The sequence below is a fragment of the Pseudomonas weihenstephanensis genome, from assembly GCF_016812185.1.
GTDB classification, from domain to species: Bacteria; Pseudomonadota; Gammaproteobacteria; order Pseudomonadales; family Pseudomonadaceae; genus Aquipseudomonas; species Aquipseudomonas weihenstephanensis.
This window is the reverse complement of the sequence record NZ_JAAEBV010000001.1, coordinates 460,257-690,942: the sequence shown is the minus strand read 5'-3', so window position 1 is coordinate 690,942 and position 230,686 is coordinate 460,257. Positions and strand designations below refer to the sequence as shown.

The following is a 230,686-nucleotide window of genomic DNA, read 5'->3' as shown; positions in this document are numbered from 1 at the left end:
GGATCAAGTAGGTGCACGCCGCCGGGGTAAAGCCGCCGAACGTCGCTGTAGCAAGGCTGTAAGCCAGCGAAAAGCCAGTGGTGCGGACTTCAATCGGCATGATTTCAGTCAGCGCAACAACCATCGCGCCGTTGTACGAGCCGTACAGGAACGACAGCCACAACTCGACAATCAGCAAATGGCTGAAGCTGGGGTTGGCCACCAGCCATGACAGCGCAGGATAGGCAGTCAGAATCGCCAGAATGGTTGCGCCCAACAGCAGGGGTTTGCGACCGATCTTGTCAGACAGGGCGCCCATGACCGGCAGCCAGAAAAAGTTCGACAGCCCGATGCACACGGTGACGAGCAGTGCTTGCAAGTCGGTGAGGTTCAGCTCTGCTTTACCGAAGGTCGGGGTGTAGGCCGTGATCAGGTAAAACGACACCGTGGTCATGACCACCAGTGCCATGCCGCCCACTACCAAGCCAAAGTTCTGGCTGATGGAGCGCACAATTTCACGCAGGGTAGGGTGATGTTTGCGCGCTTCAAACTCGGGGGTTTCTTCCATCGATTTACGAATGACGAAGATCACCGGCACGATCATGCAGCCAATCAGAAACGGAATTCGCCAGCCCCAATCGCCCATGTCTTGCGGGCTGAGCCAATGGTTAAGGCCCACACCCAACAGCCCGGCAAATACCACCGCTGCTTGCTGGCTCGCAGACTGCCAACTGACGAAAAACCCCTTGCGGCCGGGTGTGGCAATTTCTGCCAAATACACCGATACGCCGCCTAGCTCCACACCCGCGGAAAAACCTTGCAGCAAGCGGCCCAGCAAAACCAGCAGCGGCGCCGCTACGCCCAAGGTGGCGTAGCCGGGTACGCAGGCAATCAGCACGGTGCCCATCGCCATCAGGGCCAGGGTGATGATCAACCCTTTACGGCGGCCGTGACGGTCAATATAAGCGCCGAGAAAGATCGCACCCAGTGGGCGCATTAGAAAGCCGGCACCAAAGGTGGCCAGCGCGAGCATCAAGGAGGCGAAAGCGCTATCGCTTGGGAAGAAGGTTTTGGCAATGGCCGTGGCGTAAAAACCAAAGACCATGAAGTCGAACATCTCTAAGAAGTTACCGCTGACAACGCGAAAAATCGCTTTGCCGTTACCTGCACTCGAGGCCATCAGAAATCACCCGCTGTTATCTATTCTTATGCGTAATCCATGTTTTTACTCGTCCGCACTGCCAGCTAGAGACCTTCGGGCCTACTGCAAACAGTTTTGTAACCATATGTGTAACTGAAAATGTAGGCAACAATTGTTGTAACTACCCAATGCTCAGGGCGTTTGTGCCATCAGCGTCTGGCGCAGCTTTTCTGGTAAGCCGTCGGGCGCGAGCCAAATACCGAGATAGACCTTTGCCAGTTCGGGGTCGGGGCTGTTGAAGATGACCTTGCCGTTGCGTTCCAGATTCAGACCGCGCGTCGGGTCGTAGTCCAGTGCATAACGATCACCGCGCTTGATGTCTGAAAAGCTCGCTTGCAGCTTTTTCAGCGGGCCGTCGATGGCGCTCAGGGTGGCCGCTGATTGTTGGCGTTTGAGGATGGCGGCTGAGGCCTGGGTGATGTCGCTGTGAGCCAGGTCACGCAAATAAAACAGCTCAAGACGCAGGTCGCGCTGCTGATCAAACGCCTGCTGCGCGCTGATATGGGGTGGCGTGAACAGGGCGGCGGCGTAAATGTCGGCCCATAGGTAGGTCAGCACGATCTGGCCTTTGCGCTGTAGCGTTTGAGCTCCGTCTTGCCATTGCACGGGGAAACTGGCGGTCTTGATCGGCAAGTTTTCATCGGCGAGGCTGGCGGTGCTGTACATCAACAACAGGGCAATCACTATTCGGCGCATGAGGATGAACTCTGATCGATGCGTGCTGGGGGGCGTGATCTGGTGGTTACTTGGCGCAGGTCACGCGTAGCGGTCGTTGAATCATTCGCTCGGATGCTTGTGGCATAGCACTTTGAGCGCGGGTGTGATGCAGCAGATACAAAAATAGCTTACGTCGAGACCAAGGGTTAATGTTCGCAGCGTTCAGGCTTCTATAGACTGTGCCCCACGTTTTGATCCTTCATGGCGCTGGCCGCGTCATGATTTAGCCGCAGGCGCCTAAAAATGCGCCGCGGCCCGTTCTGAGGAGTACGCATGGCTGTCTACAACTACGACGTAGTGGTACTGGGTTCTGGCCCGGCAGGAGAAGGTGCGGCAATGAACGCCGCAAAAGCAGGGCGCAAGGTGGCAATGGTTGACAGCCGGCGCCAGGTTGGCGGCAACTGCACGCACTTGGGCACTATCCCGTCCAAAGCCTTGCGTCACTCGGTTCGGCAGATCATGCAGTTCAACACCAACCCGATGTTTCGGGCCATTGGTGAGCCGCGCTGGTTTTCGTTCCCGGACGTGCTGAAAAGCGCTGAAAAAGTGATCTCCAAACAGGTGACGTCACGCACTGGCTACTATGCCCGCAACCGCGTTGATCTGTTCTTTGGCACCGGCAGCTTCACCGATGAGCAAACCATTGAAGTGGTATGTGCCAACGGTGTGGTCGAAACGCTGATGGCCAAGCAGGTCATCATCGCCACCGGCTCGCGCCCTTATCGCCCGGCCGATATCGATTTCACCCACTCGCGTATCTACGATAGCGACACCATCCTTAGTCTGGGTCACACCCCGCGCAAGCTGATCGTTTATGGTGCTGGCGTGATTGGTTGTGAGTACGCCTCGATCTTCAGCGGTCTGGGGGTGCTGGTTGAGCTGGTGGATAACCGTGAACAACTGCTCAGCTTCCTCGACTCCGAGATCTCGCAGGCGCTGAGCTATCACTTCAGCAACAACAACATCACCGTGCGTCACAACGAAGAGTACGAGCGGGTTGAAGGGGTTGAAAACGGTGTGATCCTGCACCTTAAGTCGGGCAAGAAGATCAAGGCCGATGCCTTGCTCTGGTGCAACGGCCGTACCGGCAACACCGATCAGTTGGGCCTGGAAAACATCGGCATCAAGGCCAATGGCCGTGGCCAGATCAGTGTCGATGAAAACTACCGCACCACGGTGCCGAACATCTTCGCCGCAGGTGATGTGATTGGCTGGCCAAGCCTGGCCAGTGCCGCGCACGACCAGGGTCGCTCGGCAGCGGGCAGCATCGTCGACAACGGCAGCTGGCGCTTTGTGAATGATGTGCCAACCGGCATTTACACCATTCCCGAGATCAGCTCGATCGGCAAGAACGAGCAAGAGCTGACCCAGGCCAAAGTGCCGTACGAAGTGGGCAAGGCTTTTTTCAAAGGCATGGCGCGTGCGCAGATTGCCGGTGAACCGCAAGGCATGCTGAAAATCCTGTTCCACCGCGAAACCCTGCAAGTGCTGGGCGTGCATTGCTTCGGCTATCAGGCATCGGAGATCGTGCACATCGGCCAGGCGATCATGAACCAGCCGGGCGAACTCAATACCCTCAAGTATTTCGTCAACACCACGTTCAACTACCCGACCATGGCCGAAGCCTATCGGGTAGCCGCTTACGACGGCCTTAACCGGCTTTTTTGAGCGGCTCCGGCCGGTGGCCTGAGCCGGCCGGGGAGACCGATTTCAGCCATTCCCAAGGGTGGCAGTGGCCAAACCGGGAAAGTCTGTAATCAGGCTGTCTACGCCGAAATCAGCGAGTCTGCGCATCAGCGCAGGCTCGTTGACTGTCCATACCGACACATGCAAGCCCTGGCGCTGGGCTTTTTCCAGGCGCTCGGGGGTGCACAGCGTCCAGTTCAACGCGAGCATGTCGCAGCCATAGCTTTGTGCGACCTTCAGCGGATCAAGCCAAGCGTATTCGGCAACCAGCCCGCGGGATAAATCCGGCGTCAACTCGATGGCCGCCTTGAGCACTTCGCGCGAGCTTGAGGTGACGGTGACTTTGTCCATCAGGCCATGGCGCTGGGCCATTTCGCGAATCGCCAGCACCGTAGTGGCTGCGCGGGTACGCGAGGCGCTTTTAACTTCAAGCTGCCAATGCTCGAAGTTGCATTTTTCGAACAGCTCTTCAAGCCGTGGAATCGGGCATGGATGCACCCATCCCGGGCCGCCTTTGCGTGCGTCGTAGGTCGCGAGATCGGCGGCCGTATGCTCGATCACCTTGCCGCGTCGGTCGGTGGTGCGCTTGAGGGTTGGGTCGTGGATGACCATCAACTCGCCATCTTTGGACAAGTGCAGGTCGAGTTCGCAGCGACGAACGCCGTGCTTGAGGCATTGCTCAAAGCTGGCAAGGGTGTTTTCGGGTGCTTCGCCTTTGGCGCCGCGATGGCCATAAATCAGGGTCACAATTGCTCCTTCCTACAAGTCGCAGCGTTGAGAGGTGTTTACTCTTCTTCGCCGGTTTCGTTTTGTTCGAGGGCCAGGCGGCGTGCCTGCGCTTGTTTTTGCAAAATGTAGCGCGCCAATAGCTGGCGTTGCGCATCGGTGATGGCTTCGAATTCCGTGCCTATTTCGTAATGGCCGTCGCGCGCGTCGCAGTGAGTGACTTTAGCCCGTAGCAGCAACCCTAGCGCTTGAGGCATGAGCACCATCTTGATCGAAAGATGGCTGCCCACCGGGCAGGCTTTGGCGTGGCGCAATTCGATGCCGCCTTCGGACAGCTTGACCGGTTGCAGTTCTCCGATTTTGCCCAGCACGGTTTGCGCAACGACCTGGCTGAGCAGGTCGATGCGTTTGTTCAGGGTTTTGAGGTAGCTGGAGATCGTACGGTCGCGCTCGCTGATCTGGCGCAGCAGGTGCTGGGCCTCGAATTCACTCAGGTGCAACTCGCTGAGTAAATTGAATAAAGGCGAAGCATCTTGCAACACTTCATCGCTCGCGGCTTCGGGGGCCGACAGCGGGGTTATTTCCAGTGCGATCACATCATCGATACGGTAGTATTCGCGGCGATCTGCTTCATCTAATGTCGACATGGCGAACCCATGGTGGCGGCTGTGGTCTGAGTGTAAAGCTGCTTATCAGGCCCCGCCACAAGGACGTCTTCTTTTCCCTCGAACAAGCCCCGACATGTTCAGACCTCTCTTCGTATTTATCGGCACGCGTTATACCCGTGCAAAGCGTCGCAATCATTTTGTGTCGTTCATTTCTCTGACTTCAATGATCGGACTCGCCCTCGGCGTGGTCGTGATGATCGTTGTGCTCTCGGTGATGAACGGCTTCGATCATGAGATGCGCACCCGCGTGCTGGGCATGGTGCCCCACGCGACCATCGTCGGTGATCAACCGATCAGCGACTGGCAATCATTGGCCGCCAAGGTCGAGCAGAACCCGAAGGTGGCGGCGGTTGCGCCGTACACCCAGATGCAGGGCCTGCTGACCCATGACGGCAATGTGCAAAAAGTGCTGCTCAATGCCATCGATCCCGCGCAAGAGCGCAAGGTGTCGATCATTGACCAGTTCATGTTGCACGGTCAGCTCGACGCCCTGACGCCCGGCAGTTTCGGCATTGTCATTGGCGACAAGGCCGCCAAAAAGCTCGGCGTGGCCATTGGCGACAAGCTGACGTTCGTGGCGCCGGAAGTCACGGTGACCCCGGCGGGCATGTTTCCGCGCATGAAGCGCTTCACCGTGCAGGGCATTTTTCATGTCGGCGCCGGTGAGATCGACGGCTATCTGGGTATCACCAACTTGCAGGATCTGGCGCGCTTGCAGCGCTGGAAGCCCGATCAGGTCCAGGGCTTGCGCCTCAAGTTCGACGATCTGTTCCAGGCCCCGCGTGCCGCATGGGACATCGCCCAGCAGTTGGGCGAAGACCGCTACTACGCCCGCGACTGGACCCGTACCCACGGCAATCTGTATCAAGCGATCCGCATGGAAAAAGCCATGATCGGTCTGCTGTTGCTGCTGATTGTGGCCGTGGCCGCGTTCAACATCATTTCCACGCTGGTGATGGTGGTGAATGACAAAAAGGGCGATATCGCGATTTTGCGCACATTAGGCGCCACTCCCGGCACGATCATGGCGATTTTCATGGTGCAGGGCACGGTGATTGGCGTGGTCGGCACGGCCATCGGCGCGGTGCTGGGCATGCTGGCGGCGCTCAATGTGAGCGCGGCGATTTCGGGCCTTGAAGGCCTGATCGGGCACAAGTTTCTCAACGCCGACGTGTACTTCATCGACTACTTGCCGTCGCAATTGCAGGCACAAGACGTGTTGATGGTGTGCGGTGCGGCATTGGTTCTGAGTTTCCTCGCGACCTTGTACCCGGCCTGGCGTGCTGCACGCACCCAGCCTGCGCAGGCGCTTCGTTATGAGTGAGTTGGGCATGAAAGAACAAGCAGTGTTGAGTTGCCGCGACCTGAGCAAGTCGTACGACGAAGGCCCGGAGTCGGTGGTGGTGTTGTCGGGCTTGCAGCTTGAACTGCACCCCGGCGAGCGCGTGGCCATTGTCGGTACATCGGGTTCGGGCAAAAGTACGTTGCTCAATATGCTCGGTGGCCTCGACACACCTTCCAGCGGCAGTGTCTGGTTGGCGGGTGAAGAACTGTCGGCGCTGGGCGAAAAGGCCCGCGGTCAGTTACGCAATCGTTCGTTGGGCTTTGTGTATCAATTTCACCATCTGTTGCCTGAGTTCACCGCGCTGGAAAACGTGTGCATGCCGCTGTTGATCGGCAAAACATCGATTCCCGAGGCGCGTGAGCGGGCGACAGCCCTGCTGACCCGCGTGGGCCTGAGCCACCGTCTGGAGCACAAACCGGCCGAACTCTCCGGTGGTGAGCGCCAACGCGTGGCCATCGCCCGTGCGCTGGTCAACAATCCGGGGCTGGTGATGCTCGACGAGCCGACAGGCAACCTCGATTCGCACACCGCGCAGGGCATTCAGGACCTGATGCTGGAACTCAGCACCTCTATGCGCACGGCATTTTTGGTGGTGACCCATGACATGAACCTGGCCCGCCAGATGGATCGCGTGTTGCACCTTCAAGAAGGTCGCTTGACCACGATTTAATCGGCCCCCACCCTGCGCCTTGACCGGCGTCGGGTCTTTTATTTTTATACGGTGCCCGCGAATGTTCAGACCGTTATCGATTTTTATCGGCACGCGCTATACCCGCGCCAAGCGCCGCAATCGTTTTGTGTCGTTTATTTCCATGACCTCGATGATCGGTCTCGCCTTGGGCGTTTTGGCCATGATCGTGGTGTTGTCGGTGATGAACGGCTTCCAGCGTGAAATGAGTAACCGCATCCTCGGCATGGTGCCGCACGCCACCATCGTAGGCGTAAAGCCGATCGATGACTGGCGGCCGGTGGCTGAAGCGGCGATGAAAAACCCTGAAGTGACGGCGGCGGTGCCGTTCACCGAAATGGAAGGGATGCTGTCCTACAAAGGCTCGATGCAGCCGATCCAGATCAGCGGTGTCGATCCGGCGCTCGAAGGTGAGGTGTCCATCGTGACCCGGCACATCGTGCAAGGTCGCCTGGAAGACCTTAAACCCGGTGAATATGGCGTGGTGCTCGGCGACATCACTGCCCGGCGATTTCGTTTGGGGGTGGGCGACAAAATCACCTTGATCGTGCCCGAGGCCAGCACCGCACCGGGCGGCATTACCCCACGCTTGCAGCGCTTGAACGTGGTGGGCATCTTCAAGGTCGGCGCTGAGCTGGATGGCTCCATGGGCCTGATCCACGTCGCAGACGCCGCCGCCATGCAGCGCTGGGCGCCGAACCAGGTGCAAAGCGTGCGCCTGGCAGTCAAGGATTTGTACGCTGCGCCCAAAGTCTCGGCTGATGTGGCCGCAGGTCTGGGTGAGGGCTACCGGGCTGATGACTGGACCCACACCCAGGGCAGCCTGTTCAGCGCCATGAAAATGGAAAAAACCATGATTGGTTTGCTGCTGCTGATGATCGTTGCCGTGGCTGCGTTCAACATCATCGCCACGCTGATCATGGTGGTGAACGACAAGGGTGCCGACATCGCGATCCTGCGTACCATCGGCGCTACGCCGCGCCAGATCATGGCGATTTTCATGGTTCAGGGCACGGTGATTGGCATTGTCGGTACGTTGATCGGTGGCGTGCTGGGGGTGATTGCTGCGTTGAATGTCAGCGAGCTGGTGGGCTGGATGGAGCGCGTGTCAGGGCAGCACATCTTCAGTTCTGACGTGTACTTCGTCAGTAACCTGCCGTCTGAGCTGCAAGGCGGTGACGTGGCGCTGATCTGCACGGCGGGGTTTGTGTTGAGTTTTTTGGCGACGCTGTACCCGGCGTATCGGGCCGCCAAAATCCAGCCGGCGCATGCTTTGCGTTATTCCTGATACCTGAAGCGCAAAAGCCCCTCACCCTAACCCTCTCCCAGAGGGGGAGGCGACTAAAAGCAAAGGCAGGTCTGTGTTACCACGCGATTTGAAGCCCTCTCTCGGCAGGAGAAGGGGCTAAAGCAAAAGCAGGTCTGCGTTACAGCCTAGATCAGCTCCCTCTCCCGGAGGGAGAGGGTTGGGGTGAGGGCAGCTTTGCTGGCAGCTCTACCACAAACCGCGTCAATCCTTCCTGCGAATCACAGCGAATCTGCCCGCCATGGGCGCGAATGATCGATTGGGTAATTGCCAGTCCCAACCCGGCATGTTCACTGCTGCCTTCGCGCCGCGCCGGGTCTGCCCGATAAAATCGGTCGAACAAGCGTGGCACCTGCTCAGCGGGGATGCCTGGCCCTGTATTTTCAATCGTGATGCTGACACTGGCCGCCGATCCGCCGATCAGCACCTTGATCGCGCCGCCCGCCGGTGTGTAGCGCAAAGCGTTATCCAGCAGGTTGGACAGGGCGCGACGCAGCATGCTGCGGTCGCCTGCTATCTGACCGTTGCCTGTGTGGCTCAACTGAATGTGTGAGTCCTCGGCCAACAGCGCATAGAACTCCAACAGCGCGTCAACTTCATGGGCCACGTCTAGCGGCTCGCGTTTGGGGGTGAGCAAGCCATGGTCCGCTTTGGCCAGATACAGCATGTCGTTGACCAGTTGTGCCATCCATTGCAGTTCTTCGAGGTTGCTGTGCAATGCTTCGCGGTAGGCATCTCTATCGCGTGGCCGGGTGAGGGTGACTTGGGTGTGTGTCAGCAAGTTTGAGAGCGGGGTGCGCAGTTCGTGGGCAATGTCGGCTGAAAAGGCCGAGAGCCGCTGAAATGAAGCGTCCAGTCGGCTGAGCATGGCGTTGAAGGCATTGGCCAGTTCGGCCAGTTCGGCGGGCATCTGTGCTTGCGGCAGGCGTGCGTTGAGTGAGTCGGCCGAGACGCTGGCGGCAATCGCGCTCATGCGGCGCAAAGGGCGCAAGCCGCTACGGGCTGCCCAGGCGCCCAGAATCGCGGTGGCGAGCGCCGAGAGGCTGACGGTCATCCAGATCAGACGCTGCATGCGCTGTAAGAAATGCTGGTGGTGGGTGATGTCCAGCAGCAAGGTCAGACGGGGTGCGCCGGGAGAGTCAGGCGCCGGGTTAAGGACGCGGTAATCGGTGCCACTGATTTGCAGGCTGACCAGCCCCGGTGTTGTCGGCAGTTCGGCAGGCAGTTGCGTTGAGCTGTCGAACCACACGTGGCCGTCGGGGCCGCGCACCCGAACGCTCAAGTCGGGTTGATGGCTGAGATCCTGCAACAACAGGGGCAGGCGTTGGGTGAATTGTTCCAGGGTGCTGGCGCCGTGCAGGGTACTGCGCAGCCCTGCCAGGCGGCTTTCCATCAGTTGCTGGTCCAGTTCTACGAAATGCACTTCGCTGGCGCGCCCGAACAGTACGCCAGCAAACAGTGAAACCACGGCTGTGCAGCCTGCAAACAGCAAGGCCAGACGGCTGCTCAGTGACAGGCGACGCATCAATCGGGACGCTCTTCAAGTACGTAGCCCATGCCGCGCACGGTGTGGATAAGCTTCTGTTCGTGGCTGTCGTCGATTTTCAGGCGCAGACGGCGAATAGCCACTTCGATGACATTGGTATCGCTGTCGAAATTCATGTCCCACACCTGTGAGGCAATCAACGATTTGGGCAGCACCTCGCCTTGACGCCTGAGCAGCAACTCCAGCAACGAAAACTCCTTGGCGGTGAGGTCGATGCGCTGGCCATTACGTTCGACGCGGCGACGGATCAGGTCCAGCCGCAAATCTGCCAGTTGCAGGCTGGTTTCCTGCGTCGTGCTGCTGCCACGGCGCAACAGGCTGCGCACCCGCGCTAACAGTTCAGAGAAGGCGAACGGTTTGACCAGGTAATCATCGGCGCCCAGTTCAAGGCCATGTACGCGGTCTTCAACGGCGTCGCGCGCGGTCAAAAACAGCACCGGGATGTCCAGCCCCGCGCTGCGCACCGCTTGCAGGATTTGCCAGCCATCACGTCCAGGCAACATCACATCGAGGATCAGCAGCGAATAATCACCGGTCAGGGCCAGGTGCTGGCCGGTGATGCCATCGGTGGCGAGTTCGGTGCTAAAGCCTGCTTCACTTAGGCCCTGACGCAGGTATTGGCCGGTTTTGGGCTGGTCTTCGACAATCAGCAGTTTCATGGGCGACCCATCAGCAATTAACTTCAGCCTTATACAGTGGCCCTTAGGGTGCAGGGCTAAACTGACAAAGTTGTAATCTTACGGTCAGTTGGCTGCCAGCGCCGTGCTTTAAAGTCAGGCAACGTTTGAATAGTAGCTTTCAGGAGTTCGCATGACCCTACGAAATCGTTTAGCTCTAGCGGGTGGTTTACTGGTGCTGAGTGTTTCGGCTCTTGCCTCACCCGCTGGCACTTACACGTTTGGCCAGCCTGCGTCGGCGGCAAGTGCTACGCGCACGGTAGAAGTTGACATGACGGATATCGCCTTCACGCCCAAGGCCCTGCAAGTCAAGGCCGGTGAGACGGTGCGCTTTGTGCTGGTGAATAAAGGCCAATTGCTGCACGAATTCAACCTGGGCGATGCCGCGATGCATGCCGCGCACCAGAAAGAAATGCTCAAGATGCAGCAGAGCGCAGCAATGACGCCTACTGGCATGAGCCACGATGGGATGGATCACAGCGCGATGGGCATGGCCGGTATGAAACATGACGACCCGAACAGCGTGCTGGTCGAACCGGGTAAAACCGCTGAGCTGACGTGGACGTTCAGCCGGGCGGACAACCTTGAATTTGCCTGCAATATCCCCGGCCACTATCAGGCAGGCATGGTGGGCACGCTTAAAGTTGACCCTTAAATCGGGAAGTTCGTCTGCGGGCGCTGAAAGCGGGGCGTAAACCCGATAGAATTGCCGGGTTTTTCTAGCCAGGTTTTTGTCATGCATCCCGCAGCCGAACATTCGCCGCTGGGCAAGTCCAGTGAATACATCAGTACCTACACCCCGTCCTTGCTGTTCCCGATCCCGCGTGCGGCGAAATGGGCAGAGCTGGGGCTAAGCGCCGAAACGTTGCCTTATGTCGGGGTCGATTATTGGACCTGCTTTGAGCTGTCGTGGCTGCTGCCCTCGGGCAAGCCGGTGGTGGCCATTGGTGAGTTCTGCTTTGCTGCCGACTCGCCCAATATCGTTGAGTCCAAATCGTTCAAGCTGTACCTGAACTCGTTGAACCAGAGCGTGTTTGCCGACACGCCAAGCCTTGTCGCCACGTTGCAGGCCGACTTGTCAGTCGCTTCTGGCAAACCGGTCAGCGTGCGAGTGCGCAGCCTGGATGACGTGCAGGCCGATGGCGTAGGTATTTTGCCGGGTGTGTGCATTGATGATCTGGACATCACGGTCAGCGACTATGCGCAGCCGCGTCCTGAGCTGTTGGCGTGTGACGCTTCGCGGATTGTCGAAGAAAGCGTCTACAGCCACTTGCTCAAATCCAACTGCCCGGTCACGAGCCAGCCCGATTGGGGCACCGTGGTGGTCGAGTACCGTGGCGCGGCGCTGGACCATGCCAGTTTGTTGGCGTACCTGGTGAGCTTTCGCCAGCACTCGGACTTCCATGAGCAATGCGTGGAGCGCATCTTTCTTGACCTGCAACGCCTGCTCAAGCCCGAAAAACTGACTGTGTACGCACGTTACGTGCGTCGCGGCGGGCTGGACATCAACCCGTACCGCTCAACCGAAACCGTGGCGTTCAAAAACGTGCGACTGGTGCGTCAGTAAAGGCAAAGCCCTCACCCTAACCCTCTGCGCAGGGTTAGGGTAAAGCGCCTCAACCGTTATTCAGCGCCTTGGCCTGCTCCAGCACGGCTTCAACATGCCCTGGCACTTTCACGCCGCGCCACGCGTGACGCAATACACCGTCCTTGTCGATCAAGAACGTGCTGCGATCCACGCCCAGGTACTCTTTGCCGTACAGCTTTTTCAGCTTGATCACCTCAAAAAGCTGGCACAGGGCTTCATCCTTGTCGCTCAGCAACTCGAACGGGAAACCGTGCTTGGCCTTGAAGTTCTCATGGGACTTGAGGCTGTCACGCGACACGCCAAACACCTCAGTGTTGGCGGCCTGAAACTGCGCGTAATGGTCGCGAAAGCCTTGGCCTTCGGTGGTGCAACCCGGCGTGCTGTCTTTTGGGTAGAAGTAAATCACCACCTGCTTGCCCTTGAGGTCCGACAGCGCGACGGTTTTGTCGCTGGTGGCCGGGATCTGGAAGTCGCTTACGGGTTGGTCAATTGCAACGGCCATGAGGTGGTTTCCTTACATTGGGTTCTGCGGACGCCACGGTTCGATCAGTGCGTCCAGGTTCAGCGCATCGGCGAAATCGAGGAACTGATCGCGCAACCAGCTGATTTGCACGCCTGCCGGCAGCGTCACGGTGAACGTGGCATTGAGCATGGTGCCGCCGGTTTGTGGGGCCTGGTAGGTGTCGCAGGTCAGGTTTTCGAGCTCGACGTTGTGGTCGATGAAGAACTGGCACAGCTCATTAATGATGTCAGGGCGGTAAGCCGAGCTGACATAGGCTACGTAGGGCAGAGCTTGCGGGCGGGTTTCCAGCGCGGCGCTGCGCACCACATTGACGGTGAAAGCGTGTTTTTTAGCCAGTGCTGGCAAGCCAGCCTCAAGGCGCGCCAGCGCATCCCAGCTACCTGTGACTTCCAGGACCAGTGCACTGCACTCGCCGTGGCGAGTCAGGCGTGAGGTCACGACGGCGCAGCGATTTTCATGGCTGGCACGGCACAGGACGTTAGTCAGCTCCATGGGGTTGGCGCCAAGGGCACTGATGACAAGGAATTGTTCGCGAACTGAGGGGGTGGACATTCAGCCTTCCTAAAACGATGAGTGGTCGGTACGTGCGGTGCAGGGGTGGCCTGGCCCGGGTAGTTGTGACTCGCCCAGTGTCCACAAAAGGCCGTCACCTACGGTTTGCACTGGCTGCAAACCACGCGTGGTGGCGCTTGGGCGGGGCTTTGGGCGCGTTACAAGGATCAGGGAAACAGGCTCATGCACACATCAGTACCCATCAAAGGCTGAAGGGTAGCGAAAAGCAGCGCGAAGGGGAATGCTCATCGGGCGCGCTGTTGCTTGTGCAAGGGTCAAGGCGCCAGTACCATTACGGCTCTCTTTTTCCGGCAGGAGCGGTTGCATGATTGCGGGCAGTATGGTGGCACTGGTCACACCTATGGATGCACAAGGTCGCCTGGATTGGGACGCTCTGAGCAAACTGGTGGACTTTCACCTGCAAGAGGGCACCAACGCCATTGTTGCCGTTGGCACTACAGGTGAATCGGCAACGCTGGATGTGAACGAACACATCGAAGTGATTCGTCACGTTGTCAAACAAGTCGCAGGACGTATTCCGGTGATCGCCGGTACGGGCGCCAACTCGACGCGTGAAGCGATCGAGCTGACCACCAACGCGAAGGCGGCCGGCGCTGATGCGTGCCTGCTGGTCACGCCGTATTACAACAAGCCGACCCAGGAAGGCTTGTATCAGCACTTCAAGACCATCGCTGAAGCGGTCGACATTCCACAGATCCTGTACAACGTGCCCGGCCGTACGGCGTGCGACATGTTGCCTGCCACGGTCGTGCGCCTGTCGACCGTGCCAAACATCATCGGTATCAAGGAAGCCACCGGCGACCTGCAACGCGCCAAGGACATCCTGGCCAGTGTCAGCAGCGACTTTCTGGTGTACTCGGGCGATGATGCCACCGCGGTTGAGCTGATCCTGCTCGGCGGCAAGGGCAACATCTCGGTCACCGCCAACGTTGCGCCGCGTGCCATGAGTGACCTGTGTGCGGCGGCAATGGCCGGCGACGCAGTCAAAGCCCGTGAAATCCACGAAAAGCTGATGCCGCTCAATAAAACCCTGTTTATCGAATCCAACCCTATCCCCGTGAAGTGGGCGCTGCATGAGATGGGCTTGATGCCGGACGGTATCCGTCTGCCGCTCACCTGGCTCAGCGAAGCCTGCCACGAACCGCTGCGTCAGGCCCTGCGCCAATGCGGCGTATTGGTTTAATTGAGGAAGCACTACGCATGAAGCGATTGGCCGGACTTTCCGCACTAGCCGTGATTATTTCAAGCACCAGCGGCTGCGGTTGGCTGTGGGGTCCAGAGGGTTACTTCCGAGACCGTGGCAGTGATTACCTGGAAGCGCAACAAACAGCGCCCATGCAGTTGCCGCCGGGTGTCCAGACTGACAAGCGCCTGGTGCCACTGTTGCCGATCCCGAGCAACGTGCCCAATGACAACGTCAAGGGTGAGTTTGAAGTGCCACGCCCGCAACCTTTGGTGGCGACTTCCAGTGCCAGCGATTTCAGCCTGCAAAAAAGCGGCGACAGCCGTTGGCTGATGGCGCAGCGTGCGCCGTCCGAGGTGTGGCCTCTGGCATTGCAATTCTTCCAGGACAATGGCTTTCGCATTGACGAGCAGCGCCCGCAAACCGGCGAGTTCACGACGATCTGGCAGGGCGCGAGCGAGTTGTCTGCACCGATGGCGCGCCACTTGGGCAGCAGCGGTCTGGCCGCCGACAGCGAAACCCGTCTTCGGGTGCGCATCGAGCCAGGCGTGCAGCGCAACACCAGCGAAGTGTATGTGGTCAGTGCCAACCGTCCTGCGGGCAGCACGGCCAATGTCGACTTCACCAACCGCTCGGTTAACACCGGTCTGGACGCGGCACTGGTCGACGAAATGCTGATCAGCATGAGCCGCAGCGCGGACAAGGGCGGCACTGTGTCGCTGCTGGCGGCACGAGACTTCGATACCCCGACACGCGTCACCTTGAGCGAAGACGGCAGCGGCAACCCGGTGTTGACCCTCAACGAAGACCTGGACCGTGCCTGGTCCAGTGTTGGCCGCGCGCTTGAGCAAGGCGAATGGCGCGTTGAAGACATCAACCGCACCTTGGGCCTTTACTACATCAACCTGGCCGAAAAAGCCCAGAAGAAAGACGAGAAGCCTGGCTTCTTCGCCGGACTTTTTGGCAGCAAACCGGACAAGGAAGAAGTTGAAGCCCGAGCTCAGCGTTATCAGGTTCGCCTGAGCAAGGTTGGCGATGCGGTACAGGTGACGGTCGAAGAAAACATCAACACCGTTGCCTCGCCAGAAATGGCGCGCAAAGTGTTGGGCGTGATCCAAGACAACCTGGGCTGACCTTATGCGTTTTGCCGTTCTCGGCAGTGGTAGCCAAGGGAATGGCACGCTGATAGCCAGCGACAGCACGTATGTACTGGTCGATTGCGGTTTCTCCTTGCGAGAAACCGAGCGCCGTCTGGTTCGGTTGGGGGTTAGCCCACACCAACTGAGCGCGATTCTGGTAACCCACGAACATGCCGATCACGTGCATGGCGTGGGTTTACTGTCTCGGCGTTACAATTTGCCGGTGTACATGAGCCGTGGCACCCAGCGCGGGATGCGCAAACCGCTTGAGCCTGCAGGCTTCGTGGCAGGCGGCGAGACGTTGCAGATAGGCGCGTTGAGCATCAGCGTCACCCGGGTTGCGCATGATGCCCAAGAACCCACGCAATACGTCTTCAGTGATGGTCAGCGACGCTTTGGCTTGTTGACCGATCTGGGGTCGTACTGTGACGGGGTACTGGACAGTTACCGTGGTCTGGATGCGTTGATGATCGAAGCCAACCATTGTCGCGACATGCTTGCCCGTGGTCACTACCCGTATTTTTTAAAACAGCGGGTAGGCGGCCAGGAAGGACATTTGAACAACCATCAGGCTGCAAGCCTGGTGGCCGAGCTGGGCTGGCAAGACCTGCAACACTTGGTACTGGCTCACCTCAGCAGCAAGAACAACCTGCCGCAGCTGGCCCGGCAATGTTTTGTCGACACCCTGGGGTGCGACCCGGACTGGCTGCAATTGGCCGATCAAGATTCAGGGCTCGACTGGCGCACAATCGCCTAGCCCACCTACTTAGCATGCGGAGCCCATCATGGAAAAACGTGAAGAACTCTATCGCGGTAAAGCGAAATCGGTTTACAAGACCGATGACGAAAACCGCCTGATCCTGCTGTTTCGCAACGACACCTCGGCGTTCGACGGCAAGCGTATTGAGCAGCTTGATCGCAAAGGTATGGTGAACAACAAGTTCAACGCCTTCATCATGCGCAAACTCGAAGAAGCCGGCGTACCGACTCAATTCGACAAACTGCTGGGCGACAACGAATGCCTGGTCAAAAAACTCGACATGATCCCCGTCGAGTGCGTTGTGCGTAACTACGCGGCAGGTAGCCTGGTCAAGCGCCTGGGCGTGGAAGAGGGCATGAAGCTCAACCCCTACACCTTCGAACTGTTCCTTAAAGACGACGCCAAGGGCGACCCGTTCATCAACGAATCCCACGTCGTGGCGTTTGGTTGGGGCACGGCCGAGCAACTGGTTCGCATGAAAGAACTGTCGCTCAAGGTTAACGACGTACTTAACAAGCTGTTCGATGAGGCTGGCCTGATGCTGGTCGACTTCAAACTGGAGTTTGGTGTTTTCCACGATGGTTCCATCGTGCTGGGCGACGAATTCAGCCCGGACGGCTGCCGCCTGTGGGACAAGGCCACCGGCAAGAAAATGGACAAAGACCGCTTCCGCCAGGGTCTGGGCGGCGTGATCGAAGCTTACGAAGAAGTTGCACAGCGTCTGGGTGTACCGCTTTAAACCGTAAAAAACGCGCAAGCATCTGATAGCACGCATTTTTTTTGAAAAATAAGGTTTGCCTAAATCAAAACAACTGTTATGATGCGCGCCGTTGGAGAGATGCCAGAGTGGCCGAATGGGACGGATTCGAAATCCGTTGTACTGGCGACAGTACCTAGGGTTCGAATCCCTATCTCTCCGCCATTATTGAATACGACTAAGCCCCTGAAATGGTTAAACATTTCAGGGGCTTTTTTCGTTTGGGGGCAATTTGGGGGAGTGGGGGAGCGTGATATTCCCCCCAGGGATTCGATTTGATCCCCTAAATGGCCTATTACGAAAAACGCGGTGATGCTTGGCGAGCCCAGATTCGCTGCAAAGGATACCCAGCACTTTCAGCGACCTTTGATACCAAGGCAGAAGCCCAGCGGTGGGCTGCCGAAGTGGAAGGCGACATGTCGCGTGCCCGTATTGTGGATATACGAGAAGCTGAGAGCACAACGCTCAAGGACGCTTTAACGCGATATCAGAACGACAGGGACAAGGTTCTATTTCACCGTACCTGAACCCCACAATGTTTCTAAGCTCAAGGCCTCAGTCGTTTGTATCGGCTGTCGATCAGTAGGCAAATCTTCAGCGTGCTTACTGGCTCGCGCAGATTTCGCCTCAACTAATCGCCGGGTACTCCGCCACCTGGTCAGGCCACGGGCTGAGCAGTTCAAACCCGTCGTCCGTTACGGCGACCATGTGTTCCCACTGTGCTGACAGCGATTGGTCTTTGGTGACGACCGTCCAGTGATCCGTCAGGGTTTTTACGTGGCGCTTGCCAGCGTTGAGCATGGGTTCGATGGTGAAGATCATGCCGGTCTTGAGTTTCATGCCTTGGCCCGGATAACCGTAATGCAGCACTTGCGGCTCGTCGTGGTACACCTTGCCGATGCCGTGGCCGCAGTATTCACGTACCACACTGAAGCCTTCTTTTTCGGCAAGGCTTTGAATGGCGTGGCCAATGTCGCCCAACGTAGCGCCGGGACGCACCACGCGGATGCCTGCGCACATGGCATCGTAGGTGGTTTTGACCAAGTGACGCGCTTCGGGGCTTGGCTCACCCACGAAATACATGCGGCTGGTGTCGCCATACCAGCCATCTTTGACCACGGCGATGTCGATATTGATGATGTCGCCGTCTTTTAACGGGCTGGCAGAGGGAATGCCGTGGCAGACCACGTCGTTGACGGAGGTGCACACGGTTTTCGGGAAACCGTGATAGCCCACGTTGCCCGGTATGGCTTTTTGCACATTGACGATGTAGTCGTGGCAGATCTGGTCCAGTTGGTCGGTGGTCACCCCCGGCTTCACATGGTCCGCGATCATCGCTAATACTTCTGCGGCCAGTTTTCCGGCAACTTTGGATTGGGCAATTTGAGCCGGGGTATTGATTGTGACGTGGGTTTTCATTGGTCGGCCTGCGAAGCGGTTTCGATAACGTTTGCGTCTTGAACCAGTCCGCTCAACTGCTTGAGATCCAGACCGCCAGCCACTTCGGCGCGGATCAGCAAACGGCAGATTTGGTTGTGGTCCAGGTTGGGGTGCAGCTCAGTCAGCATGCCGATGCGCATCCAGTGTTCGGCTTGAGCGTTGATTGAGCGGCTCAGCGCATCGCTGGCGAGTCGCAGATTTTCGTGCATGTGGTCAGAGATTTTTACGATGCCCATCGGTACGTCCAATATGAAATGCATATGAAACGTATATTAGTCGATGCTGAGGGGTAAGCGAAAGGGCGGGCCAATGACCGCATGTGACGGGCCTGCCCTTGCAGCCAATAAGTGAATGCGCTGCAAGGGAAGGTTTACCTTATGTTTTTGACAGGTGAACGCGAGTCACACGGCGTTCTTCGACCTCAGTGACGGTCAAGTCCCAGCCTTGCCACTCAACCCGATCGCCCTTCATCGGCAAACGGTCCAGCAGACTCATGACCATGCCGGCCAGCGTGTGGTAATCGTCCGTACCTTGTGCAGGAAACCCCGTACGCTCGCGCACCTGGTTCAGGTTCACGGCACCGCTTACCAGGTAGCCGTCACCGAGCACCTCAATGCCCGGGCCGTCTATTTCGCTGGCGTCCGGCAGTTCACCGGCAATCGACTCCAAAATGTCGGTCATGGTCAGAATGCCGAGGAAATCCCCGAACTCGTTTACCACGAACGCAATGTGCGTCGACTCTTTGCGCATTTGCTCCAAAGCATTGAGGATCGTGAAGCTGTCTAGCAAGTTGATGGTTTTTCGTGCCATGGTCTCAAGGTTGGGTTGATTGCCCGCGAGCAGCTCCTTGAGCAGTTCTTTCTTATGAATAAATCCCAGCGGTTCATCGATACGGCCTTCGCGAATTAGCGGCAGTCGGGAGTACGACGAATGCATCAGCGTTGTACGAATAGTTTCTGCTGAATCGGCCAGGTCGATATGGTCGATGTTGCTACGCGGGGTCATGACACTGCGTATTGGGCGCTCGGCCAGTTGCAGCACACCGCTGATCATGATCCGCTCACGTCGATGAAACACGTGTTTGGTCTGGCCACCGTCGAGCATGTCCGCAATCTCGTCGTCCACCTCATCGGCTTGCAGTGTGCGGCCGCTCAACAGGCGCATCACCGCGTGCGCCGTGCGCTCACGCATGGGGCGCATGCCGTGCAGGCTTTTTTTGCGTCGGGCGCGGGCGATCTGGTTGAACAGCTCGATCACAATCGAGAAGCCAATGGCCGCATACAGATAACCCTTCGGAATGTGGAAACCCAACCCTTCGGCCGTGAGGCTGAAGCCGATCATCATCAAAAAGCCCAGGCACAGCATGATCACGGTGGGATGGCTGTTGACGAAACGGGTGAGTGGTTTGCTGGCCAGCATCATCAAGCCGATGGAGAACACGACGGCGATCATCATCACCGACAAGTGTTCGACCATGCCTACAGCGGTGATCACCGCATCGAGCGAGAAAACCGCGTCCAATACCACGATTTGCGCCACGATCGGCCAGAACATGGCGTAAGTCGTGTTTGATGTGCGTTCGGCGACATGGCCTTCGAGACGCTCATGCAACTCCATCGTGGCCTTGAACAACAGGAACAGGCCGCCGAACAGCATGATCAGGTCACGGCCCGAGAACACCTTGTCGAACACCTCAAACAAAGGTTCGGTGAGGGTCACCATCCACGAAATACTGGCCAGCAGGCCCAGGCGCATCAACAACGCCAACGACAGACCGATGACGCGGGCCCGGTCGCGCTGCTCGGGCGGGAGCTTGTCAGCCAGAATGGCAATAAACACCAGGTTGTCGATACCGAGCACCAGCTCCAGCACGATCAGCGTCAGCAGGCCAAGCCAGGCCGTAGGATCTGCAATCCATTCCATAATGATCAGTCAACCTCGTGCGCAAAATGAGAAACGGATGACCGTGTGGCCACAGCTCTAGCGTCATGCACGCTTAAGCGCGGCATTTTTGGGGGGGGTAAGCAATGGGCTAGAGAACCTGTGATACACAAAGCCACAGCAATGCGGCGTGGGTGCGACAGATTATAGCGGAGCGTTGGAAGGAGGCGCGCAAGGGCGGGTGTTGCAAAGAAGCGACTGGGAGGCTCCAGGAGGGTGTTCATATAGACCTGTTGTGAAATAGGGGAGGCAAGACTACAGCGTTTTTTGGGTTTTTTGATGGGCGCAGTTATTACAAAATTTAACCGGTTGAGGGGCTTGGTGGGGGGGTGAAAAAGAAAATACGGCAAGCACATTAATGAGGCTGAGAGCGGAACTTATAAAGTCGTTAGTACTTTTAGTGTGCGGCTGAAAGGATTCATGTTTGAAAAAGCCCCTGAACATTTCAAAAGTAGGGGGGCTTTAAGAATCGTCTTATTACCCACTTAGTTGGCCTGGGCTACTGTCCGGCACCCGATTTAAACGGGACCTTGAACCCCCTCAAGGCACATAAAACTAATCAGTAGTAAGGAAGTACCGTTTTGAACAAGTTGATGAAGTTTGCAGCATTGTCCGTGGCCATTGCACTCTCTGGCGGTTGTGTGAGCTACAACGCAAGCCAGCCATCGTCGCCTATCGACAGCGTGGTCAAAGCTGACCTGAAGGCGGATGTCGCTGTCGGTGAGACCATCACGGGCCAGTCTTCGGTGAACGTTCTGTTCGGCATTTTCAAGTTTGGTGGTGACAGCGAATTTGCCGATGGCGTTGAGTACGGTGGCAGCACGGGCGGTGGCCTGGGCGGCGCTCTCGACCCTGTGAGTGCGGTTAAATCGGCAGCAGCCTATAAGGCAGTGAAAAACTCCGGCGCGGACCTGATCATTGCCCCACGCTACGAAGTCAGCGAACAAAGCTATGTCGTGTTCAAAAAAGTGTCTGTGACGGTTAAAGGCAACAAAGGCAATATTCGTAGTATTCGTTAACCTTCAATGCCTCGGTTTGCACAGTGCCGGGGCAGAGAAGTAACAACGCAATGTACGCGCTTTTGCTTCGCGCATCGGAGCAACGGCCAGCAAATAAAACAGTCCACCTGGGTGGGCTGTTTGCGTTTAAGCGCAGCGTGAAACAGTGGCGTCAAATAATAATATTTCGTATTGAGTGGCTGTGTGAAAGGTTGATAGGCGTGGGGGAGGGCAACTTTCATGAATAGGTGAGCAAAGCACTGTAGGATGTTTCATACATTTTTTGTAACAACCTGATTAGTTCAAGGTCGAGATGCCTGCCATTTGGCACGTGTGTGATGCTTGGCGGTCAAGGAGATTTATGTGATATCGCGCAGAACGTTATTGTCCACGGGCGCCACCTTAACGGGTGTCGGCCTTCTCACCTCTTCATGGATCGGTGCGGCTCTGGCACAGCAAGTCAGCCAGGCGGCCACGACGGATGCAGAGCAACTGCTCCAGCTTTCATTGTTCCTCACTGAACGCGAGTCGCTTGATGCAAGCCTTGCGCAACGTGTGCTCACCCGTTGCACCGAAGCTGACCCGGCCTTTGCCGACAAGATGAAATCGCTGTGGGGCCAGATTCAGCAACAAGGCTTGAGCCATGCGGGTCTGCTGCGCAGCAGTCCGATCTATCAAGACCCGGTTCACAAAGACACCGTGCAAAAGATCGTCCGTGCCTGGTACCTGGGTTACACCGGCACCCCTGTCAGCCTAAGAGCGGTAGACGACACCGAGCTGGTGACATTCACCGGTGCGTTGGCCTATACGCCGACGCTGGATGCCACTGTGATTCCGACCTATTCGCGGGGGCATACCAACTATTGGGTTAACCCGCCGTCTACCGTCGCCAACGATTAATACAAGGGGTACCCATGAGTCAGGTCTTTGATGCTGATGTCATTGTTGTTGGGTCCGGAGCCTTGGGCAGCAACGCGGCTTTTGAATTGGCCAAACAGGGCAAGTCGGTGATTATTCTGGAGGCGGGTGAGCACATTCCCCGCTGGAAAATCGTCGAGAACTTTCGTAACTCATCGAACAAAAGCAATTACAACTCGCCGTACCCAAACGAGCCGTGGGCGCGTCATTCCTACGACGAGCAGTACATCGAGAACATAGGTTCGTTCGAGTTTCGCCCCGGCATGTTGAAGCTGGTAGGCGGTACGACCTGGCATTGGGCTGCGGCCTGCTGGCGCTATCTACCTAACGACATGAAGCTCAACAGCCTGTATGGCGTGGGCCGTGATTGGCCAATGGAATACAGCGAGCTGGAACCTTATTACGCCCGGGCTGAAGTGGCGCTGGGTGTTTGTGGCAGTGACACGCAGGACCAGAGTGGCCACAACGGCGGCGCATTCCCGCCGCGGTCCACGCCTTATCCGATGCCGCCTGAGGGCGACACCTACCTGTTCCAGCGCCTGCGCGCACGGTTGGCGCCTGCCGGTTATGTGTTTTTGCATGAGCCCAATGGCCGTGCGACAACGCCTTATGACAGTCGCCCGGCGTGCAGCGGCAATAACAACTGCATGCCGGTGTGCCCCATTGGTGCGATGTACAGCGGCGATGTTCACGCCAAACATGCTGTGCAAGCAGGTGCCAAGCTGCTGACTGACGCCACGGCGTATCAGTTGGAAAAAGGCGTAGACGGCAAAATTGTCGCGGTGCATTACCGCTCCTCCAATGGCGATGATGTGCGCCTGAGCGCGAAGTATTTCGTGGTGGCCGCCAATGGCCTGGAAACCCCCAAGCTGCTGCTGATTTCGGACGTGGCCAATTCGTCGGATCAAGTAGGACGCAACCTGATGGACCACACCGGCCAGGGGCTGCAATTTCTGGCCGATGAACCCGTGTGGCCGGGGCGTGGTGCCGTGCAGCAGGGCGGTATCTTTAACCGCCGTGATGGCGAGTTCCGCAAAGAGCGGGCATCGGTCAAGCATGCGTTTGCCAACAATGTGCCCAACATGGCCGTGGCCGGGCGTTTGATCGAACAAGGTATCTTCGGAAAGGAACTGGATGAACGTATTCGTCACGACGCTGCTCGCTGGGTAGATGTGTCGACCGTGTATGAAACCCTGCCGCTGGCCAGCAACACCGTGCGTGCGAGCACCACGCGCAAAGATGCACTGGGCATACCGATGTTGGTGGTCAATTACGAAGTGGGTGATTACGTCAAAGCCGCCAAGCCTGGGGTCGACGCGGACTACGCCGACTTCGTGAAGCTCATGGGCGGCACGGTCGTCGAAAACAACACGGGCTGGCAGAACCGTGACCACTTGATGGGTACCGTGATCATGGGCAGTGATGCCAAAGATTCGGTGGTTAACCACGAGTGCCGCACCTTCGACCATTCCAACCTGTTTTTGGCCACCACCGGAGTGATTCCGGCCTCGGGCACCATTAACCCGACCCTGACGGGCGTTGCGCTGAGCATACGTCTGGCCGACATCATTGCGCGAGAAGTCTGAGCATGAACCTGAAGACCTTACGTCTGCTGCCGCTTGCCGCTTTTGTGGTGTCGCTGAGCGCGATGGCCAGTGAAGACAACGCCGCGCTGATCAAGCAGGGCGAATATGTGGCGCGTGCGGCTGACTGCGGCGCTTGTCACCGCACAGTGGAGCAGGGTGGTGCGCTATTTTCGGGCGGCTATGCGATTGATTCGCCTATGGGTCGCATCATCAGCAGCAACATCACGCCCTCCAAGACCCACGGCATTGGCGACTATACCGAGCAGCAATTGGCTGACGCGTTGCGCAAAGGCGTCAATGCAAAAGGCCAGCACCTTTACCCGGCCATGCCCTATACCGCGTATCAAGGCATGAGCGATGCGGACATTCACGCCTTGTATGTGTATTTGCAACATGGTGTGAAACCGGTCGACAAGGCGGTGCCCGCTACCGAACTGGCGTTCCCGTTCAATGTGCGCGCGTTAATGTTTGGCTGGAACCTGTTGTTCCTTGATGCGTCGAGTGCGACGTGGCCTGCCGATGCTGACGAGCCGCTCAAGCGCGGGCAATACCTGGTCGACACGCTGGGCCACTGCGGCGCTTGCCACACGCCGCGCAACGCGTTTATGGCAGAAGACAGCAGCCGATATTTGGCAGGTGCCGCGCTGGGCGGTTGGGTAGCGCCCAACATCACCTCCGATCAAGCCTCGGGCATTGGCAGCTGGAGCAATGATGAGCTGGCGGGCTTCCTGAAAAACGGTCATGTCACCAACAAAGCGCAAGCGGCCGGGGGCATGGCGGAAGCGGTAGAAAACAGCCTGCGCTTTTTGAGTGATGGCGATTTGCACGCGATGGCGAGCTACCTGAAAACCGTGCCGGCGATTGCCAGTACACACCCGGTGCTCAATGCTCCACGCACGGTCGTGCCTGTGGACATGACCACACTGGAAGTCGGGCAGGGTGATCAGGCTTCGTTGGCCAATGCCTCTGAAACTGACGGCGCACGCCTGTACAACGCCGCCTGCGCCAGCTGCCACGGCCGTGACGGACAAGGCACAGCGGACGCGTTTTACCCTTCGTTGAGCCAAAACACTGCCCTGACCGGCGGCCAGCCGAACAATCTGGTCATGGCCATCATTGAAGGCATTAGCCGCAAAGGGGCCGACCTTGAGGTCAACATGCCCGCGTTGGGCGGTGATTTGAATGATCAGCAGATTGCGGCGATCGCCAATTACAGCCTGCAACGTTTCGGCAATCCCGCGCTCAACGTCAGCGAACAAGAGGTTGCTCAACTGCGACGTGGCGGCGACGTGCCCTTGTTGGTCAAGGCCATGCCTTATGTGGTGTGGCTGGGCGGTGTGCTGGGCGTGGCAATGGTGTGTTGGCTGGTGCTGGCACGGGTTAAACGCAAGCGCGAGCGTAAAATCCTCGAGAAGAAAAACGCTCTGAATCGGCGCTTTCATTCACGCTAATACAGAGCGCTCAAACCAAACCCTTGGGTCATGACCCAAGGGTTTTTTTATACGCCAGATACACTCAACGCCACAGATTGACCTTGGCCAGATCGATCAACTCGCGTGCCCGGCCGTCCATCACGGTTTTGAGCATAAACAGGCTGAATCCTTTGGCCTGCTCGAAGGTCTTGGTCGGCGGCATCACCAGTTCCTGGCGCGCACTGACCACGTCCACCAACACCGGGCCGTCGTGGCTGAAAGCTTCGCGCAAGGCAGCCTGGAGTTCAGAAGGATGTTCGACGCGTATGCCCTTGACCCCCATTGCCTGGGCCATCGCTGCAAAATTGGGGTTTTTAAGGTCACAGCCTACGTCAGGGAAACCCGCTGCTTTCATCTCCATCTCGACAAAACCCAGCGTGCCGTTGTTAAGCACAATGACTTTGACCGGCAAGCCCACCTGATTGAGTGTCAGAAAGTCGCCCATCATCATGGTGAAACCGCCATCTCCCGACATGGAAATCACTTGTCGATGAGGGAAGGCCGCTTGTGCGCCAATCGCTTGCAGCATCGCGTTGGCCATTGAGCCGTGGTTGAACGAGCCGACCAGACGGCGTTTGCCGTTCATTTTCAGGTAGCGTGCGGCCCACGCAGTCGGCGTGCCCACGTCACAGGTGAAAATCGCGTCTTCTGCGGCCAGCTCGCTGACCAGTCGATTGAGGTATTGCGGGTGAATGATGTCGCTGTTCGGGCCGCTTTCGGCCAACGCATCGAGGTCCTCGCGGGACTTTTTGTAGTCGTTGAGCGCAGCCTCCAAGTGTTTGCTGTCCGGGTTCTGGGCCACGCCGGGCAGCACCGCCTGCAAGGTCAGCTTCACGTCACCGATCAGTCCCAGTTGTAATGGGCAGCGATTGCCCAAGGCTTCAGCGCGCAAGTCGATTTGCGCAATGTTGCCGTGCTCGGGATAAAACTGGCGATAGGGAAAGTTCGTCCCCAGCATCAACAGCGTGTCGCAATTCATCATGGCTTTATAACCAGACGCAAAGCCGATCAAACCGGTCATGCCCACGTCGTATGGGTTGTCGTATTCGACATGCTCCTTGCCGCGCAGTGCGTGCACGATGGGGGCTTTCAAACGTTCGGCCAGGGCCAGGATTTCGGTGTGCGCCCCGGCGCAGCCGGCGCCGCAGAGCAGGGTGACTTTTTTGCCCGTGTTGAGAAACGCTGCCAGCTGATCGATTTCGGTATCGGCGGGGCGAATCATTGGTGCGGCGGGTTTCAGCCAGTGGGGCACTTTGGCGTCAGTGGCTTGCAGTGCCACATCCCCTGGAATCACCACCACCGCCACGCCGCGTTTGGCGATGGCCATGCGCATGGCGCGCTCAAGAATCTGCGGCAATTGCTCAGGGTGCGAGACCAGCTCAACGTAATGGCTGCACTCTTTAAACAGGCTTTCGGGGTGTGTGGCCTGGAAATAATCAATGCCGATTTCGCTGCTGGGTATATGGGCAGCCAGCGCCAGCACCGGCACGCCGCTGCGATGGGCGTCGAACAGGCCGTTGATCAAATGCAGGTTGCCGGGGCCGCAACTGCCGGCGCAGACCGCCAGCTCACCCGTCAGGTGCGCTTCGGCGCCTGCCGCAAACGCCGCGGCTTCTTCGTTGCGCATATGGATCCATTCAATCTGCTCCTGACGGCGCAATGAATCAGTAAAGGCGTTCAACGAGTCCCCCACCACGCCAAACACACGTTTGACGCCAGCTTCTTGCAGGGTTTCGGTGATGAAATCAGCAACCGTTCGGGCCATGGGGAACTCCTCGAAGTAAGAAAACATGCGACTTGAGACAGGTACGTAACCTTTTCCCAAGCAGGATAGACACTGCATCCGACCTTGGCGGTGACGCATCCGTTCGATGAAAAGAGTTTCATCCATAGAGCATTACGACCGCTTCGCGCCCGATCGCAGCCTCGTGCCTCGGCAGCGACTACAAGCGATGGATGCAGGTCCTGTAGGCGTTGACGAGTAACGCGAGGCTACGCGCGGCGACAGAGTCGTCGTAAAGCATTCAACCGCTGTGTGTCAGGGACTGGGCGGTGATCGGGTTTACGACCGCTTCGCGGCCGATCGCAGTCTCGCGCTTCGGCAGCGGCTACAAATCTTGGGGGGCTAATGTTTAGCCGTTGGGCATGCAAAGATTTAAAACGCTGTATTGAACTGCCGCGCCAAGCATGTGAGGCTGCTGGCTCTTTTTCGGCAGTGGTTGCAGGTATGAGGCTTGGCTTTAGCGCTATTGAATGTCAAAGCCTGTCGGGTACTTCAATGCCACTCAACCCCTGCGCATTCTCCTGTGAACGGGCCTTCTGGGCGTTGTATCACTGCCGTCACGCCCGCCCGCCGGATACTCGTCTACCCGTTAAATCGTGATCCTCCGCGCCACGGCGCGCCTGTCTGATACGCATAAACGAGTAAGCCCATGAGTGCCACACCTCTGTTTGCCCCGCTGCAAGATGCCCTGGATTTCCTGCAGTTGAACCCGGATGTCGAGATGTTCGAGCTGTTTATCCTCGACAACAACGGCGTGCCGCGCGGCAAGTTGCTGCATCGCGATGAACTGTTGGCGGTGTACGAGAGCGGGCGACCGTTGCCCAGTACGATTTTGGGTTTGAGCATCAACGGCGATGACGTAGAAAACACCGGGCTGGTCTGGGATGTAGGCGACATCGATTGCCGCGCCTATCCGCTGGCGGGCAGTTTGCAGCGCATGCCGTGGCGTCAGATTCCGATGGCTGCGGTGCAAGTGAGCATGCATCCGCAGCAGGGCATGCCCGCGACTGTCGCCGACCCGCGTCACCTGTTGGTCAAGGTCATTGAAGGGCTAAAGGCTGACGGCTATTACCCGGTGATGGCCGCGGAGCTGGAGTTTTACCTGCTCGACCAGCAGCGGGACAGCCAAGGGCGGCCGCAACCGGCACGCGATGCCGACGGCCAGCGTCCACGAGGCACGCAGGTGTATGGTTTGCGCGAGCTGGAACAAATCGAGCCGTTTTTGGCTGATTTGTACAGTGCCTGCAAATTGCAAGGTATCCCGGCCCGCACGGCTATTTCCGAATACGCGCCGGGTCAGGTGGAAATTACCCTTGAACACCGCAGTGACGCGTTGCAGGCGATGGACGAGGCGGTGCGTTACAAGCGCTTGGTCAAAGGCGTGGCGCACAAACACGGGATGGTGGCCTGCTTCATGGCCAAACCGTTTGATGACTTGGCAGGCACGGGCATGCACATGCACGTGAGCCTGGCCGATGAGCACGGCCATAACCTGTTTGCCAGCGAAGCGCCTGACGGTACGCCGCTGCTCAAGCATGCGGTGGGCGGCATGCTCAGTACCTTGCTCGATTCGCTGCTGATGTTTTGCCCGAACGCCAACTCTTACCGTCGCTTCCAGAGCAACAGTTACGCGCCGCTGGCGCCCACCTGGGGCGTGGACAATCGCACGGTGAGCTTGCGGGTGCCGGGTGGTCCGGCGTTTTCACGGCATATCGAGCACCGCATTTGTGGTGCCGATGCCAATCCGTATTTGGCAGCGGCAGCCATTCTTGCCGGTATTCATCGCGGCATTCGTGAGCAGCGTGATCCGGGCGCACCGATTGAAGGCAACGGTTACGCTCAGGCAACACAGAAGCTGCCAACCGACTGGTTGACCACATTGCGTGCGCTTGAGGGCTCGTCATGGGCAAAAGAAGCGTTCGGGCCTGAATTTTTGAAGGTGTACCTGGCGGTGAAGAATGCCGAATACCGGCAGTTCATGGGTGAGGTGGGCGAGCAAGACTGGCGGTGGTATTTGAATCAAGCGTGAGTGGGAACGGTGCTCAGCCCTGCGCTGCAACTGCATTTTAGGGGGGCACAGGGCTGTAAGCGTTTTCATCTTTTGCTGACAATTTTTTCACTGACGTCCCGTTAACCTCTGTGTCGAATACCATCAAACACAAGAGTTAGCGGGCCATGTCATCGCAACCACCGTCCACCACTGAGCTTGAGTTCGCCGAACGCTATGACCGTGAGCATGCGCAGGTGTGCCAGCAGGTGCGCCCTCAAGGCGTGGTGCGTCGGTGGGCGCAGTGGCGCGAGCGGCGTTTGGTCAGGCGTGCGCTCAAGGTGGCCGGTGAGCCGGGGCTGGTATTGGATCTGGCCTGTGGCGCCGGGCGATTTTGGCCGGTGCTGGCTGAGCGCGACAATCGGGTGATTCTGGCAGCTGACCCATCCCAAGGCATGCTTGATCACGCACAGACCCACCATTCAGCAGCTTTGCTCAAGCGTGTGAAGCGGTTTAAAAGCTCGGTGTTTTCCATCGACATGTCTGAAAACGCGGTGGATTGCATTTTTTGCATGCAACTGTTCCACCATGTGCGCAGCAATGAGCACCGTTTGGCGATTTTGCGTGAGTTGCACCGCGTTAGCCGCGACACGTTAATACTGTCGGTGTGCGTGAGCGGTGCTCAGGGCCAGCAACGCATCTGGGTGAGCAAAGAGGAGGTTGAAGCCCAGTTTTCAGACTCGGGCTTCAGTATTCTCAAGCAATACGCGGTGCTGCCGGGTTTTACGCAGAACAGCATTTATGTGCTGCGCAAAGAGGCTTAGTTCAGTGCCGCTAAAATGGCGTAAGCCAGCTCAACGCGTGCAGCGTTTGGGTAGTTCTTGTTGGCCAATATGACGATGGCCTGTTTTTTGGCCGGGATGAAGGCGATGTAACCACCAAAGCCGTTGGTTGAGCCGGTTTTGTTGATCCACACCTGTTGTTGTGGTGCCTGTGCAGGTGTGAGCGCAACCACTGGATTGGTTTCATACGCCATCGTGTTTGAGTTGCCATCGAGCAGCGCCTTGAGCTCAACGGGGTAAGGGTATTGCTCCCATACCAGATCCTGAGTCATCGGCCCCACCCGGTAATACCCCACGTGGGTATCCGCCAGCGCGCGTCGCACCGTCTCGCTTGTGTGCCCCAGCCCCATGTTCAACTGCGCGAAGTGGATGAGGTCGCGGGCAGTGGTTTTTACCCCGTAGGCTTCATCCGCCAAGACACCTGCCCCCAACCTGACGGGTTCATCCTGCTTGTTATAGCCCTGGGCGTATAACGGCATTTCAGTGGCCGGGATGTTCAGGTAGCTGTGTTTGAGGCCCAGTGCCGGGAACAACTGGCCTTGCAGCGCCTGGGCATAGGGCATGTTCATGCGCTTGGCGGTGATCAGCCCCAGCATGCCGATGCTCGGGTTGGCGTAGCTTCTCTTGCTGCCCGCGACGTACTCCGGCTTCCAGGCTTTGAGATAGCCCATCAGTTGTGCATCGTTTTGCACCGCATCGGGTACTTGCAACGGGAAGCCGCCAGCGGTGTGAGTGGCCAAATGCATGAGGGGCACATGGCCGAAGGGGGTGTTTTGGAACTCAGGCAGGTAGGTGCTGACCGGTTCGTTGAGTGACAGTTGGCCGTTAGCTTGCGCGTAAGTGGCCAGGGTGGCGGTAAACACTTTGCTGATGGAGCCCACTTCAAACAACGTATCGGAGGTCACGGGGGCTTGAGTGGCCTTTGAGGCGAGACCTAGGTTGTAGAAATGTGTTTTGCCATTAACGCTGACCGCAATGGCCAGTCCAGGCACCTTGTATTGCTGCATGACCTGCGCGGCGTTCTTATGTACGACGGCATCGATTTTTGCGGCGAAGTCTTCTGCTCTCGCCACGTTTGCACCTGTACTCAGGCCCGTTATCAGGAGCGCAACGGTAAAAAAATCAAACGGCTTACGCATACGGCGCATCCTCGTGTTCTGTGAGTGGTGGAGGGGGGTGAGTCGAAGGCGGGCAGCCTTGTCACCTCATGTTTCATTCTGGCAGGCGTGTGATGTCGCCAGCGAGCGTCTTCATGATGAGTTCGGGGGGTTCTGACGCATGTGCGCGGGCAAACTACACAATAAAAGCCAAAAAGTTATGAAAGTTATCGCTCGAAATTGCGTAGGTAATTTCGTCGACAAGTTTGTGCGCCAATCGCCGGAAATCCCCGATGCCGATATATACTGCGCGCCATTCTTCAAGGGAGAGCCGTGTGGCCATCGATATTCACTGGATTCGCGACAACGATAGCCTCGGCCAACATTGCGTCCAATGGCAACATTTGCCGTTCGTCGCCCTCGACACCGAATTTATGCGGGTCGACACTTTTTACCCCATTGCCGGCCTGATTCAGATTGGCGACGGCACGCGGGCGTACCTGATTGACCCGCTGACCATCGACAATTGGCAGCCGTTGGCCGCCTTGCTGGAAAACCCGGCCGTGGTCAAGGTGTTGCACGCATGCAGCGAAGACCTTGAGGTCTTGTTACGCCTGACCGGCAGTTTGCCCGCGCCGCTGTTTGATACCCAACTGGCCGCCGCGTATCTGAACCTGGGTTTCTCCATGGGTTACTCGCGCTTGGTCAAAGAAGTGCTCGACCTCGACCTGCCCAAGGGCGAGACCCGTTCGGACTGGCTGCAACGCCCGTTGTCCGAAACCCAGATCAGCTACGCCGCCGAAGATGCGCTGCACCTGGCTGAGGTTTACGTGCTGTTGCGCCCGCGCCTGTCGGATGAAAAATACGCCTGGGTGTTGGAAGACGGCGCTGAACTGGTGGCCAACTTGCGCCGCGAAGTGGACCCGTACGAGGTTTACCGTGACGCCAAGCTGGCGTGGAAACTGTCGCGCGATCAGTTGGCCGTGTTGCGTGAAATCTGTGCCTGGCGCGAGCGTGAAGCCCGTGCTCGCGATCTGCCGCGTAACCGCATTGTGCGTGAGCATGCGTTGTGGCCATTGGCCAAAACCCAGCCCGACAATCTGGTGTCGCTGGCGCGGATTGAAGACATGCACCCGCGCACCGTGCGCCAGGATGGCGAGTTCTTGCTGGACTTGATCAAACGTGCGGGCAGCGTACCGCCCGAGCAATGGCCCGTCGCAGTCCCTGAACCGTTACCGGTGGAAGCGGCGGCATTGATCAAGCGCCTGCGTGCAATCGGTCAGGTATACGCCGAGCAACTGAACATGGCCCCCGAGCTCATGCTGCGCAAGAAAACCCTGGAAGCGCTGGTTAAAAGCGGCTTCCCCAATGGGCCTTATCAATTACCCGACTCACTGCGCGGCTGGCGCCGTGAGCTGATGGGTCAGGCATTGCTCGATAGCCTGGCCACCGCTGGAGAACCGTCTTGAAACGTATTTGCTCTATCTATCGCAGCACCAAGCGCGACGGCATGTATTTGTACGTCCTTAAGGCCGATGCCCTTGAGCGCGTGCCTGAGCCGTTGATGGCCGCGTTTGGCAAAGCCATTCACGCGTTTGACCTGGTGCTCACCCCTGAGCGCACGTTGTCGCGCGAAGACATCGTCGTGGTACTGGAAAACCTGGATACACAGGGTTATCACCTGCAAATGCCACCCGCTGAAGACGAATACATCGAGCACTTGCCCGAAGAGTTGTTGCGCCGCAACGACCCGATGTAAGTGCGCCATCAGGTGCCCGGCATTGGGCACCTGCCCTGAATGGACTCAAATTGATTGGCGGTGGCCGAATTCGACGAGTGAAACCTCGACGGCGGACGCTGGCAGCGTTTTAAAAGGTTAAGAACATGCGCGTTCTGATTGCCGAACACGACCACCCCCTGTACACCCGACTTCTGCAACACGCAGCGCCTGATCTGGAGGTGCTCAGCAGTGGCGACTCTGCGCACTTGTCGCGTCTGGCTGCCGATTGCCCGGTGTGGCTGGGTCAACCTGATCTGTTGGCCACGCTGATGCGTCAGGGGCATCGGCCGCAGTGGTTGCAATCGACCTGGGCGGGCATTACCCCGCTGCTGGCCAACGGTTTGCAACGTGATTACCGCCTGACCCGCGCCGTGGGCATTTTCGGTCAGGTCATGGCCGAATATGTGCTCACCTACATGCTGGGCCATGAGCGCGAAGTCATGGCGCGGCTGGTCAGCCAGGTTGAGCGCAAGTGGGACAACCGCATGGGTCAGAGCCTGGTCGGGCGCAAGGTGCTGATCGTCGGCGCCGGTGACATTGGCCAGACCGTGGCGCAATTTCTGCAACCGTTTGGCGTGGAGCTGTTTGCCATTGCCAGTACGGCCCGTGAACAAGCGCCGTTCAAGGAAGTCGGGGTTCTGAGCGACTTGCCGCGTTTGGTCGGGGGGATGGATTACGTGGTGAACCTGCTGCCCAACACGGCGGACACCCATGACCTGTACGATGCCGAGCTGTTTGCGCAGTTCAACCCGAACGGGGTGTTTATCAACGTCGGCCGTGGCGTGGCGGTGGTGGATGCGGACTTGGTCGAGGCGTTGCGCGTGGGCCACTTGGCGGCGGCGGTGATTGACGTCTGCCGTCAGGAGCCGTTGCCGGCCAAACACCCGTTCTGGACAGCCTGGGGGTTGTTGCTGACCGGTCACAGCTCGGCGCCCACCTCGCCGCCGATGATGGTGCAACTGTTTGTCGATAATCTGCGGGCGTTTCAAGCGGGGCAGCCGATGCGTGGCGAAGTGGATTTCGACCGCGGCTATTAACGGTAGTCACTGCCCAGCTACGCGAGGCTGCGATGGGCGTGATACGTCGCAAAGCTATTGACCCGGTGCGTCAGGCGCACCGAGTTCGCTTGGCGTCTTATCGCCGCCTCGCGTAGCTGGGCGGCGACTACACGCTTTGCTTGGCTTACAGGCTGAAATCGCCTTCGGCCACCAACGTGCTCAGCGGTGCACGCTGGCTCGGTACTTCTTTGGCTTGCAGGTAATCGACCAGCGTCGCTTTATCGCCCAGCTTGCCAATTGCCACCATCGCTTGCACGGCATAGCCTTCCGGGATTTTCAGTTCCTGGCGGGCGCGCTCGTAATCCAGACCGCTCATGCCGTGGGTGTGCCAGCCGCTCAAGTGAGCTTGCAACGCCAAATGGCCCCAGGCCGCGCCCGTGTCGAACGCATTGGTCGGCGAGGGTTTTTCTTCGGTGGTGCCCGGCGCGGCAAACGTTGTTTTCGACACAATCACCACCAGGGCGGCGGCATGTTTGGCCCAACCCTGGTTGAACTCGACCAGCAGGCTCAGGTAGCGGTCAAAGTCTGGGGTGCCACGCAAGGCAAACAGAAAGCGCCACGGCTGCGAGTTATAGGCCGAAGGTGCCCAGCGAGCGGCTTCAAAGAAGCTCATCAACGTGGGTTTGTCGAGGGTGGCATCGGTGAAGGCGCGGGGCGACCAACGCTGGGTAAATTGCTCATGAATGGCGTGATCGGCAATGCGGGTATTAGCAGTCATTCTCGTTACCTGAGTTGTTTTCGCGATTGAGCGTAGGCGTAAAGCTACTGTTATGCCATCTGTGTGACAAGTCTGACGACAAGCCCTTGGCCCGCGGGGCCTTGGGCACTAGACTGGCGGCCTTTTCCACTGCCCGATGTTGATGTTTGAGCCATGGCCGCAAAAGTTGAACCGTTCTGGATCCGCAAAACCCTCGATCAACTTGATCAAGAGGAATGGGAGTCGCTGTGCGACGGCTGCGGCCTGTGCTGCTTGCAAAAGCTCGAAGATGAAGACGACAACAGCGTCTACTACACGCGCATTGCCTGCAAACTGCTCGATCTGAAAACCTGCCAGTGCACCGATTACCCCAAGCGCCGTGATTCGGTCCCGGACTGCATTCAACTGTCGCCGGGCCAGGCTGAAGAGTTCAAGTGGTTGCCGCCTACCTGCGGCTACCGACTCGTTAGCGAGCGCAAGGATTTGCCGCTGTGGCACCACTTGGTCTGTGGTGACCGGGATGCGGTGCATCACGAGCGCATCTCGCAATCGGGGCGCATGCTCGCCGAGGGCAGCGTGCCGGAAGACGATTGGGAAGATCACCTGATTTTTCGCGCCGGTTAAATGCCGGAGCGGTCGCAAGGAGTGTGTATGCCGCTGCGTTACCGATTGCCCCTGGGGCTGCTGATTGCACTGCTCGGCACGCCGTCGTGGGCTGCCAAAAAAGTGGACCTGGATTATCACGTGCAATTTGAGCCTGACACCGGTCAGGCTCAGGTGCGGCTGACCCTGGCGGACGGTTCAGCCGTGCGCAGCCTGGATTTCGACCTGGGTGCGCCGGGCAGCTACAGCGATTTCAAGGCCGACGGGCAGTGGCGGCTCACCCCTGACGCGCAGCACAGTCGCGGGGTGTGGCATCCCGCGTCAGGCCCCTCCAGCCTGACCTACCGTGTGCGCCTGAGCCACCCGTTCAAGAACGGCAGTTTCGACACCGACATCACGCCCAAGTGGGCGTTGTTTCGGGGCGAGCAATTGGTGCCGCCGGCCAGTCTCGATCAACAGGACGGCACCGAGTTGGTGTCACGCCTTGAATTCGAGTTGCCCAAGGGCTGGAAAAGTGTCGAAACCGCCTGGCCGCGGATTGGCAAAAACCGCTTCCGTATTGATGATGTGTCGCGCCTGTTTGACCGCCCCACTGGCTGGATGCTGGCCGGTACGCTGGGGAGCCGTCGCACCACGCTGGGAGAAACCGAAGTCACCGTTGCCGCGCCGCAAGGGCAGGGGATGCGGCGCATGGATGTGCTCACCTTGCTGACCTTCGTCTGGCCGCAGGTTCAAGCGGTGTTCCCGCGTAATCCGCCCAAATTACTGATCGTCGGCGCAGGCAGCCCGATGTGGAAGGGCGCCAGCGCGGATCGTCATTCGATTTACCTGAGCAGTGCCGTGCCGATGGTCAGCGAGTCAGGCACCAGCCCGCTGTTACGCGAAGTGGTGCAACTGTTCAGCGGGCTCAATGCTGAGGCCGGTCATGCCTGGCTCAGTGAAGGACTGAACGAATACTACGCCATCGAACTGATGCGCCGTGCGGGTGGCATGAGTGATGAGCGCTATCAAACCTTGCAGCACAAGCTCAATGCGGCGGGTAAAAGCGTGACGCGTCTGCGCGGCCCGCAAACCAGCCCGGCCACCGTGGCGCGCGCGGTTACGCTGTTGCAGGCGCTGGACCGTGAAATCCGGGTACACACCCACAGCAAGCGTTCGCTCGATGATGTGAGCCAGGCGTTGATGCGCATGGACACGGTCAACACGGCGTCATTTATTCAGTTGAGCGAAAGCGTACTCGGCGGTGCCAGCGACGTGCTCGATACGCCTTTGTTGCGTTGATGTAGCCCATTACCCGTAGCCGCTGGCGTAGGCGGCGTCCGATGGCGGCTACGGTTTGCAGCTGTTTCTTTACGCCTTCTTTACGCCCGCGCTTGCCCCTCGATCTCGATCCTTTACACCCTTGAACCCCACACTTTCCCCCTACGCGGCAATCGCCGTTTTGGGGAGAGTTTGCATGGGCGTTCTCGATGGGGTGTCGCTGCTGTTGGCGGTGGGGTTGTTCGTTTATCTGCTGGTTGCGCTGTTGCGCGCAGATCGGAACTAGGAGCGGGTATGCACAGTTATGACTATGGGCTGATTCTGGCTTTTTTTGCGCTGGTGTTGCTCCCGGCCCCGTGGCTGGGACGCTTTTATTACAAGGTCATGGAAGGCCAGCGTACCTGGCTCACGCCGGTGTTGGGGCCGGTTGAGAAGGTCTGTTATCGCCTCGCCGGGGTTGAGCCGGGTGTTGAGCAAAGCTGGCAGAAATACACCTTGGCCCTGTTGGCGTTCAACCTCGCAGGCTTTGTGCTGCTGTTCACCATTTTGCTGTTTCAGCAGTATTTGCCGCTCAACCCGCAGCAGTTGCCGGGTCAGGAGTGGACACAGGCATTTAACACCGCGGTGAGTTTTGTCACCAACACCAACTGGCAGAGCTACAGCGGTGAAGCGAGCCTCAGTTATTTCAGCCAGATGGCCGGGCTGACGGTGCAGAACTTCGTCAGCGCCGCCACCGGTTTGGCGGTGTTGGTCGCGTTATGCCGGGGTATCAGTCGTCGCTCGGCGCAGACGCTGGGCAACTTCTGGGTGGACATGACCCGTGCCACGCTCTACGGCCTGTTGCCACTGTGCCTGGTGCTGGCGCTGTTGCTGGTGTGGCAGGGCGTACCGCAAACCCTCGCCCATTATGTGCATGCCGTGACGATGCAGGGCGTGGACCAAGTGATCCCGCTGGGCCCGGCTGCCAGCCAGATTGCGATCAAGCAATTGGGCACCAACGGGGGGGGCTTCTTCGGGGTGAACTCGGCGCATCCGTTCGAGAACCCGACCGCCTGGAGCAACCTGTTTGAAGTGGCGTCGATCATTTTGATCCCGGTGGCGCTGGTGTTTACCTTCGGCCATTACGTCAAGGATCTGCGTCAAAGCCGCGCGATCATCGCCTGCATGCTGGCGTTGTTTTTGATCGGCGGCGGCACCGCGCTGTATGCCGAAAATCAACCCAACCCGGCGCTGAACAGTCCGCTGGTTGAGCGCACTGCGCCGCTGGAAGGCAAAGAAGTGCGTTTTGGCACCACCGCCACGGTGTTGTGGACCGAAACCACCACCGCGGCCTCCAACGGCTCGGTGAATGGCATGCATGACAGCCTCAACCCGCTGAGCGGCATGGTGGCGCTGGTCAACATGATGGTCGGCGAGGTGATCTTTGGCGGGGTGGGTGCAGGCCTCTATGGCATGTTGCTCAACGTGCTGATCGCGGTGTTTCTGGCGGGCCTGATGATTGGCCGCACGCCCGAATACCTGGGCAAAAAGTTGCAGGCCAAAGAGGTGCAATTGCTGGTGGTCACGTTGCTGGTGATGCCAGTGGGTGTGTTGGTGATGGCCGCGATTGCGACCAGTGTGCCGAGTGCGGTGGCGTCGGTGAGCAACCCCGGCCCTCATGGCTTCAGTCAGGTGCTGTACGCCTTCACCTCGGCCAGCGCCAACAACGGCTCAGCCTTCGCCGGGTTGAACGCCAACACACCGTTTTACAACCTGATGCTGGGGTTGGGCATGTTGATTGGGCGCTTTGGTTACATCCTGCCGGTGCTGGCGCTGGCGGGCAGTCTGGCGATGAAAAAAACCGCCCCCGTGGGCCAGGACAGCTTCCCCACGCACGGCCCGCTGTTTGTGGTGTTACTGACCATGACCATTTTGCTGGTGGGCGGCTTGACCTTTTTACCGACGCTGGCCCTGGGCCCTGTCGCTGAACAACTGACACTGGGCTTGTGAGGAAACGATGATGAACCTGCCTGCTCCTGTTAAACAGCTGACGCCAGCGCCTGATACCCAGGCGCCGAAATCACCTAAAACCGCGTTTGCTGACCTGTGGCGCCCTGCGTTACTGCAAGCGTTCGTCAAGCTCGACCCGCGTCAGCTCAAGCGCTCACCTGTGATGCTGGTGGTCGAACTGACCGCCGTGTTCACCACGATTTTGTGCTTGCTGCCGGACCCGGCCGTACCCACCGGCGTGGCGTTGCAAATCGCCGTGTGGCTGTGGTTCACCGTGTTGTTCGCCAACTTCGCCGAAGCCTTGGCCGAAGGCCGGGGCAAAGCCCGCGCCGACAGTTTGAAGGCGGGCAGTGTGGGCTTGAGTGCGCGCCGTCGCACTGCCAATGGCAGCTATGAAGTGGTGCCCGCCACCCGCTTGCGCAAAGGGGACGTGGTGCGGGTCGAAGCGGGGGAGATGATCCCCGGTGACGGTGAAGTCATCGAAGGCATTGCCGCGGTCAACGAAGCGGCGATTACCGGTGAATCGGCGCCAGTGATTCGTGAATCGGGCGGTGATCGTTCGGCGGTCACGGGTAACACTCGCCTGGTCTCGGACTGGCTGCTGGTACGCATCAGTACCAACCCCGGCGAGTCGACACTGGACCGCATGATCGCACTGGTGGAGGGCGCCAAGCGCCAGAAAACCCCTAACGAAGTGGCGCTGGATATCTTGCTGATCGGTTTGACCCTGATCTTTCTGATTGTGGTCGTGACCCTGCAGCCCTTTGCCTACTTTGCCGGTGGCAGCCTGCCGCTGGTGTTTCTGGTGGCGCTGCTGGTGACCCTGATCCCGACCACCATTGGTGGCTTGCTTTCGGCCATCGGCATCGCCGGTATGGACCGCCTGGTACGTCTGAACGTGATTGCCAAGTCCGGGCGTGCCGTTGAGGCCGCAGGTGACGTGCATGTGCTGATGCTGGACAAGACCGGCACCATCACCTTCGGCAACCGGCGCTGCACCGCGCTTTACGCCGCCCCCGGCGTGACGGCGATTGAACTGGCGCAGGGCGCACTGCTGGCCTCGCTGGCGGACGACACCGCGGAAGGTAAATCCATCGTCGAGTTTATCCGTGGTCTCCATGCGCTGCCCGAACCCGATGCCCGCGACATTACAGCGGTGCCGTTTACCGCTGAGACACGCTTGTCGGGGGTTGACTGCAACGCTCAGGTGTATCGCAAAGGGGCGGTGGATTCGGTGCTGGCATTTGTCGGCCTCAAGCGCGGCGAAGTGTTGCCCGCCCTGTCGCGGGAAATCGACAAGATCGCCCAGAGCGGCGGCACCCCGTTGCTGGTGTGCGTGCAAGGCAAACTGCTGGGCGCGATTCATCTCAAAGACGTGGTCAAACCCGGCATTCGCGAGCGTTTCGCCGAGCTGCGCAAACTGGGGATTCGCACGGTGATGGTGACCGGCGATAACCCGCTGACGGCCGCAGCGATTGCCGCTGAAGCCGGTGTGGACGACGTGTTGGCCGAAGCCACGCCCGAGAAAAAACTGGCGCGCATTCGTCAGGAGCAAAACGACGGTCGGCTGGTGGCCATGTGCGGTGACGGTGCCAACGACGCCCCGGCCCTGGCGCAAGCTGACGTCGGCATGGCGATGAATGACGGCACCCAGGCCGCGCGCGAGGCGGCAAACATGGTCGACCTCGACAGCGATCCGACAAAACTGCTGGACGTGGTGCAGATCGGTAAAGAGTTGTTGGTGACACGGGGCGCGCTGACCACGTTTTCCATCGCCAACGATGTGGCCAAATACTTCGCAATACTGCCCGCGCTCTTTGCCACGATTTACCCGCAGTTGGGCGTACTCAACGTGATGCACCTCAACAGCCCGCAGAGCGCGATTCTGTCGGCGATTGTGTTCAACGCGCTGATCATCGTGGTGCTCATTCCGTTGGCCTTGCGCGGCGTACGGGTGCAGGCGGCCAGTGCAGCGCAATTGCTGCGACGCAACCTGCTGATCTATGGCCTGGGTGGTCTGGTGGTGCCGTTTGTGGGCATCAAACTGATCGACATGCTGCTCACCGCGCTGCATTTGGTTTAACCCGTGGAGGAACGTGTCATGGCTACTCTTTTACGTCCGGCCCTGAGCCTGATGGTGTTGATGATTGCAATTACGGGCGTGATCTACCCACTGACCGTGACCGGGATTGCGCAACTGGCCTTTCCCGAGCAGGCCAACGGCAGCCTGGTGCGCGATGCAGAGGGTAACGTTCGCGGTTCCGGGCTGATCGCGCAGGCGTTCACCGGCGACGCATGGTTTCACTCGCGCCCTTCGGCCGGGGCATATGCCACGGTGTCGAGTGCGGCGAGTAACCTGGCACCGAGCAACCCGGCGCTGGCGACGCGGATCAAGGACAGTGCCGCCGAGTTGGCAGTGCCCGAACAAGGCCCGGTGCCATTGGCGATGCTCACCACGTCGGCCAGTGGTTTGGACCCGCACTTGCCACCCGCCGCAATACGCTATCAACTGGCTCGTGTGGCGGCGGCCCGTGGCTTGCCCGTGCAAACGGTGGAGCAACTGTTGCAGGCGCATATCGAGCAGCCGCTGGTAGGGCCGCCAGTGGTCAACGTACTGAACCTGAACCTGGCGCTGGCGCAGCTGAAACACTGAAACACCCAACCCGCAGGCTGCGAGCTTTTAAGATCGAAAGCTCGCAGCCTGCGAGGCTCTTCATTTGAATAGGTATAGACATGACAGATTCCGGTCGCGCCGATGCGTTGTTAGCTGATTTGCCACGAGCGGGACGTGGTCGGCTCAAGGTGTTTTTGGGCGCGGCCCCCGGCGTGGGTAAAACCTACGCCATGCTGCAAGCGGCGCACATGCAACTGCGCCAAGGGGTCAAAGTGCTCGCCGGGGTGGTCGAAACCCACGGCCGCGCCGAAACCCAGGCGCTGCTCAACGGCCTGCCACAACAACCGCAGGTGCGTTCCGAGTACCGTGGCGTGCAGCTCGAAGAGATGGACCTCGATGGTTTGCTGGCGGCCCAACCCTCCTTGGTGCTGGTGGACGAGCTGGCCCACAGCAATGCCCCCGGCAGCCGCCACGCCAAACGCTGGCAAGACGTACAAGAGTTATTGGCCGCCGGGATTGACGTGTACACCACGGTCAACGTCCAGCATCTGGAAAGCCTCAATGATCAGGTGCGCGGTATCACCGGGGTGCAGGTGCGTGAAACCCTGCCCGACTGGATCGTGCAGGAAGCCTACGAACTGTTGCTGATCGACCTGCCGCCCCGCGAGCTGCTGGAGCGGCTGCGCGACGGCAAGGTGTACGTGCCCGAGCAAGCGCGCGCGGCCATTGACGCCTTTTTCACCCAGACCAACCTCAACGCCCTGCGCGAACTGGCGATGCAGACCGCGGCGGTGTACGTCGATGATGAGCTGGACAAAGGCTATCGCCAACTGGGCCAGGCAGCCCCGGCCTTGCGTGGGCGTTTGTTGGTGGGCATCGATGGCGATGTGCAGGCCGAACGGTTGGTGCGTCACGCCAGCCGGGTCGCGGAACGCCGTCATCTGCCGTGGAGCCTGGTGCACGTCGACAACGACAGCGCCCGTGATGAGCAATCGCGCTTGCGTCTGCAAAGTGCGCAGCAGTTGGCCGAGCGTCTGGGCGGTGAGGTGGTGTTATTGCGCGCCGGTGAAGTGGCCAAAACCCTGATCCAGCACGCGGGCGAACGGCGTGCGAGTTTGCTGCTGGTGGGGCAGTCGCGGCCGTCCTGGCGGCGCAAGCTGTTTGGCGGCGGTTTGGCCTCACGCTTGCTGCGCGATGCCCACGGCCTTGAAATCAACGTGCTCGACAACGAGCCAACCCCGGACACCGCCTCCCGACGGCGTACCTACTCATGGGCGTGGTTTGATTATGGGCTGGCGCTGCTGGCCACGGTATTGGCCAGTGCGTTGGCCTGGGGCGTATCCAGCGTATTGGCGTTGCCGAACATCTCGATGGTGTTTTTGGCGGCTGTGCTGCTGGTGGCCGTGCGCAGTAGTCTGGGCCCGGCGCTGGCGTGTGCGGCGCTGTCTTTTCTGGCGTATGACTTCTTGTTTATCCCGCCCAACTTTTCGCTCAGCATCCAGCGCGAAGAGGATGTGCTGACGCTGGTGTTCTTCCTGTTGATGGCGGCCTTGACCGGGAACCTGGCGGCTCGCCAGCGGCGCCAGTTGCAGGCGTTGCGCGAGACGCAACAAGAGACCACAGAGTTGCTCGACCTGTCACGCAAACTGACGGCAGCCACCGACCGCAAGGCGGTGGTTAGCGCCGCGGCCCAGCACTTGAGCGGCTGGCAAGCACTCAACCTGTGCTTGCTCAATCGCGATGGCAATGGCGGCTGGACGGTCGAAACCGGCGGCCCTCTGACCTTCAATGAAGCCGAGCGCGCTGCCGCAGACTGGGCCTGGACCCACGAACAGCCAGCTGGCAACGGCACCGGCACGTTACCGATGGGCCGCTGGTGGTGGTGGCCGTTGACTGTCGATGATGGCCCGCTGGCCTTGTTGGGTGTCAGCCCCAAAGAAGGCCAGACGCTAAGTGGTCAACGTCGGCGTTTGCTGATGGCGCTCAGCCAACCGCTGGCGCAGGCACTGGCGCGTGCGCAATTGGCTGAGGATCTGGAGGCGGCGCGTCTGCACGGTGAAACCGAACAGTTGCGCAGCGCGTTGCTGGCGTCGGTGTCCCATGATTTGCGCACGCCGCTGACCACCATGCGCGGCAGCATCGACACCTTGCTGGCGCTGGGCGAAGTGATTGCGCTGGCGGATCGGCGCGAGTTGCTTGAAGGCACCCGCGACGAGGCCGAGCGGCTGGACCGCTACATCCAGAACCTGCTGGACATGACCCGTCTGGGCCACGGTGCCTTGAAACTGGCCCGCGACTGGGTGTCGCCGGCAGACATCGTTGGCAGTGCTCTGAATCGTCTGCGCGCCGTGCTGGCGCCGTTGCAGGTGCAGGTTGATGTGGCCGCGAACCTGCCGTTGCTGCATATCCACGCCGCATTGATCGAGCAGGCGCTGGTCAATGTGCTGGAAAACGCCGCACGCTTCTCGCCCCCGCACGGGGTGCTGCAACTGGTGGCCGGGGCTGATGAGCGGGAATTGTGGTTTGCGGTAAGCGATCAGGGGCCGGGCATTCCGGAAGAAGACCGGGCGAAAATTTTCGATATGTTTTACACCGCCGCCCGCGGGGATCGGGGCGGGCAGGGCACGGGGCTTGGGCTGGCGATTTGTCAGGGCATGGTGGGCGCCCACGGCGGACGCATCAGCGTGGCTGAGGGTATTGAGGGTCGCGGCACTTGCATCACGTTGCATTTGCCGCTGCCTGAACAGCCGCAGCCAGAACGCGAAGAGGCCCGCGGTGAACACTGATATTCTTCGCCTCTCTTTGCACGGTGATCAACTGCCATGAGCCAGCCCACGACTGTTTTGGTGATCGACGACGAACCGCAGATCCGCAAGTTCTTGCGCATCAGCCTGGTGTCTCAGGGGTATCAGGTGCTGGAAGCCGCCACCGGTGCCGAGGGCTTGAGCCAGGCCGCATTGCACCAGCCAGACCTGCTGGTGCTGGACTTGGGTTTGCCCGACATGGACGGCCAGCAGGTATTGCACGAGGTGCGCGAGTGGTCGGCGGTGCCGGTGTTGGTGCTGTCGGTGCGGGCCAGCGAAGCGCAAAAGGTCGAGGCGCTCGATGGCGGGGCCAATGATTACGTGACCAAGCCCTTCGGGATTCAGGAGTTCCTGGCACGGGTGCGGGCGTTGCTGCGTCAGGCGCCCAGTGGCGAGGTGCAAGAGGCTGGCGTGGTGGTCGGGCCTTTGACGGTAGACCTGGCCTTTCGCCGGGTGTTGCTGGAGGGCGTGGAAGTTGCGCTGACCCGCAAGGAATACGCGGTACTGGCGCAATTGGCGCGCCATCCTGGGCGCGTGATCACCCAACAGCAATTGCTCAAGGACATTTGGGGGCCGACCCACGTCGAAAACAGCCATTACCTGCGCATCGTCGTGGGCCATCTGCGACAAAAGCTGATGGACGATCCGACCTGCCCGCGGTTTATCGTGACCGAAGCCGGCGTGGGTTATCGCCTGCTGGACACTTAGTGTTCCTCGCTTTCGTAACGGTCCAGGGTGTCTCGGGCAATTTCACGGCCCAAAGCGATCAGCTCCGGGGCTTTGTAGAACTCGAAAAAGCGGCACACACGCTTGGGGACGTTTATCAAAATATCGGGCGGGTAACCGGCGATCTTGTACTGCGCCAGCGACGTCTGCATCACCTCGAAACTCTGGTTGATCAAGTCCAACAGTGACGCAGGCCCTACGTTGTCGATGATAAAAGAGCCGGACGCGGACTTGGGCGCACCTTCTTGAGTGGGCGCAGCCGCCGGTTGTTGCGCTCCGGGGCGGGTTGATTCAACCCACGGGTTGGGCGCGCTGTCGGGCAGCGGCTTGAGCATGACCTGCTCCAGCTCCAGCAGGTCACTGGCATGTTTGTTGCGAAACGGCATGTGCGAACCGAGTGAATTCATCAGGGTGTCAAAGCGGCTTTTGAAGGCGGGCGGGCGTTGAATCACCGGCAGTTGGTAGCTGTTTTGGTTGGTTGAGTTCAAGTTGACGGCGATGATCAGGTCGCAATGGCTGGACACCACCGGCACGATGGGCAGCGGGTTGAGCAGGCCGCCGTCGACCAGCATGCGATTGCCCTGCATGACCGGGGTAAACAGGCTCGGGATGGCGGCTGAGGCGCGCATGGCCTGATGCAGACAGCCTTCCTGAAACCAGATTTCTTGCTGGTGCGTCAGGTCGGTGGCCACGGCGGTGTAGGGAATGCGCAAATCTTCGATGTTGATTTCGCCCACGATATTGCGAATTTGCCCGAACACTTTTTCGCCGCGAATGGCACCGAGTCGGAAACTCACGTCCACCAGCCGTAACACATCGAGATAGTCCAGGCTTTGAATCCAGTCGCGGTACAGGTCAAGCTTGCCGGCCGCGTAAATGCCGCCTACCACGGCCCCCATCGAGCACCCGGCAATGCAGGCAATGTCGTAACCACGGCGTTCGAGTTCTTCAATGACGCCAATGTGCGCGTAACCCCTGGCCCCGCCAGAGCCGAGCACTAATGCAATGCGTTTTTTCATGACACGATCCTTCGTCAGACAGGCGTTAACAATGCAGTGCCTTTTCCCTAATCAGCAAGCTAGTCTTGCACAGACGCGTTTGCGGACCGGGCACTTTTCCCATGCTTTTGCGTCTCAGCCTCTAATTAACATTAATTGTTTGAGGATATGTGCATGAAAGCCCTTATTTGTGTGCCGTTGATGGCCTTGGTACTCGCCGGTTGTGCCGGTAAAACAGCCTATCGCGACACCTGCGCCACCCAGTTGGACAGCGCCTGGCATGAGCTGGACCTGGCCAAGGCAGAAGGTTTCGCGGGCACCATCAGTTATTCCAAGGCCCTGTCATTGCTGACCGGGGCTAAAACACAACAACAGTTCGAAGCGTTTGAAGGCTGCTCCAAAAAAGCCGAGAAAGCGCGTTTCTATATTCGTGAGTCGCGCGCAGGGCGTTAAGCCTGCGTATGACCGGGAGGGGCAGGATGGCGCAATTGGTAGACCGGATCGTGGCGAATATTGTGCGTCTGCAGGTCAGGTTGTTGGCGTGTCAGGCGCGGTTGCAGGCGCACACCGACCCTGAGTCGCTGCACGACTTGCGCACCACGGTGCGTCGTTTGCGCAGCCTGTTACGGCCCTTGCGCGGTTTGCCGGGCGTGGTGCAGCTGGAGATGGCGGCGTCACAGGTGGGCGCCTTGACCACGCCGTTGCGTGACCTTGAAGTGCTGGCCGCGCATTTGCAGCAACACGGGCATGCCGCCTTGGCAGAAAGCAGGCTGGAGCAGCTGTCGGGCAGTTATGCGGCGGTGGCCGACAGCGCGCAGTTGGCGCAATTGCTGATGATCCTCGATGTGTTTCCGCGTTTTGTACGTGCCGCCGAGCGTGAAGGTTTGCTGCGTGGCTTACGTCAGCGCATCGAGCGTGTACTGGCAAAACAGTGGAAGACCCTTGAAACCGACCTGAATGATCCGGGGCATGACCGTCATCGTGTGCGGTTACTGATCAAGCGGGTGCGTTACGGGGCCGAGGCGTATCCCGAGCTTGACCGTCTACCGGCCCTGGTAGCGGCTCGTCTCAACGCCGCTCAAAAAGCCCTGGGCGATTGGCATGACGCGTGGCAATGGCTGTTGCAGGCCGAACAACAGACCGACTTGCAGCCGTGTGTCGCGCAATGGCGTGAAACACTGGCGCGTGGGGAGAAGCAGGCCGATCGGGCACTGATCAAATTGAGCGCGGCCTGTTTTCGCTCATGATTTGGCCGATATAAGCGCTGTGCAGCTTAAGGTGCGTGGGTAGTATTGGCGCTTATTCATCGGTTTCGAGGTGCTCATGCAGTTTTGTGAATTGGTTGCGGCCGTGCGTAACGACCCGTCTGCGGTGACGATCCCGGCGGATTGGGGTCAGGGACGCGCCACTTTTGGTGGCTTGATGGTGGCCTTGCAGTATGAGGCCATGCGCGCACAGATCAGCCCTGAGCGCGCCTTGCGTTCTTTATCGGTGAGTTTTGTCGGCCCGGCCGAGCCTGATGTGCCGATCAGTTTTGAGGTCCAGGTGCTGCGTGAAGGCAAGGCGGTCAGCCAGGTGCTGGGGCGTGCGCTGCAAAACGGTCAAGTGGTGACGCTGGTTCAGGGCAGCTTCGGCGCGCCGCGTGAGTCCGCGGTCAAGATGCACAGCGTGCCAGCACCCGATATGAAACCGGTCGACGAGTGCCCTCTGCTGCCTTACATCAAAGGTATTACCCCTGAGTTCATGCGCCATCTGGCGATGGGGTGGGCAGTGGGCGCGCTGCCATTTACCGGCAAGGGCGGGCGTGAAATGGGCGGCTGGGTGCGTTTGGCGGGAGAGGTCAAGGATGAACCGCTGACTGAAACCCATTTATTGGCGCTGGTCGATGCCTGGCCGCCGGCATTGCTGGCGCTGCTCGATAAGCCGGCCGCTGGCAGCACGTTGACCTGGACGGTCGAGTTTGTGCAGCCCTTGGCGCAGCTCAGCACCCTTGAATGGTGCAAGTACCTGGCGGTGATCGAGCATGCGCAAGACGGTTATGGTCATGTGGCGGCTAACCTGTGGTCGCCCGCAGGCGAGTTAATTGCGATCAGCCGCCAAACAGTTGCGGTGTTTGGTTAATCAAAACGCTTGGCTATGTGGCTCGTTTTGAACCTTGTGCCCTTGATGCTGCAAGCTCATTGCTGCAAAAAGGGTGACCAGGCCAATCACGGCGCTTGAAGCGTTGCCACTGAAAATGCCAGAAGCCAGCAGCAAGAAAGCCACCACCATCAAGGCGACGGCGATCAGATCAATTGCCTGGCGGGACGCGCCCTGACGGCTCTGTGGGTTCGAGCGCCATTGCCAGGCTGGCAGGTTGGGATGACGTTTGCCCATGAGTGCACTCCTTTGTTCAGTTCAGAGGTTCAGCGTGTGCTGAACCGGATGAACAAAGGATAGGCCGGGGCCACCGACGAGACGAATCAAGAATGGCTATTGGCCTTATAGCTTCAACTGGCCAATGGCCCTGTTCAATTCACCGGCCAGGGTCGCCAGTTGATTGCTGGTGGTGGCCGAGTCGACGGTTTGTTGCACGGTGTTTTCGGTCACGTCGCGAATACTGACCACCGCGCGGTTCATTTCTTCAGCCACCTGGCTTTGTTGTTCGGCGGCGACCGCGATCTGCGTGTTGCTCTCGCGCATCTGCGCCACGGCACTGGTGATTTCTGCCAGGGCTGCGCCGGCCTCTTGGGCTTGCTGCACGCAATCGTCAGCTTTGAACGAGCTTTCCTGCATGAAGTCCACGGCGTCGCGGGTGCCCGCTTGCAAGGCCGAGACCATGGTGGTGATTTCGTCGGTCGAGCTTTGCACGCGCTTGGCGAGGTTGCGCACCTCATCAGCCACCACCGCAAAGCCGCGTCCCATCTCGCCTGCGCGGGCCGCTTCAATGGCAGCGTTCAAGGCCAGCAGGTTGGTTTGCTCGGCAATGCTGTGAATCACGCTGACCACGCCGTTGATTTTTTGACTGTCTTGAGCCAGTTGCTGAATCATTTCGGCGGTTTGCTGCACGCCGTTGGACAGGCTGGCGATGGAGTCCTGCACTCGAATGACCACTTGTTGCCCGCTGCCTGCGAGGATGTCGGCGGTTTGTGACAGGTCGCGGGTGGCGCCTGCATGCTGGGCAATGTGATAGACCGTGGCGGTCATTTCGTTGATGGCTGTGGCGGCCTGGTCGGTCTCACTTTGCTGGCCGAGCATGCCGTGGCGTACCTCGTCCATGCTGCTGGCCAGCCGCGCGGCGCCTTCATCCAATTGCGCGGCAGTGGCGGCGACGGTCTGCACGATACGTTGATAACCGGCCTGCATGGCGTTGAACGCGCCTGCCATTTGCCCGACTTCATCGGTGCAGGCCAACGGCACACGAGCCGACAGGTCGCCGGTTTTTTCAACGTGCAGCATCACGTCTTTTAATTTGTTGAGTTGACTGAGCAAAAACTGAATCAGCACTTGGGAGGCGCACAGCATGGCCAGCATCAGTACAAACACTGCCACGGCGTAGTTGGCCAGGCGTTCCACAAACACTTGTGCCAGGCTCGGCGCCCAAGCGAGCACGGCCACGCGCTGGCCATCGGCGCGGGTGACGACATCGGCGCCCAGCAGCGGGTCCTGGCCGAAGAACGGCATGTGATTGATCGATACCCAGCCGGTGGCTTCACTCAGCTGCGGCAGGGGTTGCTCGTTGAGGGCGGGGACGTGGCTGGCGGTGACCGGCAACAAAAAATCCGCCTGTGGCAGGGGTTGCCCCACCGGCCAGGCAGCGAGAAGCTGGGCCTGGGCGCGGGCGTTGGCCTGCGCGGCGTCGCTACGCGATTGCTGTTCGAGTTGCACGGCGTAGAGCACCAGCAACAGTGTGGTGACAAAGGCCACTGCGTTGACGGCCCAGAATTTGTATTTGAGCGAGATGTTGCTAAGCCAGGCACCCATGGAAGGTCTTCTCTGATTTGGCGGAAACAATATTGGCAAGGTGCCATCATTGTGCCGTCAGTCGATGACGTTCGTGTTGATATGGGTCAAGGGCGTGGGATGGGCTTGCCTTGTGTAACCGCGGGTGCAGCCTGCGCCAGCGGTTACCAGACACGGTTAAATCGGTGCAGGCAAACCAAAAAATGCACGGGCGCAAGCCGTGCTGTGTTCGGCCAGTTCGGCTTCACTTTCAGCGCGATGCAACGCCACTTCACGCAGCACCTCAGGCAAATAAGCGGGCTCGTTGCGGCCATTTTTGGGTTTTGGGCGCAAGGTGCGCGGGAGCAGATACGGCGCATCGCTTTCGAGCATCAGGCGACCCCGCGGGATATCGCGTACCAAGGGGTGTAAATGCGTGCCACGGCGCTCGTCACAAATCCAGCCGGTCATGCCGATGTGTAAATCGAGATCGAGGTAGCTGAACAGCGCGCGCTTCTCACCGGTGAAGCAATGCACGACAGCGGCGGGCAGGCGGTCTCGATAGTCGCGCAGTATTTCCAGCAAACGCTGATTGGCGTCGCGCTCATGTAAAAACACCGGCAGTTGCAAGTCCACGGCCAGCGCCAGATGTTCTTCCAGGACCTTTTCTTGTTGTGCGCGGGGTGAGAAGTCGCGGTTGAAGTCCAGCCCGCATTCGCCGACGGCGCGCACTCGCGGCTCTTTGAGCAATGCGTTTAAACGCGCGGCGCTGTCGGCGTTCCAGTCGCTGGCTGAATGCGGGTGAATGCCCGCCGTACAGAACAGCCGCTGAGCGCTTTCATCCAGTTCGTGGCACAACTGAAGTGCCTGTTCACTGCCCTCGACGCTGGTGCCGGTGAGCACTAATTGGCTCACGCCAGCTGCGTAGGCACGGTCCAGCACCGCCTGGTGTTTACCGTCAAAGCTTGGGTTGGTCAGGTTGACGCCGATATCGATGAGTTGCATGGTGCTACCTCAGGCCACAGGCCGCGAAGCATATCAGAGCTGTAGATTTAATAAGAAAAACCAAGAACTACAGACAGTTATGGTTGTCTTTGAATGCCGCAATTGTGCAATGCCCGGTCTTTGAACGGTGGCATTCGCGCATTTGCACACAACTGGCAGCGCTGCAAAAGCCTCATAAAGGCGACCGGTTGTCGGGTAACCCGACAGGCTGGCGGGCTGTTTTGTTTGCGGAGAACGGATGACGAGAGCGACGCTATTGATTGCGCTGTGCCTGATGCTGTTGCCTTTTACGGCCACGGCACGTTTGGCAGGCCCGCTACAAGCCGGGCAGCCAAGTCAGGTGCGCGATTTGGCGCAAATTCGCAGCAGTCAGGTGCTGCGGGTGCTGGTCAATCAAAGTCGCAACAGTTCGGGGCAAGTGCAGGGCGAGTCGGTTGGTGTTGAATATCACCGGCTGCGGGCTTTTGAGCGCTACCTCAACGGGCATGCCCGCGACGGTCAGGAAATCACCCTTAAAATCATTCCCAAGGCCAAAGATCAATTGCTTGGCGCATTGTTGCGCGGGGAAGGCGATTTGATGGCGCCCGGCGAACTGCTGGACGTCAAGCCAACGCACGCAGTCACCCCCAGTGATCCGATTATCGAACGCGTGCCGCTGATGCTGGTCGGGGTCAAGGGCGAACGCCGTTATACGCGTCTGGAGCAGTTGTCGGGTCGCACGGTCGCGCTCACGACGGGCAGCGCGGCAGGGGAGGCGCTGAACGTGATCAATCAAAAGCTGGCGCTGCGCAAATTGCCGCCAGTGAACATCGAATGGGTTGACCCCACGTTGGCCGTGGAAGATGTGCTGGAGATGGTGCAGGCGGGTATTTATCACCTCACCTTGGTCGAGCAACCGATTGCCGAGCGCTGGGCGAAATTGATGCCCAAGTTGCGTTTTGATCGCAAGGTACTGGTGAGCGAGCCGGGTGCTATGCGCTGGTATGTGCGGCGTGATGCGTCAATGTTACGCGCCAGCGTTGATCGTTTTTTGACCACTTACACCGTCCCAGCAGATCAAAACGTGGCGTTTGAGCGGGTCTATCGGCGCTTGTATCGCGTGCACTATCCCCTCGCGCGCGCTGATCGGCAGAAGCTTGAAAAGCTGCGCCCGGTGTTGCAAAAACATGCGCAGCAACAGGGGATGGACTGGTTGAACCTTGCCGCCCTGGCCTTCAAGGAGTCCACGCTCAATCCCAATGCCAAAGGGTCGGGAGGCGCGACCGGGCTACTGCAAATCACGCCTTCGGCCGCACAGCGGGTGGGCGTCAATAACATTCAAAATGTTGAGGGCAATGTGCAGGCCGGGGCCAAGTACCTGGCAATGATCCGGCGCAAATTCTTTGCCAGCCCGCGATTGAACGAGCGTGAACGCATGGCGTTTGTGCTGGCGGCCTACAACATGGGGCCGGAGCGGGTGCAGGCCATGCGCGCAGAAGCCAGGCGCCGGGGGCTGAACCCCAATCAGTGGTTCTTTCAGGTCGAACGCATTGCCATGGAGCAGGTGGGAATGGGAGCGGTCAGCTATGTTAATAGTGTGAACAAATACTATTTAGCTTTTGACCGGGAGCGCGACTCGCTGGAGCCAGCTCAAGCCAAGCTGGCCTCTCGCAAATAATCGAATAAGTTGATTCTTATGTCGCGTTTATTCGGCTTTTTATATGATAAAAACCGATTAGTATGGCGTTCATTCCCAGCCTGATTAACGAAAGGACTGCACCATGAGCAAATTGACCCAATCTGTTTTAGGGACTCACGCGGGTTACGGCCTGACAGTGTTACGCATTTTTGTCGGCATCATCTTTGCGGCCCACGGCTCACAAAAACTCTTTGGCTGGTTCGGCGGCGGAGGGCTGGCGGGTACGGCGCAATGGATGGAAAGCATAGGCCTGGCGCCGGGTACGTTGATGGCACTGCTCTCGGGCGGCACTGAATTCTTTGGTGGTCTGGCGCTGATCATTGGTTTGCTGGCGCGCCCCGCTGCGTTGGGTTTGTCGTTCACGTTACTGGTTGCGATCTTCACGGTGCATATCAGCCATGGTCTGTTTATGGCCAATAACGGTTATGAATTTGCTCTGGCATTGCTGGGTGGCACCCTTGCGGTGTTGATTGAAGGCGCGGGCAAGGCCTCGCTCGACGGTGCGATTGCCCGCCGATAATGCGCAACAACCCTCAACATTGTGGGTGAGGCATTCGACGGGGCACCTCAGGTAAAGACTGCAACGGTCGGGTTTACCAGCGCTGCGCACTCGATCGCAGCCTCGTACCTCGTCAGCGACTACAAATGATGGACACACCATCCGTAGGCTCTGACGAGTAATGCGAGGCTGTGCAGCCGTCGCAAACCATTCAATTGAGTACGACCTGCGCATTCGATCGTACCTCGTCAGCTCAAAGCTCCCAGGGACTGTGGCAGGCATCAATCGGTGTCCACATTGATATTGCGCAAATACTTGGATACGTGATTCTTGACAGCTGCAAGCCGGTTTATCTAGGATGTTTTCTTGCGCCGATTTAAACAGCTACTTGCGGGGCGCCAGGTGTTCGTCAGACCACCTAAGAGGCTTGAAGCAGGCCTCGAAATACCGCTAAAGCGCTGGTTCGGTGTTGCCTCTCACCTGCCACGCAGAATCCTGAGGCGGAGAACCGATAGATGAGTCAGCCACGTCCCTTTGTACGTCTTGCGCCGATCACGGCGAATCAAACCTTTCGCAATCCAAAAATCCTTCTGGGCGGCAAGCATCAGCCAACGCTGTTGCGTTATCTGGACGGCTGGCCGCGTCGCAAGGGCCGGGCTTCTGCGTTTTTGATCCAGTTTGTCGAAGCGGGTGACACCCTCGCGCGGTTTGCCAACGACAGCTTTGATCTGGCGGTGATCCAGTCTCCCGGCGCTTTTCAGGCCGAAACGGTGATTCGCCATCTCGTACGCGTATCGCGTCAGGGATTGATTACCTTGCGCTGAAGCGCTTACGGGTAATCAATCGCTACGATGTACACCCACTGTTCGCCGGTAGGCGTCTGGACTTGCACCTCGGCGTCCAGCGCCTTGCCAATCAGTGCGCGGGCCAGAGGTGAGTCGATGCTGATCAGACCTTGTTTGAGGTCCAGCTCATCAGGGCCAACGATGCGGTAACGCGCTTGCTTGCCTTCTTCATCCTCAATCGTTACCCAAGCCCCGAAATAGACCTTGTTGGGGTCGCTGGGTTTTTCGCTGACCACCTTCAGGCTTTCAAGGCGCTTGGTCAGGAAGCGCACGCGGCTGTCTATTTCACGCAGCATTTTTTTGCCGTAGGTGTATTCGGCATTTTCGGAGCGATCACCCTGAGCCGCCGCTTCGCTGACGGACTGTGTCACTTGTGGCCTGCGCACATGCCACAACTCGTGCAGTTCAGCACGCATCCGCGCTTCACCTTGCGGTGTGATCAGCGCGGTGCCAGCAGGGCGAGGAGGGCGATAGCGGCTCATGGGCAATCCATTGGCAGAGAAGGGTGCGAGTCTATCAGCCCTCGCGCAGCACTGTCAGTGGGCTGGTATTGAGCGCCCTTCGGGTGCCGAAAACACCTGCAGCGCCCACCATCAGTGCGCCCACCACGGGCAGCAGCAATAGCCACGGGTGGGGGTGCCACGGCAGGTCGAAGGCAAACCGGTACAGCACCAGGCTGACCAATTCGGTGCCCAAGGCTGCGAGCAGGCCACTGGTGGCGCCGAGCAAGCCGAATTCGATGCGCCGTGCCTTGATCAGCAAGGCGCGTTCGGCACCCAGTGCGCGCAGCAGGGCTCCCTGGCGAATACGCTCGTCGAGGGTGGACTGCAAGCCGGAAAACAACACCGCCATGCCTGCCGCCAGTACAAACAGCAGCACGTACTCGACGGCGATGGTCACTTGCGCAAGGATGCTGCGCAGTTGGGCCAACAAGGCTTCGATTGGCAAGATGGTGACCGCCGGGAAGCTGCGCGACAGTTCGATGATCTCCTTGTCGTGCCCCGGTGCCAGGTAAAAGCTGGTGAGGTAGGTGGCAGGCAAATCTTGCAGGGTGCCGGGTTGGAAGATCATGAAGAAGTTGGGCTGGAAGTTGTCCCAGTTGATGCTGCGCAGGCTGGTGACGGTTGCCTCACGGTTGACCCCGGCGACGCTGAAGGTCAGGTGATCGCCCAGTTTCAGCTTCAGGCTTTCGGCCACTTTGGCTTCGACCGACACACCGGGGATGCCGCCGCCGGGCTGTTGAGCCCACCAAGTGCCGGCGGTCAGTTCATTGCCCGCGGGCAGGTCGGCGGCCCAGGTCAGGCTCAGGTCGCGCTGGATGGCTTTGTCACCGCTGGAGTCTTTGCTGACCAGACCCTGCACGGCTTCACCGTTGATGCTGATCAAGCGCCCCGGAACCACCGGGTAGAGCGGCGCGGCTGTGGCTTGCAGGTCCATCAACCGGGCGCCGAAGGTGTCTTTGTCGGCGGGCAGGATGTTCAGCGCAAAATAGTTGGGTGCGTCTTTGGGGAGCTGGTTTTGCCAGGTGTCGAGCAACTCCCCGCGCAGCAGTGCAATCAAGGCCATCGATAACAGTATCAAGCCAAAGGCCAGGGCTTGACCGGCCGCCGCCAGGGGGTGACGCAGCAACTGACCCAGACCCAGTCGCCACGCCAGTGACGCCCCGGCCAGCAGGCGACGAAGGCTTTGCAGGCCCAGCAGCAACAGCCCGCCCAACACCAACGCCGCCAACACGCCGCCGCCGAGCAAGGCGAAGGTCAATACCAGGTCCAGGCTCATGCGCCACATGATCAGCCCGAGTGCGAGCAATGCTGCGCCGTAGACACTCCAGGTGCTGGCGGGAATCGGCAGCATGTCGCGACGCAATACACGCAGCGGCGGCACGCGCCCCAGCGCAGCCAGCGGCGGCAAAGCAAACCCGGCAAGCGCCACCAAGCCGGTGCCCATGCCGGCGATGGCGGGCATCAAACCGCCCGGTGGTACGTCCGAGGGCAGCAAATTGTGTAGCAAGGCAAACAGGCCCAGTTGCGCGAACCAGCCGAGCAGGGCGCCTGCCAGGCTGGCCAGTAGCCCGAGCACAGTCAGTTGCAGGGCAAACAGCCACAAGGTTTCGCGGCGCGACAAGCCCAGGCAGCGCAGCAGTGCGCTGGCATCAAAACGGCGATTGGCGAAGCGGGTGGCCGACAGTGCAACGGCGACACCTGCCAACAACACGGCAACCAGACTGGCCATGTTCAGATAGCGCTCGGCCTTGCCCAGCGCGCCACCTATTTGCGGGTTACCGTCACGGGCGTCCAGCAGGCGCTGATTCGCCTCAAGGCCGGGCTCGATCACTTGGCGGTAGGATTGCAGCGCAGGCCCTTCGCCGCTCCACAGTTCGCGGAAATTGACCCGGCTGCCGGGTTGAATAATGCCGGTGGCCGCCAGATCGTTCAGGTTGATCAATACGCGGGGTGTGAGGCTGTAAAGGTTGCCAGCCCGGTCGGGTTCGTAGGTCAACACGCGGGTGATGCGTACGGTTTTGGAACCCACGTCGATGGTGTCGCCGACGTGCAAGTCCAGCGCGGTGAGCAATCGCGATTCTGCCCACGCTTCGCCGGGCAGGGGGCCGCCGCCTGCTTGTTCATCGGCATAGGGTTGGGCCGCACTTTTCAGTTCGCCCCGCAAAGGGTAGGCGTCATCTGCCGCTTTGATGCTGGACAACTGAATGCCGTTGTCCGTGGCGATCACGCTGGAAAACTCCACCACGCGTGCATGTTTAAGCCCCAGCTCTCTGCCCAGGCGCACTTGCTCGTCACGGGCAGGCGAGGTGCCATCCAGCACCAGGTCGGCCCCCAGAAACTCGGTGGCACGCAGTAACATGGCGCCATTGAGGCGCGCCCCGAAGTAACCAATCGCGGTACTCGCCGCGACGGCGACCAACAGGGCAAAGAACAACACGCGCAACTCGCCTGCGCGTGCATCACGCAGGAGTTGGCGCAGGGCAAGGCTGAACAGGCGCAACAGCGGCAGGCGTGCCATCAAGGCTCCAGAGGGCCGACCATGCGGCCAGCTTCAAGGCGGATCAGACGTCGGCAACGATGTGCCAGGCGTTCGTCATGGGTCACCAGTACCAGTGTGGTGCCGCGCTCTTTGTTTAATTCAAAGAGCAGGTCGGTGATGCGCTCCCCCGTGTGGCTGTCGAGGTTGCCCGTTGGCTCATCGGCAAACAGCACATCCGGGTTGGCGGCGAAGGCGCGAGCGATGGCAACGCGTTGCTGCTCACCGCCGGACAGTTGGCGCGGGGAGTGGCTCAAGCGTTGTCCCAAACCGACACGCTCCAGCAGATGGCGGGCCTGCTCGCGGGCGTCTTTGCGGCCCTCAAGCTCCATCGGCAACATGACGTTTTCCAGCGCGTTGAGGCTGTCGAGCAACTGAAAGGACTGAAACACAAAGCCGACATGTTCGGCGCGCACCCTGGCGCGCTGGTCTTCGTCCAGCGTACTCAAGGCACGCCCGGCGAGGGTGACTTCGCCGCTGCTGGGCAAGTCCAGTCCCGCCAGCAGGCCCAGCAAGGTTGACTTGCCAGAGCCGGAAGCCCCGACAATGGCCAGGCTGTCGCCTTTGTTCAATTCAAGGTTCAGCGGGTGAAGGATGATTAACTCGCCTTCCGCGCTGGGAACCACTTTGCTAAGGTTCTGCGCGGTGAGAATACTTTCGCCCATGGAGAATCCAATGCGTGTGTGGTTTTTAAGTGCTGCTCTGGCCCTGATGTGTATGGCGCAGAACGCAGCGGCGGGAACAATCTTGATCGTTGGCGATAGTATCAGCGCGGGTTTCGGCCTGGATACCCGTCTGGGCTGGGTCTCTTTGCTTGAGCAGCGACTGAGCAAGGAAGGTCATGACGATAAAGTGATCAATGCCTCCATCAGTGGCGATACCAGTGCTGGCGGGCTGGCGCGTTTACCGGCGCTGCTTGCAGAGCATAAACCGGATGTGGTGATTGTCGAACTGGGTGGCAATGACGGGTTGCGCGGGCAACTGCCTGCTCAATTGAAACAGAATCTTGCAAGCATGATCGAAGCCTCGCAACAGGCGGGGGCCAAAGTGTTGCTGTTAGGTATGCAGTTACCGCCCAATTATGGTGCGCGTTATACCCAGGCATTTGCGGCGGTTTATGGTGAGTTGGCCAACGAGAAAAAGGTCGCGCTGGTGCCGTTTTTCCTGGAGGGCGTGGGGGGTAAACCCGAGCTGATGCAGGCTGATCGCATTCACCCGGCGGCCGGGGCGCAGGGGCTTTTGCTGGATAATGTGTGGCCAGTGCTAAAACCGCTGCTTTGATGCTTTTCTAGTGGCAGCGTTTCGGCTAAGGTGGCGCCCCCCCGATTTGGAGCCCCTGATGTCGCGTCCTGCCTGGTCTTTATATGCCTATCAACTGATCGAGCCCGATGAACAGCTCGATTTGTTCGCCTGCCAGGAGGTACGGGTGCATTTGGTGACGCGTCAATTGGAGCTGGGAGGCACGATTGACCGCACATTATGTGGCTCGTTACTGCCTGCGCAGCCTCGTTGGTCCGATGTCACGCGCAAGGTTTTTCAGGACCAGCGGCTGTGCCCGCTGTGCCGCGCAATCATTGAATCGCAACGCCGTGGCACCGAGCCGATCTGGCCTGAGTTGCGCTTTGAACTATGATCTACCTCGTCTGAGTGTTTCGGCGTGGTACGCCGCCTCCTGATCCCGGCAGGCTGCGTGTACACTCCCATTTTTGTCCCCCGTTGATTATGCGAAGGATGTTCCGGATGTTGTCGCGCCTACCTGCCGTCACCCGCTATCTGTCAGTTGCCGCCCTCTGTGTTGCGGGCCCTGTGAGTGCACTCGAATTCCCGCTGCCGCCGCCTGGCGACGATGTGGTGGGTGAGGTGCAGATCATCCAAGGCAGGTATGAAGACTCCTTTGCAGACCTGGGCAATGAGTACGAACTGGGCTATTCGGAAATGATTGCAGCCAACCCTGGCGTGGATGCCTGGTTGCCGGTCAAAAAGAACCTCGATGGCACAATTGTCGACACCAATATCGTGTTGCCAACGCAGTTCATTCTGCCGCCAGGCAAGCGTGAGGGGATCGTGATCAACCTGGCCGAGTACCGGTTGTACTACTTCCCCAAAGACCAAAACAAGGTCTATACCTTTCCGCTGGGCATTGGCCGTGAAGGCTGGGGATCGCCTTTGGGGCAGACCAAAATCACCGCCAAGACGCCTAATCCGACGTGGACACCGCCGGCCTCGATCAAGGCTGAGCATGCCAAAAATGGCGATCCGCTGCCCAATGTCGTGCCTGCTGGCCCGGACAATCCCCTGGGGCCCTTCAAGTTCACCCTCGGCATGCCCGGTTATTTGATTCATGGCTCCAATGCCAAGTTTGGTATTGGCACGGGCACCAGTCATGGCTGCTTTCGCATGTTGAATAAAAACGTGCTTGAAATGTCGCAGATGGTGCCGGTCGGTACACCGGTGCGCATCATCAACGAGCCTTATAAAATTGGTTTCAGCAACGGCAGGGTTTACCTGGAAGTGCATGAACCGCTGAATGTCAAAGATGGCTCTCTCGTCGCCAAGAGCGACAAGTCTCATCTGACACCAGAAGATTTGCAGAACAAATACGCAGGCTTTATCAATTTTCTGCTCAAGCACAAAGAACTGGAAAACAGCATTCAAATCGACAAAGATAAAGCGTTCGCGGTGGTGGGTGCTGAAACTGGAATACCGCAAGAAATTGGCGTTACTACGACCGTTATGCCTTCGGCCGATGAAGGACAGTCGCTCGACTACGTGCAGTAAGCGTTCAACTAATAGCCGCCGCAGTTAACACTTCGGCGGCTTTTTAGTGCCTGTTGAGAAAGCATCAGGCAAAAAAAAGCCGACCCATAAAATGGATCGGCTTGGTAACAGCCCCGAAGGACTATTACTTGCGGCTTGCTTTTTCAAGCATGCGCAGAGCACGTTCGTTTGCTTCATCAGCAGTCTGTTGTGCTTTTTGAGCAGCAGCCAGTGCTTCGTCAGCTTTACGGTAGGCTTCGTCAGCACGAGCCTGGGAACGTGCTGCTGCATCTTCAGTTGCAGTCAGACGGGCTTCAGTTTCTTTAGATACGCTGCTGCAACCGGTAGCCAGAACTGCGGCCAATGCCAGAGCAGAGAATTTCAGAACGTTGTTCATCGTGTTCCCCTTCAAGGACTTTCTAATTGAAGCTGCTCCTTCAACATGAGGAAACAGCCGGCGTACATACTACCCATTACTTGTAGTAAGTAAACTGACCTAGCGCAAGAACCAAAAAAAATAATTGGTAATGGCTGGCCATGGGCTAGCTTTAACAGATTGTGCTTGAAAAACAGTCAGTTTGACGCACTAAGCACAGCGCCCTATATGAGGTGGAACCCTAAGGTTTCAAGTGACTTTAGTCCAGGGTTCACGTCATAGCCTCAACGTTTCGTAAAAAGGTTCAGTTGTGCTGCGCCTTAACGAGCGATTCAAGCGTGCGTTTGGTCGTAGCGCATGAGCATTTATTTCGAGGTTGGCTACTCTTTATGCAGGCTTGGCACCTTGATTTTTGCAGGCGCTATCAGGCTGGGTGCCGGGTGGTTCCCTCGACGGAAAAACATCAGTAAGGTAGGGGTCACGGTTCAAGACCCGCGAGGAATAATGATGAGCGAGGCGCTGTCTATCCACCATGACCAGGCAGGTCACCAGTTTGAGACCACTGTCGACGGTCATCGTGCCTACCTGACCTACATGGATCTGGGTAAGCAGACGCTGGATATCTACCGCACATTTGTACCCAATGCCTTGCGTGGACGCGGGATTGCGGCTGCTTTGACCGAGCAGGCCCTTGAGTATGCAGAACGCATGGGTTACGAAGTCATTCCTTCCTGCTCATATGTTGAGCGCTACATGGAACGCCATAAGCGCGCTCAAGCCAAAACCTGATGTCGCCTGAGCCGTGCCCTCCCATGGCGGTGTTGACCTGTATCAAAGCTGTGTCCTGACCCCTCGCTTAGGCTGTTAGCAAGCGGGGGAGGTTGTCGACAGGCCGCTGAACTCGGGTTAATCACTGTAAGGAGAGGCATCGCATATGATCCGTGAAGTCGAAGGTGACATTTTACTGAGTGACGCGAAGGTGATTGCTCACGGTATTGCGCCTCAGGACCCGTTCGATACCGGTTTGGCCCTGGCCTTGCGTGAGCGCTGGCCGTCTTTGGTTGCCGATTATCGACACGCCGCTCATAGCAAAGCACCGCAACCGGGTGAAATCTGGTGCTGGTCCGGTGTAGACGAACAGGGTTCGGTGCGCAGCATTGTTAACCTGATCACCCAGGATTCCCTGCACGCAGGCCATGCGGCCAAACCGGGCAAGGCGACCTTGAAGAACGTGGGTCACGCGTTGCGCGAGCTGGCTAAATACATCACCAGTGAAAACATCCCCAGCGTAGCGCTGCCGCGCTTGGCCACGGGTGTCGGTGGCCTTGAGTGGAGTGATGTCAAACCGTTGGTGGAGAAGTACCTCGGTGAACTCGACAGTCAGGTGCTCGTGTACGAGGTTTTTCGCAACGGCCTCAAAGCCGATGAGCGCTTGGGCTAGCCCCCTTTTTTTGATTGGATAAGTGGCTGCATTACCCCGCGAGAGCCTCCCTCTCGTGGGGTTTTTGTGTGCGCAGCGGTTTGATGAGCCATTTTTTGATCTGTGTCTAAGGTGTGCCTGAGGTGATGCTGTATTTATTTGAACCATCCGCAGTTCATTTAAGGAAATCTCATGACCGATAGGGTCACGCGCACTGACACGGTAAAACCCGCTGCAAAAACTGCCAGACGTACACCGCGCACGCGACGCGTTACAGCAGGGGATGTTGCTCCCACGCAAAAAGCCGCTCAACTTGAGCGCTATGTCGTTGATGACAGAGTCCAGTCGCGTCAGGCGGCCACCAGCGCTGCGGTAAAGGACATCTTGCAGCAGATCCCTCAAGGCGATACTCAAGCACTGATCAAGACCTTGGGCACGTTGATGACGGGGCTGTCCCCCGACGATGCGGTTGTGCTGCGCAATGCGTTACTCAGCCAGGAAAGCGAATCGGTGTTTCATCAGCGCCCCCTGCACCCTGACGATCAATTGGCGCCGGACTGGCGCAAGGGCAATTACCCGTACAAAAATCTAATGTCGCGCCGCAACTACGAGCGCGAAAAATACCGCCTGCAAGTGGAGTTGCTTAAGTTACAGGCCTGGGTGAAAGAGACAGGCCAGAAGGTGGTCATTCTGTTTGAGGGTCGCGACGCGGCAGGCAAGGGCGGCTCGATCAAGCGTTTCATGGAACACCTCAACCCACGGGGCGCACGGATTGTGGCCCTGGAGAAACCCAGCGAAGTCGAACGCGGACAATGGTATTTCCAGCGTTATGTGCAGCACCTGCCCACGGCCGGTGAAATCGTCATGTTTGACCGCAGTTGGTACAACCGTGCCGGGGTCGAGCGGGTGATGGGGTTCTGCACGGATGATGAATACCTGGAGTTCATGCGTCAGGCGCCTGACTTCGAACGCATGTTGGCGCGTAGCAACGTTCATCTGATCAAGTTCTGGTTCTCGGTCAGCCGTGAAGAGCAACGCCGACGCTTTAAAGAGCGCGAGAAGCACCCGCTCAAACACTGGAAACTCAGCCCGATCGATCTGGCGTCACTGGACAAGTGGGACGATTACACCAAGGCCAAAGAGGGGATGTTCTCGTACACCGACACTGCCGATGCGCCGTGGACGGTTATCAAGTCCAACTGCAAGAAACGCGCGCGCCTGAGCGCCATGCGCTATGTGCTGCACAAGTTGCCGTATGCCGACAAGGATTTAAAAGGCATTGGCGCGCTTGATCCGTTGATCGTTGGCCGCGCTAACGTGGTGTATGAGCGGGGCGAGCGCAGGGCAACCATCCCGTTGTAGGCGCGAGCGTGCTCGCGTCTACAACGGCCCGGAGGAGGGGTTGATCAGGCGCGAGCGCGCTTTGGCAGTACATCCTTGAGCTTGGCATGCATGCTGCGCAAGGTGCTTTCAGTGCTGGCCCAGTCGATACAGGCATCGGTGATCGACACGCCGTACTGCAAATCTTCAAGGTTTTTAGGAATCGCCTGGCAGCCCCAGTTCAGGTGGCTTTCAACCATCAAACCGATGATGGACTGATTGCCTTCGACGATCTGGTTTGCGACGTTTTCCATGACCAGCGGCTGCAGTGCCGGGTCTTTGTTGGAGTTGGCGTGGCTACAGTCGACCATGATGTTCGGGCGAATGTTGGCTTTGTTCAGCGCTTGTTCGCACACGGCGACGCTGACCGAGTCATAGTTGGGCTTGCCATTGCCGCCGCGCAGCACGACGTGGCCATAGGCGTTGCCTTTGGTGGTCACAATCGACACGCCGCCTTCCTGGTTAATGCCCAGGAAGCGATGCGGGCTGGAGACCGACTGCAAGGCGTTGATCGCAACGGTCAGGCCGCCATCGGTGCCGTTCTTGAAGCCAACCGCCGAAGACAGTCCTGAAGCCATCTCACGGTGCGTTTGCGACTCAGTGGTACGCGCGCCAATGGCGGACCAACTGATCAGGTCTTGCAGGTATTGCGGGGAGATCGGGTCCAGTGCCTCAGTTGCCGTCGGCAGGCCCATTTCGGCCAGGTCCAGCAGCAGCTTGCGGCCAATGTGCAGGCCGTCCTCGATCTTGAACGAGTCATCCAGGTACGGGTCGTTGATCAGGCCTTTCCAGCCCACCGTGGTCCGTGGCTTTTCGAAATACACGCGCATCACCAGGTACAGCGTGTCGCTGACTTCAGCGGCCAGTGCCTTGAGACGCTCGGCGTACTCATGGGCAGCCTTGATATCGTGGATCGAGCAAGGCCCGATGACCACGAACAGGCGATGGTCTGTGCCATCCAGGATGTTGCGAATAACCTCACGGCCTTTGGTCACGGTCTGCAACGCGGTTTCGCGCAGAGGCATCTCGCGCTTGAGCTGTTCAGGTGTGATCAGGGTTTCGTTGGAGGCAACGTTTAGGTCGTCGATCGGTAAATCAGCCATCGTGTTACTCGTCAGGTCACGGGTGCCGGCCGCCAGCGATCCCCGTGCGGCGGAGCGCAGCATGATTGAGCGCAACGGGGAGCCGAACCTTAACGCGTTAAGCGGTTATCCGACAATGGGCACACGCAGGTTTAATCCAGCGCGGACTGCGCCAGTGCTCTGTCCAGCGTGGCTTGAGAGAACTCCACCGCGTTCAGGCTGATCCATTCCAGGGCCAGGGCTTCGATGTTGTCCAGCGGCGGGTTTTGTTGCTGTTGCAGCCGGTAATAGTGTTCGATCTGGCAGACCTGTTCGCCCATGCGCGCGCCAAACAACGTCTGGGGATCAGTGAAGGCAATACCGACGCGATAGCCTGGCGCCCGTTTTTCACACCAGGCGACATAGCCCGCGTAGTGAACGTCGCTGCCCAGCGTAGGCATATGCATGTCGACCGCCGCGCCACGCTTCCAGCCTCGATCACTGTTGCATGCAACGCCGCCCAGGCTGATAGAGTGCAGCTTGCGGCGGGAAAGGGCAGGGTGTTTACGGGGCGTTATCTCAGCGGGAATATCATCTGGGTGAGGTAGAAAACGACCCATGAACGCACACTCCAAGTGCCAGCACTTTGATATTGTTTCCCTCAGTATAGTGATTGAAATGGAACTGACTGACTTTGATGCGGACCAGCACCTTTTGAATTTGCCGGGTACATCGCTGGTGGTGTTTACCAGCGCCGGGTGTTCGAGTTGCCGGGCCGCGCGGCGCCTGTTGCCGAGCATGACGTTGCCCCTCGATCGCCTCTGCTGGATCGATGCCGGTGAAAACGGCGGGTTGGTGGCCCGCTACGAAATTTTTCATCTGCCTACGCTGTTGGTGGTGCGCGACGGCGCATTTTATGGCGAGTTGAAGTCGCGCTTGAGTGAAGGCGAGCTGGCACACCACATTCGCCTTGCCTTGATGAGTAAACCTGATGAGCTGCCTTGAAGCGGTGGTTGATCAATCCTGAAAACTGGCGGAGGCGGCATGAGTAAAGGCTTGAAGGGCAAGTTGGTATTGGCCATTTCGTCGCGCGCACTGTTTGACCTGAGCGAAAGCCATCAGGTGTACCTGACCCAAGGCATTGAAGCTTATCGCCAATATCAGATCGAGCATGAAGATGAAGTGCTGGAGCCGGGGGAGGCATTCCCTCTGGTCAAAAAACTGTTGAGCTTCAATGCAAGCCTGGGCCGTGAGCGCGTCGAAGTGGTGCTGGTGTCGCGCAACAGTGCCGATACCGGTTTACGCGTATTCAATTCGATTCAGCACTACGAGCTGGCCATTTCGCGCGCCGCCTTTTCGGGTGGGCGTAACCCGCACCCTTATCTCAACGCCTTTGGCTGTGACCTGTTCCTGTCCACCCACGCGGAGGATGTCCGCAGTGCGCTGGATGCAGGGTTCGCCGCTGCAACGATTTTGTCCGGGGGCATGCGGCGTGCACAAAGCAATGAGCTGCGAATTGCGTTCGACGGTGACGCGGTGCTGTTTTCCGATGAGGCTGAGCGCGTTTATCAGGCGGGCGGCATTGAGGCGTTTCAGGTGCTGGAACGTGAGTCTGCGCGCAGCCCTTTAAGAGGCGGGCCGTTCAAAGGCTTTCTTGAGGCGCTCAACCTGTTGCAGCGTGAATTCCCTGACGATGCCTGCCCTATTCGTACAGCGCTGGTCACAGCGCGCTCAGCGCCCGCGCATGAGCGGGTGATTCGCACCTTGCGCGATTGGGATATCCGGCTGGATGAGTCATTGTTTTTGGGCGGGCTGGACAAATCGGCGTTTCTGGAGGCCTTTGCCGCCGATGTCTTTTTCGATGATCAGGCGGGGCATTGCGAAAGGGCGCGCCAAGTCGTTGCCACCGGTCACGTGCCCCACGGCATCAGCAACCAATTGCGTGATTTGCCTGCCGGCTGAGTGCAGCGATGTTAGCCATCGCACTTGCCATGGCGCTGCTAAGCTCAATCCATCTCGGCCATTCAGGCAGTCGGGGAGGTCGCATGATTCGCTCGATACTGTTTGCCACTGACCTCGGTATTTATGCGCCGGTGGTGATGCAGCACGCCTTGGGCATGGCACGCACATTCGGCGCTGACTTGTATGTCGTACACGCCGTTGAACCGATGGGGTTGTTTGCAGAATCAGTGTTGCAAAGTTACCTCGATGAGCAGGCGTTCAATGACCTTCATCAATTGGGCATGAGCACCATGCTCTCGAACATCGAATCACGCGTACTGGACAGCCTTCGCGAAGAGTTGGGTGAAGGCGAGCAAGAGCTTGACCTGATTCGCTCGGTCAAGGTGATACAAGGCGAGCCAGCGCAGGTGATTTTACAGCAGTCGCAGAGCTTGTCGGTTGACCTGCTGGTTCTGGGCAGTCATGGCCAGCCTGCCGGGGGCATTACGCATTTGGGGCGTACAGCCGCGCGGGTGATCGAGTTGGCTCAAATGCCGGTCTACCTGGTACCGCTTCTTCAGCGTCGACGTCGCACTGATGCATAAAGGGTGGGTGCCGCTAAAACGATAAAAAAGTTCTAGATTTATTCTTCTTACCTTCCATATAGTTATATACCGCCGCCGATACCCTTGGCGTCTATTTGCTTTGAGGGATGCATATGAAGCTTCAACAATTGCGCTACATCTGGGAAGTGGCGCACCACGACCTCAACGTTTCCGCCACTGCGCAGAGCCTTTACACCTCACAGCCGGGTATCAGCAAACAGATTCGCTTGCTTGAAGACGAGTTGGGCGTCGAGGTGTTTGCCCGTAGTGGCAAACACCTGACCCGCGTCACACCGGCTGGTGAACGCATCATCACCACGGCCGGCGAAATTTTGCGCAAGGTTGAAAGCATCAAGCAAATCGCCCAAGAGTTTTCTAACGAGAAAAAGGGCACCCTGTCGATTGCCACGACGCACACCCAGGCGCGTTACGCTTTGCCCCCTGTCATCAGCAATTTCATCAAGCAATACCCGGATGTTTCGCTGCACATGCACCAGGGTTCACCGATGCAAATTGCAGAGATGGCCGCTGATGGCACGGTTGATTTTGCAATTGCCACCGAGGCTCTAGAGCTATTCGGCGATCTGGTGATGATGCCGTGCTACCGCTGGAACCGCTGCGTGGTGGTGCCGCAAGGTCACCCGTTGACCAAATTGCCAAAGCTGACCCTCGAAGCGCTGGCTGAATACCCGATCGTGACCTACGTGTTCGGCTTCACCGGCCGCTCCAAACTGGATGAAGCATTCAGCCATCGCGGCCTCACGCCCAAAGTGGTATTCACTGCCGCCGACGCCGACGTGATCAAGACCTATGTGCGCCTGGGTCTGGGTGTGGGCATCGTGGCCAAGATGGCCGTTGATACCCAGCTTGATAAAGATTTGGTGGTACTGGACGCCAGCGAACTGTTTGAGTCCAGCATCACCAAAATTGGCTTCCGTCGCGGTACTTTCCTGCGCGGATTTATGTGCGACTTTATCGAAAAGTTTGCGCCACACCTGACCCGCGAAGTGATGGCCAAAGCCATCCAGTGTCACAACAAACAAGAGCTTGAAGATTTGTTTGAAGGGGTTGAATTGCCTGTGCACTGAGGTCTGAGTCAGTGCGCTGTACCCGCCCAGGTAATCCCCCGACAGGTGTTATCCCCGTAACGCCCCAGTTGCACAAAGAGCCTTGAAACTGTCGCGTGACTTTGCGTTGTAACCATCCGGTTCAGCGTCACGCGATTTCAGGGAGACGTTTTATGAGTGATTCAAGCCTCGACACAACCCGCTTTTTTTCGACCCTTACCCCTATTCTGAGTCCTGCTTTTATCAGTGCAGACGATGCGGCTGTCTATGCCCACGATTTGATTAGTGCCCGCCGTGAGGAAGAATACGGTGGTTTTGTCTTAAGCAAAGACAACCACTACTTCGTCACAATCCCTCAAAGCAGCGCAGGCACATTTTTTCGTCCCTCAGATGTCCTGTCGACAGGAGAAAATGGCGATATTTTGCCGCCCCAAGGCTATGCCATTGAAGGCATTTATCACTCGCATACGGTATTCCCGCGCACAGCATCACTGAGTGAAGACGAGAATGATTTGCTGGACAACTTCTTCTCGATGATGGATCTGCGTACGGCGGTTTTCTTTCGACACAATTACCCTCGGTTTTACTTGTCTAACCCTGATGGCAGCTTGTTGCGTTACATCTCAACCGATTCTGAGTGGGAACGTGCTTTGATCCCTTTATTCAGAGTGATACACCCGGGGCCTGTCGGGCATCTTGCACAACCAGCCCCGGATAACTCTCTGCTACCCAGTGATCTGCTCGCAATGATTCATCTGGCGGGAGATTTAAGGGTTATATGCCCCGGGGTATTTTGGCGGCGGCGTTCGTCAATTGGAGCGGATTGGCGAACCCGACAAGCGATTGACACAGAGGTTGAGAGCCAGGCTCCGCTTTGCGGCCCCATCCTGATGACAGCCAACGCGGCTGCCAAATGGGCGCAGGTGCAGATACGCAAAAAAGGGCTGGTACAGCAGGTGGGATTCATACTTAAACACGCGCAGAAATCAGAGTTTGTCTGTACCCGGCCTAAAGTCGCCGTGTTTGAATACATTGATCGGGCTTCGGCTTACGCCAGAAGCCCATCAGGCGCGGCGTTGTTGCCAGCGGATTATCACGTATTTGCGGCTTATCATTCTGTAGACAATGTTCAAGTGCCTGTTGCTGCCAGTCAGCGTTTGTTGATGAGTAATTGTTTTACGCCAGATAACTTGCGCATGGGGTTCTGGCTTATTCAAAACGGCATCGCGGGAAGCGTTTTTTTCTCGGCCCCTGAAGGGGCGCTATTGCACTATAGATGGGGTGAACAGGGTAGTGATCGCGAGCTGGTCGCGAGTGTGACCCGGCGTAACGGTCAGGTCAGCGATTTTGAGCACTTGCTAAGTGTGGGTATTCTGAGCGCCCTCGATTATGTCCGTCATGTCGCGCAAGCTTGCGTCTTAGAGGTGTTGGAGGTCGATCCGGTGTGGACGCGCAAAGGACGGGTTACCGAGAGTTGGCAGCCCTTTGCCGTGTTGCCCGACGAGCCCGCAAGCCCGTCTGCATGAGACGGGCTTGTACCTCGCTATTGCTCAGCGTTGCGTGTATGGCGGTATTCACTGACTGAGTCGTACACGGCCTTGCGCAGGCGATTAATGCCGCCAATTGGCCGGTGCGCCTCGATGCCGTGCCACGGGCTGAAGGACAGGTTGTCACATGCCAGGTTTTGACTCGGGGTATCGAAGTCTTGAGCCGGCACGTTTACGCGCGCCACGGTTTCGAACGGTGCATCCGATTCACTCCACTCGATGCTGGTGTCCTCTATTGGCATAAAGCGATTGGCGTTTTGCCGCTGAATTTGCAAAACGAAACAGGCCGGTACGCGGTCTGTCGACAATTGTTGAGTGAGCGCACTGCGCAAAAAATTAGGCAAGGCCTGGTTTTGCTCGGGCAGGGCATAGGCCGGGCAACTGTCAGGATCGGGTGCCACGCGGTACTTGGCGTTCACGCTGCCAAATTTGTAAGGCGATACCGAAAAGTAGGTGGTTTGAGTCGGGCTGGCTGGAGCCGGTGCCAGGGTGGCCAAGGCAATGAACAGGTGGCGAACTTGCCATTCCTTCGGGTTCCATGAAGGAAAAAACGCCATGACTTTTTTGCCGTCGGCCTGTGCGCCAATGTTTTGCCGGTACTCGGCCACATCGCTGACAAAGAAGTTGGGGTGGTTGAACATCACAAAATCCTGTTCATTGCGACCTTGCTGGCTTGGCATCAGTTGAGTGCCGGGTACTGCTTGCAACTTGATCGCCATGCCCCGCGCATCGCGAATGCTGTCGAACTGTGGATACGCATTGCCATTGGACAGGCGCATCACTGCTTGCCAGGTTTTGCCTGGTTCGGCAAACACCCCTTGGCGCAACGCCGGATCAAGCTCTGTCAGCACCTGAACCTCGGCTTTGACGCAGCCGTGGGCCTTGGCATGGGCATCGCGCAGGTAGCGGGTGTTTTCACGGTGTTGATCCACGATTTTAATCGCGGTCTGGATCGTGTCTTGAGTCATCGCCGCTTCACCCGCCGGGATTTCCTCTTGGGTAGACACCGGTCCTCGGTGTTGCCACGCGTACCAGCCGGTGGCCATTGCCCAGCCGATCAGCCCTAGCGCGATCAACATCACAATCAACGTGCCCAGCCACGTGCCGAGGCGAAGCCAAAGTTTAGTCAGCATGTAAATATCCTTTTAGCCAAAGAGGCGATGCGTGTAAGAGGGCACCTCATGGTGTCGGCAACTGTTGTTCGAGCGGGCTGCCCAATACTTTCAAATATTCCAGCAGCGCCCAGCGCTCCTCAGGTTGCAGCAGACGCCCGATGACGCCCTTGCCGCGTGGCCCGGGGCGGAACTCGTGGCCGCTGTTGTGGTTGCCGCTGATACGGGTGTCGAGCACAAACCCACCCTCAAATGCGGTGGTGCGATACCCCAGGTGGCGCGGGTCGTATTCAAACGTACCGCGATAAAAGGTCGGGTCCCGTTCGGACTGAGGTGACAGCAGTTGATAGAGGGTTGGCACCGATCCGTTGTGCAAATACGGCGCCGTGGCCCATATGCCATCCAGAGGCCGGGCTTTGTACGCGCGTACTTCCTGTACCGCAATCGGCAGGCCAAAACCATTGAGGCGGTCTTGCTCTTGCGCGCTGATACCCGCTACGCCGTACGCATGCTTTTCAACAAACGCGGTGATATAGGCCAGCCCTTTCGCCACGGACAGTGCGTGCAAGTCCAACGGTTCGTCGGCCTCGGGAAACAGCGTCACGTTCATATTGGCCAATTCGGTCGGGTCCCATTGCAGGGCGCTGACGTCATAGCGGTTATCGGCGATGTTGTTGGCGGTATTGGGGTCTGTCCCGATGAACTCAAGCGGGATGACTTTGAGTTGTTGTACCCGGCGGCCATTCTCATCCTTGACCTGCGGGACGTGGCACCCCGCACAATTTTCAGCAAACAGGGCACGGCCTTTGGCCGCCAGAGGGCGATCTACCTGACCAAAAAGCGCTTCAGGCCACGCCGGTGGTTTGAGCTTTTGCAGGGTTTGTTCGATTAGATGCAAGTCATGCACGCGCACGCTCGACGGATAGCGAGCGTCACCTTGCAGCGGCTGGCCGTGGCTGTCGAAGAAGTTTAGCGTTGCACCTACGCCCAGTGCTTCGCCGATGTTGCGCGCCATAGGCTGTTTGGCCGAGGCGTTCCATTGCACCCAGTCGAATGTCCACATATCCCACAGATGCGGGTAATCGACTGGCGCGTTCGCGATGCGGTAGTTGTCCGGGGAAATAGCGTCACCAAAGCTTGCGTTGGCAATGCGCCCGAAAGCATCCGTACGGCCGGGGCCTTCCTGTGTGGGGTACAGGCCGCGATGGGTGTCGTTCCAGGCCACCGCGAGGAAGTTGTCCAGTGAGGCTTTGAACTCGCTGCGCAGTTGAGTGTGCTGCGCCTCATAGTCGTCACCCAACACGGTGCGTGCGAAGCGCTCAAATTTCCACGGGTTGTAGTAGGTGGCTGCCAGGCTGGCGACCAGTGCTTGCCCAAAACTGCCGCCGCGCAAGGTGGGTACGCTTGAAGGCAGGACGTGTTGCGCCGGAGCGCCATCAATGCGCAGCGCCTGGCCGTTGTAATGCAGTTCACCGGTGTGGCAGGCCGCGCAGGTGATGTCCAGATACTGGACGTCGCTGCCCGGGTTGGTGTGACGAGTAAAGCCTACGGGCAAATTGCCAGGGTTGGCGACGCTGGCTTTTTGTTGCGGCTCCACCAGAAACCCGAAGCGCGCCAAGTACTCAGGGGCTGCAAACGGTTGCTGGGAAAACGGCAGCTCCAGCGCGCTGAACCAGTTATAGCGCAAGCCTTTCACTTGCGTGCCTTGGGGCGTGTAGTAGTAAGTCTGGCGGTCGGCCTGGCTCCATTGATCAAGGTAATGCAGTTGTTGTGGCGCTTGATAGGCCGGTAATTTTGGGTTGGCAGTGAAATACACAATCAGGCCAATCAACCCTCCCAGGGCCGCCAGCAGTACCAACAAAACACGGTAAAACAGACGCACAGTCATGCTCCTTATAAGATTTTTCACACACTTATGCCTTAGCTCATGTCTGTCATCAAGTGGCCATAAGTTCCCTCTGAATAATCCGGGCCAGGCTTGACAGGTCCCCAGATGTGTTAGCAAAAGTTACGCTGAATATGAATTGTGTTTTAAGCGTGAACTTCTGTGCCATTTACCGCTCTCATGCCGGTAGCCATTGGTCGCGGCCGCCTGATAAGCTCGCGGCTTTATTCGATTGCCCATTTGGCGCATGAACAAGGAAATAGCATGAAACAGCATCGGTTGGCGGCAGCTGTGGCTCTGGTAAGCCTGGTACTGGCGGGTTGTGATTCGCAGACCAGCGTAGAGCTGAAAACTCCGGCGCAAAAAGCTTCTTATGGCATTGGCCTGAACATGGGCAAGAGCCTGGCTCAAGAGGGCATGGATGACCTGGACTCCAAAGCCGTAGCTTTGGGCATCGAAGATGCCGTGGGTAAAAAAGAGCAAAAACTTAAGGATGACGAGCTGATCGAAGCTTTCTCTGCCCTGCAAAAGCGTGCAGAAGAACGCCTGACCAAGATGAGCGAAGAAGCGTCATCTGCGGGTAAAAAATTCCTCGAAGAAAATGCCAAGAAAGCCGGTGTGACCACCACCGCTTCTGGCTTGCAGTATGAAGTGATCAAAAAAGCCGACGGCCCTCAGCCTAAAGCCACAGACGTGGTGACCGTTCACTACGAAGGCAAGCTGATTGACGGCAAGGTGTTCGACAGCTCCGTTGAACGCGGCAGCCCGATTGATTTGCCAGTGAGCGGCGTGATCCCGGGTTGGGTTGAAGGCTTGCAACTGATGCACGTCGGTGAGAAGTACAAGTTGTACATTCCTAGCGAACTGGCCTACGGCGCACAAAGCCCAAGCCCGGCCATCCCGGCGAACTCGGTGTTGGTATTCGATCTGGAACTGTTGGCCATCAAAGATCCGGCCAAAGCTGAGCAAGAAACTGCACCGGCAGCCCCTGCCAGCAAATAAGCGGTTCTGGCTTCACGTAACGCCCCGTCTCGACGGGGCGTTTTCGTTTCTGTAGTTCTATTCCTACGCACCTGATGAGCCAGATGCAGACCATTACGTCGCCCGTAATCCTCTGTCTCTAGTGGTTGCTGACTGCCAAGTCAATGAATTTATGGGTTTTTTTATGTGTGTAAAAAACGCCCGATCTGAGCGCAGCCCTTATGGCGCGGGGCTTTCAGCGATGAAAATCAGCTCTGTTCACAAGGTTATCCACAATTTGTGTGGATAACATTTGTCATTCTTCGGGCTGTTGATCCTCACTCAATGATTTTTTCCTACGCAAGATCAAAACCCCAGAGACCTTATCGGCTGTTAGGATTAAGCTTCTAAGGAAAGTTCCGACTCGATTTACTTAAAAGTCTGACGGGGTTTAGTAATGGATCTTCAAATTATCAAGCGCAATGGTGAGCCCGAGTACGCGGTTTTGTCATGGGAAAGCTATCAGGCACTCCTCACAGCCGCAGGTCTTAATCAGCCGTCGGCCCCTGTTGAGCCAATACCGGCGTCCGCCACCGAGCAGGTGCTACCAGGGCTTGATCAATTGCGCACTCTGCGTGAAGCCAAGGGGCTGGCGCTTGAGGCGTTGGCCCGTACGGTAGGCATCAGCCCGTCTTACCTGAGCATGATTGAAAGCGGAGAGCGAAAGCCTGACAGCGCCATCAGTCGCAGCCTGGGTTGGGAGCTTGGCATTGCCGGGTGGAGGGACGCGTCATGAGCGTACGCATCAGTCGTCAACATTGGGAAGGTTTACTGACTGAGCTTGATCAGGCGCGTCGACAGCGCCACTTGCTGACCTACCGCGCGTTGCTGGAGCGTTTGCAACTGCCCAGTCCAGCCATGTTGACCCTGACCGCTGCGCTTGAGCATCTGGCAGCCCTGGACGCCAAATCTGAACAGCCGCTGCGCAGCTCGCTGGTGATCAGCCAAGGAGCCAGCCGCTTGCCGCGTACTGGTTTTTTTGAATGTGTTGAGCGGTTAGGACGTTTTAGCGGGCCGCCTGATGGTATTGCAGCGGCTTCCTGGCACGCCTCCGAGGTGGTCCGCGTTTTTGAGTACGCTTATGAACACGAGGAGGCTTGAGTGGTGTGGCGTCTTAAGGCGCGCTTAAGCTACTGGGTGGCGCGCAAGTTGTTCCACTGGCCGTGGTGTGTACGCCAGCCACGGCTGTGGCGCTGGATGGAGGGCCAATTCGCGCGCATGGCGAACCTGGGCGATACCGATGCTCAAAGCTTCTATGGGCACATTCTGGCCTTTCGCGGGCAAGGGCTGGGCGCCAAGCAGGAGGGCGTGCGTTTGTTGCGACTGGCAGGTCTGGCGGGCGATGGCAAAGCAGCGTATCAAGTAGGCGCTTTCAGTCTGGCGGGCAGCGTGAATAAAGCCCCGGATGCGGCTGAAGCGGTTCGCTGGTGGACGATGGCCGCCAAGGCGGGTCATCCGCTGGCGTCCATCAAGCTGGTGGAGTTGTATCAGCAGGGCGGCCCAGGGTTGATGCCGGATCCCGATCTGGCACGGCGCTATCTACACGACGAAAATTAAGTCAGCTCAGTGGCCACTAAAAAGGGCGGATCGCATAATGCGACCCGCCCTTTTTACATTGTGTGAACGCCGGTGTAGTCGCTAAGGCACTTAGCGACGCGACGGGTTCTGTTTTAGCGTTTGGCCACCTGACCATTAAGCTTGAGGTAGTCCAACAGAATCCGCCCGGTTTCACTCAGGTAGGCGTCATCTTCCGGTTTAGTCTTTTCAGGTTCTACCGGCAAGGCGTCTTCGTCTTCTTTCTTCATTTCTTTGAGTGGCGCTTCACCTTTGGCCTTGCGACGGGCGTTTTCCATTGCCAGTTGCTTGGCTTCAATGTCTGCATGTTGCGCGCGGCGCTCAGCTTCATTGAGGCTGACGGTCTTCTCACTCATCAGCTTTTCGGCCAACGCCAGCTTGTCACGGATAAAGATGAACTCGGCATCTTTGGCCGTGCGCGCATCATGATCAGCCTTGAGCTGAGCAATGAATGGCTTGAACGGGTCAGAAGCAGGTTTGATGGCCGGGCGGATGGTGTCCCACGGCATGGCTTCAGGCAGTGCGCTTTCGCCGATTTCCTTGGTGTCGATGATCGACGGGAAGGCGACGTCAGGCAGGACGCCCTGGTGCTGGGTGCTCTGGCCGGAAACCCGGTAGAACTTGGCCAGGGTCAGTTTCAGTTCGCCATGATTGAGCGGCTGAATGGTTTGCACTGTTCCTTTGCCGAAAGTCTGACCGCCGATGATCAGTGCGCGGTGATAGTCCTGCATGGCACCGGCAAAAATTTCAGAAGCCGAGGCTGACAAACGGTTGACCAACAGTGCCATCGGGCCTTTGTAGAACGCGCCCGGGTTTTCATCTTCAAGGACGTCCACCTTGCCGTCTGCATTACGCACCAGCACGGTTGGGCCTTTGTCGATAAACAGGCTGGTCAGTTCTGTCGCTTCCTGCAACGAACCGCCACCGTTGTTGCGCAAGTCGATGATCACACCGTCGACTTTTTCTTTCTGCAATTCGGTCAGCAGTTTTTTAACGTCGCGGGTGGTGCTCTTGTAGTTCGGATCACCGGCACGGAATGCTTTGAAGTCCAGATAGAACGCCGGGATTTCAATCACGCCCAGCTTGTAGTCTTTGCCATCCTGTTTCAGGTTGAGAATCGACTTTTTCGCCGCTTGCTCTTCAAGCTTCACGGCTTCACGGGTGATGGACACGATTTTGCTGGTCTGGTCATTTGGCGCATTGCTGGCCGGAATCACTTCCAGACGCACCACAGAGCCTTTAGGGCCGCGAATCAGCTTGACCACTTCGTCCAGGCGCCAGCCGATCACGTCGACCATCTCTTTGTCGCCTTGGGCAACGCCGACGATTTTGTCCGCCGGGGCCACTTGTTTGGTCTTGTCGGCAGGGCCTGCTGGCACCAGACGCACGACCTTCACCTGATCGTTATCGCTTTGCAACACGGCGCCGATGCCTTCCAGCGACAGGCTCATGTTGATGTCGAAGTTTTCCGCGTTATCGGGTGACAGATAATTGGTGTGCGGGTCGTAAGACATGGCGAAGGTATTGATATACGCCTGGAAGATGTCTTCGCTGCGCGTCTGATCGAGGCGCGACAGTTGATTCTTGTAGCGCTTGGTCAGCAGCTCCTGAATTTTTGCCGGCTCTTTGCCGGCAATTTTCAGGCGCAGGACTTCGTCCTTGATGCGTTTGCGCCACAGGTCATTGAGTTCGGCTTCGGTTTTGAGCCACGGCGCGTCCTTGCGGTCGATCTGCAGAGCTTCTTTTGCGTTGAAGTCGAACGAATCAACGCCCTTGTTCAGTTCGGCAAGGGCAAAGTCCAGACGCGATTTAACGCGGTCCAGATAGCGCTTATAGATCGTGAAGCCAGGGTTGAGGTCGCCGCTTTTGAGGAAGTCGTCAAATTGGGTTTTCCATTTGTCGAATTCGGCAATATCGCTGGCCAGGAAATAACTGCGCGAAGGATCGAGCAGCTTCAGGTAGCTGTCATAAATGATCGCGGAACGCGCGTCATCCAGTGGCGGCTTGCTGTAATGATGGCGCTTGAGCAGCTCAACAACGTTAAGACTGGCAATTACCTCATCACGATCGGGCTGAAGGTTATCCCAACGGTTAGCGGCGAATGTATTGGCCGACAGCGGCAAAACGCCGAGACCAATGAATAGGGCGAGTGCGGTGCTAGGGAATAAATGCTTCATGCTGATTCGACGCGGGGGCAATTGATAACGCATATTAGGCCGTCTTTGAAGTCGCCGGTTCCATCAAGGACCGGTCGCATAATGCAAAAAGCCCGGTGCTTCAGCGCCGGGCTCAGTCCAGACTCACTATGGAGGCACTGTGAAAGCATTGCAAGGCGTTGAAGGTCAGGTGAAGTGGCTAGAAGAGCCAAGTCCTACCTGTGATGCAGGACAAATTCGGATTCGCGTGGCAGCAGCGGGGCTTAATCGCGCCGACCTTTTACAGCGTGCCGGGTTGTATCCGCCACCACCGGGAGCGAGCCAAGTGTTGGGGCTTGAGTGCTCAGGGGTCGTCAGCGAAGTAGGGCCAGGCTCGTCCTGGCAGGTAGGCGACCGTGTGTGCGCGTTGCTGGCCGGGGGCGGCATGGCTGAAGAAGTGGTGGTGGATGCGCGCCATGCGCTGGCGGTGCCAGAAGGTTTGTCTCTGGTTCAAGCGGCAGCTTTGCCAGAGGTGTACAGCACTGCCTGGCTGAATCTGTTCCAGCTCGCGGGCCTGCGCCCCGGTGAAAAAGTGCTGTTGCACGCTGGGGCAAGTGGTGTGGGTTCAGCCGCCATTCAGCTGTGCAAGGCGTTTGGCAGCCCGTGCTGGGTGAGTGTGGGGTCTGAGGAGCGATTGGCGTATTGCCAATCGTTGGGCGCACAAGGCGGTGTGGTGCGCACCGAGGGGATTGAAGCGCTGAGCGCATTTGGCCCCTTCGATGTCATTCTTGATCCGGTGGGCGGCAATTACGCTGCAAACAACCTCAAACTGCTGAATCTGGATGGTCGTTGGGTGCTGATTGGCCTGATGGGCGGGCGCAATGCACAACTGGATTTGGCCCAGGTGCTGGCCAAACGAGTGCAACTGCTGGGTTCGACGTTGCGCAGCCGCGATGATCAGTTCAAGGCGCAACTGTTAAGTGAGTTGAACCAACACGTGTGGCCCTTGTTCGTAGAGGGTCGCTTAAGCCCGCAATTGGCCAAGACCTTCTCGGTAAAGCAGGCAGAAGCCGCGTTCAATGAGCTGGCGGACAATAATGTGTCAGGCAAGTTGGTACTGATGATCGACGAAACACTTGTTTAATCGCCTCTTAGTATATAGCTGCCTGTGATGTAAAGAGAGGGGCGTATTGGCTGCGCCTCTCTAGCACCACGGGATGTGCTTAGCCTCATTCCTCTCGTTGCTTCTAAGTTACCCCCCGATGTTTAGCAGGTGACCTGTCATTTCTGACAGTAGACAGTGCACGCCAATAAGAGTGCAGTAGCACTGTGCTCGCGGATCATTAAACGTAACGATGCGAGTTCGACGTTGCTCTTGGGAATGGCCGGTAGGCCTACGTTGTCATCACGCGTGTTAACTGTATGTGGGCAAAACATGAATCAAAAAAATAAGTCGTCAGCCAATAATCTGAATGAACATCGCATACCGTTAACTCCACTTCGAGTGCCTGATGTCATAGACCCTACCGACCCTGAGGGTTTACTCCCAAGTGGTTCGGATACGAAAGACCTTCACGCTTACATCGATACCCTGTGGGTCAACCCGGCAGAAGCGCCAGAGTATGACATTATTAAATGGTATTGGGCGCCAAAGAAAATGGACCCCGCCGATGAGCTTTATTGCGCAGGCACTGTTGTTTTGTTAGGGGATATTGATCCCGCGTTGTTTCCTTATAAGTTAGTGTATGACAAATCTTTATTGCAACAGGATGGCGGGTATGACCTGTGGTACACCGTCACCAACTCGGGGACTGGCGTGACCGATACGTCGGTTGAGAAAAAACTGACGGTTGATACTCAAGCGCCCAGTTACGATAAGCAAGCAGGCGCCCTGATACCCCCTGGCGATTTGATGGGTGTGATCACCGATGCTTATTTAGACACGCATGACGATAAAGTTGAATACTCACTTCCATTGCCTCTTTACACGGGGGCTCATGAGCGTGATGTAGTGTCTTTATATTGGTTTGACTCTAATCCAGCGATCGGGCTACCGGTGGCTGAGTTCACTGTCTCTCAAGCGGATATCGACGCGAATGACATTAGGGTTTATTTGACAGGGGATGTCATCCGGGCGGCCCAGAAGAATGGGACTTTTTACGCGGGCTATAAGTTGAGGGATCGGGCGGGCAATGAAACGCTGAACGTCTCTAAAGAAGTCAGCGCCGTGGTAGCGCTGACGCCTTGGCCAAGCATTCTTCCTCCTCCTACAGTGCCCCTGTTTGAAGACGATTCACTGATTCATCGGGCGGATGCGCGCTCAGGCGTATACGCACATATAGAGTGGATCGTCGACACTCAGCCTGGGGATTTGATTGCGTTTGAGTGGGATGGCATTGCACTGTCGGCGGTAGCGGCTAAGTTTCCTTTGGCTGTATACGTACCGTGGAGTGTGATGGTTGCTAATGGACTGGGGCCTCGTAGTGTACAGGTCAGTTATAAATTGGTACGTGGCTCAAGTTCAAAACTGTCCCCCAGTCTATCTGTAAATATTAATTTTACCGTGGCCGGACAGGACCACCCGGGCGCGCCAGCTTTGGTAAACCCTTTACTGAATCATGTAGTGGTGAGGGGTAAGTCCGGGGTTCCTAACGTACTTAAAGCCACCGATAAAGATTTCCCCGTGAAGGCGAGTGTGCCTCTTTATCAAAACCCAGTGGTTGGACAAACGCTGGTGCTTTATTGGGGCACTTGGGCCACTGTGGCGGCTACGTATACGATCAAGACGGGTGACAGTGCAGGGCAGGAGATTTTTTTTACAGACATTCCCTGGACCCTTATCGATTCAGAACCCAACAACCTGGCGTTACCGGTGTACTACGCCACGAGCAATGGCGTGAACCAGCAGCACGCGTCTAACACATTGGTCAGCGTTCAAGTTGAAACCATTGATGATTTATCGATGCCTGAATTCCCCGGTGCTGACAAATGGGGCTATATCAATTGCTCCAGCCTAGAGAAACCCTGGGATGGTATTCGGATCAGAATTGTTTTCACGGGAGGTTATTTTGAATACGGCGATGAGCTGCGAGTATTTTGGCAAGGATGCAGTAATTTTAATGGTACGGACCCTATTGCAGGAACTGAAAAGGAAATTGTACTTTCGGTGCTGAATGTTCATGTGACTCAAGGGTATGCAGATGTCACGGTAGCGCCCTATGAACCTCATATAAAACCGATGGTAGAGGGTTCAGGACGGGTGCATTACACACTTACCAAGAAAGATGGTCGTTTTGGAGAGGCGCGTGCAGACTTTGTGAAAATTACAAGGGTGGTTCCTGGAGGTGATCCTTGCGAGCCACCAGTAAATAGATAGACAACCTGTACACGGATGTACTCAACACTCCGTCAGGGCCTAAGGCAGCAAATTAACAGGCCATAATTTATTTAATAAGTATGAAGTTTCAATGGGGGGGCGTGCGCGGATGTAACGCTGTGGGCTGTCAGCATTCGAATGCGCGACATGTTTGAAGCGCACGTCGCAGGGGGCTCTTTGTCTTAGAAGAGGGGAGGTGATTCAGCAGGTTGTGAAAGTGTTGTTTAGGCGAGTGTTGTACCCATCCTATTGTTTACACCCAATGCAGTAATCATTCAGTGACATGGAGATCGATGAAATGAAAGAAAGTCAGAATAAGGTCACTTCCCAGCAAGCGCGGGAGCATTATTCAAAGTGGCTTAGAAATCGACAGGCTCTAGGAACGAGCCGTGCTGATGGAGCCACCCTCCCAAAGGCTGTTTTGCCCGACTACGTTTTTTGGCCTGATGACCCTAGTTTAGATGGGTATTTACCATTAAAAAAACAAGAAACAGATCTGGTAATAGGTATACCTGCCTGGACGAACGGTGCAGAGGCCGGTGGTGAAGATAAAATTATTATTGAGTGGAAGCGCATTGAAGCGGAAAAATATGTGTCCATTTTGACTGTTCTTCAGCCAGGTCCGAATGAGGACACAGACCCCGATGTGCAAATCACTATTCCACAATTTAATTTTGAGAATCATGCAACTTATATTTTTCGATATTGGGTTGTGAATGAGCTAGGGGAGGGGGGGTATTCAATTGCACAAACCATTACGGTAGATAAAATTGCCCCCCATTATGGGCGCGAGCCGGATGCACTGTCGTTTACAGAACCTGAAGCTGAAAATGGGGACATAACACAGGACTATCTCGATAATCATGGTGATGTACTGGCCGTCACAATCCCGGCTTATGATCAGCCCAAAGCCGGCGATATTGTTGAAGTTTTTATCGAAGGTAATGTTCCTGACCCGGCTGCGATCCCTGTTTTTACCGGGGATATATTTATTAGTCCTCGCGTGGTGAATATCCCTGGTTCACGAATCAGAAGAATTCCAGACGGCCCTCTTTTTGTAACGTATCGATTGATTGATAGAATCGGGAATATAGGGGAATATTCTAAAACGAAAAAATCCTATCTAGCTATCAAACCTTTGCCGGTTGCCCCACTTCCAGCGCCGGGCGTTCCACTCGCAGATGATAACAATACACTCGTCGATATTGCAGATGCTCAAGTGGGGGTCAGTATTACTATACCGCTCTACACTAATTGGGATCCGTCTGATGAGATTATTGTCAATTGGGCCGGTCACAAGCGTGCCCCCTTCACGGTGGGTACATTTCCCGGTAATCCGATAATTATTGATGTGCCCTATTCACTGTTAAAGCTTGGTTATGGCGCGGGCAGTATAGGTGACGTACCCGCGACTGTGGAGTACAGCATCATTAGAGGCAGCGCACAAGTGGAGTCTTTGCAGACCACGGTGAATGTGAATCTTTGGGTACCAGGGCCGACTAACCCCAATGAACCAGGGCCCATTAACCCGTTGCTTAATCTTGTGACGGTTCAGGGCGGAGGGGTCACCCCGCAAGATAACAAGTTACTTGCTTCGGACAAAGGGTTGGATGCACGGGCTTTCCTTTCCCTCTACAGTTCACCTGAAGTGGGTCAGCGCTTGGAGCTTTTCTGGGGCAGTCTTACTGAACCTGTGGCGCTCTATGATATTACGGCAGCAAACAATGGGGGCGATGTAGTTACTTTTAATATTCCATGGAGTGAGATTGAAAAGGAGCCTGGCAGTTCATCAATACCGGTGTACTACAAAATTAGACTGATCGCGGGAGGGGGAGGCTCAAACTCACAGCAGTCAGCCAATCAAAGTGTTGATGTCATCGGCGCGCTACCTATTCTGTTAGGTGAGCCTCAATTCCCTGACAAAGTGATGTCTAGTGGCACACCGCCTATAGCGTCACTGAGCTGCAAATCTTATATCAGTGATGGCGGCGGTGATTATTATGTCAGGGTTAAAATCCCGGGTAATCCTACGCTTCTAAAGGCCGGAGACACGGTCAGTATTACCTGGCAGCCGTATACCGATAGAGCAGCGACTCTGCCTGTCACGTCAGGAAAGTGGGAGCTGTTAAATAAAATCCTGACCAAGGATGAGGCGGCCAACGGTTTTGAAATTCAGGTGAAACCTTATTTAGATCATATTGAGGTCGTTGGCTCTAAGGGGGCAGTGAAAGTGAGTTACACCGGTACGCCAGCAGGAGGGAGTTCTATTCCAGGGGAAGCAACTATTTATGCCTCGTCTACGCGTCCTGGCGGCGGGTGCATTATCTTTCCTTAGGGGGTGAAAGAGGTGAAGTGATTATGAAAGAGGGCATTGCGCCCTCTTTCATAGTTAAGGGCGTTTGGCAGCTTTTGTGGTGTCGGGTTAGTGGCATGTTATGACTTTTTTGTTCCTGTAGAACTCATCTATTAATCATCTCAAAGTATGTGGCCTTTTTTTGTAGAGGGAGAGGGTGACATGTAGGTGTTTTCCTACGTATAAGAAGGGCTTTTACTACATTGCACTGGGAGGTTTGTCAGTAATCTAGCGCCTGGTAGCTGACCTGAACTATTAAGGGTTTGGGGGCGGTTAACCTTCACAGCTTTATACTCACGGAGTATTTGTATGCGCGTTATACGAATGTCACGATGGTTTTCCTCAGAAAGTATGCCACATGCTCTTCTGTTGGGTGCTTTTGTTGTGGCGAGCCCCTCTGCGGGCGCTGTACTCATTGAAAATGGAACCACGATTACTATAAATGCTGGCCATCCTAAAACGGACTATACGCTGCGCACAGGGGCCACACTTAATATTGATGGAGGCACGGCTGACCAGGTGAGTTCAAATGCCTCCAACCTGAACATTAATAAAGGTGATACCGCAGAAATTGTTGGATTAAACGGTTCGGTATTAACGCTCAGCGGCGCTACGGTAACGGGTACTGTGGGCAGTGGTCTAGGCATTGAATTGCACGAGAGTGAGGCAACAATATCAGCAGGCAGTACGGTTATCAGTGACGGTATTGGACTTAATGCGATGCAGAATTTGGGGGCGGTCACGGGGTCTACATTTAATGTGTCTGACAGTACGATTATTGGCACTACAGCCGGTGCCCAAGCGTCAGGGCATAGCGCACTTAATTTCACTAACTCGCATGTTGAAGCGACAGGCGAAGGCAGCGCTGGACTCATTCTGTTCAGTGCGGATGTGACAGCCAAAAATAGCAAAATTATTGGCGAAGCCAATGGCATCAGGGTGTTTAGAAACGGATCTACTAATCCCAAGGAAGGCAATATAGTTCTAGACGGTACATCTGTTCAAGGTGTTACCGGTTCTGCGATTCTTGTGGATGGGGCTGGGCGTAAAATCCCTGACGTCAACCTGGATATTATTAACGGCTCGACACTGCTAGCGGGCAATAACCTCTTGTTGGATGTCACAGGGGGCGCCACGGCCAACGTGAATGTTTTAGACAGTCATCTTGAGGGCAATATCAAAATGTCCGGGGACAGCACGGGCAATCTTGATTTCACTCATGGCTTCCTGACGGGCGATGTCATTGCCGAGGCAGGAAGTACAGCGCGTATTACTTTGGACAAGGCCTCCGTATTTACCGGCAATGTGGACAATGTTGAGAGGGTTGTCATCAGCAACGCTTCGCGTTGGAACATGAAGGGTGACAACAGCGTGGGTACGCTGGACTTGCACGACGGTACGGTCGATTTCGGTTCAAGTACCCCCGGCACCTTTTACCAGTTAAATGCTGAGCATCTTTCTGGCCAAGGTACGTTTGTCATGGACGTCGATATGGTTCGCAGCATGGGCGACAAGCTCAATGTGACAGGAGAAGCCACCGGCAGTCATAGTCTGCTGGTCACTGCTACGGGGGCTGAACCAGTCAGCAACCCTGCCGACCTGACTCTGGTGCATATCGCGTCCGGTGATGCGACGTTTGGCCTGGCCAATGCCGCGCCCCGCGTTGATCAAGGTACTTACTCTTATGCGCTTGAGTCCAAGTCTGATGGTGCTGGTGGTACAGAGTGGTTTTTAGGTGCCAACAAGCACATCAGCCCTAGCGCAAGTTCGGTGTTGGCCTTGTTCAACACAGCGCCTACTGTTTGGTACGGAGAGCTGAGTTCTTTACGCAGTCGTATGGGTGAGCTGCGTTTCGATGGTGGCCAGTCAGGTGTCTGGATGCGTTCGTACGGTAACAAGTTCAATGTCTCTGAAAGCACTGGGCTGGCTTATAAACAAACCCAGCATGGTTTCTCGTTGGGCGCCGATGCGCCCCTGCCCATCGGTGATGGACAGTGGTTAGTAGGGGTCCTGGGGGGGACCAGCAAATCGGACCTGGACTTGAGTCGTGGTACTTCGGGCACGGTGAAAAGCTACTACGTAGGTGCCTACACCACCTGGCTTGATCAAAGCAGCGGCTATTACGTCGATGCTGTGCTCAAGTACAACCGTTTTAGCAACCAGGCCAAGGTTTCTATGAGTGATGGCGCACGCGCCAAGGGCGACTACGACAACGCCGGTCTTGGTGCATCTGCCGAGTTCGGGCGTCACATCAAGCTGGACGATGGTTATTTCATCGAACCCTTTGCCCAAGTTGCGGGTGTTGTGATTCAGGCTAAGGATTACGGCTTAAACAACGGGATGGAAGCAGAAGGTGATCGTACACGTTCATTATTGGCCAAAGCGGGCATGACCGCAGGGCGTAACGTGGCATTAAAAAATGGGGCCATAGTTCAGCCTTATATTCGGGCAGCAATGGTTCATGAGTTCGCCAAAAACAATGAAGTTCAGGTGAATAACAACGTGTTTAACAATGACCTGTCGGGTTCACGTGCTGAGTTCGGTGCGGGGCTGGCAGTGTCAGTCACGAGCAACCTGCAAGTGCATGCAGACTTTGACTATGGCAACGGCAAAAATATTGAACAGCCATGGGGGGCTAATGTGGGGTTACGCTACAGTTGGTAAGTAACCCATGCGCGATTTAGCTCAATGGCTAATTGAGAGCGCCTGCGCATAACAGGTAATGTCCTAAACACCTCAATCTCCCTGTTAGAGGACGATTGAGGTTTTTTTTTGCGGGGATTGTGGGTGTTGTCCGTGTTTAAAAAAACGCCTCGGATGAGGCGTTCATGGACGTTGTTTCCGTTACCTTTTTAGGTACAGTGCGTCCCACATAATAAAGTCAAAGAAAGGGAAGGAGGATCCGTTCAGTAGGTTGTACGCCCAATACTTCTTAGGGAAAAAGAACGCTTCATCTGATGTCCAGAGCGGCCCGCCAAAGGGGAAACTACTTCCCCCGAATGTCTGATAAATCCGTGACATGTCACCACGCGACGGTAGAAAGCCTCCTTTTGACTGTGCGAATCGGGTTAATGAGGGCTGTGATCCACTCCCTGCATACAGGATCTGGGTGACACCTGTAACGATCACGCGATAGGTCTGCCGCTGTCCCGCTCTGTCCTGCACAGTAATCGTGGATTGTCCGTTGCCGAATGCACGGACGTACCCGGATCTGGAATCGACTTTTGCAACGTCGGTATTGGACGAGTAATAGGTGTAGGCGGGAACGCCGCTGCTCGGGGTTCGCGTAAGTGAGTTCCCTGAGCCGTGCTGAGATTGAACTTGCCCTTGCGGGAAAATATAAATATGCCCGGATAAACGTGCGTCAGAGGTATCGATGACGAGTGGCGGTGTGGCTACCGTGATAGTAAAAACGCGTGCGGATGAAGTAAGGCCACTCCCGTACAGCGCTTTGGCTGTGATGCTATGAGATCCCGTAGCCAGCCCTGGCAGTGAATAGATCCAGTTTGCGTTTGAGTCTACGTTTGCCACTCCCTTGGACGTGCCGCCATCAAAGATCTCCACTTTCTCACTTGGCATTGCCGTGCCGGTTGCTGTGAAACTGGTAGACGTCGTTGCACCGCCGTTGGGGATTTCCGTTCCTCCCGAATCCTTGAGTGAGCTAATTAGCGGCACTATTTGAACGGTCACAGTGAAGGTCCACGGTGCCGAAGATAATCCATTGCCATACAACGCTTTAGCCGTGAGGCTGTGCACCGTCGAGGCCAATCCGCTGAGTGTGTAAGTCCAAATACCCGCGGCGTTAACGTTTACTTTGCCTTTGCTAGTGCTGCCATCGTAAATTTCGACGCTTTTATTGGCCTCTGCGCTGCCGCTTACTGTCACGCTGGTGTCGCTGGTGCTACCTCCATTGGCAATAGCGGCCCCGCGAGAATCCTTTACTGAAGAGATCTGCGGCACGACTTCGTCCGTGACGGTGAACGACCAGATGGGCGAAGTCGGCTGGTTATCGTAGAGGCCTTTGGCGGTGATAGTGTGCGCTGACAGGGTCAGTCCGCTCAGTGTGTACACCCATTCTCCGGCACTACTTACGAGGGCTTGGCCTAAAGATTTTATGCCATCGAAAATTTCAACTTTTTCACCCGCCAATGCGGTACCAGCCAGTTTTAGTTGAGTTTCAATCGTGACACCACCATCGGGGACCTCAATGTTTTTTGAATCCTTGAGTGAGGTAATGGCAGGAACAACCGGCTCCTCGATGGTCAGCGTCCAGGGGAGGGAGATCAATTGCGCGCCATACAACCCCTTTGCAGTAAAGCTGTGGCTGGCCACGCTTAGCTTGCCTGTTTCCAGGCCCCATTTGCCTGATGGACTAACGGCGGCTTCACCCAGGGAGTTGACTCCGTCGAATACTTCAACTTTGAATCTGGCGCGGCCTGTTCCAATCACTCTTAGGTGTGTATCGCGGGTGGTGCCACCATTGACGATATCTTTGCCGTTAGAGTCCTCGACCGAGGCAATGATCGGCGCTTTGTCTGCTTCCACTCTCAATGACAAAGTGGCGGAATAACGGTATTGCCCGTCTCTGGCTTGTAGCACGGTGTAACGCACCTTAGCACCTACATCTATGCTGGCTTCGATGTAGGAGTAGGGCACGTGAAAGCTGACAGGCTTGCCGGCTGACCCGATCGTGATGGGTAGCCAGTCGTTGACGGTCCCTTCTGGCGAAAAAGAGGTCCAATAGTAGGTCACTACATCGCCCGGCTCGGTGCCTAGGTAGTTGATCCGTACATCCGCACCGTTGGGCACCCACTCAGGCTCTAGTACATCATCTGGCGCCTGTTGAACTTTTGGGGCAGGCAATTCCTTACGTAATTCGCCCACATTTATCAGCAAGTGATCCGATTTGCTGGTACCGAATGTCTGCACGCGATCATCGTTGAACGCTGTGTAGGATAAATCCAGTCTTCCGTTCGCCAAACCTGCGAAGTGTTCAGGTTCCACATACAGGGTGATGACTTTGCCTGCCTCGTTACTGGTCACGGGATGCTGGATTTCATGAACATACGGGTTACCGCTGGCGGTGGTGCCCAGCCAGATGACATCGAGAGTGTCTCCCGCTTTGATCAATTGGGATGCTGGGATTTGCACCGTTGCCCAATTATTGGAGGGTTCCAGAGTGTCTCCGACGACTTCAAGAATAGAGGGCGCTGCCAACGGATTAGCCTCACCGATTACTTTTGCAAAGGCCCTTTTTGAGGAGACGGGCGGGTCGCCATTGCCTCGCATGACAATATAAGAGGCCACTGCGGACCCTTTGATAATGTCTTTGATTTTGGCGTTAGGCACGCTAGCTTCAATGATCGTAGGGATGTTGAAACCATCAAAGCGCTCTTCGTGAGGGACGATGGCACCATTCAAGGACGTCCCTAGCCAGTTCAAGATGATTGAATCGCCGGGGCCGAAATCACTGGTGCGAACAACGATTTGAACAATCACATCCGCACTACCCAGCTGTTCGAAATCAATGATACCGGCTGAGTTGACATTCTTGATGATGGGCGCATCAAGGAGCCAACCGCCGGCCTCGACTGTCACGCTGGTATTTTTTGACCAGTCCTCGGAGAAATTCCACACCTCGTCGAATACTTGATATTCCACGAGCAGTTTGTTGCTGTCGCCTGCGGAGAGAATCGTTTGTTGATCGACCAATACAGTGATTGGATCAGTACTGGAAGCCTCTGCCGGGGTGATAGGCCGGCGCAGAAAGACACTGCCCCACCTCAATTGCACCGTGTCGCGGCGGAACCTGCCCGGATAGTTCTCAATCACGACGGGCACACCCTTGCTGGCCCATTCGGCACTGACCCCGTTGTCGATGACGTCTTGGGGCAGACCCGGTTTCTTCAATTTTGAATGGCCGGGAAGATGTGGATCGCCATCCAGGCCGCCGGGCAAATCGAGCTTGACCAGTAAGGTGAGGGGGATGGAGTCTTCGGGAGGTGTGGTGGGGTTAACGCGGTTCAGCGTGTAATACACATCGTCTATCAGGCCGGGTACGATTTTGTCTTCTGGCAGATAGAGAAACAGTCGCGTATCAACTTCGGAGGCACTCACCCGCCGTGTGGCGATCTTGTTACCTGCGCCCCAGTAAATATCAATACTGTCGTTGGTGCTCATCATGTTGTAGGGGTCAATCGCGCAGAGCAGGCCGAACGAACTGCCATAAACCACACTGTGTCCTATCCCGCCATCAGCATCCACGACCGGTGTAGCCAAGCCTGAAATCAGGATCGGGCGTAACGTGAGTGTCGAGTTGTCTTGGTTTACAGGCGGAAACAGGCGAGTTGTAAATCGAGTCATTGTCTTATCCTCGAGGCGATGTTTTTTGTGTTGCGCACTGAAGTGGACTTAGGTTTGATCTAACGCCTGAGCCCTGTTGTCGTTGTTGTGCACCCGGCACAGAAGAAGGGGATTCCAATCATGGTTATGGCTTCCGCTGTAAACGAGAGGTACAGCAGTCGATCGTGATGCCACGGCTTGAACGCGTAATTGAAATATAAAGGAGGTTTCAATCACGCACGCAGGCGTGCACCGTTGACGTCTGCTGACGTGCGTATTTACGGAAAAATGGATCCAGGGCATCGCTGATCTCTGGCTTCTTTAACGAATCCGGCGGCCCGCAGGCGCGCCGGAATAATTGTTAAATGCAGGTTAATCAGTGGGGCAGAGGTTTGGGCGACGTGTGATTAAGCAACCAGCGGTTAGCCATCAGTCCACGGCCGCGTGTTGCGCTTGTGGCCTCGTGGGTGACTTGACCCTTGAGGAACTCCTGGGAAGAGCCGCTGTTGCCACCTCCAGTCGGATCCCCCCATGACACGACACGGCCGTCGGAGGTCAACGCTACGAAGGCATTGTTATTGGCGTAGATCGCCTGAACATCGGTCAGGTGTGAGGCTACAGGGGATACGTCCCCACCGGTAGACGCCAGCCCCCATGCCACCACTCTGCCGTTTTTACGCAAGGCCGCAAATGCGGTGCCATTACCGGCGACCTGTACGATATCGTCCAGCTGCGCGATGGATGATGGGACTATTCCGCCGGTATTGACATTCCCCCCCCAAGCCACAACATGACCGTTTTCCCTGATCGCTGCGAACGATTGCCAAGTACTCACGACAGACACGATATCGGTTAAAACTGCGATATCGCGGGGGATGCTTCCTCCGTTTGAGGGAACTCCCCATGCCACCACCGATTTAGTCTCAAGTAGCGCGGCAAAGGCATACATATTCCCGCTAGCGATGTAATCGACATTATCGAGGCTAGCAATGTTTGCCGGGACGGCACCACCATTACTGCTATTGCCCCAGGCTACGATGCGTTTGTTTTGACGTACGGCTGCAAACGCATAGTAATTGCCAACAACTTGCTTGATGTCCGTCAGTTGAGCGATATCAAATGGAACTTTACCTCCCGAGCCGGCATTGCCCCAGGCCACCACTGTGCCGTTGTTGCGCAGGCCGGTGAACGCGGTTGAGGAACCGTACAAATGACGAAAGTCGTTTAACCCCGCGAGTTCAGCGGGGACAGTGCCCCCATTCGACGCTGTGCCCCATGCCGCGATCCTGCCGTCGCTTTTAATCCCCGCAAAAGCAACCGTATTGGGGATGACCTCTACAAAGTCCGACAGCTCAAAATTAGAAGAGCCGCCCTCGCCGGCATTACCCCAGACCCCCAGACTTCCGTCTAGCCGGCGTGCTGCATAAGCACTGTGGGTGCAACTGACTTCAACGACATCGTCATAGGTGAGGATGGTCGACGGAATGTCGCCTCCACTGGGCGGGTTGCCCCAGCCAGTCATGGCGCCTTTGTTGAGATGACCGACGAAGGCTGAGTGAGTTGAGTTATAGCTCTCATGGCCGGAGCCGATAATGTTGGCCGGGTTTAAATTGACGACATCATCTGTGGTGCGTACTTGAAGGATTTTCCAGGGCGCAGTGTCACGCCACACGGAGGCAGCCACCCACGCTGTATCGCCCTGATACTGCCATTGAGCCGTAAGGGGCTGGTCAGTGTCGGCGTTAAACGCCATCAATATTTGCGACGAGCTATATGCCCGAGAGGTACTGCGGTTGTACCGCGCGCCCAGCACCTTGATCACACCTGAGCCGACCGCGCTCATGACGCTATATTCTGCGCTCGCCGAAGGATCCTGCGGCGTGCCGTCTGCACGCGCTACGTTATAGAACAGTTCAATATCGAATCCGTCATTGGCGATAACCGTCGCGTACTCGACCGTGATTTCCAGATCTTCACCATCTTGGCTCACGGTTTTATTTTTCGACACCGTGCCACTGCCAGGCTGGCCTTTCCATTCAAGCGTGACCTGATCGTTCTTTTTGAGGCCGGCCTTTTGAATCAAAACCGTAGCACCCTCGCGCACGTCACCAGGATTGAGAGTGTCCCCTTTAGCCTGCTTGATCTGCGGAGCCGGTAACTGGCTCTCAGCAAGGCTGACCACGAATTTCAAGGGAGCCGATGCTCTGTCGTTGGCCTCAGTGTCATACGGGTCCACGCGATAGGTCACGGTTACAGTCGTGTCTAGGAACTTGATGGCGTCGGCATAGGGGACATAGAAAAGCACGGGTTTATTGTCCATGCTCCCGGTAATGGACCGGTAATCAGTGTAGGGAGCGGCTCCATTGTCAGCCGTCCACGTCATAAATACCTGATCCCCCGGATTCATTTCGTTTTTAGGGTCGTCAGGAGAACTGATCCAAGGTTCTATCGTGACAGTGACTTCGCCTTTTTCACCGATCCCTTTCAGGTCCAGAACCCCGCCCTCGACTACCCCTTCTATAGAAGCAGGGGTAAGCAGTTCGTTTTGAGCTTCGCCCACACTGAGTGGCAAAATGTTTGATTGGCTGATGTCACCGTTGGCACGTTCAACCCAGTAAGACGCTTCTATCGTGCCGCCCAGATTGGGCGTGACGTGTTCTTTAGTTATCTGAAAAGGAATTTCGCGCGTAGCCGAACTGCTGTTGAGTTTGATCCAGTCTTGGGTCTTGCCGGTTTGAGAGCCCACCCAGTTGTAATACACAGTGTCGCCGGATTGTATGCCGTTATACATCGGCACAATCAGTGTGACGCCGCGCGGAAACAGCTCAGGATCGATGACGCCCTCCACCTTGTCGACAGAAGGCGCAGGCAACTCTGCCCGGGGTTCACCGACATTCAACCGGGCTGTATGCAGTGATTTACGTTCGGAACTGCTACCCATCAGTATGTAAAAAAGCTCTAGCGTTCCCCCCTCGATAAGCTTTAGGTGCTGCCCATCAATGTACATATTGATGGGTTGTTGGGCAGCCCACTCTGAACCGGTAATCAAGTGCGACCGCAGTTTTGGTAAATAGATGCTGCCGTCCGGCAGTGTGCCGAGCCATTGCAAGTCGATCGAATCACCAGCGTTCATGGAGGCGTCGAATGGAATTTCGATGGTGGTCTCGGTCAGCTCGGGGTCGAGCGCGCCCGCTGAGGCGTCGATAGCTGTTGGGGCTTTAAGCAGGTAAGGCTGTCCTATGACCATGACAAAAATGGCTTTGGACTTGCGTTTTCCGGAACCATTTCCTTTGGTCAGCTCGTAGGAAAACGCTACGGTAGTCTTGGCCAACTTACGCAGCAGGGGAACGGAGACGGGGACTTCATAAACCTTAGGGACTTTGTCAATGTACTGTGAGTAGGTTTCTATCACCGCAACCCCGTCGGTCGTGGTGCCCTTGAGTGTCAGTACAAAGCTGTCCCCAATAGCAAATGAAGGTGCAAAACAGACCACGGCCACGTTCGTGGTCTCGCCCTCAAGCAGGTCTAGATCCAGAGTGTTGCCATCCACCAGTGCATCAGGAATTGGGGCTTCCAGTCGATTGGCCTGGGTATCCACCACAATGCGTTGCTCTGCACTCCAGTCTTCAGATTGGTTGTCAACAAGGTCATAGACCTCGAAGGCCACCGGTAAATCATCCGAGTCCTCGGCAGCGAGGATCGTTTCGTAGTCGATGATTATTTCAATAGGGTTCTGGATCGGGTTTTCAGCTTGTGCTTTGCTCACCTCGTGCTTGATGTGCTGCGAGCCCCAGATCAAGTCGATAATGTCCAGCTCGGTAATGTGCAAATAAGGAAGGATGGTGACTTTGATACCCGCCATTGCCATCTCTTTATCGACGCCGTTCGCGATAACCTCATCGGGTAAGCGAAAGAGCAGTCCCGAATGGCCTGGGGTGTCACCGTTCTGATCCTGGCCGCCTGGCAGTGTCAATTTAATGTAGATGTCCACGGGGACCGAGGGTTCGGGCGTTGAGGCCCCTGTACGCAATACGTTATAACTGACGCTGTAAGAGCCTTCTTTTAAGCGTTCAGATGCAATAAAAGCCGTAACAATATGATTTTCTTCACCGATATTGATGCTTTTACTGGCCACAATAACCGGACCACTGTTATCCGTCAGGATGAGATTCAGCCTGTCTCCAGGTGCCATATTGGTCCACGGATTAATTCGAACTTGCAGACCTCTGTCCGGGAAGTTCTTTTGCGCGGCAGCAAGATTGATACCCAGCTCACCGCTTGCTAAAGCACCGGTTGCGCCAGGGATATCGACTGGTTGAAGGGTGGTCAGTGGCGTATGCATTGAGACGGCTCCATATTGTCGTGATGACTGGAGTCATTTCATACTCAATGCCAAGGCTGCGCTACTGTCAGAAATGACAGGAAGGTCTTCATTGCAATGACTAAAAAGGCCTGTTCGGGGAGAGCTGATCTGGCCTTGGTGAAGAGTGGGAAGTGGTTATATCCAATCATGAATCGGCCATCCGGCCTCTCGCGCGTGTTCCCGTAACACCGGATCAGGATTCACAACATGCGGATGATCGACTTTCTTCAATAGCGGCAAATCATTGCGCGAATCGGAATAAAAACTCGCGCCTTCCAGGTTTTCCTCCTCGGCGTCCAACCACTCCAGCAAACGCGTGATTTTCCCCTCGCGGTAAGTCAGGGTGCCAACGGTGTGACCGGTATACACCCCATGCTTGACCTCAAGTTCGATACCCAGCACTTCATCGATACCCAGACGCTCAGCAATCGGATTCACCAAGTGCGTACCTGATGCCGAGATCACCAGAATCCGGTCACCGGCTTTGCGATGCTCGGCGATGGTTTTGCAGGCATCGCTGAAAATGATCGGCTCGATATAGTCCTCTACCCACGGCTCGACTAAATGTGCGACCTCCTCAGGTGTACGGCCGATCAACGGCTCCAGGCTGAAGGCCATGAAGTCTTCCATCGCCAGTTCACCCCGGCTGTACGCTGCCATCAATTCGTTATTGCGCGCCATGAAGGATGTGGGATCGACCCAGCCCAGACGGCCCATTTGCTCGCTCCACAGGGTGGCGCAGTCGCCATGAATCAGGGTTTCGTCCAGATCAAAAATTGCCAAGGCCATCAGCGCAGCTCTCTTTTCAGTGAATTCAAGAACATCAGGCTACCTCACACAGGGTGCCTGCATCGATGGACAGTGCCACGCGTTGGCCGTCGGGGTACAGATCGGTCGGTGAGCGGTTGAGCACATCGACAATCAACGCCACGCCGCGTACCTCGACGCGATAGCGAATCACATTGCCCAGTAGGCTGTGACTGCGGATCAGCGCATTGGGTTCACCGTGCAGGCTTAAGCCCAACGTTTCCGGGCGAATCGCGATACGGCTGCTGACCGGGCGCTGCAACAGACGGCTGGCCGCCTCGGGGTCGAGCAGGTTGTAATTGCCGATGAAGCCTGCCGCAAACGCATCCACGGGTGCGGCATACAAGGTTTGTGCATTACCGCTTTGTACGATACGTCCCTGATTCATCAGGAAGATACGGTCACTCATGGTCAGCGCTTCTTCCTGGTCATGGGTGACAAAGATCGTAGTCAGGTTAAGTTCACGCTGAATTTGCCGGATTTGCTCGCGCAAGTGCTTGCGAATACGTGCATCCAGCGCAGACAACGGCTCATCGAGCAGCAACAGGCGCGGGCGGGTGACCAGCGACCGGGCCAGGGCCACACGCTGGCATTGCCCGCCAGACAACTGATGCGGGTAGCGCTTGGCAAAGTCGTTGAGTTCGACCAGTTGCAGGGCCTCGGCCACGCGCTTGTGGCTGTCAGTGGCATTGACCTTTTGCATGCGCAAGCCGAAGGCGACGTTTTGTTCGGCGGTCATGTTGGGGAACAGCGCATAGCTCTGGAACACCATGCCGATGCCGCGCTTTTGCGGACTCAGCGGCACGATGTCTTCGCCATCGAGCAGGATCCTGCCATCATCCACCGGCGTCAGCCCCGCGATACAGCGCAACAGGGTGGACTTGCCGCAACCCGAAGGGCCGAGCAGGGTGACGAACTCGCCCTGGGCGATGCTGCAATTGATGTCGCTGAACACCGGGGTGGAGGCGTAGCTCTTTTGCAGGTGTTCGACGCTGACGAAGCTCATGGGTTTTTGTCCTTGTTCAGAAAGGTGGCAACCCAGGTCAACACCCATACAAAGAGGAAGTAGGAGATCACCAGCGCGCTGGTGAAATGCCCGCTGCTGTTGCGCATATTGTTCAGAAACACCTGCAAGGTTTCGTAGCGGGTGCCGACCAAAATATTGGCGAATACAAACTCGCCGAACAGGAAAGAGAACGACAGCAGCAGTGCCACCAGCAAGCCTTTGCGCAGGTTGGGCAGCACCACCAGAAAAGCGGCTTGCCACGTATTGGCACCCAGCAGTTGCGCGGCGTCCATCAGGTCTCGCAGGTTGATCGCTTGCAGGTTGTTGGTGATGGCGCGGTACATGAACGGCAACGCCACCGTGAAGTAACAGCCGATCAAAATCCACGGAGTACCGACCATTTGCAGCGGGCCGGAGCCATACAGTTGCAGTAACCCCACGGATGACACCACCGGCGGCACAGCGAAGGGCAGCAGGATCAGGATATTCATCAGCGCATCGAGTTTGGGGAAGTGGTAATGCACGACAAACAGCAGCGGCAAAATCAGCACCACCGACAGCACCAGTGCGGCCACACACACCAGTAATGACTGACCGAAGGCGGTCAAAAAGCGCGGGTCACCCCACAATTGGCTGTACCACTTGAAGGTGACACCGCTGGGTAAAATGGTCGCCGACCAACTGCTGGCAATGGAGTAAACCAGCGTGCCGAGCAGCGGCAGCAGCAGGATGAGAAACAACAGCCACACCACACAGCGGTGGTAGACACTGCCCGACGCAGATTCAACGCGCAACATGGTAGCTCCTCTTTAGCAGCCACTGGTGCACCAGCGTGACCAAGGTCATGAGCCCAACCAGAATTACCGCCAGAGCGCTGGCCATGTTGGGGTCCAGGCTGATGTCGCCCGACACCATTGCGGCTATTCGAATGGGCAGCACGTTGAAGTTGCCCGTGGTCAGTGCGTACACCGTGGCGTAGGCGCCCAGCGCATTGGCCAGCAAAATCACGAAGGTGCCGAGCAGGGCGGGGGTCAGCACAGGCAGCCCGATGAAGCGCCAAAACTGCCAACTGTTGGCGCCCAGCAATGAGGCTGACTCGCGCCAGTCTTCACGCAGCGAGTCGAAGGCGGGATACAGCAGCAACACCCCCAGCGGAATCTGAAAGTAGGTGTACAAAATGATCAGCCCGGTTTTCGAGTAAAGGTTGAAATCCTCGATGATGCCCGCCTGTTTGAGCATGATCGTGATGCTGCCGTTAAACCCCAGCAGGATGATGAACGCAAACGCCAGTGGCACTCCGGAGAAGTTGCTGGTCATGTTGGCGAAGGCGTTAACGAAATTGCGCAGGCGCGAATCCACTTTGCGCAATGAATAGCTGCCGAGCACGGCAATCACAATGCCAAACACACTGGACCAAAAACTGATCTCCAGACTGTGCTGGATCGCCTGCAAGTAAAACCTGGAGCTGAAAATCTTGCTGAAATTGGCCAGGCCCCAGCCGCTGTCTTCCGATTGCACGCTGTGGATCAACACCCACACCAGCGGCGCGATCTGGAACACGATAAAAAACACCGCGAAGGGCACCAGACACAACAGCGCGAGCCATTTACCTCGGCTCATACGGCGGGCCTCAACAGGTCGCGGCACAGTGGTTTGTCATGGGCAACGCCCAGCAGTTCGCACACGGTGCCGCACAGTTCGGTTTGTTTGGGCTCAACATCCGGGTTAAAACTGAACGCATCGCCCAGAACAAACAGCGGCACCTGGCGTTCTTCGTCCAACAAGCCATTGTGCGAGCGATCGTTGTTCATGCCGTGGTCGGCGGTGACCAACACCTGGTAACCCGCCTCCAGCCAACCTTGCAGGTAATCGGCCAACATGATGTCGGCCGAGCGCGCACTGTTGCGGTATTGCGCAGAATCGAGCCCATGTTTGTGACCGGCATCGTCGATGTTCATCGGGTGCACCAGTAAAAAATTGGGAGCGTGCTGCGTACGCAGGTGTTCAGCATCCGCGAACAGGTGCGAGTCGGGGTAGTGGTCGCTCCAGTAAAAATGCCCGTATTGAATCGCCAAGTCGGGCGCCTGAGTGTGACGATCACGCGTGATGACAAATGGCGAGCGGTTATACAGCTCGCTCACCCAGTGATAGGCCGCGGCGGCGGTGCTCAGTCCGCCTTCACGCGCGTAATGGAACACGCTGCGTTGGTTGGACAGGCGCGAAACAGCGTTGTGCACGATGCCGCTCTCGATGGGCGGCACGCCCGTGAGGATGCACTCATAGAGCGGGCGCGATAGCGCAGGTAACTCGCACGTGAGCGTGTACAAGGCGGCGCGCTCGGCCCCTACATACGCCTGCAGATGGCCCATGGCATGGCGGGCGACCTCGTAATTCAAACCGTCGAGGATCACCAGAATCACGTTGTGTTTCATGTACGACTCCGCAAACAGGGGGACAGGTGCTTCCCGGCCACGTAGGCGCTGGCGAAGGCGGCGATCTTTTGCTCAATAAAAAGATCGCCGCCTCCGTGCCTCGGCAGCTTCTACGGGGTTATTGCATGTTGATGATGACTTCTTCTTGCCACAGCTGCGGCAGAGCCTTGGAGGTTTTCTCCCAGGCAGCGGTATCTTTGATCGGCGTTACGTTCTTGTACTGCTCGTTTGGCAGCAGTTGTTTTTGCACGTCTTCGGGCAGCTTGAGGTGTTCAGCGCGAATCGGCCGCGCATTGCCTCGCGCCAGGTTGGTCTGGCCCGCATCACTGAAGATGAACTCGCGGGTCAGCTTGGCCGCATTCGGGTGCTTGGCGTATTTATTGATGAGGGTGGTGTAACCCGAAATCACCGAGCCATCGGAGGGGATCAGCACCACGTAATCATCGGGGTTAGCCATTTTTGCCTTGTAGCTCAAGCCGTTGAAATCCCAGACCACGCCCACTTCCACTTCACCTTTTTCCATCGTGGCGATGGTCGGATTGGCCAGTGACAAGCGACCTTGTTTGGCGATGTCGGCAAACATCAACAACGCGGGCTGGATGTTTTTCTCATCACCTTTATTGGCGATCGCGGCAGCCAATACGCCGTTGGTGGCTTGCGCCGCTGTGCTGACATCCCCGATGGACACTTTGTACTTGCCGGTTTTGAGGTCGGACCACGTGGTCGGCACTTCGGAGCCGTGCAAGAGTTTCTTGTTGACGATGAACGCAATGGTGCCGGTGTAGGCCAATGCCCAGTTGCCGTCTTTGTCTTTCGCCCAATCCGGGATTTGCTCCCACGTTGTCGGTTTGTACGGCTGGGTGACGCCTTTGGCCACGGCGATCGGGCCAAAGGCTGCACCCACGTCCCCGATATCAGCACTGGCGTTGTCTTTTTCGGCCGCGAACTTAGCCACTTCCTGTGCCGAACTCATGTCTGTGTCGATGTGTTTGAGGCCGTAAAGCTTATTCAGGTCTGCCCACGTGCCTTTCCAGTTGGCCCAGTCATCGGGCATGCCCACGCTGTTGACAGTGCCTTCGGCACGGGCTGCTGCTTCGAGGGTTTTCAAGTCGACGTCAGCGGCCATGGCCGTGGTGCACAGGGCAATGCTTGAACCTAACAGTGATGCCAGAAAAAACTGTTTCATCCGTAGCTCCTGGGGCGTTTTCAACGCTGGGTTTTATGGGTGTTTGCAGTAGGTTGGTCTAGGTCAGCAATACCCGAGCCAATTTAAGGGGCACGTATGACACTTTAATGTCGGCACCCGCCAGGCACGGCCCCGTTGAAGTTTGAGCACTCGTTGCCGGTAAGCGTAGACCATGCCAAAGCCCCGGAGTCAGGGCGTTTGGCGGGATTGATCGGGGCATGATGGCGGGGTTTGTCATCGAACAGTCATGTGATCTGCCTAGGCTTGGCAGTCTCACGGCGCGGCTATTGAACACCGCGCTGGCCCGTGTTTCTTGCTGGACTAGTCCAGATAGGTAACGTTGATGCAAACAGGTGCACCCAAAGCGGTGACAGCGATCAGCCGCGCGCTGCAAGAACAAATTGAATGTGGCCTGTTGGCCTGCGGCAGTCAGTTGCCGGCCGAGCGCAAACTCAGCGAACTGTTCTCCACGACCCGCGTGACGCTGCGCGAGGCGTTGTTGCAGTTAGAAGCGCAAGGGTTGGTGTATCGCGAGGAGCGCCGAGGCTGGTTTATATCGCCGCCTCGCCTGGCCTACAACTTGATGCAGCGCAGTCACTTTCACGCGATGGTCAGCGCTCAAGGCCGGGTGGCCACCACGCAGGTGCTTTCGGCGCGCCTGCAACCTGCGTCAGCCGCGGTGTGTGAGCGCTTGAAGTTGCCCGCACTGTCGAGCGTGATTCAGATCTGTCGCGGGCGGTGCATCGATGGGCGACGGGTGTTGTATGTCGAGCACTACCTGAACCCGCAATATTTCCCACAGATTCTTGAGTTCGACCTCACGCAGTCAATCACCGAGCTGTATGCCCGGCACTACGATTTGCACTATGGGCGGGTACAGTTTGAAATCGTGCCCACGGCATTGCCTGTGCAAGCGGCGGCCACCTTGAAGGTGTCAACGGGCAGCCCCGGCCTGCGCATAGCGCGGGTTAACTACGATCAGCACGAGCGGCTGATTGATTGCGACCTGGAGTATTGGCGACATGACGCGATCCACGTCGGGGTCGACGTACTGGCGCAATAATCTGATCGGCGTAGGCTTTAATCCTTTTGCAAAATGCCACTCCCCGCGGTGACGACTTGCACGCTCAAGCGCGGGGTTGCCAAGTCCAATCCCGCCTCATCCAGATGCCGTTTGAGCGACAGGTTAAACGCGCGGGACACTTCCCATTGCTTGATCGGCGCGGTCTTGAAGCGAGCACGCAAAATCGCGCTGCCGGACTCGAAGCTTTCCACGCCCTGAATCTCCAGGGGCGACCAAATGTTGCGACGCTGAAGCGGATCGGTGCGCATTTTTTGCCCGACGTCACGCATCAGTTTGATCGCATCGTCGATTTCCATGTTGTACGGGATCGCCACGCGAAAGATCGCGTAGCCGAACTCGCGGGAATAGTTCTTGATGCTTTTGATTTCGCTGAACGGGATGGTGTGCACAATGCCGTCGATATCGCGCAGACGCACGGTGCGAATCGTCAGCCCTTCAACGGTGCCGAGGTGGCCGCCGACGTCCACGTAATCGTCGATTGCCAGCGAGTCTTCAATGATGATGAACAGGCCGGTAATCAAGTCCGCAACCAGCGATTGCGCACCGAAACCAATGGCCAGACCGATCACACCGGCACCGGCCAGCAGCGGCGTTACGTTCATGCCCATGTTGGCCAGGGCGACGATCAGGGCAATGATAAAAATGGCCGCGAACAGCACGTTGCGAATCAGCGGCATCATGGTTTGTGCGCGTGCATTCGCCAGCCCTTTGCGCGAGCGGGTCAGGGCGTGGTGAATGGCGGTGTCGGCAAGAATCCAGATCAGCCAGGCAAATAACAGCGTGCCGCCCAGGCCAAACAGTTTGACGGTGATTTCATGGCCATCACCTTCGGTGAAGCGGATCAGCGACAAGCCCCACACCCGCAGCCCCAATTCAATGAACACCAGCCACACCACCAGATGCGCCAGAGTGTAGACAAAGTTCTTGAGGCGCTCCGAATACAGCGCGTGACGTTTGTGCCCGCGTTGAGGCTTGTGCGCATGTCGGCGCACCAGCCCGTTGATCACCATGCACAGCACTACCAGCACGGTGCAGATCAGCGATTGGCGCAAGGCGGTGCTGGTGTCGCCAGCAGAAATGAAGGTGGCGGCCAACGAAATGCCCACCAGAATCAGTGCTGCGATCCACCAGTAAGTACCGAGTAACTCGATGGTGTCGCTCAAGGCGCGGCGGGTCAGGCGTCGCGATAACGGCTGGTTACGGATCAGGTGCGCAATCGGTCGACGGAAGCGGATGATAAACAGCCCGGTGGACAGCGCCGCCATCACATTGGCGAACGTCGCGGCGGTATGGGCCAAATGCACGCCCAGCGTGGCCACCAGTCGCGGGTCGCTGAGGGCTTCGCCGAACGCTGCAAAACTGCCGATCCACCACAACGGGCGGAAAGCCTGATGACGCAGAATGTGCAGCGCGCGATGACGGTGCGGGCCATCGAGCAGCGAGAACGCGATCACACAAATCGCTGAGAAGCAGGTGCCAATAACCAGCGCGTAGGCCAGCACCATCGCCAGATCTTTGCCTAGCGAGGACGGCAGCGAGTAACTCATGTACACGGTGATCATCAAGGCCACCAGCCACGGCCCCAGTTTGCGCAAGGCAAAGCGCAGCATGTCCACCGCCTTGGGGTGCTGCGGAAGCTCTTCACTCAAGCCAAAACGCAAGCGCACCCGATGGCTGACCCAAATCAGCAGGGCGGCCAGCAGGCTCCACAGCATGATGATCAGGGCAAAGGCAAAGATGATCGGCAGCCATTGACTGGCGGGCAGCATCAGGGCTTTGAGTTCGTCCTGAGCTTGTTCAATTTCCCGTGCCCAACGATAAGACGGGCTGTCAGTGCCGGTGAATTGTTTTTCAAGATCACCCAGCGTGCTGCCAATCAACCCGAGCACTCCCAGCTCGGCCTCGGGTTGGGCTTTTTTGGTGGCATCGCGCAGTTTTTTCAGGTCGGCCAGCAGTTTGCTGCGTTGCTGGTCGCTCTCAAGGTTTTTGATCACCTCGTCCAGCGATTGACCCAGCGGCTCGGCGGGTTGGGCCTGGGACTTATCCGAACTGCCCAGCAAACCGGGCAAGCCAACGGCCTGGGCTGAGGCCAGGGGGAGCAGCGTCAGCACGCAAGCGAGCAGGAAATAGGGCAGGGCGAGCAGACGAAGAAACACGGGGCGATCAACCTCAAGGGAAGCGGGTTGAGCGAGTGTACGCTAGGGCCCGCGATGATTCATTTCTTGTCACGCCTGAAATCAATCATCGCTGGATTTTACGAAAAGAAACGAAACGTTTATGAGTTCAGCTTGGCAAGTATCTTGAACACGATGGTGCCGAAAATCAGCAGCATGCCGCACCAGATCATCAGGACGCCGATGCCGCTGGTTCGCTCGCGCAGGGTGAAACCGATGGTCAGCAGCAGCATGCCGCACACAATGGGAATCATCATGGAGTGGAACGCAGACATCTCAATCATTGTTATGGACCTGAAGGAATGAATGCGCTCAAGTCTAGGCGTCTTTACAAAATTTTGCGGTGACGTGTATCAAATTTGAGCCTTTCGCCTGGAGCACCGCTGCGGTGCTCCAGAGCATGCGCAGTGAAATGCTTTTTAAGGCAGTTGCTGGCTGGCGTAGAACGCACTTAACACTTTGACCAGATGCGCCAGGTCATGGCTGCCCGCCAGTTCGCGAATGGAGTGCATGGCAAACGTCGGCAGGCCGATATCCACCGTGCGCACACCCAAGTGGCTGGCGGTAATCGGGCCGATGGTGGATCCACATCCCATGTCGCTGCGCACCACAAAGCTTTGCACGGGCACTTCTTCGGCCATGCACAAGTGACGGAAGAAACCGGCTGTTTCGCTGTTGGTGGCGTAACGCTGGTTGCTGTTGACCTTGATCACCGGGCCTGCGTTGAGCTTTGGGCCGTGGTTGGCGTCGTGCTTGTCGGCGTAGTTGGGGTGTACGCCGTGAGCGTTGTCAGCCGACACCAGCAGCGATTTTTGAATGGTGCGTACGAACTCATCACCTTCAGGCAGCAGGCGTTGCAGGATTTGCTCCAGCATCGGGCCGTCGGCGCCGCAGGCTGAGCAGGAGCCGACTTCTTCGTGGTCGTTGGCCACAAACAGGCACGTTTCATCGGTCTCGGTGTTGAGCAGCGCTTGCAAACCGGCGTAGCACGACAGCAAGTTGTCCAGACGTGCCCCGGCAATGAAGTCGCTGTTCAGACCAATCACCGCGGCACTTTGGGTGTCGTAGAAGCTCAGCTCGAAATCGAGCACCACGTCGGCATTCAGGCCGTGCTCGCGCGCCAGTTGGTCGGTCAGCAAGGCGCGGAAGTCTACCCGCTCATCGCCCGCCACCTGCGCCAGAATCGGTGGCAGCTCGGTTTGCGGGTTGATCGCCCAGCCTTCGTTGGCGGCGCGATTAAGGTGAATCGCCAGGTTGGGAATGGTGGCGATAGGCGTTCTGAAGTCAATCAGTTGGCTTTCGACCATGCCGTCGCGGCGGAAGGTGACACGCCCGGCCAGCGACAGGTCGCGGTCAAACCAGGGGGCGAGCAACGCGCCGCCATACACCTCAACGCCCAATTGCCAAAAGCCCTGACGTTGCAGTTCGGGCTGGGGCTTGACTCGCAGGCAGGGGCTGTCTGTGTGTGCGCCGACCATGCGAATACCACCGTGCAAAGGTGAGTGGCGGCCCAGTTTGAAGGCAACGATAGAGGAGTCGTTGCGAGTGACGTAATAGCGCCCGTTGGCTTCAGTGAACCAGGTTTCGCGTTCGTCGAGGCGCTGATAACCGGCGGCCTCCAGACGCTGAACCAGACTGGCGGTGGCATGAAAGGGGGTAGGGGAGGCCTTGAGAAAGTCGATCAGGCCTTGGTTCAACTCTTCGCGCATAAGTTACTCCAGACAGCAAGGCCGCGAGTTTAGCGCATTGGTCGCAAGAATTGACCTCAAATGAACGTGAGACCTCTAGTCGCTGCCCAGGTACGCAGGCTGCGATCGGGCGCGAAGCGGCCGTAAATCCAAATCACTGCGGTACAGCTGACACACCGGATTTAACGGTTTTACGACGGCTTTGGCGCCGATTACAGCCTCGTATGACTCGTCAGTGCCTACAGGTCTTATCCGTCCACGCGTTTACAGGCAGGGCCCTGTTTAAAACGGAGCGGGGCACTCGAAGCGCAAGCGTTCACCGGTTTGCGGGTGGGTGAAACTCAGCATGCTGGCGTGCAGGCACAGGCGCGGGTAAGCCGCGAGCGCTTGCTCATGGGCATACAGACCGTCACCCAACAGCGGATGGCCGATAGACAGCATGTGGACGCGCAGTTGGTGCGAGCGCCCGGTAATGGGCGTCAGTTCAACCCGGCAATAATCCCCGCAGCGCTCCAGCACTTTCCAGAACGTCAGTGCATTTTTGCCGAACTCGTGATCCACCACATGCCGGGGCTTGGTCGGCGGGTCGTAGCGCAGTGGCAAATCAATGCTGCCGCTGTCCAGCTCTGGCTGGCCCCATGCCAAGGCGGTGTAGGCTTTTTCGGTTTCGCGGTCATGAAATTGGCGAGACAGTTCGCGGTGGGTGTCGGCATCACGCGCCAGCAAAATGATCCCGGAGGTTTCCCAGTCCAGCCGATGCACGATCCGCGCTTCGGGGTAGCCGTTTTCTTGCAGGCGGGTGATCAGGCAATCCTTGTTGTCATCTGCACGGCCGGGCACGGACAGCAGCAACGTCGGTTTGTTGACCACAAGAACACCAGCGTCCTCGTGGATGATATGGATGTTCGACAACGGCATTAAAACAGCCTCATGAGAAACGCCAACGGCGACGTGGGAGCCTTCTTGCAAGAGAAGGCGCCCAGGTCGCCGTGGTGTCAGCCGGATTGATTAACGATCTGGCAGGGTGATATTGAGTTCCAGGATCGAGCAGCTGCCTTCGTTTTCAAGGGCAATTTGAACTTGATCAGACTCGATGTTGACGTACTTGCGGATCACTTCGACCAGTTCTTTTTGCAGAGCTGGCAGGTAATCCGGCGTACTGCGCTGGCCGCGTTCATGCGCCACGATGATCTGTAGACGCTCTTTCGCCACCGACGCCGTGGTGGGTGATTTCCTTGTACGAAAGAAGTCAAAAATATTCATTGCTTAGTTGCCTCCAAACAGGCGCTCGAAGAATCCCTTCTTCTGTGCATCGAGGAAACGATGCTCAACGGTTTTGCCCAGCAAGCGATCAACCGCATCGCTGTAGGCCTGACCGGCGTCGCTTTGATCATCAAGGATCACGGGCACGCCCTGGTTGGAAGCCTTGAGCACGGCCTGAGATTCCGGAATCACGCCCAGCAGGGCCACGGCCAGAATCTCTTTGACGTCTTCAACACCCAGCATCTCGCCTTTGCTCACGCGCTCAGGGTTGTAGCGGGTCAGCAGCAGGTGTTCTTTGATCGGGTCTTCACCCCGCTCGGCGCGACGCGACTTGCTCGCCAGCAGGCCCAGCATCCGGTCGGAGTCACGTACCGAGGACACTTCCGGGTTGGTCACGACAATCGCTTCATCGGCGAAGTACATGGCCAGGTGAGCACCGGTTTCGATGCCGGCCGGGGAGTCGCAGACCACGAAGTCGAAGGTTTCTTTAAGTTCCATCAGAACTTTTTCGACGCCTTCTTTGGTCAGCGCGTCTTTGTCACGGGTCTGGCTGGCGGCCAGCACGTACAGGTTTTCCAGGCGCTTGTCTTTGATCAGTGCCTGTTGCAGGTTGGCTTCGCCATTGACCACGTTAACGAAGTCATACACCACGCGGCGCTCGCAGCCCATGATCAAGTCCAGGTTACGCAGGCCAACGTCGAAGTCGACGATGACTGTTTTGTGACCGCGCAGTGCGAGGCCGGTACCGATAGCGGCGCTGGTGGTGGTCTTACCCACACCACCCTTGCCGGATGTAACCACGAGAATCTTGGCCAAGGTGTTTCACCCCTAAGGAAAAAGGACTTTTTAGCCCCTGAATAACATCTCTATTAACGACGGCAGGTGAACAGGCCTGGCGGGTTGTCGTTCGGGCTAACACTGACGTGCAGTCAATACCGCCTGATTACGTACTTCCTACAAGATTTAAACTGTTTTCTCTGCGCTTTTGAGACGGTTGGAAAATGGCGAGAGTATCCGTTAAAGACGGGTGATGTTCAACATGTCACTTGACAGACTGATTTGAACCCCTGCGCCCCACAGCGGGTCGCGGCGCAGGTCTTCGGATACGTTGTACTTGCCGGCAATCGACACCAGCTCGGCGCTCAGCTGCTGACAGAAAATCCGCGCCTTGGTGTTGCCTTTATGTCCGGCCAGTGCGCGACCGCGCATAGGCCCGTACACATGGATGTTGCCATCGGCCATAAGTTCCGCACCGGGGCTGACAGCCGCCATCACAACAAGGTCGCCGCCTTCGGCGTACACCGTCTGGCCACCGCGTACCGGGGTGGTAATGATTTTGGTCGGCTTGATCACGGGCTCGGGCGGTTTTTCGGGCTTTTTCTTGACCTGGGCTTCAACCGGTTCAATCGGCCGTTCACGTGCACCGGAGGGCGGCAGCACTGGCAAGTCGATAGCGATGGCAGCGGCAATGTCTTCAATGCGGCTGGCACGGATCGCCAGTGTGCGCAGGCCATGTTGGCGGCACACGCGCATCAGGCCGGGCAAATCAATGGCGCCTTCGCCTGCGGGCATTTTGTCCAGAGCCAGCACGAGCGGTGTGTTGCTGAAAAAATTGGGTGCTTGAGCCACCTTGGCGGCCAATTGGCGATCAAGGGCTTCAAGGTTGTTTTTGGCCAGTTCCAGCACCGTGATGGCGAGCATACTGCCCTTAAGCTGGAACACGGGGGCTTGGTCTAGCGATTCGGTTTGGCTCATGGTCGGCTTAATGCGGCTTGTCACTTAAAGTGCTGAGACTTATAACGAGAACGCCCGCCAGCCGCAAGCGGGGTCTAACGATGTAGAATGCCCGGCCCTTGTGTCTGTCCGGAATCATTAATGGATCGCCCGCGTTTTCGTGCCACTTTTTTTCACCCGCGTTTTTGGCTGCTTTGGCTCGGCCTGGGCGTGCTCTGGCTGGTGGTTCAACTGCCCTACCGGTTGCAACTGTGTATCGGTCGCGCGCTGGGTGCGCTCATGTACCGTGTGGCCGGTGACCGTCGACGTATTGCCGCGCGTAACCTCGAACTGTGTTTTCCCGACAAGTGCGCGGCCGAGCGCAAACAACTGTTGAAAGAAAACTTCGCCTCCACCGGCATCGCCTTTTTTGAAATGGCCATGAGCTGGTGGTGGTCCAAACCGCGTTTGGCCAAGCTCGCCCATGTAGAAGGGCTGGAGCACCTCAAGCAGGCGCAACTGGAAGGCCGGGGCGTGATCTTGATGGCGTTCCACTTCACCACGCTGGAAATCGGCGCCGCCTTGCTCGGCCAGAAGCACACCATCGACGGGATGTACCGCGAGCATGGCAACCCGCTGTTCGACTTTATTCAGCGTCGCGGCCGTGAGCGGCACAATCTGGATTCATTGGCCGTGGAGCGCGACGACGTGCGCGGCATGCTCAAATTGCTGCGCTCCGGGCGGGCGATCTGGTACGCACCCGACCAGGACTACGGCGCCAAGCAAAGTATTTTCGTGCCGCTGTTCGGTATTCAGGCAGCGACTGTCACGGCGACCAGCAAGTTTGCCAAGTTGGGCAAAGCGCTGGTTGTGCCCTTTACTCAACAACGACTGGCGGATGGCAGTGGTTACAGGTTGGTGATTCATCCGCCGATGAAGGATTTCCCTGGAGAAAGCGATGAGGCGGACTGCTTGCGCATCAATCAGTGGGTCGAGCGGGCTATCCGCGAGTGCCCCGAGCAGTACTTGTGGGCGCATCGTCGGTTCAAAACACGTCCACCGGGCGAGCCAAAGTTGTACGACAAACGCCGCTGAGGGTAATCGACTCTTCGGAGTGCTGCGTTGAGTGCCACACAGGCAGTCACAGGTCTGATTCTTTCCGGGGGTGGTGCGCGTGCGGCCTACCAGGTGGGCGTGCTGGCCGCGATTGCCGAGTTGCTGCCTGAGGGCGCGCCCAATCCATTTCCGGTGATTGTCGGCACCTCCGCCGGTGCTATCAATGCGGTCAGCCTGGCCAGCGGTGCAATGAACTTTACCCGTGCGGTGGAGCATTTGACCGCGTTCTGGCAGGCGTTTGAAAGCCGTCGCGTGCTGCGCAGCGACTGGCCGGGGGTGATGCGCCAGGCCAGCCGTTTTGTGGGTCATAGCCTGCTGGGGCTTGGCTCACATGTACCGGTGGCGCTGCTCAACAGTTCACCGTTGCGCGAGTTGCTCAGCGACAAAATCAACTTTTCGGGCATCAATCAAGCGATTGAGGCGCAGCAACTGCGTGCGGTTGCGGTCACCGCGTTCGGCTACTCATCGGGCCAGGCGGTGACGTTCTACGAGGGTAAGGGCGCGATCGACGGCTGGTTACGCCACCGCAGGATCGGAATGCCGACGCCCTTGACGATTGAGCATTTACTGGCCAGTTCAGCCATCCCCTTGTTGTTTGCCCCGGTCAAAATTGGCGAAGAGTATTTCGGTGATGGCGCGGTCCGTCAGTCCGCCCCCATCAGTCCTGCGCTGCATCTTGGCGCCAACCGCGTGTTGGTGGTCGGGGTCAGTGGCAACCCGCGCGGGCCAGATGCGCAAGACAGCCCGCTACGTCAGTTCAGTGCGCAGCAACCGACGTTGGCACAGATTGGCGGTCACCTGCTCAACAGCACGTTTATCGACAGCCTTGAGAGTGATATCGAACTGCTGGAGCGCTTGAATCATTACAGTCGCGTGCTGCCTCGGCAAACCGACAACCTGGGTTTGTCGCCGGTGGAGGTACTGGTGATTGCGCCGAGCCAGCCCATTGACGAAATTGCTGCGCGTCACCGGCATGAGTTGCCTGCGGCGCTACGCCTGTTTTTGCGTGGGCCGGGAGCGACTAAAACCAGTGGCGCGGGGGTGTTAAGTTATTTGTTGTTCGAAGCGGGATATTGCCGCGAGTTGATCGCGCTGGGGCGCATGGATGCTTTGGCCAAACGCAAACAGCTGTGCACGTTTCTGCGGATTTAGCCGTCGGGCTGCGCGCAGGCAGCGCAGCCCGGAGGGGGGAGGTTTACTCGGCGATTTGCAGTTTTCGCGCTTCTGTATAGATGTAGCGCAGCTTGTCGTATTCAAACGGCGAGTCGAACTGGCCATAACGGAAGCTGGTGTTGTAGCGCTTGTCGACTGCGCCCAGCACCCAGATTTCCGGGTGGCGGGTGCTTTCGTGGGGCACGTTGAGGAAGTTGATTTCCTGGTTCGCGCCGTAGTCGACCACCAGGCCGGTGGTGTCGCGCAGGTTGGATGGCCCCAGAATCGGCAGCATCAAGTACGCGCCGCCGGGCACGCCATAGAAGCCCAGGGTTTGCCCGAAGTCTTCGCTCTGGCGTGGCAGCCCCATGGCTGTGGCCGGGTCCCACAAACCGGCTACGCCCAGTGTGGTGTTCAGCAGCAGGCGCCCGGTGGTTTCCAGTGAACGATGGCCCTTGAGTTGCAGCAGGCTATTGAACAGGTTGGGTACATCACCCAGGTTGTTGAAAAAGTTGCTGACGCCGGTGCGCAGGAAGCTGGGGGTCACGTAGCGGTAGCCGTTGACCACCGGCAGGAACACCCACTGATCGAACCGGTAGTTGAAGTGGTAGATGCGGCGGTTGACCGACTCCAGCGGGTCGTAAACGCTCAAGGCGTTCATGGTGGCGCGTTCGAACTCACGCTGATCCAGTCCCGGGTTGAATTTGAGCAGCTTCAATGGCTCAGTGAAGCCATCGGTATCTACTGTGCGTTCGGTCTGTGCTTTGCTGTTGTCCGCTTGGGCGACGCCGGCGCTCAGTAAAGCGGCAGCCAGTAATAGATGTTTAGCCACGGAAGAACTCCAGCATAGCGTCAGCGTTGACACGGTAGTTGAGGTTGCCGCAATGGCCACCATACGGGTACACCGTCAGGCGATTGCCGAACGTTTCACGCAAAAAGCCCAAATCGCCAGGGCCGAGGATGATGTCGTCGGCATTGTGCATGACCGCGATCTTCGGGCTGTTTTTCAGGTAGTCCTTGAGGGCGTACAGGCTGACCTGATCGATCAGTTGCAACAGGCTGCCGCCATCGGTGCGGGCGCGCCACATCGGGATGACTTGCTCGGTCAGGTAACAGTCAAAGTCGCACTGCAACGAGCGCTTGAGGAAAGGCGTCAGGCTGGTGCCTTCGGTGATCGGGTAGTTGGGCGGGGTAATCAGGCCGCGGCGGTTGATCAAGTCCGAGGTAAACACGATGTCGGCCGACGAGAAACGGAACATAGTGCCGATCAGCATCGCCATTTGTTCGTTGGTCAGTCGTTCTTTGGAGTTCTGGATGTCGTACACCAGCGCTGCGTTGAGGTCGACATAGCCTTTTTGCTTGAAGTACTCGGTCAGTTTGTTCAACACCAGCTCGTAGAACGTGGTGCTGTTGTTGATGCCTTTAACTTCTGTTTGCACCAGTTTGTCGAGGTTGCTGATGGAGGTGTACAGGTTGACTGGCGGGTTGAGCATCAGCACTTTTTTGAAGTTGAAGCTTTTACGGGTTTCATCCAAGTGGCTGACAAAGGCGGCATTCAGCGCGCCAAGGCTATACCCGCTGAGGTAATAGTCGGTGACGGGCACGTCGGCCTGTTGCGCGCGAATGGCCTGCATCACGCGATACAAATCTTCGGCGTCGTATTGGCTGATGCCGGGGGTGGCATAGCGTGAGGCTGCGCTCATAAAGTCATAGCTGGTGGGCGATGACAGTTGCACAACGTGATAACCGGCCTGGTAAAACAGCTTTTTCAGGAATTCGTTGAGGCTGCTGTCGTAGGGCGCACCGGTGCCTGCAATCAAGAACATCAGCGGGGCGGGATGATCTTGTTTGGCCATACGGTAGGTGAGTTTTTTAACCGCCCAAAAGTTGGCCGGCAGCGTGAACTCCCGTTCAGGGCGCATCGTCAGGCTGTAGTCCGATTGACGGATGTCATCTTCGCTCGGCAGATAGGGGCGCATCTGCGGTGGAGTCGTCGCGATAGTGGCTTCAAATGGATTGGTAATCGGGTAGCCATACGTGGCGGGGTCGACATCGACCGCCTGCGCGGACGCACTCAGTAAAAGGCCGCCCAAGAGGGCGGCGAGGGGCAGAGAACGAAGCATGAAGACTATCCCAAGAGAAGGTGCGGAGAAGATTCGCAGGCTATGACCACAGGGCTGACGTCGAAGTGCCGTGGTGCACCCCTAAATAAATTCCCAAGTTGTCGCAGGCAGGCAATTAGCTATCGCAAGATACACGTTGAATGACTTTAGTGAACAGATATCTGATTGCAAGGCTTGCATAGCCCATAAGTGCGTTTAAGCTGGGCGCCGCTTTTGCTTATCGGAGTTGTTATGCGTCCTCGTTTGCCGTTTATATTGCTTCTAATTGCTTTGCCTGTATGGCTGGCGGCCGGCTATGGCCTGCGTTATGGCCTGATGGAAGATGCGCAGTGGGTCGGCACGTGTGTGGCAGAAGCGACGCGTTGGGAGTGTCAGTTGCGCGCCAATCTGGGGTGGCTGATCCACTTCAGGGCGATGGGTTGGGTTGCCGTGGCATTCGCAGCGGTTGCGTTTTTTGTACGCGGGCGCGTTGGCAATGCATTGGCGCTTGTGGCGTTGGCATTCGGGTTGCCTGCACTGGCGTTGTATAACGCCAGTCTGGCCGTGTTTGCAGTGGTGATTGCGGGGCTGCGGCTGGTAAGAGCGCGCACAATTTGAGGGGGCCAGTTGCAGTGGTCGGGGGAGCAGGCCGAGACCGCTGTGCCTTATGTGTCTGGCGCAGCGGCTACTGAGTAAGTAGCCGCACGGCCTGGTCGAGCCTCATTCAGCGAGTGCGCACGCTGCGCCACAAAGCGAGTACCAGCAGCAGACTGACCAGCGCCCACCCCCATGCCTGTTCGTTGCTCACTCCTTCGCGATACAGCTGTAACGGAATGCCAGCGCCAATGATAAACGCCAGCAAGCCAAACTCACGCCGTGGTCCGCACACGGGGCGCAGCAGGTAAACCAGCGCGGGCAGCAACAAGGCCGCACTGGGGAAGCTGCGGTAGCGCGGTTCAAACACCAGCCCCAGCATCATGACCGCCCCGGCAAATCCGGCAGCGGCCAACCACCAGCCCGCACGGCGTTCCAGGTGGTTGAACAGGCGCTCGCGCCACCCCTCTTTTTGCCCCAAGGCCAGCGCCGCATGGGTCATCACAATCAGGTTCAAGACCAAGAGTGCCCCGGCCCACACCCATTCCCCGGCAAAGCGGCTGGTGACGGAGGCCAGTTCAGCCCAGGCAATGATCGTGCACCCTGACACTGCCCCCAGTGCGGGCAACAACAACGCTGCACGCGTGCTGCGAACGCGCCCGCCAATCAGCAGGGTGGCGAGGAGCAGGGCTGTACCGAAGCCGAGCCAAACGGGCCAGTGTGGCAAGTTGGAGACCGGCCCGGCCAGAATGCCTTTGTCCTGGCGGTCAGCGTCAAACAACCCCCAGTAGCCACCTACTGCTCCTTCGCTGCCACGTTTCCAGGGTTGGTCAAAGGCTTCGATCAGGTTGTACTTCCAGCCGTTTTGTTCGGCCAGGGTGACAAAGCCGCGAATGAACTTGGCTTCGTTGACGCGACTTGGCAGGGCTGTTTCGCGCTGTCGGCCTTCGCTGGGCCAGCCGGTCTCACCAATCAGGATGTCTTTAGGGGCGAATTTGCTGCCGAAGACTTCACGGATCTGTTCGACGTGTTTCACGGCTTGGTCGACGCCTGCCGGGTCATCTTCCCAGTAAGGCAGCAGGTGAATGGTCAGAAAATCCACCGCAGGTGCGATTTCAGGGTGTTGTAACCAGAACTCCCATACGTCTGCGTACGTCACCGGTTGCTTGATTTGATGCTTTACCTGTTCGATCAGTGCGACCAGTTGCGGGGCCGTGATTTCTTTGCGCAGCAGGGCCTCGTTACCCACGATCACAGCACTGACGACGTCGGGGTTGGCATTGGCCGATGCAATGAGCGCCTTGACCTCTGCGGCGGTCGCTATCGGGTCCGGGCTTACCCAGGCGCCGATCATCAACTTGAGTCCGTGCTTGCGGGCCAGCTCGGGTAATGCCTCGAGCCCGGCCTGGGAGTAGGTGCGAATGCACTGAAAACGCGTGGCGAGTAACGCCAGGTCTGCATCCATGCGCTCAATGCGCGGCACGAACGGTTGGTCGAAGGGCGATTGATCCTTGTCGAACGGGGTATAGGAGGCACATTGCAGTTTGTGTGTCGGGGTGGCCGCGTCGGGCAACAGGACGGGTTGGCCCAGGCCGTACCAGAAGCCGGCAACTGCAAACAGGCTGAGTAAACAGGCGAAGAGGTAGGGCAGGGCTGGAAAGCGGGCAGTCGCGGACATGGGCAGGCCGTATAGGAGCAAAGCCGCGCATCTTACCTGCAATTGAGTGTGCTCAGCGCTTGTGAATAATTTTGTTACGTCTACGCGTGATGTCGCTTGCGGTTGCCTTGATGTCGTCGTCAGAGCAGGTCGCTCGTACCGGGGCGTTGATGATCAAGGTGTGGGTTCGGGCGGTCCGGCACTCGTCGGGCCCGACACAGTGAGGAATCAGTGATGAGTATGCGACGACTCTTGAGTGTGGGGGCTGCTGTAGTGCTGGCGATGAGTGCGGGGTTGGCCAGCGCGCAAACCAAACCGACGTTGACCATTGGGTATGTGGACGGCTGGTCTGACAGCGTGGCAACGACTCATGTGGCCGCTGAAGTGATCAAACAAACGTTGGGGTATGAGGTGAAGTTGATGCCGGTCGCAACGGGCATCATGTGGCAGGGCGTGGCCACGGGTAAGCTGGACGCCATGTTGTCCGCCTGGTTGCCTGTCACGCATGGCGAGTATTGGGCCAAGAACAAGGACAAAGTGGTGGATTATGGCCCCAACTTTAAAGACGCAAAAATCGGTCTGATTGTGCCTGAGTACGTGAAGGCCACCTCCATCGCGGATCTGAAAGATGACAGTGGCTTCCAGCAAAAAATCGTCGGAATTGATGCCGGGTCAGGGGTGATGCTCAAAACGGATGAGGCCATCAAGGATTACGGTCTGGGCTATAAATTGCAGGCCAGTTCTGGCGCGGCCATGACTTCGCAGCTGGGGCGCGCTTATGCCAAGCAAGAGCCGATTGTGGTCACGGGGTGGGTGCCGCACTGGATGTTTGCCAAATGGAAGCTGCGCTTTCTGCATGATCCCAAAGGCGTGTATGGCGCTGCGGAGACAGTTAATAGCATTGGCAGCACAGCGTTAGGCACCAAAGCGCCTGAAGTGGCGGCCTTCCTGAAAAAATTCCACTGGAACTCAAAGGACGAAATTGGCGAGGTCATGCTGGCGATTCAGGAAGGGGCCAAGCCTGATGTTGCTGCCAGAGAGTGGGTGGCAAAGCACCCTGAGCGCGTGGCTGAGTGGGTCCACTAAAAACCGCTGAAGTGTCTAGCTCGCAGCCCCCAGAACCGCCCGGCGATATTGCCCGGCGGTTTTTCGATTTATGGGGTGGCAAATTGATGTCGTTATCCTTGCGGGCTAGATAAACCGGGGGCTACAGCAGATTGAGGGTTCTACTACTAAAGTCGTCTGGCTTAGAAATTGAAGCCCCCTAATAGTGAAAACGTTCCATCTCATCTGTGCTGCGAGGACAAAAATAATGAACGACAGCATTTACCTCAAGATTCAAAACAGCCCGCGTTTCAAGGAGCTGGTTAAGAAAAGAGAGCGTTTCGCCTGGATTCTATCGGCGATCATGCTTGGCTTATACGCCGCTTTTATCCTGTTAGTTGCCTACGGGTCGCACATCATGGGGGCGAAACTGAGCCCTGATTCGTCTATCACCTGGGGGATTCCGATTGGTGTGGGGCTGATTATTTCGGCTTTTATACTGACCGGTATCTATGTGCACCGGGCCAATGGCGAATTTGACGACCTGAACAACGCAATTCTCAAGGAGGCTGCGCAATGATCCGGCGTCTATTGGCAACATTGGGCCTTGCAGCCTTGTCTTCCGGCGTCTGGGCAGCCGACGCCCTGACCGGTGAAGTTCAAAAACAACCGCTCAACGTGTCGGCGATCATTATGTTCGTCGTCTTTGTGGGGGCGACCCTGTGTATTACCTATTGGGCTTCCAAGCGCAATAAGTCGGCAGCGGATTACTACGCAGCGGGCGGTAAGATCACAGGCTTTCAGAATGGTCTGGCGATTGCGGGCGACTATATGTCTGCGGCGTCTTTTCTGGGTATTTCCGCGCTGGTGTACACCTCTGGCTACGATGGCCTGATCTACTCGATCGGCTTTCTGGTGGGCTGGCCCATCATTTTGTTCTTGATCGCAGAGCGTTTGCGCAACTTGGGCAAGTACACGTTTGCTGACGTGGCCTCGTACCGGTTGGGTCAGACTCAGATCCGCTCCTTGTCTGCCTGCGGTTCGTTGGTGGTGGTGGCGTTTTACCTGATCGCGCAAATGGTCGGTGCAGGCAAGCTGATCCAATTGCTCTTTGGTCTGGATTATCACGTTGCGGTCATTCTGGTCGGCATCCTGATGTGCCTGTACGTGCTGTTTGGCGGCATGCTGGCCACTACGTGGGTACAGATCATCAAGGCGGTGCTGTTGTTGTCGGGCGCAACCTTCATGGCCGTCATGGTAATGAAGCACGTCAACTTCGACTTCAACGCGTTGTTTGCTGAAGCGGTGCAGATTCACCCTAAAGGTGAAGCGATCATGAGCCCGGGCGGTTTGGTCAAAGACCCGATTTCTGCTTTCTCCCTCGGCCTGGCGCTGATGTTTGGTACGGCGGGTCTGCCGCACATTCTGATGCGCTTCTTCACGGTGAGCGACGCTAAAGAAGCCCGTAAGAGCGTGTTCTATGCAACCGGCTTTATTGGTTACTTCTACATCCTGACGTTCATTATTGGTTTTGGTGCAATCATCCTGGTCAGCACCAACCCGGCTTTCAAAGACGCTGCTGGCGCCTTGTTGGGCGGTAATAACATGGCGGCGGTGCATTTGGCTGACGCAGTAGGTGGCAGTCTCTTCCTGGGCTTTATCTCGGCGGTCGCGTTTGCCACCATTCTGGCAGTCGTTGCGGGCCTTACATTGGCGGGCGCCTCGGCGGTGTCTCACGACTTGTATGCCAGCGTCATCAAGAAGGGCAAGGCCAACGACAAGGACGAGATTCGCGTCTCGAAGATCACCACCATCGCGCTGGGCGTGTTGGCGATTGGCCTGGGGATTCTGTTCGAAAGCCAAAACATCGCGTTCATGGTTGGTTTGGCGTTCTCGATTGCGGCCAGCTGCAACTTTCCGGTACTGCTGCTATCGATGTACTGGAAAAACCTGACCACGCGAGGGGCCATGATTGGCGGCTGGCTGGGTCTGATCAGTGCTGTTGGCTTGATGATCCTTGGCCCGACCATTTGGGTGCAGATCCTTCATCATGAAAAAGCTATCTTCCCTTACGAGTACCCGGCACTTTTCTCAATGATCATTGCGTTTGTGGGTATCTGGTTCTTCTCGATTACTGACAAGTCCAAGTCGGCCGAGAAAGAACGGGCACTGTTCTTCCCGCAATTTGTGCGTTCCCAGACAGGGTTGGGGGCGAGCGGGGCGGTGGATCATTAATCCGCGCTAGACAGCCTGTTGAAAACAATCCCCCTGTCGTGAGACAGGGGGATTTTTTGTGTGGCCCGATAAGTCTCGTCGCTATTGGCGAGGGGTGAGGCTGGGGTCGACGAGGCAATCGTCGTATGTGCGGCAGGTGTGATGCATCTGACGCTTGCCGGTTGAATGGTTTGCGAAGGCCGCGCCGCTGGATGCAGCCCCGTTCTTGCGTCAGCGGCTACAAAGTATGCGCAAAAAAACGGCCCCTGCTCTATATAAAGGGCAGGGGCCGTTTTTGTTGCAGTTAAGACGCCAGGGTCTTACTTGCGGTCTTCCAGCGGGGTCAGATCACGCTGCTCGTAGCCGGTGTACAGCTGGCGCGGACGGCCAATCTTGTACGGGCTGGAGAGCATTTCTTTCCAGTGCGAAATCCAGCCGACTGTACGCGACAGGGCGAAGATCACGGTGAACATGCTGGTTGGAATGCCGATCGCCTTGAGGATGATCCCCGAGTAGAAGTCGACGTTCGGGTACAGCGAGCGTTCGATGAAGTAAGGGTCGGTCAGGGCGATCTCTTCTAGGCGCATGGCCAGTTCGAGTTGCGGATCGTTCTGAATGCCCAGCTCTTTGAGCACTTCGTCGCACGTCTTCTTCATGACCGTGGCGCGCGGGTCGCGGTTTTTGTAAACCCGGTGACCGAAGCCCATCAGCTTGAATGGATCGTTTTTGTCCTTGGCCTTGGCGATGAACGTGTCGATGTTGGACACATCGCCAATTTCGTCGAGCATGGTCAGCACGGCTTCGTTGGCGCCGCCGTGGGCAGGGCCCCACAGTGCAGCGATGCCCGCCGCAATACAGGCGAACGGGTTGGCACCCGAAGAGCCTGCCAGACGCACGGTAGAGGTTGACGCATTCTGTTCGTGGTCGGCGTGCAGGATAAAGATCTTATCCATCGCCTTGGCCAATACCGGGCTGATCGGTTTGATCTCGCACGGCGTGTTGAACATCATGTGCAGGAAGTTTTCGGCGTAAGTCAGGTCGTTACGCGGGTACATCATGGGTTGGCCCATGGAGTACTTGTAAACCATCGCTGCCAGGGTCGGCATCTTGGCAACCAGACGGATCGCGGAAATCTCGCGATGCTGCGGGTTATTGATGTCCAGAGAGTCGTGGTAGAAGGCCGAGAGGGCGCCGACTACACCGCACATGACTGCCATAGGGTGGGCATCACGACGGAAGCCGTTGAAGAAGGTCTTCAACTGCTCGTGAACCATGGTGTGGTTCTTTACGGTGCTGACAAATTGAGCTTTCTGCTCTGCGGTCGGCAGTTCGCCGTTCAGCAGTAGATAAGCGGTCTCAAGATAGTCAGAGTGTTCGGCCAGCTGTTCAATCGGGTAGCCGCGGTGCAGCAGGATACCGTTGTCACCATCAATATAGGTGATCTTCGACTCGCAAGACGCGGTCGACATGAAGCCAGGGTCAAATGTGAACCGGCCCGTGGCCGTCAGGCCTCGCACATCGATTACATCGGGACCCACGGTGCCAGTTAAAATGGGCAGCTCGACGGGGGCTGCGCCCTCGATGATCAACTGCGCTTTTTTGTCAGCCATGTGGCCTCCTATTTATGCTTGAAATCATCAGACAGACCCCCCACGCAGGGCCCGCACCACTATAGTGAGATAAATTTGAATGTCAATTTGCCTAAAGTCTTGCTGTACAAGGCTTTGAGGTGTGTTTTTTAGCGATTATCCCTGCCGTTTACGCCTTTTATAGCCTGAGCGCAATGCGCTATTAGAGGCAGGTGATTGCGTTGTCATTAGTAAGCCAACTGTCTATACTCGGCAGCCGACCGCCAGAGGCTTTAGGGCCTGTTTAAATGGGGGTCGTCACTCCCCGGGTGGTGGGTACCTGACCAGTGCGCATCCCAACAAACTTGCCCTGATTGTTAGGGGCTCTTCAGTGTGAAAAAAGCCGTGAATAGCCAACGACCTGTAAACCTAGACCTAAGGACCATCAAACTCCCCATCACCGGCGTTACGTCATTCCTGCACCGTGTATCGGGCATCATTCTGTTTCTTGGCCTGGGCATCATGCTTTATGCATTGAGCAAATCCCTGGGCTCGGAAGAAGGTTTTGCCGAGGTGAAGGCGTGCTTGACCAGTCCGCTGGCCAAATTCGTTGCGTGGGGGCTGCTATCTGCCTTGCTGTATCACCTGGTGGCAGGTATTCGCCATTTGATCATGGACATGGGTATCGGTGAGACGCTGGAAGGCGGCAAGCTGGGCTCGAAAATTGTCATCGTCATTTCCGTGGTGATGATCGTTCTGGCAGGAGTTTGGATATGGTAACCAGCGTTACGAACCTATCGCGTTCGGGCCTCTATGACTGGATGGCACAGCGTGTGTCTGCGGTCGTTCTAGCGGCTTACTTCATTTTCCTGATCGGATACCTCGTTGCGAACCCTGGCATTGGCTACGCCCAATGGCATGAGCTGTTTGCAAGCAACTGGATGCGTATCTTCAGCCTGCTGGCCCTTGTTGCACTCGGCGCTCACGCCTGGGTCGGCATGTGGACCATCGCGACCGACTACCTGACGCCAATGGCGCTGGGCAAGTCCGCGACCGCAGTACGTTTCCTCTTCCAGGCAGTTTGCGGCGTTGCAATGTTCGCTTACTTCGTCTGGGGTGTGCAGATTCTTTGGGGTATCTGATTCATGGCTAACACAGTTAATACACTTTCGTTTGACGCCATTATTATTGGTGGCGGCGGTGCTGGCATGCGTGCTGCTTTGCAGCTGGCACAAGGCGGTCACAAGACTGCTGTAATCACCAAGGTCTTCCCGACCCGCTCCCACACCGTTTCGGCTCAGGGTGGCATTACCTGCGCAATCGCCTCTGCAGATCCAAACGATGACTGGCGCTGGCACATGTACGACACCGTCAAGGGTTCCGACTATATCGGTGACCAGGACGCTATCGAATACATGTGTTCCGTAGGCCCTGAAGCCGTATTCGAACTGGAGCACATGGGTCTGCCATTCTCCCGTACCGAGCAAGGCCGCATCTACCAGCGTCCTTTCGGTGGTCAGTCCAAGGACTTCGGTAAAGGCGGCCAGGCTGCGCGGACTTGCGCTGCGGCTGACCGTACCGGTCACGCGCTGTTGCACACCCTGTATCAAGCCAACCTGAAGGCCGGCACCGTATTCCTGAACGAATACTACGGCGTCGATCTGGTGAAGAACGAAGCTGGCGATTTTGTCGGCATGATCGTTATCTGCATCGAAACCGGCGAAACCTCGTACGTTCGTGCCAATGCCACTGTATTGGCGACTGGCGGTGCAGGCCGTATCTACTCCTCGACCACCAACGCCTTGATCAACACCGGTGACGGTATTGGTATGGCGCTGCGTGCTGGCGTGCCGGTACAAGACATCGAAATGTGGCAGTTCCACCCAACCGGTATTGCCGGCGCCGGTGTACTGGTTACCGAAGGTTGCCGTGGTGAAGGTGGATACCTGATCAACAAGCACGGCGAGCGTTTCATGGAGCGCTATGCGCCGAACGCTAAAGACCTTGCTGGTCGTGACGTAGTGGCTCGCTCGATGGTTAAAGAAATCATCGCGGGCAACGGCTGCGGTCCAGATGGCGACCACGTCATGTTGAAACTCGATCACCTCGGTGAAGAAGTTCTGCACAGCCGTCTGCCAGGCATCTGCGAACTGTCCAAGACATTCGCTCACGTTGACCCGGTACTGGCTCCGGTTCCAGTAGTTCCAACTTGCCACTACATGATGGGCGGCGTTGCCACCAACATTCATGGTCAGGCAATCACTCAGGATGCCGACGGCAACGACCAGATCATCCCTGGCCTGTTCGCAGTGGGTGAAGTGGCGTGCGTATCGGTTCACGGTGCCAACCGTTTGGGCGGTAACTCGTTGCTCGACCTGGTGGTGTTCGGTCGTGCTGCCGGCCTGTTCCTTGAGCAGACCCTGAAAGAAGGCGTCGATTATGCGCGCCCACGCCAGTCCGATATCGACGCTGCGCTGGCACGTCTGGACGGCCTGAACTCGCGTACTGACGGCGAAGACGTGGCAACCCTGCGTAAAGAACTGCAAAGCTGCATGCAGAACTACTTCGGTGTATTCCGCACTGGCGAATACATGCAGAAGGGTATTGCCCAGCTGGCTGATCTGCGCAAGCGCATTGCCAACGTGAAAATCAACGATAAGAGCCAGGCGTTCAACACGGCCCGTATCGAAGCCCTTGAGCTGCAAAACCTGCTCGAAGTGGCTGAAGCGACTGCAATCGCTGCTGAAGTTCGTAAAGAATCGCGCGGTGCTCACGCCCGCGAAGACTTCGAAGATCGTGACGACGTTAACTGGCTGTGCCACACCCTGTACTTCCCGGGTGACAAGCGCGTAGCCAAACGTGCGGTGAACTTCTCGCCGAAAACCGTTCCGACCTTCGAACCTATGGTTCGGACTTACTAAGGGTGGCCGATATGTTGAAAGTCAGTGTTTATCGCTACAACCCGGATCAAGACGCTGCGCCGTTCATGCAGGAGTTCCAGGTCAATACCAACGGTAAAGACCTGATGGTGCTGGACGTACTGGCCCTGATCAAAGAGCAGGACGAAGGTTTCTCCTATCGTCGCTCTTGCCGTGAGGGCGTTTGCGGCTCCGACGGCATGAACATCAACGGCAAAAACGGCCTGGCGTGCGTAACGCCACTGTCCGCTGTCGTTAAAGGCAACAAGCTGATCGTTCGTCCTCTGCCAGGTTTGCCGGTTATCCGTGACCTGGTCGTCGATATGAGCATCTTCTACAAGCAATACGAGAAGGTGAAGCCGTTCCTGCAGAACGATACGCCGGCCCCGGCCATCGAACGTCTGCAATCGCCAGAAGAGCGTGAAAAGCTCGACGGTCTGTACGAGTGCATCCTGTGCGCTTGCTGCTCGACCTCCTGCCCGTCCTTCTGGTGGAACCCGGACAAGTTCCTGGGCCCTGCTGCACTGCTGCAAGCCTATCGATTCCTGGCTGACAGCCGTGACACCAAGACCAGCGAGCGTCTGGCTTCACTGGATGACCCGTTCAGCGTATTCCGCTGCCGCGGGATCATGAACTGCGTCAACGTGTGTCCGAAGGGCTTGAACCCGACTAAGGCCATCGGTCACGTGCGTAGCATGCTGCTGCAAAGCGGCGTTTGATACACAAGCTGTAACGTAGATCGCTGTAACCGTAGATGCTACGGCGCAGGCTTCAACCGGCGCCGTAGTTATAACCTGAGCAGCAGCTCACAAAGTTGCGGCTCTTATTTTGAAGAAATGAGACCAGCAGGGGCATCCGGGCTGGTACCCGGACTATCAGCGTGATCCTAAGTGGCTTGTTTTAGTCGCTGTATTCGGACTTTCTCAAGCGTGCTCTGGTGTTCTCGTCGATGGTGTCCCCTAACCGAGGGTGACCAAGCATGCAAGAAAGCGTGATGCAGCGCATGTGGAACAGCGGCTATCTTTCAGGTGGTAACGCTGCCTATGTGGAAGAGCTCTATGAGCTCTACCTGCACGACCCTAACGCTGTGCCAGAAGAATGGCGCACCAAATTTCAGACGTTGCCGACTGACGGCAACTCTGCCAACGATGTTTCGCACTCCACAATCCGCGACCATTTCGTGCTGCTGGCAAAGAACCAGCGCCGCGCCCAACCGGTTTCCGCCGGGAGCGTGAGCAGTGAGCACGAGAAGAAGCAGGTTGAAGTGCTGCGATTGATCCAGGCCTATCGGATGCGCGGCCACCAGGCAGCCCAGCTTGATCCGCTGGGGCTGTGGCAGCGTCCTGCACCTGCAGACCTGTCGATCAATCATTACGGCTTGACCAATGCCGATCTTGATACGACCTTCCGTGCCGGCGACCTGTACATCGGCAAAGAGGAAGCGAGCCTACGCGAAATTCTCGAAGCGTTGCAGCAGACATATTGCCGCACCATTGGCGCAGAGTTCACGCACATCGTCGATTCCGAGCAGCGCCACTGGTTTGAACAGCGCCTCGAAAGCGTGCGCGGCCGCCCAACGTATTCGGCAGATGTCAAAAGCCATCTGCTTGAGCGCGTCACGGCTGCTGAAGGTCTGGAAAAATACCTGGGTACCAAATACCCCGGCACCAAGCGTTTCGGCCTGGAAGGCGGCGAGAGCCTGATTCCCTTGCTGGACGAACTGATCCAGCGTTCGGGCAACTACGGCACCAAAGAAGTCGTCATCGGCATGGCCCACCGTGGTCGTCTGAACGTATTGGTGAACACCTTCGGTAAAAACCCGCGCGAATTGTTCGACGAGTTCGAAGGCAAGAAGAAGATCGAGCTGGGTTCCGGTGACGTTAAATACCACCAGGGCTTCTCCTCCAACGTCATGACCTCCGGTGGCGAAGTTCACCTGGCAATGGCGTTTAACCCTTCCCATTTGGAGATCGTTTCTCCTGTGGTTGAAGGGTCTGTACGTGCACGTCAGGATCGTCGTAACGACAAGACTGGTGAGAAAGTACTGCCAATTTCCATCCACGGTGATGCTGCTTTCGCAGGTCAGGGCGTGGTCATGGAAACCTTCCAGATGTCGCAGACCCGCGGCTTCAAGACGGGCGGTACGGTGCATCTGGTGATCAACAACCAGGTTGGCTTCACCATCAGCAACCCGGAAGATTCCCGCTCTACCGAGTACTGCACTGACGTCGCGAAAATGATTCAGGCGCCGATCCTCCATGTGAATGGTGATGATCCGGAAGCCGTATTGTTCGTGACCCAGTTGGCTATCGACTACCGCATGCAGTTCAAGCGCGACGTCGTAATCGACCTGTTCTGCTACCGCCGTCGCGGTCACAACGAGGCCGACGAGCCAAACGGTACGCAGCCGCTGATGTATCAGCAAATCGCCAAGCAGCGCACCACTCGTGAGCTGTATGCCGAGCGTCTGACACAAGAGCAAGTGGTTGACGCAGAGCGCGTTCAGGCCAAGATCGACGAATACCGCAACGCGCTGGACAATGGTCTGCATGTTGTGAAAAGTCTGGTCAAAGAGCCGAACAAAGAGCTGTTCGTTGACTGGCGTCCATATCTGGGCCACGCCTGGACGGCGCGTCACGACACGCGTTTTGATCTCAAAACCCTGCAAGAACTGTCCGCCAAGCTGCTGGAAATTCCAGAAGGCTTCGTGGTACAGCGCCAGGTTGCGAAGATCTACGAAGACCGTCAAAAAATGCAAGCCGGCGGCCTGCCGATCAACTGGGGTTATGCCGAAACCATGGCATACGCGACCCTGGCGTTCGAAGGTCATCCGATCCGCATGACCGGTCAAGACATCGGCCGCGGTACGTTCTCGCACCGTCACGCCGTGTTGCACAATCAGAAAGATGCGGGCACCTACATTCCGCTTCAGCACCTGTACGAAGGTCAGCCACGTTTTGACCTGTACGACTCGTTGCTGTCGGAAGAAGCCGTACTGGCATTCGAATACGGTTACTCGACCACCACGCCAAACGCGCTGGTGATCTGGGAAGCCCAGTTCGGCGACTTTGCCAACGGTGCACAAGTTGTGATTGACCAGTTCATCACCAGCGGCGAGCACAAGTGGGGTCGCCTGTGCGGTCTGACCATGCTGCTGCCACACGGTTATGAAGGTCAGGGCCCTGAGCACTCCTCGGCACGTCTTGAGCGTTACCTGCAACTGTGTGCCGAGCACAACATTCAGGTGTGCGTGCCGACCACGCCAGCGCAGATCTACCATTTGCTGCGCCGTCAGGTTATCCGTCCGCTGCGCAAGCCGCTGATTGTGCTGACACCCAAGTCGTTGTTGCGTCACAAACTGGCCGTTTCGACCCTGGAAGACCTGGCCGAGGGTTCGTTCCAGACCGTTATTCCAGAGATCGATGCACAAGATCCGACCAAGGTCGATCGCATCGTGCTGTGTAGCGGCAAGGTCTACTACGACCTGCTGGAAAAACGCCGTGCCGAAGGTCGTGAAGACATCGCCATCGTGCGTCTTGAGCAGCTGTACCCATTCCCTGAGGACGACTTGATTGAAGTCCTGGCTCCGTACAAAAACCTCAAACACATTGTTTGGTGTCAGGAAGAGCCGATGAACCAGGGTGCCTGGTACTGCAGCCAACATCACATGCGCCGCATCATTGGCGGTCACGACAAGTCGCTCGTACTTGAGTACGCGGGCCGTGACGCTTCTGCTGCACCTGCTTGTGGTTATGCATCGATGCACGCTGAGCAACAGGCCAAACTGTTGCAAGACGCGTTTACTGTTTAACGCCTTCGCGCACTGAACCGAATTAAAGGAACCACGAACATGGCTATCGAGATTAAAGCCCCAACTTTTCCGGAATCGGTTGCCGACGGCACCGTTGCCACTTGGCACAAGCAACCCGGCGACGCAGTAAAGCGTGACGACCTGATCGTTGATATCGAAACCGACAAGGTTGTGCTGGAAGTGCTGGCCACGGCTGATGGCGTGCTGGGCGCTATCGTCAAGAACGAAGGCGACACTGTTCTGTCCGACGAAGTGCTGGGTTCCATCGTTGAAGGCGGCGCTGCTGCCGCACCAGCCGCTCCAGCCGCTGGCGCTGCACCGGCTGCTGCACCTGCCCCTGATGGCGAAGACGATCCGGTTGCTGCTCCGGCTGCGCGCAAGATCGCTGAAGAAAACGGTATCAACATTGCTTCCGTTGCCGGTACTGGCAAAGGCGGTCGTGTGACTAAGGAAGACGTAGTCGCGGCTGTTGCTGCCAAAAAGGCCGCGCCTGCTGCTGCACCTGCCAAGGCCGCCGCGCCTGCCGCTGCTGCTCCGGTATTCGCTGCTGGCGACCGCGTTGAAAAACGTGTACCGATGACCCGCGTTCGCGCCACCGTGGCCAAGCGTCTGGTTGAAGCACAGTCGAACATGGCGATGCTGACCACCTTCAACGAAGTGGACATGACCGAAATCATGGCGCTGCGTTCGAAGTACAAGGACCTGTTCGAGAAGTCCCACAACGGCGTACGCCTGGGCTTCATGTCGTTCTTCGTTAAAGCGGCCACCGAAGCGCTGAAACGCTTCCCGGCGGTTAACGCTTCGATCGACGGTTCCGACATCGTTTACCACGGCTTCGCCGACATCGGTGTGGCTGTTTCCAGCGACCGTGGTCTGGTGGTTCCGGTTCTGCGTAACGCAGAACTGATGAGCCTGGCTGAAATCGAAGGCGGCATTGCCGCTTACGGCAAGAAAGCCCGTGACGGCAAACTGTCGATCGATGAAATGACCGGCGGTACGTTCACGATCACCAACGGTGGTACTTTCGGTTCGATGATGTCGACCCCGATTGTCAACCCGCCACAGGCTGCGATCTTGGGCATGCACAACATTCTTCAGCGCCCAATGGCAATCAACGGTCAGGTCGTTATCCGTCCGATGATGTATTTGGCTTTGTCTTACGATCACCGTTTGATCGATGGCAAAGAAGCTGTAAGTTTCCTGGTAGCAATCAAAAACCTGCTGGAAGATCCAGCGCGTCTGCTGCTGGATATCTGATAGAAGCAGCCCTGCGCTGCAAGTCTGGAGCCTTCAGTCGTTCGCGACCGGGTTCTGACTTGCAGCGGTCGGCTTGAAGCGTGTCGCTAAAAGAGGATTCTTTTACATGTCTCAGAAATTTGACGTTGTAGTGATTGGTGCGGGCCCTGGCGGCTACGTTGCAGCCATCAAGGCCGCGCAACTGGGCCTTTCGACTGCATGCATCGAAAAATACACCGACAAGGAAGGCAAACTGGCGCTGGGCGGTACTTGCCTGAACGTTGGCTGCATTCCATCCAAGGCGCTGCTGGACAGCTCCTGGAAGTATCACGAAGCTAAAGATGCGTTCGCCATTCACGGTATCACCACCGGTGAAGTGAACATGGACGTGCCAGCGATGGTCGGCCGCAAAGCCAACATCGTTAAAGGTCTGACTTCCGGCGTTGCCACCCTGTTCAAGGCGAACGGCGTTACTTCCCTGCAAGGCCACGGCAAACTGCTGGCCGGCAAGCGTGTAGAGCTGACCAAGCCAGACGGCAGCGTAGAAATCATCGAAGCCGAGAACGTGATTCTGGCCTCGGGTTCGCGTCCGATCGACATCCCGCCAGCACCTGTAGACAACAACGTCATCGTTGATTCGACTGGCGCACTGGAATTCCAGTCGGTGCCTAAGCGTCTGGGCGTGATCGGCGCAGGTGTTATCGGTCTGGAGCTGGGTTCGGTATGGTCCCGCCTGGGCGCCGAAGTGACTGTTCTGGAAGCGTTGGACACGTTCCTGATGGCAGCTGATGCTGCTGTGTCCAAAGAAGCCTACAAAACCCTGACCAAACAAGGTCTGGACATCAAGCTGGGCGCTCGCGTAACCGGTTCCAAGGTTAACGGCGACGAAGTCGTTGTGACCTACACCGATGCCAACGGCGAACAGACCATCACCTTCGACAAGCTGATCGTAGCGGTGGGTCGCCGTCCGGTGACCACTGAACTGCTGGCAGCTGACAGCGGTGTGACCATCGATGAGCGCGGTTTCGTGTTTGTTGACGATCATTGCGCCACCAGCGTTCCGGGCGTATTCGCCATCGGTGACGTGGTACGCGGCATGATGCTGGCTCACAAAGCGTCCGAAGAAGGCATCATGGTGGTTGAGCGCATCAAAGGTCACAAGACCGAGATGAACTACGACCTGATTCCATCGGTTATTTACACTCACCCGGAGATCGCGTGGGTCGGTAAAACCGAACAGGCCTTGAAAGCTGAAGGCGTTGAAGTTAACGTCGGCACCTTCCCGTTCGCAGCCAGTGGCCGTGCCATGGCAGCAAACGACACCGGTGGCTTTGTAAAAGTCATTGCTGATGCCAAAACTGACCGCGTACTGGGCGTCCACGTGATTGGCCCGAGCGCAGCAGAGCTGGTACAGCAGGGCGCAATCGGTATGGAATTCGGCACCAGTGCCGAGGATCTGGGCATGATGGTTTTCTCCCATCCAACCCTGTCCGAAGCGTTGCACGAAGCAGCGCTGGCAGTGAATGGCGGCGCCATCCACATTGCCAACCGTAAGAAACGTTAAGACCAGACAATAAGAAACCACGGCGGTTTGCCCGTCGTGAGCCTTGCTTGCAAGCCTCACCGCGGAACTTCCGCCGGACGCAGTCTTGTCTTTTGTCAAACAGGCCCGGCCCTGCTTTCGCGGGTGCTGGGGGTGTTGAAACAGCACAAGCAGCAGTCACAGGTGGTGCGGCACTAATAAAAGTGCAGCGCCGAATGCGCAGTACCTAACGAAGACGGTAAAAAGCATGAATCTTCACGAGTATCAGGGTAAGCAGCTGTTCGCTGAATACGGCCTGCCAGTATCCCAGGGTTATGCAGTAGACACCCCGGAAGCGGCCGCAGAAGCTTGCGACAAAATCGGCGGGACCGAATGGGTTGTAAAAGCTCAGGTTCACGCAGGTGGTCGCGGTAAAGCGGGCGGCGTAAAGCTGGTTCGCAGCAAAGAAGACGCTAAAGCGTTTGCACAACAGTGGTTGGGCAAGCGTCTGGTGACTTACCAGACTGATGCCAATGGTCAGCCGGTCACCAAGATCCTGGTTGAATCGTGCACTGATATCGCTAAAGAGCTGTACCTGGGCGCTGTCGTTGACCGTTCGAGCCGTCGCATCGTGTTCATGGCGTCCACCGAAGGTGGCGTGGACATCGAGAAAATCGCTCACGACACTCCAGAAAAAATTCTGAAAGCCACTATCGATCCACTGGTTGGCGCTCAGCCATTCCAGGGTCGCGAGCTGGCTTTCCAGCTGGGTCTGGAAGGCAAGCAAGTTGCTCAGTTTGCCAAGATCTTCGTAGGCCTGGCCAAGCTGTTCAAGGATCACGATCTGGCGTTGCTGGAAGTGAACCCGCTGGTTATCAAGACTGACGGCGACCTGCACTGCCTCGATGCAAAAATCAACATCGACGCAAACGCCATGTACCGTCAGCCCAAGCTGAAAACGTTCCACGATCCGTCGCAAGACGATCCGCGCGAAGCGCACGCTGCCAAGTTCGAACTGAACTACGTAGCGCTGGAAGGCAACATCGGCTGCATGGTTAACGGCGCTGGTCTGGCCATGGGCACCATGGACATCGTTAACCTGCATGGCGGCAAGCCAGCCAACTTCCTCGACGTTGGCGGCGGTGCTACCAAAGAACGCGTTACCGAAGCGTTCAAAATCATTCTGTCCGACAGCAATGTCGCCGCAGTACTGGTTAACATCTTCGGCGGCATCGTTCGTTGCGACATGATTGCCGAAGGCATCATCGGTGCAGTGAAAGAAGTCGGCGTGAAAATCCCGGTAGTTGTGCGCCTTGAAGGCAACAACGCTGATCTGGGCGCTAAAGTACTGGCAGAAAGCGGTTTGAACATCATCGCTGCTACCAGCTTGACCGACGCTGCTCAACAAGTTGTTAAAGCTGCGGAGGGCAAGTAATGAGCGTCCTGATCAATAAAGACACCAAAGTTATCTGCCAGGGCATCACTGGTTCGCAGGGCAGCTTCCACACCCAGCAAGCCATCGAATACGGCACCAAGATGGTGGGTGGCGTTACTCCGGGTAAAGGCGGCACCACTCACCTGGACCTGCCTGTTTTCAACACCGTGAAAGAAGCTGTAGCGGCCACTGGCGCAACCGCCAGCGTTATCTACGTACCGGCTCCTTTCTGCAAGGATTCCATCCTTGAAGCAGCATTCGGCGGCATCAAGCTGATCGTTTGCATCACCGAAGGCATTCCTACCCTGGACATGCTGGACGCTAAAGTTAAGTGCGACGAACTGGGTGTTACCCTGATCGGCCCTAACTGCCCGGGCGTTATCACGCCAGGCGAATGCAAGATCGGCATCATGCCAGGTCACATTCACTTGCCAGGCAAAGTAGGCATCGTGTCGCGTTCCGGCACCCTGACTTACGAAGCTGTTAAGCAAACTACTGACGCCGGTTTCGGTCAGTCGACTTGCGTAGGCATCGGTGGTGACCCGATCCCGGGTTCCAACTTCATCGACATTCTGAAGTTGTTCCAGGAAGACCCGAAGACCGAAGCGATCGTCATGATCGGTGAGATCGGCGGTTCGGCTGAAGAAGAAGCGGCTGCCTACATCAAGGCAAACGTGACCAAGCCGGTTGTTTCCTACATCGCTGGTGTGACTGCCCCTGCGGGCAAGCGCATGGGTCATGCGGGCGCAATCATCTCTGGCGGCAAGGGCACAGCAGACGAGAAGTTTGCTGCCCTGGAAGACGCAGGCGTTAAAACCGTGCGTTCGCTGGCAGACATCGGCAAGGCTCTGTCCGAGCTGACTGGCTGGGCAATCAAGTAAGCCTCTCGCTTAACTGATCGCTACACCAGGCAAAGGCCACCTTCGGGTGGCCTTTGTGCGTTTACAGATACCCTAAACTCGGCAGTCCCAGGTGATAGTTGCATAGGAAAACAAGAGTTCGCGGCATGGAAATCACACCGAACCAAATTTAGATGTCATTCAGGCGACAACTGCGTGCGTTCATCGGACAGAACGCCCTGCAACAGTGCGTTACAGGAAAAAACTCGGTAATCTGGCAGCCAAATCTGCGTACGCATCCCACAAGGAAGCCGCGCGCTAGACGGGTTGGACTTATACAGTTCGACAGCATTTCCCACATCCGCACGGGAAATTCCCCTCTAAATTCCGATTCAGTAGTGTGGTATTTCCGTAATGAAAGTATTGAAAGGCCAGGACATCTTGGCACTTGGGTTTATGACATTTGCCCTGTTCGTTGGGGCTGGCAACATCATTTTCCCGCCGATCGTTGGCCTGCAAGCCGGACCTAATGTCTGGATCGCTGCATTGGGCTTTCTGCTCACTGCGGTAGGCCTGCCGGTCATCACCGTTGTTGCCCTGGCCAAAGTCGGGGGTGGCATGGATGCACTTAGCAGCCCGATTGGTAAAATTGCTGGCGGTTTGCTGGCCGCTGTCGCGTATTTGGCGGTGGGGCCGTTGTTCGCCACGCCACGTACCGCCACGGTCTCGTTTGAAGTCGGCCTTGCGCCGTTGACCGGTGAAAGCCCGCTGGCGTTGTTTTTGTACAGCTCGGTGTACTTCCTGATCGTGTTCTTTGTGTCGCTGTACCCAGGCCGTCTGCTTGATACCGTGGGCCGTTTTCTGGCGCCCCTGAAAATCATTGCACTGGCGATTCTCGGTATTGCCGCTTTCGCTTTGCCCGCTGGTGACATTGGCGTGGCAACCCCGGAATACGTGGCAGCACCGTTCTCTCAAGGGTTCATCAATGGCTATCTGACCATGGACACCTTGGGCGCTTTGGTATTCGGCATCGTGATTGTTAACGCGATCCGTTCCCGTGGCGTTGAGTCACCCAAGCTGATCACCCGTTACGCCATCATTGCGGGCCTGATCGCAGGTGTGGGTCTGGCACTGGTTTATGTCAGCCTTTTCCGCCTCGGTGCTGGCAGTCACGAAGTGGCCGCGGGTGCAACCAATGGCGCGGCCGTTCTGCACGCGTATGTTCAACATACCTTTGGCTCGCTGGGCAGCGGTTTCCTGGCCGTACTGATTGCCTTGGCCTGTCTGGTAACGGCGGTCGGCCTGACCTGTGCGTGCGCTGAATACTTCAGCACCGTGCTGCCGCTTTCGTACAAGACGCTGGTGGTGATTCTGGCCGTGTTCTCACTGGGTGTGTCGAACCTGGGGTTGACGCAGTTAATCGCGTTCTCGATTCCGTTGCTGACCGCTATCTACCCGCCGTGCATCGTGCTGGTTGCGTTGAGCTTCTGCAAAGGTCTGTGGCATGCACAGGCGCGGATTGTGGGCCCGGTGATGCTGGTGTCGTTTATCTTCGGCTCGATTGATGCGCTCAAGGGCGCTGGCCTGGCTGAATGGATTCCGACCCGCCTGGCCAATATGCCTTTCAGCGAACAAGGTCTGGCGTGGCTGGTGCCGTCGCTGGTGGTCTTGCTCGGTGCATTCATTTGCGATCGCATGCTGGGTAAGCCTCAACAAGCGTTGGCTTAAGTGTTCAGCAAGCCAAAAGCTTGCACTGAATCAACAAAAATGCCCTGTATCAATTAGATACAGGGCATTTTTTATGGGCGTGTCTTTTTGCTGGGCAAAGCGTCGAACTCAGGTGCATAACGTTCACCTCACGCGCTTCGGGATATCCCATGTCGTTCATTCAGTCCAATTTGATCCATCTGCTGGCGGCTTTATGGTTTGTGGTGTGTTGGGGCGGCTACACCCGCTACGCGACCTTCAAAGCCCGGGACACCGCCTGCCTGGCCAGTGTGTTGCACCTGTACCGCAAAGACTGGATGCGCCGCATGCTGTTGCGGGACAACCGTATCGCCGATGCCAGCGTGATTGGCAATCTGGAGCGTAACGCATCGTTTTTCGCCTCCAGCACGTTGATTATTCTGGCGGGTATTTTGACAGTACTGGGCGCCTCGGAGCGCGCTGTGTCACTGCTGGCCGATATTCCGATGGTGCAGCAAGCCTCGCAGGGTATGTCAGAGATCAAGTTGCTGTGCCTGGCGCTGGTCTTCGTGTACGCCTTTTTCACGTTTAGTTGGTGCATGCGCCAATACAACTTTGCCGCGATTCTGATCGGCTCGGCACCGATGATCGGTGAGCGCGATGTGACGGAACAAGAACGCAAGGCATTTGCGCTACGCGCCGCCAAAGTGATTTCGATGGCCGCTAACCAGTTCAACTTTGGGCTGCGCGCCTACTATTTCGGCATGACCATGCTGGCCTGGTTTGTCAGCCCCTGGTTATTTATGTTGATGAGTGCAGGGGTCGTTGTGGTGTTGTATCGCCGCGAGTTTCATTCCGACGTACTGAGTGTGATGTTCTATACCCCGACTGAAGCGCCTGCGCCTGAATCCGCCAAGGATTCTGCCCTCTGAGCAAACAGCAGGCAGAGTAAAGCCCGCACGAAGCGGGCTTTCTTTTGCCGCCAGGTAAATGAATTACTTGGTAGCAGGTGCTGCTTCTGGAGCAGCCGGTGCAACTGGAGCTGCTTCTTCAGCAGCCGCTTTGTTCGACTCAGCCTGATCTTTAGCGGCTTCAGCGTTTTCTTTTGCAGCTTCGTTCACTTTGTCTTGTGCTTCATTCATTTTTTCTTGAGCTTGCTCAGCGTGCTGAGTAGCGTCTTGTGCTTTGTCTTCGGATTTTTTGTCGCAAGCAGCGAGACCGAGGGAAGCAGCCAACATCAAAGCAACAGCGAAAGTCTTACGCATGGGGTGTTTCTCCTTATTGAGTAGATCTACCGGCCGTTTGAGCACAGGCCAATAGCTTAAGTTCCTTGGGCGTGCAGATATATAAGTGCATGCCGCGCGCGGATTCTACGCAGTCCCCGGCTGCCAAGCCAAGCAGATTAATAAATGACCTGACGCCTACCCCGGATGCCTTGTTTAGAGCGTGTCGAGTCAGTGCTTCAACATTCTGTAAAAAGTAGTGGTGGGTTGTTTTGACGTGCGGCCTTGAATTTTCACCGTCAGCCCCAACTTTTATGACATCCCGCCGCCAACCCTCTAGGGCGTGGCACATGCCATCTAATTGGAGCTTTATAACAATGAGCGTGGACACTCAAAAAGAAACCCTGGGTTTTCAGACCGAGGTTAAACAACTGCTGCACCTCATGATCCATTCGCTGTACTCCAACAAGGAAATCTTCCTTCGCGAATTGATCTCGAACGCCTCCGACGCGGTCGACAAATTACGCTTTGAAGCGCTGTCCAAGCCAGAACTGCTGGAAGGCGGCGATGAACTGAAGATCCGTGTGAGCTTCGACAAAGATGCCAACACCGTCACCCTTGAGGACAACGGTATCGGCATGAACCGTGATGACGTGATTGCCCACTTGGGTACGATTGCGAAATCCGGCACAGCCGACTTCATGAAAAACCTCTCGGGCGATCAGAAGAAAGACTCGCACCTGATCGGTCAATTCGGTGTGGGCTTCTACTCAGCCTTTATCGTGGCGGACAAAGTGGATGTTTACAGCCGTCGTGCAGGTACACCTGCAAGCGAAGGCGTGCACTGGTCCTCCAAAGGCGAAGGCGAGTTCGAAGTCGCCAATATCGACAAGCCTGAGCGCGGCACCAAAATCGTTCTGCACCTAAAACCGGGCGAAGAAGAGTTCGCTGACGGCTGGCGTCTGCGCAATATCATCAAAAAGTATTCCGATCACATTGCCTTGCCGATCGAGTTGCCTAAAGAGCAGACCGTGGCTGAAGGCGAAGAAGTACCTGCGCTGGAATGGGAAACCGTCAACCGCGCCAGTGCTTTGTGGACCCGTCCTCGTACTGAAGTCAAAGACGAGGAGTATCAGGAGTTCTACAAGCACATCGCACACGACTTCGAGAACCCGCTGGCGTGGAGCCACAACAAGGTTGAAGGCAAGCTGGAATACAGCTCGCTGCTCTACGTTCCGGCCCGTGCACCGTTCGACCTGTACCAGCGTGAAGCGCCTAAAGGCCTGAAGCTGTACGTACAGCGTGTATTCGTTATGGATCAGGCTGAGTCGTTCTTGCCGCTGTACCTGCGTTTTATCAAAGGTGTAGTTGACTCCAACGACCTGTCGTTGAACGTGTCGCGTGAAATTCTGCAAAAAGACCCGATCATCGACTCCATGAAGTCCGCGCTGACCAAGCGCGTGCTCGACATGCTGGAGAAGCTGGCGAAGAACGAGCCGGAAAAATATCAGGGTTTCTGGAAAAACTTCGGTCAGGTGCTTAAAGAAGGCCCGGCTGAGGATTTCGCCAACAAAGAAAAAATCGCCAGCCTGCTGCGCTTTGCTTCGACCCACGAAGACGGTGGCGAGCAAACGGTTTCCCTGGCGCAGTATCTTGAGCGTGCCAAAGAAGGCCAGGACAAGATCTACTACCTGACCGGTGAAACCTACGCTCAGGTTAAAAACAGCCCGCACCTGGAAGTCTTCCGTAAAAAAGGCATCGAAGTGCTGCTGTTGACTGACCGTATCGACGAGTGGCTGATGAGCTACCTCAGCGATTTTGATGGCAAGTCGTTTGTAGACGTGGCCCGTGGCGATCTTGATCTGGGTAACCTGGACTCGGAAGAAGACAAGAAAGCCGCAGAAGAAGTCGCCAAGGCTAAGGAAGGTCTGGTTGAGCGGATCAAAGCTGCACTGGGCGAAAGCGTCAGTGAAGTACGCGTCTCGCACCGTCTGACTGACTCTCCAGCCATTTTGGCCATCGGCGAGCAGGACCTTGGCCTGCAAATGCGCCAAATCCTGGAAGCCAGTGGCCAAAAAGTGCCGGACTCCAAACCGATTTTTGAATTCAACCCGGCACACCCGCTGATTGAAAAACTGGATATGGAGCAGAGCGAAGAGCGTTTTGGCGACCTGTCGCACATCCTCTTCGACCAGGCGGCACTGGCAGCCGGTGACAGCTTGAAAGATCCGGCGGCTTATGTCCGTCGTCTAAATAAGTTGTTAGTTGAGTTGTCAGCGTAAGACGTCTATAAAAAACCCGCTTCGGCGGGTTTTTTTTTGTTTCGCATTCAGGAGTTTTCGATGGAATCAATAACGCTGCAACCGGTGGTCTATCAAATTGATGGCCAACCCTACGAAGGCCTTCTTGCCTATGACTCCAGCCGCGTCGATCCGTTGCCGGGGCTGCTGATGGCACCTAACTGGATGGGCATCAGTGATGGGGCCCAAGAGATTGCCAAGTCTGTGGCCGAGCAGGGTTATGTCGTATTGATTGCCGATTTGTATGGTCAAGGCATTCGCCCCGCCAATGCAGACGAAGCGGGCGCGGCGATGATGCCGCTGAAAAATGACCGTGCTTTGCTGCGCAAGCGCATGTGGGCGGCGTATGACACGTTGCGCAATACCTCGTTCGCCCAAGTCGACAGCAGCAAACTGGCGACGTTCGGCTTCTGCTTCGGCGGCTGTTGCTCACTGGAGCTGGCACGCGGCGGGGCGCCATTGAAAGCGGCGATCTCGTTCCACGGTTCTCTGGACACGCCCAACCCGATTGACGCCAACAGCATCAAGGGATCTGTGCTGGTTCTGCACGGGGCTGCTGACCCGTTGGTGCCGAACGAACAACTGCCTGCGTTCGAGGCAGAGATGACAGCGGCGGGGGTGGACTGGCAATTGACCAGTTACGGTGGCGCAGTGCACTCCTTTACAGATCCCCACGCCAACGTACCGGGCAAGATGATGTACGACGCCAGGACGGCAAAGCGTGCCTTTATCGCGATGCACAACTTGTTGGATGAAGTGTTCCGCGACTGAGCCTCTGACTCTTTTGCGCACAGGCATCACGTACCTTCCTCTGTAGGAGCCGCCGCAGGCTGCGATTGAGTGCGCAGCGCGTCAGCACCGACAGAGGTGTTTATTCAAGCCGGGCGTTCGAGGGTCTCGGTGACGGTCAAGTCGCGCATCAGCAGGGCATAGCGCAAATCCACTTGGTCCGGAATGGGCAGGTACACCGTGTGACCATCCCCCGGCGCCACTTGAATCGGCAAGCCTGCACTGTTGTGCAATTGGTCGAGATCAAAATGGTAATTGCCGCGCGGGGTCATCAATTCCAGATGATCAGCCAGGGCGAAGCGGTTTTTGACTTTGACCTCCGCCAGACCATTGCGACGCTCTCCGGTCAGCTCTCCGACAAATTGCTGGCGATGTGAAAGTGAACTGCCATGCAGGTAATTCTGGTATTCGTCATGCACATGGCGGCGCAAGAAACCTTCGGTATACCCACGCTGTGCCAATGATTCAAGGTCGGTCATCAGGCTGCGATCAAACTCACGTCCTGCCACCGCATCATCGATGGCCTTGCGGTACACCTGTGTCGCGCGAGCACAGTAAAAGTGCGACTTGGTGCGGCCCTCAATTTTCAGCGAGTGAACACCCATCTGCGTCAGGCGTGCGACGTGTTGCACCGCGCGTAGGTCTTTGGAGTTCATGATGTAGGTACCATGCTCGTCCTCAAAGGCAGCCATCGGCTCATCAGGGCGGTTTTCCTCATGCAGCACGAATACCTCATCCGTTGGCGCACCAATGCCCAGGGTCGGCTCTACCGGCGGTTCTACAATCTGCACCACATTGCCCAGTTCGTTCTCTGTGGCCGGTGTGGCCTCGTATTTCCAGCGGCACGCATTGGTGCAACTGCCCTGATTCGCGTCGCGCTTGTTCATGTAGCCGGACAACAGGCATCGGCCGGAGTAGGCCATGCATAGCGCGCCATGTACGAAAATCTCAAGCTCCATATCAGGGACTTTTTGGCGAATGTCTTCGATTTCTTCCAGTGACAGTTCACGCGACAAAATGATCCGGCTCAAGCCTTGTTGGTGCCAGAACTCAACACTGGCCCAGTTCACCGTGTTGGCCTGCACAGACAAGTGAATCGGCATCTGCGGGAAGTGTTTGCGCACCAGCATGATCAGGCCCGGGTCTGACATGATCAGCGCGTCCGGCGCCATCGCGATTACCGGCTCCAGATCCTTGAGGAACGTGCGTAATTTGGCGTTGTGCGGTGCAATGTTCACGACCACATAAAAACGTTTGCCCAGGGCTTGGGCTTCTTTGATGCCAACGGCCAGATGGTCATGGTCGAATTCGTTATTGCGCACCCGCAGGCTGTAGCGCGGCTGGCCTGCGTACACGGCATCGGCGCCATAAGCGAAGGCGTAACGCATGTTTTTCAGGGTGCCGGCGGGGGCGAGGAGTTCGGGCGGTGCAAGGGACATAGTCGAGCCATTCGCAAAAGGGCGCGATGGTAGTCGAGCTCAAACGGCGCAATGTTGATCTGGATCTATGCTTTATGCAGCAAAAATGGCACTCGGCGGTATATTGGCGGACTAAGCTGCGGCTAACCGATCAATTTGCGCCTTACCGACATGGACGGCATATGAACGAAACAAGTCTGCAACGTAAAACCCTGCTGTTATTGCTGGCGCTAGTCACCCTTGCTTTCATCTGGATTCTGTTGCCGTTTTATGGCGCAATTTTTTGGGCGGTTGCTCTCGGTATTTTGTTCGCGCCCTTGCAGCGCAAGTTGCTGCTCAAGTTCAGGGGGCGGCGTAATCTCGCCACATTTTCCACGTTGGGGATATGCACCGTCATCGCCATTTTGCCGGTGATTATCACCACGGCTTTACTGGTACAAGAAGTGGCCACGCTTTACAGCGATGTCCAAAGCGGCAAGATCAACGTCGCCAGCTACGTCATGCAGTTCAAGGACATTTTGCCGACGACTGTGCAGGACTGGCTGGATCGTTTTGGCCTGGGCAATATCGACGGCCTGAGCGAGAAAGTGTCCAAGGGCGCGCTGGAAGGCAGCCAGTTTTTCGCGACCCAAGTGTTCAGTTTCGGTCAGAGCACGTTTGAGTTGGTGGTGAGCTTTTTCATCATGCTCTACCTGTTGTATTTCTTTATTCGTGACGGCCAGCAAATGGTGCGCCTCATCCGCAATGCTGTGCCGTTGGCAGAGCAGCAAAAGCGCTTGTTGCAGCTTAAGTTGCGACGCGTGGTGCGGGCATCGGTCAAAGGCAATCTGGCAGTCGCCATTACTCAGGGTGCGTTGGGCGGGTTGATGTTCTGGTTTCTGGGCATCCACAGCTCGCTGTTCTGGGCGGTGTTGATGATGTTCCTGTCATTGCTGCCAGCCGTTGGAGCGGGAATCGTGTGGGCGCCGGTTGCGGTGTACTTTCTGGTCTCGGGCCAGATCTGGGAAGGTGTGGTGTTGACGCTGTACGGGGTATTAGTGATCGGTATGGTCGATAACGTATTGCGCCCGATCCTGGTAGGCAAAGACACCAAGATGCCGGACTTTCTTATCCTCATTTCAACGCTGGGCGGTATGGCGATCTTCGGCCTCAACGGCTTTGTGATCGGGCCGTTGATTGCCGCGTTGTTCCTCTCCAGCTGGGGGTTGTTCAGCGGTACACGCCGTAAAGTGCGACTGCCCGCTGATATCGAGCCGAACAATTAACGAAAGCTGTATGACACCCCGACATAAGCCCCCATGCCAACGCCTGGGGTTGAGCGCGCAGCGTCTTTGCCGTTGTCGTCATACCCTGGCGTGACCGTGGCAGCATAGCGCTGGTTAGTCAGGTTGCGCAGGTCCAGCCAGGTGCTCCAGTCTTGCTTGGGCGAGGCGTAACCCAGGCTGGCGCCAAACAGGGTGTATGACGAGGCGTAATACGAGTTGGCGTAATCCACGGCCATGCGCGAGGCCGCTTGGGTATTTACCCCGGCATAGAAACCTCGGGGGTGGTCGTATCGCACTTCGGCCTGATAGTAGTGCTGCGCGATACCGGGCAATGAATGACTGCCAAATCGTGCATCGTCGCGGTAATGGAAGTCACTGAAGGTGTAAGCCTGACGCAAAGACACCTTGCCGATCGCATCGTGCTCCCACAGCACGCTGTTCAGTCCCGCTTCGAACCCTTGGTGCACGGTCGGGCTGGCGTTGTACTCGCCGACAATGAGCGGCTCGACTTCAACCGTCAGCAATTCGTGACGCACAGCGGAGTAGTACCAGGCCAAATCCCACTGTCCGATCCAGGACTGGCCACGGGTGCCGAGTTCAAGCGTGGTTGCTGTTTGATTATTCATGGCGATGGGCGTGCTTTGACGACCGGTAGCCGGACCGCTACCGCCAGGGAATCGAGCAGGCGAACTCCAGATCAATGACCACGGGTGCGGTGGCTCAACCGAGCGGCTCAGGTTGCCGTACACCTGCACGTCTGGGCTGAGCTCATAACGCAGACCAATACGTGGCGCGTAGTCCCAATCATGCTGGCTCACTTTGCCACCGGTTTTGGGGTAACTCACGTCACTTTCGCGGCGGGTATAAATCAGCGCCATGCCGGTGGTCAACCACAGGTCAGGCATCAGTTCCAGATCGTTGCTGACGTGCAGCACGGTGTCTGACCCTTGATAGCTGAAGTCGCGCATTTGGGTGCCGGGCGCGTAGCTGGCTGTCGTGTCACGCGGGATGCGCACATATTCCGACGCACCGGTATTGGGTAAATGCCGGGTTGTACGCCAACCGACAGTGGTTGCGCTTTGAAGCCCGAACAACGTGTCACGCCGTTTATAGTTCAACGTGCCGCTGACGTCGGTGTAGGCCACCTTCAATCGATTGGGGCCTTCGCGCAGATCCATGGGGTAGTCGTGATAAACCACCCCCGCCTCCAGTTGCGAGTCGTCATCCAGATACATCGTGGTTTTGTTGGCCAGCCAGGTGCTACCCGGTTGTGGGCGTGAGTAGTCGCCGCTGACATACGCCGGATTGGCCGAGCGCGGGTGATGTTTGATCTGGTCTTGGGTCACACGACCTGCCAGTTCGTTATCCGTTTCGCGATAACGCAGGTAGAAGCGTGTCGCAAGTTGCGGGTTGAAGCGATAGCCGATGTTGGCCGCGATGCCTTTACTGCTGCCTCGCGTGTGATTCTGATAACCGTCAGTGTCGGAATCGGTCAGAGAAACGTAGTAATCAAGGTCTCCCAGTACCTGTCCTGTGCTGATCTGGCGTTTGCGATAACCATAACTGCCCGCTTCGTATCGCACTTGCAGCGGCGCAGCGTCGTAGCCCGTATGCGTCACGTAGTTGATGGAGCCACCCAATGCCAGCGAGCCGGCGCCGAATCCATTGGCGCCCCGCAGCACTTCGGCGCGGCTCAACCACAACGGTTCGAACAGTTCATAGGGCGTGCCGCCCGGGCCCGTCAGCGGCAGGCCGTCGAACATGACATAGAGGCCAGAACCGTGGGCGCCGGGCGCCCGGTTGATTGCGGAACCCCGCACCGACACTTTGGCGCCATCATTGCCCGCTGATTGAGCGTAGATACCGGGCTGGTAAGCCAATACATCAACGTTGCTGGCTGTGCGGCCGTTTTCGACGCGGGTTAAATCAATCAGGTTGCTGGCACCGGGCACTTCACGCATTGCCGACTGTGCGGCCTCCAGATCACTACTGTCTTCACTGCGCACCTGCACCTCGCTCAGTTCCAGCGCACTGCCATAGGCGGGGGCAGCGCAAGCAAGCGCCAAAGGTAGAAGTGAAGTAAAGGCGGAGCGCATTAACGGAGATTCCAGGTCGATTGGCGAGGGCGCGCCAGCCTATACAAGCCGAGAATCACTCGCAACTGTTAGCGCCGTACCGGTGGCCTTAACCATAAAGCTCATGCAGTTGAAGACCCCGTGCTTGTGGAATAACGACATTGCCACTGGTGACGATGTAAAACCGTTCCAGCCCCGGAATGACCACATTGGCCAGTGTCGTGCCCAGTGCGGTTTGGTACATGACGCTGACGCCCAGCTCTTTTTGGTGGCTGCGAATATCTTCGGCCAGCCTGCGAATATGTTCGGACACGGGCTGTTTGGGCTGAGCGACAGGCAGTTGCACGCAGTGAGTCACTGCACGTGCCAGCAGCTCGTCGGTGTCCAGTTGAAGGCAGCGCTGCAAACGGGGGAACGGTGCCAAGTGACAGTTTTGAAGACTCAGCAGCCGCGCAACGTCCGGCTGCTGCGCGGCCAATACCATTTGCGCCAACTCTGTTAACGCGCGAGTGGCTGCATGTTCAGGGCACAGCGAGGTACCGGAGCCGAACAGAGCGACAGGCCGGGTACACGGGACAGTAAAGGCAAGGTAGGTACGCGCCAAAAACTCACTGCTGATATCCAGCACGACGACTTGCGTGTTCAACTCCTTCTCTACATCGCTCCAGAGTTGGAACAGAGGCTCGTGGGCGGTAGGGCGCTTGAGCATGCGCAACGGCTGGTCATGTAAATAGTAAAAATGATGAAGCAGAAACAGCGACAGGGCATCGCGCTCCAGGCACTCATTGATGGCATGCAGAACTGCTTCGTTCCACGTTGCACCAATGGCGATGCCGCTGTTGCAGCAATAGCGTTTCAAACTGGCGTAGTTGAAGGTATCGCCGTGGGCGGGAGCCTCTGGGTAGCCTGGCAGGCTTAAGGCGAGCGGGTAGCAGAAGCTATGGTCATCCAATGGGCTGGTATAACGGCGGCAGGCAAGCGTTGAGTCCTGATCTTGGTAAATAACATCCAGTACGCTGTCATCGGATAAATAATCACGGCGGCTGAAGTGGTGTGCAGGTATTAGCTCTATCGGTGCTTCTTGGCCATGGAACTCGGTCAAGTAATGCTCCAGGGCCTCGAAGTACGCCCCTGTGCAGGCGGCTTCTTTGTAACCCTTGCCCGAGCCGCAGGTTTGGCGGCTCGCGTCTGAAGAACTCAAGAGCACGCGAGCATTGACGACCGTGTTGCCCGCGACGTGCAGTGTGCTGGAAAGGCCGAGGCTGGCCAGTTCTTGATGAATACGAACATGAGCATCAATCAATGAAAGTTCACGTTCATCAGGGGGCGAAAGTGCGCTCATGGAAGTCTCCGGTGAAGAAGGGCGTTTGCAACACCCTTCTTGCTGTGATTATACGGCGTTGAGTTCCGACTTTTCAGCGTCGGTAAGTTCGAGAGGCTCAAAAGAGGGGAGGCCTGTTTCAGTGTCGGCGGTATGTTGCTCTTTCAGTTTTTGTGCGTTCAGTGCCATGTAATAACCCATGTTATTAACCTCGTGGATTGTCGGAGTCAGGTGAGTTCGCGTGTGTCAGTAATGTCACGCGCAGGGCGCATGTAGGTAAGCGCTGATGGGTTGTCAAATGCGAGTTAAAGGCTAATAAGCCATTGATAATATTCTGTTCAGTGTCCGTGAGTTGTTGTGAGTGTTGCCCTCTGTGTGTTTAAAGTCAGGCGTGTAATCAGGGTGTTTACTGAGGTGGATGCTGCAAAAAAGTGCGGTGCTTATTTGAAAGTATCGGGTGTGTTTAAGGGGGGAAGGCGTTCTTTGTGAATACCTGGCTTTTTCATTACATAGAACTCAAACAGCTCAGTGTGGCCAGGGCGCGCAGCTAAAGACGATATCAGGCGTAACCCTAAAGCTTGAGCACTATTACGTACATTGATCAGGACCGGTGTATGGCCAAATACAATGAGCGTGGCACCAGGCTTGAGCAGGTTGCCCATATGTTTAAACAGACAGTGGGCGTCATCGCGGTGAATAACTTCCGCATTCAAAAAGCGCAGGATCAACACATCACACAGGCTTGCGAGTTGCGTCAGGCCAGCGTCCATGTGTTTGAAGACCAGCGCAGGAAACCGGTTGCGCGCGTGCTCGATCATGGTTGCAGACTGATCGGAGCCTATGCAGTGCGCTTCGGGAAAGGCTTGGGCTAAGGATCCAATGAACGTGCCGGTTGAACAGGCCGGATCGTAAATAACCATGCCGGGTTGGATCATGGGCCGTAAAAAAAAGGCGCAGTAGTCGCGAAAGTGCTGCTCGTCGTTGTCGAGTTGTCCCGCCAGTTGTGGGGTACAGGCCCATTGCTCCTGCGAGAGCGTGCACTCCTGTCCGGCGCTATCAAGTAAGGGGAAAGGAAAATAAACCTCGCTGTCAGGGTATTGAATAGCAGCGTGGAAAAGATCATGCCTTTGACTGTCTTCGAGTGAAATGAAATGCACAGCCAAACCATTATTGGTGTATGCGATGCTTAAAAGCTGCCCTAGAAGTTGTGACGGATTTAGGCAACTTGATTGATACCACCCGCGTTCGTCTGAGTGGGATAAAAGTTTACGTCCTACGTAGGTCACATCATGTACTGATAAGAAGAACAGGTTGTTTAATTCAGGTCCTGGCGGTGAGTTAAAGCGAAAGGCTTGCCTCGGTCTATTGCTGATGGCTTGAAATTGCCGTGTCAGTGAAACTTCATTGGCCAGTAGATTGCAGTTAACCGAATCAGGCATTGTCTTCCCCTTGCCGTGTGAGGTTTGCGAGAGGGAAAAGCGATGTGCTTTTCCCTCTGGGATTACACGATGTTTAACTCGGCTTTTTCGTCTTCGCTGAGCTGTAATGCTTCAATTCGTTGTTCTTCGGTTTCAGCGTGTTGAAGTTCACTGTCGGGAAGTTCGGCCCCGATGAAGCCGCGTACCATATAGCCCATGATGAATTACCTTTTTGTTAGAAGTAGTGAAGGGGGGGTTAAGGTGACTCTTTCAAGTTGCGGGATCAATTTATGGCGGTGAAGAATGGGTGTCAATGCAAGGGTGGGTGTGCCTGCTGAAGGATTAAGAAGTGCGTTGACTTATCTGCACATATTTACAAATGTTTATAGCGTTGACACGCCGAACTATTAAACAGTGAGGCGCGGATGTTGATGTAGGCAGCCTGTGGCCGGGGCCCGTTGGGGTAGGGGGTGCATACAGATAGGAAGCGCTGATACGACTGGCGGGGTTGCGGTTTTAAACGCGTGGCCTGGATCGCAAGAACAGGTGGGACAACGCAAGGCAATTTAGTGATTTGAGGGTTTATCGATCTCTACAAAAGGATGCGTCTTGGTCGAGAGAGGGGCTGTACCCGGTGAAGCGGGTGTGTGAGCCTGACCGTGAGCAAAAAAATACCCCGTGAAAGCCAGGCTTTCACGGGGTATGGGTCAACCACGACTGTTTAGCCCATAAGGCCCAAGGTTGCGCGTTGTACAAGTTCCAGCATCGGCTGCGGGTACACGCCCAGGAAGAACACCAGTACCGAAACCGCCAGCAGCATGACGCCGCCTGCTTTCTGCTCCCAGTTCAGCGGAGCGTCGTGGCGATGCAATTTTGGTTCAACCAGATACAGGGTCACCATCACACGCAGGTAGTAGAACACGCCGATGGCGCTGCCCAGGATCAAGGACGCTACCAGCCACCATTGATGAGCCTCAACACCTGTCGCGATGATGTAGAACTTGCCGATAAAGCCTGCGGTCAGCGGGATGCCAGCCAGCGAGAGCATCATCACGGTCATCACCGCGGTCAGGTACGGACGGCGCCAGAACAGGCCGCGGTACTCGTACAGCGCATCGGCGTCACGGCCTTTGTACGGCGAGGACATCAGGGTGATCACACCGAATGCACCCAGGCTGGTGAGCACGTAGGTGATCAGGTACACACCGATGGCTTCCATGGCCATGCCTTTGCTCGCCACGAGGGCGATCAGCAGGTAGCCGAAGTGAGCGATGGAGGAGTAACCCAGCAGACGCTTGAGGTTGTTCTGGGTCAGGGCCAGCAAGTTACCAAACAGGATCGAAGCAATCGCGATCACGGTCAGCACATCGCTCATCACCCCCGTCGTGGCCGACGGAGTGATTTGGAACAGACGCACCATTACCGCAAACACGGCCACTTTCGACGCAGTCGCCAGGAACGCAGCCACTGGTGCCGGAGCACCTTCGTACACGTCCGGCGTCCACAAGTGGAAAGGTACCAGCGACAGTTTGAATGCCAGGCCGACCAGCATCATACCAAGACCCAGCTGGGCCAATGGCGCAGGTACGCCAGTGGCTGCCAGAGCCTGACCGACACCGCTGAAGCTCAGGCTACCGGCTTCGGCGTATAGCAAAGCCATACCAAACAACAGGAACGCAGAACCGGCGGCCGACAGCACCATGTACTTGATACCGGCTTCCAGCGAACGCTTGTTGAAGAAGGCATAAGCCACCAGACCGTAAACCGGCACCGACAGCAGCTCCAGGCCGATAAACAAACCAGCCAGATGTTGTGCGCTGACCAGAACAATACCGCCGGTCGCAGCCAGCAGCATGAGCAGGTACAGCTCTTCGCGATTGCCCGGATAACCCGTGCCGCCTTCGCCCAGATAGGCGTGAGCCAACGTGACACAGGCCAACGTCGCGGCCAGAATCAGCCCGATGTAGAGATAGGCGAAGTTGTCCATCATCAACAGCGGGGTGACTGCCAGTGGCGCGACTTTCAACGCCGGGAAAATCGACAGCAGGGCCAGGTTAAGCCCCGCCACCGAGAGCAGGAAGGTTTGCGAGTGGTTGCGGCGCCACGCGATTGCCAGCATCACCACCACAACGGTGAGGCTGGTAATCAGCAGCGGAGCAAGCGCGATAAAGTGTTGGATCGTGAATTCCATAGCGCTCTTACCGGGCCGAAGCGAGTTGAGTGAAGGCGGTGCCGATCCATTGCTGCACGCCATTCATGGTGGCAGCCGAGGTATCGAGGAACGGTTGTGGGTACACGCCGATGAAAATCAGCAGTACCGCCAGACCGAGCACCATGATCAGTTCACGTGCATCCATACCGGTCAGTACAGCGTCCGATTTGGAAGGGCCGAAATAGGCGCGGTGAATCATGATCAGCGAGTAGACCGAACCAAACACCAGACCGGTCGTTGCAATCGCCGTGACCCAAGGGAAGTGTGCAAACGAGCCCATCAGAATCAGGAACTCACCGACGAAGTTACCGGTGCCCGGCAAGCCCAGCGAAGCGGCCGCGAAAAACAGACTGATGGCCGGCAAGTAAGCGATCTTGGACCACAGTCCACCCATTTCACGCATGTCGCGGGTGTGCAGACGTTCGTACAGTTGACCGCTGAGGATAAACAGCGCGGCTGCCGAAACACCGTGGGCCAACATCTGGATCACCGCGCCTTGAAGGGCCAGCAGGCTACCGGAGTAGATACCGATCAGTACAAAGCCCATGTGCGAAACGCTGGAGAAAGCGATCAGACGCTTGATGTCGGTTTGTGCGAAGGCCAGGAACGCACCGTAGAAAATCCCGATCAGACCCAGGGTCATGGCAATCGGCGCAAACTCGGCCGACGCATTCGGGAACAGCGGCAAGGCAAAACGCAGCAGACCATAGGCAGCGGTCTTCAACAGGATACCGGCCAGATCGACCGAGCCTGCGGTAGGCGCCTGTGCGTGAGCATCCGGCAGCCAGGAGTGGAACGGCACAACCGGCAGCTTCACGGCAAAGGCAATGAAGAAGCCGAGCATCAGGATGTACTCGGTGGTGAGCGACATCTTGGTTTTTAACAACTCGGCGTAGCTGAAGGTAATGACGCCGGTGTTGTTGAAGTTGACCAGTACCAGGCCCAGGATCGCCACCAACATGATCAGACCTGAGGCCTGAGTGAAGATGAAGAACTTGGTGGCGGCGTAGATACGGGTTTTCTTGCCGTCGGATGAACTGTGACCCCAGAGCGCAATGAGGAAGTACATCGGTACCAGCATCATTTCCCAGAAGAAGAAGAACATGAACAGGTCGATGGCGAGGAACACGCCCACTACACCGCCCAGGATCCACATCAGGTTCAGGTGGAAGAAGCCCACGTGACGCTGAATTTCTTTCCAGGAGCACAACACCGACAGCACACCGAGCAAGCCGGTGAGCAGGATCATCAGCAGCGACAGGCCATCGAGTGCCAGGTGCACACTGATGCCGAAGCGTTCGATCCAGGTGTGCTGGAACTCAAGCGCCCAGGTCGGAGCGACGCCGGGGTTGGGTGCCAGTGAATAGTTACCTTGAGACCACAGCCAAAGGCCGAGGGCAAGTTCAAGGGACATGGTCAGCAATGCAATCCAGCGGGGCAGGGTGGAGCCGAAACGCTCACCCAGCCAGCACAGGAGGCCGCCGATAAAGGGGATCAGGATTAGCCAAGGCAGAATCATGACGGGCTCAATTCCTTTCGCAAAGTCGAAGGTTCATATCAGACCGCTACCAGTACGATGGCGCCCATGACCAGTACAGCACCGGCGGCCATGGATGCAGCGTACCAACGCAGTTGACCGGTTTCGCTGCGGCTCAGGGCGTTATGCCCGGCCTTGGCCATCTTCGGGATCAAACCAATGGTCTGGTCCAGAGGATCCTTGGCCAGCAAGCGGCAGATCAACAGGTACGGTTTGACGAACAGTTTGTCGTACAGCCAGTCGAAGCCCCAGGCTGCGAACCACCAGGCAGACAGGAAGCGACCGATGCCGCTGTTGGCGACGGCGGTGACAAAGCTACGCTTGCCCAAGTACAGCAGGGCGGCGAGCAGGATACCGGCCAGGGCAATGGCACCCGAGGCGATTTCGAGGCTGTGCTTGGCTTCACCGCCCGCGTGGCCAACGCTTTGTGGCAGAACACCGGCCAGTGGCGGGGTGATCATGGCGCCGATGAAAGTCGACAGTACGATCAACACGCTCAATGGCAGCCAGTAGGTCACGCCGTGGCCTGCGTGAGCTTGGGTCTTGGCTTCGCCGTGGAAGGTGACGAAGATCAGGCGGAAGGTGTACAGCGAGGTCATGAACGCACCCACCAGACCGGCATACAGCAGCTCGTTGTTACCGCTGGCGAAGGCTTCCCAAAGAATTTCGTCCTTGGAGTAGAAGCCGGCCGTCAGCAATGGCAAGGCAGACAGCGCCGCGCCACCGACGATAAAGCTGGCGTAGGCCAGAGGCAGTTTTTTCCACAGGCCGCCCATCTTGAAGATGTTCTGCTCGTGATGGCAGGCAACGATCACTGCGCCGGAGGCAAGGAACAGCAGGGCCTTAAAGAAGGCATGGGTCATCAGGTGGAAGATCGCGCCGTCCCAGGCACCCACGCCCAGCGCCAGGAACATGTAGCCGATCTGGCTCATGGTCGAGTAGGCGAGGATACGTTTGATGTCGGTTTGCACCAGTGCCGCAAAACCTGCCAGCACCAGGGTCACACCGCCGACAATGCCCACCAGGTGCAGCACATCAGGCGCCAGCGTGAACAGGCCGTGGGTACGGGCAATCAGGTAAACACCGGCCGTAACCATGGTTGCAGCGTGGATCAGTGCCGACACCGGCGTCGGACCAGCCATCGCGTCTGCCAACCAGGTTTGCAGGGGCAGTTGGGCCGATTTACCGACCGCGCCGCCCAGCAGCATCAGGGTCGCGAGAACGATCCAGAAATCGCCGGCCTTGAACTTGATCGGGGCCTGAACCAGCAGCTCTTGAATGTTCAATGTGCCCAGTTGCTGGAACAGGATGAACAGGCCGATGGCCAGAAACACGTCGCCGATACGGGTCACGATAAAGGCTTTGAGTGCGGCGTTACCGTTGTTGCGGTTGCTGTAGTAGAAACCGATCAACAGGTATGAACACAGGCCTACGCCTTCCCAGCCGAAGTACACGAACAACAGGTTATCGGCCAGGATCAGGAACAGCATGCTGGCAATAAACAGGTTGGTGTAGGAGAAGAAGCGCGAGTAGCCGTCTTCACCGCGCATGTACCACGAGGCGAAGACGTGGATTAGAAAGCCTACACCGACGACAACGCCGAGCATGGTGACTGACAAACCGTCCAGGTGCAGGGCGAAGTTGGCCTTGAAATCACCGGCCGCCATCCACTGCCACAGCACTTGCGTGTACTGACCGCCCTCAGGCGGCGCCACGTTGAATTGCCAGATCACATACGCGGCCACGATGGCTGACAGGCCAATGGAGCCGACGCCGATCAGGGCCGAGAGGTTTTCGCTGAAGCGTCCTCGGGAGAACGACAACAACAAAAAGCCGATCAGGGGGAATACGAAAGTCAGAAAGAGAAGGTTCATCCGCGCATCTCACTGGCAGCATCGATATCAAGCGTGTGGAAGCGGCGATACAGTTGCAGCAGGATCGCTAGGCCAATACTGGCCTCGGCCGCTGCCAGGGTGATCACCAGGATGAACATCACTTGCCCATCCGGCTGCGCCCAACGTGCACCCGCCACAATGAACGCCAGTGCAGCGGCGTTCATCATGATTTCCAGACTCATCAACACGAAGAGAATATTACGGCGAACCATCAGTCCAACCAGACCGAGGCAGAACAGGATGCCCGCGACTGCGAGACCATGTTCGAGAGGTATTGATGGCATGTTATTGCTCCTTCGCCTCAGTGCGGCCCAAGTGGAACGCCGTCACGGCTGCGGCAAGCAACAGCATCGAGGCGAGTTCGACCACTAGCAGATACGGGCCGAACAGGCTGACGCCCACGGCTTTTGCATCGATGGTGGTTTGACCGATTGCGGCACCGCTCGACTGGGCGAACAGCACGTACAGCAGTTCGGCCAGCAGGATGGCGGACAGAATGCTCGGTCCGACCCAGATACCGGGCTTGAGCCAATGGCGCTCCTGAGTCACCGAGGCCGGGCCTTGGTTGAGCATCATCACCACAAACACGAACAGCACCATGATGGCACCGGCGTAGGCGATCACTTCGAGCACACCGGCAAAGGGTGCACCGAGGCTGAAGAATGTCATCGCCACGGCAATCAGCGAAATAATCAGGTAGAGCAGGGCGTGCACAGGGTTGGTGTTGGTGATCACGCGTAGCGTGGACACGACAGCGACACCCGATGCGAAATAGAAAGCGAATTCCATCGTTCTTCCTTAAGGCAGCAAGCTCTTCACGTTGATCGGTTCGGCTTCGTTCTGAGCAGCACCTTTCGGTTTGCCCTCAACGGCCATACCCGCAACACGATAGAAGTTGTAATCAGGGTTCTTGCCCGGCCCTGCGATCAGCAAATCTTCTTTTTCGTACACCAGATCCTGGCGTTTGAACTCGGCCATCTCGAAATCCGGTGTCAACTGGATCGCGGTGGTCGGGCAGGCTTCCTCACACAGGCCGCAAAAAATGCAGCGTGAGAAGTTGATGCGGAAAAACTCCGGGTACCAACGGCCATCTTCGGTTTCGGCTTTTTGCAGCGAGATGCAGCCCACCGGGCACGCGACGGCGCACAGGTTACAGGCTACACAGCGCTCTTCGCCGTCCGGGTCGCGGGTCAGGACAATACGGCCACGGTAGCGCGGTGGCAGATAGACCGGCTCTTCGGGGTATTGCAGCGTGTCACGCTTGCGGAAGGCATGGCCAAACACCATCACCAAGCTGCGAAGCTGGGTGTAGGTGCCATGCACGATGTCAAACAGATACTTGAACATGGGTCTCTATCCTCACTGAACCGCGCCGGCAGGCGTGTTCAACAACACGACTGCGGCGGTCACCAGCAAATTGATCAGGGTCAGCGGCAGGCAGAACTTCCAGCTGAAGTCCATCACTTGGTCATACCGTGGGCGCGGAATAGAAGCGCGCAGCAGGATGAAGATCATGATGAAAAACGCGGTCTTCAGGGCGAACCAGATAAACGGAATCTGCGGCAGGATGCCGAAAGGCCCGTGCCAGCCACCGAAGAACAAAGTCACCAGCAACGCCGAGATCAACACGATCCCGATGTATTCACCGACGAAGAACATGCCCCATTTCATGCCGGCGTATTCGATGTGGTAACCATCGGCCAGTTCCTGCTCGGCTTCTGGCTGGTCGAAAGGGTGACGGTGAGTCACGGCCACGCCAGCGATGAAGAAGGTCAGGAAACCGAAGATCTGCGGAATGATGAACCACAGGTTCTGCGCTTGGTATTCAACAATGTCGCGCATGTTGAACGAGCCTACCTGCACCACGATGCCCATCAGCGCCAGGCCCATGAACACCTCGTAGGACACGGTCTGTGCCGAGGCACGCAAGGCGCCCAGCAGGGCAAACTTGTTATTGCTTGACCAGCCGGCGAACAGCACCGCGTACACCGACAGACCGGCCATGGCGAAGAAGAACAGGATGCCGATGTTCAGATCCGCCACACCCCAGGTCGGGGTGATCGGGATGATCGCGAAGGCAATCAGCAAGGCGCTCATGGCCACTACCGGTGCCAGGGTGAAAATCACCTTGTCGGCGAACGGCGGCGTCCAGTCTTCCTTGAAGAACATCTTGATCATGTCAGCGGCGATCTGGAACGCGCCGAACGGGCCCACGCGGTTAGGACCGTAACGGTCTTGCCACAGGGCCAGCAGACGACGTTCAACCCAACTGAGCAGCGCGCCGCATACGACGACCGCCAGCAGAATGACCACGGCTTTGACCACCGATATGATCGCGTCGATTACTTCAGGCGTGAACCAGGTCATTGGGCTGCCTCCTGCAAACCGTCAACGGTAAGGCCAAAGATCGCAGGCGGGATACCGGCAAGCCCGACAGGCAATGCCACCAGACCCGCACCCAACTCGTCATTAATGCGCAGGGGCAGACGCAGGGTCACACCGGCAACGTTAAGGCTGAGCAGGGCGCCATCGTTGACACCCAGGCGGTCGGCTTCAGATTTGGCCAGTGCAATGTAAGCGGCCGGGATGCGTTCCTGAACAGGTGCGGCTTTGGACGAGTTTTCTTCGCTGCCCAGCAGGTGGAAGAACGGCACCACTTGCCAGCTGCCACGTGCCGGGTTGAAAGCGCCCGGAATGTTGGCGCACCAGTTCAGTGAATCACCTGTGCTTTCGATCAGGCGGGTGCCCGGGTCGCCTGCACGGATATGCCCACCGACTTCATCCTGGAACTTGTTCCACGCTTGTGGCGAGTTCCAGCCCGGCGACCAGGCGAACGGCACTTGCTGGCGCGGTTCGACGGAGCCTGAGTAACCTTCCATCGAGAACGCGAACGCGGTGTCCGGGTCTTGTGGGGTACGCGGCTCGTGCACACTGATGTTGGCGCGCATCGCGGTGCGGCCGCTATAACGCAGCGGTTCGCGGGCCAGTTTCATGCCCTTGATGCGGAATGCAGCGGATGGCGCTGCATCGACGATGCGGGCCAGTTCAGGTGTGCTGGCTGCCGTGGCTTGCGTGACGTGGTCGAGCAGGGTCCAGTCAACCGGCTTGTTCAGCAGGGTACTGCGCAGGGCATGCAACCAGCGCCAGCCTTCGTGGACCAAAATGTTGGCGTCCAGGTAAGTCGGGTCGAAGACCTGGAAGAAGCGCTGGGCGCGACCTTCCTGGCTGACCAGAGTGCCGTCGCCTTCAGCAAAGCTGGCCGCTGGCAGTACCAGATCGGCACGGTCGGTGGTGGCGGTCTTCTGGTGGTCGGCAACAATCACGACCTTGGCAGCGTCCAGTGCAGCATTGACTTTGACCGCGTCAACGCGGGTGAACAGATCGTTTTCCAGCACCACGATGGCGTCGGCGTTACCGTCGATCACCGCTTGCAGGGCGGCGTCTACCGAGTCGCCCCCTAGCATGGCCAGGCCGAGGCTGTTGGCTTCCGGCACGATCAGGCTGATAGAACCGGCCTTTTCGCGCAGGTGCAAGGCTTTGGCGATGTTGCCTGCGGCTTCGATCAGGGCGTTGTTGCCCAGCGAAGTACCGGCAATGATCAGCGGGCGTTTGGCGGCGAGCAGGGCGTCGGCAATACGCTTGGCCAGCTCCAGCGCCTCAGCGTCCAGACCGGTAACGGCCGGTGCGCTGGCATCGATGGCATGAGCCACGGCAAAACCGATGCGCGCCAGATCGTCCGGTGCCGCATGGACGCATTCTTCAGCCACGTCATCGAGTTTGGTTTCAGCCAGGCTCGCGATAAACAGCGGGTTCAGCGCGTGCTGACCGATGTTCTTCACGGCGGCGTCGAGCCAAGGCTGAACGCGCATGGCATCGGCCATTTCTTCAGCTTTGCCCTTCACCGACTGACGGACCGACAGCGCCATACGGGCAGCGGTTTGCGTCAGGTCTTCGCCCAGTACGAACACGGCGTCGTGATCTTCGATCTCGCGCATGTTCGGAACAGGCAGCGGGCTGTCTTTCAATACTTGCAGCACCCGGCGAATGCGCGCCAGCTCACCGGCTTCGATGCCTGAGTAGAAGTGTTCGGCGCCGACCAGCTCGCGCAACGCGTAGTTGCTTTCGAGGCTGGCGCGTGGCGAGCCGATACCGACAATGTTGCGCCCGCGCAGCAGGTCAGCGGCTTTATCCAGCGCAGCGTCGAGGCTCAGCTTGGTGCCGTCGGCCAGGAGTGGCTGACGTGGACGGTCGGTACGGTTGACATAGCCATAGCCAAAGCGGCCGCGGTCACACAGGAAGTACTGGTTGACCGAGCCGTTGAAGCGGTTTTCGATACGGCGCAATTCACCATAACGCTCGCCGGGGCTGATGTTGCAGCCGCTGGAGCAACCGTGGCAGATGCTGGGCGCGAACTGCATGTCCCACTTGCGGTTGTAACGCTCGGAGTGGGTTTTGTCCGTGAACACGCCGGTCGGGCAGACTTCTGTCAGGTTGCCCGAGAACTCGCTTTCGAGCACACCGTCTTCAACGCGACCGAAGTACACGTTGTCGTGGGCACCGAACACACCGAGGTCAGTCCCGCCTGCGTAGTCTTTATAGAAGCGCACGCAGCGGTAGCAGGCAATGCAGCGGTTCATTTCGTGGGAAATGAACGGGCCGAGTTCCTGGTTCTGGTGAGTGCGCTTGGTGAAGCGATAACGGCGTTCGTTGTGGCCGGTCATCACGGTCATGTCTTGCAGGTGGCAGTGACCGCCTTCTTCGCACACAGGGCAGTCGTGCGGGTGATTGGTCATCAGCCATTCGACGACGCTGGCGCGAAACACTTTCGCCTCTTCGTCTTCGATGGAAATCCAGCTTCCGTCAGTGGCCGGGGTCATGCAGGACATGACGATACGACCACGGGTGTCGTTTTCGTCGGTGTATTGCTTGACTGCACACTGGCGGCAGGCGCCAACACTGCCCAGGGCAGGGTGCCAGCAGAAATACGGAATATCGAGTCCTAGCGACAGACAGGCCTGTAACAGGTTGTCTGCCCCATCGACTTCGAGCTCTTTGCCGTCTACGTGGATAGTGGCCATGGTTCAAAGATCTTCGTTGGCCCGGTGTCAGCGGGCGTGGCTAATGGAATCTTGTTATGCGTTCGAAGCAACCCAGCCTTACGGCGTTATCGAACGATCAGAGGGCGGCACGGACCGCCCTCAGTCAGAGCGTTACGCGCCGATAACAATCGGGCGTGCCAGAGGCGGAACACCGGGGGTTGCTTGCGCAATACCGGCTTCAAACTCTGGACGGAAGTACTTGATCGCGCTGCCTAAAGGCTCCACGGCACCCGGTGCGTGCGCACAGAACGTCTTGCCAGGGCCGAGGAAGCCGACCAGACCCAGCAGGGTCTCGATATCGCCGGGCTGACCTTCGCCGTGCTCGATTGCCATCAGCAGCTTGACGCTCCAGGGCAGACCATCACGGCAAGGGGTGCAGAACCCGCACGATTCGCGCGCAAAGAATTGTTCCATGTTGCGCAGCAAGGACACCATGTTGACGCTGTCGTCGACGGCCATCGCCAGACCGGTACCCATTCGGGTGCCGACTTTAGCAATACCACCGGCGTACATTTGTGCGTCCAGGTGTTCAGGCAGCAAAAAGCCCGTACCGGCGCCGCCTGGCTGCCAGCACTTGAGCTTGAAACCGTCGCGCATGCCACCGGCGTAATCTTCGAACAGCTCGCGTGCAGTCACGCCGAACGGCAGTTCCCACAGGCCGGGGTTCTTCACTTTGCCGGAGAAGCCCATCAGCTTGGTGCCGTGGTCTTCGCTGCCTTCGCGGGCGAGGGATTTGTACCAGTCAACGCCGTTGCCGATGATGGCCGGTACGTTGCACAGGGTTTCAACGTTGTTCACGCAGGTCGGCTTGCCCCATACGCCCACAGCAGCCGGGAATGGCGGCTTGGAACGCGGGTTGGCGCGACGGCCTTCGAGGGAGTTGATCAGTGCGGTTTCTTCGCCGCAGATGTAACGCCCCGCGCCGGTGTGCACGAACAGTTCGAAGTCAAAACCCGACCCTAGAATGTTCTTGCCCAGCAGGCCTGCTGCTTTGGCTTCTTCGACGGCGCGGCGCAGGTGTACGGCGGCAGTGGTGTATTCGCCACGCAGGAAGATATAGCCGCGGTAGGTTTTCAGTGCACGGGCACTGATCAGCATGCCTTCGATCAGCAGATGGGGCAGTTGCTCCATCAGCATGCGGTCTTTCCAGGTGTTGGGCTCCATTTCATCGGCGTTACACAGCAGGTAACGGATGTTCATGGATTCGTCTTTGGGCATCAGCCCCCACTTCACGCCTGTGGGGAAGCCCGCACCGCCGCGACCCTTGAGGCCGGCGTCTTTCACGGTCTGGACGATATCGTCCTGAGCCATGTCGGCGAAGGCTTTGCGCGCAGCGGCGTAACCGTCTTTGGCCTGGTATTCGTCGAGCCACACAGGCTCGCCGTCGTCACGCAGACGCCAGGTCAACGGGTGGGTTTCTGCCGAACGCTTGATCAGGTTGGCAGGGCCGAAAGAAGTCAGGCTCATGGGTAGCCCTCCAGCAACGTGGCGACGCCAGCAGGCTGCACGTCACCGAATGTGTCGTCGTCGATCATCAACGCCGGCGCCTTGTCGCAGTTGCCCAGGCAGCACACCGGCAGCAGCGTGAAGCGCCCGTCCGCAGTGGTTTGGCCCAGGCCGATGCCCAGCTTGCTCTGGATTTCGCTGACCACCGACTCGTGGCCGCCGATGTAGCAGACCATGCTGTCGCATACACGGATGATGTGGCGGCCCACCGGCTGGCGGAAGATCTGGCTGTAGAACGTGGCCACACCTTCAACGTCGCTGGCCGGAATGCCCAGCAGTTCGCCAATGGCGTACACCGCGCCATCCGGCACCCAGCCGCGCTCCTTCTGAACAATCTTCAGGGCTTCGATCGACGCTGCGCGTGGATCTTCGTAGTGATGCATCTCGTGCTCGATGGCCGAGCGCTCGGTTTCGCTCAGGGCGAAACGGTCTGTCTGGATAAGCGTGCTGTTCATGCTTAGCGGTCCACGTCGGCCATAACGAAATCGATACTACCCAGGTACGCAATCAAGTCCGCGACCATTTCACCTTTGATCACCGAAGGGATCTGTTGCAGGTGCGGGAAGCTTGGGGTGCGAATCCGGGTGCGGTAGCTCATGGTGCCGCCATCGCTCGTCAGGTAATAACTGTTGATGCCCTTGGTCGCTTCGATCATCTGGAAGGATTCGTTGGCCGGCATGACCGGGCCCCACGAAACTTGCAGGAAGTGTGTGATCAAGGTCTCGATGTGCTGCAACGTGCGCTCTTTGGGCGGCGGCGTGGTCAGCGGGTGATCCGCCTTGTACGGGCCTGCTGGCATGTTGCGCATGCACTGCTCGATGATTTTCAGGCTCTGGCGCATTTCTTCGACACGCACGATGCAACGATCGTAGGCATCGCCATTGGCCGCCAGCGGGACTTCGAATTCGAAGTTTTCGTACCCGGAGTACGGGCGCGCTTTACGCAGGTCGAAGTCGCAACCGGTCGAACGCAGGCCAGCACCGGTGACGCCCCATTCCAGGGCTTCTTTGGTGTTGTAGGCGGCAACGCCGATGGTGCGGCCCCGCAGGATGCTGTTGTCCAGAGCGGCTTTTTGGTATTCGTCCAGACGCTTTGGCATCCAGTCGATGAACTCTTTGACCAGGCGTTCCCAGCCGTTTGGCAGGTCGTGGGCAACGCCGCCGATGCGGTACCAGGCCGGGTGCAGACGGAAACCGGTAATGGCTTCGATCACTTTGTAGGCGCGCTGACGGTCGGTGAAGGTGAAGAACACCGGGGTCATGGCGCCTACGTCCTGGATATAAGTCCCCAGGAACAGCAGGTGGCTGGTGATGCGGAAGAACTCGGCCATCATGATGCGGATGGTGTCGACCCGATCCGGCACCTTGATCCCGGCGAGTTTCTCGACCGAGAGCACGTACGGCAGGTTGTTCATCACGCCGCCGAGGTAGTCGATACGGTCGGTGTACGGGATGAAGCTGTGCCAGGACTGGCGCTCGGCCATTTTTTCGGCACCACGGTGGTGGTAGCCGACGTCAGGCACGCAGTCGACGATTTCTTCGCCATCCAGTTGCAGGATGATGCGGAAGGCACCGTGAGCCGAAGGGTGGTTCGGGCCCAGGTTGAGGAACATGTAGTCCTCGTTTTCGCCGGAACGCTTCATGCCCCAATCTTCAGGACGGAAGCGCGCGGCTTCTTCTTCCAGCTGCACTTTGGCAAGGGTCAGGCTGTACGGATCGAACTCTGTGGCGCGGGCCGGGAAGTCCTTGCGCAGCGGGTGACCTTCCCACGTCGGCGGCATCATGATGCGCGACAGGTGCGGGTGACCTTTGAAGTCGATACCGAACATGTCCCAGACTTCACGCTCGTACCAGTTGGCGTTCGGCCAGATGCTGGTGATGCTCGGCACGCTCAGGTCGGTTTCGGATAGCGCCACTTTGATCATCACGTCGCTGTTACGCTCCAGCGACATCAAGTGGTAGAAGACAGTGAAGTCTGCGTCTGATGGCAAGCCCTGACGCTTGGTACGTAGACGCTCGTCCACACCGTGCAGGTCATAGAGCATGACGTAAGGTTTTGGCAGGTTGCGCAAGAAGGTCAGGACTTCAACCAGTTTGGCGCGGGTAACCCAAAGCACCGGCATGCCGGTGCGCGTGGCCTGGGCGGTGAACGCCTCGGGGCCAAAACGGGTATTGAGTTCGACAACCACATCTTGGTCGTCAGCCTTGTAAGGCGGGATGTACAGAGCGGAGCCTGTAGTCATGGTTTTTTTATCGCTTTCGTTCAACGTAAAGAATGAAGCCAGTGTCTCGTTCTAATAAATAGACGCGGGGCTGGATCAGACTTCGTCGGGGCTGCGCAGGTTAGTGACCTGAATACGCTGTTCGCGGCGCTGTTCCTTTTGCGATGGCATCTCGGCGCGGTACACGCCTTGTTCGCCAACGACCCAGGAAAGTGGGCGACGCTCCTGGCCAATCGACTCTTGCAAAAGCATCAAGCCTTGCAGAAAAGCTTCAGGGCGGGGTGGGCAGCCGGGTACGTAAACGTCCACGGGCAGGAACTTGTCGACCCCTTGAACCACGGAGTAGATGTCGTACATGCCACCGGAGTTGGCGCACGAACCCATGGAAATAACCCATTTAGGTTCAAGCATTTGCTCGTAGAGACGCTGAATGATCGGCGCCATCTTGATGAAGCAGGTACCGGCAATCACCATGAAATCCGCCTGACGCGGCGATGCCCGGATCACTTCGGCGCCAAAGCGCGCGATGTCGTGGGGCGCCGTGAAGGCGGTGGTCATTTCCACGTAGCAGCACGAAAGGCCGAAGTTGTACGGCCACAGGGAGTTTTTACGCCCCCAGTTGACCGTGCCGTTCAGCACGTCTTCAAGCTTGCCCATGAAAATGTTTTTGTGGACTTGATCTTCTAACGGATCGGCAACGGTTTCCCGTGTGCCGATCGGGTACTGCTCGTTAGGAGCGTCCGGGTCGATCCTGGTAAGTTCGTATTGCATCGCCAAAGCCTCATTGTTTCAGCTTGGCCTGTCGCTTACGACGAGCTTCTGGCGCCCAATCAAGAGCACCCACCCGAAATAGGTAGACAAGGCCTGCCAACAGAATTGCTATGAAAACGAGAGCTTCGACGAATCCGGTCCAGCCGCTTTCGCGTACAGACACAGACCAGGCAAAGAGAAAGAGGGCTTCGATATCGAAGATCACGAACAGCATCGCGACCAGATAGAATTTGGCTGAGAGCCGCAAGCGGGCGCCACCGGTAGGTAGCATGCCGGACTCGAACGGTTCGTTTTTGCTGCGGCCCCAGGCTTTTGACCCAAGGAGGCTGGAGACGCCAAGCATGAAGGCGCAAAGGCCGACAACGCCGAGAAGGAAAATGGCAAAGCCCCAGTTATGGGCTATGAGTCCTGTCGCTTCGGGCATGCTGGTAATCCTTAACAGAGAGCACGTGTCTCTGAACTCAAAAAGGTAATAAAGCAGTGACGATATGTCGCAGCGCAATTGATGGGCGCGATTTTATGGCTAAACACCCAGCAAGTAAATTTTCTAAGATGAATTAATTCAGTCCTTTAGTGGTATGGCTTCTCCTAAAGTCTGCGCAAGCCTCGTGGTCCGGGCATTACAGCGTATTTGAGTGATTATGTTTTGTTAGGTAAGTAATGAACAAAAGCACCTCTAAATGATAATGAATATCGTTTAATGGCTGATTAATTGTTCCTATGCTTCGCTCGCCTTTGAAAGTTGGCTTATATAAGCAGTCTTGGCAAGTTTTGAACTTGGCTTTCTACCCTTTTTTTGTATGGGGTTCATGGATCTGGGTCAGGGTTTGGGTCAGAAGATGTGCACGCGTGTAGTCGCGGCTGATGAAGGGATGCTGCGCTTGAGAGGCGCTATTTAAAAGCTCGCTGTCTGCGTACCTCGGCAGCGACTGCCAGGGCGTGTGAAAATCAGGCAAAAAAACGCCCCGAACCAGTCGGGGCGCTACGTTCAAGGCATTGCGATTGTTCTTTACAGGCTAGGCAATGGCCGTGGTTCCACGATCAATCAGTGGAACTGTTCTTCTTCGGTCGAGCCGGTCAGGGCGGTCACCGAGGACGAGCCACCTTGAATCACCGTGGTCATGTCGTCGAAGTAGCCAGTGCCCACTTCCTGCTGGTGTGCCACAAAGGTGTAGCCTTTGGCCGCGTCAGCAAATTCCTGCTCTTGCAGCTTCACGTAAGCCGTCATGTCGTTGCGGGCGTAGTCGTGCGCCAGGTTGAACATGCTGTGCCACATGTTGTGGATGCCCGCCAGGGTAATGAACTGGTGCTTGTAGCCCATTGCCGACAGTTCGCGTTGGAACTTGGCGATGGTCGCGTCGTCCAGGTTCTTCTTCCAGTTGAAAGAAGGCGAGCAGTTGTACGACAGCAGTTGGTCCGGGTATTCCTTTTTGATCGCTTCGGCAAAACGACGCGCTTCTTCCAGGTCCGGCTTGGCAGTTTCACACCAGATCAGGTCGGCGTAAGGCGCATACGCCAGGCCGCGTGCAATCGCCTGGTCCAGCCCTGCACGCACTTTATAGAAACCTTCCTTGGTGCGCTCGCCAGTCACGAACGGCTGGTCGTACGGGTCGCAATCGGAGGTCAGCAGGTCAGCCGCGTTGGCGTCGGTGCGGGCCAGAATGATGGTCGGAGTACCTGCAACGTCAGCCGCCAGACGCGCAGCGGTCAGCTTTTGCACGGCTTCTTGAGTGGGTACCAGGACTTTGCCGCCCATGTGGCCGCATTTTTTCACGGATGCAAGTTGGTCTTCGAAGTGAACGCCGGCGGCGCCTGCTTCGATCATGCTTTTCATCAGTTCGTAAGCGTTCAGCACGCCGCCAAAACCGGCTTCGGCATCCGCCACGATCGGTGCGAAGTAGTCGATGTAACCTTGGTCGCCCGGATTTTTACCGGCCTTCCACTGGATCTGGTCAGCACGACGGAATGAGTTGTTGATGCGCTTGACCACGGTTGGCACGGAGTCCACCGGGTACAGCGACTGGTCGGGGTACATGGATTCGGCAGAGTTGTTGTCTGCCGCCACTTGCCAGCCCGACAGGTAGATTGCCTGGATGCCGGCTTTAACCTGTTGTACCGCTTGGCCCCCGGTCAGGGCGCCCATGCAGTTGACGAAATCTTTTTCAGGACGGAAGGACGGATGTGCGCCCTGTGTCACCAGTTTCCACAGCTTGTCAGCGCCCATTTTTGCAAAGGTGTGCTCGGGTTGAACCGAGCCGCGCAGGCGGACCACGTCAGCAGCGGAATAATCGCGAGTCACGCCTTTCCAGCGTGGGTTTTCGGCCCAGTCTTTCTCAAGGGCTGCAATTTGCTGTTCGCGTGTCAGTGCCATGGTGATAAACCTCGTCGCATAGGTCTGGGTTGAAAAAATCAGCTCCACCAAGCACACAGCAATATTGTTTGAGTGAGTGCGTGAATGGCGTCTCGCCTTTGATCCAGGGCCTTTGCAAGGCGCTGGATCGGCGGGAGCGGGGCCATCATGCCTCTGCTTTTTTGAGTCGTCAAACGTTTTGTAGTGCCTTTTTTAATTCACTACATATTTTCTCGATTACGACTTGCCAGTCAGTTTTGGGCCTTTTAGTCGAGTGCGTCGACTTTGACCCGCAATGTCATGTCATCGCGGTTCTGAGTCGAGTACGTGCGGGTTGCGCCTTGTTGGTCGGCCTGGCTCTGGCCATTGATGCCGGCCACCGTGATCCATTGCCCGAGTGGGCCGCTGACCTGTGTGTCGGTACTTTGCACGTCCACTACATCCGGTTGTGCCTGGCTCATGCGGTCGCGATTGGTGCTGATCGCCAGGTGTACCGTTTCACCTGTGACGCTTGCGGTGACATAAAACCCTTTGGTGACGTTGCGGTAATTGGTTTGCGCCGACAGGCGACCGTAGGCATCTGTCTGAGTGCTGGTGAGCGGTACGCTTTGGCCGGTCTGGATCAGTGCCGGTACGCCTTCGGTAGCTTGTATCTGCTGGACACCGCCGTCGCGGCTGGCGGTGCTATAGACCCGGGTGTTGCTGTCGGTGCCGGGGGAATTGTTGTCGCTGGTGTCAACGGTGATCAGCAGGCGCTTGGCAGGTGTGTCGAGTTTGGCCAGCAGTTGCTCCAAGCCCTGAATTTTCTGTGCGGGCGCTTCGACGATCAGTTGGTTGCCATACAGGGTGACTTTGCCTTCGGTGCCGATAAAGCTCTGTGCCACCGGCAGCAAGGCCGCACCCGTGCGATTTTGCAGGGAGATGACTTGGGTCTCGGCGTGGGCGTTGAAGCTGAGCATCAATAGCAGGCTGACGATGAGAGGGCGTAGGGACATGTCCGTTATCTCCGCAATGTGTAAAGGGTAATGACAGGAGTGTGCCAGTTTGTCGGCGCCAATGGGGCGAGGTTGAATGCCACCTAGCAAAACGCCCTGCGATCCGAAAATGGCAGGGCGTTTTATAGGGGGTTGCAGTCGTTGGCGCGGGCTGCGACTAACGGCGGATGTCAGGCACCGCGCACCATGTCGACGTGCGGGATTCCGGCTTCCAGAAACTCGTTACTGACGACTTTAAAGCCCAGTCGTTCATAGAAAGGCGTGGCATGCACTTGCGCGCTGAGCTTTTGCTCTTTAAGGCCACGCTTTTCGGCTTCAACGATGGTCGCTTGCATCAGCGCATCACCCACTTTCAAGCCGCGCCAGTCCTTCAAGACTGAGACGCGGCCGATATGGCCGTCTGGCAGCAGCCGGGCGGTACCAATCGGAAAGTCACCTTCGTAGGCCAGGAAATGCACGGCGCTACTGTCGTCTGAGTCCCACTCCAGCTCAGGCGGGACTTTTTGTTCGGCAATAAACACCGCCTCACGAATGCGTCGAAGTTCGGCGTTGTCCTTTTGCCAGTCGGCGACACGTACGTGAATGCTATTCATCAGCGAACCCCAGGCTTCCTTGTTTAACCAGCTCGCAGAGCAGGTTGCGTCCATCTTCATCGGCCAGCCATGCGCCGAGGTTGTCGCTGTGCAGCGCGTCGGCGGCACAAATCATTTTCAACAGATCACGCAGTTTGCCTGGCAGCAGGCGGCTTTGGCCGCTGGCGAACAACAGCAGGTCTTCATCGACTTCAGACCAGGCCAGGCGAGCGCTCGGGTTGCGGATCAGTACCGCACCTTGATCCAGGCTGCCCAGCAGGTCTTCTTCTTCGAGCTCGGGGCCGACCACGAGTTCCGGATATCGGGGCTCGGTCATGAACTGGCCGAACCAGGTCAACAGCATGCGCTCATCGCTCATGTGTTCTGCGAGCAGACCCTTGAGGCGGTCGAGCGCGTCGTGCTGGATTTGATGCGGGTCGCTGACCGGCTGAGCGTCAGCGTCGGTATAGCGCTCTTCGTCAGGCAGGTATTGGCTCAGGAAGTCGGTGAAGTGGGTGAGCACTTCAGCGGCGCTCGGGGCGCGGAAGCCTACCGAGTAGGTCAGGCAGTCATCGACGGCAACGCCACAGTGGGCCAGGCGCGGCGGCAGGTACAGCATGTCGCCCGGCTCAAGGGTCCACTCATCGGTGGCCTGGAAGTCGGCCAGAATGCGCAGGTCGGCATGCTCCAGCAACGGGCTTTCGGAGTCGCACATCTGGCCGATCTGCCAGTGACGCTTACCGGCGCCTTGCAGCAGGAACACGTCGTAGTTGTCGAAGTGCGGGCCAACGCTGCCGCCCGGTGCGGCATAGCTGATCATCACGTCGTCAATGCGCCAGCTCGGCAGGAAGCGGAAGTTTTCCAGCAGCTCGCCGACTTCTGGCACGAACTGATCGACGGCTTGAACCAGCAAAGTCCATTCACGCTCTGGCAATTTGCCAAACTCGTCCTCGGCAAAAGGGCCACGGCGCAGTTCCCATGGGCGTTCGCCGTGCTCAATCACCAGTCGCGATTCGACTTCCTCTTCAAGCGCCAGACCGGCCAGTTCGTCGGCATCGATCGGGCTTTCAAAGTCAGGAATGGCCTGACGGATCAGCAGCGGTTTCTTCTGCCAGTAGTCGCGCAGGAATTCGCGTGCAGTGATGCCGCCCAGAAGTTGAAGAGGAATATCAGGATTCATGTGTAACCTATTGAAAAATTGCGCTTTGTATTCGGGAATAAAAACGCCCGGCACGGCCGGGCGTTAGTAGGTCGTTGCAGCAATCAGATGCGCTTGGCCTGCTCAACCGCGTTGCCAATATAGTTGGCAGGGGTTAGCAGTTTCAGCTCGGCTTTGGCCGCTTCCGGCATTTCAAGGCCGTCAATGAAGGTTTGCAGTGCTTGAGGGCTGATGCCTTTGCCGCGCGTCAGCTCTTTGAGCTTCTCGTACGGGTTTTCAATGTTGTAACGGCGCATGACGGTCTGGATCGGCTCAGCCAGAACTTCCCAGCAAGCGTCCAGGTCAGCAGCGATCTTCTGAGCGTTTAGCTCCAGTTTGCTGATGCCTTTGAGGCTGGCTTCGTACGCGATCACGCTATGAGCAAAACCTACGCCCAGGTTACGCAGTACGGTGGAGTCGGTCAGGTCGCGCTGCCAGCGGGAGATTGGCAACTTGCTGGCCAGATGCTGGAACAGCGCGTTGGCGATACCCAGGTTGCCTTCGGAGTTTTCGAAGTCGATCGGGTTGACCTTGTGCGGCATGGTCGAGGAGCCGATTTCGCCTGCGATGGTGCGCTGCTTGAAGTAACCCAGGGAGATGTAACCCCAGATATCGCGATCGAAGTCGATCAGGATGGTGTTGAAGCGCGCAATCGCGTCGAACAGCTCGGCGATGTAGTCGTGCGGTTCGATCTGCGTGGTGTACGGGTTGAAACCCAGGCCCAGCTCGTCTTCGATGAAGGCGCGGGCATTGGCTTCCCAGTCGATCTGCGGGTAGGCCGACAGGTGGGCGTTATAGTTGCCCACTGCGCCGTTGATCTTGCCCAGCAGCGGTACAGCCGCCACTTGAGCGATTTGGCGCTCCAGGCGGTAAACCACGTTGGCCAGCTCTTTGCCCAAAGTGGTCGGCGAAGCCGGTTGGCCGTGGGTACGCGACAACATCGGGACGTCGGCGAACTTGATCGCCAGTTCGCGGATGGCGTCGGCGGTTTGGCGCATCAGGGGCAGCATCACCTCATCACGGCCTTCGCGCAGCATCAAAGCGTGGGACAGGTTGTTGATGTCCTCGCTGGTGCAGGCGAAGTGGATGAACTCACTGACGTTGGCCAGTTCAGGCAGCTTGGCGGCCTGTTCTTTGAGCAGGTACTCAATGGCTTTTACGTCGTGGTTGGTGGTGCGCTCGATCTCTTTGACGCGCTCGGCGTGCTCCAGAGAAAAGTTTTCGGCCAGTTCATTCAGCACAGCGTTAGCTTGCGCGGAAAAGGCCGGGACTTCAGGGATGGCGGCGTGAGCGGCCAAACGCTGGAGCCAGCGAACTTCAACCAGTACACGGGCACGGATTAAGCCGTATTCGCTGAAAATGGGGCGCAGGGCCTGGGTTTTGCCGGCATAGCGGCCGTCAACAGGGGAAACCGCAGTGAGCGAAGAGAGCTTCATGGGGTGTTCTCGGACAGTCGGGCAACGAAATGGGGCGCGTATCATACATGAAAAAAACGGCCGGTCCGTTGCCAAGTGACCGGCGTCATACGCGTATCGACGTTACAGCGTGTGCTTGCTGGCGGCGATCAGCCGCGCAGCATGGGATAAAGCGCTTTGAGCAATTTGCGTCGGCTGAATACCAGCTGCCAGCGATGGCCACCCAATTGACGCCATAGGCGTGCCGAGCGAATACCGGCCAGCAGCAGGGCGCGAATTTTGGCGGCGTTGTTCGGTTGTTGCAGGTTGCGCATGTCGCCATGCACTTGAATGCGTTGGCGCAGCGTGCTCAGGGTGTCCTGATAGAGGGCACCGCACGCGGCGACCACGTTCTCGTGAGCGGGGCCGAAGTGTTCAACTTGCGACTGGATCTGTGGCAAACGCTTGCCAATTAGTTCCAGCATGTCGTCGCGCTTGGCCAGTTGACGCTCAAGGTTGAGCATCGACAGGGCATAGCGCAGCGGTTCGCGTTGCAGGGTATTGGGGTCGCGCTCCAGTGCACCGATAAGGGCGCGGTAGCCCTCGCGCAGGTTGATGTCATCACCCCCGAAGACTTCAAGCGTGTCCTTGGGGTCGCGCACCAGCAAGCTGCCCAGCATGCAGGCCAGATCAGCCTCGCTGACCTGACCGGTCTTGGCGATTTTATCCACCAGTACGGCGGCCAGAAACACGCCGCCCAGGGCCACCAGTTGTTCCTGGGTGGGGTTCATGCCTGTGCGCTCTTGCTGGTCCAAGGTTCGGCCACTTCGATCACGCCGCCGCCCAGGCACACTTCGCCATCGTAAAACACTACGGACTGGCCCGGCGTGACCGCGCGTTGCGGATCGTCGAAGGTGGCGCGGTAACCGGTCGCGGTTTGCTCCAGCGTGCAGGGTTGATCGCTCTGGCGATAGCGCACCTTGGCCGTCAGGCGCAACGGTGTGCTCAGGTCGACCGGGTTGACCCAAAAGATCTCCGAGGCGAGCAGGGCGCGCGAGAACAGCCACGGGTGATCGTTACCTTGGCCGACGATCAGTTCGTTGTTCTCAAGGTCTTTGTGCAAGACGTACCACGGCTCATCGCTGGCGTCTTTCAGGCCGCCGATGCCCAGACCCTGACGCTGGCCGATGGTGTGATACATCAGGCCGTGGTGGCGGCCAATGACTTCACCTTCGGTGGTTTTGATCTCGCCCGGTTGGGCCGGCAGGTATTGCTTGAGGAAGTCACTGAAACGGCGCTCGCCGATAAAGCAAATCCCGGTGGAGTCCTTTTTCTTGGCGGTGGCCAGGTCGTGTTTTTCGGCGATCTGGCGCACCTCGGGTTTTTCCAGCTCGCCGACCGGGAACAGGGTGCGGGCGATTTGTTCACCGCCGACCGCGTGCAGGAAGTAGCTCTGGTCTTTGTTGGGGTCCAGGCCTTTGAGCAGCTCGGTGCGGCCGTCGATGTCGCGGCGACGCACGTAATGGCCGGTAGCAATCAAGTCAGCCCCGAGCATCAGGGCGTAATCGAGGAACGCCTTGAACTTGATCTCGCGGTTGCACAGGATGTCCGGGTTTGGCGTGCGTCCGGCTTTGTATTCGGCCAGGAAGTGCTCAAACACGTTGTCCCAGTATTCGGCGGCAAAGTTGGCGGTGTGCAGCTTGATGCCAATTTTGTCGCACACGGCCTGGGCATCTGCCAGATCATCCATGGCGGTGCAGTAATCGGTTCCGTCGTCTTCCTCCCAGTTCTTCATGAACAGGCCTTCCACCTGGTAGCCCTGCTCGATGAGCAGAACGGCGGAAACGGAAGAGTCGACACCGCCGGACATGCCGACAATGACGCGCTGTTTTTCGGGGGCGACTAAGGCTGGATCACGCATAGGGTTTCAATGAGTGTCTTGAAAAAGGACGCGATTCTAGCAGGCCCGAGCGCTCAAGGCTAAACCGAAGGGCGGATTAGCGAGAGGTCGAACAATTTGCCGCTCAGATAATCGTCGATACAGTGCAGGGTCAATTCGCTGCGCCAGCGATGGCGCTGTTCCAGCAGCTCGTCGCGGGTCAACCACAGCGGGCCGATGATGCCTGTGTCGAGCGTGGCATCGGCATGGTGTTTGACCGCGTTACCGGCAAAGCACACGCGCTGATACGTCACACCGTTGCTGGGCGCCGTGTACAGGTAAATGCCGATGACACCGGTGAGTTCGACGTCATAACCGGTTTCTTCAAGGGTTTCGCGGATAGCCGCGTCGATCAGGCTTTCATTCGGGTCCAAGTGGCCTGCGGGCTGGTTGAGCACTGCGCGGCCGTGCTTTAACTCTTTGACCATCAGAAAGCGCCCGTTGTCTTCGACGACAGTGGCAACAGTGATGTGGGGTTTCCAGTCCATGTGTGAGGTCTCGATTTTTTGTCGGGGCTGCTGAAGGCTGCGTTTTCATAAAAATCAAAAGATCGCAGCCTTCGCCAGCGCCGACAAGTTTTGTGTTCGATTTAAAAACACAAACCCCGGCGTCGTGGGCCGGGGTTTGTGGTGTTGCGATGTTGCTCTTACACGGCGGCGATGATCGCGTTCAGTGTGGCGCTAGGGCGCATTACTTTGCTCACCTTGTCTGCATCGGCGTGGTAGTAACCACCGATATCAACAGGCTTGCCCTGCACGGCGTTGAGTTCAGCAACGATGGTTGCCTCGTTCTCGGTCATGGCTTTTGCTACAGGAGCAAATTGGGCTTGCAGCTCTTTGTCTTCAGTCTGGGCTGCCAGGGCTTGTGCCCAGTACAGCGCCAGGTAGAAGTGGCTACCGCGGTTGTCGATGTTGCCGACTTTACGCGATGGCGATTTGTTGTTGTCGAGGAACTGGCCAGTGGCCTGATCCAGGGTTTTGGCCAATACCAACGCTTTCGGGTTGTTGTAGGTCGTGCCCAGGTGCTCCAGCGAGGCCGCCAGTGCCAGGAACTCACCCAGCGAGTCCCAACGCAGGAAGTTTTCTTCCAGCAATTGTTGAACGTGCTTTGGAGCCGAACCGCCTGCGCCTGTTTCGAACAGACCGCCGCCATTCATCAGCGGTACGATCGACAGCATTTTGGCGCTGGTGCCCAGTTCCATGATCGGGAACAGGTCAGTCAGGTAGTCGCGCAATACGTTGCCGGTCACCGAAATGGTGTCCAGACCCTTGCGGGTGCGTTCGAGCGTGAACTTCATGGCCTCAACAGGCGACATGATGCGGATATCCAGGCCGCTGGTGTCGTGATCCTTCAGGTACGCCTGAACTTTCTCGATCATCACGCCGTCGTGGCTGCGCTGGGGGTCGAGCCAGAAAATCGCCGGGGTGTTGCTGGCGCGAGCGCGGTTAACGGCCAGCTTGACCCAGTCGCGGATCGGCGCGTCTTTGGCCTGGCACATGCGCCAGATATCGCCTTCTTCGACGTTTTGTTCCATCAGCACGTTGCCGTTGCTGTCGGATACGCGGACTACGCCAGGCTTTTTGATGTGGAAAGTTTTGTCGTGCGAGCCGTATTCTTCGGCTTTTTGCGCCATCAGGCCAACGTTCGGCACGCTACCCATGGTGGTTGGATCGAAAGCGCCGTGCTTCTGGCAGTCTTCGATGGTCGCCTGATAGATAGTGGCGTAGCAGCGGTCCGGGATGATGGCCTTGGTGTCTTGCAACTGACCTTCGGTGTTCCACATCTTGCCGGAGTCGCGGATCATGGCCGGCATCGAGGCGTCGACGATAACGTCGCTCGGCACGTGCAGGTTGGTGATGCCTTTGTCGGAGTTCACCATTGCCAGGGCAGGGCGATTGGCGTAGACCGCCTGAATGTCTGCTTCGATTTCGGCTTGCTTGTCGGCTGGTAGCGCTTTGATGCGAGCGTACAGGTCGCCAATGCCGTTGTTCAGGTTGAAACCGATTTCTTTCAGGACGTCTGCGTGTTTTTCCAGCGCATCCTTGTAGAACTCAGCCACGATCTGACCAAACATGATCGGGTCGGAGACCTTCATCATGGTGGCTTTCAAGTGCACCGAGAACAGTACGCCTTTGTTTTTGGCGTCTTCGATTTCGGCCGCTACGAACTGGCGCAGGGCTTTTTTGCTCATGACGGAGCAGTCGATGATCTCACCGGCTTGTACGGCGGTTTTTTCTTTCAGGACGGTGGTGGTGCCGTCTTGAGCGATCAGCTCGATTTTGACGCTGTCCGGGGCTTCGATCAGGGCGGCTTTTTCGCTGCCATAGAAGTCGCCTTCGCTCATGTGAGCGACGTGGGACTTGGAGTCTGCGGCCCATGCGCCCATTTTGTGCGGGTGCTTGCGCGCGTAGTTTTTGACCGACAGCGGGGCGCGACGGTCAGAGTTGCCTTCGCGCAGCACCGGGTTTACGGCGCTGCCCATGACTTTGCTGTAACGCGCTTTGACTTCTTTGTCGGCGTCAGTGGTCACGGTCTCCGGGTAGTCCGGGATATCAAAGCCATGCGATTGCAGTTCTTTGATGGCGGCCTGCAATTGCGGCAGCGAGGCGCTGATGTTAGGCAGCTTGATGATATTGGCTTCAGGTGTAACGGCCAGGGCGCCCAGTTCGGCGAGGTGGTCGGCTACAGCCTTGGCACCCAATTGCTCGGGGAAGCTGGCAAGGATTCGGCCTGCCAGAGAGATGTCGCGCGTCTCAACAGCGATATCAGCCTTGGCGGTAAACGCTTCGATGATAGGCAGCAGTGAATAGGTGGCGAGCGCCGGAGCTTCGTCGGTGAAGGTATAGATGATCTTCGAACGGGTGGGCATTTCGGATTAACTCTCTTCTTTGCTGAGCGTGCTCAGATTCTCGAGATGCGCAGGGTAGGCGCTTTCGTTCACAGTGAACAATGAGCCGAAAGTCGAGGTTCTTCGCGGTGATGTGAATGCATCAGTAGAGCGTCAAGCGGTCGAGCCGGGGTAACGGCTCAGCCTTTCTAGGCCTGAAAGACTCATTGCAATGTGGTGCTTCGCGATGACTCCGCGGTCACCGGCGCAGTATACATAGGTCACTAATGTTCCGGCGAGGGCTGCGGTGGGTCAGCGGTCATCCATTGGTCTAAGAAGCGTTCGCATATCGCCCTGCGTTTTGGCACTAACCCCTTTGTTTTCGCACTTGTCAGGCGGTTTGTCGTAAGCATGTAACCGGGTATGTGGAACATTCGATTTGCCTGTCCATTTAACTGGGTTACGCTCCAGAACGGCATAGATGTTAAACCCACATATGGAGTTCAGCATGGGATACAACAAGATCAAGGTTCCAGCCGCAGGTGAGAAAATCACCGTCAATGCAGACCACTCCCTTAACGTGCCCGACAATCCCGTCATTCCCTACATTGAGGGTGACGGTATTGGTGTCGATATCAGCCCAGTCATGATCAAGGTTGTCGATGCGGCCGTTAGCAAAGCCTACGCAGGCAAGCGAAAAATCTCCTGGATGGAGGTCTATGCGGGCGAAAAAGCGACGCAGGTTTACGATCAGGACACTTGGCTGCCGCAAGAAACCCTGGACGCCGTTAAGGATTACGTCGTTTCGATCAAGGGCCCGCTGACTACGCCGGTTGGCGGTGGCATTCGCTCCCTCAACGTTGCCCTGCGCCAGCAACTCGATTTGTATGTGTGCCTGCGCCCGGTGCGTTGGTTTGAAGGTGTGCCCAGCCCGGTGAAAAAACCAGGCGATGTGGACATGACCATCTTTCGCGAAAACTCCGAAGACATCTACGCGGGTATCGAGTGGAAGGCCGGTTCACCGGAAGCCATCAAGGTCATCAAGTTTCTGAAAGAAGAAATGGGCGTGACCAAGATCCGTTTTGATCAGGACTGCGGGATTGGCGTCAAGCCAGTGTCCAAAGAAGGCACTCAGCGCCTGGCGCGCAAAGCCTTGCAATATGTGGTGGATAACGACCGCGAGTCGCTGACCATCGTGCACAAAGGCAACATCATGAAATTTACCGAGGGCGCCTTCAAAGAGTGGGCCTACGAAGTCGCGGCCCAAGAGTTTGGTGCGACGCTGCTCGACGGCGGCCCGTGGATGCAGTTCAAAAACCCCAAAACCGGACGCAATGTCATTGTTAAAGACGCCATTGCCGATGCGATGCTGCAACAAATTCTGCTGCGTCCGGCTGAATATGACGTGATTGCCACGCTGAACCTCAATGGCGACTACCTCTCCGATGCTCTGGCAGCCGAGGTGGGCGGTATCGGTATTGCGCCGGGAGCCAACTTGTCCGACACCATTGCCATGTTTGAGGCCACTCACGGCACGGCGCCTAAATATGCAGGCAAGGACCAGGTGAACCCAGGTTCGCTGATTCTCTCCGCTGAAATGATGTTGCGGCATATGGGATGGACCGAAGCCGCAGACCTGATCATCAAGGGCACCAATGGTGCGATCTCGGCCAAAACCGTGACCTATGATTTTGAGCGGCTAATGGACGGCGCAACCTTGGTTTCGTCTTCGGGCTTTGGTGATGCACTGATTGCGCATATGTAAACGCGCAGTGACTAAAAAGGCCGATTCAAGTGAATGAATCGGCCTTTTTTAACGCTGACTGTGGAGCCGGTGGGTCAGACCGAGAGGGTTTTAACCTCTGTCGCAGTCATTTGCGGTAGGGCGTTGAGTGGGCTGCTTGTGATTTTCACGGCGTGCAGCCCTTTAGGGCCTTGTGTAATCTCGAAACTTACCGGCTGGCCCGCTTTCAGGGTTTTATAGCCGTCCATGTCGATTGCCGAAAAATGGGCGAAAAAGTCGATCTTGTCTCCTTGTTCATCTTTGCCTTCCTTGGCATCTGTATTGATAAAGCCGAAGCCTTTGGCATTGTTGAACCACTTGACCGTGCCTTGCATGCTCATATCCCTCTGCTGCAAACAACTCCATCACTGGAGTATCATCCAGTTCACTCGCACATCGACCACCAAAAGTGGTTGACTGTGCGGACCTTTATTCCCCACTGTGGGTACCAATGGTTGTAACACCGTTTTACCGATAGTCAAGGTCACGCGGCGGCGCTGTTGAAAATTGACACGCTTGCCTCCATCTCTGTAATTGCTCAACGACGAACCTTTCTTTCCATGCATGCAATCAGCCAGATTCGACTAACATTCAATCAGGATCGACCCGATTTTGATGACGACGACTCCGCTGGCTTGGCTGTGCAAGAAGCTAAGCCTGCTCTTCAGGCGCCGCCGATGTACAAGGTGGTTTTGTTCAACGATGACTACACACCCATGGATTTCGTTGTCGAAGTGCTTGAGGTGTTTTTTAACTTGAATCGCGAATTGGCGACCAAGGTCATGCTGGCCGTTCATACAGAAGGACGGGCAGTGTGCGGCATCTTTACCCGCGACATCGCCGAGACCAAGGCCATGCAGGTAAACCAGTACGCACGCGAAAGCCAGCATCCGCTACTCTGTGAAATCGAGAAGGACGGTTAACGCCGACCACTTGGGTATGAGGTGAAGCCATGTTAAACCGCGAGCTCGAAGTCACCCTCAATCTTGCCTTCAAGGAAGCCCGCTCCAAGCGTCATGAATTCATGACGGTTGAGCACCTCCTTCTTGCGCTTTTAGATAATGAGGCGGCCGCAACCGTTCTACGCGCCTGCGGCGCAAACCTCGACAAACTCAAGCATGACCTGCAAGAGTTTATTGATTCCACCACCCCCTTGATCCCCGTTCACGATGAAGATCGCGAAACCCAGCCTACGCTCGGGTTCCAGCGTGTTCTGCAACGCGCCGTGTTCCATGTGCAGAGTTCGGGCAAGCGTGAGGTAACCGGCGCTAACGTGCTGGTCGCGATTTTCAGTGAGCAAGAGAGCCAGGCGGTATTCCTGCTCAAGCAGCAGAGTGTTGCGCGCATTGATGTCGTCAACTTCATCGCTCACGGTATTTCCAAAGTGCCTGGCCATGGCGATCACTCTGAAGGTGAGCAAGACATGCAGGATGAAGAAGGTGGTGAGCCGTCTTCTTCCAGCAATCCGCTGGATGCCTACGCCAGCAACTTAAATGAACTGGCCCGTCAGGGTCGGATCGATCCGCTGGTTGGGCGCGAGATGGAAGTTGAGCGCGTGGCTCAGATCCTGGCGCGCCGCCGTAAAAACAACCCGTTGCTGGTGGGTGAGGCTGGCGTGGGTAAAACTGCGATTGCCGAAGGCCTTGCCAAGCGTATCGTCGACAATCAGGTACCTGACCTGCTGGCTAACAGCATCGTTTACTCCCTTGATCTCGGCGCATTGCTGGCGGGTACCAAGTACCGGGGCGATTTCGAAAAGCGTTTCAAAGCGTTACTCGGTGAGCTGAAAAAGCGCCCGCAGGCGATTCTGTTTATCGACGAAATCCACACCATTATTGGTGCTGGCGCGGCGTCAGGTGGCGTGATGGACGCTTCCAACCTGCTCAAGCCTCTGCTGTCTTCGGGGGATATTCGCTGCATTGGCTCGACGACGTTCCAGGAATTTCGCGGCATTTTCGAGAAGGATCGTGCATTGGCACGGCGCTTCCAGAAAGTCGATGTGTCCGAGCCGTCGGTGGAAGACACCATCGGTATCCTGCGCGGCCTGAAAGGGCGTTTCGAGCAGCATCACAATATCGAATACAGCGATGAGTCACTGCGTGCAGCGGCCGAGCTGGCGTCGCGTTATATCAATGACCGGCACATGCCGGACAAGGCCATCGATGTGATTGACGAAGCGGGTGCTTATCAGCGTCTGCAGCCGGTCGAGAAGCGCGTCAAGCGCATTGAGGTCGAGCAGGTCGAAGATATCGTGGCAAAAATTGCCCGTATTCCGCCAAAGCATGTGTCCAGTTCTGACAAGGAGCTGCTGCGTAACCTTGAGCGTGACCTGAAGCTGACGGTATTTGGTCAGGACGCAGCGATTGATTCGCTGTCGACGGCAATCAAATTGTCGCGTGCCGGCCTGAAGTCGCCAGACAAGCCCGTAGGTTCGTTCCTGTTCGCAGGGCCAACCGGTGTTGGTAAAACTGAAGCGGCTCGTCAGTTGGCCAAGGCATTGGGTGTTGAGCTGGTACGTTTCGATATGTCCGAGTACATGGAACGTCACACCGTCTCTCGCCTGATCGGTGCACCTCCTGGCTACGTAGGCTTCGATCAGGGTGGCTTGTTGACCGAAGCCATCACCAAGCAGCCACACTGCGTGCTGCTGCTTGATGAGATCGAGAAGGCGCATCCTGAAGTCTTTAACTTGCTGTTGCAGGTTATGGATCACGGCACGCTGACCGACAACAACGGGCGTAAAGCTGACTTCCGCAACGTGATCGTCATCATGACCACCAATGCGGGTGCCGAAACAGCGTCGAGGGCATCGATCGGCTTTGCCTTCCAGGATCACTCGTCCGATGCGATGGAGGCGATCAAGAAGAGCTTCACGCCGGAGTTCCGTAACCGTCTGGATACCATTATCCAATTTGGTCGCCTCAGTCATGAGGTGATCAAACATGTGGTGGACAAGTTCCTCACCGAGTTGCAAGCGCAGCTGGAAGACAAGCATGTGCAGCTTGAGGTGACGGATGCGGCGCGGGGTTGGTTGGCAGCCGGTGGATATGACGTGTTGATGGGCGCCCGCCCGATGGCACGTCTGATTCAGGACAAGATCAAGCGTCCGTTGGCGGAAGAAATTCTCTTCGGTGAGTTGGCCGACCATGGCGGTGTAGTGCACATCGACCTGAAAGACGGTGAGTTGACCTTTGAGTTTGAGACGTCAGTCGAAATGGCTTGATGTGATGTAGCTTTAAAAAAGCGCCGAAAGGCGCTTTTTTTATGGTGTTCGGCATAGCCCTTTAGGTGTTTGGCGAATCCGCAAAGGCTCGCAGCCTGCGAATAAAGTGCGCGACAAATCGCAGGCAAACAAAAACGCCCGGCATAACCGGGCGTTTTGTATTGACTAGATTAACGGGCGCGGTAAGTGATGCGCCCTTTGCTCAAGTCATAGGGCGTCAGCTCGACGCGCACTTTGTCACCGGTAAGAATACGAATGTAGTTCTTGCGCATCTTGCCGGAGATATGCGCGGTTACGACGTGCCCATTTTCCAACTCCACGCGAAACATGGTGTTGGGCAGGGTGTCGACGACAGTGCCTTCCATTTCGAAGCTGTCTTCTTTCGACATGCAGTAAAGCCCTCGGTGTCCAGTGAATGGCCCGGTGCAACTGCGCCAGGCAAAAGCGGCGTGCATTGTGCCCGAAAAATGGGGTTCAAGCCAAGGGGGGGTTAGTAAAGAGTGCTCCATCTTTGATTAATCAGCAGATCAATGGGCCTGTATTCGGTCTTGTAATTCATTTTTTTGCAGTTTTTGATCCAGTAACCCAGGTACACGGCCTCCAGTCCCAAGCGCCGGGCTTCGTCTATTTGCCACAGGATGGCGTAGCGGCCCAGGCTGCGGCGCTCTTCAGCGGGTTCGTAAAAGGTATAGACCGCTGACAAACCATTGGGCAGCACGTCAGTCACCGCCACTGCCAGCAACCGTCCGTCCAGTCGAAACTCATAAAACCTGGAAAACGGCAGGTCGCGCACCAAAAAGGTCGAAAACTGATCGCGGCTCGGCGGATACATGTCGCCATCGGCATGACGCTGTTCGATGTAGCGCTGATACAGGTCGAAATGTTCTTCGCTGAACCCCGGCTTGGCCACGTGCACATGTAAGTCGGCATTGCGCTTGAAAATGCGTTTTTGCTGACGATTGGGGGTGAACAGGGCAACGGGTATGCGCGCAGGGGTACACGCGTCGCATTTGAGGCAGTGCGGACGATACAGGTGGTCGCCACTGCGCCTGAAGCCCATTTCGGACAAGTCGGCATACACCTGCACGTCCATTGGCTGGCTAGGGTCGAGGAACAGCGTGGTGGCTTGTTCGTCGGGCAGGTAGCTGCAAGCGTGAGGTTGAGTGGCATAAAACTTTAAGCGCGCCAGCTCGGTCATGATCGGCCCTCGGGAAAACATTGAATTAAGTGTAAGCCAGCTCGTAAAACTCGCCTACAAAACCCACTGTGCGGTTGTAGGCTGGTCGAGGTGTTTATGCAGGAAGTCGGCGAATTGTTCGCGAGGTATCGAGCGAGCGCCCAAGCTTTGAAGGTGCTCGGTGGGCATCTGGCAATCAATCAGGACAAAGCCCCATGCCTGAAGCTGTCTGACCAGAGTGGCAAAGCCGACCTTTGATGCGTTGTCAGCGCGGCTGAACATGGATTCGCCAAAAAATAGTTGGCCCATCGCCAGGCCATACAGGCCGCCGACCAGTTCGTTGTTGTCCCACACTTCAACCGAATGGGCGTGCCCGCGGGCGTGAAGCTCAATGTAAGCCTGCTGCATGTCGTCCGTGATCCAGGTCCCGTCTGCATACGGGCGCGGCGCGGCGCAAGCGCTGATGACGGCGCTGAAATCGCGATCAAGCGTTACCTGGTAGCGCTGCTGGCGCAACAGCTTGCCCAGACTGCGCGATACGTGCAGCTCCTCGGGAAACAATACGGTGCGCGGGTCTGGCGACCACCAGAGGATGGGCTGGCCTTCGCTAAACCATGGGAAGCAGCCGTGGCGATAGGCCTGGATCAACCGGTCGGCCGACAGGTCGCCGCCTGCCGCCAGCAAGCCATTGGGTTCGCGCATGGCTTTGCTCAGGGGTGGAAACGTTAACGTGTCGCGTTTTAACCAGGTCAGCATGGCAATCAGTCTTACAGAAGGAGGGGAGGGGGGTTGCAACTCTCTCGCACACGTGCGGTCTCAGTCGATCTGCCGGTGAAATGCAAGCTCTGTTTTGAGGGTGGTATAAGTCTTTGTCACAAAAGGTAATGCATGCTCAAATTGGCGCTTGGCAGCCTTGTACATGACAATTTCTGTTACGTCCTGTGCCAGCATGGCATCAGCGGCCTAAACCCGTACAATGGCCCGCCTGTTTGAGCTGTTCTAAGCTGCACAGTGTTCAATGTTTTTCATGGCGGGCTGGTCATGAAAAAGACGTAATAGTACAAGGCTGTGTGCAAGGCTAGTCCAGTTTCATGTCTGAACTTGTCACCTGCTCTCTGTGAGCAGTATTTTGCAGTCAATCAATAGTAGGGCGCGCCACAGGCGCAGGAAAACACGCGTTTTGAAGAAATCCACAGCAGCACCTAAAGATGTTCCTCTCTGGCGTCAGCAATTGCACTACCGGCTCAAGGAAGGTGCATTGATCGCTATTGGCGCCTTATGCCTGTTTCTGATGATGGCCTTGCTCACGTATGGCAAGGACGATCCCGGCTGGAGTCATAACAGCCGCGTGGTCGATGTGCAGAACTTCGGTGGGCCCGCTGGCTCGTACAGCGCTGACATCCTGTTCATGGTGCTCGGTTACTTTGCGTATATTTTCCCGTTGCTGCTGGCGGTCAAGGCGTATCAGATTTTTCGCGAACGGCACCAGCCCTGGCAGTGGAGCGGCTGGTTGTTTTCGTGGCGTTTGATTGGCCTGGTTTTTCTGGTGCTCTCGGGGGCCGCGCTGGCGCATATTCATTTCCACTCGGCTGCGGGCTTGCCAGCGGGTGCAGGTGGGGCATTGGGCGAAAGCCTGGGCGATCTTGCCAGAAACGCGCTGAACGTGCAGGGCAGCACATTGCTGCTGATTGCTTTGTTCCTGTTTGGCCTGACGGTATTTACCGACCTGTCATGGTTCAAGGTGATGGATGTCACCGGCAAAATCACCCTTGATCTGTTTGAACTGATCCAGGGGGCCGCCAATCGCTGGTGGTCGGACCGTGCCGAACGTAAACAGATGGTCGCACAACTGCGTGAGGTCGATACCCGCGTGAGCGAAGTGGTGGCGCCCAGCGTGTCCGACAAGCGCGAACAGGCCAAGGCCAAAGAGCGTTTGATCGAGCGCGAACAGGCGCTAAGCAAGCACATGTCTGAGCGCGAGAAGCACGTGCCGGCCGTGATTGCCCCTGCACCGGCCAAAGCGCCGGAGCCTAGCAAGCGCGTACAGAAAGAAAAACAGGCGCCGTTGTTTGTCGACAGCGCGGTCGAGGGCACGTTGCCACCGATCTCGATCCTCGACCCGGCCGAAAAGAAACAACTCAACTATTCCCCCGAGTCGCTCGCAGCGGTGGGGCACTTGCTTGAGATCAAGCTTAAAGAATTCGGGGTTGAGGTGGCCGTGGATTCGATCCATCCCGGCCCTGTAATCACCCGCTATGAGATCCAGCCGGCTGCCGGGGTCAAGGTCAGCCGCATCGCCAACCTGGCCAAAGACCTTGCCCGATCACTGGCGGTGACCAGTGTGCGTGTGGTTGAAGTCATTCCCGGTAAAACCACGGTCGGTATCGAGATTCCCAACGAGGACCGCCAAATCGTGCGGTTCAGTGAAGTGCTCTCGACCCCTGAGTTTGACAATGCCAAGTCACCTGTCACGTTGGCGCTGGGGCATGACATCGGTGGCAAACCGGTGATTACCGATCTGGCAAAAATGCCTCACTTGCTGGTAGCCGGTACGACCGGTTCCGGTAAGTCGGTGGGTGTGAACGCCATGATCCTGTCGATCTTGTTCAAGTCTGGCCCAGAAGACGCCAAGCTGATCATGATCGACCCCAAAATGCTTGAGCTGTCGATCTACGAAGGCATTCCGCATTTGCTGTGCCCGGTCGTGACCGACATGAAAGATGCAGCCAACGCCCTGCGTTGGAGCGTGGCGGAGATGGAGCGCCGCTACAAGTTGATGGCCAAGATGGGCGTGCGAAACCTCGCGGGCTTCAATCAGAAGATCAAAGACGCCGAAGCGGCAGGCGAGCCGTTGACCGACCCGCTGTACAAGCGCGAAAGCATTCACGACGAAGCACCGCTGCTCACCAAGTTGCCGACCATCGTGGTGGTGGTCGACGAATTTGCCGACATGATGATGATCGTCGGCAAAAAGGTTGAAGAGCTGATCGCGCGTATCGCGCAGAAGGCCCGTGCGGCGGGCATCCACTTGATTCTCGCGACCCAGCGTCCTTCGGTGGATGTGATCACGGGCCTGATCAAAGCCAACATCCCGACGCGCATGGCGTTTCAGGTGTCGAGCAAGATCGACTCACGCACCATCATCGATCAAGGCGGCGCCGAGCAATTGCTGGGCCACGGTGACATGCTCTACATGCCGCCCGGCACCAGCCTGCCGATTCGTGTGCATGGCGCCTTTGTATCCGATGAAGAAGTGCACCGCGTGGTAGAAGCCTGGAAACTGCGCGGCAGCCCGGATTACAACGATGACATCCTTAACGGTGTTGAAGAGGCCGGCAGCGGTTTCGAAGGCGGCAGCGGTGAGGGGGGAGACGATGCAGAAACCGATGCGCTGTACGACGAAGCGGTGCAGTTTGTGCTGGAAAGCCGTCGCGCGTCGATCTCTGCGGTGCAACGCAAATTGAAAATCGGCTACAACCGGGCTGCTCGCATGATTGAATCCATGGAGATGGCCGGGGTCGTAACCTCAATGAACACCAATGGCTCGCGCGAAGTACTGGCGCCAGCTCCCATACGCGATTGATCGGCTCGCGGCGTGTCCGCGAACTGGGCTTACCTAATCAAAGAGGATTTTCATGCGTTTTATCAGCATGCTGTTGCTACCGGTATTGGCTTTGTCTTCGCTTGCGGCCCATGCCGGCCCTGCGGATGTAAAGCGCTTGGGTCAACTGCTGGGTCAGTCCAATACCATCACTGCGCGCTTCTCCCAATTGACGCTGGATGGCAGCGGAACCCAATTGCAAGAAACGGCAGGCGAAATGTCGGTCAAGCGTCCGGGCCTGTTTTACTGGCACACCGATGCGCCGAATGAACAAACCATGATTTCCGATGGCCAGAAGGTCACTCTCTGGGACCCTGATCTGGAACAGGCGACGATCAAAAAGCTGGATCAGCGGCTGACCCAGACCCCGGCATTGCTGCTGTCGGGCGATGTATCGAAAATTGAACAGAGTTATGACGTCACCTCCAAAGAGCAGGGCGAAGTGATGGATTTCATCCTTAAGCCCAAGACCAAAGACACCCTGTTCGATTCGCTGCGCTTGTCTTTTCGCAATGGCAAGATCAACGAAATGCAGTTGATCGACAGCGTGGGCCAGCGCACCAACATCCTGTTTAACGGGGTAAAGGTGAATGAGGATATCCCTGCGAGCAAATTCAAGTTCGACGTGCCTAAAGGCGCTGATGTTATCCAGGAATAACCCCGGCTCCCGTACAGATACAGCTCATCGTCAGACCCCAGTGAGGTTGTTCAAGTAGTGATGGACCTGTTTCGAAGTGCGCCGATTGCTCAGCCGCTGGCCGCCCGTTTGCGGGCCGCCAACCTGGATGAGTACGTCGGCCAGCAACACCTGCTGGCGCGGGGCAAGCCCCTGCGTGAAGCATTGGAGCAGGGTGCGCTGCACTCAATGATCTTCTGGGGCCCGCCGGGCGTGGGTAAAACCACCTTGGCGCGGTTACTGGCAGAAGTCTCGGATGCGCATTTTGAAACCGTTTCTGCCGTGCTGGCGGGCGTGAAAGAAATCCGCCAGGCGGTCGAAATCGCCAAGCAGCAGGCGGGGCAATATGGTCGTCGTACCATCCTGTTTGTTGACGAAGTGCATCGCTTCAACAAGTCGCAGCAGGATGCATTCTTGCCTTATGTCGAAGATGGCACGCTGATCTTCATTGGCGCGACCACTGAAAATCCCTCCTTTGAGTTGAACAACGCCCTGTTGTCTCGGGCGCGGGTCTACGTGCTCAAGAGCCTCGATGAAGCCGCCTTGCTCAAACTGGTACAGCGCGCGCTGACTGAAGAAAAAGGCTTGGGCAAGCGTAGCTTGACCCTCAGCGATGAGGGTTTTCATATTTTGCTGCGCGCAGCCGACGGCGACGGCCGGCGCTTGCTCAACCTGCTGGAAAACGCCGCCGATCTTGCCGAAGACAACAGCGAAATCGGTACTGACCTGTTGCAAAGCCTGCTGGGTGATACGCAGCGGCGTTTTGACAAGGGCGGCGAAGCCTTCTATGACCAGATTTCGGCATTGCACAAATCGGTACGCGGCTCCAACCCCGACGGCGCCCTGTACTGGTTTGCACGCATGATCGATGGCGGTTGCGACCCGCTGTATATCGCACGACGCGTGGTGCGCATGGCCAGCGAAGACATCGGTAACGCAGACCCGCGTGCCCTGAGCCTGTGCTTGTCTGCCTGGGACGTGCAAGAGCGTCTGGGCAGCCCGGAAGGGGAGTTGGCTGTTGCACAGGCCATCACTTATCTGGCCTGCGCGCCCAAAAGCAATGCAGTGTACATGGCCTTCAAAGCTGCTTTGCGCAGTGCCTCTGAATATGGCTCGCTTGAAGTGCCGCTGCATTTACGCAACGCACCGACCAAGCTGATGAAGCAACTCGGCTACGGCGATGAGTACCGTTACGCCCATGACGAGCCGGATGCCTACGCCGCAGGCGAAGACTACTTCCCGGATGAGTTGCAGCCTTTGGCGCTGTATCAGCCGGTGCCGCGTGGCCTGGAGCTTAAAATCGGCGAGAAGCTTAAACACCTTGCGGCCCTGGATCGCATCAGCCCTGTACAGCGGAGAAAACCGTGATTCCTTTGATTGCAGCCGTGGCTGTCGGCGGTGTCGCGGGCACCTTGATACGCTTTGCTAGCGGTAACTGGATCAACGCCAATTGGCCGCGGCACTTCTATACGGCGACGTTGGCCGTTAATATCGTGGGCTGCCTGCTGATTGGCATCCTTTACGGACTTTTTTTGATCCGCCCGGAAGTACCGATTGAAGTCCGTGCCGGACTGATGGTGGGGTTCCTGGGTGGCTTGACCACTTTTTCATCCTTTTCACTGGATACGGTGCGCCTGCTCGAAAGCGGGCAAGTGCTACTGGCACTGGGCTATGCGGCCCTCAGCGTATTCGGCGGGCTGCTCGCAACCTGGGCTGGCCTGTCCCTGACCAAACTTTGATAAACGAGAAACCGACATGCTCGATTCCAAACTGTTACGTAGCAACCTTCAGGACGTAGCGGATCGCCTGGCATCCCGAGGCTTCACGCTGGACGTGGCGCGCATCGACGCGCTCGAAGCCCAGCGCAAAGAAGTCCAGACCCTGACCGAGAAGCTCCAGGCCGAGCGTAATGCAATCTCCAAGAGCATTGGTCAAGCCAAGGCGCGCGGTGAAGACATCGCGCCATTGATGGCCAGTGTTGAACATATGGGCACTGAGCTGAACAACGGGAAAGTGGCTCTGGACGTGATCCAGACCGAACTGGACTCGATCCTGTTGAGCCTGCCGAACCTGCCGGACGCCTCGGTACCGGTCGGCGCCGACGAAGACGGTAACGTCGAGATTCGTCGTTGGGGCACGCCCAAAACGTTTGATTTCGAGATCAAGGACCACGTTGCGCTCGGTGAGCAATACGGCTGGCTGGACTTCGAAACCGCTGCCAAATTGTCCGGTGCCCGCTTTGCCTTGCTGCGCGGCCCGATTGCCCGTATGCATCGCGCTTTGGCGCAATTCATGATCAACCTGCATACCGGCGAACACGGCTACGAAGAGGCTTACACGCCTTATCTGGTTCAGGCGCCTGCGCTGCAAGGCACTGGCCAGTTGCCCAAGTTCGAAGACGAACTGTTCAAAATCAGCCGCGAAGGCGAAGCGGACTTCTACCTGATCCCTACAGCTGAAGTCACGCTGACCAACATCGTCGCCGGCGAAATCGTCGAGCACAAAGCGTTGCCGATCAAATTCGTCGCGCACACGCCGTGCTTTCGCAGTGAAGCGGGCGCGTCGGGTCGTGACACGCGCGGCATGATTCGCCAGCACCAGTTCGACAAGGTTGAAATGGTCCAGATCGTTGAGCCATCGACCTCGATGGACGCACTGGAAGGCTTGGTGGCTAACGCCGAGAAAGTGTTGCAATTGCTTGAGCTGCCGTACCGCACGCTGGCGCTGTGCACCGGCGACATGGGTTTCAGTGCAATCAAAACCTATGATCTGGAAGTGTGGATTCCGAGCCAGGACAAGTACCGCGAGATTTCGTCGTGCTCCAACTGCGGTGATTTCCAGGCGCGGCGCATGCAAGCACGCTTCCGCAACCCGGAAACCGGCAAGCCGGAGCTGGTGCATACGCTTAACGGTTCGGGGCTGGCAGTAGGGCGTACGTTGGTCGCTGTGCTGGAAAACTACCAGCAGGCGGACGGTTCGATCCGTGTACCGGACGTGCTCAAGCCTTACATGGGCGGCATTGAGGTCATCGGCTAAATGGAGTTTCTGCCGCTGTTTCATAACCTGCGTGGCAGCCGTGTACTGGTGGTCGGCGGCGGGGAAATTGCCTTGCGCAAATCCCGCCTGCTTGCGGATGCCGGTGCGGTGTTGCGGGTAGTTGCACCCGCCATTGAGCCGCAGTTGTGTGAGTTGATTAGCAGCAGCGGTGGTGAGCGTGTTTTGCGCGGCTATGTGGAGGCCGACCTGCAAGGGTGTGTGCTGATCATTGCTGCCACGGACGACGAGCCACTAAATGCGCAAGTCTCCGCCGATGCCCATCGGCGCTGCGTGCCGGTCAATGTGGTGGATGCACCGGCCTTGTGCAGCGTGATCTTCCCGGCCATCGTCGACCGCTCACCGCTGGTGATCGCGGTCTCCAGTGGCGGCGATGCACCCGTGCTGGCGAGGTTGATTCGCGCCAAGCTGGAAACCTGGATCCCTTCGACCTACGGACAGTTGGCGGGCCTTGCGGCGCGCTTTCGAGCTCAGGTCAAAGGCCTGTTTCCAGAGGTGCAACAGCGCCGTGCATTTTGGGAAGAGGTGTTTCAAGGCCCGATTGCCGACCGCCAGCTGGCGGGTCAGGGCGCCGAAGCAGAGCGCCTGTTGCTGGCCAAGATCAACGGTGAAGCGAGCAAGGCCACCGGCGAGGTCTATCTCGTGGGCGCCGGGCCGGGTGATCCGGATCTGTTGACCTTTCGTGCCTTGCGTTTAATGCAGCAAGCGGATGTGGTGCTGTACGACCGCTTGGTAGCGCCCGCGATTCTGGAACTGTGCCGACGTGATGCAGAACGCATTTATGTGGGCAAGCGTCGTGCCGATCATGCCGTTCCGCAAGACCAGATCAACCAGCAACTGGTTGATTTGGCCAAGCAAGGCAAGCGGGTGGTGCGGCTCAAAGGCGGCGACCCGTTTATTTTTGGTCGCGGCGGTGAAGAAATCGAAGAGCTGGCGGCGCATGGGATCCCCTTCCAGGTTGTCCCAGGCATCACGGCGGCCAGTGGGTGTGCGGCGTATGCAGGCATTCCCTTGACCCACCGTGATTACGCGCAATCCGTGCGTTTTGTCACCGGTCACTTGAAAGACGGCACCAGCAATCTGCCGTGGAGCGACTTGGTTGCTCCAGCGCAAACGCTGGTGTTCTACATGGGGCTGGTGGGTTTGCCGATCATCTGTGAACAGCTGATCCAGCACGGTCGTTCTGCTGATACGCCAGCTGCGTTGATTCAACAGGGCACGACCTCGAACCAGCGAGTGTTCACTGGCACGCTGGGCAACCTGGCGACCCTGGTGGCAGAGCACGAAGTGCATGCCCCGACACTGGTGATCGTAGGCGAAGTGGTCCTGCTGCGTGAGAAGCTCGCGTGGTTTGAAGGCGCCCAAGCACAGGTTTAAACCTGCCCTGTAGGCGCTGGCACCGACTGCGATCTTTTGATCTTGTCACTTCAAAAGACCGCAGCCTGCGCCACCTGCTCCGCGGGAGCGGGGTTTCAGTCGCGGTTATCGCCCACCAAGCTGTCCACTGACGGCACGCGTGTGTCGCTCTCCATTTGCGTGTCGTGCTCAAGCTGGTGACTGAATCGGTCCAGCGAACCCTGCGCGGGCTGTGCATCACTGGCAAACACGGGCGGACTCATCATGTATGCCCCGAGCAAACGGCTCAGTGCTGCCAGGCTGTCGATGTGCGTGCGTTCATAGCCGTGGGTCGCGTCGCAGCCAAACGCCAACAAGGCACAACGAATGTCATGCCCTGCGGTGACCGCCGAGTGTGCATCGCTGAAGTAATAACGAAACATGTCCCGTCGCACAGGCAGTTCGTGTTCGGCCCCCAAACGCAACAAATGCCGCGACAAATGATAGTCGTACGGCCCGCCCGAATCTTGCATTGCCACACTGACGGCGTGTTCGCTGGAATGCTGGCCCGGTGCGACCGGCGCAATATCAATCCCGACAAATTCACTCACATCCCACGGCAATGCCGCTGCGGCGCCGCTGCCGGTTTCTTCGGTAATGGTAAACAGCGGGTGACAGTCGATTTGTGGCTGTGCGCCACTTTCCACAATCGCTTTCAATGCCGCCAACAACGCGGCAACACCGGCTTTGTCGTCCAGGTGGCGGGCGCTGATGTGCCCGCTCTCGGTAAATTCGGGCAGCGGATCGAAGGCCACAAAATCCCCCACGTTGATCCCCAACGAATCGCAGTCTGCACGCGTGGCGCAGTAGGCATCCAGACGCAGCTCGATATGATCCCAACTGATCGGCAGCTCATCCACTCCCGTATTAAACGCATGCCCCGAAGCCATCAACGGCAAGACGCTGCCGCGAATCACGCCATTATCGGTAAACAAACTGACGCGGCTGCCCTCTGCAAAGCGGCTGGACCAACAGCCTACCGGCGCCAACACCAGGCGCCCGTTGTCCTTGATCGCCCGAACGCTGGCGCCGATGGTGTCCAAATGCGCTGAAACCGCGCGATCAGGGCTGCTTTGCTGGCCTTTAAGGGTCGCACGCAACGTGCCACGGCGCGTCAGTTCGAAAGGGATGCCCAGTTCTTCAAGGCGTTCTGCCACATAGCGCACGATGGTGTCAGTGAAGCCGGTGGGACTGGGAATGGCGAGCATTTCCAGCAAGACCCGTTGCAGGTAATCGAGATCGGGTTGCGGCAGGTTGCGATTCATAAAAACTCCTGAGGCGAGGCCCGTCGCGAAAGGTGCCCACGCGACGTGCCTTGGGATGACGTTCAGCGAGTGCGCTTAAGGCGCTGGCTGACTGTGGGGAAAGAGCAAGTCGATGAAGCGCTCAGCGGTGGGTTGCGGTTCGTGGTTAGCCAGACCGGCCCGCTCGTTGGCTTCGATAAACACATACTCGGGTTGATCGGCAGCGGGCACCATCAGGTCCAGGCCGACCACTGGAATATCCAGCGCCCTGGCGGCGCGGATGGCCGCGTCGGCCAACACCGGGTGCAACACATCGGTTACGTCCTCCAGGCTGCCGCCCGTGTGCAGGTTGGCGGTTCGGCGCACGGCCAATGTGTGTCCCGCAGGCAGAATACTGGCGTACTCATACCCGGCGGCCTGTACGGTGCGCAGGGTTTCAGTGTCCATCGGGATGCGGCTTTCGCCATCGGTGGCGGCTTGACGTCGACGGCTTTGTGCTTCGATGAGTTGGTGGACGCTGTGATGGCCATCGCCGACCACGTGTGCAGGACGGCGGATGGCGGCGGCGACCACTTCAAAGCCGATCACGACAATGCGCAGGTCGTGGCCCTGATGAAAACTTTCGAGCAAGACCCGGCTGTCAAACGCCCGCGCAGCCTCAATGGCTTGTTGCACTTGATTTAGGGTGCTCAGGTCCACCGCCACACCGTCGCCCTGTTCACCATCCAGTGGCTTGACCACGATGCGCCTGTGTTGCTCCAAAAAGGCCAGGTTGTCATCCGCATTACCCGCCAATTGTTGGGCGGGCAGGTTCAGGCCCGCTTGGCTCAGCACCTTGTGCGTCAGGCTTTTGTCTTGGCACAAACTCATGCTGATGGCGCTGGTCAAGTCGCACAGTGACTCGCGACAGCGAATGCGCCGCCCGCCGTGAGAGAGGGTGAACAGTCCGGCGCTGGCGTCATCGATATGCACGTCGATACCGCGCTTGTAGGCTTCTTCGACGAGGATGCGCGCATACGGGTTCAGTCCCACTTCAGGACCCGGTCCAAGAAACAGCAATTGGTTAATGCCGTTTTTACGCTTGATGGCAAAGGTCGACAGCGTGCGAAACCCTAGCTTGTGATAGAGGCTTTTCGCCTGCTGGTTGTCGTGCAGCACCGACAAGTCGAGGTAGCTCAGGCCACGGCTCATGAAGTGTTCGACTAAATGGCGCACCAGCACTTCACCCACGCCTGGGCGTGTGCAATGCGGGTCAACCGCCAGGCACCATAAGCTGCTGCCGTTTTCCGGGTCATGGAAAGCGGTGTGGTGATTGAGGCCCATCACGCTGCCAATCACGGCGCCGCTGTCTTCATCTTCGGCGATCCAGTACACAGGCCCGCCTTGATGCCTGGGCGTGAGTAAAGTCGGGTCAACAGGCAGCATGTTACGTGCGGTGTACAGCGTATTGATGGCTACCCAATCGGCTTCGTTCTGCGCACGGCGAATGCGAAAACCGCGAAATACCCGTGTGGCGGGGCGGTAATCGGTAAACCACAAGCGCAGGGTGTCGGAGGGGTCCAGAAACAATTGCTGGGGTGCCTGGGCCAGTACCTGCTGCGGCGCGGCCACGTACAACGCGATGTCACGCTCGCCGGTGTGCTCATTGAGCAGTTCATTGGCCAGAGTGGCCGCATCGGGAAAGGTGTGCCCGATCAGCAAGCGCCCCCAGCCACAATGAATGGCCACAGGTTGAGCATCCAGCGGGCTGCCATCTTCGGCCAGGCGCGCTTGCAAGCGTTCATAAGAGGGGGCTTGACCGCGTATCAAGCGTTGGCTATAGACCGTGGCGAGAGGTTTCATCGCTCAGATTCCTTGTTCGCTTAACCACAGATTCAGCGCCGCCAATTGCCACAGTTTTGAACCATTGAGGGGCGTCAGTTGGCTGTGCGGATTGGTCAGCAGGCGATCGAGCATGGCCGGTTGGAACACACCCCGGTCCTGGCTCGGGTCGAGCAACAGCTCGCGGACCCAGTTGAGCGTGTCCCCTTGCAAATGCTTGAGACCCGGCACCGGGAAGTAACCCTTCTTGCGATCAATCACCTCGCTGGGGATTACCAGGCGAGCGGCTTCCTTGAGCACTTGCTTGCCGCCGTCGGGCAGTTTGAAGCGCGCCGGAATACGCGCTGACAGTTCGGCGAGGCGATAGTCCAAAAACGGCGTGCGTGCTTCCAGGCCCCACGCCATCGTCATGTTGTCGACACGTTTTACCGGGTCATCCACCAGCATCACGGTGCTGTCCAGACGCAATGCCTTATCCACTCCGGCGTCCGCGCCCGGTTGTGCGAAATGTTCACGCACAAAGTCGCCCGCTGCATCGTTGGCGGTCAGCCACTGCGGCTGCACCGTGGCTTTGTAGTCGTCGTAGCTGCGATCAAAAAATGCCTCGCGATAAGCGCTATAGGCATCGCTGGCGCCATCAACCTGCGGGTACCAGTGATAACCGGCAAACAGTTCATCCGCGCCTTGGCCGCTTTGTACGACTTTGCAATGCTTGGCCACTTCACGCGAGAGCAAGTAAAAGGCAATGCAGTCATGGCTGACCATCGGCTCGCTCATGGCGCGGAAGGCAGCGGGCAGTTGCTCAATAATCTCGTGCTCGCCAATGCGCAGTTGGTGATGGCGGGTGTCGTAATGCTTGGCGATCAAATCCGAGTACTGGAATTCGTCGCCGCGCTCGCCGCCTGCGTCCTCAAAACCGATAGAAAAAGTCGACAGATCCTGCACGCCCACTTCGCGCAACAGCCCCACCAACAAGCTGGAGTCGACCCCGCCCGAGAGCAGCACGCCCACATCCACAGCGGCGCGCTGGCGAATGGCAACCGCCTCACGGGTGCTGTCCAGCACGCGGTCGCGCCAGTCTTCAAGGGTCAGGTTTACTTCGTCGGCCTGCGGGCCATAAGGCAGCGTCCACCAAGTCTTCTGTTGGGTATGGCCATCGGCGTCGACACGCAACCAGGTGGCCGGTGGCAGTTTTTCGATACCGGCGATCAGCGTGCGCGGGGCAGGTACCACGGCATGAAAGTTCAAATAATGGTTCAGAGCAACCGGATCGAGCATAGGGCTGATATCGCCCCCTTTGAGCAATGCCGGCAGCGTGGAAGCAAAGCGCAAGCGCTGGCCGGTACGCGACAGATAGAGCGGCTTGACCCCTAAGCGGTCGCGGGCAATGAACAGGCGTTGGGTATCACGCTCCCAAATGGCAAAGGCAAACATGCCATTGAGTTTGGGTAATAACGCTTCGCCCCAGGCGTGATACCCCTTGAGCAGCACCTCGGTGTCGCCATCGGAATAAAAGGCATAGCCGAGGTTTTCGAGTTCTGCGCGCAATTCAGGGAAGTTATAGATTGCGCCATTAAATGCCAGGGACAACCCCAGCTGACTGTCGACCATCGGCTGCGCCGAACCGTCCGACAAATCCATGATTTTCAATCGGCGATGCCCCAAGGCAATCGGTCCCTGACTGTGAAAGCCCCAGGCATCAGGCCCACGGGGTGCCAGGTGGTGGGTAATGCGTTCGATGGCTGCCAGGTCGGCAGGTTGATGATCAAAACGTATCTCGCCAGCTAATCCACACATAAAGCTTGAACCCTTTTGAAGCCGGGCCTGTTGCGTTATGGCCCTGTTTTTGGATCGGATAAAAAGCTCTGACCTGTCTCCCGATCCCTTCGGCGCTAACACATCGTCAGAGTGCGCCGCCGTAAGTCGTCTGTTTTTTACGAGTCCCTGGTTTGCGCGAACGTTCAAAAAAATTCGCAGGCGGTCACTTGAGTCCACTCATAAGTATGTACGGCATCTTCCCCGCACGGCGCAGGTAGCGTGATGGCCTGTTTGCTCTGACTTGAAGAAGATCGCTTATGACCCGCTCACTGAACAAATTACCCTTAGACGCCCGAGAAGCCACTTTCAGTGACTTTGAGCCCTTGGAGATGGTGCAAAGTCACCTGCCCAAGTGGCTGGTGGACGCCGATCCCGGCATTCTCACGGCCTTGAATGAATCGATGGCGCAAAGCCGTTCCTACCATGGCTTGATCGGCAAAAAGTTCGGTGAGCTACAGAGTGTGGAAGTGTATTGCGGGGCGCTGCTGGCGGCTGAGACGTGGCGTGAGTTCGGGCCTTTGCTGGATGTTCGCCGCGATTATCTGGCAGTCGTCCACGTTCATCTGGTTGTGGACGACACGCTTGCTTTTTCGTTGCGTCATTACACGGTGCGCGATGAGCCAAAAACATTGTTGTGGGCAGCACTGCAAAACTTTTCTGAGGCTGAAGCACTGCCGGGTGGCTTCAATCCGCAAAGTCATATTCGTCACGGCGGGCATGTAGAGCAGGTCAGTGCGGTTAAACCCCAGCAGTTTGCCGCCCTGTGCCGCAAGCTGGACCTTGGGCAAAAATATCAAACCTATCTTCAGCAGTTTTTGGGGGTCCCCGCTTCAGGCACTGCCCAACCCAGCGCCGCGCAGCAAGCGACGCTCACTCACCTGCAACGGCTCAAAGCCTATGACATGCAGGTTGATGCGCATATTGGGCTGCTAAAAAAAAATATAGGACAAACCGCTTATCAGGCTGTGTTGGCCGAGTTGTCGGGTGCTACAGGGGCTGAATCCGTGACAGCGGGGGGGCTGGATGGAAAGCCCGTATTGCTCAGTTCAATGTCCATTCTGGATACCGTGATTGACGGGGTGGTGCTGTTCACGTCCGACGCGCCGCTGCTGCATCCCGATAACCGGCTGATTGTCTATATCCCGAACGATCCGGTGGCGCCGTTTTTTGAGTTCAGTTCATTACAGGCCTTTACCAATACCTTAAGGCTGCGACTGCAAGAGCCGGCTTATGCCCATTTCTTTTCGCGTTTTGTCAGCCTGCGCGCGCGTGCAGATTTCATGCAAAAAGTGGATGAGAAACGCGATCGTTTAAGCCTCACAACAGCCGCTCTCAACATGAGGGCGGATCACTACTTGTGCCAAGTGCAGCTTAAAAACATGTTTGCCGATGCCCTGATGCTGGCAGTGCCGACGGGCGTGCTGGACGAACAGGCGCGTGAAGCGCGTTGGCAGTTCTACAAAAATGCGGGCTTGTTATTGATCAATGTGGCGGCCCTGTTTGTACCCGTATTGGGCGACTTGATGCTGGCTGTAGCGATTGGCGACATGCTCAAGGAGGTTTATGAGGGTGTTGAGGACTGGTCTCAGGGCGATGTCGATCACGCTCGTGAACACTTGCTCAACGTTGCCAAGGAGGTCGCAATCGATGCAGGCATTGTAGGCGGGGCCACCGTACTCAAGAGCGTTGCCAGTCGCTTGAGTGCTGCGACCAAGGCGCACTTCGAAGGCTTGCAGCCCATCAAACGCGATGATGGAGCGGTTCGCCTTTGGGACACAAACATGCAGCACTACGTGAATGAGCAGGCAGCTTTGCACCATCACACGGCTGATGAGCAGGGTTTTTTCACTGTCGCTGGCAAGCAGTATGTTGGTGTGGATGGCAAGCACTATCCGGTTGAATTTGATGAGGCCCTTGGGCAGTGGCGCATCACTCACGGTCGCAGACCCGAGGCCTTTAAGCCTGCGTTACTGCATAACGGCAAGGGCGCTTGGCAGCACGCCCATGAGCAACCGTTAGTGTGGCAAAGCAGTGAGGTTTTAGTCGGCCGGTTGAGCGATGCGAGGGCTGGCCTAGATGAGCGCGCACTGGAGCAAGTCAGGCAGTTGACCCATACGCCCGAAGCCGTGATGCGCCGTGTACACCTTGATAATCTGGCCGCACCACCTTTATTGGCGGTAACCCTTAAACGTTTTGAGATAGACCGCCGCCTCGATGCGTTTATCGAACAGATGAACACTGCTGACTATAACGCTCATCGCTGGGCCGATTGGCAGTTGCATCAGTTGCCTTATTTGCCAGAGTGGCCTTCAGGTAAGGGCCTGATGGTGGTTGATGGGTCAGGCAAGACCCTTGCACAGTATGGCAATGCGCAGTGGGCAACGACTTTGCATATCAACCTGACGGACACGATCCTGAAGCAAGGGAAATTGTTGGATGCTGTCCTGGCTGCGTTGTCGAGTGCTGAGAGCAAGACACTGTTAAGTCATGGTTTGAAGGGGGATCTCAAACCCGCCCAAGCGTTGGCTCAATCCTTGGGCAATTTTGTCAGGGATAATCGCCCAGCAGTGTTTGACCGGTTGTATGCCTTATTCAACGTGTCGTCTGTACCCGAGGCGAGCGTTATAGAAGCCATGTTTCCAGGGCTACCGCGCCCTTTGGCCCAGGCGCTGTATGAATCGGCCAACCTCGATCAGCGAGCAGTTTTACGCACCTCTAAAGTCCCGCTTCAGTTGGCAGAGGCCGCACGGGTGTATCTGCGCGAGGCCAGGTTGAATCGAGCCATTGAAGGGTTTTATTTGCGCAGTTGTAGCAATGCGGACACTGAAAAGTTGGCGCTGCATTTACTGACACGCTCACCCCGCTGGCCTACAGGCATGGTGCTGGAGGTTCGAGAGGGGGCCTTGCAAGGGCCTGTGATTCGTCGCATCGGCAGTTCTCAGGCCATGACATCGCGTGTGCTGGTTAAAACAGGCGCAGGCTATCAACGCTATCAGTTGCGTGGATCTGTTCAGGTGCTTGAACCGGGTATATCCGCGTCCTTGACTGAGGCTGTCTTTCAATCATTGACGGCGCTTGAACGTGAGGCGATGGGGCTGGGTCTCTCACCGGAGACCGCTCATATCAATGAGGCGCTGGCTGCCCGGGCGGCTCAAAGCCGTGATGAAGTTGCTCAAGCGCTTGGCATGCAGCCGGTTAAGCCCGGCTTTAAACCGCCCACCATCATGGCGGATGGCCAAATTGGTTATCCCTTGTGCGGCTTGGATGCAGGGGTTCAGTCCTCGGCCATGCAGCTACGGGTGCGTAACTTGTTTCCTGAATTTAATCAGGATCAGGTGCTCTATTATCTTGAAAATTTGGAAGCGACTGGTGTAAACCCGTTGATCTTTTTGCGCGAACGCAAGCGTATAAGAACAGAGTTACGCAAATGCTTGCAGATTTGGATCGATGCACCATTGACGGATGTACCGGTCGGTGCGTCCTACATTGACTATTCGGAAAACAGGTACCAAGCCGCAGGGTTGATTGAACGAATATGGCGCCAAGATCCTCAGCATTTTGGTTTGGCCGGTATTGCCGAAGGCCACAAATTGAGTCTGGAAGGTCTGCGCCTGTTAAGTTTTCCGGCATTGCCCGTCATGGCCGATTTCAGTCATGTCCGCGAACTCAACTTGAGCAATATGAATTGCAAGGACACCGCTGCTAATTTTCTGGAGCACTTCAAGGGGGTGGAGTCTCTTGCAATGGACAACAACGAAATGAGTCACTTGCCTTCTCAATTGGAAAGAATGCCCAACCTGCGGCGCTTATCTGCGGCTAGAAACAATTTGTTGCTGAGCTCAGGCACTCAGGAGACCCTCAACGCCTTGGGCAAGTTGGAAATCCTCAATCTTACCGACAACTTTCTAGGGGCCGAACTGGACCTCAGCCAATTGAGGTACTTGCGCCGGGTGTACCTGCGCCGTACGTGGATTGATCAATGGCCAGAGGGCCTGATTACCCGCCCACTGCTGGAGGCGGCTGATTTACGAGAAAACCGCATCGCAGAAATACCGGAAGCGGTTTATCAAGCTCCGTCCAAATTCACACGCAACATCACACTGTCAAAGAACCCGTTATCAAATGCCAGCAAGCTACGTTTGGGCCGCTATATCATGCAGGGCGGAAGTTCCATGGGGATTAACAGTGATGAACTGCTCAGTGAAGCTGCTGCGTTTGAATTCTGGACCACCGGCATTACCAGCCTTGAGCAGTCCAAGCGTGAACAACTCTGGAATAACCTGAGAGCTGAGCCTGCTTCTGAAGACTTGTTTAATGTGTTCTCCCGGCTCACCACCACCGCGGACGTCCAGACCGTTCGCCATGATCTGAGCCGGCGCGTCTGGGAAATGATTGAGGCTGCCAATGACAACATACTTTTGCGTCAGGACCTGATCAATATTGCCGCCGCTCCTCGCAGTTGTACGGACAGTGTGTTGATGGCTTTCAGCAACCTTGAGATTCAAATGGAGTTGGCGCGGGTATCAGCCCTGGAGGAAACTCAACTGTCAGAGTTCTCTTCGTTGGGCAAAAGTTTGTTTCGTCTGGAAAAACTGAGAAAAATTGCTAAGCGACACTGCGAGCTGGTCGTGCAACAGGGAGGGGCCGCGCCGGACGAACTTGAGGTGCTTTTGGCCTACCGCATTGGGTTGGCCAAAGTCCTCAAACTGCCCGGTCAGCCTCACAGCATGACGTTCAAAAATCTGGCAGGTGTGACCCAAGAAGATTTGAATCAAGCCCGATCAGCTGTTGAAAGTGCCGAGAAAACCATTGAACAAAACACGTTTATCAGCACGCTTGAGTATTGGAAACAATATTTGATCAATGGGGCCCAGGCAGAGTACAGCGTTTTGACTGAGCCTTATTTTGAGGCGCTGAGTGAATTGTTAAAAAAATCCCCCGAGATGGGCAGTCAGCGCTATCTGCGCAGGGTCAGCGAAGTGCGCAACCAAATGGACGCCGCCGTTGATGCCTGGAGCCTGCAAAAAACGAACGAGTTGTTGGAGACCGAGGAATCAGGTTCGTCCACTACAGCCCTTTGATCAGCGCACGCAATGCGAAGCGATTGGGGTGGCAGGCTTCAGCAATTGCGCGCGGGACTGGCAGTGGCTCGTTATTGATCCAGGCAGCAAGCATTTCACCGGCCAGCGGTGCGGTAATCAAACCGCGAGAACCATGCCCACTGTTGACATACAAGCCGTGCAACCAAGGGCATGGGGTATCAGGTACTTGCCGTGCATCTTTGCGTAACACGGCATAGGTGCTCGCAAACGCCTCAGGGTCTGACAGTGGGCCGACGATTGGCAGGTAATCCGGGCTGGTACACCGAAACGCCGCCCAGCCTTGCAGCTGTGCCGGATCAAGTTGCTCGCCGAAAAGGCTGCTTAATTGCGGCGAAATTTCATGCATTAAATCGAGGTTTCCCTGATGTCCGGCCGGGGTAGTGGTCAAGTCATCGTTATGGAAATCGAAGCTGGCGCCCAAGGTGTGTTCACCCAGTCGGCCAGGTGCGACATAGCCTTCGGCACACACGACGGTATTCAACACGGCACTGTGTTCGGTTTGCACCAGTTGAGTGATTTGCCCGCGAATGCGTTTGAGCGGTAAACCACTGCTGGCGGGGAAGCGTTTAACCTCGGCGGCACCTGCCAGAATTACCACCGGTGCGCTGGCTAATACCCGTTCTCCATCACAGGCTTGCCACTGGTTGTCGACATTATTCAGTTGCAACACGTCATGGTGGGTCAACACCTGAATATTGGGGTGCATCGCCTGGTATTGGCATAACGCAGGCGGGTGAACCCAGCCGCCTTCTGGATAGAACAAGCCACCCTGCGCCAGTTCTATCCCGGCCAGTGCCTGGGCCTGAGGCTGGTCGAGCACGTGCACCAGGGCTGGCGCAAACGCACCCGCCAGTTGAGCCTGGCGTTGTGCTTCTTTGGCGTTGAAACCTAATTGCAGTACGCCGCAGTCATCCCAGTCGCGGCCGCGTTGCAGGTGTTCGAGCAAGCGTCGGGTATAACCGAAACCGCTGACAATCATTTGCGACAAAGTGGTGCCGTGAGCCGACAGCTTGAGATACAGCACCCCTTGTGGATTGCCCGAGGCTTCTTTGGCCAACCGTTCGTGGCGCTCCAGCAGAACCACCTGCCAGCCACGTCTGGCCAGGCTGTTGGCGCTGGCGCACCCCGATAATCCGCCGCCGATGACCAGTGCTTTGCGTTCAGTTGTCGGTTGGGGAGGGCGGGCATACCAGGGCTTGACAGCTGACGTGGCCAGCGCCTGTTCAGGCACGCCCAGAAAAGTGCCGCGCAGTATTTCCCACTTGTGGCCTATGCCGGGCGTTCGACGCATTTTGAAGCCTGCGTCATTTAACGCCCTGCGCACCCAGCCAGTACTGGTGAAGGTGCTGATGGTGGCGTCAGGCGCCGCCAGCCTGGCCAGTTGCGCGAACAGTTCGGGTGTCCACATGGCCGGGTTTTTTGCCGGTGCGAAGCCATCCAGGAACCACGCGTCAACCTGTGCGTCCAGTTGGCTCAATTGTTCCAGCACATCGCCGATCAGCAGCGTCAGCGTCACCCGGCCATTGCCCAGCGTTAACGTCTGAAACCCCGGGTGGATCGCGAAATAAGCAGCCAGTAACTGCTCACTGACATCGCTTAATTGCGGCCACAGGGCCAGGGCGCGGTGCAAATCGTCGCGAGTGAGCGGGTACTTTTCAACGCTGATGAAGTGCAGGCGCGCATCCGGTTGTGCCGTTTGTTCAAACAGCTGCCAGGCGCAGAGGAAGTTCAGACCCGTACCGAAGCCTGTTTCACCAATGACCATTTGGCCATTAGCCCGCAAGGCGGCAAAGCGCTCTTTGAGCGCGTTCTGTTCGATAAAGACATAGCGCGTTTCTTCAAGGCCCGTGGTGTCCGAAAAATAGACATCATCAAACACCCGCGAATGGGGGCGACCTTGGTCATCCCAGTCAAGCTGGGCATTGGGCATTTCAATAGTCATGTGCGGCTCGACATCGGCAAGGCGGCCATTCTAGCTGATCGGTACGCGCGCGAATGACCTATGACAGTTTTGTGTTCATTGTTGCAACGTATGACAGAGCATTGCGCTAGTCTTGTGAACTCTTGCCAGGGAGTTTTCCATGTTCGAATCCGCTGAAATCGGTCACTTCATTGACAAAGAAACCTACGACAACGAAGTGCCTGCGTTGCGCGAAGCCCTGCTCGAAGCGCAATACGATTTGCAGCAGCAGAAACGCTCGGCAGTCATCGTATTGATTAACGGTATTGAAGGGGCTGGCAAGGGTGAAACGGTCAAGTTGCTCAGCGAGTGGATGGACCCTCGCTTGATCGAAGTGCGCACCTTTGATACGCAAACCGACGAGGAACTGGCGCACCCTCCAGCGTGGCGTTATTGGCGCCAATTGCCGGCCAAAGGCCGTATGGGCGTGTTCTTTGGCAACTGGTACAGCCAGATGCTGCAAGGCCGGGTGCACGGTGTATTCAAGGATGCCGTGCTGGACCAGGCAATCAACGGTGCTGAACGCCTGGAAAAAATGCTCTGTAATGAAGGCGCGGTAATTTTCAAGTTTTGGTTTCATCTGTCCAAGAAGCAAATGAAGGCGCGCTTGAAAGCACTCCAAGATGACCCGCTGCACAGCTGGCGTATCAGTCCGCTGGATTGGCAACAGTCAGAAACTTACGACCGCTTTGTACGATTTGGTGAGCGTGTAATTCGCCGTACCAGTCGCGACTACGCCCCCTGGAACATTGTGGAAGGTGTCGACCCTTATTACCGCAGTCTGACAGTCGGCAAAATCTTGCTCGAAGGGCTGCAAGCGGCGCTCAATACACCCAAACCTAAAGCGCGCCCCAGCAGTGCTGCGCCGTTGACCGAGGCCATTGATGGCCTGAGTTTGCTTAACTGTCTGGACATGACCCAGCACCTGGAAAAAGACGACTATCAAGAACAACTGATCACTGAGCAGGCACGTTTGTCGGGGTTGATGCGCGACAAGCGTATGCGCCGTCATGCTTTGGTCGCGGTGTTTGAAGGCAATGACGCGGCCGGCAAGGGTGGCTCTATCAGGCGAGTGGCCGCAGCACTGGACCCGCGTCAATACAGCATTGTGCCGATCGCTGCGCCCACTGAAGATGAGCGGGCGCAACCGTACCTTTGGCGTTTTTGGCGAAAAGTTCCGGCCCGCGGCAAGTTCACGGTATTTGACCGTTCGTGGTATGGGCGCGTGCTGGTCGAACGCATCGAAGGTTTCTGCACGCAAGCGGACTGGCTGCGCGCCTACGGTGAAATCAACGATTTTGAAGAGCAGCTCAGTAATGCGGGCGTGATCGTCGTCAAGTTCTGGCTGGCGATTGATAAAGAGGTTCAGTTGCAGCGTTTTCAAGAGCGCGAAGCTATCCCTTTCAAACGGTTCAAAATCACCGAAGAGGACTGGCGCAATCGCGAAAAGTGGGACCTGTATCGCTCGGCGGTGTGCGACATGGTCGACCGCACAAGCACTGAAATATCACCCTGGACGCTGGTTGAGGCCAATGACAAGCGTTGGGCCCGGGTCAAGGTATTGCGCACCATTAACGATGCACTGCAAGCAGCGTTCGAGAAGCGGGACAAGCACGACAAGAAGCACAAGAAGTAACGGCGCTTTCTTGCATCCGGGCGCGAAGCGGTCGCAGACCAATCAACGCGGTGCTTCATAAACACCGCAATCGAGGGTTTGTGATCGCTGCGCACTCGGACATCGCCTTCGCCAGCGGCTACGCCAGCTTGTTGTGAGCAGGTTTAATGTTTGCCTGCTCCCAACATGTTTTGCGGCCGTACCCATTGGTCGAACTCGGCATCCGTCAAATAGCCCAATTCCAGCGCTGCCTCGCGCAAGGTCAAACCTTCGGCGTAGGCCTTTTTGGCGATTTCAGCCGACTTGTCGTAACCGATATGGGGGTTCAGGGCGGTGACCAGCATCAGGCCGCGCTCCAGGTGTTCAGCCATTTTGGCGGCATCCACTTCCAAGCCTGTGATGCAGTGCTTTTGGAAGTTGCTGCAACCGTCTGCCAGCAGTTGGATGGACTGCAACAGGTTGTGAATGATCACCGGTTTGTACACGTTCAACTGCAAGTGACCCTGGCTGGCAGCAAAACCGATGGTTACGTCGTTGCCCATCACTTGGCACGCCAGCATCGACAGCGCTTCGCACTGAGTGGGGTTGACCTTGCCGGGCATGATCGAGCTTCCAGGCTCGTTGGCTGGCAGTTTGATTTCAGCCAGCCCCGCGCGCGGTCCCGAACCCAGCAGGCGCAAGTCATTGGCCAGTTTCATCAGGGTCACGGCCAGGGTTTTGAGTGCGCCCGACAGGTTGGTCAGGGGTTCGTGACCCGCCAGGGCGGCAAACTTGTTGGGTGCCGTGACAAACGGCAAGCCGGACAACGCCGCCAGTTCAGCCGCAATCGCCTCGGCAAAGCCGTGGGGTGCATTCAGGCCGGTGCCCACCGCAGTGCCGCCCTGCGCCAGCTCGTAGACGGCGGGCAGGGCGGCGTTGATGCCGCGCTCCGCGTAATCGAGTTGCGCTATAAATGCAGACAGTTCCTGACCAAAGGTGATGGGTGTGGCATCCATCAGGTGAGTGCGGCCGGTTTTGACCTGTTTCATGTGGCGAGCCGACAACTCGGCCAGCCCCCCTGCCAGCTCACTGATCGCAGGCAGTAATTGTTCGTGGACGGCTTTGGCGACAGCAATGTGCATGGCGGTCGGAAAACAGTCGTTGGAGCTTTGCGAGCGATTGACATGGTCGTTAGGGTGAACCGGCGATTTGCCGCCACGCCCCTTGCCCGCCAACTCATTGGCACGACCGGCCAGCACTTCGTTGGCGTTCATGTTGCTTTGCGTACCACTGCCGGTTTGCCACACGGCCAGTGGAAACTGGTCATCGTGTTCGCCGCGCAGCACTTCATCTGCCGCTTGTTCGATCAGGCGTGCAATGTCGGCAGGCACATCGCCGTTGCGATCATTGACCCTGGCCGCGGCCTTTTTGATCAGCACGAGCGCATGCAGCACAGGCAGTGGCATTTTCTCGTTGCCGATGGCGAAGTTGATCAGCGAACGTTGAGTTTGCGCGCCCCAATAGGCGTCCTCCGGCACATTCACTTCACCCAGGCTGTCGGTTTCGATACGGCTCATCAGGCGGCTTCCTCTCAGAATGTGATCACAGAGCTTAGGCGCTGATTGAGCGTAGGGGTTCAATCTTTGGTTTTAGCGACTTTTGTCGATGGGATGAGAACGACTATCAGATGCGGGGTTGAGTGACACACTTTGTTAGGCGCAGAATGGGCGCCCTTGGGGTTAGACCTCGCTTGCTAGATAAAGGAAACTCGATGACCCGTCTTCGCGCCATCTGTACAGCAGTTGCTCTGGTATGCGCCAGCGGCCAGGTTTTTGCCGATGCTGCTAGCCACGCTGCCAGTGCTGAAACCTTCCTCAAGCTGGCCCATGCCGACAAGCTGGGTACCCCGGTATACATGCAAGTGCAGCAAATGTTTGCCCAGCGTTTTGAGCAAACCAAAGCCCCGGCGGCCAAGAAAGCCCTGCTCGAAACCTACCAGGCCAAAGCTAACACCGCTCTGGACCAGGCCATTGGTTGGGACAAACTGAAACCGGACATGATCAAGCTGTACACCACCAACTTCAGCGAAACCGAACTCAAGGACCTGGTGGCGTTCTACCAGTCGCCGTTGGGTAAGAAAGTCCTGGAAAAAATGCCGCAACTGACTCAGCAATCGGCCCAAATGACCCAGGCCAAGCTGGAAAGCGCGGTGCCGGTGGTCAACAAGCTGTTGGCCGACATGACAGCAGAACTGGAGCCTAAAGCGGCCCCGGCCAAAAAGAAGTAAGCGGAGCCTGAATGAACATGCAACAACGTATCGAGTCGACGCTGAGCGCGTTGCAGCCCGTGCACCTGAACGTGCTGGATGAAAGCCACATGCACAGTCGCGGGTTGCAGACGCACTTCAAGGCGGTGGTGGTGAGCGAGCAGTTCGCCGGGCTTAACAGCGTCAAGCGTCACCAAAAGGTTTACGCCACGTTGGGTGACTTGATGGGTGAGTTCCATGCGTTGGCCTTGCACACCTACACGCCTGATGAGTGGGCGAAAATCGGCACAGCCCCGGCATCGCCGACCTGTGCTGGCGGTGGTCACTCGTTGGCTTAACACGTCGGCTTTTTGCTAGAATCCGCAGCGCGCCGCTTAGCCGGCGCGTTTTTTTGCATCCGGTTCACCCCTTACGAGGGTAGCCACCTGGAGACATACCCATGACTGCACCTATCGTTGTTGCTGCACTGTATAAATTCGTCACGCTTGAAGATTACGTTGAACTGCGCGAGCCCTTGCTCAAGGCGATGGTTGATAACGGCATCAAAGGTACGCTGCTGATCGCCGAAGAAGGCATCAACGGTACGGTATCCGGCAGCCGTGAAGGCATTGACGGGCTGATGACCTGGTTGCGTGCCGACCCGCGCATGGTCGATATCGACCACAAAGAATCCTACTGCGATGACCAGCCGTTCTATCGGACCAAGGTCAAGCTGAAGAAAGAAATCGTCACTCTCGGCGTTGAAGGCGTAGACCCGAACAAGAAAGTCGGTACCTATGTCGACCCTGAGAACTGGAACGCGCTGATCAGCGACCCTGAAGTGCTGCTGATCGATACCCGCAACGACTACGAAGTATCGATTGGTACGTTTGAAGGGGCCATTGATCCGAAGACCACCAGTTTTCGTGAGTTTCCGGACTACATCAAAGCCAACTTCGACCCGGCCAAACACAAGAAAGTCGCTATGTTTTGCACCGGGGGCATTCGCTGCGAAAAGGCGTCGAGCTATATGCTCAGCCAAGGGTTTGATGAGGTGTATCACCTCAAGGGCGGCATCCTTAAGTACCTTGAAAACGTGCCGCAAGAAGAAACCAAATGGCAGGGCGACTGCTTCGTATTTGATAACCGTGTGACCGTGCGTCATGACCTGACGGAGGGCGAGTACGACCAGTGCCACGCCTGCCGCACACCGATCAGTGCCGTCGATCGCGAATCCGAGCACTATCAGCCGGGTATCAGTTGCCCGCATTGCTGGGACAAACTGAGCGAAAAAACCCGTCGCAGCGCCATTGACCGTCAAAAGCAGATCGAGTTGGCGAAGGCTCGGAACCAGCCGCACCCAATTGGCCACAACTACCGTAAACCTGCCGAGGCCTGAGCCATGTCCGCGCGCCTGCTCTATGTGATGGACCCCATGTGCTCGTGGTGCTGGGGGTTTGCAGCCACCGCGCAAGCCTTGGTTGAGCAGGCGCAGGCAGCCGGGGTTGAGTTGCATCTGGTGGTCGGCGGTTTGCGCACCGGTAGCGGCGCGGCGCTCGAACCCGCGACCCGACGCTACATTCTTGAGCACTGGCAGGCGGTGAACGAAGCCACCGGTCAGGCGTTCACGTTTGAGGGCGCCTTGCCCGAAGGCTTTGTGTACGACACCGAGCCGGCGTGCCGGGCCATCGTGGCCGCACGCAGTCTGGCGCCCGATTGCGCATGGACGTTGCTGGGCTTGATCCAGCAGGCCTTTTACGTCCAGGGGCGGGACGTGACCCAAGCCAGTGTGCTGGTGGAGCTGGCCGAAACGGCAGGGCTACCGCGCATCGAGTTTGCGGCGGCTTTTGACAGTGCAGAACAACACGCGGCCACAGCGGCGGACTTTACCTGGGTACAAGATTTGGGCATCGCAGGCTTCCCGACCTTGTTGGCCGAGCGTCAGGGGCAATTGGCGCTACTGACTAACGGTTACCAACCCCTCAAACCTTTATCTGACTTGCTCGGCCGTTGGCTTGATCGCGCTGCGAGTGCGTAACTCCAAGGAACTCCCTCTGAATACCCATAACACCCAGATACCGGACCGCCTGACGTGGGCTGAAATCCGTCGATTAGCCCTGCGTCACAAAAAAGCCTTGTGGATTGCCAATGGCGTCGCGGTGCTGGCCACGTTGTGCAGCGTACCCATTCCGTTGCTGCTGCCTCTGCTGGTGGATGAAGTCTTGCTGGGCAACGGTGATGCGGCGCTCAAGGTGATGAATCAGTTGCTGCCCACCACCTGGCAGTCTTCTGTGGGCTATATCGGCCTGATGCTGCTGGTGACGCTGATGCTGCGCTGTGGCGCGCTGCTGTTCAACGTGCTGCAAGCGCGGCTGTTTTCACGCCTGGCCAAGGACATCGTGTTCCGCATCCGCTTGCGCTTGATCGAACGCTTGAAGCGTATTTCGCTGGCCGAATACGAGAGCCTGGGCAGCGGCACGGTGACGACCCATCTAGTCACCGACCTTGAGACCCTCGACAAGTTTGTGGGTGAAACCTTGAGCCGGTTTCTAGTCGCCATGCTCACGCTGGTGGGCACATCGGGCATTTTGTTATGGATGCATTGGGAGTTGGCGTTACTGATTCTGCTGTTCAATCCATTGGTGATTTACGCCACCGTACAGTTGGGCAAGCGCGTCAAGCACCTCAAAAAGCTCGAAAACGACAGCACCTCGCGCTTCACCCAGGCGCTGACTGAAACCTTGGATTCCATCCAGGAAGTGCGTGCTGGCAATCGTCAGGGTTATTTCCTCGGACGGCTGGGGCATCGGGCCAAAGACGTGCGTGACTTTGCTACCGCGTCGCAATGGAAAAGTGACGCCTCCAATCGTGCCAGTGGTTTGCTGTTTCAGTTCGGTATCGACATTTTTCGCGCCGCGGCGATGCTGACAGTGCTGTTTTCGGACCTGTCGATCGGGCAGATGCTCGCGGTATTCAGTTACCTGTGGTTCATGATCGGACCCGTCGAGCAGTTGTTGAACCTGCAATATGCGTTTTACGCAGCCAGTGGAGCAATGACGCGTATCAACCAACTGCTGGCGCGTGCCGACGAACCGCAATACCCCGGGGGGACCGATCCGTTCAAGGGCCAGCAGACCGTGGGGCTTGAAGTGCGTGACCTGTGCTTTAGCTATGGCGAGGAGCGGGTGCTCGATCACCTGAACCTCACCATCGCGCCAGGTGAAAAAGTGGCCATTGTCGGGGCCAGCGGCGGGGGTAAAAGCACGTTGGTGCAACTGCTGCTGGGGCTTTATACGCCGCAGTCGGGCAGCATCTTTTTTGCGGGTGAAAGCCAGCCGGATATCGGCCTGGAAACCATCCGCGAACACGTCGCGGTCGTTTTGCAACACCCGGCTTTGTTCAACGACACGGTGCGCGCCAACTTGACAATGGGGCGTGAACGCACCGATGAAGCCTGCTGGCGCGCGCTAGAAATCGCTCAGCTCGACGGGACGATTCGCACTTTGCCACAAGGGCTGGACAGTATTGTCGGGCGTTCAGGGGTGCGCCTGTCGGGGGGGCAGCGCCAACGTCTGGCCATTGCGCGCATGGTGCTGGCTGATCCCAGAGTAGTGATCCTTGATGAGGCCACCAGTGCTCTGGATGCGGCCACGGAATACAACCTGCATCACGCTTTGGGAAAATTCTTGAGCGGGCGCACTACGTTGATCATCGCTCACCGCTTATCTGCGGTAAAACAGGCGGATCGGGTGCTAGTGTTCGATGGCGGCCGTATTGCCGAGCAGGGCGAGCATCAACAGCTATTGGCCGAAGGTGGCTTGTACGCGAAGTTGTACGGGCATTTGCAGCAAAGTTGACGCAGGGGTGACGTTGCGTTTTCTGTGTTGAGTGCTTGAATCCCCTCCATGATTCTCTTTTATGTTACAGATTGCCCTGAGCCGGGTTCATCGAAACGTGTCAGCACGTCTGGTTGTTTCGTTTGTCAGAATCTGGCCAGGGTTAAGCAGCAATGAGGCATTTTCTCTGGTTTTCGTCTGGCAGTCTGAATGAAAGGGAACTCATGAAACGCAAACGTCCACTTGCAACACCGCGGCTTTTGGGGATTGTCTGGCCCTTTATCGCCGTGGTGCTGTTTCAGGCGTTGTTAGGGGGCGTGAGCCTGTACATGCTCTCTGCGGTACGCGGCTATGTCGCGGGGGAGAGTTTGTGGTCCAAAGGTCAGAAGGACGCCATTTATTACCTGAATCTGTACGCTGACAGCCGCGATCAGGCCATCTTCGAAAAGTACCAGCAAGCCATCCGCGTGCCGCAAGGCGGCCATAACCTGCGCCTTGCGCTGGATCAATCACCTCCCGATTTGAACGCTGCGCGTGAAGGCATTCTGCAAGGTGGCAACAGCCCGGATGATGTGACGAGCATCATTTGGTTTTATCGCAATTTTCGTAATTTCAGCTATCTGGATACCGCGATACAGAAGTGGACGGTGGGCGACGATTACCTGGTGCAGCTCCACGCGCTGGCTCAGGAAATACACCAAAAAATCAGTGCCAACCAAGCGACTGATGCGGATGTGAAACGCTGGAAAGCCAATATTTTTGCCATCAACGAGGCGGTGACTCCCGCTGCCAAAGCGTTTAGCGACGCCTTGGGCGAGGGTTCACGGTTTATTCAGCAATTGTTGATTTTTATTAACCTGGCAACGGCATTGATGCTGATTCTGCTGGCGCTGTTGCGCACCCATAAAATCCTGGCGCAACGGCGTGCATTCGCTCAAGCGCTGGAGGTTGAGAAAGAACGCGCGCAAGTCACTCTTGAATCGATTGGTGACGGGGTGATTACCACCGACGTGACCGGTGCCATCGATTACATGAACCCGGCGGCCGAATTACTCACCCATTGGAAGTTGCAGCAGGCTCAAGGGGTGCCGTTGGCGGCATTGTTCAAACTGCTGGATGAAAATGCTCAAGACGATGGTTTTAAGCTGATGGACCATATCCTCAGTGGCCAACTGGGTAACAGCAGTGAGCACTCCAAACTGATTGAACGCATGGATGGCAGCACCGTGTCGGTGACGTTGGTTGGGGCACCGATTTTCAGTGGCGGCAAAGTCAGCGGCTCTGTACTGGTGCTGCATGACATGACGCAGGAGCGGCAATACATTGCCAATTTGTCATGGCAGGCCACGCACGATGCACTCACGGGTTTGGCTAATCGACGCGAGTTTGAGTACCGCCTGGATCTGGTGTTGCAAAACCTCGGGCGTCAGCACGGTCGGCATGCGTTGATGTTTCTGGACCTGGATCAGTTCAAGCTGGTGAACGACACCTGCGGCCATGCAGCAGGCGACGAATTGCTGCGCCATATTTGTGCGCTGCTGCAATCCGGGTTGCGCGAGGGCGATACATTGGCCCGTCTGGGTGGGGACGAGTTCGGTATCCTGCTGGAGAATTGTCCTCCCGATGTGGCAGAAAAAATCGCTGAGGGCCTGCGACAAACCGTGCAAAGTCTGCACTTCGCCTGGAAAGGACGGCCATTTCTCAACACCATCAGCATTGGGCTGGTGCACATCCATCAGGCGCCCGTTACGTTGGAAGGGTTGCTGCGTGCAGCGGACATGGCCTGCTACATGGCCAAAGAGAAAGGCCGCAACCGTGTTCAGGTCTACCACGCCGATGACTCTGAACTGTCGTTGCGCTTTGGTGAAATGGCCTGGGTGCAACGCCTGCATGTCGCGCTTGAAGAAAACCGCTTTTGCCTTTACGCCCAGGAAATCACCCCTTTGGGGCAGGGTATTGAGGGTGGCCATATCGAGATACTGCTGCGTCTGCACGATGAGTCGGGGCATATCATCTTGCCGGACAGCTTTATTCCGGCCGCAGAGCGTTATGGTCTGATGACCTCAATCGATCGCTGGGTCGTTGAGAATGTGTTCAAAGTGATTGCGCAGTGCACGGCCTTGGGCTCTGACCAGCCGATGGCAATGTGCGCGATCAACTTGTCAGGCTCCACCATTGGGGATGATGACTTTTTGGCGTTTTTGCATGAGCAGTTCGAATGCTATGCCGTGCCACCGTCGCGCGTCTGTTTCGAAATAACGGAAACCAGCGCTATTTCCAATCTTGGCAGTGCCATTCGGTTCATTAATGACCTTAAAGGATTGGGGTGTCATTTTTCCTTGGATGATTTTTGCGCGGGTATGTCGTCGTTTGCATATTTAAAACACCTGCCCGTCGACTTTCTTAAAATAGATGGCAGTTTTGTCAAGGATATGCTGGACGATCCTATTAACCGCGCTATGGTACAGGTTATTAATCATATCGGGCATGTTATGGGTAAACGCACGATCGCCGAGTTTGTTGAAACCCCGCAAATTGAGCAGGCGCTGATCGAAATTGGCGTCGATTATGCTCAGGGTTACATCATTGAACGCCCGCAATTGTTTACCTGTGACAGCTTGTTGTGTCGCCCCAAGCGCGCATTGCCATTGGCAATGAAGGCGCCGGGCACGTTCCGTTGATGTCTAGCAGGTATGTCTTAATCACCTCTCAGAAGGAACTCGATTGTGATCGATACATTTAATCGTACGGGGCCGCTCATGGACGCCGCCAGTTATCCACAGTGGGCCCAACAGCTCATCCGTGACTGTGCAGAGAGCAAGCGTCGAGTTGTCGAGCATGAAATCTACAAGCGCATGCGTGACAACACGATCCACCCCAAGACTATGCGCATGTATTTGATCGGGGGTTGGCCAGTCGTTGAGCAATTTTCGTTGTACATGGGTCATAACCTGGGCAAAACCCGTTACGGGCGGCGCCTGGGTGAGGATATGGCGCGTCGCTGGCTGATTCGTAATATTCGGGTCGAGCTCAACCATGCCGATTATTGGGTGCACTGGGCCAAGGCGCATGGTGTCAGCCTTGAAGACATGATCAAGCAAGAGATTCCGGCTGAATTCCAGGCGCTTAATGACTGGTGCTGGCATACCTGTGCAACGGATTCGCTCGAAGTGTCGATGGCGGCCACCAACTACGCGATTGAAGGGGCGGTGGGTGAATGGTCTGCAGTGGTGTGCTCAACCAATGTGTACGAAGAGTCGTTCCCGGAAGAGGGGCGTAAGCGCGCCATGAAGTGGCTGAAAATGCATGCTCAGTACGATGATGAGCATCCATGGGAAGCGCTGGAAATCATCTGTACCCTGGTGGGTTTGAATCCGACGGAGCAAGAGCTTGCTGCACTGCGCAGAGCAGTCTGCAAAAGTTACGACTATAAATACTTGTTTCTGCAAGCCTGCCTTCAGTACGAAAAGACATTTGTTGCGCAGGAGCGTCGGGAGCTGGTTGAGGCCAGTTAACGATCCGAGGGTGTGAAAAAAACCGCAGGCTGCATGATAGGCAGCCTGCGGTTTTTGTTTGTGGCGCGATTACTGTGCGTCGAAGGCTTGCCCGTTGATCCCGGTACTGTCCGGGCCCATCAGGTACAGATACACCGGCATGATGTCCTGCGGCAGCGGGTTGTTCTGCGGGTTTTCGCCGGGATAAGCCTGCGCGCGCATGCTGGTGCGTGTAGCGCCGGGGTTGATGCTGTTTGAGCGCACGGGCGCGATGCCTTCGACTTCGTCCGCCAGGGTTTGCATCAAGCCTTCTGTGGCGAATTTCGACACACCATACGCACCCCAGTAAGCGCGACCTTTGCGACCTACGCTGCTTGAGGTGAAGATCACCGATGCGTCCTGCGACAGCTTGAGCAGTGGCAGCAGGGTGCTGGTGAGCATGAATACCGCATTGACGTTCACCTGCATGACGCGCATGAAGTTCTCGCCAGATAACTGCTCTAACGGTGTGCGTGGGCCGATGATCGAGGCGTTGTGCAGCAGGCCGTCAAGGTGACCGAATTCAGTTTCGATCATGGCCGCCAGTTCGTCGTACTGGTGAGGCAGTGCGGTTTCCAGATTGAAAGGAATGACTGCGGGACGAGGGTGGCCTGCGGCTTCAATCTCATCGTATACCTGGCTCAGGTTGGCTTCGGTTTTGCCCAGTAGCAGAACGGTGGCGCCATGCGCGGCGTAGGTTTTGGCGGTGGTAGCTCCGATACCTCGACCTGCGCCAGTGACCAGAATTACGCGGCCCTGAAGCAGGTCAGGGCGAGCAGAATAATCAAACATAAAACACCTCTACAAAAATCAACGAACGAACGCGGTGCAGGCTGCTCAGCAGCTGCACATCGCGTTATCCAATACTTTGCGCAAGTCTGAAGGTTGGTCGACCACCACGTCAGCACCCCAGTGATCGGGGTTGTCGTCCGGGTTGATATAGCCAAAGCGCACGGCAGCAGTCTTGGTGCCAGCATCGCGCCCGGATTCGATGTCGCGCAGGTCGTCGCCGACGTACAGCACGCTGGAAGGATCAAGGTTGAGCATCTTGCAGGCTAAAATCAGCGGCTCGGGGTCGGGCTTGCTGTGGGTTACGTGGTCAGGGCAGATCAGTACCGCTGAGCGTTCCGCCAGCCCCAGCCGCTCCATGATCGGCTGGGCAAAGCGCACGGGTTTGTTTGTTACCACGCCCCATACCAAATGCGCCTTCTCGATGTCGGCCAGCAACTCAGCCATGCCGTCGAACAGTTTGGTGTGGACGGCGCAATCACGCTGATAACGCTCCAGAAACTCAAGGCGCAACGCTTCAAAGCCCTGCGCCTCGGGGTCCATGTTGAAGGTCACGGCGACCATCGCGCGCGCACCGCCCGAGATTTCGTCGCGGATCAGTTTGTCTGCGATAGGGGGCAGGTCGCGCTCGGCACGCATGGCCTGGCAGATGGCAATGAAGTCCGGCGCGGTGTCGAGCAGGGTGCCGTCCATGTCAAAAAGAACTGCTCTTAAACGCATGTCTTACTCCTCGCGCAGGGTCTGGATCATGTAATTGACGTCAACATCGGACTCAAGCTTGTAGTGCTTGGTCAGCGGGTTGTAAGTCAGGCCGATGATGTCTTTGACGCTCAGTCCCGCCTGGCGGCTCCAGGCGCCCAGCTCGGAGGGGCGAATGAACTTCTTGAAGTCATGCGTGCCGCGCGGGATCAGCTTCATGATGTATTCAGCGCCGATGATCGCGAACAGATAGGCTTTCGGGTTGCGGTTGATGGTCGAAAAGAACACCTGGCCGCCCGGCTTGACCATGCGGTAGCAGGCGCGGATCACCGAGGCCGGGTCGGGTACGTGTTCCAGCATTTCAAGGCAAGTGACCACGTCGAACTGTGCTGGCATTTCAGCGGCCAGTTCCTCAGCGGTGATTTGGCGGTACTCCACATTCACCCCGGATTCGAGCTGATGCAGGCGCGCGACGGCCAACGGGGCTTCGCCCATGTCGATGCCCATGACGTCTGCACCGCGTTGCGCCATGGACTCGCTGAGGATGCCGCCGCCACACCCCACGTCGAGCACCTTTTTGCCGGCCAGTTGTACGCGCTCGTCAATCCAGTTGACGCGCAGCGGGTTGATGTCATGCAGGGGTTTGAACTCGCTTTCACGGTCCCACCAGCGATGGGCAAGCGCTTCGAATTTAGCGATCTCGGCGTGGTCAACGTTGCTCATGGGTCAATCCTCTAAAACTAAAACGGGGTAATGCTCCGGGTCCATGCCCCAAGCGTTGGAATCAATGGGTGTGGCCGCTGATGCGTTCGCCCCAGGCCTTGGCGGTCGCGATCAGGTGTGGTTCGTTCAGGCGGGTCAGGCGTCGGTCTTCGATCAGTTGCTTGCCGCCGACCCACAGGTGTTGCACGCAGTCGCGGCCGGTGGCGTAAATCAGCTGTGACACAGGGTCGTAGACCGGTTGTTGAGCCAGGCCGCTGAGGTCGAAGGCCACCAAGTCTGCAAGCTTGCCGATTTCGATCGAGCCGATGTCGCTTTCCAGTCCCAGTGCGCGCGCGCCGTTGAGGGTCGCCATGCGCAAGGCACGATGGGCATCCAGGGCTGTGGCCGAGCCTGCAACGGCCTTGGCCAGCAGGGCGGCAGTGCGTATTTCACCCAGCAAATCGAGGTCATTGTTGCTGGCAGCGCCATCGGTGCCAACCGCGACGTTCACGCCGGCTTGCCACAAGCGTTCAACCGGGCAAAAGCCACTGGCCAGTTTCAGGTTGGATTCGGGGCAGTGAATGACGCTGGTATTGCTTTCTACCAGCATCGTCAGGTCGTCATCGCTGATCTGGGTCATGTGAACGGCCTGAAAGCGCGGCCCCAGCAGGCCCAGGCGCGCCAGGCGGGCCAGCGGACGTTCGCCGCTGTGCTCGACAGCCTGGTTTACCTCGAAGGCTGTCTCGTGCACATGCATGTGAATCGAGGCGTCCAGCTCGTCGGCCACAAGGCGGATTTTTTCCAGATTGTCATCGCTGACTGTGTACGGTGCGTGAGGGCCGAAGGCAATTTTGATTCGCGGGTGGTATTTCAGATCACCGAACAGTTCGACAGCCTGGCGCAGCGATTCATCAGTCGAACTGGCGCCCGGAATGGGGAAGTCGAGAATCGGTATGGCGACCTGAGCGCGAATGCCGCTTTCGTGCACGCGGTCGCAGGCCACTTTAGGGAAAAAATACATGTCGCTGAAGCAAGTGATGCCCCCCTTGAGCTGCTCGGCAATGGCAAGGTCGGTGCCGTCGCGAACGAAGTCTTCGTTTACCCATTTACCTTCTGCGGGCCAAATATGCTGTTCCAGCCAGGTCATCAGGGGCAGGTCATCGGCCAGGCCGCGGAACAGGGTCATTGCAGCGTGCCCGTGAGCGTTGATCAGTCCGGGGCAAAGCAACATGTCTGGCAGTTCGCGGGTTTCGTTGGCCGTGTGCTTCAGCGCGGCGTGACGCGGGCCGATGAACACGATGCGGCCATCGCGAACGCCGACGGCATGGTCCTTGAGTACGACGCCGGCAGGTTCGACAGGCACCAGCCAGGTTGGCAGCAGGAGTAGGTCGAGGGACATAGGGGCAGTCGGCATCGAAAAAGGATTCCAGTGCTTTATAAAAGGAGGGCAAGTATACCCGAGCGCCCGGCCGGGCGGCTCGCTATAATCGGCGGCTTTGTTCTGGGTGATGGGGGAGTGCATGCGCGATCGACTGTTGGCAGCAGAAAAGGTAAAGGCCATCGATTGGCGAGGTGAGGCCCTGTATTTGCTGGATCAGCGTATCTTGCCCTTCGAAGAAAACTGGTTGCCCTACACCAGCGCTGAGGGTGTCGCGCTGGCCATTCGCGACATGGTTGTGCGTGGCGCGCCCGCCATTGGTATTGCGGCGGCCTATGGCGTAGTGCTTGCTGCACGCAGCCGCCATGCGCAGGGAGGCGACTGGGTGGCCGCGCTGGAGGCGGACTTCGCGCTGCTGGCAGATTCACGGCCAACGGCAGTCAATCTGTTCTGGGCGCTTAACCGTATGCGTGACCGCCTGACGCGCGCGCACCACCGTGCTGATGTGTTGCAGGTGCTGGAAGCCGAAGCGATTGCCATTCATGAAAGCGATCGCGAGGCCAACCTGACGATGGCGCAATTGGGCGTTGATGTGATTCGTCGGCATCAGGGCAATGCGCAAACCGTCCTGACTCATTGCAATACGGGGGCATTGGCCACCGGCGGCTTTGGTACGGCGCTGGGGGTTATCCGTGGCGCGTTTATCGAAGGCATGATTGAGCAGGTGTATGCCGATGAAACCCGCCCCTGGCTGCAAGGCTCGCGCCTGACAGCGTGGGAGTTGGTAAACGAAGGTATTCCGGTAACGCTCAATGCGGACTCGGCGGCTGCGCACATTATGAAAACCAAGGGCGTGACCTGGGTGATCGTCGGGGCTGACCGGATTACCGCTAACGGCGATGTGGCGAACAAAATCGGCACCTATCAACTGGCCGTCAATGCGATGCACCACGGCGTACGTTTTATGGTGGTTGCGCCCAGCTCCACGATTGATATGGCCTTGGCCAGCGGCGAAGCCATCCCGATTGAAGAGCGCGCGGGCGATGAGCTGCTGAGTGTGGGCGGCCAGCGGGTCGGGGCGGATGTACCCGCCTTTAACCCGGTGTTTGATGTCACGCCCGCCGATCTGATTGATGTGATCGTCACCGAGAAGGGTATCGTCGAGCGTCCGGATGCGGCCAAAATGGCTCAGTTAATGTGCCGTAAGCGTCTGCATTAATGCGCTCTCAGCTCCTCTGAGCGCGTTTAAGCCGACAATGGGTGCGCTTACTGTGTGCCATGCGCATCTGAGGGATAGGTGCGTGGCGGCGTTTGTGATAACATCCGGCGGTTTCCAGGGTGGCTCGCAAGGGTTGCCCTTAATGCGCAAATCCGTGTCATAACTCGTTGATTTGTCGTAAGTCGTTGCTTGGCACGTGGCCAGCATCGGCGAGCTTCGTTCGTCCCGAATGGATGTGGCGAAGTTTCACCCGAAAAAGGAATCAGGCTTCTCATGGGCGAACTGGCCAAAGAAATCCTCCCGGTCAATATCGAAGACGAGCTGAAACAGTCCTACCTCGACTACGCGATGAGCGTAATTGTCGGGCGGGCACTGCCTGATGCACGCGATGGCTTGAAGCCCGTGCACCGGCGTGTGCTGTTCGCGATGAGCGAACTGAACAACGACTGGAACAAGCCGTACAAGAAATCTGCCCGTGTGGTCGGTGACGTGATCGGTAAGTATCACCCGCATGGTGATACTGCGGTTTACGACACCATCGTTCGAATGGCTCAGCCATTCTCCCTGCGCTACCTGCTGGTAGACGGTCAGGGTAACTTCGGTTCGGTTGACGGCGACAACGCTGCCGCCATGCGATACACCGAAGTGCGCATGACCAAATTGGCCCACGAATTGCTGGCCGATTTGCACAAAGAGACCGTGGACTGGGTGCCGAACTACGACGGCACGGAAATGATCCCGGCAGTCATGCCAACGCGCATTCCAAACTTGTTGGTCAACGGTTCCAGCGGTATCGCTGTGGGCATGGCCACCAATATTCCACCGCATAACCTGGGTGAAGTGATCGACGGCTGCCTGGCGCTGATCGATAACCCGGAGCTGAGCATCGATGAGTTGATGCAGTTCATTCCGGGGCCTGACTTCCCGACGGCTGCCATCATTAACGGTCGCGCGGGCATCATTGAAGCCTATCGAACCGGTCGTGGCCGTATTTACATGCGCGCCCGCTCGATGATTGAAGACATCGACAAGGTCGGTGGTCGCCAGCAGATCGTGATCACCGAGCTGCCCTACCAGTTGAACAAGGCGCGTTTGATCGAAAAGATCGCCGAGCTGGTTAAAGAGAAGAAACTCGAAGGCATCACCGAGCTGCGCGACGAGTCTGACAAAGACGGCATGCGTGTGGTGATCGAGTTGCGTCGCGGTGAAGTGCCGGAGGTTATTCTCAATAACCTTTACGCCCAGACCCAACTGCAAAGCGTCTTTGGTATCAACATCGTTGCCCTGATCGACGGTCGTCCGCGCATCCTGAACCTCAAGGATCTGCTTGAAGCGTTCGTCCGTCACCGCCGCGAAGTCGTGACCCGTCGTACCGTATTTGAACTGCGCAAAGCCCGTGAGCGAGGCCACATCCTTGAAGGTCAGGCTGTTGCCTTGTCCAACATCGATCCGGTGATTGCGCTGATCAAGGCTTCGCCAACCCCGTCGGAAGCCAAGGAAGCGCTGATCAGCACGCCTTGGGAGTCCACGGCGGTCGTGGCGATGGTTGAGCGTGCCGGTGCCGATTCGTGCCGCCCTGAAAACCTTGACCCGCAATACGGTTTGCGCGACGGCAAGTATTTCCTGTCGCCAGAACAGGCCCAGGCGATCCTTGAGCTGCGCCTGCACCGCCTGACCGGTCTGGAGCATGAAAAGCTGCTGGCCGAGTATCAGGAAATCCTTAACCAGATCGGTGAGCTGATCCGCATCCTCAACAGTGCCGTGCGCCTGATGGAAGTGATCCGCGAAGAGCTGGAAGTCATCCGTGCCGAATACGGCGACGTGCGCCGCACTGAGATCCTGGATCACCGCCTTGACCTGACGCTGGGTGACATGATCCCGGAAGAAGAGCGTGTGGTGACCATTTCTCATGGTGGCTACGCCAAGACCCAGCCGCTGGCTGCGTACCAGGCTCAGCGCCGTGGTGGTAAAGGTAAATCGGCAACTGGCGTGAAGGATGAGGACTACATTGCTCACCTGCTGGTCGCTAACAGTCACACCACGCTGTTGCTGTTCTCCAGCAAGGGCAAAGTGTACTGGCTCAAGACGTATGAAATCCCGGAAGCCTCCCGTGCTGCACGCGGTCGTCCGCTGGTCAACCTGCTGCCATTGGGTGAGGGTGAATACATCACCACCATGTTGCCGGTTGAGGAATACACCGAAGGTCACTTCATCTTCATGGCGACCGCGAACGGTACAGTGAAGAAGACCCCGCTGGAATCCTTCAGCCGTCAGCGCAGCGTGGGTTTGATTGCTCTGGAGCTGGACGAAGGTGATGTGCTGATCAGTGCCGCCATCACCGATGGTGAGCGCGAAGTCATGCTGTTCTCTGACGGTGGCAAGGTCACGCGCTTCAAAGAGTCCGACGTGCGTGCAATGGGTCGTACGGCTCGCGGCGTGCGTGGCATGCGTCTACCTGAAGGGCAGAAGCTGATTTCGATGCTGATTCCTGAAGAGGGCAGCCAGATCCTTACCGCTTCGGCGCGTGGTTATGGCAAGCGCACCGCGATCAGTGAGTTCCCTGAGTACAAGCGTGGCGGTCAGGGCGTGATTGCCATGGTCAGCAACGAGCGCAATGGCCGTCTGGTCGGTGCGGTTCAGGTGCTGGACGGTGAAGAAATCATGCTGATTTCCGATCAAGGCACCCTGGTGCGTACCCGTGTTGACGAAGTATCGAGTCTGGGGCGTAACACTCAGGGCGTCACTCTGATCAAGCTGGCCAGTGATGAAACGCTGGTCGGACTGGAACGCGTTCAGGAGCCTTCTGAAATAGAAGGCGAAGAGCTTGAGGGTGAAGCGTCTGAAGGGGGTGTTGAGATCGAAGGCGAGGTCATCCTGGATGCCGCCGACGGCGAGCAACCGCTAGAGGCCGGCGCTGACGAAGAGCAGCCGCAAGAATAAGCGGACACACAGGGGGGCGGATGAAGATTCGCCCCCTTGTTGTATGTGTAGGCGTTGCGCAGCGGCGCGCGGCTGCGATCTTTTGATCTGTCATGCAGGTGTGTACACAAAAGATTGCCGCCTCGCAGCACTGCGCAACGCCCATCGATTTATGGCGTGACCCACCAAATCAGAGCGAGAGTGGATGTGAGCAAACGAGCCTATAACTTCTGCGCAGGTCCAGCTGCGCTTCCTGAAGCTGTCCTGTTGCGTGCCCAGTCCGAGTTGCTCGACTGGCATGGCAAAGGCCTGTCGGTTATGGAAATGAGCCATCGCAGCGATGAGTTCGTGTCCATTGCAACCAAGGCTGAGCAGGACCTGCGTGACCTGCTGTCTATCCCCTCGAACTACAAGGTTCTGTTTCTGCAAGGCGGTGCGAGCCAGCAATTTGCTCAGATCCCGCTGAATTTACTGCCTGAAACCGGTACAGCGGACTACATCGATACCGGTATCTGGTCGCAAAAAGCCATCGAAGAAGCTTCGCGCTTTGGCTCGGTCAACGTGGCGGCAACGGCCAAGCCGTACGATTACTTCGCGATCCCGGGTCAAAACGAATGGAATCTGACCAAGAACGCGGCCTATGTGCATTACGCGCCAAACGAAACCATTGGTGGCCTGGAGTTTGACTGGGTTCCCGAGACGGGCGATGTACCGCTGGTTGCAGATATGTCTTCGGACATTCTGTCGCGTCCCGTGGATGTTTCGCGTTTTGGCATGATTTACGCGGGTGCTCAGAAGAACATTGGCCCCAGCGGTATTGTGGTCAACATCATTCGCGAGGACTTGCTGGGCCGTGCGCGCTCGATCTGCCCGACCATGCTCGATTACAAGGTCGCGGCCGACAATGGCTCGATGTACAACACGCCGCCGACGTTGGCCTGGTACTTGTCGGGTCTGGTGTTTGAGTGGCTCAAGGAGCAGGGCGGCGTAGACGCTATCGGCAAGCTTAACGAAGTCAAAAAACGCACGCTGTATGACTTCATTGATGCCAGCGGCTTGTACAGCAACCCGATCAACAAGCTTGACCGCTCCTGGATGAACGTGCCGTTCCGTCTGGCAGATGATCGCCTCGACAAGCCGTTCCTGGCCGGTGCCGAGGCGCGTGGCTTGTTGAACCTCAAAGGTCACCGTTCGGTAGGCGGCATGCGCGCTTCTATCTATAACGCAGTGGATATCAACGCGGTCAACGCGCTGGTTGCCTACATGGCAGAGTTCGAGAAGGAACACGGTTGATGTCAGAGCAAGAACTCAAGGCGTTACGTGTACGCATCGACAACCTGGACGAAAAAGTGCTGGAGTTGATCAGTGAGCGTGCGCGCTGCGCGCAAGAAGTGGCGCGGGTCAAGATGGCGTCTCTGGCTGAAGGCGAAGTGCCAGTGTTTTATCGGCCTGAGCGTGAGGCTCAGGTGCTCAAGCGTGTGATGGAACGCAACAAAGGCCCGCTCGGTAACGAAGAGATGGCCCGCTTGTTCCGCGAAATCATGTCGTCGTGCCTGGCACTGGAGCAACCGCTCAAGGTGGCTTATTTGGGGCCTGAAGGCACGTTCACGCAAGCCGCCGCCATGAAGCACTTCGGTCATGCCGTCATCAGCAAGCCGATGGCTGCGATTGATGAGGTGTTTCGCGAAGTGGCAGCGGGGGCGGTCAATTTTGGTGTGGTGCCGGTAGAAAACTCTACCGAGGGCGCTGTGAACCACACGCTGGACAGCTTCCTTGAGCACGACATGGTCATTTGTGGTGAGGTGGAGCTGCGTATTCACCATCACTTGCTGGTGGGTGAAAACACCAAGACCGACAGCATCAGCCGTATCTACTCCCACGCCCAGTCGCTGGCCCAGTGCCGCAAGTGGCTGGATGCGCACTACCCCAATGTTGAGCGCATCGCTGTATCGAGCAATGCCGAAGCCGCCAAGCGAGTGAAGGGTGAGTGGAACTCGGCGGCAATTGCTGGCGATATGGCTGCGGGCCTGTATGGCTTGACGCGGCTGGCTGAAAAAATCGAAGACCGTCCGGACAACTCCACGCGGTTTTTGATGATCGGTAATCAGGAAGTCCCCCCAACCGGTGATGACAAAACCTCGATCATTGTGTCGATGAGCAACCGTCCGGGTGCGCTGCATGAGTTATTGGTGCCATTCCACGAAAACGGCATCGACCTTACGCGCATCGAGACCCGCCCTTCGCGCAGTGGTAAATGGACCTATGTTTTCTTCATCGACTTTGCAGGCCATCACCGCGACCCGTTGGTCAAAAGTGTGCTGGAGCAAATCAGTCAGGAAGCGGTAGCGCTCAAAATATTGGGCTCCTACCCCAAAGCGGTTCTTTAAGGCGGTTTGACATGAGCGGTGATTTTCTCGCCCTGGCACAGCCGGGCGTGCAACAACTTTCGCCTTACGTCCCGGGCAAGCCTGTGGACGAGTTGGCGCGTGAGCTGGGCATTAGCCCTGAAACCATCGTCAAATTGGCGAGCAACGAAAACCCAATGGGCGCCAGCCCCAGGGCGCTGGCAGCCATAAATGATGCGCTGGTTGAGCTAACGCGGTATCCCGATGGCAATGGCTTTGCGCTCAAAAGCTTGCTGGCCGAGCGCTGTGATGTGCAGATGGATCAGGTCACGCTGGGTAATGGGTCCAATGACATCCTGGAGCTGGTTGCGCGCGCCTATCTGGCGCCGGGCTTGAATGCCGTGTTCAGTGAGCATGCATTTGCGGTGTATCCGATTGTGACCCAAGCGGTGGGGGCGCAAGCCCGTGTTGTTGCAGCCAAGGCATGGGGCCATGATTTGCCTGCCATGCTGGCTGCAATCGACTGCAACACGCGCGTGGTCTTCATCGCCAACCCGAATAATCCGACGGGGACCTGGTTCGATACAGATGCCTTGAACGAGTTTTTGCAGGACGTTCCGCCGGGAGTGCTGGTGGTGCTGGATGAGGCCTATATCGAATACGCAGACGGCGGTGAGTTGCCGGACGGTCTCGAGTTTTTGTCCGCCTATCCAAACCTGCTGGTGTCGCGTACGTTCTCCAAGGCATACGGCCTGGCGGCGTTACGTGTTGGCTATAGCCTGTCGACTGCCGTTGTGGCTGATGTGTTGAACCGCGTCAGGCAGCCGTTCAACGTGAACAGTCTGGCGCTGGCCGCTGCTTGCGCAGCACTGCAGGACACGGATTACCTGGCACAAAGCCGCCGTCTGAACGACGCCGGGATGCAGCAATTGCAGGATGGTTTCCAGGTATTGGGCTTGAGCTGGATCCCTTCCAAAGGCAACTTTATTGCATTGGACCTTGGGCAAGAGGCGGCGCCTGTGTATCAGGGTCTGCTGCGTGAAGGTGTGATTGTGCGTCCGGTGGCCAACTACGGTATGCCGAACCACTTACGCATCACGATTGGTACGCCAGCGGAAAACATTCGCTTGCTTGAGGCGTTGGCCAAGGTGCTTGTTCGTGGTTGATGTTATGTCGAGTCAGAGTGTCAAACCTGTTTTTGGGCGCTTGGTGGTGGTTGGATTGGGTCTGATTGGCGGCTCTTTCGCCAAGGGCATGCGTGAAAGTGGTTTGTGCGCAGAGGTAGTGGGCGTCGATCTCGACGCGGCGTCACGCGCACTGGCTGTTGAACTGGGCGTGGTCGATCGCTGTGAAACTGATTTGGCGCTGGCGTGCAAGGGCGCTGATGTGATTCAGTTGGCCGTGCCGATCCTGGCCATGGAAAAAATGCTCGTCCTATTGGCGGGTATGGATCTGGGGCCAGCGATACTGACCGACGTGGGCAGTGCCAAAGGCAATGTCGTGCGTGCGGCAACTCAGGCATTTGGTGGCATGCCGGCGCGATTCGTTCCGGGGCATCCGATTGCAGGGTCAGAGCAGAGCGGCGTGGAAGCGTCCAATGCCAACCTGTTCGAGCGGCACAAGGTTATTTTGACGCCGGTGGCTGAGACCGATGCTGCTTCGTTGGCTGTGGTTGACGCAATGTGGCGCGCCCTTGGGGCTGACGTCGAGCATATGCAAGTTGAACGTCACGATGAAGTCCTGGCGGCAACTAGCCATTTGCCACACTTGCTGGCCTTCGGTTTGGTTGACTCACTTGCCAAGCGCAATGAGAACCTCGACATTTTTCGTTACGCAGCGGGTGGATTCCGCGATTTCACAAGAATCGCAGGTAGCGACCCGGTGATGTGGCATGACATCTTCCTTGCGAACCGCGAGGCGGTGCTGCGCACATTGGATACATTTCGCACTGATCTCGACGCCTTGCGCGACGCGGTCGATGCAGGGGACGGGCACCAGCTATTGGGCGTGTTCACGCGCGCCCGGGTTGCCCGCGAGCATTTCGGTAAAATCCTGGCCCGCCGGGCATATGTGGACCCTATGAATTCTAAAGATCTGATTTTCCTGGCAAACCCTGGTGGCCAAGCAACTGGCCGGATTCGTGTACCAGGCGATAAATCCATTTCTCACCGTTCGATCATGCTGGGTTCTTTGGCGCAAGGCACCACAGAAGTGGAAGGTTTCCTTGAGGGTGAAGACGCCCTGGCAACCTTGCAGGCATTCCGTGACATGGGCGTGGTCATCGAAGGTCCGCATCATGGTCGCGTGACGATTCATGGGGTTGGCCTGCATGGTTTGAAAGCGCCGCCTGGTCCAATTTATCTGGGCAACTCCGGGACATCGATGCGTCTGTTGTCGGGTTTGCTGGCGGCTCAACCCTTCGATACCACCCTGACCGGCGATGCGTCGCTCACCAAGCGTCCAATGAATCGGGTGGCCAATCCGTTGCGTGAAATGGGCGCGGTCATTGAGACGGCTGCCGAGGGTCGTCCGCCGATGACCATTCGTGGTGGTCATAAGCTCAAGGGCATGGACTACACCTTGCCGATGGCCAGTGCTCAGGTGAAGTCTTGCCTGCTGCTGGCTGGTTTGTACGCTGAGGGCAAAACCTCTGTCACAGAGCCGGCGCCGACCCGTGACCACACCGAGCGCATGCTGCGCGGTTTCGGCTACCCGGTAAATGTTGACGGGGCAACGGCATCTGTTGAGTCGGGTCACGCATTGACAGCGACACACATTGAAGTGCCGGGCGATATTTCCTCGTCGGCCTTCTTCCTGGTGGCAGCCTCGATCGCTGAAGGCTCTGATCTGGTGCTTGAGCATGTCGGCATAAACCCGACCCGCACCGGTGTAATCGACATCCTGCGTTTGATGGGCGCTGATATCACCCTTGAAAACGAGCGGGAAGTGGGCGGCGAGCCTGTCGCGGATCTGCATGTGCGTGCAGCCAGGCTTAAAGGTATCGAAATTCCTGAAGCCTTGGTGCCGTTGGCCATTGATGAGTTCCCGGTATTGTTCGTAGCGGCCGCGGTCGCTGAAGGGCGCACGATCCTGCGGGGCGCAGAGGAGTTGCGGGTTAAGGAGTCCGATCGTATTCAGGTCATGGCAGATGGCTTGCAGGCTTTGGGTGTGAAGTGTGAGCCAACCCCGGACGGCATCATCATTGATGGCGGCTCCATCGGTGGGGGCGAGGTTCACGGTCACGGTGATCACCGGATCTCGATGGCATTCAGTGTGGCCTCGCTGCGCGCAACTGCACCTATCCGTATCCATGACTGCGCTAACGTCGCCACCTCGTTCCCGAACTTTCTGGCGTTGTGCAAGCAAGTTGGCATGCGTGTAGCGCAAGAGGCGCAATCGTGATGACTCAGGCGCCGGTGATCACCATCGATGGTCCGAGCGGTTCGGGGAAAGGCACGGTCGCGGGGCGACTGGCCAAGGAGTTGGGCTGGAACCTGCTTGATTCGGGAGCCTTATACCGTTTGCTGGCATTGGCTGCCCGCGATCATGGTGTGAAGGTGGGTGTGGATAACGAAGCGTTGTTGAGTCGGTTAGCCAGGCATCTGGACGTGCAGTTCGTCGCGGCGACAGAAGGTAAGCCAGCCAGAATTATTCTTGAGGGCGCCGATGTCACCCAGGATATTCGCAATGAGAGTGTAGCCGCCGGGGCATCCGAAGTTGCTGCTTTGCCCGCGGTTCGCGTGGCTTTGCTGGAACGTCAGCGTGCTTTTCAGGAGTTTCCTGGCTTGGTTGCTGATGGCCGTGACATGGGAACGGTGGTTTTTGCGGATGCGCCATTGAAAATATTTCTGACGGCCAGTGCCGAAGAGCGCGCTCGGCGCCGCTACTTGCAGTTGAAGGCTAAGGGCGATGATGTTAGTCTCCTTAGTCTGCTGGACGAGATACGTGCCCGCGATGAGCGTGATACGCAGCGTGCAATAGCCCCGCTCAAACCGGCGGCTGATGCCATACAGCTAGACTCTACGGAGTTATCTGTCGAGCAGGTGCTTGAACGCATCAGAAGCGAGATCGCCCAGCGCGATATCGCCAGATGACCAAGAAAGCGTGCAGGAGACCAGAAATAGTCCTGCATGCCTTCTTTTATATGAACGTAACCCACATTGTCTGGAATGTGGCAGATGGGCGTATTCCTTCGCCCTAGATCAACAGGAATTAAAATGAGCGAAAGCTTTGCAGAACTCTTTGAAGAAAGCCTAAAAACCCTGAATCTTCAGGCAGGCTCTATCATCACCGCTATCATCGTTGATATCGATTACCAAGCTGGTTGGGTAACCGTTCACGCTGGTTTGAAGTCTGAAGGCCTCATCCCGCTGGAGCAGTTCCACAACGACGCTGGCGAACTGAACATCAACATCGGTGATGAAGTTCACGTTGCGCTGGACGCGGTCGAAGACGGCTTTGGCGAAACCAAACTGTCCCGTGAAAAAGCCAAGCGCGCTGAATGCTGGATCGTTCTGGAAGCAGCCTTCGCAGCAGAAGAAGTGGTTAAGGGCGTTATCAACGGTAAGGTTAAAGGCGGCTTCACTGTCGACGTTAACGGCATCCGTGCGTTCCTGCCAGGTTCTCTGGTTGACGTTCGTCCAGTGCGCGACACCACGCACCTGGAAGGCAAAGAGCTGGAATTCAAGGTCATCAAACTTGACCAGAAGCGCAACAACGTTGTTGTTTCGCGTCGCAGCGTACTTGAAGCAGAGAACTCGGCAGAGCGTGAAGCGCTGCTGGAATCCTTGCAAGAAGGTCAGCAAGTTAAAGGTATCGTTAAAAACCTCACGGATTACGGCGCATTCGTCGATCTGGGTGGCGTCGATGGCCTGCTGCACATCACCGACATGGCTTGGAAGCGTATCAAGCATCCTTCCGAAATCGTCAACGTTGGCGACGAGATCGATGTCAAGGTTCTGAAGTACGATCGCGAGCGCAATCGTGTTTCCCTGGGCCTCAAGCAGCTGGGCGAAGATCCATGGGTTGCTATCAAAGCCCGTTACCCAGAAAGCACTCGCGTTACCGCGCGTGTAACCAACCTGACCGACTACGGCTGCTTCGCTGAGCTGGAAGAAGGCGTTGAAGGTCTGGTACACGTTTCCGAAATGGACTGGACCAACAAAAACATCCACCCTTCGAAAGTCGTACAAGTCGGCGACGAAGTGGAAGTTATGGTTCTGGACATCGACGAAGAGCGTCGTCGTATCTCCCTGGGCATCAAGCAGTGCAAATCTAACCCATGGGAAGATTTCTCTGGCCAGTTCAACAAGGGCGATAAAATCTCCGGCACCATCAAGTCGATCACCGATTTCGGTATCTTCATTGGTCTGGACGGCGGCATCGACGGCCTGGTTCACCTGTCCGACATCTCCTGGAACGAAGTGGGCGAAGAAGCCGTACGTCGTTTCAAGAAGGGCGACGAGCTGGACACCGTTATCCTGTCTGTTGATCCAGAGCGTGAGCGCATCTCCCTGGGTATCAAGCAGCTGGAAAGCGATCCGTTCTCCGAGTACGTTCAAGAGAACGACAAAGGCGCAATCGTTAAGGGCATCGTGAAAGAAGTTGACGCTAAAGGCGCCATCATCACTTTGGCCGACGATATCGAAGCGACTCTGAAAGCCTCCGAAATCAGCCGTGACCGCGTTGAAGACGCGCGCAACGTTCTGAAAGAAGGCGAAGAAGTAGAAGCCAAGATCATCAGCGTTGATCGTAAAAGCCGCGTAATCCAACTCTCCATCAAGTCGAAAGATGATGCTGAAGAGAAAGAAGCAATCCAGAGCCTGCGCGACAAGCCAGCTACCTCTGAGATCGCTGCTGGTCCGACCACTCTGGGCGACCTGCTGCGTGCACAAATGGAAAAACAGAACTAAGTTCTGATTGACCATGAAAAAGGGCGACTTAGGTCGCCCTTTTTTGTGTCTGCAATTTGATGGGCAAGCGCAAGCGCGCTTGTGGCTTTGGGTAGTCGAATGGTTGGGTTAGCGTTAGCCCGCAATGTTGGCTGCTAGAGCTTCGAAAGGTGGAGAGACGAGACGCATGGGGGGATGCAGCTGGTCGTGGCTGCTAATCAACATTGCTTCTGTCAGGAGTCGTTTCGCTGAGTATCGGCTGCACCCAGCCTCGTGGTGCTGACGGCCAAAGGTGGATCATGAAAAGTTCCTTCAATATTCCTGAAGATAAGTCAATCCCTGGGCTGTTCAAAATCATTTGATCATGCTAAAACCTTCGGAGCGCTGATCTAGCTGCTTGAAAAAGAAGGGAAAAATATGACGAAGTCGGAGTTGATCGAACGAATTGTCACCCATCAAGGGCTGCTCTCCTCTAAAGATGTGGAGCTTGCCATCAAGACTATGCTTGAACAAATGTCACAATGCCTGGCGACAGGGGATCGTATCGAGATCCGTGGCTTTGGCAGTTTCTCACTTCACTACCGTGCTCCCCGTGTTGGGCGTAATCCAAAGACCGGCCAGTCTGTCAGTCTTGACGGTAAGTTCGTGCCTCACTTCAAGCCGGGCAAGGAATTGCGCGATCGGGTAAACGAAGATGAGGAAGATGATCTTTGATCCTTAAGGAAGAAGGAGGCGCACATGCGTAGCTTTAAACGCACGGCTGTAGTGGTAGTCGCGCTGCTGGTTTTCTTTGGTGTGATTATTTTCATACTCGAAAACCAGCAGCCCGCATCATTGACTTTTTTTGGCTGGCACACCGCTCAGTTGCCAGCTTCTTTGTTTTTTGTCGGAGCGCTGCTGGTCGGGTTGATGATTGGTCCGCTCTTGGGTTACTTGGCCTACTGGCGCAAATCTGCCGTGCTGAAACGCAAATTGCGGACTGTTTAACCCTGCCGATCTGATTGGGCTGAGTGAGTACGGTGTTTTCCGAGCATTGATGTGTCGAGTTGCCTCATAGGGCATGTGCGGATCAATCTGTGCGGCTTGTCTGAGGAGAATGCCTACATACTGTCAAGCCTTGTATTGTTTGGTAATACTGGCAGAATGCGTGCTGTTCTCGATTGCCAGCTATTTTTAGTGCTTCATCTGGTGCGCAGTGATGCCAATACCCGATAGAAAATAAAAACCAAATACAAGCACGTTAGAAAATTTCTGCATGACGAGCCCGCAGTTTCTTTTTGAAGGCAGGCCCTTGTTGTGACTAGTATTTCTCGTATACCCGGTGGCTCATCGTCGGATGAGATTGATCTGTTTGCCTTGTTTCAGGCTATTTGGCAGCAAAAGAAAATTATCATCGCCGCCACGGTCGTCAGCGGGCTAGTCGCGTTGGGCTATGTCTATGCTGTGACGCCTGAATACCAAGTCACCAGCGTACTGCGGCCTGCCGCCATCAATGAGCTTGATGCGCTCAATCGTTCCGGCGTTTACACGCTCCCCCCGAGTGAGGCATTGCTGAAAGTCGGTGCAAGCCTTGAATCCTATGATTCAAGATTAGGCTTTTTTCGTGACAATCAAGAGTTGTTTACCCAGTTCAAGCGTCGGGGACAAACCCTAGAGCAGAGCTTCGAGGAGTTCAATCGGGACTCGTTGAAGCTGGTCTTGCCCGATCCTAAAAAAGCCGATTCCTTAAGCGCGTTTATTGCCTTGGAGTTGAACTATCCCAAGGGCGTAGACGGTGTACAGATCCTTAATGGATTTGTGGATTATGCAGTCAAGGCTGAGCGTGAACAGATCGCCTCTGACTTGAAAGTGATCGTCAATAATCGATTGACTGAATTGAAAGGCAAGATCGATGCTGCTCGCTCAAGTTACGAGATGGGCAAAGAGGCGCGTATCGCCAAGCTTCAAGAAGCCGACAATCTGAAGCGTGCCCAGTTGCAAGATGAACTCAAGGCGCTGCGCCAGCAGCTCAAAGTTGTGCGTACAGACCGTATGGCACAGCTGACTGAAGCAATCGGGATCGCCAAGTCATTGGGTATTCAAAAACCGACGACACCTTCTGCGCTGGGTGACTCAGCCCGTATGGGTGATTCCAGTGTTATGCGCACTGAAATCAACAATCAGCAAATCCCGTTGTACTTTATGGGTGTTGAAGCGCTTGAGGCCGAGCGCTCGGCACTGCAACAGCGCAAAACCGATGACTTTACTGAGGGACGCATTGCTCAAATAGCGCGTGAATTGCAATTGCTGCAAAGCAATCGTGAAGTCGAGGTCCTCAAGCAGCGTCAAAATGAAGACGTCTTCCTGAGTGGGGTAGAACCACTGCGTGCAGAAGTGGTACGGCTTGGCAACTTGAGCAATCTCGATATTTCCAATCTGAAGCTTGTGTCTGTGGACCGTAAAGCCCTGGAACCGATGCGTCCCGTTAAGCCCCAAAAGGCACTGATCCTTGCGTTGGGGTTGGTTCTGGGGGCCATATTGGGCGTTCTCATCGTGCTGATACGCCACTTGCTGAGCACGCGCCGCGCTCAGTTGTCAGGGGTTGGCTCGCCAGTAATCACAGCAAAACTGGCAAGTGAAAAGGGTAGCGGAAAAGTCTTGCAAAACGATCGATCCTGATCGGCCCTGAGGCTGGCTGAAACCCAGTCTCACTTGTGGGCTAATTGCCTCTTCATGGAGCTGTATCGAGAGCAAGCTTATGCCGTACCCGAACATCATTCACCATGGCGCTGTCACGGGCGTCACAGGTTCATGTCACCAATTGAGGATGGATGCCTACAGCAGCCTGTTAATAGACTGTGGGTTGTTTCAAGGTGGCGAAAAATCGCTTGGTAGTGGTGGTGAAGAGCATACGCCAGCGATTACTTTTGAACTGGGTGATGTTAAAGCCTTGGTGGTCACCCATGTGCACGCGGATCACATTGGACGCATTCCTTACTTGTTGGCTGCGGGCTTCAAAGGTCCAATTTTCTGCAGTGAGCCTTCTGCGAAGTTATTGCCATTAGTACTGGAGGATGCCTTCAAGCTCGACTTCAGTCGTGACGAAAGCAAGGTTGATCGCTATGTGAAGCGTGTACAAGAGCAGATTATTGCTTTGCCCTTCAATCAATGGTTCGTCATCGAGCAAAGCGATGGACTACTGGCGCGGATCCGTTTGCAAAAGGCAGGTCACATATTGGGGTCTGCCTATGTGGAGTGTGATCTAACCTACCCCCAATTAAACGTGAACCGACGGATCGTTTTTTCCGGAGATCTGGGGGCTTCGAATGCGCCTTTACTGGCAGCACCCGTACCGCCCGAAAAAGCTGACGTGCTGGTACTCGAAAGCACTTATGGCGATCGCCTGCATGAAGACCGTTCTACCCGTCAGGCACGGCTTGAAAGTGCTATTGATAAAGCGTTGGCAGATCACGGCACGCTCTTGATTCCTGCGTTCAGTCTGGGACGTACTCAAGAGTTACTTTACGAAATCGAAGATATTCTCCACCGTAAATCGCTGCTTGCGCAGTTGTCTGGCGAAGCTGATGTAGACCGCACTCTACCCGTCAATTGGCCAGAGTTACCGATCATTCTCGATTCGCCACTGGCCAGTCGGCTTACAGATGAATATCAAAAGCTGGAACGTTTTTGGGCGGATGGAGCACAACAGCGCCTAAAAGGTGGCCGCAAGCCGCTTCGGTTTTCACAGCTGATTACCATCGACAGTCATAAGAAACACCTGCAAACCGTGAACTATCTCAAGAGCACCGGTCGTCCGGCGATTGTGATTGCTGCAAATGGCATGTGCTCCAATGGCCGCATCGTTAATTATTTGAAGGCCATGCTCGAAAACCCCAGACATAACGTACTCTTTATCGGTTATCAGGAAAAAGGCACGCCTGGTGCGGCCATACAAAAATTTGGTCCCCGTGGGGGGTATGTTGAATTGGAAGGCGAGCGCTGTATCATTCGCGCAGGAGTCACCAGCATAGGCGGGTATTCAGCACATGCGGATCAGCAGGATTTACTGCATTTCGTCTCAAGGATAGGGCAGTGGCCTGAGGAGATACGCCTGGTGCATGGTGAGATGCCTGCAAAAGAGGCATTAGCGATTGAACTGCAAGCGTTGTACCGCACTCAAAGTCTGCCAGTTAATCTGTTGATTCCCTCGGGCTGATAAAAGCCAACCAACATGCACACAGTCACGATAAAAACACTGCGACTTGCTGTCGAAGCAACGACAAGCACGATGAAAAATCACGGAAGTACGCATAAATGAATGGTCCATGGATAAGCGTCTAGCCACTGTGCAGCGGGTACCCAGTCTTGCCGCGCAAGGCGACTGGTACTTGGTGCAATGCAAGCCCAAACAGGATGAACGAGCAGAAGACAATCTCGTGCGTCAGGGCTACGTGTGCTCACGCCCCACGTGTCGACGTGAACGACAATTGCGTGGCAAGCAGCGGCTCATCGAAGAGTCCTTGTTCCCGGGCTATCTTTTCATTCGCATGCCACATGACGCGAATTGGGCGCCTTTGCGTTCAACCCGTGGCGTGAGCCGAGTGGTTGCTTTCGGCGGGCGGCCCTTGGCAGTAAGTCATGCGTTGATAACCCATCTGCAATGGCGTGCGCAGACGCATCTGATTCCTGCCTATCGCCCCGGAGATGAAGTCACGATCCTTGATGAGGGTTTCGAAGGCGTTGAGTCTATTTTCGTGGCGATGGATGGGAATGAAAGAGTGGTATTGCTGATTCATTTGATGAACCAGCAGCAACAGATTACTTTGCCCATAACCCGTATTGCTGGCCGCTAAGCCGTCCTCAGGCTTCGTGCCTGGGCAATGATGAATTTTAAAACCGTTCTCAGGAAATTGACGATCAATCCTGGGGCGGTAGCGTGTTTAATTAAGAATAGAACTCAACCATTCGCCTGTCAGCGTTACAGGCGTTGAACTGAATAGATAAGGAATTGTTCAAGAGATGAACACCATCAACCGTAAAGGCATCATCCTCGCAGGTGGTTCAGGTACACGCCTGCACCCGCTGACCTTGGGCGTGTCCAAGCAGATGTTGCCGATCTACGACAAGCCCATGATCTTCTACCCGCTGTCTGTGCTCATGCTGGCCGGCATGCGTGAAATTCTGATCATCTCGACGCCTGAAGATCTGCCGTGCTTCAAGAAATTATTGGGGGATGGCAGCCAGTACGGTATTGAACTTAGCTACGCAGAGCAGCCAAGCCCTGATGGCCTGGCGCAGGCCTTTATCATTGGCGAAGCATTCATTGGTAATGACCCGGTCTGTTTGATTCTTGGCGACAACATTTTTTACGGTCAGCACTTCTCGGATAATTTGCGCAGTGCAATGTCGCAGGCCAGTGGTGCAACGGTGTTTGGTTATCATGTGTCTGACCCCGAGCGCTTTGGTGTTGTCGAGTTTGATGCCACGGGCCGTGCATTAAGTATTGAAGAGAAACCTGAAAAGCCGAAATCAAACTATGCGGTAACGGGTTTGTATTTCTACGACAACCAAGTAGTCGAAATTGCCAAAAATATAAAACCGTCCCCGCGCGGCGAGCTTGAAATTACAGACGTGAATCGCGCCTATCTGGACCAGAAAGGTTTGACCGTAGAAATGTTAGGGCGCGGGTTTGCCTGGTTAGACACTGGCACTCACGAGTCCCTGCTCGAAGCGAGTCATTTCGTGCATACCATCGAGCAGCGTCAGGGCTTGAAAGTGGCGTGCCTTGAAGAGATTGCATTCAATAACGGCTGGATTACAGCTGACGTGCTAGGTGCTCAGGCAGAAAAACTCAAGAAAACAGGCTATGGCCAATACCTCTACAAACTGTTGTCGGAGAAATCAGCCTGATGAATTTCGTCCAGACGGCCTTGCCAGGCGTGGTGTTGATCGAACCTAACGTGTTCGAAGATGACCGCGGTTGGTTTATGGAAAGCTTCAATGAGCGGCGTTTCGCAGACGGTCTTTTTCAGTTGGGCCTCCCCATTCCCAAGCCGTTTGTACAAGACAATCAGTCGTGCTCAAAGAAAGGCGCGCTGCGCGGCCTGCATTACCAGCTTGAGCCTTTCGCCCAAGGCAAACTGGTGAGCGTGACGCAAGGCGCTGCGTTCGATGTTGCTGTGGATATTCGGGTGGGTTCACCCACCTTCGGGCAATGGGTCGGTGTAGAGCTGAGTGCATCAAACAAAAAAATGCTGTGGATACCTGAAGGGTTTGCACATGGTTTTGTAGCGCTTGAAGACAATACCCATTTCCATTACAAGACCACGAACTTCTACAACAAAAATGCAGAGCGCAGCGTGCTTTGGAATGATGCGACGCTGGCCATTAAGTGGCCTGCGTTAGAAGAGTATCTGGTCAGTGATAAAGACCAGATTGCACCACGCTTAGAGCAGGCAGAACTTCCATCGTGGCTGGCCGAGCCAACGGATGAAGTGCGAACCCTAAATGTTATCGGTGATGAGCGGGGTAGCCTGGTTGCCTTAACCCGCGGCCTGGCCGTGCCCTTTACGATCAAAAGGGTTTATTACCTGTTTGGCACGCAAGAAAATATCAGCCGCGGCTTTCACGCGCACAAGCAATTGGACCAAATGGCTGTCTGCATATCGGGTCGATGCCGAATGATGCTGGACGATGGTACGAGCAAAAAAAATATCTGGTTAGACCGACCTGACAAAGGCGTGTTGATCAAAAGCAAAATCTGGCACGAGATGCATGAGTTTTCTGCGGATTGCGTGATGATGGTGCTCGCCAGTGATGAATACGATGAGAGTGATTATATTCGTAACTATGAATCGTTCATGTCATGGGTAAGTAAAGATGCAGAGTAAATCAGGCAAAACGATACGCTTGGATCTTGCCGTTCCCGACGATGCGCAGTTTATACACTCCTTGCGCGTGGACCCGACATATAACACGCACTTGTCACACGTGACGGGTGGTGTTGCCAGCCAGGCTGAGTGGTTAAAAAAGTACAAGCTGCGTGAAGCAGAAGGGCATGAATTTTATTTTGTGATCCGTCGCATCGATAATAATGAGCCGGTGGGCACTGTGCGCTTGTACGATTTCCAGCCTGAGCGGGCATCTTTTTCTTGGGGCAGTTGGATTCTCAATA

195 protein-coding genes, 1 tRNA gene and 2 pseudogenes (2 of these 198 only partly in view) are annotated in these 230,686 nt (G+C 57.0%); 110 read left to right on the top strand and 88 right to left on the bottom strand.

Annotation, left to right across the window (positions count from 1 at the left end):
- On the bottom strand, positions 1-1,159 hold the 5' portion of the coding sequence (gene tcuC, locus GYN01_RS02975) for an MFS transporter (RefSeq protein WP_048365170.1). The gene continues 140 nt to the left of window position 1, outside the view; 1,159 of the gene's 1,299 nt are visible here — the first part of the coding sequence; its start codon is at positions 1,157-1,159; its stop codon lies off the left edge, out of view.
- Between the two features lie 153 nt (positions 1,160-1,312).
- The gene (locus tag GYN01_RS02970) at positions 1,313-1,876 is read right to left on the bottom strand and encodes a chalcone isomerase family protein (RefSeq protein ID WP_048398773.1); all 564 of its coding nucleotides are present in this window, start codon (positions 1,874-1,876) and stop codon (positions 1,313-1,315) included.
- 294 nt (positions 1,877-2,170) lie between these two features.
- Here GYN01_RS02970 and sthA point away from each other — a divergent pair, with 294 nt between their 5' ends.
- Positions 2,171-3,565 (top strand): Si-specific NAD(P)(+) transhydrogenase, encoded by a 1,395-nt coding sequence (gene sthA, locus GYN01_RS02965; RefSeq protein WP_048365172.1) that lies wholly within the window; start codon positions 2,171-2,173, stop codon positions 3,563-3,565.
- 42 nt (positions 3,566-3,607) lie between these two features.
- Here sthA and GYN01_RS02960 read toward each other — a convergent pair whose 3' ends face one another.
- Positions 3,608-4,330, bottom strand: coding sequence for a glycerophosphodiester phosphodiesterase (locus GYN01_RS02960; protein ID WP_048365173.1), 723 nt, complete (start codon positions 4,328-4,330; stop codon positions 3,608-3,610).
- 38 nt (positions 4,331-4,368) lie between these two features.
- Entirely contained in the window at positions 4,369-4,956 is a 588-nt protein-coding gene (locus tag GYN01_RS02955; protein ID WP_048365174.1) for a PilZ domain-containing protein, read from the bottom strand.
- A 94-nt stretch (positions 4,957-5,050) separates the two neighbouring features.
- Between GYN01_RS02955 and GYN01_RS02950 the strand changes: the two genes are divergently transcribed.
- The 3 genes from GYN01_RS02950 (at position 5,051) to GYN01_RS02940 (ending at position 8,298) form a co-directional block, all read left to right on the top strand.
- Complete coding sequence (locus GYN01_RS02950; protein ID WP_048365175.1) at positions 5,051-6,301, top strand: lipoprotein-releasing ABC transporter permease subunit; 1,251 nt, start codon at positions 5,051-5,053, stop codon at positions 6,299-6,301.
- Positions 6,302-6,308: 7 nt separating this feature from the next.
- Positions 6,309-6,992 (top strand): lipoprotein-releasing ABC transporter ATP-binding protein LolD, encoded by a 684-nt coding sequence (gene lolD, locus GYN01_RS02945; protein WP_173426954.1) that lies wholly within the window; start codon positions 6,309-6,311, stop codon positions 6,990-6,992.
- Positions 6,993-7,053: 61 nt separating this feature from the next.
- Positions 7,054-8,298 carry a lipoprotein-releasing ABC transporter permease subunit gene (locus GYN01_RS02940; protein WP_048365177.1) on the top strand — a complete coding sequence of 415 codons (1,245 nt, stop codon included), beginning with the start codon at positions 7,054-7,056 and terminating at the stop codon, positions 8,296-8,298.
- A 151-nt stretch (positions 8,299-8,449) separates the two neighbouring features.
- On the opposite strand, the gene GYN01_RS02935 is transcribed toward GYN01_RS02940, so the two are convergent.
- Entirely contained in the window at positions 8,450-9,841 is a 1,392-nt protein-coding gene (locus GYN01_RS02935; RefSeq protein ID WP_275296398.1) for a heavy metal sensor histidine kinase, read from the bottom strand.
- Positions 9,841-10,521, bottom strand: coding sequence for a heavy metal response regulator transcription factor (locus GYN01_RS02930; protein WP_048365179.1), 681 nt, complete (start codon positions 10,519-10,521; stop codon positions 9,841-9,843). The genes GYN01_RS02935 and GYN01_RS02930 overlap by 1 nt, the downstream gene beginning before the upstream one ends.
- Positions 10,522-10,672: 151 nt before the next feature.
- On the opposite strand from GYN01_RS02930, the gene copI reads away from it, so the two are divergent.
- Both copI and queF read left to right on the top strand, forming a co-directional pair.
- The gene (copI, locus tag GYN01_RS02925) at positions 10,673-11,194 is read left to right on the top strand and encodes a copper-resistant cuproprotein CopI (protein ID WP_048365180.1); all 522 of its coding nucleotides are present in this window, start codon (positions 10,673-10,675) and stop codon (positions 11,192-11,194) included.
- Positions 11,195-11,275: 81 nt separating this feature from the next.
- On the top strand, positions 11,276-12,106 hold the full coding sequence (queF, locus tag GYN01_RS02920; protein ID WP_048398782.1) for an NADPH-dependent 7-cyano-7-deazaguanine reductase QueF: 831 nt from the start codon (positions 11,276-11,278) through the stop codon (positions 12,104-12,106).
- Between the two features lie 49 nt (positions 12,107-12,155).
- Here queF and GYN01_RS02915 read toward each other — a convergent pair whose 3' ends face one another.
- Positions 12,156-12,629 (bottom strand): peroxiredoxin, encoded by a 474-nt coding sequence (locus GYN01_RS02915; RefSeq protein ID WP_048365182.1) that lies wholly within the window; start codon positions 12,627-12,629, stop codon positions 12,156-12,158.
- Positions 12,630-12,641: 12 nt separating this feature from the next.
- The gene (locus GYN01_RS02910; RefSeq protein WP_048365183.1) at positions 12,642-13,202 is read right to left on the bottom strand and encodes a glycine cleavage system transcriptional repressor; all 561 of its coding nucleotides are present in this window, start codon (positions 13,200-13,202) and stop codon (positions 12,642-12,644) included.
- Between the two features lie 325 nt (positions 13,203-13,527).
- Here GYN01_RS02910 and dapA point away from each other — a divergent pair, with 325 nt between their 5' ends.
- From dapA to GYN01_RS02880, 6 genes and pseudogenes are all read left to right on the top strand, one after another.
- On the top strand, positions 13,528-14,406 hold the full coding sequence (dapA, locus tag GYN01_RS02905; protein WP_048365184.1) for a 4-hydroxy-tetrahydrodipicolinate synthase: 879 nt from the start codon (positions 13,528-13,530) through the stop codon (positions 14,404-14,406).
- Between the two features lie 17 nt (positions 14,407-14,423).
- A complete protein-coding gene (bamC, locus tag GYN01_RS02900) occupies positions 14,424-15,539 on the top strand; it encodes an outer membrane protein assembly factor BamC (RefSeq protein WP_048398785.1) in 1,116 nt (371 codons plus the stop codon).
- 4 nt (positions 15,540-15,543) lie between these two features.
- Complete coding sequence (locus tag GYN01_RS02895) at positions 15,544-16,302, top strand: MBL fold metallo-hydrolase (protein WP_048398787.1); 759 nt, start codon at positions 15,544-15,546, stop codon at positions 16,300-16,302.
- 28 nt (positions 16,303-16,330) lie between these two features.
- A complete protein-coding gene (gene purC, locus GYN01_RS02890; protein WP_048365187.1) occupies positions 16,331-17,044 on the top strand; it encodes a phosphoribosylaminoimidazolesuccinocarboxamide synthase in 714 nt (237 codons plus the stop codon).
- A gap of 93 nt (positions 17,045-17,137) precedes the next feature.
- Positions 17,138-17,227: transfer RNA gene (locus tag GYN01_RS02885), tRNA-Ser, on the top strand.
- A gap of 122 nt (positions 17,228-17,349) precedes the next feature.
- Positions 17,350-17,559: pseudogene (locus tag GYN01_RS02880) on the top strand (site-specific integrase); the annotation flags it as partial.
- A gap of 130 nt (positions 17,560-17,689) precedes the next feature.
- On the opposite strand, the gene map reads toward GYN01_RS02880, so the two are convergent.
- The 3 genes from map to GYN01_RS02865 all read right to left on the bottom strand — a co-directional run bounded on the left by map (position 17,690) and on the right by GYN01_RS02865 (position 20,425).
- Positions 17,690-18,481, bottom strand: coding sequence for a type I methionyl aminopeptidase (map, locus tag GYN01_RS02875; RefSeq protein WP_048365189.1), 792 nt, complete (start codon positions 18,479-18,481; stop codon positions 17,690-17,692).
- Positions 18,478-18,738: a ParD-like family protein gene (locus tag GYN01_RS02870; RefSeq protein ID WP_048398796.1), complete on the bottom strand. Its 261-nt coding sequence runs from the start codon at positions 18,736-18,738 to the stop codon at positions 18,478-18,480. Before GYN01_RS02870 ends, map begins: the two co-directional genes overlap by 4 nt.
- A gap of 139 nt (positions 18,739-18,877) precedes the next feature.
- Entirely contained in the window at positions 18,878-20,425 is a 1,548-nt protein-coding gene (locus tag GYN01_RS02865; RefSeq protein ID WP_203306566.1) for a TerC family protein, read from the bottom strand.
- A 611-nt stretch (positions 20,426-21,036) separates the two neighbouring features.
- Here GYN01_RS02865 and GYN01_RS02860 point away from each other — a divergent pair.
- The 4 genes from GYN01_RS02860 to GYN01_RS02845 all read left to right on the top strand — a co-directional run bounded on the left by GYN01_RS02860 (position 21,037) and on the right by GYN01_RS02845 (position 25,396).
- The gene (locus tag GYN01_RS02860) at positions 21,037-21,462 is read left to right on the top strand and encodes a hypothetical protein (protein ID WP_048399547.1); all 426 of its coding nucleotides are present in this window, start codon (positions 21,037-21,039) and stop codon (positions 21,460-21,462) included.
- Between the two features lie 342 nt (positions 21,463-21,804).
- Entirely contained in the window at positions 21,805-22,341 is a 537-nt protein-coding gene (locus GYN01_RS02855; protein ID WP_082149303.1) for a sugar dehydrogenase complex small subunit, read from the top strand.
- A gap of 14 nt (positions 22,342-22,355) precedes the next feature.
- Complete coding sequence (locus GYN01_RS02850; protein WP_203306565.1) at positions 22,356-23,945, top strand: GMC family oxidoreductase; 1,590 nt, start codon at positions 22,356-22,358, stop codon at positions 23,943-23,945.
- Positions 23,946-23,947: 2 nt separating this feature from the next.
- Positions 23,948-25,396 carry a c-type cytochrome gene (locus GYN01_RS02845; RefSeq protein ID WP_203306564.1) on the top strand — a complete coding sequence of 483 codons (1,449 nt, stop codon included), beginning with the start codon at positions 23,948-23,950 and terminating at the stop codon, positions 25,394-25,396.
- A gap of 64 nt (positions 25,397-25,460) precedes the next feature.
- Here GYN01_RS02845 and poxB read toward each other — a convergent pair whose 3' ends face one another.
- Positions 25,461-27,182 (bottom strand): ubiquinone-dependent pyruvate dehydrogenase, encoded by a 1,722-nt coding sequence (gene poxB / locus GYN01_RS02840; protein WP_048398804.1) that lies wholly within the window; start codon positions 27,180-27,182, stop codon positions 25,461-25,463.
- Positions 27,183-27,921: 739 nt separating this feature from the next.
- Between poxB and GYN01_RS02835 the strand changes: the two genes are divergently transcribed.
- Positions 27,922-29,229 carry a glutamine synthetase family protein gene (locus tag GYN01_RS02835; protein WP_420850377.1) on the top strand — a complete coding sequence of 436 codons (1,308 nt, stop codon included), beginning with the start codon at positions 27,922-27,924 and terminating at the stop codon, positions 29,227-29,229.
- Positions 29,230-29,375: 146 nt separating this feature from the next.
- Positions 29,376-30,011 carry a class I SAM-dependent methyltransferase gene (locus GYN01_RS02830; protein ID WP_048398810.1) on the top strand — a complete coding sequence of 212 codons (636 nt, stop codon included), beginning with the start codon at positions 29,376-29,378 and terminating at the stop codon, positions 30,009-30,011.
- On the opposite strand, the gene ampC is transcribed toward GYN01_RS02830, so the two are convergent.
- Positions 30,008-31,168, bottom strand: coding sequence for a class C beta-lactamase (gene ampC, locus GYN01_RS02825; protein ID WP_238936073.1), 1,161 nt, complete (start codon positions 31,166-31,168; stop codon positions 30,008-30,010). The genes GYN01_RS02830 and ampC overlap by 4 nt on opposite strands.
- Positions 31,169-31,461: 293 nt before the next feature.
- Here ampC and rnd point away from each other — a divergent pair, with 293 nt between their 5' ends.
- The 3 genes from rnd (at position 31,462) to GYN01_RS02810 (ending at position 33,943) form a co-directional block, all read left to right on the top strand.
- Positions 31,462-32,595 carry a ribonuclease D gene (gene rnd / locus GYN01_RS02820; protein WP_203306562.1) on the top strand — a complete coding sequence of 378 codons (1,134 nt, stop codon included), beginning with the start codon at positions 31,462-31,464 and terminating at the stop codon, positions 32,593-32,595.
- Positions 32,592-32,885: a YcgL domain-containing protein gene (locus tag GYN01_RS02815; protein ID WP_048365201.1), complete on the top strand. Its 294-nt coding sequence runs from the start codon at positions 32,592-32,594 to the stop codon at positions 32,883-32,885. The genes rnd and GYN01_RS02815 overlap by 4 nt, the downstream gene beginning before the upstream one ends.
- 125 nt (positions 32,886-33,010) lie before the next feature.
- Positions 33,011-33,943 (top strand): D-2-hydroxyacid dehydrogenase, encoded by a 933-nt coding sequence (locus tag GYN01_RS02810; protein WP_203306561.1) that lies wholly within the window; start codon positions 33,011-33,013, stop codon positions 33,941-33,943.
- Positions 33,944-34,088: 145 nt separating this feature from the next.
- On the opposite strand, the gene GYN01_RS02805 is transcribed toward GYN01_RS02810, so the two are convergent.
- Entirely contained in the window at positions 34,089-34,682 is a 594-nt protein-coding gene (locus GYN01_RS02805) for a nitroreductase family protein (RefSeq protein WP_048398820.1), read from the bottom strand.
- A 153-nt stretch (positions 34,683-34,835) separates the two neighbouring features.
- Between GYN01_RS02805 and GYN01_RS02800 the strand changes: the two genes are divergently transcribed.
- The 8 genes from GYN01_RS02800 (at position 34,836) to GYN01_RS02765 (ending at position 44,639) form a co-directional block, all read left to right on the top strand.
- A complete protein-coding gene (locus GYN01_RS02800) occupies positions 34,836-35,285 on the top strand; it encodes a YcgN family cysteine cluster protein (RefSeq protein ID WP_048365204.1) in 450 nt (149 codons plus the stop codon).
- Positions 35,286-35,312: 27 nt separating this feature from the next.
- Entirely contained in the window at positions 35,313-36,545 is a 1,233-nt protein-coding gene (locus tag GYN01_RS02795; RefSeq protein WP_048365205.1) for a hypothetical protein, read from the top strand.
- A 175-nt stretch (positions 36,546-36,720) separates the two neighbouring features.
- A complete protein-coding gene (gene kdpF / locus GYN01_RS02790; RefSeq protein ID WP_003446770.1) occupies positions 36,721-36,810 on the top strand; it encodes a K(+)-transporting ATPase subunit F in 90 nt (29 codons plus the stop codon).
- Between the two features lie 8 nt (positions 36,811-36,818).
- Positions 36,819-38,513 (top strand): potassium-transporting ATPase subunit KdpA, encoded by a 1,695-nt coding sequence (kdpA, locus tag GYN01_RS02785; RefSeq protein ID WP_048365206.1) that lies wholly within the window; start codon positions 36,819-36,821, stop codon positions 38,511-38,513.
- A 10-nt stretch (positions 38,514-38,523) separates the two neighbouring features.
- The gene (gene kdpB / locus GYN01_RS02780) at positions 38,524-40,596 is read left to right on the top strand and encodes a potassium-transporting ATPase subunit KdpB (RefSeq protein WP_048398823.1); all 2,073 of its coding nucleotides are present in this window, start codon (positions 38,524-38,526) and stop codon (positions 40,594-40,596) included.
- Between the two features lie 18 nt (positions 40,597-40,614).
- Positions 40,615-41,166, top strand: a complete 552-nt coding sequence (kdpC, locus tag GYN01_RS02775; protein WP_203306560.1) for a potassium-transporting ATPase subunit KdpC — start codon at positions 40,615-40,617, stop codon at positions 41,164-41,166.
- A gap of 80 nt (positions 41,167-41,246) precedes the next feature.
- Positions 41,247-43,913, top strand: coding sequence for a sensor histidine kinase (locus GYN01_RS02770; protein ID WP_203306559.1), 2,667 nt, complete (start codon positions 41,247-41,249; stop codon positions 43,911-43,913).
- A gap of 36 nt (positions 43,914-43,949) precedes the next feature.
- Positions 43,950-44,639, top strand: a complete 690-nt coding sequence (locus GYN01_RS02765; protein ID WP_048365210.1) for a response regulator — start codon at positions 43,950-43,952, stop codon at positions 44,637-44,639.
- Here GYN01_RS02765 and GYN01_RS02760 read toward each other — a convergent pair.
- On the bottom strand, positions 44,636-45,676 hold the full coding sequence (locus GYN01_RS02760; protein WP_048365211.1) for a patatin-like phospholipase family protein: 1,041 nt from the start codon (positions 45,674-45,676) through the stop codon (positions 44,636-44,638). The two genes, GYN01_RS02765 and GYN01_RS02760, sit on opposite strands and share 4 nt — an antisense overlap.
- Before the next feature lie 153 nt (positions 45,677-45,829).
- Here GYN01_RS02760 and GYN01_RS02755 point away from each other — a divergent pair, with 153 nt between their 5' ends.
- The 3 genes from GYN01_RS02755 (at position 45,830) to GYN01_RS02745 (ending at position 47,776) form a co-directional block, all read left to right on the top strand.
- A complete protein-coding gene (locus tag GYN01_RS02755; protein ID WP_048365212.1) occupies positions 45,830-46,108 on the top strand; it encodes a hypothetical protein in 279 nt (92 codons plus the stop codon).
- Positions 46,109-46,134: 26 nt separating this feature from the next.
- Entirely contained in the window at positions 46,135-46,902 is a 768-nt protein-coding gene (locus tag GYN01_RS02750; RefSeq protein WP_203306558.1) for a CHAD domain-containing protein, read from the top strand.
- A 76-nt stretch (positions 46,903-46,978) separates the two neighbouring features.
- Positions 46,979-47,776 carry an acyl-CoA thioesterase gene (locus GYN01_RS02745; protein ID WP_048398833.1) on the top strand — a complete coding sequence of 266 codons (798 nt, stop codon included), beginning with the start codon at positions 46,979-46,981 and terminating at the stop codon, positions 47,774-47,776.
- On the opposite strand, the gene GYN01_RS02740 is transcribed toward GYN01_RS02745, so the two are convergent.
- From GYN01_RS02740 to GYN01_RS02730, 3 genes are all read right to left on the bottom strand, one after another.
- Positions 47,777-48,031 carry a hypothetical protein gene (locus GYN01_RS02740; protein WP_048399548.1) on the bottom strand — a complete coding sequence of 85 codons (255 nt, stop codon included), beginning with the start codon at positions 48,029-48,031 and terminating at the stop codon, positions 47,777-47,779.
- A 105-nt stretch (positions 48,032-48,136) separates the two neighbouring features.
- On the bottom strand, positions 48,137-49,618 hold the full coding sequence (locus GYN01_RS02735) for a methyl-accepting chemotaxis protein (RefSeq protein WP_048365215.1): 1,482 nt from the start codon (positions 49,616-49,618) through the stop codon (positions 48,137-48,139).
- Between the two features lie 156 nt (positions 49,619-49,774).
- The gene (locus GYN01_RS02730) at positions 49,775-50,581 is read right to left on the bottom strand and encodes a TatD family hydrolase (protein ID WP_048398835.1); all 807 of its coding nucleotides are present in this window, start codon (positions 50,579-50,581) and stop codon (positions 49,775-49,777) included.
- A gap of 238 nt (positions 50,582-50,819) precedes the next feature.
- On the opposite strand from GYN01_RS02730, the gene GYN01_RS02725 reads away from it, so the two are divergent.
- The 3 genes from GYN01_RS02725 to GYN01_RS02715 all read left to right on the top strand — a co-directional run bounded on the left by GYN01_RS02725 (position 50,820) and on the right by GYN01_RS02715 (position 53,582).
- Positions 50,820-52,238, top strand: coding sequence for an MltF family protein (locus GYN01_RS02725; protein ID WP_048398837.1), 1,419 nt, complete (start codon positions 50,820-50,822; stop codon positions 52,236-52,238).
- Positions 52,239-52,341: 103 nt separating this feature from the next.
- Complete coding sequence (locus GYN01_RS02720; RefSeq protein ID WP_048365218.1) at positions 52,342-52,779, top strand: DoxX family protein; 438 nt, start codon at positions 52,342-52,344, stop codon at positions 52,777-52,779.
- Positions 52,780-53,273: 494 nt separating this feature from the next.
- Positions 53,274-53,582, top strand: coding sequence for a hypothetical protein (locus GYN01_RS02715; protein WP_048365219.1), 309 nt, complete (start codon positions 53,274-53,276; stop codon positions 53,580-53,582).
- A 5-nt stretch (positions 53,583-53,587) separates the two neighbouring features.
- Here GYN01_RS02715 and greB read toward each other — a convergent pair whose 3' ends face one another.
- Genes greB through GYN01_RS02700 form a run of 3 tightly spaced genes read right to left on the bottom strand, consistent with a single transcriptional unit; the run spans position 53,588 to position 57,307 of the window.
- Positions 53,588-54,085 (bottom strand): transcription elongation factor GreB, encoded by a 498-nt coding sequence (greB, locus tag GYN01_RS02710; protein ID WP_048365220.1) that lies wholly within the window; start codon positions 54,083-54,085, stop codon positions 53,588-53,590.
- A 34-nt stretch (positions 54,086-54,119) separates the two neighbouring features.
- On the bottom strand, positions 54,120-56,624 hold the full coding sequence (locus GYN01_RS02705) for an ABC transporter permease (protein ID WP_048398842.1): 2,505 nt from the start codon (positions 56,622-56,624) through the stop codon (positions 54,120-54,122).
- Positions 56,624-57,307: an ABC transporter ATP-binding protein gene (locus GYN01_RS02700; RefSeq protein ID WP_048365222.1), complete on the bottom strand. Its 684-nt coding sequence runs from the start codon at positions 57,305-57,307 to the stop codon at positions 56,624-56,626. The genes GYN01_RS02705 and GYN01_RS02700 overlap by 1 nt, the downstream gene beginning before the upstream one ends.
- A gap of 10 nt (positions 57,308-57,317) precedes the next feature.
- Here GYN01_RS02700 and GYN01_RS02695 point away from each other — a divergent pair, with 10 nt between their 5' ends.
- From GYN01_RS02695 to GYN01_RS02685, 3 genes are all read left to right on the top strand, one after another.
- Positions 57,318-57,923 (top strand): arylesterase, encoded by a 606-nt coding sequence (locus GYN01_RS02695; RefSeq protein WP_048365223.1) that lies wholly within the window; start codon positions 57,318-57,320, stop codon positions 57,921-57,923.
- Positions 57,924-57,981: 58 nt separating this feature from the next.
- The gene (locus GYN01_RS02690; protein WP_048365224.1) at positions 57,982-58,275 is read left to right on the top strand and encodes a hypothetical protein; all 294 of its coding nucleotides are present in this window, start codon (positions 57,982-57,984) and stop codon (positions 58,273-58,275) included.
- Between the two features lie 107 nt (positions 58,276-58,382).
- Positions 58,383-59,420, top strand: coding sequence for a L,D-transpeptidase family protein (locus GYN01_RS02685; RefSeq protein ID WP_203306557.1), 1,038 nt, complete (start codon positions 58,383-58,385; stop codon positions 59,418-59,420).
- A gap of 124 nt (positions 59,421-59,544) precedes the next feature.
- Here GYN01_RS02685 and oprI read toward each other — a convergent pair whose 3' ends face one another.
- On the bottom strand, positions 59,545-59,796 hold the full coding sequence (gene oprI, locus GYN01_RS02680; protein WP_003172710.1) for an outer membrane lipoprotei OprI: 252 nt from the start codon (positions 59,794-59,796) through the stop codon (positions 59,545-59,547).
- A gap of 486 nt (positions 59,797-60,282) precedes the next feature.
- Here oprI and GYN01_RS02675 point away from each other — a divergent pair, with 486 nt between their 5' ends.
- The 3 genes from GYN01_RS02675 (at position 60,283) to ppk2 (ending at position 62,557) form a co-directional block, all read left to right on the top strand.
- On the top strand, positions 60,283-60,564 hold the full coding sequence (locus tag GYN01_RS02675) for a GNAT family N-acetyltransferase (protein WP_048365226.1): 282 nt from the start codon (positions 60,283-60,285) through the stop codon (positions 60,562-60,564).
- Positions 60,565-60,709: 145 nt separating this feature from the next.
- Complete coding sequence (locus tag GYN01_RS02670; RefSeq protein WP_048398846.1) at positions 60,710-61,216, top strand: macro domain-containing protein; 507 nt, start codon at positions 60,710-60,712, stop codon at positions 61,214-61,216.
- Between the two features lie 171 nt (positions 61,217-61,387).
- Positions 61,388-62,557 (top strand): polyphosphate kinase 2, encoded by a 1,170-nt coding sequence (ppk2, locus tag GYN01_RS02665; protein ID WP_048365228.1) that lies wholly within the window; start codon positions 61,388-61,390, stop codon positions 62,555-62,557.
- Positions 62,558-62,601: 44 nt separating this feature from the next.
- Here the strand turns inward: ppk2 and GYN01_RS02660 are convergent, their stop codons facing one another.
- Both GYN01_RS02660 and GYN01_RS02655 read right to left on the bottom strand, forming a co-directional pair.
- The gene (locus GYN01_RS02660; protein ID WP_048365342.1) at positions 62,602-63,678 is read right to left on the bottom strand and encodes a 3-deoxy-7-phosphoheptulonate synthase; all 1,077 of its coding nucleotides are present in this window, start codon (positions 63,676-63,678) and stop codon (positions 62,602-62,604) included.
- 131 nt (positions 63,679-63,809) lie between these two features.
- Positions 63,810-64,256, bottom strand: a complete 447-nt coding sequence (locus GYN01_RS02655) for a PilZ domain-containing protein (RefSeq protein WP_048398849.1) — start codon at positions 64,254-64,256, stop codon at positions 63,810-63,812.
- On the opposite strand from GYN01_RS02655, the gene GYN01_RS02650 reads away from it, so the two are divergent.
- The 5 genes from GYN01_RS02650 to GYN01_RS02630 all read left to right on the top strand — a co-directional run bounded on the left by GYN01_RS02650 (position 64,255) and on the right by GYN01_RS02630 (position 68,775).
- A complete protein-coding gene (locus GYN01_RS02650) occupies positions 64,255-64,641 on the top strand; it encodes a thioredoxin family protein (protein ID WP_048365230.1) in 387 nt (128 codons plus the stop codon). The genes GYN01_RS02655 and GYN01_RS02650 overlap by 2 nt on opposite strands.
- 39 nt (positions 64,642-64,680) lie before the next feature.
- On the top strand, positions 64,681-65,598 hold the full coding sequence (locus GYN01_RS02645) for a 5'-nucleotidase (RefSeq protein WP_203306556.1): 918 nt from the start codon (positions 64,681-64,683) through the stop codon (positions 65,596-65,598).
- 83 nt (positions 65,599-65,681) lie between these two features.
- A complete protein-coding gene (locus GYN01_RS02640; protein ID WP_048398855.1) occupies positions 65,682-66,182 on the top strand; it encodes a universal stress protein in 501 nt (166 codons plus the stop codon).
- Between the two features lie 113 nt (positions 66,183-66,295).
- Positions 66,296-67,270, top strand: coding sequence for an HTH-type transcriptional regulator CysB (gene cysB / locus GYN01_RS02635; protein ID WP_048365233.1), 975 nt, complete (start codon positions 66,296-66,298; stop codon positions 67,268-67,270).
- A gap of 152 nt (positions 67,271-67,422) precedes the next feature.
- On the top strand, positions 67,423-68,775 hold the full coding sequence (locus GYN01_RS02630) for a DUF4329 domain-containing protein (protein WP_203306555.1): 1,353 nt from the start codon (positions 67,423-67,425) through the stop codon (positions 68,773-68,775).
- A gap of 17 nt (positions 68,776-68,792) precedes the next feature.
- Here GYN01_RS02630 and GYN01_RS02625 read toward each other — a convergent pair whose 3' ends face one another.
- Complete coding sequence (locus tag GYN01_RS02625) at positions 68,793-69,929, bottom strand: catalase family protein (protein WP_203306554.1); 1,137 nt, start codon at positions 69,927-69,929, stop codon at positions 68,793-68,795.
- Between the two features lie 46 nt (positions 69,930-69,975).
- Positions 69,976-71,790, bottom strand: coding sequence for a di-heme-cytochrome C peroxidase (locus GYN01_RS02620; protein ID WP_048399550.1), 1,815 nt, complete (start codon positions 71,788-71,790; stop codon positions 69,976-69,978).
- A gap of 267 nt (positions 71,791-72,057) precedes the next feature.
- On the opposite strand from GYN01_RS02620, the gene GYN01_RS02615 reads away from it, so the two are divergent.
- The 4 genes from GYN01_RS02615 to GYN01_RS02600 all read left to right on the top strand — a co-directional run bounded on the left by GYN01_RS02615 (position 72,058) and on the right by GYN01_RS02600 (position 74,370).
- Positions 72,058-72,795, top strand: a complete 738-nt coding sequence (locus tag GYN01_RS02615; protein ID WP_048365236.1) for a BamJ family beta-barrel-assembly machinery protein — start codon at positions 72,058-72,060, stop codon at positions 72,793-72,795.
- Positions 72,796-73,210: 415 nt separating this feature from the next.
- The gene (locus GYN01_RS02610) at positions 73,211-73,549 is read left to right on the top strand and encodes a helix-turn-helix domain-containing protein (protein ID WP_203306553.1); all 339 of its coding nucleotides are present in this window, start codon (positions 73,211-73,213) and stop codon (positions 73,547-73,549) included.
- Complete coding sequence (locus tag GYN01_RS02605; RefSeq protein ID WP_048365238.1) at positions 73,546-73,914, top strand: hypothetical protein; 369 nt, start codon at positions 73,546-73,548, stop codon at positions 73,912-73,914. Before GYN01_RS02610 ends, GYN01_RS02605 begins: the two co-directional genes overlap by 4 nt.
- Complete coding sequence (locus GYN01_RS02600) at positions 73,915-74,370, top strand: tetratricopeptide repeat protein (RefSeq protein ID WP_203306552.1); 456 nt, start codon at positions 73,915-73,917, stop codon at positions 74,368-74,370.
- A gap of 113 nt (positions 74,371-74,483) precedes the next feature.
- Here the strand turns inward: GYN01_RS02600 and GYN01_RS02595 are convergent, their stop codons facing one another.
- On the bottom strand, positions 74,484-76,565 hold the full coding sequence (locus GYN01_RS02595; RefSeq protein WP_173426955.1) for a carboxy terminal-processing peptidase: 2,082 nt from the start codon (positions 76,563-76,565) through the stop codon (positions 74,484-74,486).
- Positions 76,566-76,704: 139 nt separating this feature from the next.
- Between GYN01_RS02595 and GYN01_RS02590 the strand changes: the two genes are divergently transcribed.
- The 4 genes from GYN01_RS02590 (at position 76,705) to GYN01_RS02575 (ending at position 84,916) form a co-directional block, all read left to right on the top strand.
- Entirely contained in the window at positions 76,705-77,667 is a 963-nt protein-coding gene (locus GYN01_RS02590; protein WP_048365241.1) for a zinc-binding dehydrogenase, read from the top strand.
- Between the two features lie 291 nt (positions 77,668-77,958).
- A complete protein-coding gene (locus GYN01_RS02585; protein ID WP_203306551.1) occupies positions 77,959-79,899 on the top strand; it encodes a hypothetical protein in 1,941 nt (646 codons plus the stop codon).
- A gap of 298 nt (positions 79,900-80,197) precedes the next feature.
- Positions 80,198-82,234 (top strand): hypothetical protein, encoded by a 2,037-nt coding sequence (locus GYN01_RS02580; RefSeq protein WP_203306550.1) that lies wholly within the window; start codon positions 80,198-80,200, stop codon positions 82,232-82,234.
- Between the two features lie 327 nt (positions 82,235-82,561).
- Complete coding sequence (locus tag GYN01_RS02575) at positions 82,562-84,916, top strand: autotransporter outer membrane beta-barrel domain-containing protein (RefSeq protein WP_238936071.1); 2,355 nt, start codon at positions 82,562-82,564, stop codon at positions 84,914-84,916.
- Positions 84,917-85,096: 180 nt separating this feature from the next.
- Here GYN01_RS02575 and GYN01_RS02570 read toward each other — a convergent pair whose 3' ends face one another.
- The 8 genes from GYN01_RS02570 to GYN01_RS02535 all read right to left on the bottom strand — a co-directional run bounded on the left by GYN01_RS02570 (position 85,097) and on the right by GYN01_RS02535 (position 98,388).
- Positions 85,097-88,615, bottom strand: a complete 3,519-nt coding sequence (locus GYN01_RS02570) for an Ig-like domain-containing protein (protein WP_203306549.1) — start codon at positions 88,613-88,615, stop codon at positions 85,097-85,099.
- A 355-nt stretch (positions 88,616-88,970) separates the two neighbouring features.
- Positions 88,971-92,936, bottom strand: coding sequence for an RCC1 domain-containing protein (locus GYN01_RS02565; protein WP_203306548.1), 3,966 nt, complete (start codon positions 92,934-92,936; stop codon positions 88,971-88,973).
- Positions 92,937-93,092: 156 nt separating this feature from the next.
- Positions 93,093-93,746: an HAD family hydrolase gene (locus GYN01_RS02560; RefSeq protein ID WP_048398873.1), complete on the bottom strand. Its 654-nt coding sequence runs from the start codon at positions 93,744-93,746 to the stop codon at positions 93,093-93,095.
- A 34-nt stretch (positions 93,747-93,780) separates the two neighbouring features.
- Positions 93,781-94,770, bottom strand: coding sequence for an ABC transporter ATP-binding protein (locus GYN01_RS02555; protein WP_203306547.1), 990 nt, complete (start codon positions 94,768-94,770; stop codon positions 93,781-93,783).
- A complete protein-coding gene (locus GYN01_RS02550; RefSeq protein WP_048365250.1) occupies positions 94,767-95,567 on the bottom strand; it encodes an ABC transporter permease in 801 nt (266 codons plus the stop codon). Before GYN01_RS02550 ends, GYN01_RS02555 begins: the two co-directional genes overlap by 4 nt.
- Positions 95,554-96,390 carry an ABC transporter permease gene (locus GYN01_RS02545; RefSeq protein ID WP_048365251.1) on the bottom strand — a complete coding sequence of 279 codons (837 nt, stop codon included), beginning with the start codon at positions 96,388-96,390 and terminating at the stop codon, positions 95,554-95,556. The genes GYN01_RS02550 and GYN01_RS02545 overlap by 14 nt, the downstream gene beginning before the upstream one ends.
- Complete coding sequence (locus tag GYN01_RS02540) at positions 96,387-97,202, bottom strand: alkaline phosphatase family protein (RefSeq protein ID WP_048365252.1); 816 nt, start codon at positions 97,200-97,202, stop codon at positions 96,387-96,389. The genes GYN01_RS02545 and GYN01_RS02540 overlap by 4 nt, the downstream gene beginning before the upstream one ends.
- Before the next feature lie 118 nt (positions 97,203-97,320).
- Positions 97,321-98,388, bottom strand: a complete 1,068-nt coding sequence (locus GYN01_RS02535; RefSeq protein ID WP_203306546.1) for an ABC transporter substrate-binding protein — start codon at positions 98,386-98,388, stop codon at positions 97,321-97,323.
- Between the two features lie 343 nt (positions 98,389-98,731).
- Here GYN01_RS02535 and GYN01_RS02530 point away from each other — a divergent pair, with 343 nt between their 5' ends.
- On the top strand, positions 98,732-99,451 hold the full coding sequence (locus GYN01_RS02530) for a UTRA domain-containing protein (protein WP_048365254.1): 720 nt from the start codon (positions 98,732-98,734) through the stop codon (positions 99,449-99,451).
- A 17-nt stretch (positions 99,452-99,468) separates the two neighbouring features.
- On the opposite strand, the gene GYN01_RS02525 is transcribed toward GYN01_RS02530, so the two are convergent.
- The 7 genes from GYN01_RS02525 to minC all read right to left on the bottom strand — a co-directional run bounded on the left by GYN01_RS02525 (position 99,469) and on the right by minC (position 106,352).
- Positions 99,469-101,628 (bottom strand): mechanosensitive ion channel family protein, encoded by a 2,160-nt coding sequence (locus GYN01_RS02525; RefSeq protein ID WP_048398882.1) that lies wholly within the window; start codon positions 101,626-101,628, stop codon positions 99,469-99,471.
- A gap of 119 nt (positions 101,629-101,747) precedes the next feature.
- Positions 101,748-101,930 (bottom strand): hypothetical protein, encoded by a 183-nt coding sequence (locus tag GYN01_RS02520; RefSeq protein WP_048365256.1) that lies wholly within the window; start codon positions 101,928-101,930, stop codon positions 101,748-101,750.
- A 135-nt stretch (positions 101,931-102,065) separates the two neighbouring features.
- The gene (locus GYN01_RS02515) at positions 102,066-103,355 is read right to left on the bottom strand and encodes a M18 family aminopeptidase (RefSeq protein ID WP_048365257.1); all 1,290 of its coding nucleotides are present in this window, start codon (positions 103,353-103,355) and stop codon (positions 102,066-102,068) included.
- A 261-nt stretch (positions 103,356-103,616) separates the two neighbouring features.
- Positions 103,617-104,303 (bottom strand): RluA family pseudouridine synthase, encoded by a 687-nt coding sequence (locus GYN01_RS02510; protein WP_125828512.1) that lies wholly within the window; start codon positions 104,301-104,303, stop codon positions 103,617-103,619.
- Positions 104,304-104,342: 39 nt separating this feature from the next.
- Positions 104,343-104,597 carry a cell division topological specificity factor MinE gene (minE, locus tag GYN01_RS02505; protein WP_048365259.1) on the bottom strand — a complete coding sequence of 85 codons (255 nt, stop codon included), beginning with the start codon at positions 104,595-104,597 and terminating at the stop codon, positions 104,343-104,345.
- 3 nt (positions 104,598-104,600) lie between these two features.
- Positions 104,601-105,413 (bottom strand): septum site-determining protein MinD, encoded by an 813-nt coding sequence (gene minD, locus GYN01_RS02500; protein ID WP_203306545.1) that lies wholly within the window; start codon positions 105,411-105,413, stop codon positions 104,601-104,603.
- A gap of 201 nt (positions 105,414-105,614) precedes the next feature.
- Entirely contained in the window at positions 105,615-106,352 is a 738-nt protein-coding gene (gene minC, locus GYN01_RS02495; RefSeq protein ID WP_048365261.1) for a septum site-determining protein MinC, read from the bottom strand.
- 120 nt (positions 106,353-106,472) lie between these two features.
- Here minC and GYN01_RS02490 point away from each other — a divergent pair, with 120 nt between their 5' ends.
- Entirely contained in the window at positions 106,473-107,405 is a 933-nt protein-coding gene (locus tag GYN01_RS02490; protein ID WP_048398889.1) for a lipid A biosynthesis lauroyl acyltransferase, read from the top strand.
- 27 nt (positions 107,406-107,432) lie between these two features.
- Positions 107,433-108,578: a patatin-like phospholipase family protein gene (locus tag GYN01_RS02485; RefSeq protein WP_048398891.1), complete on the top strand. Its 1,146-nt coding sequence runs from the start codon at positions 107,433-107,435 to the stop codon at positions 108,576-108,578.
- Between the two features lie 43 nt (positions 108,579-108,621).
- On the opposite strand, the gene GYN01_RS02480 is transcribed toward GYN01_RS02485, so the two are convergent.
- The gene (locus GYN01_RS02480) at positions 108,622-109,410 is read right to left on the bottom strand and encodes an MlaA family lipoprotein (protein ID WP_048365264.1); all 789 of its coding nucleotides are present in this window, start codon (positions 109,408-109,410) and stop codon (positions 108,622-108,624) included.
- Positions 109,403-110,701 (bottom strand): serine/threonine protein kinase, encoded by a 1,299-nt coding sequence (locus GYN01_RS02475; RefSeq protein ID WP_048365265.1) that lies wholly within the window; start codon positions 110,699-110,701, stop codon positions 109,403-109,405. Before GYN01_RS02475 ends, GYN01_RS02480 begins: the two co-directional genes overlap by 8 nt.
- 231 nt (positions 110,702-110,932) lie before the next feature.
- Between GYN01_RS02475 and GYN01_RS02470 the strand changes: the two genes are divergently transcribed.
- Positions 110,933-111,298: a hypothetical protein gene (locus GYN01_RS02470; protein ID WP_203306544.1), complete on the top strand. Its 366-nt coding sequence runs from the start codon at positions 110,933-110,935 to the stop codon at positions 111,296-111,298.
- Between the two features lie 106 nt (positions 111,299-111,404).
- Here the strand turns inward: GYN01_RS02470 and GYN01_RS02465 are convergent, their stop codons facing one another.
- Positions 111,405-112,952: a glycoside hydrolase family 17 protein gene (locus GYN01_RS02465; RefSeq protein WP_048365267.1), complete on the bottom strand. Its 1,548-nt coding sequence runs from the start codon at positions 112,950-112,952 to the stop codon at positions 111,405-111,407.
- A gap of 213 nt (positions 112,953-113,165) precedes the next feature.
- Between GYN01_RS02465 and GYN01_RS02460 the strand changes: the two genes are divergently transcribed.
- The 3 genes from GYN01_RS02460 (at position 113,166) to GYN01_RS02450 (ending at position 116,210) form a co-directional block, all read left to right on the top strand.
- Positions 113,166-114,017: a glycine betaine ABC transporter substrate-binding protein gene (locus tag GYN01_RS02460; RefSeq protein WP_203306543.1), complete on the top strand. Its 852-nt coding sequence runs from the start codon at positions 113,166-113,168 to the stop codon at positions 114,015-114,017.
- Between the two features lie 226 nt (positions 114,018-114,243).
- Positions 114,244-114,555, top strand: coding sequence for a DUF485 domain-containing protein (locus GYN01_RS02455; protein WP_048365269.1), 312 nt, complete (start codon positions 114,244-114,246; stop codon positions 114,553-114,555).
- A complete protein-coding gene (locus tag GYN01_RS02450) occupies positions 114,552-116,210 on the top strand; it encodes a cation acetate symporter (protein ID WP_048365270.1) in 1,659 nt (552 codons plus the stop codon). The genes GYN01_RS02455 and GYN01_RS02450 overlap by 4 nt, the downstream gene beginning before the upstream one ends.
- Positions 116,211-116,509: 299 nt before the next feature.
- Here the strand turns inward: GYN01_RS02450 and gltA are convergent, their stop codons facing one another.
- Positions 116,510-117,799 (bottom strand): citrate synthase, encoded by a 1,290-nt coding sequence (gltA, locus tag GYN01_RS02445; RefSeq protein WP_048365271.1) that lies wholly within the window; start codon positions 117,797-117,799, stop codon positions 116,510-116,512.
- A 351-nt stretch (positions 117,800-118,150) separates the two neighbouring features.
- On the opposite strand from gltA, the gene sdhC reads away from it, so the two are divergent.
- The 11 genes from sdhC (at position 118,151) to GYN01_RS02390 (ending at position 132,136) form a co-directional block, all read left to right on the top strand.
- Positions 118,151-118,537, top strand: coding sequence for a succinate dehydrogenase, cytochrome b556 subunit (gene sdhC, locus GYN01_RS02440; protein ID WP_070411961.1), 387 nt, complete (start codon positions 118,151-118,153; stop codon positions 118,535-118,537).
- Positions 118,531-118,899 carry a succinate dehydrogenase, hydrophobic membrane anchor protein gene (gene sdhD / locus GYN01_RS02435; RefSeq protein WP_003446906.1) on the top strand — a complete coding sequence of 123 codons (369 nt, stop codon included), beginning with the start codon at positions 118,531-118,533 and terminating at the stop codon, positions 118,897-118,899. Before sdhC ends, sdhD begins: the two co-directional genes overlap by 7 nt.
- Positions 118,900-118,902: 3 nt before the next feature.
- Positions 118,903-120,678: a succinate dehydrogenase flavoprotein subunit gene (gene sdhA / locus GYN01_RS02430; RefSeq protein WP_016780168.1), complete on the top strand. Its 1,776-nt coding sequence runs from the start codon at positions 118,903-118,905 to the stop codon at positions 120,676-120,678.
- A gap of 11 nt (positions 120,679-120,689) precedes the next feature.
- The gene (locus GYN01_RS02425; RefSeq protein WP_048365272.1) at positions 120,690-121,394 is read left to right on the top strand and encodes a succinate dehydrogenase iron-sulfur subunit; all 705 of its coding nucleotides are present in this window, start codon (positions 120,690-120,692) and stop codon (positions 121,392-121,394) included.
- 260 nt (positions 121,395-121,654) lie between these two features.
- Positions 121,655-124,486 carry a 2-oxoglutarate dehydrogenase E1 component gene (locus GYN01_RS02420; RefSeq protein WP_048398905.1) on the top strand — a complete coding sequence of 944 codons (2,832 nt, stop codon included), beginning with the start codon at positions 121,655-121,657 and terminating at the stop codon, positions 124,484-124,486.
- Positions 124,487-124,525: 39 nt separating this feature from the next.
- Positions 124,526-125,743 (top strand): 2-oxoglutarate dehydrogenase complex dihydrolipoyllysine-residue succinyltransferase, encoded by a 1,218-nt coding sequence (gene odhB / locus GYN01_RS02415; protein ID WP_203306542.1) that lies wholly within the window; start codon positions 124,526-124,528, stop codon positions 125,741-125,743.
- Between the two features lie 106 nt (positions 125,744-125,849).
- Positions 125,850-127,286, top strand: coding sequence for a dihydrolipoyl dehydrogenase (lpdA, locus tag GYN01_RS02410; protein WP_048365275.1), 1,437 nt, complete (start codon positions 125,850-125,852; stop codon positions 127,284-127,286).
- Positions 127,287-127,512: 226 nt separating this feature from the next.
- Positions 127,513-128,679 (top strand): ADP-forming succinate--CoA ligase subunit beta, encoded by a 1,167-nt coding sequence (gene sucC / locus GYN01_RS02405; protein ID WP_048365276.1) that lies wholly within the window; start codon positions 127,513-127,515, stop codon positions 128,677-128,679.
- Positions 128,679-129,560 (top strand): succinate--CoA ligase subunit alpha, encoded by an 882-nt coding sequence (gene sucD, locus GYN01_RS02400; protein WP_016780174.1) that lies wholly within the window; start codon positions 128,679-128,681, stop codon positions 129,558-129,560. The genes sucC and sucD overlap by 1 nt, the downstream gene beginning before the upstream one ends.
- A 372-nt stretch (positions 129,561-129,932) precedes the next feature.
- Positions 129,933-131,246: a branched-chain amino acid transport system II carrier protein gene (brnQ, locus tag GYN01_RS02395; protein WP_048365277.1), complete on the top strand. Its 1,314-nt coding sequence runs from the start codon at positions 129,933-129,935 to the stop codon at positions 131,244-131,246.
- Between the two features lie 149 nt (positions 131,247-131,395).
- A complete protein-coding gene (locus tag GYN01_RS02390) occupies positions 131,396-132,136 on the top strand; it encodes a DUF599 domain-containing protein (protein ID WP_048365278.1) in 741 nt (246 codons plus the stop codon).
- A 63-nt stretch (positions 132,137-132,199) separates the two neighbouring features.
- On the opposite strand, the gene GYN01_RS02385 is transcribed toward GYN01_RS02390, so the two are convergent.
- Positions 132,200-132,469 (bottom strand): hypothetical protein, encoded by a 270-nt coding sequence (locus GYN01_RS02385; protein ID WP_048365279.1) that lies wholly within the window; start codon positions 132,467-132,469, stop codon positions 132,200-132,202.
- 335 nt (positions 132,470-132,804) lie between these two features.
- Here GYN01_RS02385 and htpG point away from each other — a divergent pair, with 335 nt between their 5' ends.
- Together htpG and GYN01_RS02375 are read left to right on the top strand one after the other, a co-directional pair.
- Positions 132,805-134,709, top strand: a complete 1,905-nt coding sequence (gene htpG / locus GYN01_RS02380) for a molecular chaperone HtpG (RefSeq protein ID WP_203306541.1) — start codon at positions 132,805-132,807, stop codon at positions 134,707-134,709.
- 60 nt (positions 134,710-134,769) lie between these two features.
- On the top strand, positions 134,770-135,498 hold the full coding sequence (locus tag GYN01_RS02375) for a dienelactone hydrolase family protein (RefSeq protein ID WP_048365281.1): 729 nt from the start codon (positions 134,770-134,772) through the stop codon (positions 135,496-135,498).
- A gap of 104 nt (positions 135,499-135,602) precedes the next feature.
- On the opposite strand, the gene trhP is transcribed toward GYN01_RS02375, so the two are convergent.
- Positions 135,603-136,955, bottom strand: a complete 1,353-nt coding sequence (gene trhP, locus GYN01_RS02370; protein ID WP_048398912.1) for a prephenate-dependent tRNA uridine(34) hydroxylase TrhP — start codon at positions 136,953-136,955, stop codon at positions 135,603-135,605.
- 161 nt (positions 136,956-137,116) lie between these two features.
- Here trhP and GYN01_RS02365 point away from each other — a divergent pair, with 161 nt between their 5' ends.
- Positions 137,117-138,199, top strand: coding sequence for an AI-2E family transporter (locus GYN01_RS02365; RefSeq protein WP_048365283.1), 1,083 nt, complete (start codon positions 137,117-137,119; stop codon positions 138,197-138,199).
- On the opposite strand, the gene GYN01_RS02360 is transcribed toward GYN01_RS02365, so the two are convergent.
- From GYN01_RS02360 to GYN01_RS02240, 27 genes are all read right to left on the bottom strand, one after another.
- Complete coding sequence (locus tag GYN01_RS02360) at positions 138,196-140,295, bottom strand: TonB-dependent receptor family protein (RefSeq protein ID WP_048398914.1); 2,100 nt, start codon at positions 140,293-140,295, stop codon at positions 138,196-138,198. The genes GYN01_RS02365 and GYN01_RS02360 overlap by 4 nt on opposite strands.
- 88 nt (positions 140,296-140,383) lie before the next feature.
- A complete protein-coding gene (locus tag GYN01_RS02355) occupies positions 140,384-141,616 on the bottom strand; it encodes a YcaO-like family protein (RefSeq protein ID WP_082149306.1) in 1,233 nt (410 codons plus the stop codon).
- A 48-nt stretch (positions 141,617-141,664) separates the two neighbouring features.
- Positions 141,665-141,796, bottom strand: a complete 132-nt coding sequence (locus GYN01_RS22460; RefSeq protein ID WP_275296390.1) for a hypothetical protein — start codon at positions 141,794-141,796, stop codon at positions 141,665-141,667.
- Between the two features lie 239 nt (positions 141,797-142,035).
- The gene (locus GYN01_RS02350; RefSeq protein ID WP_082149307.1) at positions 142,036-143,034 is read right to left on the bottom strand and encodes a class I SAM-dependent methyltransferase; all 999 of its coding nucleotides are present in this window, start codon (positions 143,032-143,034) and stop codon (positions 142,036-142,038) included.
- A 62-nt stretch (positions 143,035-143,096) separates the two neighbouring features.
- A complete protein-coding gene (locus tag GYN01_RS22455) occupies positions 143,097-143,231 on the bottom strand; it encodes a hypothetical protein (protein WP_275296388.1) in 135 nt (44 codons plus the stop codon).
- A 503-nt stretch (positions 143,232-143,734) separates the two neighbouring features.
- Entirely contained in the window at positions 143,735-145,204 is a 1,470-nt protein-coding gene (gene nuoN, locus GYN01_RS02345; protein WP_203306540.1) for an NADH-quinone oxidoreductase subunit NuoN, read from the bottom strand.
- Between the two features lie 7 nt (positions 145,205-145,211).
- Positions 145,212-146,744, bottom strand: a complete 1,533-nt coding sequence (gene nuoM, locus GYN01_RS02340; protein ID WP_203306539.1) for an NADH-quinone oxidoreductase subunit M — start codon at positions 146,742-146,744, stop codon at positions 145,212-145,214.
- 38 nt (positions 146,745-146,782) lie between these two features.
- Entirely contained in the window at positions 146,783-148,636 is a 1,854-nt protein-coding gene (gene nuoL, locus GYN01_RS02335; protein ID WP_048365288.1) for an NADH-quinone oxidoreductase subunit L, read from the bottom strand.
- Positions 148,633-148,941, bottom strand: coding sequence for an NADH-quinone oxidoreductase subunit NuoK (gene nuoK / locus GYN01_RS02330; protein ID WP_048365289.1), 309 nt, complete (start codon positions 148,939-148,941; stop codon positions 148,633-148,635). The genes nuoL and nuoK overlap by 4 nt, the downstream gene beginning before the upstream one ends.
- 1 nt (position 148,942) lies before the next feature.
- Positions 148,943-149,446 carry an NADH-quinone oxidoreductase subunit J gene (gene nuoJ / locus GYN01_RS02325; RefSeq protein ID WP_048365290.1) on the bottom strand — a complete coding sequence of 168 codons (504 nt, stop codon included), beginning with the start codon at positions 149,444-149,446 and terminating at the stop codon, positions 148,943-148,945.
- A 9-nt stretch (positions 149,447-149,455) separates the two neighbouring features.
- Positions 149,456-150,004, bottom strand: a complete 549-nt coding sequence (gene nuoI / locus GYN01_RS02320) for an NADH-quinone oxidoreductase subunit NuoI (RefSeq protein WP_048365291.1) — start codon at positions 150,002-150,004, stop codon at positions 149,456-149,458.
- 12 nt (positions 150,005-150,016) lie between these two features.
- On the bottom strand, positions 150,017-151,024 hold the full coding sequence (nuoH, locus tag GYN01_RS02315; protein ID WP_048365292.1) for an NADH-quinone oxidoreductase subunit NuoH: 1,008 nt from the start codon (positions 151,022-151,024) through the stop codon (positions 150,017-150,019).
- The gene (nuoG, locus tag GYN01_RS02310; protein WP_048365293.1) at positions 151,021-153,735 is read right to left on the bottom strand and encodes an NADH-quinone oxidoreductase subunit NuoG; all 2,715 of its coding nucleotides are present in this window, start codon (positions 153,733-153,735) and stop codon (positions 151,021-151,023) included. The genes nuoH and nuoG overlap by 4 nt, the downstream gene beginning before the upstream one ends.
- Before the next feature lie 132 nt (positions 153,736-153,867).
- Positions 153,868-155,223: an NADH-quinone oxidoreductase subunit NuoF gene (nuoF, locus tag GYN01_RS02305; RefSeq protein ID WP_048365294.1), complete on the bottom strand. Its 1,356-nt coding sequence runs from the start codon at positions 155,221-155,223 to the stop codon at positions 153,868-153,870.
- A complete protein-coding gene (gene nuoE / locus GYN01_RS02300) occupies positions 155,220-155,717 on the bottom strand; it encodes an NADH-quinone oxidoreductase subunit NuoE (RefSeq protein ID WP_055104976.1) in 498 nt (165 codons plus the stop codon). Before nuoE ends, nuoF begins: the two co-directional genes overlap by 4 nt.
- A 2-nt stretch (positions 155,718-155,719) precedes the next feature.
- A complete protein-coding gene (gene nuoC, locus GYN01_RS02295; RefSeq protein ID WP_048399556.1) occupies positions 155,720-157,504 on the bottom strand; it encodes an NADH-quinone oxidoreductase subunit C/D in 1,785 nt (594 codons plus the stop codon).
- 75 nt (positions 157,505-157,579) lie between these two features.
- The gene (locus GYN01_RS02290; protein ID WP_016780200.1) at positions 157,580-158,254 is read right to left on the bottom strand and encodes a NuoB/complex I 20 kDa subunit family protein; all 675 of its coding nucleotides are present in this window, start codon (positions 158,252-158,254) and stop codon (positions 157,580-157,582) included.
- A 10-nt stretch (positions 158,255-158,264) separates the two neighbouring features.
- The gene (locus GYN01_RS02285) at positions 158,265-158,678 is read right to left on the bottom strand and encodes an NADH-quinone oxidoreductase subunit A (protein ID WP_003446990.1); all 414 of its coding nucleotides are present in this window, start codon (positions 158,676-158,678) and stop codon (positions 158,265-158,267) included.
- A 621-nt stretch (positions 158,679-159,299) separates the two neighbouring features.
- Positions 159,300-160,625, bottom strand: coding sequence for an isocitrate lyase (gene aceA / locus GYN01_RS02280; RefSeq protein WP_048365296.1), 1,326 nt, complete (start codon positions 160,623-160,625; stop codon positions 159,300-159,302).
- Between the two features lie 245 nt (positions 160,626-160,870).
- A complete protein-coding gene (locus GYN01_RS02275; RefSeq protein WP_203306538.1) occupies positions 160,871-161,599 on the bottom strand; it encodes a secretin N-terminal domain-containing protein in 729 nt (242 codons plus the stop codon).
- A 170-nt stretch (positions 161,600-161,769) separates the two neighbouring features.
- Positions 161,770-162,192, bottom strand: a complete 423-nt coding sequence (locus GYN01_RS02270; RefSeq protein ID WP_048365298.1) for a GNAT family N-acetyltransferase — start codon at positions 162,190-162,192, stop codon at positions 161,770-161,772.
- The gene (locus GYN01_RS02265; protein ID WP_048365299.1) at positions 162,185-163,351 is read right to left on the bottom strand and encodes a ribosomal protein uL16 3-hydroxylase; all 1,167 of its coding nucleotides are present in this window, start codon (positions 163,349-163,351) and stop codon (positions 162,185-162,187) included. The genes GYN01_RS02270 and GYN01_RS02265 overlap by 8 nt, the downstream gene beginning before the upstream one ends.
- An 83-nt stretch (positions 163,352-163,434) precedes the next feature.
- A complete protein-coding gene (gene purB / locus GYN01_RS02260; protein WP_048365300.1) occupies positions 163,435-164,805 on the bottom strand; it encodes an adenylosuccinate lyase in 1,371 nt (456 codons plus the stop codon).
- Positions 164,806-164,933: 128 nt separating this feature from the next.
- Positions 164,934-165,554 carry a high frequency lysogenization protein HflD gene (gene hflD, locus GYN01_RS02255; protein ID WP_048365301.1) on the bottom strand — a complete coding sequence of 207 codons (621 nt, stop codon included), beginning with the start codon at positions 165,552-165,554 and terminating at the stop codon, positions 164,934-164,936.
- Positions 165,551-166,684 (bottom strand): tRNA 2-thiouridine(34) synthase MnmA, encoded by a 1,134-nt coding sequence (gene mnmA / locus GYN01_RS02250; RefSeq protein ID WP_048365302.1) that lies wholly within the window; start codon positions 166,682-166,684, stop codon positions 165,551-165,553. Before mnmA ends, hflD begins: the two co-directional genes overlap by 4 nt.
- Positions 166,685-166,743: 59 nt before the next feature.
- Positions 166,744-167,190, bottom strand: coding sequence for an NUDIX hydrolase (locus tag GYN01_RS02245; protein ID WP_048398926.1), 447 nt, complete (start codon positions 167,188-167,190; stop codon positions 166,744-166,746).
- A gap of 158 nt (positions 167,191-167,348) precedes the next feature.
- On the bottom strand, positions 167,349-169,571 hold the full coding sequence (locus GYN01_RS02240) for an NADP-dependent isocitrate dehydrogenase (protein ID WP_048398928.1): 2,223 nt from the start codon (positions 169,569-169,571) through the stop codon (positions 167,349-167,351).
- A 466-nt stretch (positions 169,572-170,037) separates the two neighbouring features.
- On the opposite strand from GYN01_RS02240, the gene icd reads away from it, so the two are divergent.
- Positions 170,038-171,294 carry an NADP-dependent isocitrate dehydrogenase gene (gene icd / locus GYN01_RS02235; RefSeq protein WP_048365305.1) on the top strand — a complete coding sequence of 419 codons (1,257 nt, stop codon included), beginning with the start codon at positions 170,038-170,040 and terminating at the stop codon, positions 171,292-171,294.
- Between the two features lie 74 nt (positions 171,295-171,368).
- Here icd and GYN01_RS02230 read toward each other — a convergent pair whose 3' ends face one another.
- Positions 171,369-171,647, bottom strand: coding sequence for a cold shock domain-containing protein (locus GYN01_RS02230; protein WP_125828513.1), 279 nt, complete (start codon positions 171,645-171,647; stop codon positions 171,369-171,371).
- A gap of 225 nt (positions 171,648-171,872) precedes the next feature.
- On the opposite strand from GYN01_RS02230, the gene clpS reads away from it, so the two are divergent.
- Positions 171,873-172,235: an ATP-dependent Clp protease adapter ClpS gene (gene clpS, locus GYN01_RS02225; RefSeq protein WP_047274327.1), complete on the top strand. Its 363-nt coding sequence runs from the start codon at positions 171,873-171,875 to the stop codon at positions 172,233-172,235.
- A gap of 29 nt (positions 172,236-172,264) precedes the next feature.
- Positions 172,265-174,535, top strand: a complete 2,271-nt coding sequence (gene clpA / locus GYN01_RS02220) for an ATP-dependent Clp protease ATP-binding subunit ClpA (protein ID WP_048365307.1) — start codon at positions 172,265-172,267, stop codon at positions 174,533-174,535.
- A 170-nt stretch (positions 174,536-174,705) separates the two neighbouring features.
- On the opposite strand, the gene infA is transcribed toward clpA, so the two are convergent.
- From infA to aat, 3 genes are all read right to left on the bottom strand, one after another.
- Positions 174,706-174,924, bottom strand: coding sequence for a translation initiation factor IF-1 (gene infA / locus GYN01_RS02215; RefSeq protein ID WP_002553999.1), 219 nt, complete (start codon positions 174,922-174,924; stop codon positions 174,706-174,708).
- 101 nt (positions 174,925-175,025) lie between these two features.
- The gene (locus GYN01_RS02210; protein ID WP_048365308.1) at positions 175,026-175,733 is read right to left on the bottom strand and encodes an arginyltransferase; all 708 of its coding nucleotides are present in this window, start codon (positions 175,731-175,733) and stop codon (positions 175,026-175,028) included.
- A 54-nt stretch (positions 175,734-175,787) separates the two neighbouring features.
- Entirely contained in the window at positions 175,788-176,468 is a 681-nt protein-coding gene (gene aat / locus GYN01_RS02205; protein WP_048398931.1) for a leucyl/phenylalanyl-tRNA--protein transferase, read from the bottom strand.
- Positions 176,469-176,892: 424 nt separating this feature from the next.
- Here aat and GYN01_RS02200 point away from each other — a divergent pair, with 424 nt between their 5' ends.
- From GYN01_RS02200 to cysG, 6 genes are read left to right on the top strand one after another with little or no spacing between them, the layout of a single operon-like run.
- Positions 176,893-179,295: a DNA translocase FtsK gene (locus GYN01_RS02200; RefSeq protein ID WP_082149308.1), complete on the top strand. Its 2,403-nt coding sequence runs from the start codon at positions 176,893-176,895 to the stop codon at positions 179,293-179,295.
- Positions 179,296-179,347: 52 nt separating this feature from the next.
- Positions 179,348-179,971, top strand: a complete 624-nt coding sequence (lolA, locus tag GYN01_RS02195; RefSeq protein ID WP_203306537.1) for an outer membrane lipoprotein periplasmic chaperone LolA — start codon at positions 179,348-179,350, stop codon at positions 179,969-179,971.
- Between the two features lie 60 nt (positions 179,972-180,031).
- A complete protein-coding gene (locus GYN01_RS02190) occupies positions 180,032-181,357 on the top strand; it encodes a replication-associated recombination protein A (protein ID WP_203306536.1) in 1,326 nt (441 codons plus the stop codon).
- Positions 181,354-181,728 (top strand): fluoride efflux transporter CrcB, encoded by a 375-nt coding sequence (gene crcB, locus GYN01_RS02185; protein WP_048365313.1) that lies wholly within the window; start codon positions 181,354-181,356, stop codon positions 181,726-181,728. The genes GYN01_RS02190 and crcB overlap by 4 nt, the downstream gene beginning before the upstream one ends.
- A 16-nt stretch (positions 181,729-181,744) precedes the next feature.
- Entirely contained in the window at positions 181,745-183,025 is a 1,281-nt protein-coding gene (serS, locus tag GYN01_RS02180; protein WP_203306535.1) for a serine--tRNA ligase, read from the top strand.
- Positions 183,026-184,420 carry a siroheme synthase CysG gene (gene cysG, locus GYN01_RS02175; protein ID WP_048365315.1) on the top strand — a complete coding sequence of 465 codons (1,395 nt, stop codon included), beginning with the start codon at positions 183,026-183,028 and terminating at the stop codon, positions 184,418-184,420.
- A gap of 95 nt (positions 184,421-184,515) precedes the next feature.
- On the opposite strand, the gene GYN01_RS02170 is transcribed toward cysG, so the two are convergent.
- The 3 genes from GYN01_RS02170 to GYN01_RS02160 all read right to left on the bottom strand — a co-directional run bounded on the left by GYN01_RS02170 (position 184,516) and on the right by GYN01_RS02160 (position 189,300).
- On the bottom strand, positions 184,516-185,703 hold the full coding sequence (locus tag GYN01_RS02170) for an osmoprotectant NAGGN system M42 family peptidase (protein ID WP_048365316.1): 1,188 nt from the start codon (positions 185,701-185,703) through the stop codon (positions 184,516-184,518).
- A gap of 75 nt (positions 185,704-185,778) precedes the next feature.
- The gene (ngg, locus tag GYN01_RS02165) at positions 185,779-187,524 is read right to left on the bottom strand and encodes an N-acetylglutaminylglutamine synthetase (RefSeq protein ID WP_203306534.1); all 1,746 of its coding nucleotides are present in this window, start codon (positions 187,522-187,524) and stop codon (positions 185,779-185,781) included.
- 3 nt (positions 187,525-187,527) lie between these two features.
- Positions 187,528-189,300 carry an N-acetylglutaminylglutamine amidotransferase gene (locus GYN01_RS02160; RefSeq protein WP_048398941.1) on the bottom strand — a complete coding sequence of 591 codons (1,773 nt, stop codon included), beginning with the start codon at positions 189,298-189,300 and terminating at the stop codon, positions 187,528-187,530.
- A 278-nt stretch (positions 189,301-189,578) separates the two neighbouring features.
- On the opposite strand from GYN01_RS02160, the gene GYN01_RS02155 reads away from it, so the two are divergent.
- Entirely contained in the window at positions 189,579-194,402 is a 4,824-nt protein-coding gene (locus GYN01_RS02155) for an NEL-type E3 ubiquitin ligase domain-containing protein (RefSeq protein ID WP_203306533.1), read from the top strand.
- Here the strand turns inward: GYN01_RS02155 and mnmC are convergent.
- A complete protein-coding gene (mnmC, locus tag GYN01_RS02150) occupies positions 194,389-196,365 on the bottom strand; it encodes a bifunctional tRNA (5-methylaminomethyl-2-thiouridine)(34)-methyltransferase MnmC2/FAD-dependent 5-carboxymethylaminomethyl-2-thiouridine(34) oxidoreductase MnmC1 (protein ID WP_048399067.1) in 1,977 nt (658 codons plus the stop codon). The genes GYN01_RS02155 and mnmC overlap by 14 nt on opposite strands.
- Before the next feature lie 139 nt (positions 196,366-196,504).
- Between mnmC and pap the strand changes: the two genes are divergently transcribed.
- Positions 196,505-198,019, top strand: a complete 1,515-nt coding sequence (gene pap, locus GYN01_RS02145) for a polyphosphate:AMP phosphotransferase (protein ID WP_203306532.1) — start codon at positions 196,505-196,507, stop codon at positions 198,017-198,019.
- A gap of 143 nt (positions 198,020-198,162) precedes the next feature.
- On the opposite strand, the gene GYN01_RS02140 is transcribed toward pap, so the two are convergent.
- A complete protein-coding gene (locus tag GYN01_RS02140) occupies positions 198,163-199,554 on the bottom strand; it encodes a class II fumarate hydratase (protein WP_048399069.1) in 1,392 nt (463 codons plus the stop codon).
- A gap of 194 nt (positions 199,555-199,748) precedes the next feature.
- Here GYN01_RS02140 and GYN01_RS02135 point away from each other — a divergent pair, with 194 nt between their 5' ends.
- From GYN01_RS02135 to GYN01_RS02105, 7 genes are all read left to right on the top strand, one after another.
- The gene (locus tag GYN01_RS02135) at positions 199,749-200,264 is read left to right on the top strand and encodes a DUF2059 domain-containing protein (protein ID WP_048365573.1); all 516 of its coding nucleotides are present in this window, start codon (positions 199,749-199,751) and stop codon (positions 200,262-200,264) included.
- A gap of 11 nt (positions 200,265-200,275) precedes the next feature.
- The gene (locus GYN01_RS02130; RefSeq protein ID WP_048365574.1) at positions 200,276-200,581 is read left to right on the top strand and encodes a BolA family protein; all 306 of its coding nucleotides are present in this window, start codon (positions 200,276-200,278) and stop codon (positions 200,579-200,581) included.
- Between the two features lie 101 nt (positions 200,582-200,682).
- On the top strand, positions 200,683-201,621 hold the full coding sequence (trhO, locus tag GYN01_RS02125; protein ID WP_048365575.1) for an oxygen-dependent tRNA uridine(34) hydroxylase TrhO: 939 nt from the start codon (positions 200,683-200,685) through the stop codon (positions 201,619-201,621).
- A gap of 3 nt (positions 201,622-201,624) precedes the next feature.
- Complete coding sequence (locus GYN01_RS02120) at positions 201,625-202,260, top strand: DsbA family protein (protein ID WP_048365576.1); 636 nt, start codon at positions 201,625-201,627, stop codon at positions 202,258-202,260.
- Positions 202,261-202,297: 37 nt separating this feature from the next.
- Positions 202,298-204,079 (top strand): ATP-binding cassette domain-containing protein, encoded by a 1,782-nt coding sequence (locus tag GYN01_RS02115; protein ID WP_203306785.1) that lies wholly within the window; start codon positions 202,298-202,300, stop codon positions 204,077-204,079.
- 203 nt (positions 204,080-204,282) lie between these two features.
- A complete protein-coding gene (locus GYN01_RS02110; protein WP_048399071.1) occupies positions 204,283-206,739 on the top strand; it encodes an EAL domain-containing protein in 2,457 nt (818 codons plus the stop codon).
- A gap of 45 nt (positions 206,740-206,784) precedes the next feature.
- Positions 206,785-207,573, top strand: coding sequence for an iron-containing redox enzyme family protein (locus GYN01_RS02105; RefSeq protein ID WP_048365578.1), 789 nt, complete (start codon positions 206,785-206,787; stop codon positions 207,571-207,573).
- Positions 207,574-207,642: 69 nt separating this feature from the next.
- On the opposite strand, the gene GYN01_RS02100 is transcribed toward GYN01_RS02105, so the two are convergent.
- The 4 genes from GYN01_RS02100 to GYN01_RS02085 all read right to left on the bottom strand — a co-directional run bounded on the left by GYN01_RS02100 (position 207,643) and on the right by GYN01_RS02085 (position 211,195).
- Positions 207,643-208,383 carry a YciK family oxidoreductase gene (locus GYN01_RS02100; protein WP_203306531.1) on the bottom strand — a complete coding sequence of 247 codons (741 nt, stop codon included), beginning with the start codon at positions 208,381-208,383 and terminating at the stop codon, positions 207,643-207,645.
- A gap of 45 nt (positions 208,384-208,428) precedes the next feature.
- Complete coding sequence (gene mupP, locus GYN01_RS02095) at positions 208,429-209,100, bottom strand: N-acetylmuramic acid 6-phosphate phosphatase MupP (protein ID WP_048365580.1); 672 nt, start codon at positions 209,098-209,100, stop codon at positions 208,429-208,431.
- A 3-nt stretch (positions 209,101-209,103) separates the two neighbouring features.
- Positions 209,104-209,802 carry a bifunctional 2-polyprenyl-6-hydroxyphenol methylase/3-demethylubiquinol 3-O-methyltransferase UbiG gene (gene ubiG / locus GYN01_RS02090; RefSeq protein ID WP_048365581.1) on the bottom strand — a complete coding sequence of 233 codons (699 nt, stop codon included), beginning with the start codon at positions 209,800-209,802 and terminating at the stop codon, positions 209,104-209,106.
- Between the two features lie 61 nt (positions 209,803-209,863).
- Positions 209,864-211,195: a TRZ/ATZ family hydrolase gene (locus GYN01_RS02085; protein ID WP_203306530.1), complete on the bottom strand. Its 1,332-nt coding sequence runs from the start codon at positions 211,193-211,195 to the stop codon at positions 209,864-209,866.
- Positions 211,196-211,301: 106 nt separating this feature from the next.
- Between GYN01_RS02085 and mtnA the strand changes: the two genes are divergently transcribed.
- The 17 genes and pseudogenes from mtnA to GYN01_RS02005 all read left to right on the top strand — a co-directional run.
- A complete protein-coding gene (mtnA, locus tag GYN01_RS02080; protein WP_203306529.1) occupies positions 211,302-212,378 on the top strand; it encodes an S-methyl-5-thioribose-1-phosphate isomerase in 1,077 nt (358 codons plus the stop codon).
- Positions 212,379-212,651: 273 nt separating this feature from the next.
- Positions 212,652-215,318, top strand: coding sequence for a DNA gyrase subunit A (gyrA, locus tag GYN01_RS02075; protein WP_048365584.1), 2,667 nt, complete (start codon positions 212,652-212,654; stop codon positions 215,316-215,318).
- Between the two features lie 186 nt (positions 215,319-215,504).
- On the top strand, positions 215,505-216,590 hold the full coding sequence (gene serC, locus GYN01_RS02070) for a 3-phosphoserine/phosphohydroxythreonine transaminase (protein WP_203306528.1): 1,086 nt from the start codon (positions 215,505-215,507) through the stop codon (positions 216,588-216,590).
- Positions 216,590-217,684, top strand: a complete 1,095-nt coding sequence (gene pheA, locus GYN01_RS02065) for a prephenate dehydratase (RefSeq protein WP_048365585.1) — start codon at positions 216,590-216,592, stop codon at positions 217,682-217,684. The genes serC and pheA overlap by 1 nt, the downstream gene beginning before the upstream one ends.
- 11 nt (positions 217,685-217,695) lie before the next feature.
- Positions 217,696-218,808 carry a histidinol-phosphate transaminase gene (gene hisC, locus GYN01_RS02060; protein ID WP_048399081.1) on the top strand — a complete coding sequence of 371 codons (1,113 nt, stop codon included), beginning with the start codon at positions 217,696-217,698 and terminating at the stop codon, positions 218,806-218,808.
- Positions 218,809-218,812: 4 nt separating this feature from the next.
- Positions 218,813-221,044: a bifunctional prephenate dehydrogenase/3-phosphoshikimate 1-carboxyvinyltransferase gene (locus GYN01_RS02055; protein ID WP_048365713.1), complete on the top strand. Its 2,232-nt coding sequence runs from the start codon at positions 218,813-218,815 to the stop codon at positions 221,042-221,044.
- Positions 221,044-221,736, top strand: a complete 693-nt coding sequence (gene cmk / locus GYN01_RS02050; RefSeq protein ID WP_238936110.1) for a (d)CMP kinase — start codon at positions 221,044-221,046, stop codon at positions 221,734-221,736. Before GYN01_RS02055 ends, cmk begins: the two co-directional genes overlap by 1 nt.
- A gap of 123 nt (positions 221,737-221,859) precedes the next feature.
- Positions 221,860-223,554, top strand: a complete 1,695-nt coding sequence (gene rpsA, locus GYN01_RS02045; protein WP_048365588.1) for a 30S ribosomal protein S1 — start codon at positions 221,860-221,862, stop codon at positions 223,552-223,554.
- 396 nt (positions 223,555-223,950) lie between these two features.
- A complete protein-coding gene (gene ihfB, locus GYN01_RS02040; RefSeq protein ID WP_048365589.1) occupies positions 223,951-224,247 on the top strand; it encodes an integration host factor subunit beta in 297 nt (98 codons plus the stop codon).
- Positions 224,248-224,271: 24 nt separating this feature from the next.
- Positions 224,272-224,520 carry a lipopolysaccharide assembly protein LapA domain-containing protein gene (locus GYN01_RS02035; RefSeq protein WP_048365590.1) on the top strand — a complete coding sequence of 83 codons (249 nt, stop codon included), beginning with the start codon at positions 224,272-224,274 and terminating at the stop codon, positions 224,518-224,520.
- A 309-nt stretch (positions 224,521-224,829) separates the two neighbouring features.
- Positions 224,830-226,191, top strand: coding sequence for a Wzz/FepE/Etk N-terminal domain-containing protein (locus GYN01_RS02030; protein WP_203306527.1), 1,362 nt, complete (start codon positions 224,830-224,832; stop codon positions 226,189-226,191).
- Between the two features lie 79 nt (positions 226,192-226,270).
- Complete coding sequence (locus GYN01_RS02025) at positions 226,271-227,728, top strand: MBL fold metallo-hydrolase (RefSeq protein WP_203306526.1); 1,458 nt, start codon at positions 226,271-226,273, stop codon at positions 227,726-227,728.
- 109 nt (positions 227,729-227,837) lie between these two features.
- Entirely contained in the window at positions 227,838-228,365 is a 528-nt protein-coding gene (gene rfaH / locus GYN01_RS02020; protein WP_203306525.1) for a transcription/translation regulatory transformer protein RfaH, read from the top strand.
- A gap of 166 nt (positions 228,366-228,531) precedes the next feature.
- The gene (gene rfbA / locus GYN01_RS02015) at positions 228,532-229,422 is read left to right on the top strand and encodes a glucose-1-phosphate thymidylyltransferase RfbA (protein ID WP_048399090.1); all 891 of its coding nucleotides are present in this window, start codon (positions 228,532-228,534) and stop codon (positions 229,420-229,422) included.
- Positions 229,422-229,976 (top strand): annotated as a pseudogene (rfbC, locus tag GYN01_RS22235) (dTDP-4-dehydrorhamnose 3,5-epimerase); the annotation flags it as partial. The gene rfbA and the pseudogene rfbC, both read left to right, overlap by 1 nt.
- Before the next feature lie 30 nt (positions 229,977-230,006).
- Complete coding sequence (locus tag GYN01_RS22230; RefSeq protein ID WP_338053144.1) at positions 230,007-230,402, top strand: sugar 3,4-ketoisomerase; 396 nt, start codon at positions 230,007-230,009, stop codon at positions 230,400-230,402.
- On the top strand, positions 230,392-230,686 hold the 5' portion of the coding sequence (locus tag GYN01_RS02005; RefSeq protein WP_203306523.1) for a GNAT family N-acetyltransferase. The gene runs 251 nt beyond the window's last position; only the first 295 of its 546 coding nucleotides appear in the window; it begins with the start codon at positions 230,392-230,394; the stop codon falls past the right edge of the window. Before GYN01_RS22230 ends, GYN01_RS02005 begins: the two co-directional genes overlap by 11 nt.

Bases quoted from the DNA above. Each gene is read 5' to 3' on its own strand.
- GYN01_RS02970 (WP_048398773.1), bottom strand. From the start codon at position 1,876: ATGCGCCGAATAGTGATTGCCCTGTTGTTGATGTACAGCACCGCCAGC.
- sthA (WP_048365172.1), top strand. From the start codon at position 2,171: ATGGCTGTCTACAACTACGACGTAGTGGTACTGGGTTCTGGCCCGGCA.
- GYN01_RS02955 (WP_048365174.1), bottom strand. From the start codon at position 4,956: ATGTCGACATTAGATGAAGCAGATCGCCGCGAATACTACCGTATCGAT.
- GYN01_RS02950 (WP_048365175.1), top strand. From the start codon at position 5,051: ATGTTCAGACCTCTCTTCGTATTTATCGGCACGCGTTATACCCGTGCA.
- lolD (WP_173426954.1), top strand. From the start codon at position 6,309: ATGAAAGAACAAGCAGTGTTGAGTTGCCGCGACCTGAGCAAGTCGTAC.
- GYN01_RS02940 (WP_048365177.1), top strand. From the start codon at position 7,054: ATGTTCAGACCGTTATCGATTTTTATCGGCACGCGCTATACCCGCGCC.
- GYN01_RS02935 (WP_275296398.1), bottom strand. From the start codon at position 9,841: ATGCGTCGCCTGTCACTGAGCAGCCGTCTGGCCTTGCTGTTTGCAGGC.
- GYN01_RS02930 (WP_048365179.1), bottom strand. From the start codon at position 10,521: ATGAAACTGCTGATTGTCGAAGACCAGCCCAAAACCGGCCAATACCTG.
- copI (WP_048365180.1), top strand. From the start codon at position 10,673: ATGACCCTACGAAATCGTTTAGCTCTAGCGGGTGGTTTACTGGTGCTG.
- queF (WP_048398782.1), top strand. From the start codon at position 11,276: ATGCATCCCGCAGCCGAACATTCGCCGCTGGGCAAGTCCAGTGAATAC.
- GYN01_RS02915 (WP_048365182.1), bottom strand. From the start codon at position 12,629: ATGGCCGTTGCAATTGACCAACCCGTAAGCGACTTCCAGATCCCGGCC.
- GYN01_RS02910 (WP_048365183.1), bottom strand. From the start codon at position 13,202: ATGTCCACCCCCTCAGTTCGCGAACAATTCCTTGTCATCAGTGCCCTT.
- dapA (WP_048365184.1), top strand. From the start codon at position 13,528: ATGATTGCGGGCAGTATGGTGGCACTGGTCACACCTATGGATGCACAA.
- bamC (WP_048398785.1), top strand. From the start codon at position 14,424: ATGAAGCGATTGGCCGGACTTTCCGCACTAGCCGTGATTATTTCAAGC.
- GYN01_RS02895 (WP_048398787.1), top strand. From the start codon at position 15,544: ATGCGTTTTGCCGTTCTCGGCAGTGGTAGCCAAGGGAATGGCACGCTG.
- purC (WP_048365187.1), top strand. From the start codon at position 16,331: ATGGAAAAACGTGAAGAACTCTATCGCGGTAAAGCGAAATCGGTTTAC.
- map (WP_048365189.1), bottom strand. From the start codon at position 18,481: ATGAAAACCCACGTCACAATCAATACCCCGGCTCAAATTGCCCAATCC.
- GYN01_RS02870 (WP_048398796.1), bottom strand. From the start codon at position 18,738: ATGGGCATCGTAAAAATCTCTGACCACATGCACGAAAATCTGCGACTC.
- GYN01_RS02865 (WP_203306566.1), bottom strand. From the start codon at position 20,425: ATGGAATGGATTGCAGATCCTACGGCCTGGCTTGGCCTGCTGACGCTG.
- GYN01_RS02860 (WP_048399547.1), top strand. From the start codon at position 21,037: ATGAAGTTTGCAGCATTGTCCGTGGCCATTGCACTCTCTGGCGGTTGT.
- GYN01_RS02850 (WP_203306565.1), top strand. From the start codon at position 22,356: ATGAGTCAGGTCTTTGATGCTGATGTCATTGTTGTTGGGTCCGGAGCC.
- GYN01_RS02845 (WP_203306564.1), top strand. From the start codon at position 23,948: ATGAACCTGAAGACCTTACGTCTGCTGCCGCTTGCCGCTTTTGTGGTG.
- poxB (WP_048398804.1), bottom strand. From the start codon at position 27,182: ATGGCCCGAACGGTTGCTGATTTCATCACCGAAACCCTGCAAGAAGCT.
- GYN01_RS02835 (WP_420850377.1), top strand. From the start codon at position 27,922: ATGTTCGAGCTGTTTATCCTCGACAACAACGGCGTGCCGCGCGGCAAG.
- GYN01_RS02830 (WP_048398810.1), top strand. From the start codon at position 29,376: ATGTCATCGCAACCACCGTCCACCACTGAGCTTGAGTTCGCCGAACGC.
- ampC (WP_238936073.1), bottom strand. From the start codon at position 31,168: ATGCGTAAGCCGTTTGATTTTTTTACCGTTGCGCTCCTGATAACGGGC.
- GYN01_RS02810 (WP_203306561.1), top strand. From the start codon at position 33,011: ATGCGCGTTCTGATTGCCGAACACGACCACCCCCTGTACACCCGACTT.
- GYN01_RS02805 (WP_048398820.1), bottom strand. From the start codon at position 34,682: ATGACTGCTAATACCCGCATTGCCGATCACGCCATTCATGAGCAATTT.
- GYN01_RS02800 (WP_048365204.1), top strand. From the start codon at position 34,836: ATGGCCGCAAAAGTTGAACCGTTCTGGATCCGCAAAACCCTCGATCAA.
- GYN01_RS02795 (WP_048365205.1), top strand. From the start codon at position 35,313: ATGCCGCTGCGTTACCGATTGCCCCTGGGGCTGCTGATTGCACTGCTC.
- kdpF (WP_003446770.1), top strand. From the start codon at position 36,721: ATGGGCGTTCTCGATGGGGTGTCGCTGCTGTTGGCGGTGGGGTTGTTC.
- kdpA (WP_048365206.1), top strand. From the start codon at position 36,819: ATGCACAGTTATGACTATGGGCTGATTCTGGCTTTTTTTGCGCTGGTG.
- kdpB (WP_048398823.1), top strand. From the start codon at position 38,524: ATGAACCTGCCTGCTCCTGTTAAACAGCTGACGCCAGCGCCTGATACC.
- kdpC (WP_203306560.1), top strand. From the start codon at position 40,615: ATGGCTACTCTTTTACGTCCGGCCCTGAGCCTGATGGTGTTGATGATT.
- GYN01_RS02770 (WP_203306559.1), top strand. From the start codon at position 41,247: ATGACAGATTCCGGTCGCGCCGATGCGTTGTTAGCTGATTTGCCACGA.
- GYN01_RS02765 (WP_048365210.1), top strand. From the start codon at position 43,950: ATGAGCCAGCCCACGACTGTTTTGGTGATCGACGACGAACCGCAGATC.
- GYN01_RS02760 (WP_048365211.1), bottom strand. From the start codon at position 45,676: ATGAAAAAACGCATTGCATTAGTGCTCGGCTCTGGCGGGGCCAGGGGT.
- GYN01_RS02755 (WP_048365212.1), top strand. From the start codon at position 45,830: ATGAAAGCCCTTATTTGTGTGCCGTTGATGGCCTTGGTACTCGCCGGT.
- GYN01_RS02750 (WP_203306558.1), top strand. From the start codon at position 46,135: ATGGCGCAATTGGTAGACCGGATCGTGGCGAATATTGTGCGTCTGCAG.
- GYN01_RS02745 (WP_048398833.1), top strand. From the start codon at position 46,979: ATGCAGTTTTGTGAATTGGTTGCGGCCGTGCGTAACGACCCGTCTGCG.
- GYN01_RS02740 (WP_048399548.1), bottom strand. From the start codon at position 48,031: ATGGGCAAACGTCATCCCAACCTGCCAGCCTGGCAATGGCGCTCGAAC.
- GYN01_RS02735 (WP_048365215.1), bottom strand. From the start codon at position 49,618: ATGGGTGCCTGGCTTAGCAACATCTCGCTCAAATACAAATTCTGGGCC.
- GYN01_RS02730 (WP_048398835.1), bottom strand. From the start codon at position 50,581: ATGCAACTCATCGATATCGGCGTCAACCTGACCAACCCAAGCTTTGAC.
- GYN01_RS02725 (WP_048398837.1), top strand. From the start codon at position 50,820: ATGACGAGAGCGACGCTATTGATTGCGCTGTGCCTGATGCTGTTGCCT.
- GYN01_RS02720 (WP_048365218.1), top strand. From the start codon at position 52,342: ATGAGCAAATTGACCCAATCTGTTTTAGGGACTCACGCGGGTTACGGC.
- GYN01_RS02715 (WP_048365219.1), top strand. From the start codon at position 53,274: ATGAGTCAGCCACGTCCCTTTGTACGTCTTGCGCCGATCACGGCGAAT.
- greB (WP_048365220.1), bottom strand. From the start codon at position 54,085: ATGAGCCGCTATCGCCCTCCTCGCCCTGCTGGCACCGCGCTGATCACA.
- GYN01_RS02705 (WP_048398842.1), bottom strand. From the start codon at position 56,624: ATGGCACGCCTGCCGCTGTTGCGCCTGTTCAGCCTTGCCCTGCGCCAA.
- GYN01_RS02700 (WP_048365222.1), bottom strand. From the start codon at position 57,307: ATGGGCGAAAGTATTCTCACCGCGCAGAACCTTAGCAAAGTGGTTCCC.
- GYN01_RS02695 (WP_048365223.1), top strand. From the start codon at position 57,318: ATGCGTGTGTGGTTTTTAAGTGCTGCTCTGGCCCTGATGTGTATGGCG.
- GYN01_RS02690 (WP_048365224.1), top strand. From the start codon at position 57,982: ATGTCGCGTCCTGCCTGGTCTTTATATGCCTATCAACTGATCGAGCCC.
- GYN01_RS02685 (WP_203306557.1), top strand. From the start codon at position 58,383: ATGTTGTCGCGCCTACCTGCCGTCACCCGCTATCTGTCAGTTGCCGCC.
- oprI (WP_003172710.1), bottom strand. From the start codon at position 59,796: ATGAACAACGTTCTGAAATTCTCTGCTCTGGCATTGGCCGCAGTTCTG.
- GYN01_RS02675 (WP_048365226.1), top strand. From the start codon at position 60,283: ATGAGCGAGGCGCTGTCTATCCACCATGACCAGGCAGGTCACCAGTTT.
- GYN01_RS02670 (WP_048398846.1), top strand. From the start codon at position 60,710: ATGATCCGTGAAGTCGAAGGTGACATTTTACTGAGTGACGCGAAGGTG.
- ppk2 (WP_048365228.1), top strand. From the start codon at position 61,388: ATGACCGATAGGGTCACGCGCACTGACACGGTAAAACCCGCTGCAAAA.
- GYN01_RS02660 (WP_048365342.1), bottom strand. From the start codon at position 63,678: ATGGCTGATTTACCGATCGACGACCTAAACGTTGCCTCCAACGAAACC.
- GYN01_RS02650 (WP_048365230.1), top strand. From the start codon at position 64,255: ATGAACGCACACTCCAAGTGCCAGCACTTTGATATTGTTTCCCTCAGT.
- GYN01_RS02655 (WP_048398849.1), bottom strand. From the start codon at position 64,256: ATGGGTCGTTTTCTACCTCACCCAGATGATATTCCCGCTGAGATAACG.
- GYN01_RS02645 (WP_203306556.1), top strand. From the start codon at position 64,681: ATGAGTAAAGGCTTGAAGGGCAAGTTGGTATTGGCCATTTCGTCGCGC.
- GYN01_RS02640 (WP_048398855.1), top strand. From the start codon at position 65,682: ATGATTCGCTCGATACTGTTTGCCACTGACCTCGGTATTTATGCGCCG.
- cysB (WP_048365233.1), top strand. From the start codon at position 66,296: ATGAAGCTTCAACAATTGCGCTACATCTGGGAAGTGGCGCACCACGAC.
- GYN01_RS02630 (WP_203306555.1), top strand. From the start codon at position 67,423: ATGAGTGATTCAAGCCTCGACACAACCCGCTTTTTTTCGACCCTTACC.
- GYN01_RS02625 (WP_203306554.1), bottom strand. From the start codon at position 69,929: ATGCTGACTAAACTTTGGCTTCGCCTCGGCACGTGGCTGGGCACGTTG.
- GYN01_RS02615 (WP_048365236.1), top strand. From the start codon at position 72,058: ATGAAACAGCATCGGTTGGCGGCAGCTGTGGCTCTGGTAAGCCTGGTA.
- GYN01_RS02610 (WP_203306553.1), top strand. From the start codon at position 73,211: ATGGATCTTCAAATTATCAAGCGCAATGGTGAGCCCGAGTACGCGGTT.
- GYN01_RS02605 (WP_048365238.1), top strand. From the start codon at position 73,546: ATGAGCGTACGCATCAGTCGTCAACATTGGGAAGGTTTACTGACTGAG.
- GYN01_RS02595 (WP_173426955.1), bottom strand. From the start codon at position 76,565: ATGAAGCATTTATTCCCTAGCACCGCACTCGCCCTATTCATTGGTCTC.
- GYN01_RS02585 (WP_203306551.1), top strand. From the start codon at position 77,959: ATGAATCAAAAAAATAAGTCGTCAGCCAATAATCTGAATGAACATCGC.
- GYN01_RS02580 (WP_203306550.1), top strand. From the start codon at position 80,198: ATGAAAGAAAGTCAGAATAAGGTCACTTCCCAGCAAGCGCGGGAGCAT.
- GYN01_RS02575 (WP_238936071.1), top strand. From the start codon at position 82,562: ATGCGCGTTATACGAATGTCACGATGGTTTTCCTCAGAAAGTATGCCA.
- GYN01_RS02570 (WP_203306549.1), bottom strand. From the start codon at position 88,615: ATGACTCGATTTACAACTCGCCTGTTTCCGCCTGTAAACCAAGACAAC.
- GYN01_RS02565 (WP_203306548.1), bottom strand. From the start codon at position 92,936: ATGCATACGCCACTGACCACCCTTCAACCAGTCGATATCCCTGGCGCA.
- GYN01_RS02560 (WP_048398873.1), bottom strand. From the start codon at position 93,746: ATGGCCTTGGCAATTTTTGATCTGGACGAAACCCTGATTCATGGCGAC.
- GYN01_RS02555 (WP_203306547.1), bottom strand. From the start codon at position 94,770: ATGAGCTTCGTCAGCGTCGAACACCTGCAAAAGAGCTACGCCTCCACC.
- GYN01_RS02550 (WP_048365250.1), bottom strand. From the start codon at position 95,567: ATGTTGCGCGTTGAATCTGCGTCGGGCAGTGTCTACCACCGCTGTGTG.
- GYN01_RS02545 (WP_048365251.1), bottom strand. From the start codon at position 96,390: ATGAGCCGAGGTAAATGGCTCGCGCTGTTGTGTCTGGTGCCCTTCGCG.
- GYN01_RS02540 (WP_048365252.1), bottom strand. From the start codon at position 97,202: ATGAAACACAACGTGATTCTGGTGATCCTCGACGGTTTGAATTACGAG.
- GYN01_RS02535 (WP_203306546.1), bottom strand. From the start codon at position 98,388: ATGAAACAGTTTTTTCTGGCATCACTGTTAGGTTCAAGCATTGCCCTG.
- GYN01_RS02530 (WP_048365254.1), top strand. From the start codon at position 98,732: ATGCAAACAGGTGCACCCAAAGCGGTGACAGCGATCAGCCGCGCGCTG.
- GYN01_RS02520 (WP_048365256.1), bottom strand. From the start codon at position 101,930: ATGATTGAGATGTCTGCGTTCCACTCCATGATGATTCCCATTGTGTGC.
- GYN01_RS02515 (WP_048365257.1), bottom strand. From the start codon at position 103,355: ATGCGCGAAGAGTTGAACCAAGGCCTGATCGACTTTCTCAAGGCCTCC.
- minE (WP_048365259.1), bottom strand. From the start codon at position 104,597: ATGAATATTTTTGACTTCTTTCGTACAAGGAAATCACCCACCACGGCG.
- minC (WP_048365261.1), bottom strand. From the start codon at position 106,352: ATGAGCCAAACCGAATCGCTAGACCAAGCCCCCGTGTTCCAGCTTAAG.
- GYN01_RS02490 (WP_048398889.1), top strand. From the start codon at position 106,473: ATGGATCGCCCGCGTTTTCGTGCCACTTTTTTTCACCCGCGTTTTTGG.
- GYN01_RS02475 (WP_048365265.1), bottom strand. From the start codon at position 110,701: ATGCTTCGTTCTCTGCCCCTCGCCGCCCTCTTGGGCGGCCTTTTACTG.
- GYN01_RS02470 (WP_203306544.1), top strand. From the start codon at position 110,933: ATGCGTCCTCGTTTGCCGTTTATATTGCTTCTAATTGCTTTGCCTGTA.
- GYN01_RS02465 (WP_048365267.1), bottom strand. From the start codon at position 112,952: ATGTCCGCGACTGCCCGCTTTCCAGCCCTGCCCTACCTCTTCGCCTGT.
- GYN01_RS02460 (WP_203306543.1), top strand. From the start codon at position 113,166: ATGAGTATGCGACGACTCTTGAGTGTGGGGGCTGCTGTAGTGCTGGCG.
- GYN01_RS02455 (WP_048365269.1), top strand. From the start codon at position 114,244: ATGAACGACAGCATTTACCTCAAGATTCAAAACAGCCCGCGTTTCAAG.
- GYN01_RS02450 (WP_048365270.1), top strand. From the start codon at position 114,552: ATGATCCGGCGTCTATTGGCAACATTGGGCCTTGCAGCCTTGTCTTCC.
- gltA (WP_048365271.1), bottom strand. From the start codon at position 117,799: ATGGCTGACAAAAAAGCGCAGTTGATCATCGAGGGCGCAGCCCCCGTC.
- sdhD (WP_003446906.1), top strand. From the start codon at position 118,531: ATGGTAACCAGCGTTACGAACCTATCGCGTTCGGGCCTCTATGACTGG.
- sdhA (WP_016780168.1), top strand. From the start codon at position 118,903: ATGGCTAACACAGTTAATACACTTTCGTTTGACGCCATTATTATTGGT.
- GYN01_RS02425 (WP_048365272.1), top strand. From the start codon at position 120,690: ATGTTGAAAGTCAGTGTTTATCGCTACAACCCGGATCAAGACGCTGCG.
- GYN01_RS02420 (WP_048398905.1), top strand. From the start codon at position 121,655: ATGCAAGAAAGCGTGATGCAGCGCATGTGGAACAGCGGCTATCTTTCA.
- odhB (WP_203306542.1), top strand. From the start codon at position 124,526: ATGGCTATCGAGATTAAAGCCCCAACTTTTCCGGAATCGGTTGCCGAC.
- lpdA (WP_048365275.1), top strand. From the start codon at position 125,850: ATGTCTCAGAAATTTGACGTTGTAGTGATTGGTGCGGGCCCTGGCGGC.
- sucC (WP_048365276.1), top strand. From the start codon at position 127,513: ATGAATCTTCACGAGTATCAGGGTAAGCAGCTGTTCGCTGAATACGGC.
- sucD (WP_016780174.1), top strand. From the start codon at position 128,679: ATGAGCGTCCTGATCAATAAAGACACCAAAGTTATCTGCCAGGGCATC.
- brnQ (WP_048365277.1), top strand. From the start codon at position 129,933: ATGAAAGTATTGAAAGGCCAGGACATCTTGGCACTTGGGTTTATGACA.
- GYN01_RS02390 (WP_048365278.1), top strand. From the start codon at position 131,396: ATGTCGTTCATTCAGTCCAATTTGATCCATCTGCTGGCGGCTTTATGG.
- GYN01_RS02385 (WP_048365279.1), bottom strand. From the start codon at position 132,469: ATGCGTAAGACTTTCGCTGTTGCTTTGATGTTGGCTGCTTCCCTCGGT.
- htpG (WP_203306541.1), top strand. From the start codon at position 132,805: ATGAGCGTGGACACTCAAAAAGAAACCCTGGGTTTTCAGACCGAGGTT.
- GYN01_RS02375 (WP_048365281.1), top strand. From the start codon at position 134,770: ATGGAATCAATAACGCTGCAACCGGTGGTCTATCAAATTGATGGCCAA.
- trhP (WP_048398912.1), bottom strand. From the start codon at position 136,955: ATGTCCCTTGCACCGCCCGAACTCCTCGCCCCCGCCGGCACCCTGAAA.
- GYN01_RS02365 (WP_048365283.1), top strand. From the start codon at position 137,117: ATGAACGAAACAAGTCTGCAACGTAAAACCCTGCTGTTATTGCTGGCG.
- GYN01_RS02360 (WP_048398914.1), bottom strand. From the start codon at position 140,295: ATGCGCTCCGCCTTTACTTCACTTCTACCTTTGGCGCTTGCTTGCGCT.
- GYN01_RS02355 (WP_082149306.1), bottom strand. From the start codon at position 141,616: ATGAGCGCACTTTCGCCCCCTGATGAACGTGAACTTTCATTGATTGAT.
- GYN01_RS22460 (WP_275296390.1), bottom strand. From the start codon at position 141,796: ATGGGTTATTACATGGCACTGAACGCACAAAAACTGAAAGAGCAACAT.
- GYN01_RS02350 (WP_082149307.1), bottom strand. From the start codon at position 143,034: ATGCCTGATTCGGTTAACTGCAATCTACTGGCCAATGAAGTTTCACTG.
- GYN01_RS22455 (WP_275296388.1), bottom strand. From the start codon at position 143,231: ATGGGCTATATGGTACGCGGCTTCATCGGGGCCGAACTTCCCGACAGT.
- nuoN (WP_203306540.1), bottom strand. From the start codon at position 145,204: ATGGAATTCACGATCCAACACTTTATCGCGCTTGCTCCGCTGCTGATT.
- nuoM (WP_203306539.1), bottom strand. From the start codon at position 146,744: ATGATTCTGCCTTGGCTAATCCTGATCCCCTTTATCGGCGGCCTCCTG.
- nuoL (WP_048365288.1), bottom strand. From the start codon at position 148,636: ATGAACCTTCTCTTTCTGACTTTCGTATTCCCCCTGATCGGCTTTTTG.
- nuoK (WP_048365289.1), bottom strand. From the start codon at position 148,941: ATGCCATCAATACCTCTCGAACATGGTCTCGCAGTCGCGGGCATCCTG.
- nuoJ (WP_048365290.1), bottom strand. From the start codon at position 149,446: ATGGAATTCGCTTTCTATTTCGCATCGGGTGTCGCTGTCGTGTCCACG.
- nuoI (WP_048365291.1), bottom strand. From the start codon at position 150,004: ATGTTCAAGTATCTGTTTGACATCGTGCATGGCACCTACACCCAGCTT.
- nuoH (WP_048365292.1), bottom strand. From the start codon at position 151,024: ATGACCTGGTTCACGCCTGAAGTAATCGACGCGATCATATCGGTGGTC.
- nuoG (WP_048365293.1), bottom strand. From the start codon at position 153,735: ATGGCCACTATCCACGTAGACGGCAAAGAGCTCGAAGTCGATGGGGCA.
- nuoF (WP_048365294.1), bottom strand. From the start codon at position 155,223: ATGAGCCTGACTTCTTTCGGCCCTGCCAACCTGATCAAGCGTTCGGCA.
- nuoE (WP_055104976.1), bottom strand. From the start codon at position 155,717: ATGAACAGCACGCTTATCCAGACAGACCGTTTCGCCCTGAGCGAAACC.
- nuoC (WP_048399556.1), bottom strand. From the start codon at position 157,504: ATGACTACAGGCTCCGCTCTGTACATCCCGCCTTACAAGGCTGACGAC.
- GYN01_RS02290 (WP_016780200.1), bottom strand. From the start codon at position 158,254: ATGCAATACGAACTTACCAGGATCGACCCGGACGCTCCTAACGAGCAG.
- GYN01_RS02285 (WP_003446990.1), bottom strand. From the start codon at position 158,678: ATGCCCGAAGCGACAGGACTCATAGCCCATAACTGGGGCTTTGCCATT.
- aceA (WP_048365296.1), bottom strand. From the start codon at position 160,625: ATGGCACTGACACGCGAACAGCAAATTGCAGCCCTTGAGAAAGACTGG.
- GYN01_RS02275 (WP_203306538.1), bottom strand. From the start codon at position 161,599: ATGTCCCTACGCCCTCTCATCGTCAGCCTGCTATTGATGCTCAGCTTC.
- GYN01_RS02270 (WP_048365298.1), bottom strand. From the start codon at position 162,192: ATGAATAGCATTCACGTACGTGTCGCCGACTGGCAAAAGGACAACGCC.
- GYN01_RS02265 (WP_048365299.1), bottom strand. From the start codon at position 163,351: ATGAATCCTGATATTCCTCTTCAACTTCTGGGCGGCATCACTGCACGC.
- purB (WP_048365300.1), bottom strand. From the start codon at position 164,805: ATGAAGCTCTCTTCGCTCACTGCGGTTTCCCCTGTTGACGGCCGCTAT.
- hflD (WP_048365301.1), bottom strand. From the start codon at position 165,554: ATGAACCCCACCCAGGAACAACTGGTGGCCCTGGGCGGCGTGTTTCTG.
- mnmA (WP_048365302.1), bottom strand. From the start codon at position 166,684: ATGCGTGATCCAGCCTTAGTCGCCCCCGAAAAACAGCGCGTCATTGTC.
- GYN01_RS02245 (WP_048398926.1), bottom strand. From the start codon at position 167,190: ATGGACTGGAAACCCCACATCACTGTTGCCACTGTCGTCGAAGACAAC.
- GYN01_RS02240 (WP_048398928.1), bottom strand. From the start codon at position 169,571: ATGCCCACCCGTTCGAAGATCATCTATACCTTCACCGACGAAGCTCCG.
- icd (WP_048365305.1), top strand. From the start codon at position 170,038: ATGGGATACAACAAGATCAAGGTTCCAGCCGCAGGTGAGAAAATCACC.
- GYN01_RS02230 (WP_125828513.1), bottom strand. From the start codon at position 171,647: ATGCAAGGCACGGTCAAGTGGTTCAACAATGCCAAAGGCTTCGGCTTT.
- clpS (WP_047274327.1), top strand. From the start codon at position 171,873: ATGCATGCAATCAGCCAGATTCGACTAACATTCAATCAGGATCGACCC.
- clpA (WP_048365307.1), top strand. From the start codon at position 172,265: ATGTTAAACCGCGAGCTCGAAGTCACCCTCAATCTTGCCTTCAAGGAA.
- infA (WP_002553999.1), bottom strand. From the start codon at position 174,924: ATGTCGAAAGAAGACAGCTTCGAAATGGAAGGCACTGTCGTCGACACC.
- GYN01_RS02210 (WP_048365308.1), bottom strand. From the start codon at position 175,733: ATGACCGAGCTGGCGCGCTTAAAGTTTTATGCCACTCAACCTCACGCT.
- aat (WP_048398931.1), bottom strand. From the start codon at position 176,468: ATGCTGACCTGGTTAAAACGCGACACGTTAACGTTTCCACCCCTGAGC.
- lolA (WP_203306537.1), top strand. From the start codon at position 179,348: ATGCGTTTTATCAGCATGCTGTTGCTACCGGTATTGGCTTTGTCTTCG.
- GYN01_RS02190 (WP_203306536.1), top strand. From the start codon at position 180,032: ATGGACCTGTTTCGAAGTGCGCCGATTGCTCAGCCGCTGGCCGCCCGT.
- serS (WP_203306535.1), top strand. From the start codon at position 181,745: ATGCTCGATTCCAAACTGTTACGTAGCAACCTTCAGGACGTAGCGGAT.
- cysG (WP_048365315.1), top strand. From the start codon at position 183,026: ATGGAGTTTCTGCCGCTGTTTCATAACCTGCGTGGCAGCCGTGTACTG.
- GYN01_RS02170 (WP_048365316.1), bottom strand. From the start codon at position 185,703: ATGAATCGCAACCTGCCGCAACCCGATCTCGATTACCTGCAACGGGTC.
- ngg (WP_203306534.1), bottom strand. From the start codon at position 187,524: ATGAAACCTCTCGCCACGGTCTATAGCCAACGCTTGATACGCGGTCAA.
- GYN01_RS02160 (WP_048398941.1), bottom strand. From the start codon at position 189,300: ATGTGTGGATTAGCTGGCGAGATACGTTTTGATCATCAACCTGCCGAC.
- GYN01_RS02155 (WP_203306533.1), top strand. From the start codon at position 189,579: ATGACCCGCTCACTGAACAAATTACCCTTAGACGCCCGAGAAGCCACT.
- mnmC (WP_048399067.1), bottom strand. From the start codon at position 196,365: ATGACTATTGAAATGCCCAATGCCCAGCTTGACTGGGATGACCAAGGT.
- pap (WP_203306532.1), top strand. From the start codon at position 196,505: ATGTTCGAATCCGCTGAAATCGGTCACTTCATTGACAAAGAAACCTAC.
- GYN01_RS02140 (WP_048399069.1), bottom strand. From the start codon at position 199,554: ATGAGCCGTATCGAAACCGACAGCCTGGGTGAAGTGAATGTGCCGGAG.
- GYN01_RS02135 (WP_048365573.1), top strand. From the start codon at position 199,749: ATGACCCGTCTTCGCGCCATCTGTACAGCAGTTGCTCTGGTATGCGCC.
- GYN01_RS02130 (WP_048365574.1), top strand. From the start codon at position 200,276: ATGAACATGCAACAACGTATCGAGTCGACGCTGAGCGCGTTGCAGCCC.
- trhO (WP_048365575.1), top strand. From the start codon at position 200,683: ATGACTGCACCTATCGTTGTTGCTGCACTGTATAAATTCGTCACGCTT.
- GYN01_RS02120 (WP_048365576.1), top strand. From the start codon at position 201,625: ATGTCCGCGCGCCTGCTCTATGTGATGGACCCCATGTGCTCGTGGTGC.
- GYN01_RS02110 (WP_048399071.1), top strand. From the start codon at position 204,283: ATGAAACGCAAACGTCCACTTGCAACACCGCGGCTTTTGGGGATTGTC.
- GYN01_RS02100 (WP_203306531.1), bottom strand. From the start codon at position 208,383: ATGTTTGATTATTCTGCTCGCCCTGACCTGCTTCAGGGCCGCGTAATT.
- mupP (WP_048365580.1), bottom strand. From the start codon at position 209,100: ATGCGTTTAAGAGCAGTTCTTTTTGACATGGACGGCACCCTGCTCGAC.
- ubiG (WP_048365581.1), bottom strand. From the start codon at position 209,802: ATGAGCAACGTTGACCACGCCGAGATCGCTAAATTCGAAGCGCTTGCC.
- GYN01_RS02085 (WP_203306530.1), bottom strand. From the start codon at position 211,195: ATGCCGACTGCCCCTATGTCCCTCGACCTACTCCTGCTGCCAACCTGG.
- mtnA (WP_203306529.1), top strand. From the start codon at position 211,302: ATGCGCGATCGACTGTTGGCAGCAGAAAAGGTAAAGGCCATCGATTGG.
- gyrA (WP_048365584.1), top strand. From the start codon at position 212,652: ATGGGCGAACTGGCCAAAGAAATCCTCCCGGTCAATATCGAAGACGAG.
- pheA (WP_048365585.1), top strand. From the start codon at position 216,590: ATGTCAGAGCAAGAACTCAAGGCGTTACGTGTACGCATCGACAACCTG.
- hisC (WP_048399081.1), top strand. From the start codon at position 217,696: ATGAGCGGTGATTTTCTCGCCCTGGCACAGCCGGGCGTGCAACAACTT.
- GYN01_RS02055 (WP_048365713.1), top strand. From the start codon at position 218,813: ATGTCGAGTCAGAGTGTCAAACCTGTTTTTGGGCGCTTGGTGGTGGTT.
- cmk (WP_238936110.1), top strand. From the start codon at position 221,044: ATGACTCAGGCGCCGGTGATCACCATCGATGGTCCGAGCGGTTCGGGG.
- rpsA (WP_048365588.1), top strand. From the start codon at position 221,860: ATGAGCGAAAGCTTTGCAGAACTCTTTGAAGAAAGCCTAAAAACCCTG.
- ihfB (WP_048365589.1), top strand. From the start codon at position 223,951: ATGACGAAGTCGGAGTTGATCGAACGAATTGTCACCCATCAAGGGCTG.
- GYN01_RS02035 (WP_048365590.1), top strand. From the start codon at position 224,272: ATGCGTAGCTTTAAACGCACGGCTGTAGTGGTAGTCGCGCTGCTGGTT.
- GYN01_RS02025 (WP_203306526.1), top strand. From the start codon at position 226,271: ATGCCGTACCCGAACATCATTCACCATGGCGCTGTCACGGGCGTCACA.
- rfaH (WP_203306525.1), top strand. From the start codon at position 227,838: ATGGATAAGCGTCTAGCCACTGTGCAGCGGGTACCCAGTCTTGCCGCG.
- rfbA (WP_048399090.1), top strand. From the start codon at position 228,532: ATGAACACCATCAACCGTAAAGGCATCATCCTCGCAGGTGGTTCAGGT.